This window comes from Streptomyces flavochromogenes, from assembly GCF_000717595.1.
In the GTDB taxonomy this organism is placed as follows: domain Bacteria; phylum Actinomycetota; class Actinomycetes; order Streptomycetales; family Streptomycetaceae; genus Streptomyces; species Streptomyces flavochromogenes.
This window is the reverse complement of sequence record NZ_JNZO01000001.1, coordinates 1-230,686: the sequence shown is the minus strand read 5'-3', so window position 1 is coordinate 230,686 and position 230,686 is coordinate 1. Positions and strand designations below refer to the sequence as shown.

Below are 230,686 nucleotides of genomic sequence, written 5' to 3'. Positions count from 1 at the left end.
CTCAACGAGGTCGGCCCCCGCCTCCGCCGGGTCCGCCGCGACCGCGGGGTGACCCTGGCCGAGCTCTCCGCGGACACCGGAATCTCCGTGAGCACCCTCTCCCGGCTGGAGTCCGGGCAGCGCAGGCCGAGCCTCGAACTGCTCCTCCCGCTCGCCCGCGCCCATCAGGTCGCGCTCGACGAACTGGTCGGCGCCCCGGCGACGGGCGACCCCCGGATCCGGGCCAGGCCCATCGTGCGGTACGGCCGCACGATGTACCCGCTGACCCGGCAGCCCGGCGGCCTCCAGGCGTACAAGATCGTCCAGGAGAAGCCGCAGCAGGAGGAACCGGAGCCGCGTGTCCACGAGGGCTACGAATGGCTGTACGTGCTCTCCGGGAGGCTGCGGCTCGTCCTCGGGGAGCACGACGTCGTCCTCGGCCCCGGCGAGGCGGCCGAGTTCGACACCCGCGTCCCGCACTGGTTCGGTCCGACGCCCGAAGGCCCGGTGGAGTTCCTCAGCCTCTACGGGCCCCAGGGGGAGCGGATGCACGTCCGCGCCCGCCCGAAGAAGTCCGGATGAGTGGTTTACCTCGGATCAAGCGACCGCTTAGTATGCGACCGACCGCTCGGTACGGAGGAGGCTTCCGGATGCAGGCATGGCGTGTGTACGAGAACGGGGAACCGCGCGCGGTGATGCGCCGCGAGGAGGTGGCACCGCCCACGCCCGGCGACGGCCAGGTCCTCCTCAGGGTCCGCGCCGCGAACGTCAACTTTCCCGACGCGCTGCTCTGCCGCGGCCACTACCAGATCCGCCCCCCGCTCCCCTTCACCCCCGGCGTGGAGGTCTGCGCCGAGACCGAGGACGGCCGCAGGGTCATCACCACCGCCGTCCTCCCGCACGGCGGCTTCGCCGACCACGTCCTCGCCGACGCCGCCGGGCTGCTCCCCGCCCCCGAGTCGCTCGACGACGCCGAGGCCGCCGCGCTGCACATCGGCTACCAGACCGGCTGGTTCGGCCTGCACCGCCGCGCCGCCCTCCAGGAGGGCGAGACCCTCCTGGTCCACGCGGCGGCCGGCGGGGTCGGCAGCGCCGCCGTCCAGCTCGGCAAGGCCGCCGGCGCCACCGTCATCGGAGTCGTCGGCGGACCCGAGAAGGCGGCCGTCGCCCGTGCGCTCGGCTGCGACGTGGTGATCGACCGACGCTCCGAGGACGTCATCGCCGCCGTCAAGGCCGCGACCGGCGGCCGCGGCGCCGACGTGATCTACGACCCCGTCGGCGGCGAGGCCTACCAGCAGTCCGCGAAGTGCGTCGCCTTCGAGGGCCGGATCGTGATCGTCGGCTTCGCGAGCGGCACGGTCCCGGCGCCCGCCCTCAACCACGCCCTGGTGAAGAACTACACGATCCTCGGCCTCCACTGGGGCCTCTACGCGGCGAAGGACCCGGCCTCGATCGGCCGCTGCCACGAGACCCTCACGGCCTACGCCGCCAAGGGCCTCATCAAGCCCCTCATCGGCGAACGCGTCCCCTTCGCGGGCGCGGCGGACGCCGTCCAGCGGGTCGCCGACGGCACCACCACCGGCCGCCTGGTCGTCCTCCCGGAAGGAGCCCACGCATGACCGACGCCGAGGAACTCCGGGTACGCACCGGGAAGTTGCTGGACGAGCACCCGCCCGCCACCACCGACCGCACCGACTTCCTGCGTGCCCGCTTCGACGCCGGCCTCGCCTGGGTGCACTACCCCGTCGGCCTCGGCGGACTCGACGCGCCCCGCGCGCTCCAGACCGTCGTCGACGCCGAACTCGCCGCCGCCGGCGCCCCCGACAACGACCCGCGCAAGATCGGCATCGGCCTCGGCATGGCGGCCCCCACCGTCCTCGCCCACGGCACCGACGAGGTCAGGCGGCGCTTCCTCCGCCCGCTGTGGGTCGGCGAGGAGGTCTGGTGCCAGCTGTTCAGCGAGCCCGGGGCCGGATCCGATCTCGCCGCCCTCGCCACCAGGGCCGTCCGCGACGGCGAGGACTGGGTCGTGGACGGGCAGAAGGTGTGGACCTCCAGCGCCCACACGGCCCGCTGGGCCATCCTCATCGCCCGCACCGACCCGGACGCCCCCAAGCACCGGGGCATCACCTACTTCGTCTGCGACATGACCGCCCCCGGCGTGGAGGTCCGGCCGCTGCGCCAGATCACCGGCGAGGCCGAGTTCAACGAGGTCTTCCTCACCGGCGTCCGCATCCCCGACGCCCACCGCCTCGGCGAGGTCGGCGACGGCTGGCGGGTCGCCCAGACCACCCTCATGAACGAGCGGGTCTCCATCGGCGGAGCCCGTATCCCCCGCGAGGGCGGCATGATCGGCAAGGTCGCCACGACCTGGCGCGAGCGCCCCGAGCTGCGCACCCACGAGCTGCACCGGCGCCTCCTCGACCACTGGGTCGACGCCGAGGTCGCCCGGCTCGCCGGGGAGCGGCTCCGCCAGCAGCTCGTCGCGGGCCGCCCCGGCCCCGAGGGCAGCGCCATGAAGCTCGCGTTCGCCCGTCTGAACCAGGCCATCAGCGGCCTTGAGGTCGAACTGCTCGGCGACGAGGGCCTGTTGTACGGGGAGTGGGAGATGCGCCGCCCCGAACTCGTCGATTTCACCGGCCGCGACGCCGGTTACCGCTATCTGCGGTCCAAGGGCAACTCGATCGAGGGCGGCACCAGCGAGGTGCTGCTCAACATCGTCGCCGAGCGGGTCCTTGGCCTGCCGCCCGAGCCCCGTAACGACAAGGACGTCGCCTGGAAGGACCTCGCCCGATGACGGAATCGTCCGAACCGACGGAACAGCCGCTCGACCTCCTCTACTCCGAGACCGAGGACGACCTGCGGGCCGCCGTCCGCGCCCTGCTCGCCGACCGGGCCGGCCACCAGACCCTCCTCGGCCGGATCGAGACGGACAGCCCCTACGTCCCCGGCCTGTGGAAGTCCCTCGCGGGCGACATCGGTGTCGCCGGACTCCTCGTCCCGGAGAAGCTCGGCGGCCAGGGCGCGAGCCACCGCGAGGCCGCCGTCGTCCTGGAGGAGCTGGGCCGGGCGGTGACCCCGCTGCCCTACCTCACGAGCGCGGTGGTGGCCACCGAGACCCTGCTCGCCCTGGAGGGGGAGGGGGACGCGGCGGCCGGACTGCTCGCGGAGCTGGCGGGCGGCCGCACGGTCGCGGCCCTCGCCGTACCGCTGTCGACGGCGCCCGACGCCGAGCCGGCGCCCGGTGAGCGGGTCGCGGCGGTCGCCGACGCCATCGCCGCCGACGTGTTCCTCGTCCTGCGGGCCGACGGTCTGTACGCCGTACCCGCCGGCGAGGCGACCGTCGAGCCGCAGACCCCGCTCGACCTGACGCGTCCCCTGGCCACGGTCACCACCGGCGCAGGGGTCGGCGCCCGGCTCGCGGGTCCCGACGCGGCCGGCGCGGCGGTCCGGCGGGGGCTGCTCGCCGGGGCCGGACTCCTCGCCTCGGAGCAGCTCGGCCTCGCCGAGTGGTGTCTGGAGGAGACCGTCCGTTACACCCGCGAGCGCCACCAGTTCAACAGGCCGGTCGGCTCGTTCCAGGCCCTCAAGCACCGTATGGCCCAGCTCTGGCTGGACCTTGTCGGGGCCCGGGCGGCGGCCCGCGCCGCCGCCGACGCCCTCGCCACCGGCAGCGCGGACGCCCCGCTGACCGTGGCCGTGGCACAGGCGTACTGCTCCAGGGTCGCCGTACGGGCCGCCGAGGAGTGCGTCCAGCTGCACGGCGGGATCGGGATGACCTGGGAGCACCCGGCGCACCTGGCGCTCAAGCGGGCCAAGTCGGACCAGATCGCGCTCGGCTCCACGGGCCGGCACCAGGACGCGATCGCCGCCCTGGTCGGCCTGGCGCCGCCGGCCTAGCCGACGCGGCGCCGCCCCCCGGCCGGACGCGGCGCCGCCCTCCCGGCTGATGTGAGGCCCCTTGTAAGGGGCCGCCGCGTCCGCACCCCTTTACATACTGTTTAATTGCAAGCTGTTCGCAATAACAGTTGATCTCCAAAAGGGGTGTGGCCACGATGACCGCCCGATTCCTCCGCGGCACGGCCGCCGCGACGCTCGCGGGGGCCACCGCCCTCACCGCGGCGGCCTGCACGAACCCCGGCTCCACCGCCGGGGCCTCCGGCGGACCCAGGGATTCCGCGGTCGTCGGCATCGCCTACGAGCCCGAGACCCTCAGCCCCCTCCTCGGTTACGGCAAGGACGGCAACTCCAAGATCTTCGACGGGCTCCTCGCCTTCGACGCCGACATGAAGCTGAAGCCGGCGCTCGCCACCGCACTGCCGCGCATCGCCGACGGAGGGCTCACCTACACGTACACCCTCCGCGACGGGGTCACCTTCAGCGACGGCGCCCCGTTCACGGCCCAGGACGTCGTCTTCACCTACCGGACGATCCTCGACCCGAAGACGAACAACGCCTCGCGCACCGAACTCGACGCCCTCAAGAGCGTCGAGGCGGTCGGCGACGACACCGTCGTCTTCCACCTCAAGTACCCCTACGCGCCCTTCGCCGAGCGCACCGTCCACGCCATCGCCCCCGAGCACGTCGCGGCGAAGCAGGACGTCAACACGGGCGCCTTCACCACCCGGCCGGTAGGCACCGGCCCGTACGTACTCACCGGCTGGTCCAAGGGCGAGAAGCTCAGTTTCACGGCCAACCCGACCTACTGGAACGGCGCGCCCGCGGTGAAGAAGTTCACCATGGCGATCATCAAGGACGACGACGTCCGTGCCACCCGGCTCCGCGCCGGCGACCTCGACGGCGCCGTCCTGCCGCCGAACCTCGCCGCCGGATTCAAGGGCGACAAGACCAAGAAGACCTGGCAGGCGAAGACCTACGACTACCGCACGGTCACCCTGCCCACCCACGACAAGGTCGCCGGCGACACCGGCATCCGCCGCGCCCTCGACATCGCCGTCGACCGGCAGACCATGGTCGACAAGATCCTCGTAGGAGCCGGGAAGCCCGCCTACGGGCCCGTCCCCACCGACAGCCCCTGGTTCGCGAAGGGCACCGAGCGCCGCCACGACCTCGCCGGCGCGCAGAAGATCCTCGACGAGGCCGGCTGGAAGCCCGGCCCCGACGGCATCCGCGTCAAGAACGGCGTCCGCGCCGCCTTCCCGCTCTGGTACCTCTCCGGCGACAAGCTCCGGCAGGACCACGCCCTCGCGTACGTCTCCGACGCCAAGAAGGCCGGCATCGACATCACCGCCCAGGCCGGCACCTGGGAGGTCATCGAGCCGCGGATGAAGACCGACGCCGTCCTCGCGGGCGGCGGCGCGCCCGGCGACCCCGACTTCGACCAGTACCTGCTCCTGAAGTCGAGCCTCGCCGGCGACGGCTTCAACAACATGGCCCGGTACGACAACAAGACCGTCGACCGCGCCCTCGACGAGGGCCGCCGCACGAACGACCTCGCCAAGCGCCGCGCCGCGTACGACACCGTCCAGCGCGAACTGGTGAAGAACCCCGGCTACACCTTCCTCACCCACATCGACCACCTCTACGTCGTCGACGACGCCTGGGACGGGCCGAGCACCCAGACCGAGCCGCACGACCACGGCCTGGCCTCCGGTCCCTGGTGGAACGTCGAGAACTGGAAGCCGAAGCCCGCCGGAGCGACGAAGAAGTGAAGCGCCGCCTCCCCTGGGGGCCCATGGCACGGATGACGGGACGACGCGCCCTGGCCGCCGTCCCCGTCCTCCTCGCCGTCACCTTCGCGGTGTTCGCCGTCGCCGAAGCCTCCCCGTTCGACCCCGTCAAGGCCTACGCCGGCACCGCCGGGCTCACCGCCTCGCAGGAGAACCTCGACCAGCTCCGCGCCAACCTCGGCGTCGACCGGCCCCTCCTCACCCGCTGGTGGGAGTGGCTCACCTCCGCCCTCACCGGCGACCTCGGCGACTCCGCCGTCATGCGCAGGCCCGTGGCCGAGGTCATCGGCGAGCGCCTCGGCTGGTCCGTCCTCCTCGCCGTCACCGCGTTCCTCGTGGCCATCGCCCTCGGCACCCTCCTCGGCGTCCTCGCCGGGCGCCGCCGCGGCGGCCTGATCGACCGGGCCGTCAGCTCCGTCGCGTACACCCTCGAAGCCGCCCCGGCCTTCTGGCTCGGCCTCCTCGCCATCTGGTTCTTCGCGCTCGAGCTCGGCGCGCTGCCCGCCGGCGGACTCACCGACACCGCGAGCGACACCGTCACCGCCGACCAGGTCGCCCGCCACCTCGTGCTGCCCGCGCTCGTCCTCGGCGTCTCCCAGCTGCCCTGGTTCTTCCTGTACGTCCGCCAGGGCGTCGGCGACGCCCTGGACGAGGACCCCGTACGCGGCGCGCGCGCCCGCGGCCTGCGCGAACGCACCGTCCTCACCGGCCACGCCCTCCGCTCCGGGATGCTGCCCATGCTCACCCTCATCGGCTCCCGCGTGCCCGAGCTGATCACCGGCGCCCTGCTCGTGGAGACCGTCTTCAGCTGGCCCGGCATCGCCGCCGCCACCGTCCAGGCCGCCACCTCCGTGGACTTCCCGCTGCTCGCCGCGCTCACGGTGCTGGCCACGGCCGCCGTACTCCTCGGGAACCTCCTCTCCGACCTCCTCTACGGACTCGCCGACCCGAGGGTGGGCTTCGATGGCTGACCCGCGCACCCACCGCCTGCGGCTCTGGAGCTCCGCCCTCGTCGTCGGCGTCGTCCTCCTCGCGGTCCTGGTCGTGCCGCCGCTCGTCCAGCTCGACGAACAGGCCGTCGACCTCTCGCGCAAGCTCCTCCCGCCGTCCTGGGAGCACCCCTTCGGCACCGACGACCTCGGCCGCGACCTGCTGCTGCGCTGCGTCTACGGCCTGCGGATCTCGCTGCTCGTCGGCCTCGTCGCCGCGCTCGTCGCCACGGTCGTCGGCACCGCCGTCGGCGCGGCCGCCGGGGCGCTCGGCGGCTGGACCGACCGCACCCTCATGCGGCTCGTCGACACCTTCTCCTCCGTGCCGCACCTGCTGCTCGGCATCTTCGTGGTCGCCCTCTTCCGGCCCGGCGTCTGGCCGGTGATCGCCTCCGTGGCCGTCACCCACTGGCTCTCCACCGCCCGGATCGTGCGCTCCGAGGTCCTCTCCCTGCGCACCAGGCCCTTCGTCGAAGCCGCGATCTCCGGCGGCGCCACACGGTGGCGCGTCGCCGTCCGCCACCTGCTCCCCGCCGTCCTGCCGCAAGCGGGCCTCGCGGCCGTCCTGATGGTCCCGCACGCCATGTGGCACGAGTCCGCGCTGTCCTTCCTCGGCCTCGGCCTCCCCAGCCACCAGGCGAGCCTGGGCAACCTCGTCCAGAACGCCCGCTCCTCGCTCCTCGCCGGATACGGCTGGCCCACCCTCTTCCCCGGCCTGCTGCTCATCGTCCCGACCCTCGCCCTCGCCGGCCTCGCCGGCGTCTGGCGCGACCGCCTCAACCCGCGCCGCCGATCGGAGCTCATGCTGTGACCGCCGAGAACGTGCTCCGCGCCCTCGACGCCGTCTCCGCCGGGCGGGCGGAGGACGCGGTCCTCAGCGTCCGTGACCTGAGCGTCCGGTTCCGGCTGCGTGGCGGGCGGACCGTCGAGGCCGTCAGCGACGCCGACTTCGACCTCGGCGCGGGGGAGTGCCTCGCCCTCGTCGGCGAGAGCGGGTGCGGCAAGTCCGTGCTGGCCTCCGCCCTCCTCGGGCTGCTCCCCGGCAACGCCGAGACGTCCGGTACGGCCCTGCTCGCGGACCCCGACGGGGCCGCCCAGACCGACCTGATCGCGGCCGACGAGAAGACCCTTGCCCGCACCGTGCGGGGCCGCCGCGTCGGGCTCGTACCGCAGAGCCCGGCCGCCCACCTCACCCCCGTCCGCACCGTACGGTCCCAGCTGGAGGAGACCGTCCGCGCGCTCACCGGCACCTCCCGCCGCGCCCGCCGCAAGGCCGCCGAGGACGCCGCCGAGCGGGCCGCCTTCCCGGCCGGGCACCTCGACCGGTACCCGCACGAGCTGTCCGGAGGACTCGCCCAGCGCGCCGCCACCGCCCTCGCCCTCATCGGTGACGCGCGGCTGCTGCTCGCCGACGAGCCGACCACCGGCCTCGACCGGGACCTCGTCGACCGCACCGTGGACGAACTGCGCCGCCACGCCGACGACGGCCGCGCCCTGCTCCTCATCACCCACGATCTGGCCGCCGCCGCGCGCATCGCCGACCGCGTCGCCGTCATGTACGCGGGCCGCATCGTCGAAATCGCCCCCGCCCACCGGTTCTTCGGCCCCGCCGGCCCCCGCCATCCCTACGCCCGGGGTCTGCTCGACGCGCTGCCCGACCGGGCGTTCACCCCGATCCCCGGCATGCCGCCGGAGCTCTCCGCCCTGCCGGAGGGCTGCGCGTTCGCCCCGCGCTGCCCGCTGGCCACCGAACTCTGCTCCAACCGGCCGGAGTTCACGGCCAACCTGGCCTGTCACCACCCGGAGCACCCCCGTGCTTGAACTCGACACCGTCACCGCCGGATACGACCGCCGCGCCCCCGTCTTCCGGGGCGCCTCGCTCACCGTCGCCCCCGGGGAGTCCGTCGGACTCCTCGGCCCGAGCGGCTGCGGCAAGTCCACCCTCGCCCGCGTCGCGGCCCTCCTCCACCGACCGGACGCGGGGCGGTTCGTCCTCGACGGCACCGAGGTCACGGCCTGGCGCCACCGTGCGCCGCGTGAACTCCGCACCGCCGTCGGCGTCGTGTTCCAGCAGCCCCGCACCGCCGCCGACCCCCGGCTCACCCTCGCCGACCTCCTCGTCGAACCGCTCCGGGCCACCGGCCGGCGAGCCGAGGCGGCGGCGCGTCTCGCCGAACTCGCCCCGGCCGTCGGCCTCACCCCCGACCTGCTCGGCCGCCGCGCGCACGAGGTCAGCGACGGCCAGCTCCAACGCGCCTGCCTGGGACGGGCCCTGGCCCTGCGCCCCCGCTGGCTGATCTGCGACGAGATGACCGCGATGCTCGACGCCTCCACCACGGCGGCCCTGGTCGCCGCCGTCGAGACCTACCGGGAGGAGACCGGCGCGGGCCTCCTCGCCGTCGGCCACGACCGGGTCCTGCTGCGGCGCTGGTGCGACCGCACGGTGGAGTGGAAGGACTGCCTGCCCGCCGAGGAGGGCCCGTGACGCGGGCGACCTGAACGGGCTCTGTCCGAGCGGTCGCTCGCCGATCAGGAGCCTGACGCGGTCCGCCGGCCGGGCATCGCCGGTCCTCGGCGGCCGGCACCGGCCGAATCTCACCCGTATGGCCGCCCCGCCATTCGCCCGGACGGACCGCGCATTCCGTCACACTGTCCGCCGAACGCCGCAATTCCGGTGCGGCGACGGAGGGACGTGAACGCGATGGCCGTTTCCATTTCTGTCGTGGTGCTGCTGCTGGTGCTGGCCGTGATCTTCCTGCGCAACGGGGGACTCAAGGTCACCCATGCGCTCGTCTGTGCCCTGCTGGGCTTCTTCCTCGCCGGCACCAGCATGGCGCCGACCATCCACAACGGGGTCGCCGCCACCGCCAATGTGGTCTCCAGCCTCAAACCGTGACCGCTGCCCTATCGTGAACTGCCTGTGAAACACGGGGCAGTTGCATGTACATCTCACGGACTCGGGCCTAGCGTCGGCCGCCGGCGCGACAGTTAGTCAGCAACCCGAGGAGCCGCATTGGCCACGCACCCGCCCCGAAGACGAGCCCGCGCGCTCACGCTGATCGCGCTCGCCGCCGCCGTCATGGCGGGGTCCGCCCCCGTCGCCCAGGCCCAGGAGATCCCGCTCGGCCTCGGCCACCGCCTCGTGGAGCACTACGAGGGCGCCCCCGCCACCGCACGGCCCGTGCCGGGCGAGGGCACCGCCCAGCACCCGTACCTCGCCCCGAACGGGCGCAGCGGCATGCACGCCGACGGCGCGGGCAGCGGCACCCACCCCTATCCGGGGCCGCTCGGCCGTGCCCCGCGCGTGGACAGCGAGAAGATCGCCCCCGTGGGCGGCGAGTGCGCCACCGTCACCTTCGACTCCGAGGGCCGGCTCGTCACCGTGTGCGGCACCTTCAGCGGCTTCCTGCTGAAGCTGCTCGACCCGCGCACGCTCGACACCCTCGCCGAGTACAAGCTGCCGCAGCGCTCGTCCACCGTCGAGGCCATCACCCGCCTCGACTTCGAGAAGATCTTCAAGGACACGTCCGGCGGCGCCTACTTCTACCTCGACGACCAGGACCGCGTCGTCCTCGCCGACCCGCGGCAGCACATCCAGCGCATCTCGCACCGTCAGAAGGCGGACCGGACGTGGGAGTTCGTCGTCGAGAACGACTGGGACCTCACCTCCCTCGTCCCGCACGACTGCGTCAGCTGGACCAACCTCTTCCCCAGCGGCGCCTGCGACCCCGTCACCTCCGTCATGCCGGACTGGGACGGCCGCATCTGGTGGGTCACCCGCCTCGGCCGCGTCGGCACCGTCGACCCGGCGACGGGCGCGCTGCGCGCGATCCGCCTGGACGGCGAGGAGATCCAGAACTCCTTCTCCGTCGCCGAGGACGGCGTGTCCCTCGTCACCGACCACGCCCTGTACAGCTTCGACGCCGACGCGGACGGCGTCCCGCGCGTCCGCTGGCGCGAGCCGTACGACCGGGGGACCGGCACCAAGCCCGGTTCGGTGAACCAGGGTTCGGGCACCACGCCCGACCTCTTCGGTCTCCATGACGAGTACGTCGCCATCACCGACAACGCCGACGACCGGATGAACGTCCTCGTCTACCGCCGGGGCGCCGACGTCCCCGCCGCCGAGCGCCTCGTCTGCAAGGTGCCGGTCTTCGGCCCGGGGGCTTCCACCACCGACAACTCCCTGATCAGCTGGGGCAACAGCCTCGTCGTCGAGAACAACTACGGCTACGAGAACCCGAGTACGCTCCTCCTCGGCCGCAGCGTGGTGGGCGGCGCGACCCGGATCGACGTACGCGCCGACGGCAGCGGCTGCGACACCGTCTGGGAGAGCGACGTCCGCTCGCCCTCGACCGTGCCCAAGCTCTCCACCGTCAACGGACTGCTCTACTTCTACGAGAAGCGCCCCCACGCGTGGGGCATCGACGCCTGGTACCTCACGGCCGTCGACTTCCGCACCGGCGGCCGGGTCTTCAGCCGCTTCACCGGCACCGGCCTCGCGTACGACAACAACTGGGCCCCGATCACCCTCGGCCCCGACGGCACCGCCTACGTCGGTGTCTTCAACGGCATCGTCGCGGTCCGCGACAGCGCCTGACCCGCACAGAGCCGCCCCGGGACCGCGGTCCCGGGGCGGCTCGCGGTCTCCCGTACCGGTCAGACCATCTCGGGCATCTCGCCGACGGTGGTCCGTACGTCGATCACGGCGAACGCGGCACCCTGCGGGTCCAGGATCGCCGCGAAGCGGCCGAACGGACTGTCCATCGGCCCGAACACCTTCCGCCCGTTGAGGCGTTCGGCCGCCTCGACCGCCTTGTCGCAGTTGTCGACGGCGAAGTACACCTGGATGTACGAGGGGATCTCCGGCGGGAAGTCCTCCGCCGTCATCACCATGCGCCCGAGCACCGGGTCGGCGCCGAGGTCGAAGACCCGGTAGTCCATGTCCTCGTCCTGCATCTTCTTCGAGTTGTAGCCGAAGACGGCGGTGTAGAAGGGGTCGGCCTTCGCCGGCTCCCGGGTGAAGACCTCGGCCCAGACGTAGGAGCCGCTCTCACCCTCCAGCTCGAAGCCCTCGTGCTGCCCCGCCTGCCAGATGCCGAACGCGGCGCCCGCCGGGTCCAGCGCGATGCACATCGACCCGAAGTCGCCGACCTGCATCGGCTCCATCAGGATGGTTCCGCCCGCGGCCTTGATCTTCTCCGCCGTGGCGGCGACATCGGGCGAGGCGAAGTACAGACACCAGGACGACTGCTCCTCACCGCCGTCCTGCCCCGGCATCGGCGGGACGACCGCCGCGACCGCCTTCCCGTTCCGGTACGCCTGCGTGTAGTTGCCGAATTCCGTGGAGGACTCGCCGAAGGTCCAGCCGAGCACGTCGCCGTAGAACGTCTTGGCAACCTCGACGTCCTTGAACATCGCGTCGGCCCAGACAGGCGTGCCCTCAGGTCGTACGGCCATGACGGTGACTCCCGTTTTCGATTCGATGAGGTGTTCCTGTGAGCCACGCTAGTCACGCTCGCCCCCGCCCGCTCGGTGACACGACGCGACCGTTCCGATTGCTGCGACCATCGGAGCCATGAGGACGCAGGGGGACCACACGATGCACCACGCGATGATCGAGGTACCGGCGGGCCGGGTCACGCTCTCGGACCGGCGCACGGAACGGAGCTGGGCGGTCGACGTCGGCCCGTTCGCCCTGGGCGCCGTCCCCGTCACCCAGGGACTGTACGAGCAGGTCATGGGCGGGAGGCCGAGCACCGCGCACGGCGACCGGCTGCCGGTCGAAGGGGTGTCCTGGGGAGACGCGGTCCGCTTCTGCGGTGCACTGTCCGTACGCGAGGGGCTCCGCCCCGCCTACCGCGTCCCGGCGGACGACGCGGACGCCGAGGCACCGGAATGGGACCGGACCGCCGACGGCTACCGCCTCCCCACCGAGGCCGAATGGGAACACGCCTGCCGCGCCGGAACCACGGAGCCGCGCTACGGCCCGCTCGACGAGATCGCCTGGCACCGCGGCAACTCCGGCGAACGCCTCCGCGAGGCCGGCGGCCGACGGCCCAACGACTGGGGCCTCCACGACATGCTCGGCAATGTCTGGGAGTGGTGCTGGGACGTGTACGACCCCGAGGTCTACGGCAGCTACCGGGTGCTGCGCGGCGGCGGCTGGTTCGACGAGCACTGGAGCTGCCGCGCCTCGGTCCGCCGCCGCAGCCACCCGACCCTGCGGATCGACGACGTGGGCTTCCGGCTCGCCCGCACCCTTCCCGGCTGAGCGAGCCGGAGCCGGTCAGGCCGGCAGCCGGCCGAGCGTGTAGCGGTGGAAGGGCCCGTCCGGCAGCGGCAGCTCCGGCCGCCACATCCGCAGCACCTGGGCGGACGGCAGGAACAGCGCCTCCGGCAGACGGCCGGGGTCCGTCCACTCCCAGCGCTCGATCGTGTCCGGCTCGGCCACGGCGGGCACGCCCCGGAAGCCACGCACCGCCGTCGCGGCGGTCATCCGGGTCATCCGGGCGGAGGTGATGGAGTCCAGGACCAGCCCGATGACCTCCACGTCCGCGGCGTCCGCGACGAGCGTCGTCTCCTCGGCCAGCTCGCGGACCGCCGCCTCCTCCACGGACTCGCCCGGCTCGACCTTCCCGCCCGGCAGCTCCCACACGCCGGAGCGATGCAAGCCGAGCAGCACCCGGCCCGCCTCGTCGGTCACCACGACCCCCGCGCCGAGCGAGGCCTGTGCGGGCGGCGGCTGGACATTGCGCTGGGCGGCTGCGGCCCCTTCTGCGGTACTCATGACACCCCTTCTACCAGCGGCGTTCCCCGCGCCACAACGGAGTCACGGAGCAGGCGGAGACGTATCCGTCAGGCCTGGGGTACGGGCGGGACCACCGCGACCGGGCAGTGCGCGTGGTGCAGCACGGCATGGGCGACGGAGCCGACCAGCAGTGAGCCGAACCGGTGCCGGTGGTGCCGGCCCACGACCAGCAGACCGGCGTCTCGCGAGCCCTCCACGAGGAGGCCCGCCGCGTCCGCAGGCACCACGGACGGGACCAGCTCGACCTTCGGCCACCGTGCGACGAAGGGCCGCAGCCGTTCCTCCTGCTCCCGCTCCGCCTCCCGTACGAACGTCTCCGCGTCGTCCGCGAGGGTCAGGGGCGGAGGCACCTGGAGCGCCGGGGCGGGGGCCACGACGAGGCTGGACGGCTGAGGCGGCAGCCGGAAGGCCGTCACGGCCTCCAGCGGTACGCCCCGGTGGTGCGCCGCCTCGAACGCGAAGGTCACCACCTCGTCCGGAGTCTCCTCCGGGTGCAGCCCGAGCAGTACCCGGCCCGCCTCCGCACCGCCCTCCAGGGCGGCCGCACGAGCCTCGTGCGGGACGACGACGAGCGGGCAGGGCGCCGTCGCGGCGAGCGTACGGCTGGTGGAGCCGAGCAGCAGACTGGCGAAGCCGCCGTGCCCGCGGGAGCCGGTCACCAGGAGCCGCGCGCCCCGGGCCGCCGCCGGCAGGGCGTCGGTCACGGAGCCGTCGAGCGACTCGTACCGTACGGGCATGTCGTGCCCGCGCTCCTCGACGACCGTCCGTACGGCCGCCATGACCGCGTCGGGCAGCTCGGGGGAGGGACCGAGAGAGGCGATACGGGCGGCGCCGAGCTGGAGGGCGTCGGAGCGCACATGGGCCACGACCAGCGGTGATCCCAGGTGATCGGCGACGCTCAGGGCCCATTCCAGGGCCCGGAGACTGTGCTCGGACCCGTCCACGCCGACGACGACCGGCGGCTCGGACGCGGTGTTCGTGTCACTCATGAGGGAATGACTCCCGCGGCCCGGCGTGCGCCACACCGGTCAGGGCCGGTCACGTCCGAGCCGGTGCGGAAACGGCGCCGGACCGGTCCGACGGCGAAGCCATCGGGACCGGTCCGGCGGTGAGACGATCAGGCGCCCTGCCGGCCTCGCGCGGCACGCTCCGCGTCGCGCTCCTTGATGCGGACGGTCTCCTTGCGGACCTCCGCCTGGGTGGCGCGCTCCTTCTGCAGCCACTCGGGGAGCTCCTGCCGGAGCTCCTCGATCTGCTCGGTGGTGAGCGGGTCGGTGATGCCACCGCGGGCGAGACCGGCGATGGAGATGCCGAGCCGCTGCGCGACCACGGGGCGGGGGTGCGGACCGTTCTTCCGGAGCTCCTGGAGCCAGGCCGGGGGATTGGCCTGGAGCTCGTTCAGCTCGGTGCGCGAGACGACACCCTCCTGGAACTCTGCGGGGGTGGCCTCGAGGTACACACCCAGCTTCTTCGCCGCGGTGGCGGGCTTCATCGTCTGGGTGCTCTGGTGCGACGTCATGGTGTCAAGGGTATCGAGCGTGCGGGCGAGTTCCGACCACGGCAGCTACCGGTAACCTGGCGGAGTGACAGGCTCGGACGCTTCCCCCGCGGATTCCCCCTCTTTCCCCTCCTCCTCCCCTTCCTCCTTCAGGCTCGCCTACGTGCCCGGAGTGACGCCCTCGAAGTGGGTGCGGGTCTGGAACGAGCGCCTGCCCGACGTACCCCTGACGCTGCTCGCCCTGACGCCCGCCGAGGCCTTCGGCGCCCTCCGGGAGGGAACGGCCGACGCCGGTCTGGTCCGGCTCCCCGTCGACCGCGACGACCTGAGCGCCATCCCGCTCTACACGGAGACGACGGTCGTCGTCATCCCCAAGGACCACCTGCTCGCGGCGGCGGAGGAGGTCACGGTCGAGGACCTCGCCGAGGAGCTCGTCCTGCACCCGCTCGACGACACCCTCGGCTGGGAGCAGCCGCCCGGCCTTCCGGCGAACGAGCGCCCCGCGACGACCGCCGACGCGATCGAGCTGGTCGCGGCGGGCGTCGGCGTGCTCGCCGTGCCGCAGTCGCTCGCCCGGCTGCACCACCGCAAGGACCTCACCTACCGGACGCTGACCGATGTCCCGCAGTCGCGGGTGGCTCTGTCGTGGCAGGCCGCGGACGAGGCGCCCGATCTGGTGGAGGAGTTCATCGGCATCGTGCGCGGCCGCACGGTGAACAGCACCCGGGGCCGCCGCGCGGAGGCCCAGAAGGGCCAGAAGCAGCCGAAGGACCAGAAGGAGCGGAAGTCCGGCGCCAAGCCCGGCCGGTCCGGGAAGCCCGGTGCCGGTTCGCGTACGGCGGGCAAGCCCGCGGCCCGCAAGCCCGGCGGCGCCGGGGGTTCGGGCCGGGGCCGCACCGGCGGGAAGCCCCGCAAGCGGTCCTGAGCCCCTCCTGCCCGTGGTCCCGGGCCGCCCCGTCCGTACGGCGGACGGGGCCCGCTCCGACGGGCGGGCGCTCGGCATACTGACCCCTCCTGATCATCGAGATCACACAGGAGGAGCTTTGGCCGCCAGTTTCAGGACCGTCGTCGAGGTGGGACCGGATCATCTCGCGCAGGCCCGGTCCATCGACCGGGTGTTCCAGGAGGCGATCGCGCCGGCGACCGTCAATTTCGACTTCGAGGCGATACGGGAGGCCGCCGCGGCCGTCCCGGACAGCACCGTGGTGAAGATGGTGCGGGGCTGGGGGCTCCAGGAGTACGCCCCCGTCCTGGTCATGGTCCTCTCCCTCAAGGAGGCCGTCCGGCAGGCGCTTCCGCCGGAGTGCGCGGAGGCCGGGTTCTGGGCCACCGTCGAGCGGGAGCTCGTCCAGGCCTTCACCGGCCTCGCCGCGCAGGAGGGGCAGCCCGGTCTCTCCTTCTACGAGGAGTCGGGGGAGCGGACCCGGTTCTACCGGGACCTGTTCTTCGCCCTGCAGGACGAGGAGACCGGGGAGCACATGTATGCCCTGGCCTTCTGCGTCGACGTGACCGTCGAGCTGCCGAAGGCGCGGGCCGTCGCCCTGGAGCTGACGGACATCGTGCCGTTCGCGGTCCGGCTCAACGCGATCGTGGTCCGACAGGCCCTGGACCTCGTGGCCTGACGTCCCACGGCGCGACGGATCGCCGGCCCGCCGTCCCGGGCCGGACCTTCGGACCCCTCAGCCCTTCGGACCTTCAGCCCCTTCGTACCTTCAGACCTTCAGGCGCCGGCGAGCGCCCCGCGCCGCCGCGACGAGCTCCGGCACCGTGGCGAGCTTGACCCGTGGGCGACCCGCGTCCTGCCCCTTCGCCCGCTCGGTCCGGTCGATGGCCGCGAGACCGCGCGCGTCGACGAGATGGCGGGTGCGCCTCCGCGCCAGCCGGCGGAACTCCTGTGCCGTGCCCGTCGGCTTCGGCAGCGCGCCGGCGACCGCGTCCGCGAGCAGCGTCCCGACGGTCTCCTCCGCACAGGCCCGGTTGGCCCCGATGCCGCCGGTGGGCCCGCGCTTGATCCAGCCGACGACGTAGCCGCCGGGCAGTCCGGCCACCCGCCCGGCCTCGTGCGGCACCGTGCCGGTCGCCTCGTCGAAGGGCAGCCCTGCCAGCGGGACCCCCCGGTAGCCGATCGCCCGGACGAGGAGACCCGCCTCGATCTCCGTACCGGACGGCGATCCGTCCTCCGTGACCCGGACCGCGCGGACGGCGTCGGTGCCGACGGCCTCGACCGGCGCGGAGTGGAAGCGCAGCACGATCCGGCGCCGGTCCGGCGCCGGGGGCCGCGACCAGTCCACCGTCTCCCGCGTCACGCCCCGCAGCAGCGCGGCCTTCTCCCCGTCCGCCGCCGCTTCCACGCTCGCGCCGGTGCGCGGGTCCCGGTCGTCGACGACCAGGTCCACGTCCGGGAGGTGCTTCAGGGCGAGCAGTTCGGAGCTCGTGTACGCCGCGTCCGCCGGGCCCCGGCGGCCGAGCAGCACCACCTCGCGCACGCGCGTGCCGCGCAGGGCGGCGAGGGCGTGGTCGGCGATGTCCGTACCGGCGAGGGCGTCGGGGTCCGTGACGAGGACCCGGGCGACGTCGAGCGCCACGTTGCCGTTGCCCACCACGACGACCCGCTCGGCGGTGAGCCGGACGGCGTCCGCGCCGGTCTCGGGGTGGGCGTTGTACCAGGAGACGACGGAGGTCGCCGAGACGCTGCCCGGCAGGTCCTCGCCGGGGATGCCGAGCCGCCGGTCGGAGGGTGCGCCCACCGCGTAGACCACCGCGTCGTGGTGTGCGGCGAGTTCCTCGACGGTGACCTCCTTGCCGATCTCCACACCCAGCCGCATCCGGACCCGGGGGTGGGTGTGGAAGCGGGCGAAGGTCTCTCCGGCCCCCTTGGTCGCCGGGTGGTCGGGCGCCACGCCGTACCGCAGGAGTCCGCCGGCCACCGGCAGCCGGTCGATCAGGGTGACCTCGGCGTTGGTGTGGAGGAGGAGGTCCTCGGCCGCGTACATGCCCGCGGGACCGGTGCCGACGACCGCGATCCGCAGCGGGGCGAAGTCGGAGGGCAGCGAGCGGGGGAACGAGGGCTCGCTCCACGGGTGGAAGTTGGGTGAGGCGAGGACCGGTCCGGGCGTCCGGTCCGCGTAGTACGCGGCGTTGACGGCCTCGTACTCCCGCAGCCGTCCGGTGAGCCGGTCCGCCGGGAAGATCGCGTCGACGGGGCAGGCGTCGGCGCAGGCCCCGCAGTCGATGCAGGCCCTGGGGTCGATGTACAGCATCTCCGTGGTGCCGAAGTCCGGCTCCTCGGGCGTCGGATGGATGCAGTTGACCGGGCAGACGGCGACGCAGGTGGCGTCGTTGCAGCAGGTCTGGGTGATCGCGTAGGTCATGTCGTCGGCTCTGCTCTGCTCGGCTCGGAGGGGTCAGACGAGGTGGGCGCGCTGGTAGAAGAAGAGCGCGGGCCGGGTCAGCATCCCGACGTCGGCCAGGAACTCCATCAGTCCGGAGCAACTGGCGCGCAGCTGTGCCTTGTAGTGCTCGTTGGCCGCCGCCTCGCGGCGGGCCCGCTCGGGGTCGAGTCCGGCCCGCACGTACACCTCGGGGTTCACCAGGCTGGTGATGATGTAGTAGGCGGCGATGGCGACGACGAGGGCCTGGAAGTGCCGGCGGGCCCTGCTCGCGCGGGCGAGGGCGCGGCGCGTCTCGTCCCGGGCGAACTTCATGTGCCGGGACTCCTCGACGACATGGATGTTGCTGATGGTGCGGACGAAGGGGACGACCCGCTCGTCGCGCATCCAGTCGCGCTGCATGACGTCGAGGACCTCCTCGGCGACGAGGATTCCGGCGTACGCGGCCTCGCCGAAGCCGACGGTCTTCATGAAGCGGCCGAGTTCGAGGACGGCCCGCCTGGGCCGGTAGGCGGGCGCGCCGAGCTTCTGGGATCCCCGGGCGAACATGATCGAGTGCCGGCACTCGTCGGCGATCTCGGTGAGGGCCCACTGGAACCTGGGGTCGGTGTGGTCCAGGAGGTAGATGTCGCGGAGCACCATCTGCTGGAGGATCATCTCGAACCAGATGCCGGTGCTGGCGACCGACGCGGTCTCCTGCCGGGTCAGCTCCTTGCGCTGCTCCTCGGTCAGCTCGTTCCAGTAGTCCGTGCCGTAGAGGGAGTTCCACTCGGGGCTCTGGCCGTGGAAGTCCTTGTCGAGGGGTGTGTCCCAGTCGACCTCGACGGCGGGGTCGTACGACAGCTTCGCGGCCGACCGGAGCAGCCGCTCGGCGACGTCCGACTCGGTGACGTCCCGGTCCTCGTGGTCCGGGCGAACGGTGCTGCTGGCCATGGTGCGGCTCCCTGGATCGCGCGATCGGCTGCTCGGGCACTTATTAGACGTAGCGTCTAGCAAGCTTGTTAGACGGAACGTATAGCAAGGCGGCCGGGCAGGCCTACCCCCCGGTACGGACTTTTTCCCGCGGGCATGCGGAACGGGGCCGGAACCCCGTGGGGTTCCGGCCCCGTCAAAGGACCGCGTGACGCCGTGACTTCAGCGTCAGAACGTCAGGTTCCAGGCGTCGATCCTGCCCGTGTCCTGGCTCGCGTTGTCGTTCACGCGGAGCTTCCAGACCCCGTTCGCGACCTCTGCAGAGGCGTTGACCGTGAACGTCTGGACGATGTTGTCCGTGCCGCTGCCGGTCCGGTTGTGGACCGTGTACACGGTGCCGTCCGGAGCCACCAGGTCGACCTTCAGGTCGCCGATGTAGGTGTGCTTGATGTCCACGCCCACCTTGAGCGTGGCCGGGGCGTTGCCCGTCACGCCGCTGACCGTGATCGGGCTCTCGACCGTCGCGTTGTCGGCGATCGTCACGTCGGTGAGGTTCTCGAAGTACGCGCCGGGCGGCGGGGTGGTGCCCCCGACGGCCTTCAGGGCGTCGACCGCGCCCTCACCGAAGAAGCCGTTCTTGGTCGTGGTGCCCTTGCAGCGGGTGTCCGAGGGGCACGCGCGGTCCGTGGCCTGGACGCCCAGCTGGTCCCGGATCTGCGCGGGGGTGAAGGTCGGGTTGGTGCTCGCGATCAGCGCCGCGACACCCGCCACGTGCGGGGAGGCCATCGAGGTGCCGCTCATGTTGCCGTACTTGCCACCCGGCAGCGTCGAGTACACCTGGGTGGAACCGTCGCCGCCCGGGGCGGCGATGTCGACGACGCCGTTGCCGAAGTTCGAGTACGAGGCCTTGGCGCCGCCGCTGGCCTGCGAGGCCACCGTCACGACGCCCGGAAGCTCCGTCGGGATGTCGATGCAGGCGTTGGTGATGGTGCGGGTGACCGGGGTCGAGTCGTTGGGGCTCTCGGAGTCGGTCGTCTTGTTCGCCAGGTCGTAGTTGGAGTTGCCGGCGGCGGCCACCTGGAGCGAACCCTTGCCCTCGGCGTACACCTGCGCCCGGCGGACACCCTCGATGATGGCGGCCTGGTCCAGGTTGTCCGGGCAGTTGAACTGCCACGGGTCCGTGTAGTAGCTGTTGTTGGTGACCTTGAAGCCGTGGTCACCGGCCCACATGAAGCCGCAGATCGTGTTCTCCGCGAAGAACAGGCTGCTGGTCGGCTCCGCGATGCGGACGGAGGAGATCTTCACGCCCGGCGCGACGCCGATGACGCCCTTGCCGTTCTTGGCGGCCGCGATCGTGCCCGCGACATGCGTGCCGTGGGTGCCGACGTCACGCCAGGCACCCGCGCGCGTGTCCGCCTTGCCGTAGGCGCAGGAGGCCGAGTCGGCGGCGTTGAAGTTGGGCGCGATGTCCTGGTGCTGGTCGTCGACGCCGGTGTCGAGGACGCCGACCTTCACCGTCGCCGAACCCGTGGTGACCGCCCAGGCCTGCTCGGCCTTGATCTGCGTCATGTCCCAGCGGTTCGACTCCGTGAGCGTGGTCGTCGACTGCGGCGGGTTGGCCGGGAGCGCCGGGTTGTAGGCGTCGGCGGGGACGTCCGAGGTGCGGGTCGCCCCGACCTGCTGGACACCGCTGACGGTGCGCATCGCCGAGGCGAACGACGCGGACGTCGAGTGCGCCACGATCACGCCGATCGCGTCATAGGCGGCGAAGACCGAACCGCCGTTGCTCGTGACCGCGCCGCTGACCGCCGAGGTGCCGCCGGGGGCCGTGATCACCAGGTACGCGCGGGTGCCCGCGGCCCAGGCGGCCGGAGCCGCTGCCGGTGTCGTCGTGCTCTGCGTCGCCCCCGCCGAACGGGCCGCGACGGGCTCCGTGTCGGTCGGTGCTGCCTGGGCGAATCCCGCGGGAGCGGCGAGCGCCACGGTCGTACCGAGCGCCGCGGCGGCCATGGCCGACGTTCTCAACCGGCTGGATATGAGGGAAAACAATGCGTCCTCCGATGACCCGGTGGCGCGGGTGGCGCCCGCCGGGCCCTGTGATGTGTGGGGTGGACGCAAGATCCCAGAGTCGCGAGGCGGAAGGAAGCGTTCAGTCCGAGAAGCCCGTTCGTGTTACGCACTGTTGACCGATCGGGGCGACTTACGAGACATGTGTCCATGTATAGTGGACAGCTGTCCAGGAAATTCGGGCAGCTGAACGCGGAGGAGACGACGGTGGAGACGACGGCGAACGTGCTGGTGGGCCTGGTGGCCGCCCTGCACGCGTACATCCTGGTTCTGGAGATGTTCCTGTGGGAGAAGAAGCCGGGGCGCGGACTTTCCGGCTTCGACGCGGACATGGCCCGCGCCACCGCGCCGCTCGCCGCGAACCAGGGCCTCTACAACGGCTTCCTCGCTGCCGGACTCGTCTGGGGCCTGATCGCCGACGACCCGACCGGCTTCCGGGTCCAGGTCTTCTTCCTCGGCTGCGTCGTCATCGCCGGTCTGTACGGCGGTCTCACCGCCAACCGCCGCATCCTGGTCGCCCAGGCGCTGCCGGGAGCGCTCGCCCTCGGCGCCGTCCTGCTGAGCCGGTGACCCGGCCGTGACCGCGACACCGGGAGACCCCCGCGCGGCCAGGACCCGGGCCAAGCTGCGCCGGGCCCTCCTCGACGAGTGCGCCGAGCGCCCGCTGGCCGACGTCACCATCGCCACGCTCGTACGCCGGGCCGGCGTCGGCCGCGCCACCTTCTACGTCCACTACAGCGACCTGGAGGCGCTCGCCGTCGACGCCTGCGCCGACGTGGTACGCGACGCGGTGGACGCCCTGCACGCCTGGCGCGGCACCCCCGACCCGGCGTCCCCACCGCCCGCACTGCTCGCCTTCCTCGCCGAACTCGCCCCGCACGCGGGCCTCTACCGCGCCCTGCTGCGGCCGGGCGGCGGCGGGCCGCTCGGCCTCGTGCTCCACGAGGACCTGAGGGCCCGCAGCCTCCACGAGCGCAGCCTGGCCGGGGCCCCCGAGCCGGAACTGATCGCCTCGGCCGTGGCCGCGACCTTCGCCGGTGTGCTCGCCGACTGGCTGCACGGCCTGGTGGTGGGCGATTCCGACCGGATCGCCCACCACGTCTGGCGCCTGCTCGTCACCCTGCATCGCACGCCGCTGGGGTGAACCGGGCTCGTTCACGCGTCCGGCTTTCGGCCCTACTTCAGGTACGGGCCCGCCGTGCCGATCCTGCCGGGGCCGTTCAGGACGTACACCCGCAGGTTGCCCTTGCCCGGCGCGCCGATCGCGAGCGTACCGTTGGAGACGGTCTTCACGTCGCCGGTGACCGCGTCGGTGTACGTGCCGTTCGGGATGCCCGTGTACGTGGCGCCGCCCGAGATCGTGACCAGGGCGAAGCTGTCCGTACTCCCGCTGGTGTAGCGGCGCTTGAACGCCATGCCGCCCGAGACGCCCTCCGTGGAGTACTGGCCCGTCTGGAGCGCGGGGATCGCCCGGCGGATCTGGTTGAGCCGCTGGACGTGCTTGACCAGGGGCTGTGCGAGCGTGGTGGCGACCGCTCCCGAGGCCGAGGAGACCTGGGAGAAGTCGGAGGCCGTGACGGAGCCGGCGACATGGTCGCCGAAGTACGCGCGGCCGGTCGTGGCCAGCGGGCAGGAGGGTCCGCAGTCGATCTTCTGTCCCTTCTGGAACTCGATCTCGGAGCCGTAGTACAGCGTCGGGATGCCGCGGAAGGTCCACATCAGGGACATGTTCTCGGCCCAGGCGTCGGTGCCGCCGGTGTACCGCTCGCTCGACTTGTTGGGGCCGTAGTCGTGGCTGTCGACATAGACGACGTTGTAGGTGGCGTCGTTGTAACTGTCGTCCGAGTCCTTGCCGTTGGAGAAGGCGTTCTGCGCGTCACCGAAGTTCATGTGCATGCGCATGTCGATGACGTTCATGCCCGAGAAGCGGCTGTGGTCGGGGGTGTGGTAGCTGTTCCCGTCGAGGAAGGCGTTGGTGGAGGTGGGCTGGCCGCCCGTGCCCTGCTGCTGCTCGTAGTCGTACATCTCCAGCGCGGCCTTCGTGTCGTCCGCGTCGTACTCCTTGCGCTCCTTCCAGGTGAAGAACTGCGCCGAGTGGTTCACCGAGCCGCGGTTCCACTTGTCGTTCACGAAGGCGGCGACCTCGCCGAAGACGAAGAAGTTCTTCGCGGCCTCGGCGCCGTGGCTCCGCGTCACCCGCTCCTGGATGGCGGGCAGGAAGCGGCGGTTCCAGGTGGTGCGCGGGATGTGCACGGCCGTGTCGACGCGGAAGCCGTCGACCCCCATGTCGATGTACTTGTTGTAGGCGCCGATCAGATGGTTCTGGACGGTCGGGTTCTCGGTGTTGAAGTCGGCCAGGTCCTCGTGCAGCCAGCACGAACGGGAGTCCTCGCCCTCCCAGTTGCCGATCCAGCACTGGTGGAACAACGCCTTCGGGAACATCCCGGACGTCGGGCTCGGCCACTGGCAGTTGTAGACCGTGTAGCCCTCGGCGCTCTTGCCGCCGGTGGGCTTGCCCCAGTTGAGGCAGGTGTTGCCGGCCGGCTCGGCCGTCGACCACAGGTCACCGTTGTAGTACGACTTGCCGGTCTTCGCGTCGATCGTCAGGCCGTCGTACTCGAAACCGGGCTGCTTCTCGTCGTAGTACCAGCTCCACTGGCTGTCCCGGACGCCGTACACGGTGGGTGTGAACAGGCCCTTGGCGCCCCAGCGCGAGGAGTGGTTGTAGACGACGTCCTGGTAGATCTTCATGCCCTTGGCGTGGGCGGCGTCGATCAGGTCCTGGTAGGAGGCGCCGGCCGACTCCAGGCGCGGGTCGACCTTGTAGAAGTCGTAGCCGTGGTACCCGTGGTAGTCGTAGTCGGATCGGTTGAGGACCACCGGGGTGACCCATATCGCCGAGAAGCCGAGGCCCTTGACGTAGTCCAGCTTCTGGACGAGGCCCTTGAAGTCGCCCCGGAACATGGGGTCGTCGTTGGCGGCGTTGCCCGACTTGACGTGCTGGCTGCCGCCGCGGTTGTTGGACGGGTCGCCGTCGTTGAAGCGGGCCGTGAGGACGAAGTAGATCGGGTCCTTGCGCGGGTCGGTGCCGAGCGGCTTCCCGGTGGCAGGGGCGGCCGGCTTGTCTCCGGTGGTGGCCGTCGCGGGCGCCGAGGCGGCGGAGACGTTGCCCGCCGCGTCCACGGCCTTCACCGTGTAGCTGTACGCGGTCCGTCCGGCGAGGCCCGTGTCGGAGAACACGGTCGAGCCGACATCGGTGACGACCGTCCCGCCGCTGCCGCCGACCCGCGTGACCTGGTACTTCGTCACGCCCTTGTTGTCGGTGGCGGGGTCCCAGGTCAGCAGGACCGAGATGCCGTCCGCGGCGGCGGTGACCTTCGTGGGGACGGTCGGGGCCTGGGTGTCGGGCACCTCGGCGGCGCACGGGTCGGCCGCGTTCGCCGTCACCGTGTTGTTCCGTACGGTGCTGACGCCCGTGCCGATCGGGTAGTCGGCGCCGCCGTTGTTGTCCCAGGTGCCGTTGCCGTTGTTGAAGGCGGCCTTGAGCGAGGCGGCCGTGCCGAGGTCGACCTCCCGCTTCCACCAGCCGGCGCAGGCGGACTGCATGCCGACGCCCGGGACCGTGGTCCAGGCGCCACCGGCCGGCTGGTAGTGGAGGTTGACGGTCGACCAGCCCAGCGCCTCGGTCGAGTAGTAGACGGTGGCCTTCGCGCCCGGCGTCGGGGTCGGTTCGGGCTCGGTTCCGGCGCAGGGGTCGGAGTGGGCGATCACCCCGTCCCTGACGGTGATGGCACCGGTGCCGAGGGCGTAGTTCCTGCCGCCGTTGTTGTCCCAGGTGCCGCTGCCGTTGTTGAAGGTCGCCTGGAGGCCGGTGGCCGTACCGAGGGTGACGGTCTTCTTCACCCAGTCCGTACAGGCGGCCTCCATGGCAACGCCGGGGACGGTGGTCCAGGTGCCGCCGTCCGGTGCCCAATGGAGGTTGTACCGCGCCCAGTTCCTGGTCTTCGTCCAGTAGAAGACCGTGGCGGTGTTCCCGGCGGTGGCCGCGACCGGCGCCGTACGCGGGTCGGGCTCCGATGTGGCGCCGCCGGACGGTGCGGTCACCAGGCCGAGGACGCCGGCGGCGACCGCCAGGGCGGCCAACGGCCTTAGGGGTAGCCGTCTGTGAGTGGGGGTCAGTCCGCGGGTGCGTGTCATCCGATTCTCCAGGCAGGGCCGCGCGTCACCGGGCAGAGCTCTGCCCCGGACAGGAGTCGAAGCCCTCTGGAAACGCTGTCGGAAACTTGCAGAAACATCTTGCGTGGCCGGAACGTATCGTCGTGCGACTGCCGCGTAAAGAGGTTCGACAGAAGTGCGGACGTACGGATGTGTGGAAAAGTGGGCGCCTCTGTTGGTCGCGCCCCGGCGAAGGAAGGCATCCGATGAAGCTCCCCACGCCCTTGTACGTGTTCAACGAAGGGCTGGCGTTCCTACTGGAGTTGGCGGCGCTGGCGATGCTCGCGTGGTGGGGCTGGGAGAGCGCGGAGGCCTTGGCCCCGCGCCTCCTGCTCGCCGTCGCCGCGCCCGCGGCGGCGGCCGTCCTGTGGGGGCTCTTCGCCGCCCCGAAGGCGCGGGTCCGTCTACCGGTGGTGGGCGTGCTGGCCGTGAAGGCGCTGGTGTTCGGTGCCGCCGCGGCCGCGCTCTACGCCCTGGGGCGGCACGGCGGGGCGGTGGTGTTCGCTGTCGTGGCCGTGGTCAACACCGCCCTCGCGACCGTGGATCGCCGGGCTCGCGCGGTGGCCTGAACCGGTCGGCGGCGTGCCCTCAGGGGCGCGGCCAGGGGCGCCCCTCCAGCCGCTCGATGTCCCGGTTGAAGCGTTCCAGGAAGGAGGCGAAGCGGGCCACGTCCTCCGGTGACCAGTGCTCCATGACCCGGTCGAGCCCCTCGATGTTCGAGTTCCGGTCCGCCTCCAGGCGCTGCTCGCCCTCCTCTGTGATGCGGAACTTGCGGGCGATCCCGCCGTCCGGGTCGGGGATGCGCTCCACGACCCCGGCGCGCAGCATCGCCGCGGTCTGCCGGTTGAGGGTGGAGGCGTCGAGCCCGAAGGCCTCGCTGAGCTGCCCGATGGACATCGGTCCGTGCATGCGGATGCGGCTCAGCAGGACGTACGCGCTGCGGTCCAGGTGGCCACCGGCGGCCCGGGAGCGGGGCGCGTACAGATGGGCGTGCCGACCGAGCAGCATGGTCTCGAACTCGACCAGGTGAAGGGGTTTGTCCTCGGGCTTGTCCATGGGGCCATTGTCCCTCGCCGTGATCGAATATGCATCATGCATGTCTTGTGTATGACACCATGAATGTGCACTATGCATATAGAGTCACGGTGGACGACCGCCGTGGACGATCGAGGGAGAACACGTGGACGGCACCAAGCCCGACGCCCGACCCGGAGGCGTCGTCGGCGTCCTCGCGCTCGCGGGCATCGTGGCCGCACTCATGCAGACCCTGGTGGTACCGCTCATCGGCGACCTCCCCAAGCTGCTCGACACCAGCGCGTCCAACGCCTCCTGGGTCATCACCGCCACCCTGCTCGCGGGTGCCGTCGCCACCCCGGTGGCGGGCCGGCTCGGCGACACCCTCGGCAAGCGCCGGGTCCTCCTCGTCTCCGTGATCCCGCTGATCGTCGGCTCGGTGGTCTGCGCGCTCGCCTCCTCCGTCGTCCCGATGATCGTCGGACGCGGTCTCCAGGGCCTGGGCATGGGCGTCGTCCCGCTCGGCATCAGCCTGCTGCGCGACATCCTCCCGCCCGAGAAGCTGGGCGGCTCCATCGCCCTGATGAGCGCCTCCATGGGCGTCGGCGGCGCCCTCGGCCTGCCGTTCTCCGCGGCCGTCGCCGAGAACGCCAGCTGGCGCGTCCTCTTCTGGGTCGCCGCCGCGCTCAGCGTCGTGGTCGGCGTCCTGATCTGGCGCGTCGCGCCCGCGGGCCGCCGCGCCGCCGCGCCCGGCCGTTTCGACGTACCGGGAGCGCTCGGCCTCGGCGTCGGGCTCGTCGCCCTGCTGCTCGCCGTCTCCAAGGGCGCGACCTGGGGCTGGGGCAGCGGCACCACCCTCGGCCTCTTCGCCGTCGCCGTGGTCGTCCTGCTCGCCTGGGGCTGGTGGGAACTGCGTACCCGCGACCCCCTCGTCGACCTGCGCGTCACCGCCCGCCCGGTCGTCCTGATGACCAACCTGGCGTCGATCCTGGTCGGCTTTGCCATGTACGCGCAGTCCCTGGTCGTCCCGCAGCTCTTCCAGTTGCCCGAGGCGACCGGTTACGGTCTGGGGCAGTCGATGATGGCCATGGGCCTCTGGATGGCGCCGGCGGGCCTGATGATGATGGTCCTCGCCCCTCTCGGCGCCAAGCTCTCGGCCGCCCGCGGTCCCAAGGTCACGCTCTCCGTCGGCGCCCTCGTCATCGCCGCAGGATACGGATCCTCACTCGCCCTGATGGGCACCACCGGGGGCCTGCTCGTCGTGACCCTCATCTGCAACACCGGTGTGGGACTCGCCTACGGGGCCATGCCGGCGCTCATCATGGGCGCCGTCCCGCAGGAGGAGACCGCGTCCGCCAACAGCTTCAACACCCTGATGCGGTCCATCGGCACCTCCGTCTCCGCCGCCGTGATCGGTGTCGTCCTCGCCCAGATGACCACCACCCTGGGCGGCCACGCGCTGCCGTCCGAGGACGGCTTCCGCGTCGCCATGCTCATCGGCTGCGGCGTCGGCCTGGTGGCCGCGGTCGTCGCCGCGCTCATCCCGGGCAGGCCCGCCGCCGCGCCGGCCGGCGACCCGGCGGGCACGGAACCGGAGGCCGCGCCGCGCACCGCCACCGAGGCCGCCGCCTGAGCCACCCGGCCGAGCACATGGGCGGTGCGGGGCCGGGAGAGCGACCCGGGCCCGCACCGCCCGTCCCGGCGGACCACCGGTCAGACCTTGGCGTCCCCCGCCGCCTCCAGGGCGAACAGCGCGCCCTCCGGGTCCCGGACCACCACGACCCGGCGTCCGTCCGCCTCCTCGGGACCACGCACCCCTCCCCAGTCGCCGCCGGGCACGACGGTCCCGCCGTAGGCCACCACCGCCACCGCGGCCGCCTCCGGATCCGGCACGCGGAACCGCACCAGCCAGCGCGGACGCAGCTGCGGCCGGGGCGAGCCGGACTCGACCGGCCCGCTGTTCAGCCGGGCCACGGCCTCGCCGTCCCGGCGCAGCACCACCTTGTCCTGCTCGTACGACACCTCGAAACCGGCGGGTGCCTCGTCCGCCCAGCGCAGCACCTCCCCGTAGAACACCGCCGCCTCGAACGCGTCCCGGGTGTGCAGTTCCAGCCAGGCCGGCGCCGAGCGCATGCCGATGTGCAGACGGTTCTCCGTCCGCCCCTCCCAGACACCGAACGCCGCACCCTCGCGGTCGGCGGCGAGCGCCGCCCGACCGTGCGGCGGGTAGCCGACCGGCCCCACGCCGACCGTGCCGCCGCGCTCCCGGATCCGCGCCACCGCCTCGTCCACGTCGTCCACCGTGAAGAAGGCCGTCCAGGCCACCCGCACCGACAGCTCGGCCGCCACCGCGGCGATCACGGCCACGGGCTGCTCCTCCAGCCGCCCGACCGCGTACTCCCGGTCCCCGCCGTCGTCCCGCCGGAACGTCCAGCCCAGCACGGCACCGTAGAAGCGCTCCGCCGCGTCGAGATCCCGCGCGGTCAGACTGAGCCAGCACGGCGCTCCCACCACCTCTCCGGTCGTCGGCCCCGACACCGGCACCACCTCCTGTTCCGTCCTGCCTCGCTGCGTGCGTCGTGCGCCCCTTCCCCGGTCCACTGCCCCGCATGCGCGCACTCACCCGAGTGCCGCCGAACACCACACGCCCGGGTGCGCCGACCCCGACAGCGAGGGACGGCGTCCGGTCTCCCGGCCGCGCGCCCGGCACCTCCACACGGCGGCCGTCCCCCCCCAAGACCCCGCCCCGGGCTCAGCGCCCCGCGCGGGCCGCGTAGGCGCGTACGTCCGCGTCGGGGTCGTCCGACGCACCGGCGAGTGCCGTACGGGCCTCGGGGTCGGCCCGGTGGACGAGGAGCGAGAGGACGGCGGCCTTGCGGACGTCCGCGTTCGCGTCGGCGAGCGCCTTCGCGAGCGCGGGGACGGCCGGGCCGGCCGGGGCGGCCCGCAACGCGGTCGCGGCGCCCGAACGGACCTGCCAGGCGGGATCGCCGAGGGCGGCTTCGGCGCGCGTGGCGTAGTCGGCGGGGCATCCGGTTCCCGCCAGGGCGGCGAGCGCGGCCCCCCGGACCAGCGGGTCGGTGTCGTCGAGCAGCGGACCGAGCGGCTCCGGCGACGGATTCCGCACCGCTGCCAGACCCCGGGCCACCGCGACCCGGACCTCACGGGCGGGATCGGCGGCCGCCACCGCCAGCTCCGCGACGGCGTCCACCGAGACCAGGGCCCGGACGGCCTGGACGCGTACCTCGACGGACGTGTCGGCGAGCGCCCCGCCGTACAGGCCGGCGTCCCCGAGTCGCAGGGCCCGGAGGACCTCCAGCGCGGCGGACCGCACGGCCGTGTCGGGCACGGCGAGTGCCTCCCGCAGACCGGCGCCGAGTTCCGGCTCGGCGGGCAGCACCTCGACCAGCTCGCGCAGGGCGGCCGAGGCGGCGGCCCGGACGAGCGGCGCGTCGTCCCGCAGCCGGGCGGCGAGCACGGGGCCGGTACCGGTCGGCGCGGTCTCGCCGAGCGCCGTCACGGCGGCAGCCCGTACGGCGGGATCCCGGTCGTCCAGGTAGGGGCCGAGCGCGTCGAGATCGGGGGAGTCCTCGACGAGGGACAGGAGCCGGAGCAGCCGGGGATGGGGTGGAGCGACCGCCGGAACCTCGACCGGAGCCGGGGCGTCCGTATGCGGACGCGCCGCCGGAGCGGTGTCCCGGGGGCCGGCCGTGGCGACCGGCACGAGATCCACCTCGCCGAGGTGCCGCTCGGGACCACCCGGCGGCGCGAACTCGGGCACCGGCACCAGGTACTGCTCCACCGGACGCGCCGTGAACTCCATCGCCCCCGAGGGGGACTTGCGCAGATCGAGGTGGTGCAGCCACCCGGAATCGTCCCGTTCGGGGTGGTCGAGCCGCTCGTGGTAGAGACCCCAGCGCGACTCGGTGCGGGCGAGCGACGCCCGCGCGGCCATCTCGGCGCAGTCCCGGATGAACGACACCTCGGCGCACCGCATCAGCTCATGGGCCGTACGCGCTCCCATCCCGGCGATCTCCTGCGACATCCGGTCGAACGCCTCGACGGCCAGGGAGAGTTTCGCGCCCGTCTTCGGCGGCGCCACGTAGTCGTTGACGAACCGCCGCAGCTTGTACTCGACCTGGGGCTGCGGCGGACCCTCCGGATGGCGCAGCGGCCGGTAGACCAGCTCATGGGCGGCCGCGAGCTGCTCGCGGTCCAACTCGCCCTCGTACGCCGTGTACCGGGAGGCGTCCTCACCCGCCAGGTCACCGAAGACGAACGCGCCGATCATGTAGTTGTGCGGTACGGAGGCCAGGTCGCCGGCCGCGTACAGGCGCGGCACGGTCGTCCGGGCGTGGGCGTCCACCCGTACCCCCGACGCCGAATGACCGCCGCACAGTCCGATCTCCGAGATGTGCATCTCGATGTCATGCGTCCGGTAGTCGTGCCCGCGGCCCTCGTGGAAGGTCCCGCGGGTGGGCCTCTCGGTGGTGTGCAGGATCGACTCGACCGCGCCGATGGTCTCCTCGGGGAGATGGCTCAGCTTCAGGTACACCGGGGCCCGGTCCGAGGCGAGTTCGGCCGCGAACTCGGCCATCATCTGCCCCGACCAGTAGTCGGACTCCACGAACCGCTCGCCGTGCCGGTTCACCTGGTAGCCGCCGAAGGGATTGGCGACGTAGGCGCAGGCAGGACCGTTGTAGTCCTTGATCAGGGGGTTGATCTGGAAGCACTCGATCCCGGTGAGCGCCGCACCTGCGTGGTACGCCATGGCGTAACCGTCGCCGGCGTTCGTCGGGTTCTCGTACGTGCCGTACAGATAGCCGGAGGCGGGCAGGCCGAGGCGCCCGCAGGGGCCGGTGGCAAGGATGACGGCCCCCGCCCGGACGACGACGAACTCGCCCGTGCGGGTGTGGAACCCGGCCGCGCCGACCGCCCGGCCGTCCTCGGGGTGGGTGAGGACACGGACCGGCATGACCCGGTTCTCGATCCGGATCCGCTCCCGCATCTCGCGTCGCCGCAACTGCCGGTAGAGGACCTTCTTGACGTCCTTGCCCTCGGGCATCGGCAGCACGTACGAACCGGACCGGTGCACCTGCCGGACCGCGTACTCGCCGTGCTCGTCCTTCTCGAACTTCACCCCGTACGACTCCAGGCGCTGGACCATGCCGAAGCCCCGGGTCGCCGTCTGCCGGACCGTCGACTGGTCCACCAGACCGTCGTTGGCTCGGGTGATCTCGGCGACGTAGTCGTCGGGCTCGGCGCGGCCCGGCACGACCGCGTTGTTGACGCCGTCCATACCCATGGCGAGGGCGCCGGAGTGCCGGACGTGGGCCTTCTCCAGGAGCAGGACGTTCGCCCCGCGCTCGGCGGCGGTCAGCGCGGCCATCGTGCCGGCGGTGCCGCCGCCGATGACGAGCACGTCGCAGGACAGCTCGGTCGCGTCGGCCGGATCGGGCACGGTCAGGGGGAGGACGGGGCTGTCCATGGGACGCCTTTCGAAGCTTCGAGGATTCGGGGTGCGCGGGTTCGTGGACGCGCGTCAGAGGGAGTCGAGGACGCGGCGGCGCAGCGCGGCCGTGTCCGGCGCCTGCCGGGCGTCGCGCACACGCGGGTGAGGTACGTCCAGGACGTCGCCGGTGGCGAACAGGGCGACCCGGTCGCCGAGATGGATCGCCTCGTCGACGTCATGCGTGACGAAGACGACGGTCGCGCCCGTGCCGCGCAGGATCTCCACCAGGAGGTCCTGCATCCCGGCGCGGGTATGGGCGTCGAGCGCGCCGAACGGCTCGTCCATCAGGACGGCCCGGGGGCGGGCCGCGAGGGCGCGGGCCAGCTGGACGCGCTGCCGCTGCCCGCCCGACAGCTGGTGCGGGAGCTTGCGCGCGTGCCCGCCGAGACCGACCCGCTCCAGCCACTCCCCGGCCGAGCGGCGCCGCTCGGCGCGGGGCACCCGCCGGATGGCGAGGGGCAGTTCGACATTGGCGCGGACCGAACGCCAGGGCAGCAGCGCGTCGTGCTGGAAGACCAGGGCACGGTCGGCGTCCGGCCGGCGGATCGGCTTCCCGTCCTGGGTGACCCGGCCCTCCAGCGGGGGCAGCAGACCGGCGAGCGTGCGCAGGAGGGTGGTCTTGCCGCAGCCCGACGGGCCGACCACGGTCAGCAGTTCGCCGGGGGCGATCCGCAGGTCCACGGGGCCGGGCACGGCGACCCCGTCGGGGTGGCCGAGACGGACGCCGTGCAGGGCGAGTTCCGCACCGGCGGAGGCCGTGGGCGGTGTCGGTGCGGACGGCTTCGCGGACACGACGGACGGGCTCACGGTGCTCATGGAACCGGCTCCTTCTCGGGGCGGGGGACAGCGGACACGGGCACGGACGCGGAAGCGGACGCGAGGGACGCGGGTGTGCTCGCCGCGCGGGCGGGGCCGACCGCCGTCACCCCGGCGGTCGGTCGCGGCAGCCACGCCGTGACCCGCCGGCCCAGCGTCTCCACCGCGGTGGAGGTGAGCCAGCCCAGGGCGCCGATCGTGGCCATGCCGACGAAGACGCCGGGGTAGTCGACGACCGTGTAGTCCTGCCAGGTGCGATAGCCCACCCCGTACTCCCCGGAGATCATCTCCGCCGAGATCACACAGATCCACGAGACGCCGATGCCCACCGACAGACCGCCGAAGATCCCCGGCAGGGCACCCGGCAGCACCACCGAGAACAGCACCCGAGCCCGGCTCCCGCCGAGGGTGAGCACCGCCTCCTCCCACACCGGGTTCAGTGCGCGGACGGCGTGCCGGGTCGACACGAGGACGGGGAAGAGGGCCGCGGCGCAGGTGATGAAGACGATGCCCTGCTCGTTGGTGGGGAGCAGCAGGATCGCGACCGGCACGAGGGCGATGGCCGGGATCGGCCGCACCACCTCGACCAGCGGGCCCAGGATGTCGGCGGCCCACCGGGAGCGGGCGACGGCCGTCCCGGCCGCCACCCCGAGGACGGCGGCGAGGAGGAAGCCGACCGCGATCCGGCGCAGACTGTGGCCGAGATCCTGCCAGTACGCCTCGGTGCCGATCCGGTCCCCGAGGGCGGAGGCGACCTCGACGACCGTGGGGAACTGTGCGAACCGCAGCCACAGATCGACGTCGTAGGAGGTCAGCAGCTGCCAGATCCCGAGTGCCGCGAGCGGGGAGGCCACCCGGACCAGCCGGCGACCGGCGCTCGTGGCGCCGGTCCGGCGGCTTCCGGCGCTCATGACGCGAGCCTCACGGCGTCCGCGTACGCCACGATGCGCGCGCCGGCGTGCCCCGAGACGTACCGCTCGGCGCCCGAGCGGGTGACGAAGGCGTGCCATGCGGCGCCGTCGCCGACCCATACCGCCCGGTCCGCGAACCACAGCGTCCCCGTCACCGCGTCCGGCACGTAGGCGGCGCGCACGGAGGCACCCCTGACGGCCTTGAGGAGCGCGGCGGGGCTGTCGAAGGTACGGATCGTGCTCTGGCCCTTCAGCCACAGCTCGGACATCGGACCGGAGGCCTTCGCATACGAGAGGTCCGGCACCGCCCGGCGCAGCGGCGCCGGGTCGACGAACGCGTCCACGTCGACGTCCGTCACCAGACCGGCCTCCTTGAGGACCGGCACGTCCTCCTTGAGCGCGGCGATCAGCTCCGGGCGGAGCGCCGGGTCGAAGGTCGCGATGCCCTGGGCGCCGTTGTAGAGGTAGACCACCTCGGCGGGCAGCCCGGTCTCCTTCGCGACCGACTCGGCGGCGGCGACCGGCTGCTTCCGCAGATGATCCGTGGCGCGGTGCTGTGCCCGCAGGAAGGCGTCGAGCACGGCGGGGCGCCGCTGGGCGAACTCCTCGCGGACGGTGACCCCGTGGAAGGTCGGCAGGTTGAGGTCGGCGCCGTCGTACAGCGCCGTCGCCTTGCCCTGGAAGGCGAGCAGACCCGGCCAGGCGACGAACTGGGACAGGGCGTCGACGCTCCCGGACGACAGGGCCGAAGCCCCCACGCTCGGCTGCTGGTTGAGTTTGCGGATGTCCTTCGCGGGGTCGATCCCGGCACGCCGCAGAGCCCGTACGAGCGTGCCGTCGGCGGCCGAACCCACACTGGTGGACACCTTGCGGCCCTTGAGGTCCGCGAGCGAACCGAGCGACGAACCGGGCGCGGTGACCACGGTGTTGAGGCCACCGCGCAGGTTGTAGCCGGTGACCGCCACCAGCCGTGTCGGCTCCTTGAGCTGCTTCCCGCGCGCCGCGTTGATCAGCAGCGGGAAGTCGCCCATCGAGCCGATGTCGATCTTCCCCGCCGCCATCTGCGCCGTGATCGGCGCCCCGGTCGCGTAGTCCTGCCAGACCACCCGATACGTGAGGCCGTCCTCGCGGCCCCGGTCGGCGAGCTCCTCCTCGAAGTAGCCGAGGGAACGCAGCAGCGTGCCGGCGGTGACGGTGTTGATGGTCTTCGACTGGTAGCCGACGGTCACCGTGACCGTCCTCCCGTCGGTCGAGCCGCCCGCGTCGGTCCCGCCGCAGGCGGTCGTGAGGGGCAGGAGAAGCGCGAGGGGCAGGGCGAGCCGGCTGGCTCGCCGGTGGTGGGGCAGCGGAAGTCTTCCTCGGGACACGGGTGTTCGGCCTTTCACCGGAGCAGATAGGGCATGTTGACGGTGACCGCGCCGGTGGGGCAGCGGGCGGCGCAGGGGCCGCAGTACCAGCACTCGTCCACGTGCATGTACGCCTTGCCGTCCTCCTCGCGGATCGCGAGCGAGTCCAGCGGACACATGTCGACGCAGAGCGTGCATCCGTCGATGCACTTCGACTCGTCGATGGTCACGGGCACGTCGGCGCGCTGGGGGACCAGAGGCATGGCTGTCTCCAGGGAAAGGGGTCGGCAGGAAGGGGAGGAGCGGGAGCGGCCGTAACGGCCGGGGGAGGGGAGCCGGTCAGAGGGAGCGGCGCAGGACGCCGCCCATGGTGATGCGGTCGCCGCGGAACCGGATGAACTCCAGGTCCACCGGCCGGCCGTCGGGCAGACACGTCAGCCGCTCCAGCATCAGGACGGCGGCCCCGCGCGGGGCCTGGAGCACGGCGGCGGAGTGCGCGTCGGCGTTGACGGCCTCCAGGGTGATCTCCGCGTGCCCGAGCGGGCCGCCGGTCAGCTGCTCCAGGAGCCGGAACACATCCGTGTTCTCCAGGTCGCAGCCGAGGAGGTCGCCCCCGATGTCCATCGGGAGGTACGACAGGTCGAGGGAGAGCGGCAGCCCGTCGAGCCGGCGCAGCCGCTCGATGCAGAGCACGTCGGAGTGCTCCGGCAGCCCGAGCCGGTGGGCCACCGGCCCCGGCGCGCCGACCGGCCCCATCGTCCGGACCTCGTTGGTGACCTGCCCGTGCTCGCGCAGCGTCTCGGCGAGCCCCTGGAGCCGGTCCAGGCCGTGCGGGTACTTCGCGCACACCACCACCGTGCCGACCCCCGGCTGCCGTTCGACGATCTGCTCGCCGCGCAGCAGGTCGAGGGCCTGCCGGACGGTGTTCCGGCTGGCCCGGTAGTCGGCCGCGAGCACGTCCTCCAGCGGAAGGATCCCGCCGGGGAATCCGCCCGCCAGGATCTGATGGCGCAGCAGGTCGGCGAGCTGCCGAGCCCGGTCCGCACGCAGCCGCAGACGGCGGGCGGCGGCGACGGGGCGGGCGGCGGAAGCGGGTTCGGCGGGCATGGAGAGGAACGTAGCGGCGGGCTGCGCCGGATGGTGTTGCGGCAGTATTGCGCCACCTGACATCCCGTGCGCACCGCTCTGACCTGCGACGATTCCGGACGGGTACGGACATCCGCCACCCCGCCGCCCACCACGTGGACGCACGGCTGCCCACGATGCGGGAAGGGTCAGCAGCCCCGGGCCTCGACCTGGGCGTGCAGGGCGACGGAGAGATGGTGATGGAGCGCGCCCAGCACCGGCTCGCCCGGGGCGAACAAGCCGGTCGCGAGCTTCCAGTACCGGGTGATCACGGGCCCGTCGCTCCGGGCCAGCAGCGGGAGCAGCCCGCGCCGGAAGCCGGGGGAGTCCACCGCCCCCCGCGCGTGGGCGTAGGCGGCCACGAAGCAGTCCAGCGCGCCACCCTCCCGCAGGGCACCCCCGGCCCCCAGTTCCGCCGAGGCCAGTGCGTACGCCTCCGCCAGACCTTCGTACAGCACGGCCGGACGGTACTCCCCGTCCGGCAGCGGCGGCGCCGGCCGCGACTCGGGCAGGGCGGCACGCGGATCGGACACCAGCGCGTGCAGCCGGGCGAAGTCGAGGACCTGCGCGGGGCTCGGCTCCTCCGGCAGGCTCGGCACCACCGAGTCGAGCACGGTGGACACCACCCGCGCCGGCAGCCGTACGGGCAGGATCCGGCGCCAGAACCGGGCCAGCGCCGCCGTGTCGGGCGGCACGGACACCGCGCCGATCAGCCGCAGCCGCTCGGCCCGCGTCTCCGGCGGGCAGTCCTGGATCAGCCGCAACGAGGCCTCGCGCCAGCGCAGCGTGGCCAGTTGGGTCCCCAGCTCCCGCAACTGCCCCGAGACGACCTCCTCCAGGGCCTCGTCCTGCGCGAGGACCCGCTCGACCTCGTGGACGGGCAGGTCGAGGCCGCGCAGGGACCGGATCAGCCGGAGCCGGTCGAGCGCCCCCGCCCCGTACCGGCGATGCCCTCCGGAGCTGCGCTCCGCCGCGGGCAGCAGGCCCCGGTCGGAGTAGTACCGCACGGTCTTCACACTGACACCGGCCCGCCGGGCGAGCTCCCCGATGCTCCACAGTCCTTCGGACACCATGCCCTCAGTGTGGTGGACGGCGCCTCCTCGGAGCCCCTTTCCGCGGCTCCTTGAATCTCCCCCTGGGGGAGTTCCTAGCGTGACGGCGAGGCATCCCCCGAGAAGTCGCGAGGAGACGATCATGACCGCGTACGTGCTGGTGTCGGGCCCCTTCACCGGTGGCTGGGTCTGGGAGGAGACGGCGTCCCGACTCCGGGCGGCGGGTTCGGAGGCGTACCCGGTGACCCTCCCGGGCGTCGGGGACCGACGGACCGGCACCGGAACGGACGTCGATCTGGAGACGCACATCCGGGACCTGGTGCGGCTGATCGACGGCATCCGGACACCTCGGGTCGTGCTCGTCGGGCACGGTTACGGGCTCCACCCCGTTGTCGGCGCGGCCGACCGGCGTCCCGAGCGCGTCGCCCGGATCGTCTCCCTCGACACGGGTCTGCCCGGGGACGGCGAGGCCGCCGTGCGCTCCGTGCCCGACCCCGAGGTACGGGCACGACTGGCGGACGGCGACGGGAGCGACGGGGCAGTGAGCGACGGGTCCGGGACCGGCGGGTCCGGGACCGGCGGGGACGACGGGTGGCTCGCGCCGCCCGAGCCGGGCACCTGGTCCCGCTGGGGCAGCACCGAGGGCGTCCCGGCCGAGGCACTCGCACGGCTCGACCGCCTCGCCACACCGCAGCCGGCCCGCACGCTCACCCGGCCGCTCCGGCTGACCGGCGCGACCGCGGCCCTGCCGGTGACCGGCGTGCTGTGCACCGCCAACGGCTCCAGCACCGACCTGGTGCAGATGCTGGTCGACTCGGGGCCGCCCCAGTTCCCGGCGCTCGCCGACGACAGGTTCCGTTTCATCGATCTCGGCACCGGCCACTGGCCGATGCTCTCCGCACCCGAGGAGCTGGCCGAGGCGCTGGGCCGGGCGGCGGCCGGCGAGGGACACCGTGTGACCACGTCCGACCGGACGCACGCGCAGCCGACGCACCTGCTGCCCTTCCTCCTCGACGTACCCGAGGTGCCGCGCGAGCGGCGGGGACGGGTCGATCTCCACCTGCCGGGCGGACCGGGTTCGCCGACCGAGGGCGCCCCTCGCTTCGCCGACGCCGACGCCGACGCCGACGCCGACGCCGACGCGGATCGGCCCCGGCCGGCCGTCGTCCTCGTCCACGGCGGCCCGGTCGCCCCCGACCAGCGGCCCACCCCCCGGGACACCCCCTTCCTCCTCGGGTACGCCCGCTACGCGGCGAGCCTCGGCGCGATCGGCGTGACCCTGGACCTCCGGCTGCACGGACTCGCCGACTTCCCCCTCGCGGCCGAGGACCTCGCCGAGGCTGTCGCGCTCGTCCGCGCCGACCCGCGCGTCGACGGGGATCGGATCGCGCTCTGGTTCTTCTCCACGGGCGGGCTCCTCGCGGCGGACTGGCTGGCCGCGCCCCCGCCGTGGCTGCGCTGCCTCGCGGCGAGCTACCCCGCCCTGGCACCGCTCCCCGGCTGGGGCGCCGTCGAGTCCCGCTTCCGGCCCGTCGACGTCGTCGGGACGGCGGACGGTCCGCCGATCGTCCTGACGAGGGCCGGACAGGAGCACCCGACCTTCACGGCGACGGTCGAGGAGTTCCTGGCCGCAGCCGGGCGGAACGGGGCGCACATCGAGATCGTCGACGTTCCGCACGGCCACCACGGCTTCGAGCTGGTCGACCCCACCGAGGAGTCCCGCGCGTGCGTGGAGCGGGCGATGCGGTCGGTGCTCGGGCACCTGCGGGAGTGACCTACCGGCGACCGTCCCCGGCGCCGCCCCGCTCAGCGGGCGTGCACGAGACGGCCGGCCACGTACGTGCGCTCCACCCGGGCCTCGGCGATCTCCTCCTGCGGCCCGGTCAGGATGTCGCGGTCCAGGACCACCAGGTCGGCGAGGTTCCCGGCGCGCAGGCTGCCCGCGTCGTCGTGGCCGTTCGCGTGGGCGGAGCCGGCGGTGTACGCGGCGAGGGCCGTGGGCAGATCGAGGCGCTGTTCCGGCAGGAAGACACGGTCGTCGGTGGTGCCGGGCTCCCGCCGGTTGACCGCGACGTGGATCCCCGCGAGCGGGTCGGGGCTGCTCACCGGCCAGTCGCTGCCCGCGACGAGGGTGGCACCGGCCCGCACCAGATCGCCGAACGGGTACTGCCAGGCGCTGCGTTCGGGTCCCAGGAACGGGATGGTGAGTTCGTCCATCTGCGGCTCGTGGGCCGCCCAGAGCGGCTGGACGTTGGCCAGGGCGTCGAGCGAGGCGAACCGGGGGAGGTCGTCCGGGTGGACGACCTGGAGGTGGGCGAGGTGGTGGCGGTTGCCGCGGCGTCCGTTGGCGGCGACCGCGGCCTCCAGCGCGTCCAGGGCCTCGCGGACGGCCCGGTCGCCGAGGGCGTGGAAGTGAACCTGGAAGTCGAGGGCGTCGAGCTCCGTCACGTACCCGCGCAGCGCCCCGGGGTCCACGAAACTGAGGCCGCTGTTGGCGGTGGCGCAGCCGCAGCCGTCGAGATAGGGGGAGGTCATGGCGGCGGTGAAGTTCTCCGCGATGCCGTCCTGCATGATCTTCACCGAGGTCGCACGGAAGCGGCCGTGGCTCAACCTGTCGCGCAGCGCGACCAGTTCGGCGATCTGCTCGGACCCGCGCCGGCGGTCCCACCAGAGCGCGCCGGTCACCCGGGCGGTGAGCGAGCCGTCGCGGGCGGCGGTCGCGTAGGCGTCCGAGGGGTCGGCCCGGCCGCTGAACGCGCCCAGGAGCGCGTCCTGCCAGCCGGTGATGCCGAGGGAGTGCAGCAGTTCCTGGGCGCGCAGGAGCCCCGCGAGGCGGTCCGCCGGCGTGCTCGCCGGCACGAGGCGCGTCACCAGCGCCGTGGCACCCTCCTGGAGCATGCCGCTCGGCGTACCGTCCGGCTCGCGCTCGATGCGCCCGTCGGCGGGGTCCGGGGTGCCGGCGGTGATCCCGGCGAGTTCGAGGGCCTTGGTGTTGGCCCAGGCGCCGTGGTGGTCCCGGTTCGACAGCAGGACCGGCCGGTCCGGGACGACGGAGTCGAGCAGCTGCCGGGTGGGCAGTCCGCCCGTGAAGCTCTCCATCGACCAGCCGCCGCCGGTGATCCACGCGTGCTCCGGGTGCGCGTCGGCGTACGCCCGGACCCGGCCGAGGTACTCCGGGACGCCGACCGTGCCCGTCAGATCGCACTCGGCCAGTTCCGAACCGCCGAACACCGCGTGGACATGGGCGTCCTGGAAACCGGGGAGCAGCAGCCTCCCGGCCAGGTCGACGACCTCGGTCCGGGGGCCGACGAGTTCCCGTACCTCGTCGTGGCCGACGGCGACGATGCGGTCGCCGACGACCGCGAGCGAGCTCGCCCGGGTGCGGGCCGGGTCGACCGTGAAGACGGGTCCGCCGGTGAAGACCAGATCGGCCGAGGTCATGGGGGTGCTCCTGGGGCGTTGCGACGACGGGTGCCGACGCCATGCAATCCGTACCGCCGTATACACGTCAATGGTGTTGACGTAAGGTCCGGGCATGGTCGAACGCGTGGTTCCCGAAGGCGGCCGACAGCGCCGGCGCCCCACCAAGCAGGGCGCCGTCCTCTCGGAACGCCTCATCGTCGAGACCGCCCTGAGGCTGGTCGAGCAGCACGGCGCGGCGGCGCTCTCCGTGCGCAGGCTCGGCGCCGCGCTCGGCGCCGACCCCACCGCCCTCTACCGCTACTTCCGCAACACCGACGCCCTGCTCCTCGCCCTCGCCGACGAGCTCATCGGCCGGGCCCAGGAGGGATGGACGGTCACCGGCGACTGGCGTGCGGACCTCCGCGCGATAGGGCTCCGCCTCCACTCCCGGTACCAGGCCCATCCGCAGGCCGCGCTCCTCGCGGCGCACCGGACCACGGGGCGTACCCATGAGACCCGGGTGGTCGAGAGGATCCTCGGGGTGCTGCGTACGGCCGGCTTCCCGGACGACCTCGCGGTCCGGATCTACCACGCCTTCGTCGACCAGGCCCTCGCCTTCGCCGCCCAGGACGCGGCGGCACTCGCCCTGCCGCCCGCCGCGCGGGAGAAGGAGGGCGAGGTCTGGCACGCGGTGTACGGCAGACTGCCGCCCGGCACCCACCCGCACATCGCGGCCACGTTCCCCCTGCTCGCCGCCGACATGCGCGACAGCGGCTACCCCTTCGCGCTGGAACTCCTCCTCGCCGCGGCGGCGACGCTCCACCCCCGCGCCCAGGCGGTGCCCGTCGGCGAGTAGACCCGCGGGCCCCTGCCGCCCGCCCCGCGGTCCGCTCCGGCGTCGACCCGGCGTTCGACCCGGCGTTTGACCCCGGGAAATAGTAGCCATGTACATAGTAGCCATGTACTGTATTCAGGGTGAGTTCAGCAACCAACGGCGCCTCGGCGGGATTCCTCGTCTGGCGCCTGTCGATGAAGTGGCGCGTGGCCGTCGACCGGGCGGTCGCACCGCTGGGCCTGACCCACGCCCAGTACGTGGTGATGGCGTCGTTGTACGGCATGTCGCGCTCCGGGCTGCGGCCCAGTCAGCGCGCGCTCGCCGACCGGACGGGGATGGAGCCGTTGTACGTCTCCAAGCTCGCCCGGGCCCTGGAGGCCTCCGGACTCCTGGATCGGACCCGCGATCCGAGCGACCCGCGCGCCATGCAGCTGTCGCTCACCGAGCAGGGGCTCGACGTCACACGCCGGGCGATCACGGTCGTCCAGGGCCTCCTGGACCAGTTGCTCGCACCGTTCGGGGGCCGGACCGGGTCGCGTACCCGGGAGTTCACCCGCGAGCTGGCGATCCTGCTCGACGCACCTCTTGATCCGCGCACCGAGAACGACGAGGAGCAGTCATGACCACCACCACCGCACCCCGCGCCAACGGCCGGGTCCTGGCCCTGGCGCACCACGCGGCACGAGTCCTCCTGGAGGGCGTCCTGACCCGTCACGGCATGACGTTCCACCAGAGCGTCACCCTGCGGGCCGTCGTGGCCGCGGGCGAGTCCATCGGCCGCGACGAGCTCGTCGCCGACGTCACCGGTTCACTGAAGATCGACGCGTCGGTCGTGTCCGGCGTGATCGAGGAGCTGACTGCCGCGAAGGCTCTGGAGGCGGACCCGGCGGAGCCCGCCCGGATGCGACTCACGGACACCGGACGGGAGTTGTACGAGGTCACCTCGGCCGAATCCGCCGAGATCTCCGCCCGGCTGTACGCCGGCATCCCGGACGAGGACCTGGTGGTCGTGGGACGGGTGCTGACCCTGATCACGGACCGCGCCAACGCCGAGCTGGCCGCCGGCGCCTGAGGCGCTCAGCACGGCCGCCGACCGTCCGGCCCGGGGCCGCGTCCCGGGCCGCTCTAGAAGGTGTCGGCGAGCCGGTTCGCCTCCGGGGCTTCGACGAGACTCAGGGCGGGGCAACCGAGCAGTCCCGTCAGCGTGCGTCGCTGCAGTTCCGTCAGCGGTGCCACGAACACCGCCGCGTCGGCACGCGCCTCCTCGCACGCCGCGGCCACCTCGCGGACCTTGCCGGAACGCAGCAGGGTCCGCGACGAGAACGGCAGGGACATCTTCGCGACCCCGCCGTCCGAGACGCCGCGCCGCTGGACGAACCGGCCCACGATCCGCGCGCCGCGTGCGGCAAGCTCCGCGGCGGCCGAGTCCATGAGCGCGCCGAAGTCCTTCTCCTTCGCGGAGAAGTAGCCGACGAGCACGACCCGAGCACCGTCGACCGACGGCGGGCTCGACGAGGACGGCCGGGCCGGTGCCGATCCCGTGATGCGGCGGCCCGAACGCCCGTCGCGTCCTCGGGGCCGGTGCCTGTTCTCGTGCTGGCGCATGTGAGGGAGGCTAGGCGAGCGGCCACCGGTGGCGATACGTCTTTCACGTGCCTGACGCGGGCAGGGTGACGTCCGCCATGGCCGGGCGGCGCCCGTTCTGATCAACTCTCCCCATGCGCCGCACTCGCCTCAACCGCCGCACCCGACTCCATGGATCGATCCTCCCCGCCGTCGCCGGGCTCCTCCTGCTCACCGCCTGCGGAACGGAGCGGCGCGGGGCCGAGGCCTCCGGCTCCACCGCACCACCCGCGTGCGGGCCCGGACCGAACCCCTCCGCGAGCGCCGGTCCACCCACGGCAGCGGTCGCACCGGACCAGGACGGCGTCACCGTCATCGGGACCGGCGGCGGAGCCGACTCCGGCAGCTCCGCCCGCCCCTGCGTGGCCTACACCCTCACCAGCCGGGAGACCCAGCCCTTCACCTATGTCGTCACCGTCGGCTTCCGGTCGGAATCGGGCCAGGCGCTCAGCACCGTCGAGGACACCGTCGAGACCGTCGCCCCCGGCCGCACGGTCCGGCGTACCGTCACCGCCTCCGACCTTCCCCCGGACGCCGTCGGCACGGCGAACGCGAAGATCGTGAAGGTGCGGGGCTTCCCGACCGCCGAGGCACCGAACGCGGGCGGGACCTGCCCGCCCACCGGCGTGCGCGTGTACGCCGACGACGGCGACGCCGCCATGGGCCTGCGGGTCGTCGGCCTCCACCTGGAGAACTGCGGCACCCGGCCGTACCGGCTCAACGGCTACCCCCGGATCGAGATCCGCGACGAGGACCACGACCCTGTCGCCGGCGTCTCGATCGTCCAGGGCGGCGAAGCCATCGCGGGAGGCGCCGGCGCGGACGGTCCCCCGCGGCAGATCGAACTGCGGCCGGGCGAGCGGGCCCACGCCGGTCTCGTCTGGCGCAACACCGTCGAGGGGGGAGTCGACGGTCCCGTGAACGCCCCCTACGCGCGCGTGTGGGCGAAGCCCGGCGCCGCACCGGTGACCGTGGTTCCGGAGCTCGACCTCGGCACGACGGGGAAGCTCGGCGTCGGCCCCTGGAAGAAGGACGAGGAGTAGAGCCGGGAACCGGCGGGGGAGGGGAGCCGGTCAAGCCGACCCGCCGAACCCCCTCCGCGCGTCACGGGTGGGAGAACACACCCACCATCCGGGTGTCCGGGTTGCTGCTCATCCCGACGATCGCGCCCCCGTCGGCGCGGTTGACCCGCGCGTGCGTGCCCGCGTACCCCTCGTCGGTGAGGAAGACGCCGAGCGCCGCGATCCAGTCGTCGACCGCGCCGGTCGCCGGGTCGTACACCGGCTCCGGGCGCGGTACGACCCGCTCCTGTGCCACGTAACCGCCCCGCTCGACGGCGACGCGCACCGCCTTGTCCCACTCCGCGTCCGTGCACTCCCAGCCGACGAAGGTGTCGAGGCCGCCGTACCCGGCGCCCGGCTTGAGGATGAGCTGCTCCCGCCGCTCCCGGCAGAGGTCGACGAGCTCGGCGGGAACGGAGGCGTGGAGCGTACGGCTCCATGGCAGGATCCGGTCGACGAGGGCCCGCTCCGCGGCGTCGAACGAGCCGCGCCGGCGCGGGTCGGTGAGCAGCGCGAGGGCGCTCTTGTTCGAGTAGAAGCCGCTCTCCAGCGACGTGAACAGGACGGTCCGGCCGGCCTGGTGGGCGCGGAAGAACGGTTCCGCCACGTCGGGGCCCGCCGGGTCGTCGAGGAGCTGACGCGCAGCGAAGTTCCGCAGGACCAGGTCCAGCGGGGTGCCGTCCAGGGTGAGTTTGCCGTCGGACCGGGTGCGTACGTCGTCGATCTCCCCGATCCGCACATCGATGCCCTGCTCGGCCATCGCCTCGACCGTGGCCCGCATCAGCCTGCCGTACGGGGCGACGCCGCCGCGCCCCTCGATCAGCCCGACCACCGGGTTTCCGCCCCCGGACAGCGCCGGCTTGGCGCGGTCGCGCAGAACGGCGGCCGTCCGCGCGGCGATGTCCACGTGATCGAGCCGGTGCACGCGCGCGAAGTCCGCGAATTCGGGCACCCGCAGCAGCCCTTGGTTGAACACGCCCATGTCCACACCGCCGACCTCGCTGCCGAGGTTGAACTCCAGCAGCTTGTACCCGGTGCCGTCGTGATAGGCGTCGGCCCGCCCGAACTTGGCCGGGACACCGGAGCCGCCCCGGCGGAGCAGCGCGGCGAGCGGGGGGTCGATGCCGACCTCCGCCGCGTACCGGTCGACGTCCCCGTCGAAGAGCCGGAGCGGCAGTGACACGAGCAGCTCGAAGAGCCCCTCCAGGTCCCGCGCGAAGGCGGCCGTCTCCGGGGCCCGTACGAACCAGGGCCGGGGCAGCAGATGCGCGCGCCACGCCTCCTCGAAGGCCGGCGGCAGCCCGGCCCGCGCCACGGCCTCGGCGAGCCCGCGGTTCCCGCCCAGGCACTCGTCCACGTATATCCGGCTCAGATCGGTCATCTGCGTCGCTCGCTTCCCTGAAGGAATCGGGTACGTGATCGGAAAGGCGAGCAGACTACCGCGCCCCAACCGCCTCGCCCGCGTTAGCGGAACGTGAGTGAGACGTGAGTGGCGGGAGAGAGAGTGGTGGCGGATCGGGGCGGGCCGTGGGGGCCCACCCCGATCCGCTCCCCGCTCCGCGTCGAACGAGGCCCCCGCGCGCTCAGCTCGTGACCGTCACCATCGTGGCCGCCGTGATCGCGAGCATCGCGGCCTGCATGTCCCGGATCGCCCGGCGCACGCCCTCCGCGGCCCACTGGCCGGCCGTGAGCTCCTCCAGCCGGGCCGCGACCTCCTTGCGGGGTATGTCGGGGAACGCGAGGCGGTGGAGCCTGGCGCCGTGAATCAGGGCGAGGAGGCCCGTGGTGCGGGCGCTGTGGGCCGGACCGGTGGCGAGGACCGTGCGCAGCCTGGCCCTCAGCTCGCGTTCGACGGAGCCGTCCGCCTCCGGGTAGCGGGAGACGGGGAAGAGGCCCATCACCCGCTGCCGCTCCTCCCGCACCAGGCCGCGCTCGCGGAGGCTCTCGACCGTGGCCTTCACGGCCTTGGTGTGGTCCTTCGTCAGCCACTCGGTGACCTTCGGGGCCCTGCCCTTCTTCGCGCACCACGCGTCGACCTGCCGCAGCCGCTCGTCGAGCAGCGGCACTTCGGTGGGCGTCGCGTCCGTCACCCGGAGGCGCCCGTCGTCGACCGACACACGTCCCGCCAGGACGAGATCGAGCAGGATGCCGCCCGCGACCGCCCATGCGGCGGTCTGCCGCTCCTTCGCGACCCCGGACACATCGTCCAGGGACAGCAGCATGATCTCCTCCGCGAGCGTGACCGCCACCCCGTACCCCCTACCTTCCGCATGCGATCTTCCGCACGCGCGCGTGTGCGGCGCCACGAGGCGGTCGACCGTCCTCCCGGCACCCTTCGCCCCTGAGGACGAGCGGAGCGCCGGTCCGGTTCCCGTCGGCGGGCCGCCGCCCGCTGTGACCTGCGTCGTTTCGTGGGCACGGCGGAATTCGGGGCGCGCTTTGGTCTGGACCGCAGCGGGTCGGCGCGTCAAGCTCTCGCTATGGACTTGGAGCTGAGGCACCTCAAGACGATCCGGGCCGTCGCCGACGCGGGGAGCCTCACACGCGCGGCGACCGCGCTCGGACTCGCCCAGCCGGCGCTGAGTGCTCAGCTCAAGCGGATCGAACGGGCCCTGGGCGGAGCTCTGTTCGAGCGCGGACGGGAGGGCGTACGGGCCACGGCGCTCGGTGACCTGGTGCTCGAACGGGCACGGGTGGTGCTGCCCGCCGTCTGCGAGCTGCAGGAGGAGGCGGTGCGGTTCGCCCGGAGCGGGGCGGAGGGCTACCGGCTCGGCGGCACCCACGGGCCGCTGCTCGGCGGCCTGGTCGACCGGATCGCGCGCGACGACCCCGGCGCCCCTGTCAGCACGTACATCTCGTGGTCGGAGCGCGAGATCGCCGGCGGGGTCGCCGACGGTCGTCTGGACTTCGCCCTCGTCGGGGTCTGCGGCGAGAGCGGTCCGCCCGAGGCGGGACGACTGGCCTGGGCGGAGGTCGCCCGCGACCCGGTGTACGTGATGCTTGCCGCGGACCACCCGCTGGCGTCCCGCGTCGAGATCGATCTGGCCGAACTGGCGGCGGAGGCCTGGACCGACGTGCCGGGCGACGGCTGCTTCGGTGACTGTTTCGCGGCCGCCTGCGTACGGGCCGGATTCACCCCGGCCTGTGTGTACGAGACGGACACCGCCTCCTGTGTCCATCTGGTGCAGGTCGGCCGGGCCGTCGGACTGTGCCGGGCCACCTTCCCCGTGACCCCGGGCCTCGTCACCCGTCCCCTCGCGGGCGCCCCGCTCATGTGGCGGCACCTGCTCGGCTGGCATCCCGAGGGGCGCGCGGCCTCCCTGGCCGCCACCGTCCTCGGCCACACCCGGGCCGCCCACGCCGAGGCGCTGGTGACCAGCGCGGGGCGGGTGCACACGAGGGCGGCGCCCCCGGCATAACGCCATGGCAGGGGCCAACCGGCAGCTGCCGTCTCCTCGTTGTGATCCCTACGGTTCCAGCAGATCCCCCACCGAGATCCCGGGGCCGGGATCCGAGATCCCCGAACCGTGATCCGAGAACCGAGGAGACTCCCCATGCTCCGACGACACGCCCGCGCGGCGTGTACCTCCCTCGTCGCCGCCGGAATGGCGCTGGCCGGACTCCAGGCCGGTTCCGCCGCCGCCGCCCCGGACGGCCGGGACCCGCACCGCGCCCCGACCGTCAGGACCGCCGCCCAGGCGCTCGGCGCCGACTCCGCCCGGCCCGAGCTGCTCGACGCCATGCGACGCGACCTCGGACTGACCCACTCCCAGGCCCGCACCCGCCTCGCCAACGAGGCCGAGGCAGGCGCCACCGCCGCCCGGCTCCGCCAGGGCCTCGGCGGTGCCTTCGCCGGAGCGTGGGTGGACGGCGCCGAGGCCGGCACCCTGACCGTGGCCACCACCCGCGCCGCCGACACCCCCGCGATCCGGGCCACGGGTGCGCGGGCCCGGCTCGTGACGCACAGTCTGACCGCCCTGGAACGCGCCAAGCAGCGTCTCGACCGGACGGCCGGCACCGACGCGCCCGTCCGATACGTCGACGTCCGCGCCAACGTCCTGGTCGTCGAGGAGACCAGGGCGGGCGCCGGGGCGCGGCTCGTGCGGGCCACCGGCGTGCCGCGTGAGCTGGTGCGCGTCGTCCGCACCGGCCAGGCACCCCGCCCCCTGTACGACATCCGGGGCGGCGACGCGTACTACATGGGCGGCGGCGGCCGCTGCTCGGTCGGCTTCGCGGTGACGCGGGGCACCACCCAGGGCTTCGCCACCGCCGGTCACTGCGGCCGGGCGGGCACCACCACCAGCGGCTTCAACCAGGTGGCGCAGGGCAGTTTCCAGGGCTCGGTCTTCCCCGGCAACGACATGGCCTGGGTCGCCGCCAACACCAACTGGACCTCCACCCCTTACGTCAAGGGCTCGGGCGGCGCGAACGTCCAGGTGACCGGCTCGGTGCTGCAGCCCGTCGGCTCCTCCGTGTGCCGCTCCGGCTCGACCACCGGCTGGCACTGCGGCACCGTGCAGCAGCACAACACGAGCGTCACCTACCCCGAGGGCACCATCTCCGGGGTGACCCGTACGACCGTCTGCGCCGAGCCCGGCGACTCCGGAGGCTCGTACATCTCCGGCAGCCAGGCCCAGGGCGTCACGTCCGGCGGTTCCGGGAACTGCTCCAGCGGCGGCACCACCTTCTTCCAGCCACTGAACCCGCTGCTCCAGAACTACGGGCTCACGCTGAAGACCACCGGTACCGACCCCGGGCCCGGCCCGGGCGAGCCGGAGCCGGGCGGCACCTGGGCGGCCGGAAAGGTCTACGCGGCCGGGGACGTGGTCACGTACGGCGGTGCGAGCTACCGCTGCCTCCAGGGCCACCAGGCCCAGGCGGGCTGGCAGCCGCCGAACGTCCCGGCGCTGTGGCAGCGCCTCTGACCCTGGCCGAATAGTGACCGGGGGTGCCGCGTACCCGAGGGGGGTGGCGCGGCACCCCCTCGCGTTCCCCGTAGGATCGCCGCGATCTTGATCGACCATCGTGGTCATCCACAGGGTGCCGTCATCGGAGCGGCACGTGCGCCTCGCGGGGGAGTCGGCACATGAGCAGGTTTCGGGCAGTCGTGGCTTCGGCGGTTCTCGCCTCGTCCGTGGCGGTGACGCTGACGGGCTGCGGCTCCACCGAGCCGACGGACGCCGTGGGATCGACGGAGCGGCCCCCGGCCGGGAAGGTGTCGGCGGGACACTCCTCCGGCGGCCCGGCCACCGGCGGCGGAGAGGCCGGGACCTCCCCGGCCGCCGGGAAGCTCGCCGCCGATCCCGGCATCCGCTACACGGCCATCGCCGTCCCGGAACTGGAAGGCCTCGTCTGCGACGAGGGCGACGGCGGCTTCCACTACGGCAGCGACCTCGACATGAGCGTCACCGGGGACGACGGCCTCAAGGAGATCGAGGGCGACAGCCAGGACATCGCCGGCGAGGTGTCCTGCTTCGGCAGCCCGCGCAACGTCCTCCGCAAGGGCACCATGTCGGCGTCGGCGCCCATGTTCACCGCCAGGACCCACCTGTACGAGAACGTGCCCGACCCCACCGCCGCGCTGAACAGGATCTTCGACGCGTCCGTGGACCTCGCCACGGGCTACGGCCGCAACTTCACCGGCAAGCCCCGGACCGTCACGAGCAGCACCCTCGTCGTGAAGTGCCGGCAGAACGTCACCGACACCTTCCCGATGACCACCTGCTTCTGGGCGAACTACGGCGCGGCGGGCGTCGTGGACTTCTTCCCGGCGGACTCGGAGTACATCCCCGTCGAATCCGCCGTCCCGTGGACCCGGGCCTTCGTGGCCGGCGCGCTGCGGAAGTAGCCGGCCCGGGTCACGCCGGCCCGCCCGTCAGGCCTCGGCCAGGCCCCCGCGCGCGATGACCTCCGCGTACCAGCGGGCGCTGTCCTTCAGCGTCCGCCGCTGCGTCGCGAAGTCCACGTGCACGATGCCGAACCGCTTGCTGTAGCCGTACGCCCACTCGAAGTTGTCCAGGAGCGACCACAGGAAGTACCCCCGGACATCGGCCCCGTCCGCGAGCGCGCGGTGCACGGACGCCAGATGCGCGTGGAGGTACGCCACCCGCTCCGGGTCCTTCACGTTGCCCGAGGGGTCGGCGTAGTCGTCGTACGCCGCACCGTTCTCGGTGATCACCAGCGGTACGTCCGGCAGCTCGTCCCGCAGCCGGATCAGCAGCTCGTGCAGACCGTCCGCGTCCACCGGCCAGTCCATCGCCGTGCGCGGCCCCGGGGCCGGCTCGAACCGGACGTGCCGCTCCGCGCCCGCCCACGGCGAGGGCGACTCCGAGCTGCCCGCCCCGACGACCGAGGGGGAGTAGTAGTTGATGCCGAGCGAGTCGATCGGCGCGGCCGCCGTCGCGAGATCGCCGTCCCGCACGAAGGACCAGTCCGTGACCGACGTCGTGTCGCGGACCAGGTCCTCCGCGAGCCTGCCGTGGAAGACGGGGTCGAGGAAGATGCGGTTGCCGACCGCGTCGATCCGGCGCGCCGCGTCCAGATCCTCCGGCGCCTGCGAGCAGGGCCTCACCGCGTGGAGGTTGAGGGTGAGCGACACCTCGGACGTGCCGGGCAGCGCCCCGCGCAGGGTGCGCGCCGCGAGCCCGTGCGCCAGGTTCAGGTGGTGGGCGGCCCGGAGCGAGGCGAGGGCGCTGGTGCGGCCCGGGGCGTGCACGCCGTTGCCGTAGCCGAGGAAGGCGGCGCACCAGGGCTCGTTGAGCGTGGTCCAGGTCGCCACCCGGTCGCCGAGGGCGTCCGCCATGATGGCCGCGTATTCGGCGAACCGGTACGCGGTGTCCCGCTGCGGCCAGCCGCCGGCGTCCTCCAGCTCCTGCGGGAGGTCCCAGTGGTAGAGCGTCGCCACCGGGCGGATCCCGGCGTCGAGGAGACGGTCGGCGAGCCGCCGGTAGAAGTCCAGCCCCTTGCGCACGGCGGGGCCGCGCCCGGTGGGCTGCACCCGGGGCCAGGCGATCGAGAAGCGGTAGTCGGTCACGCCGAGCCGCCGCATCAACTCGACGTCCTCGTCGACCCGGTGGTAGTGGTCGGCGGCGATGTCACCGGTGTCACCGTTGCGCACCTTGCCGGGCGTACGGCTGAAGGTGTCCCAGATGGAGGGAGTGCGGCCGTCCTCTCCCGCCGCCCCCTCGATCTGGTAGGCGGCCGTGGCGGTGCCCCAGCGGAAGCCCTCGGGGAAGCGGAGGACGGTCGTCGTGTCGGTACGGGCGTCGAGCGCGGTCATGGGATGGGAACTCCCTGGAGTGAGAGGTCTGGGGGATGGGAGGAGCGGTGCCGTCGGGGCCGGGCGGGGCGGCGGGGTCAGCCCTTGACCGCGCCCTGCATGATGCCGCCGACGATCTGCCGGCCCAGCAGGCCGAAGACCAGGAGTACCGGCAGGGTGCCGAGCAGAGTGCCCGCCATGATCACGGACTGGTCGTGGACGTATCCGCCGCCGAGCTGGCGCAGGGCGACCTGGACCGTGGGCTCGGAGGACGTGAGGGCGACGACGGGCCAGAAGAAGTCGTTCCAGGCGGCCATGAAGGTCAGCAGGCCCAGGACGGCCATGCCGGGCCGGGCGATCGGCACCACGATCGACCAGAAGATGCGGGCGGTGGACGCGCCGTCGACCCGCGCCGCCTCGATCAGCTCGTCCGGCAGCGTCTGCACCAGGTACTGGCGCATGAAGAACACCCCGAACGCGGACACCAGGCCCGGCAGGATCACCGCCTGGAGCTGGTTCACCCAGCCCAGCTCGGCGATCAGCATGAACAGCGGGATCACGCCCAGCTGCGGCGGGATCATCATCGTGCCGATCGTGATCGCCAGAAGCGCGCCCCGGCCCCGGAAACGGAGCTTGGCGAAGGCGAAGCCGGCGAGCGTGCAGCACAGCACGGTGCCGAGGGTGATCGAGCCGGACACGATGAGGGAGTTGAGCAGTGCCTTGCCGATGTCCGCCTCTTCGAGGACCGCCTCGAAGTTGCGGATCAGGTTCGGGCCCGGCAGCAGCGTCGGCGGCACCTTCGCCAGGTCGGCGTTGGAGCGGCTCGCCGCGACGATCGTCCAGTAGAAGGGGAACGCGGAGAACAGGACGGCGACGATGAGGATCCCGTACGCGAGCGGGCCCGCGTGCAGGGTGCGGCCGGCCCGGGAGGGGCCTCGTGTCACGGTGGAGCCGGGCGTGCGACCGGCCCGGGAGGGGCTTCGCGTCACGGTGGAACCGGGTGCGGTCATCGGCCGGCCTCCTTGCGGGAACGGCGGCGCGCGATCAGGGCGTTGACCCCGACGAGCACCACGATGAGCAGGAACATCACCCAGGCGATGGCGGCGGCCCGGCCCAGATGGAAGAAGCCCCAGCCCTGCTCGTACATGTACAGGCCGAGCGTCTGGTACTGGTGCGAGATGCCGCCCGAGACGGACCCTTCGAGCAGCAGCGGCTCGCCGAACAGCTGGGTCGCGCCGATCGTCGAGACGATGACGGTGAACAGGATCGTGGGCCGCAGACCCGGCAGCGTGACGTGGAAGAACTGGCGCCACCGCGAGGCCCCGTCCATCGCGGCGGCCTCGTACAGCTCATGGGGGATCGACTGCATGCCGGCCAGGTAGATCAGCGCGTTGTAGCCGGTCCAGCGCCAGATGACGACCGTCGACACGGCGATCTGCGAGGCGAGCGTGCCGTTCTGCCAGTCGACGGGGTCGATGCCGACCAGGCCGAGCGCGTAGTTGATCAGACCGAAGTCCCGCCCGAAGAGCTGGGCGAAGACGAGGGTGGCGGCGGCCACCGACGTCGCGTACGGCAGGAGGACCGCGGTCCGCAGGAAGGTGCGGCCGCGCATCTTGTAGTTCAGCAGATGCGCGAGTCCGAGTGCCATGACGAGCTGCGGCACGGTGGAGAGCACACCGATGGTGAACGTGTTGCGCAGTGAGAGCCAGAAGTACTCGTCTCCGAAGAGCGCGGTGTAGTTGCCGAGGCCGCGCCACTCCATGTCGCCGGGCGTCTGGAGCTCCACCCGGTAGAGCGAGACGAAGGCCGTGTAGAGCAGTGGGAAGAGCCCGAAGGCGACGAACAGGGTGAAGAACGGGGCGAGGTAGGCGTACGGCGAGAACGACTGCCAGGCCCGCCGGGCGGACCCCCGCCGCGCGGGCGGCGGGACCGGCTTCGGCGGGGCCGGCGTCTCGGATGCGGTGAGGGTCACGGCGCGGCCCTTCGGAGGAGTGGAGGAGACGTGGGGAGGAGGGGTGTCGGCGGGGGTCAGCCGATGGTGTTCTCGACGCCCTTCTTCGCGTTCGACCAGGCCTTGTCCGGCGAGGTCCCCTTCCGCTCGACCTCGCTCAGCGCGTTCGTGATCTGCGTCGTGATGTTCTGGTCGTGCACGCCGAGCACCTGGACCGGGGCCGCCTTCGCCGCGTCGCCGAAGATCTGCCCGATGGGGGCGTCGGAGAAGAACGGGTCCTTCGCGCCGGAGACCTTCTCGATCGCGCCCGTGGCGGAGGGGAAGTTGCCCTGCTTCTGGAAGAGCTTCGTCTGCTGCTCGGGAGCGGTGAGCCACTTGACGAGCTCGTATGCCTCCTTCTTGTGCTTCGCGGCCTTCGGCACCGCCAGGTACGAGCCGCCCCAGTTGCCGGCGCCGCCGGGGAGCGTGGCGACGTCCCACTTGCCCTTGCCTGCCTCACCGGCCTGGCCCTTGATGTAGCCGAGCATCCAGGCGGGGCAGGGGATGGTGGCGAAGGAACCGGCGGCGAAGGCCTGGTTCCACTGCGGGGACCACTGGTCGAGCTTGGCGGTCAGCCCGTCCTGGGCCGCCTGGACGGCGTGGTCCCAGGCGTTGCGCAGCGCGGGGTTGCTCTCCCAGATCAGCTTCCCGGAGGCGTCGTAGTACCGCTCCTTCTCCTGCCCGATGATGATCGAGTAGAGGCTGCCGGTGCTGTCGATCCAGGCGCTCTTGCCGGTGGCCTTCGCCTTGTACTGCTTCCCGAGGGCCAGGTAGCCGTCCCAGGTGGACCACTTCTTGGCGAGCTCCGCGCGGTCGGTGGGGAGCCCGGCCTGCTTGAAGAGGTCGGTGCGGTAGCACATCGCCTCGGGCCCGACGTCGGTGCCGAGGCCGAGGACCTCGCCGCCCTTGCCGCCGGCGGCGGCCCACTTCGCCGGGGCGAACTGGTCCTTGAGGGAGTCCGCGCCGTACTTCCTGAGGTCCTCGAACCGGTCGGCCTGCTGCTGGGTGACGGAGGCGATCCGGCCCACCTCGATGCCCTGCACGTCGGCGAGGCCGGCCCCGCCGGCGAGCCGGGTCTGGAGGGACTTCCAGTAGTCGGCCTCGTCCTCGGTGTCCGTCTGCTTGATGGTGACACCGGGGTGGAGCTTCTCGTACTCGGCGTAGAGCCCGGCCTCCTTGTACCCGAAGGAGCCGAACAGGTCGACGGTGAGGGTGACCTCGCCTCCCGCGCCGTCGGTGGACGTGTCGTCCGACGCACCTCCGCAGGCGGCGAGCAGGGCGCCGGTGAGTGCGACCGCCCCCAGGCGGACGACGGCTCTCCTGGCGGCGGTGGTCGTGACGGCGGCTCGGGCGATGGGCATGGGAAGCCTCCCTTGGCTCCGGAACGAGCGAGAGCGACTGAGAGCGCTCTCAAGCGTGCGGGGGGAGCGTGCCTGGGGCGGAGCCCATCCGTCAAGGCTCGAAGGCGTAACGGACGGGAAGAGCCGTCAAGTCCGGCCTGTGTTCAACCTCTTGACACACGTGTTTCGGCGGTTTTACGTTTCCGGCGTCTTGAGAGCGCTCTCTCGCAGCGTTCGCCCAAGCGTCCACCGCGAGATCGCCCCCACTCCCCGCGCATCCCCTCTCCCCGCGCATCCCCTCCGTGCCCCACTCGTCGCGAACGACATGAGGTGCCGTACATGCCAGCCCCCCGCACAAGGCCGGCCGCCGCGCTGGTCCTGGTCTCCGCCCTCGCCGCCCTGGGACTCGGCCCCGCCGCCGCCCCCGCGGCAGCGGCCACCGTGCCCACGGGCGCCGGAAGCTACTCCGACACCCGCCCCGCCGGAACATCCGGCCCCACCACCAACACCGGCGCCCCGGTCACCCCCAAGGTCACCGCCGCCGCCCAGGGCAAGCCGGTCCCCACCAACGACTGGTGGTCCTCCCTCGCCTTCCAGCGCTACGGGGACAACCCGTACTCCACTCCCATGTACGGCCACCCCCTCACCTACCAGGCCGTCGCCGGCGGCCTCGAACTCGGCTACCCGACCACCCCCGCCGTCGTCGGCGACGGGCGCCAGTACGAGTTCGCCCACAAGGCCGACCTCACCCTCGGCCTCACCGGGCTCAACTCGCCCGACACCAAGGCCGACGCCTGGTCCGACTGGACCGTCACCCCCTACTGGTCCGACGGCGCCCGCACGCTGCGCACCACCATCGGCCACGGCATGCCCTTCGTGTACGCCAAGGGCACCGGCGGCGACGCCAGGGTCACCACCGCCGGCACGCCCGCCGTCTTCGCCGACCAGGGCAACGTCCTCGGCATCACCGTCGCGGGCCACCACTACGCCCTCTTCGCTCCCAGCGGCACCGACTGGACCGTCTCCGGCTCCAGCATCACCGCCGGGCTCGGCGGCAAGGACTACTTCTCCGTCGCCGTCCTGCCCTCCACCGACGCGCTCGCCACCTACCGCAAGTACGCCTACAGCTTCGTCACCGGATCCACCGTGAACTGGAGCTACGACACCGGCACCGTCCGCGCCACCTACGCCCTCACCACCGAGGCGAAGGAGGGCACCGAGCGCGGCGCCCTCCAGGCGCTCTACCGTCACCAGTGGCTGAACACCACCGACCCGCTCACCCCGTACACCTACGTGTCCCCCCGCGGCACCATGAAGGTCCGGGAGTCGGCCTCGTTCACCACCAGTCAGAAGGCGGCCGCCACCCTGCCCGGACTTCCGGGCGGCAGCGGCGTCGACACCGCCCGCCTGCGCGGCTATCTGAACGAGGTCGCGAACTCCGCCGACCCCTTCTCCGGGGCCGTCGAAACCTACTGGACCGGCAAGGCCCTCGGCAAGCTCGCCCAACTGGTGCCGCTCGCCGACCAGATCGGCGAGACCGCGCTCCGTGACAAGCTCCTCGGCCAGATCAAGGGCCGGCTCCAGGACTGGTTCACGGCCGGCGGCGCCAGCGAGTTCTCGTACGACACGGCCTGGAAGACCCTCACCGGCTACCCGGCCTCGTACGGCAGCGACACCGAACTCAACGACCACCACTTCCACTACGGCTACTACGTGTACGCCGCCGCGATCGTCGCCCAGTACGACGCGGGATGGGCCGCGGACTCCGCCTGGGGCGCGATGGTGAAGACCCTGGTCCGCGACACCGCCAACCCCAGCCGCACCGACACCGCCTTCCCGTTCCTCCGCGGCTTCGACGTCTACGCCGGACACAGCTGGGCCAGCGGACACCAGGGCTTCGCCGCCGGCAACAACCAGGAGTCCTCCTCCGAGTCGACCAACCTCAGTGCCGCACTCGTCCTCTGGGGGTCGGCCACCGGCAACACCCAGCTCCGCGACCTCGGAACGTACTTGCTCACCACCGAGGGCGAGGCCATCGCCCAGTACTGGTTCGACGCCGACCAGCAGGTCTTCCCCGGCGCCTTCCAGCACGACACCGTCGGCATGGTCTGGGGCAGCGGAGCCGCCTACGCCACCTGGTGGACCGCCAACCCCGAGGAGATCCACGGCATCAACGTCCTCCCGGTGACCGGTGGTTCACTCCACCTCGGCGGACACAAGGACGCCGTCCGCCGCAACATCGCCGAGATGGAACGGGAGAACCCCGGCCCCGCCGTCGAATGGCGCGACATCCTCTGGGAGTTCCAGTCCTTCGCCGACCCGGCAGCGGCCAAGGCCAAGTGGGACGCGGGCAACGCCGGCTACACCCCGGAGGCGGGCGAGTCCAAGGCCCACACCTACCACTGGCTCACCGCACTCGACACGCTCGGAGCCCCCGACGCGACGGTCACCGGATCCATCCCCACCTCCGCCGTCTTCAGCAAGGGAGGCACCCGGACGTACGTCGCCCACAACCACGGCACCAGCGCCCGCACCGTCACCTTCTCCGACGGCAAGTCCCTTTCCGTGCCCGCGCGTTCCACCGCCAGCGGCACGGGTACGGGCGGCACCGATCCCGACCCGGACCCGGGGCCGTCCACCGGCAACACCTTCCAGCTCCGCACGGGCGGCGCGCTCACCACGGCCACCGGCGCCACGGCGGGCAGCGACACCGTCCTCTCCGCCCAGGGCGGCAACCACGACGGCACCCCCAACCGGCCGGTCGTCTACGAGGCCAGGGGAGTCAACGGCACCCTGAAGGCGGGCGGTTCCACCGCCTTCCGCCTCCAGATCGACGCCGGCACGGCCGTCGGCCTCGGCCAGCAGGCCCGGATCAGCTACGACCTCACCGGTGACGGCACCTTCGAACGGACGGAGACGTACCACTACTTCGCCACCGACCCGGTGACCGGCTGGGAGGAGTACGCCCAGTCCCGCGGTCTCAAGTCCGCCACCGGAACACTCGGCAACCTGACCGGCGGCACGGTGCGCCTGGAGGTCTGGAGCGCGATCGGCAACGGCGACTCGCGCGTCCAGACGGGCACGGACCGGTCGGTGGTGGTCATCCCGTACGACTGACCGTCCGAGCTCCCGGAGAGCGGAGCGGCGGGCCGGGTTCCTCCTCACCCGGCCCGCCGTCCCGTATGCTCCCGCCGTCCCCGTCCGCCGGTTCAGGCCGAGTCGCGGAGCACGAGCGACGTCGGAGTGATGACGGACGCGGGGGGCACGGGCCCCGTTCCGTCGAGCAGTCGCATCAGGAGCTTCACCATCAGCCGGCCCATGTCCTCGATGTCCTGGTGCACGGTGGTCAAGGACGGGGACGTCCTGCGCACCACCGAGGCCATGTCGTCGAAGCCCACGACCGCCACGTCCTCCGGCACCCGCACACCGCGCTCGCGCAGCGTCAGCAACGCGCCCGAGGCCATCAGGTCGTTGGCCACGAACACGGCGTCGACATCGGGCCGCCGGTCGAGCAGCTCCGCCATCGCGCGGGCGCCGCTCTCCTCGGTGAAGTCGCCCCGGGACAGCAGTGTGGGATCGGCGTCGACCAGAACGTCGCGGTATCCGTGGAGGCGGTCGAGTGCGGACGTCTGGTCGTCCGGCCCTGAGATGTGGGCGATGTTCCGGCGGCCGAGATCCACCAGATGCCGCACCGCCTCACGGGCGCCCCCGCGGTTGTCGCAGTCGACGAACGGCACGGCCGGACTCGTACCGGGAGCCGGCCGCCCGCCGTACACCACCGGGATGCGGGTCCGGTCGATGACGGCCGGCAGCGCGTCGTCGTTGTGCAGCGAGAAGGCCAGCGCGCCGTCGACGTGCCCGCCCCCGAGATAGCGGGCGATCCGGTCGTGGTCCCCCGGACCCTCCACCCACAGCAGCACCAGCTGGGCGTCGTGCGCGGTCAGCTCCCGGCTGATGCCCCGTACCTGCTGCTCGAAGAACGGGTCCGAGAAGATCCGGAACTCGGGCTCCGCGATGATCACCGCCACCGCGCCGTTGCGCCGGGTGACCAGCGTGCGGGCCGCGTGATTGGGCACGTAACCGAGCTCGTCGACCGCCCTGCGTACCTTCTCGACCAGCGGCGGCCGCACTCCCGCGCCCCCGTTGACGACCCGCGAGGCCGTGGCGCGGGACACGCCGACGCGAGCGGCGACGGCTTCCAGCGTGGGGCGGGGCCCCGTGGTCTGCTCGGGCAAGGCGTGCGCTCCTCGGCTGCGTGGGTGCGTCTGGGGTGTCCGCGTGCGGTGTGCGTTCCCGTGGATCAGGATATCTGTAGCCCCCACCCTCTGAGAGCGCTCCCAGAACGAACGCCTCCCACCCGCTCCTCCGGGAGCCGGTACGACGGTGGGACCGTCCCCGCGGGAGCCGGTGCGACCTGGGGCCCGCCCCGGCACGAGCCGGTGCGGTGGTGCGTCTCTCGGGACGGGGACGTGCGGCGCGCGCCCCCGTCCCACGGTGAACACCCCGCCGTTTCGGGCCTGTCAGTGGTGCGTGCGACGATCCAGCCATGATCGCCTCGCTCGAAGCCCTGGTGCCCGCCAAGGGCCGCACGCACGTCTCGACCACGTACGCCGACTGGGTCGCCGCCCATGACCCGGACGCCGCGGCGGCGGCCCGCGACCTCAACGAGGCCATGGGGGCCGAACTCGGCCGGTCCTGGACGAAGCCCGGCGCGTTCGTCGACGCCATGGCGTGGAGGGCGCGGCAGTTGCCCACCGCGCACCTGCCGTGGTTCTGGGACACCGTCGGGCATCGGCTGATCGGTTACGGGAGCCGCCCCGGCGGCCGGGCGTACGTGGCCGCTCGGGCCGCCGAGGCCGAGCACGGGCTGGCCGTGGATCCGGCCTACCGCCGGGCCAACGGCCTGTTGTTCGCCGGGGGCGGGGCCATGCCCGCCAAGGAGTTCGGGGCCCACCAGAAGTTCCTCGCCGAATCGCTCGAACCGGTCGAGGCGTACGCCGCGCTCGGAGCGTTCCTGACCGCCTGGGCCGGTTCGAAGGCCGATCTCCCGGCCGACCTCGTGCGCCGGGTCCGGGCCTCCGCCAAGGCCGCCGGGCACAAGGACGACGAGGTCGCGCGCGTGGTCGGCACGATCCTGTCGGTCACCCGGAAGAAGTCCGTGCCGGACGCCCTTCTCGCCGGCGCGGAGCCGGTCCTGACGGCACACCCGCCGACGGACGAGACCGCCGCCGGACTCGTCGAGGTCTTCCCCGAGAGCGTCACCGACGGCGGGGCCTGGCTGCGGGTCCTGATCGGGTGCGGCGCCACGGAGGCGATGGAAGCCGGACGGCTCGTGCCGGAGGGCGGACTGCACCAGTGGGTCGGCCACTTCGTCCACATGTACCAGTACACGCGCGCGTCCGGCGGCGGAGTCACGCGCCAGCAGCTGCCGCCCGAGTTCCTCGACCTCGTGGGCAGGCTCGGGCCGCGTCTGCGGGCCGCGAGCGACGCCGTGACCCTGCACACCACCCGCCACCACTACCAGGGCTTCGACGCCGACGTCCTGGACGCCTGCCTGGCCGCCGGCGTCACCGTCGTCGACCCCGGCCCGGCGACCCGGATGCGCTTCTGGGGGGAGCGGTCCCGGCGGGACCTCGGCGCCCTCGCCGCCGACCCGGTGTTCGGCCCGCGCCTCGAAGGCACCGTGCACGCCCGCCTGAAGCCCACCTGGTACGGAGCACCCGCCCGCAAGCCCGGATCGGCCGTGACTCTGCTCCCCGGCAACGAGGGCATCGCCCACGAGGTGGCCGTGCGGGTCGGCAAGCTCGTCGACGCCGTCGGGGGCGGCGGCATGGCGGGCGCCGAGGAGTCCGTCGCCGAGCTGGAGACCCTCCTCGACCGGCCGACGGTGACGGCACTCGGCGGGATCGGCGACGCCCTCGCGGGCGCGTCCGCCGGCGGCGCGCTGCGGCGCTCGCTCGCGGCCGGCCTGCCGGAGGAACTCGCCTGGCCCGCGCTCGAAGCCGTGTACGAGGAGTTCGCGGCCGACGCCACGGACCCGGCCGACGCCGTCGGTGCGGCCGGAAAGCCGAAGACGGAAGGTGCGGCCGATCCGCTCGCCGCGGCCGACCCGCTCAGCGCGGTCGACGCGATCGGTGCCGCCGGACTCCCCGGCGTGGCCGGGGTGACCAGCACCTGGCCCGTGCTCACCGTCTTCGGGCGCGACCGCGCCGTCGCCGTCGCCCCGGACGGAGTGCGCGGCTCCTGCCGGTTCACGGTGCCGGAGAACGCGACGATGTTCGCCGTCCACTACGTCGGCGGTTCGTTCCTCGTCAGCTGGAGCGTCGAGCCGCGCCCGTACTCCTGCGACACCGCCGTCTGGGCAGACCGCCCCGAGGAGCCGTTCACCCCGGAGGAGCGGGGCGGCCTCGTCCCCTTCGGCGGCAGCCTGGACGGGGCGTACGGCTTCCAGTTCGAGACCGCCGACGGAGGCGGGCGGCACGGCGGTCTCCGGGTGACCCGGCCCGGCGGCACCGAGGGCATCGACCGGGAGGAGCTGCAGCTCGGCGACGGCGCCCGGATCTGGACCAACGCCGTCTACGGGCGACGGCCGTGGGAGGTCGTCGACCCGGTCACCGGCGAACGGCAGGGCGCGACACCGCTGCCCGACTTCCCGGGCCGCCCCGCGAGCACCGATCCGGCCCTGGAGCCGTCCGAGGCGGACAAGACCCTGGCCCGTGAGGCGCTGCAGCTCGCGCCGCTGCCCGCCGGCATGACCGACTCCTCGCTGGGCAGCCGGGACGGACTCGTCGGCACCCGGGTGCTGTTCCGCACCCGCTACCGCGACAACGCGCCGGACCACTACCTCCTGGAGAGCATCGACGGGCGCAAGGCCCGCTTCGACATCGACCGGCCCGGACAGGAGCCCTGGGGCCTCTGGGCGGCGCCGGAGGGCGCCGTGGAGGACGTCGTCCTCGCCGAGGCGCAGACCCGTACGGGCGTGCGCGCGTACGCCGCCGACGGCGTCCTGCTGTGGGAGCTGGACGGCCACCACTCGCCCGCCCACCCGCGCGTGACGCCGGCCCGGCGCGCCACCGTCTCCCACGGTGTGGCCCTGCCGCCCGCTTTCTGGTACCTGCTGCGGACCAGGGACACAGGCGGTTCCAAGGCGCTGCGGACCGTGGAACAGACGACGGCCGACACCCTCCTGGCCGCCGCCCTCGACGGCGCGGAGGCACTGCGCGATGCCGTGGCACGGGAGTTGCCCGAGGTCACCGCCCCGGCTCTGGTCGAGGCCGTCGTCGCGGTGGCCGAGCGTGCCGCCCGCGTGGAGGAGCGACGGCGCGCCCTGCACCGGCGCGTCACCCTGCTCGCCGAGGCGCCGCCCGTCCTGCCGAGCCGCGCGGTGCCGGACACCGAGCTGATGCCAGCGCTGTGCGGCCTCGTCGTGGACGGGAAGGGCGACACCTGGCGGCGGAGCCGGGACGTCGCCCAGCCCGCGACCCTGAGCGCGCTCGCCGCCGACGGCGCCTGCCTGGCCGGGACGATCGTGGAGGAGGTCCGGCGGCTCTCGCCGCCCTCCCTGCCGCACGACTGGTCGCAGCTGCTCGGCGCGATCGACGCCGTCGCCTGGCGTGCGGCGGTCGCACCGACCCCCGACCCGGAGCGGGCCGCCCTGCGCGCGCTCCTGGAGACCTGGGCCGACCAGCCGTTCGCCCGCGAGGGCGGCCGGTGGTGGGTCGGCCGTACGCCCGGGTCAGGGCCCCTGGACGGACTCAGGGAGGGCGGGACCGCCGTGGCGTCCGCCGCGCGGTGGGACGCAGGGCAGGCCTGCTGGTTCGTCGCCCCCGCCGCCGAGGCGACGGACGACGACCCCGTGCCGGCGGCGGTCGCCGACGCCCGGCTCGTCAGGGTGGACCGGGACGACGCGGCCCGGCTGCGGGCCCTCCTCGCGGCGATCGACGCCCACGGACCCCTCCCCGTACCGGAGTCGGCCGCGGCGCGGTTCGCCGAACTGACGGGCGTACGACGGCCCGTGGCCCGGCTCGTGGTGGCCGGACTCGTCGGCCGCGCCGACCGGGACGAGGACCGCGCCCTCGCCCGCAAGGCGCCGTACAAGGCAAGTCCGATGACGGCCGAGGCCTACGAGGAGCTCCGCGCGCGCCTCGGCGGCGCCGGCCGGAGGGCCGTCCTCGCGGCCGCGCTGCCCGACGACCCGGCCGAGCTGTGGCGGCCCGGCGGAGTCGGAGCGGCCGTGGAGCGCATGGCGGAGGTGTGGCGGGAGCGGATCGGCGGGCTGGCCGCCGTGCACGACGAGGCGGCCGACACCCTGGAGGCCGACCTCGGCCTCTCCGAGGTGTGGGCACGACGCCTCGCGGGCGGCTACGAGGCCGCCGGGGACACGACCGTACCCGCGGTCGACTGGGACCTCGCGGCACCCCGGTACGGCCTGGGCGTGGAGGTGAGGGCCCTGCCGCCGGCGGGACCCGAGCTGCCCTACGGCACCCCGGTCGGCCTCGCGATCGAGCGGATCGCGAGTGCACTGGTCTGGGCGTGGACCGACCGGCCCGTCGGCGACCCCGCGACGGCCGGCGCGACGGCCCTCCACGAGCGGCTGCGGGCCGAACTGTCCCGTCCGGAGCTCCTCGTCGAGCTGCCCGGCGGGCGCGTCCAGGACACCTCGGCGCGGATCGCCGAGCGGTTCGGGCCCGCGACGCTGCCCGTGTCCCTCGACCGACGGAAGGAGGAGGGCGAGATGCCGGCCATGACGGCGTACGACTCCGGCCCCCTGGTGGTGTGCGCACCCGGCGGCAACGCCTTCCTGCGGCCCGCCGAGGCCGCCGATCCCGAGGTGTGGCGCCGGGTCCGCGAGACCACCGACCTCGCGGAGGAACTGGACCGGGTGGCACCGCTGCTCGCCGGCGGCGGGCTCGACCGGATGATGCTGCGGGCCGGTTCCGGAGCCGTACCGGACGGCGCGTACGAGGCGGACCCCCGGCAGTCCTGCCCGGAGCTGGTCGCGCGCGCGGCCGACGAGCTCGGCGCCGGGACCGACGCCGCCGCCCTGTACCTGCAGCTCGCGACGCTGGCCGCGCCCACCGACCGGAACGTCCGCAGGTGGAACGGCTGGACGACCAAGCGGCACGCGGAGGTCCGGGCGGAACTCCTCGCCACCGGAGCGGTGCTGGAGGCCAAGCGGGCACGGGCGGGCCGGACCCTGTTCCTGCCCGGCGAGTGGACCGAGCTGAAGTCCCCGCACCTTCCCCTGGAGAAGGTGAAGCTGGCGAGCCACCGGGTCCGCCCGATGTGGGGCAACCAACTCCGCTCCCCGTTCGTACGGCTGCTGCCGACGGCCCCGCTGCACGAGATGTTCGCGGAGGCGTGGGAGCGGGAGCGACGGATGTGAGGCGGGTGGTGGGGGTCCCGGCCCGGTCGTCGTCGAGTCCCGACGAGGTGCGCGGCACCTCGATCCCGGCGAGGCCGATGCCGGTGACCCCCGCCGCCGGCGCCCTGGGCTCCGTCTTCTGCCGCTCCCCAACTCTCTTGCACCGTAAGGCGGTCGGCCGTTACGGTGCCGAGCCGTCAGCCATCATGGAGAACGCACGCGCCGTTACCGAGCGCCCACCGAGAGGGTCCCCCGCGATGAGTCTGCGGTTCACGCTTCAGCCCAACCCCGCTCCCACGAGTGCCGAGCGGCGCGCGGAGATCCTCACCGACCCCAAGTTCGGCCAGTACTTCACCGATCACATGGCCCGCGCGGTGTGGACGGCGGACCGCGGGTGGAACGACGCGGTGGTGGTTCCGTTCGCCCCGATCCCCATGCACCCGGGAGCCGCGGTCCTGCACTACGCGCAGGAGATCTTCGAGGGGATGAAGGCCTACCGGCACGCGGACGGATCGGTCTGGACGTTCCGCCCGGAGGCCAACGGCGAGCGGTTCGCCCGCTCCGCGCGGCGCCTGGCCCTTCCCGAGCTCCCGTTGCCCGCCTTCCTCGAATCCGTCACGGCACTCGTCCGCGCCGACGAGGTGTGGGTGCCGACCGGTGAGGAACAGAGCCTCTATCTGCGCCCGTTCATGTTCGCCTCGGAGGCCTTCTTCGGTGTGCGGCCCGCCGCCGAGGTCACGTACATGGTGATCGCCTCGCCCGTCGGCCCGTACTTCTCCGGCGGCGTCAAGCCCGTCTCGATCTGGCTCTCCAGGGAGTACACCCGCGCCGGGCGCGGCGGCACCGGGGCCGCCAAGTGCGGCGGCAACTACGCGGCGAGCCTCGCGCCGATGCTGGAGGCCGGCGAGCACGGCTGCGACCAGGTCTGCTTCCTGGACGGCACCGAGGGCCGGTACGTCGAGGAACTCGGCGGCATGAACCTGTTCTTCGTCACGGACGACGGCCGCCTCGTCACGCCGGAGCTCGGCACCATCCTGGAAGGCGTGACGCGCGCGTCCATCCTCGCCCTCGCCAAGGAGATGGGCCTCGACGTCGAGGAACGGGCCGTCGAGATCACCGAATGGCAGGAGGGCGCGCGGACCGGCGCGATCCGCGAGGTCTTCGCCTGCGGCACCGGTGCGGCGGTCACCCCGGTCGGGCGACTCGTCTGGACCGACGGCGAGGTCGTCGCCCCGGACACGGGCGCCGAGGACTCGGTGACGATGCGCCTGCGCCGCCGTCTGGTGGACCTCCAGTTCGGCCGGGCCGAAGACCCCCACGGGTGGATGCGGCGCCTCGTCTGACCGCGGCGGCCGCGGCGGCCGGCTGCCGTAACGCTCCACGTACGGGTGCCGGCGGCCGTCGGGGCCGTACCGCGGCCCGACGGTGCTCGACCGCCCGCAGTCGTCCGGGAACGCGGAACCGCCCCGTACGCCGGGGCGTACGGGGCGGTCGCTGCGCGGTCCGCGCCGGGTCGTGTGGCCGGTCAGCCCGGGACCGGCGCCCCGACCGGGGCCGGAGCGTCGGCGGTGGACGTCCGGACGGCGAGGACCTTCTGGGCGAGGGCGCCGAAGACCACGCCGAACACCGCCCACAGCACGGCCTGGACGGCCAGCGAGGCCAGCCTGAACTCCCAGAGCAGCGCGGCGGGGAAGCCCGCCTTGACCGCGTCGTCGTTCGCGGGGAGCAGCGCGAAGGCGACACCGGTCACGACGACGAACCCGGCCGCCGCGACCAGGGTCGCGTTCCAGTTGCCCAGTCGCGGTGCGAGGCGCCGCCCCGCGATCACCGCGGCCAGCGCGAGCAGCACACTGAGCAGGATCATCAGGAAGAACAGCGTGGTGCGCTTCCCGATCGTGTCCGGATTGCCGACGGCCGGTGGCGTGGCCGGATACTTCAGGAACGGCACCAGATAGACGGTGGTGAAGGCCGCCGCCGCGGTGAGCGCCGCCGTCGCCCGCGGGCTGAACCGGCCGATGCGGCCGAGCGCGAAGGAGAAGGCGAGCGCGGCGATACCGCCGAGCGCCACCCCGTACACGAGGACACCGGTGGCCAGGCCGAAGGTCGACTGGACGGGGCGGCTGACCGCCTCCTCCTCTTCCTCCGCGGCTTCCGCGGCGGCCGTGCCGCCGTGGCCGGCGTGGGCCCCGGGAGCGGCGTGCGCCTCCTGGGCGGCCTGGGCCTCCTCGACGGCGATCGCGCCGTTCACGGGGGGCTCACCCACCACGTAGGCGACGGCGAAGGCGAGGAGACCGGCGATCAGGCCCGCGAGCATGCCACGGACCAGCAGGGATCTGACAGTTGAGGCGTGCATGTGCGTATCGCCTCTCAGTGGCAGGGGAAGCCGAGCAGATGACGACCGTCGTGCACCCACTCGTGCACGTCGGAGCCCGCGATCAGGGACGTGGCACCCTGCTCGGCGCCCACGAAGTACAACGCGATCAGCGCGAGAAGGCCGACGAAGAACGCCCAGGGCAGAACGGCCCGGACGGGCAGCGGGGCCGGAACGGCCACGGAAGGGGCGGGTACGGTTGCGGAGACGACAGCCTCGGCCATGATGGAACCTCCTGCGGGAACTCGCGTCCCGGACGGTGGTGCAGGACGACGGTCCACGGGTCTGACTCACCGTGTCACCGCCTCCGGATCGGAAGGGCGGGGCCCGGCTCACAGTGGCGCGACCGTGCCGGATTCTCACCGGACTTCCGTCTCGCCGTCGTCACGCTGTTCAAATGTCGCCCGACCGTACCGCGCACCGGGTACGCCGCCAAGGGCGTGAGGCCTGAATCACGTTCGCGCGCCCCCGGGGTGATGACCCCGGCTCTGCGCGGTCGGCCCGGCGGCCCGGCGCTACCCTGGGCGCCGCCCCAGGACCCGACCGAGAAGGAAGCCGATGACCGTCCGGCTGACGCTGATCTCCCCCGCCACGAGCGGATCACCGCGCGACGTCGGGTTCGACGACGACAGTCCCCTCGACCCCGAGGGAATCGCCCGGGCCGAGTCCGCCGCCTCCGCCGTCGACCCGTCCTCGCGCGCGTACACCTCGCCCTCGTCACGCTGCCGCCGGACGGCGGAGGCCCTCGGGCTCTCGGCGGAGCCGGTGACCGCACTCGCAGGCTGCGCCATGGGGCGGTGGCGGGGACGGACCCTCGCGGCCGTCGCCGCCGCGGAGGAAGCTGCGCTCGGCGTCTGGCTGTCCGACCCGACGGCGGCCCCCCACGGCGGGGAGTCCTCGCGCGAGTTGCGGATACGGGTCGGGGCCTGGCTCGACGGACTGCGGGCAGGCTCGGGGCGCGTCACGGTCGTGGCAGAACCGGACGTGATCCGCGCGGCCCTCGTCCACGCCCTCGGGGCACCGGACGAGGCGGCCCGGCGGCTCGACGTACGCGCCCTGACGGCCGTGCACCTGAGCGGGCGCGCCGAGCGCTGGAACCTGCGCGTAGGCGACCCGCTCGGGCCCGCCTAGCGGGTGTCTTGTCGATCAGACCGGGCTCGCGGCCTGATCGACAGGACACCCCCTGGGGCATGTCGGCCCCGGGCCCCGGCGGAGCCCCTCCCGGTCAGGCGGCGGGACGCCTCCACTCGCGCAGCAGCAGATAGCCCAGGTACGCGCCGCCGACGGCCATCGTGTACAGGCCGACGGGCAGGTCGTCGAAGAGCGGCAACTGCTGCGCGGTCAGGTCGGCCAGGACCAGCAGCAGCGCTCCGAGCAGGGTGGACATGACCAGGTGCGGGCCGCCGCTGCGGGTGACCCGCTTGGCGATCTGCGGCGCGGTCAGGGAGATGAAGGCGATCGGCCCCGCCACGCTGACGGCTCCGGCGGAGAGGACGATCGACAGCGCGACCGCCCAGGTCGCGGTCCGGCCCGGGCGGGCCCCCAGGCCGGTGGAGAGGTCGTCTCCCATCTCGCCGATGCTCAGGGGCCGGGCGAGGAGCGCCGCGAACGGCAGGGAGACGAGCAGCACCGTCCAGATGGTCGCCGCGTCCTCCCAGGAGCGGGCGGAGAGGCTGCCGTTGATGTAGGCGGTCAGGGCGCTGGCCTTGTCGCGCTCGACGGCGTACACCACGTACTGGGTCAGCGCGGTCGCCATCGCGGCCACGCCGATGCCGGCCACCACGAGCCGTCCCGGGCTGCGGAACCCGGTGCCGGTGGCGAGGAACACGACCGTCATCGCGAGGATCGCGCCGAGCAGCGCGCCGACGGCCACCGGCATGACGTCGGGCAGGAACAGGGCGGCGGCGGCCGCTCCCGCTCCTGCTCCGGCGCCGAGCCCGATGACGTCGGGACTGCCCAGCGGATTGCGGGTGACGGACTGGAACAGGGCTCCGGACAGGCCGAAGGCCGCGCCGGTGGCGATGGCCACCACGAGCCGCGGGCCGCGCAGCCGGTTCAGGACGAAGGCGTTCTTGCCGGTGGCCTCGCCCGCGAGGGCCGACGGCAGATCGGGCAGGTCGATGCCGAGCCTGCCCATCGACAGCGTGGCCACGGCGCCGGCACAGAGCAGCAGCAGGGAGACGACGGCGGCGATGACGGTGGTACGGCGCACGGGTACGGCGACCCAGGGGCCGATCCGCAGCACACCGCGGCCCGCGGGCCGCACCGCGCGCGGCTTCGTCACCTGCGGGCTGTCCGGAGAGTCGGTCCGGTCGGCGGTCTTCATCCCGCTCCCCTCATACGGCGAACGGCGAAGAGCAGGGCGGGCGCACCGACGAAGGCGGTGACGACCCCGACCATGAGTTCCTGCGGGCGCAGCAGGATCCGGCCGATGACATCGGCGAACAGCAGCAGCGTCGGCCCCGCGAGGGAGGTGAAGAGGATCTGGGCCCGGAAGTCCGCGCCCACGAGCGCCCGGACGACGTGCGGGACGGCGAGGCCGACGAAGGCGATGGGCCCGACGGCCGCCGTCGCGGCCGCGGCGAGCAGCGTCGCCGCGAGCAGGCCGGCGCCCTTGACGCGGGCGGGGCTGATGCCGAGGGAGGCGGCCTTGTCGTCGCCCATGGCCATGGCGTTGAGCCCCGGCGCGAGCAGCAGGGCGAGGAGGCAGCCGACCGCGGCGAACGGCAGGACCGCCCAGAAGGCGTCGAATCCGCGCCCGCCGAGCGCGCCCACCACCCAGTAGCGGTAGGTGTCGAAGACCTGCGGCCTGGACAGGGCGACGGCCTGGATGAAGGCGGCGAGGACGGCGGAGAGCACCGCGCCCGCGAGCACCAGCCGGACCGGCCCACCGCCGCCGCCGGCGGTGCCGACGACATGGACGACGACACCGGTCAGGAGGGCGCCGATGAGGGCCCACCAGATCGTCTCCCGCTGCCCGGAGGCTCCGAGGAAGGCGGTCGCGGCGACGATGCTGGCGGACGCGCCCGCGTTGATGCCGAGAAGTCCCGGTTCGGCGAGCGGATTGCGCGTGATGCCCTGCATGAGGGTGCCGGCGACCGCGAGGCAGAGGCCCGCGAGCACCCCCAGGACGGTGCGGGGGTAGCGGCTCTCGACGACGGTACGGGTGTACTCGTCGCCGCCGCCGGTGACGACCCTCAGGACGTCACCGGCGGACGTCGGCTTGCTGCCGAACATCACGCTGGCGAGCAGTGCCAGGGCCAGCAGGACCAGGCACAGGACGGCGGCCATGACATGCCGGCCAAGGCCCCGCCGTGCGACGGCGGGGCCTTGATCGGTCTGGGAAAGAGTGGTCACGCTGAGGACCTGTGATTACTTCCCGGCCTTGGCGACGGCCTTGTCGATCATCGGGAGGTAGCGCTCGATGCTGTACGGCACCGTCAGCGGGTTGATCATCGAGGAGGCGGTGACGAAGGGCGTGTCGTGGCTGTAGACGAGCGCGTCCTTCTTCACGGCGGGGATGGCCGCGTACAGCGGCTGGGCCTCGACGGTCTTGCGGGACTTCTCGTCCATGTAGAACGTGAAGGCGATGTCGCTCTTCGCCAGCTTGTTGGCGTTCTCCAGGCCGATCAGGGAGGAGTCGGTGCCCTCGGTCTCCGGGAAGGTGTTCACGATCGGGTCGACCTTGAGGCCCAGCTTGGAGACCATGGCCACGCGCTGCTCCTCGGGCTTGAAGATGCCGAGGGTGCCGGGGCCGGTGTTGTAGATGTACGAGAACGTGACGTTCTTGTAGTGGGGGCGGGAGGCGGCCGCGTCGGCGAGCTGCTTCTCGATCTTCGACTCGAGGTCCTTGGCCTTCTCCGGCTGACCGAGCGCCTTGGCGATGATCTCGATCTGCTGGTCCCAGTTCGTGCTCCACGCCTTCTCGGGGTAGGCGACGGTGGGCGCGATGTCCTTCAGGATGTCGTACTGCTTCTGCGTCAGACCGGACCACGGGGCGAGGATGACGTCGGGCTCGAGCTCCGTGATGGCCTCGATGTCGAGCTCCTCGCCGCCCTTGAACTGCTTGGGCAGCGTGGCGCCGGACTTCTTCACCGCGTCGTGGATCCAGGGGAGGTAGCCGCTCTTGTCGCTGCCCCAGGGGTACTCCTCGATACCGACCGGGACGTTGCCGAGGGCGATGGCGGTCTCCGCCGAGCCCTGACCGAGGGTCACCACGCGCTTCGGCTTGTCCTTGATGACGGCCGAACCGAGGGCGCTCTTGATGGTCACGGGGAAGGCGCCCGCCGGAGCCTTGCTCGCCGACCCTGCCGCGTCGTCCTTCTTGTCGTCCGAGCCGCACCCGGTCACCATCAGGCCGAGCGAGACCGCGGCGGCGCCCGCCACGAGAACGCGGCGGCGGAGGGGGGTGAACACAGAAGGCATGGTGGATCCTTGTCTCCGGGCAGGGGGATGTACGAGGCCCCGGCGGACGGCCCCTCAGACGGATGTCTGCGGGGCAGCGGCCAACTCGGTGCTTGTTAGGTGAGCCTAACCTATTCCTGCCTCGGCTTGGGCGCCAGGGGGTTCGCTCTCGATGTGATCAACACGGCACCCGGCCGGAGTCCCTACGGCGCGACGGCCTTCCGCAGGGTCCGCAGACACAGGGAGAGGGCCGTGTGCTTGGGGGTGCCCTGGTCGCGCGCCTGCATCCAGGCGGCGTACAGCAGCGCCCACATGACGTCCTGGAGCCAGCCGGCGTCGACCTCGGGGTCGAGGGTCCCGTCCTTCTGTCCGCGCCGGACGAGGGTGAGCAGGGCCAGGTCCGCCACGGACTCCTCCTCGATGCCGGACCAGGCGATGAACTGCGGAACGTCGTACAACAGCAGCAACCGGTCGCCGAGTTCGAAGTACTCCAGGCAGAGCCGCTCCATCGCGTCGGGCGCCGGCCCGTCGTCGAGCCGCGCCCGGTCGGCCGCCGCGGCGACCCGGTCCCGCACGTCCGCCCCGATCGCGGCGAGCAGGTCGGAGCGCTCGGGGAAGTAGCGGTGGACGGTTGTCCGCCCCACCCCGGCCGCCTCGGCGACGTCGGCGAGCGAGGCGCCGTGGTCGGCGGTGAGCACGGAGACGGCGGCGTCGAGGATCGCACGCCGGGTGCGGGCGCGGGTGGCGCTCTCGCGGGTGGCCGCGCCGGGCGCGGGAGTGTCGTCGGACCCCATGCGCACACGGTAACCCGTCATACCGTTTGGGAAACTCTTTGACCTTTCTGGAACAGAGGTGTTCCATTGTGGGTATGTCGGATTCCATCGCGCCCCGCCTGAGCCTCCTCTGGTCCTTCGCCCGCCCGCACCGGCGCACCCTGGTCAAGGGACTCGCCCTCGCCCTGGTCGCCTCCGCCCTGGGCCTCGCCACGCCCATGGTCACCAAGCACGTGCTCGACGCACTGGGCAGCGCGTCCTCCCTCACCGAACCCGTGGCCACCCTCGTCGTGCTCCTCTTCGTCGGCGCCGCCGTGTCCTACTGGCAATGGACCCTGCTCGGGGCGCTGGGGGAGCGAGTGGTCCTCGACGCCCGCGAGTCGGTGGTGCGGCGCTTCCTGCGCGCCACCGTGCCCGGCGTCACCCGGAGCCCCACCGGCGAACTCGTCACCCGCGTCACCTCCGACACCGTCCTGCTCCGCGAGGCCGCCGCCTCCTCCTTCGTCGGTCTGATCAACGGGGCGGTCATGCTGGTGGGCAGCCTCGTGCTCATGGGCTTCCTCGACCTGGTGCTGCTCGCCACCACGGTGGCCGCCGTCGCCCTCGTCGGCGTGGTCTTCGGACTGCTCATGCCCGGCATCGCCCGGTCGCAGCAGCAGGCCCAGGAGCACGTGGGACGGCTCGGCGGCGTCCTGGAAGGCACGCTGCGGGCGATCCGTACCGTCAAGGTCAACCGCGCCGAGGAGCGCATGACCGAGCGGATCCTCGCCGACGCGCGCGCCTCGGCCGAGTACGGGGTCCGGGCCGTCCGCCGCGAGGCGCTGGCCTGGACGACCGCCTGGTCGGGCGTCAACCTGGCCATCATCGCGATCCTCGCCGTCGGCGCCTGGCGCGTCGGCGAGGGCCGGCTCGAGGTGTCCGGCCTGATCGCCTTCCTCCTCTACACCTTCGCCCTGATGGACCCGATCACCGAACTCAGCCAGAACGTGACCGCGCTCCAGTCCGGCATCGCCGCCGCCGAACGCATCAGGCAGGCCGACGCCCTGCCGTCCGAGGAGCCCTCGCCGTCCGCGGGCGCACCCGCCCGGGAACCCCGGGAGCTCCGGAAACCCCACGAACTCGGCGGACTTCAGGACCTCCGGGACGACGTGCCCGTCCTGGAGCTGCGGAACGTCACCGCGGCCTACGGTCCGGACGCCGAGCCGGCCGTACGGGACGTCGACCTCGTCATCCCCCGGCGCGGCCACACCGCCGTCGTCGGTCCCTCGGGAGCGGGCAAGACCACCCTGCTCTCCCTGGTCCTGCGCTTTCTGGAGCCGACCGGCGGCGAACTCCTCCTCGACGGGCGGCCGTACCGCGACCACACCCATACCGACATCCGGGCCCGCCTCGCCTACGTCGAGCAGGACACCCCCGTCGTCCCCGGCACGATCCGAGACAACCTGCTGCTCGCCCGGCCCGACGCCACCACGGAGGAACTGCGGCGCGTCCTGCACGACGTACGGCTCACGGAGAAGGTCGACGCCCTGGAGGAGGGACTGGACACGCCCCTCGCCACCGCGAACGTGTCGGGCGGGGAGCGGCAGCGCATCGCCCTGGCCCGGGCTCTGCTCGCCACTCCCGACGTGCTGCTCCTGGACGAGGCCACCGCCCAGCTCGACGGTCTGACCGAGGCGGCCGTGCAGGAGTGCGTCCGCTCCCGCGCGGACACCGGCGCCGTGGTGACGATCGCGCACCGCCTGTCGACGGTGGTCGACGCGGACACCATCGTCGTCATGGAGGCGGGCCGGGTCCGGGCGCGGGGCCGGCACGAGGAACTGCTCGTGTCGGACACCCTCTACCGTGACCTGGTCGAGTCCCTGCGCATCGCCGCCGTCACCGGCGCCCCCGTGACCTGAGCGTCCCCGTCCGGCGGAGCGGCCGGCTGCCGCACCTCGTGGGCGACGGCGGCGACGTGCCCCTCGGAGAGGAGCACATCGGTGAGGCGGAGGCCGGAGACAGGGGCGGGGGCGAGGCCGGTCCCCACGTAGGGGTCGACGGCGCCCCGCACCAGGGCCACGCCCGTCGCCTTGAGCGCGGCCTCCTTACGTGCCCAGCAGCGGGCGAAGGCGCCGGCGCGGGCGTTGACGGGAAGGGCCGCGAGCTCCGCCCGCTCACGCGGATGGAGCGCGGACCCCACGTCCCGCACCACGCCGTCGGCCGGCACGGTCTCCACGTCCACCCCCACCGGCACGGAGGCCACCGCCACCGGGACCCGGTCGCCCGCGTGGGAGGGCGAGAAGTGCACGCCGCCGTGGTCCGGGAGGCGGGGCCTGCCGTGCGGGCCGCCGCACCCGGCACAGGGCAGCCGCGCGAAGACCAGCCGGTCGGGCCGTACGCCCACGCGCTCGGCCAGGACCAGGCGCGGCATCACATGGACGACCGGATACCGGTCGGCGTCCGTCGGGTGCCGGAAGGCGCGGGCCCGGGCCGCTCCGCGGAGTCGAGCAGCGGGGCGAGCGCGCGGGCGGCCTTCGCGTGCGGGTGTACGGAGAGGGCCGCCACCCAGGGGTCGCCCGGCAGTTCCTCGTAGCGCACGGGACGGCTCAGAAGACCCGGTCGGTGGTGGTGACGACCGCGCACCGGCCCGCCGCCCGTTCGAGGGCCATGCGGTGCTCGCGCTCGGAGAAGTCGGCCACGGCGTCCGCGACGACGAAGGCCTGGACGTCCTGCACCCACGCGTCGCAGGCGGTCATCAGGACGACGATGTGCGCGTACACGCCGGTGACGACCAGTTGGTCGCGGCCCTGCTCGCGCAGCCGCTCCAGGAGGTCGGTGCGGACGAAGGCGCTGTACTGCCACTTCGTCAGGAGCGTGTCGCCGGGCTCGGGGGCGACGGCGTCGCGATCGCCACGGCGTGCGGGTCGGCCGGCACTCCCGGGCCCCGGAAGTCCTGCTGGAGACCGAGCCGTTCGGGGGACTGGCCGCCGGGCTGGGCCGTGTGGACGACGGGCACACCGAGCCGGGCGGCCTCCTTGCGGAGCCGGCCGAGGTTGGCGGGCAGGGCGGTGATCGAACGGTGCGGGCGAAACGCTGAAGTGAGGGATGCCGCGAAAAGGGCGGCGCATTAGGTAAGCCTTACCTAACTCTCTATGGTGTGGTGGAGTCGAGCGGCGACGGTTCCCGATGGAGCCGTCGCCACCAACTCCATGAGAGTGAGAAGCCGTTGACCACAGCCACGCCCCGCCCGGGCTTCCGGTCGGAGCCCGTCGCCGTCGTCCGCCCCGCCGGGCGGTCCGACGCCGCCGCCGTGCACCGGCTGTCCGTGCCCTTCGTGCGCGAGGGGGCGCTGCGTGACCGTCCCGCGAGCCGATACGCCCGCGACGCGGCGGATTTCCTCGTCGCCGAGACCGCGCGCGGACACCTGGCGGGCTGCGTCGCACTGCGCCGACGGCCCGACGCGCGCGGACGGGCGGCCGCCGTGCTCTACAACTTCTGTGTGGCGGCCGGGAGTCAGGGGTGCGGCATCGGCTCCGCGCTGCTGCGGGCCGTGCTCGCCGAGGCCGCGGCCCAGGGTGTGTCCAGGGTGTTCACCGCGACGGCCGGCAGCGGGCTGCTCTTCCTGCGTCACGGGTTCGTCATGGGCGGCGAGGAGGAGGCGCCCCCGGAGTGGCGGGCCCGCCTCGACCCGGCGCGGGGCTCCCGGGTCCTGCTGCGGGCCCTGACCTGACCGTGGATTGAGGCCGGTACGGACGCGGTCCGTACCGGCGTGGCCCCGGTGCCGAAGTCGGTGTCGGGCGTCTGGTGGTGGGAGTGCTAGGCGGCGCGGGCCGGGAGGCTCGCGGGGCGCATGTCGGTCCAGTGGGCGTCGACGTACCGCGTGCAGCCCTCGCGGGAGTCCTCGCCGTGCGCCACGGACCAGCCGTTCGGGACCTCGGCGAACGCCGGCCACAGCGAGTGCTGGTTCTCGGCGTTGACGAGTGTGATCGGGGCGTGCCCTGACGGACGATCGGCCGCGCCTGATCCCCGGAGCGCCTGTGCCCCTCGCCCGGAAAGGGCGAGGGGCACAGGTCGTCGTGGTGGAGCGGGCGGGTGGTCAGGACTCGTGGCGCGGAGCCGGCGGACCGGCTCCGCGCCCGCGTGCCATACCGGCCAGGGGCCGTTCGAGGTGGCCGTGCACGCGGCGGAGCAGGGAGCCGAGCTGCTCGCGTTCCGCCGCGTCGAGCGGAGCCAGGAGCTCGTCGTCCGCGGAGGCGATCTCCGCGCTGAGGCCGGCGAGATACGTCCGGCCCTCCGGGGTGAGCTGGACGACGACACGCCGCCGGTCCGTCCGGTCGCGGACGCAGTCCACCTGCCCGGTGCGGGCGAGGTCGTTGACGATCTTCACCAGGTCGCTGGCGTTCATGTCGAGCCGCGACGCGAGGGCCGTCTTCATCTGCGGGCCGAGGTCGGCGAGCAGGGTCATCACGGTGAGATGCCACAGCCGCAGCCCGCGGGCCTCCAGCCGCTCCGAGAGCCTGCGGCGCGCGACCTTGCCGAGTGCGTACATGAGGTACGCGTTGAGGTTCAGGACACTGGGGGGAGTCTTGCTCATGGAGGGCGGGGAGACGGCGGCGAGGGTGTCGCCGCGGTCCGCTCCGGTGGCGGTGGCCTCCGTGACGGCCCGCAGCAGCGCCTGTTCGCCGCCGCCGCGCTCCGCGGCCGCGTCGAGGGTCAGGTCGGCGCCGGCGAGGGAGCCGAAGACCTTCGCCCAGTCGGTCGGCATGGTCGATATGCCGATGACGGCGAACGTCGCCCCCGAGGCGTCGCGCGCCAGACCGTTGAAGATCGGCTGTTCCATCGCTGTGCCTCACTGTCCGCGCGGTCGGGGGTCAACCGCCGTGCTTCACCGATAGGTTGGGTCAACCTACCCAGATCTGACACGGGTGCCGCCATGCTCCTCGGGCGGGACCGACGACCCCCGTCGACGTGCTCGGAACCCATGCGCGTCAGGGACGCGCGACGAGGTAGCCGCCCATGGACGTGAAGTACGCGGTCGCGGGCAACTCGCGGCCGTCCTCCGTCCGGACCCGGGTGATGGCCAGGCCGTGGTTGAGGCCCGTGCGCGCGTCGGCCCCGGCGACGATGACGACGCCCTCGCCCTCGCGGTAGAAGATGCGGCCGGGCGTGCCGCCGTACCGTCCCTCGGAGACGACCGCGGAGAGGATCTCGAGCCGCTTGCCCCGGTGGAAGGTGAAGGCGCTCGGGTAGGGCGCGGACTGGGCTCGGACGAGTCGCTCCAGGACATCGGCCGGCCAGTTCCAGTCGATCCGGATGTCCTCCTCGGCCCGCTTGTGGAAGAAGCTGGCCCGGGAGCGGTCCTGCTTCGTGAACTCGGCCTGTCCGGAGGCGATCTGGTCGAGCGCGCCGATCGTGACCGGGGCGATGAGGTCGACCGTCTTGTGGAAGAGGTCGGTCGTCGTGTCCGTCGGCCCGACGGGGACGGCGTGCTGCTGGACGATGTCGCCGGCGTCGAGCACCTCGTCCATCATGTGGGCGGTGACGCCGACTTCGGACTCGCCGTTGATGAGGGCCCAGATGAGCGGCGAGAAGCCGGCGTACTTGGGCAGCAGCGAGTCGTGGATGTTCAGCGTGCCGTGGCGGGGCAGGTTGTAGATGTGCGGCGGGATCCACGTACGCCAGTTGTTGGCGACGATGATGTCCGGGTCCGCCTCCTTGAGGCGGGCGAACAGCTCCTCGTCGTCGGGCCTGTTGCGGATCACGACCGGGACGCCGTGCTCCTCCGCCAGGTCGGCGACCGAGTCGCTCCAGATCTTCTCGTAGGCGTGCTCGCTCTTGGGATGCGTCACGACGAGCACGACGTCGTGTTCGGAGTCCAGGAGCGCTTGGAGGGTGCGGTGGCCCCAGGTCTGATAGCCGAACATGACGACCCGCATATGGGGTTCCTCCTCAGAAGAGCGATTGACCGTCAGCAAGTAAAGCAAGGCTTACCTAACGACGCAACTGGCTTGATTTGCGCGGTTGTTCGGGGCTGACCTCCATCCCATGTCCGTTTCATCCCGTCGACAGTCACGCTTAATCAGGTTAGCTTTACCTAAGTTATGCGGGGCTGCCGGTGACGCCGGTGTGCTCGATGCCCCGTTCCCCCGCTTCTTTCCCGCACGATGGGAGTGACATGTCGCAGGGCTCTCCTGGTGACGCACCTCTGGTCCACGACCTCATCGGTATCGGCTTCGGGCCGTCCAATGTGGCCATGGCGATAGCGCTCAGCGAGCACAACGCACGCGTCGGAAGAGAGGAAGCGGTCACCGCCCACTTCTTCGAGCGTCAGCCGCAGTTCGGCTGGCACCGCGGCATGCTGATCGACGACGCGACCATGCAGGTGTCCTTCCTCAAGGACCTGGTGACGCTGCGCAACCCGACCAGCGAATACAGCTTCCTCTGCTACCTGCAGAGCAAGGGCCGGCTGATCGACTTCGTCAACCACAAGAACCTCTTCCCGCTGCGCGTCGAGTTCCACGACTACTTCGAGTGGGCCGCGTCCAAGGTCGACGACATGGTCTCCTACGGCCACGAGATCGTCTCCGTGGAACCGGTCGAGCGTGACGGCGTCGTCGAGTACCTCGACGTGACCGCCCGCGCCGGTGACGAGCTGGTCGTCCACCGCGCCCGAAACCTCGTACTCGGTACGGGACTTCGGCCGAAGATGCCGGAGGGCGTCGAGCGCAGCGACCGCGTCTGGCACAACTCCGACCTGCTCCGCAAGGTCGAGGGCCTGGAGGGCACGAATCCCGAGCGGATCGTCGTCGTCGGAGCCGGACAGAGCGCCGCCGAGAACGTGGCCTATCTGCACCGCCGCTTCCCCGAGGCCGAGATCTGCGCCGTCTTCTCGCGGTACGGCTACAGCCCCGCCGACGACAGCGCCTTCGCCAACCGGATCTTCGACCCCGAGGCGGTCGACGAGTACTTCACCGCTCCCGACGACATCAAGCGCAAGCTGATGGGCTATCACGGGAACACCAACTACTCCGTGGTGGACATCGATCTCATCGACGACCTGTACCGGCAGGCGTACCAGGAGAAGGTCCTCGGCACCGAGCGACTGCGCTTCATCAACATCTCGCGGCTCACCGGCGTCGAGGACGGCCCGGACAAGGTTCGCGCCTTCGTCACCTCCCTCGTCACCGGCGAGGAGACCGTGCTGGAGGCCGACGTCGTCGTCTACGCCACGGGGTACACCCCCGCCGAGCCCCTCGGGCTCCTCGGCCCGGTCGGCGACCGCTGCCACCGCGACGACCAGGGCCGGGTCCGCGTCGAGCGGGACTACCGGCTGGCCACCGACCCCGAGCTGCGCTGCGGGATCTACCTCCAGGGCGGCACCGAGCACACCCACGGCATCACCTCGTCGCTGCTCTCCAACACCGCGATCAGGGTCGGCGAGATCCTCGGCTCGGTCCTCGACCGGGCTCCCGTTCCGGCCGGCCCCACCGCCTCCGCCTCCGTCCCCGCCCCTCCTTCCGCCGACGAGGTCAGGTCCGTGGTCGACGGCGTGGGCACGGCGCGCTAGCGCCACCCGCCTCCACCCCCCCACGCGCCGATCGCCACTCCCGTCACGCGGTTTCCCGTGCCCCGGCAGGCGTGGCAGCACTGTGAATCCCCGAAAGGAACGTCCGTGTCCGCTGGTGCACGTCCCGCTCTGGCGCGGTTCGCCAGATCCGCTCCCCGCGTAGCCGTTCTCGCCGTGGCGGCCCTCGCCCTCTCCGCCTGCGGCGGCGGGACCGAGAAGTCCGACTCGCCGTCCCCCTCCACCACGTCGGCCGCCGCCGACGGGGGAGCCAAGCCCGCGGCGTTCCCCGTCACGGTCGAGCACAAGTACGGCTCCACGACCATCGACAAGGAGCCGAAGACGATCGTCACCCTCGGCCTCTCCGACCAGGACGCGGTGCTCGCGCTCGGCGTCACGCCGGCCGGCTCGGTCGACTGGTTCAAGGAGAAGCCGTACGGCAAGTGGCCCTGGACCAAGGACAAGTGGGGTGCGAACACCCCGCAGATCGTCGGTGAGCGCGACGAGTACAACATCGAGAAGATCGCGGCCCTGAAGCCCGACCTCGTGATCGCCCAGTACTCGGGGATGAAGAAGGAGCAGTACGACACGCTCTCCAAGTTCACCAAGGTCGTCGCCCAACCCAAGGACCACCCGGACTACGGGGCCCCCTGGCAGCTGATGACCCAGCAGATCGGCAAGTCGCTGGGCAAGGACGCCGAAGCCGCCAAGCTCATCTCGGACATCGACGCCCGCTTCAAGGCGGCCCGCGAGAAGCACCCCGAGTGGGCCACCAAGACGCTCGCCGTCGCCGACAGCTTCGAGGCCGGTAAGTACTCGGCGTTCACGAAGATCGACCCCAAGTCGATCTTCTTCCAGGAGCTCGGCTTCAAGCTCAAGCCGGAGATCGACACGCTGTCCAAGCCGGGCTTCAACGTCGCCGAGCTCAGCGCGGAGAAGCTCAACGTCCTGGACGTCGACCGGCTCGTCTGGGTCACCTCCAGCACCGAGGCCAACGACCGGATCAAGGCCGAGCCGCTCTACAAGAAGCTGAAGGTCAACCAGGAGAAGCGCGACCTGTTCGTGCCGTACCAGGACCCGGACATCGGCGCCGCGTTCTCCTTCAACACCGTTCTGTCGATCCCGTACGCCATCGACCAGATCGAGCCGCTGCTCGCGGCTGTCAAATGACGCGCACCAGCTGAACCACTCCGGCTGACGTGCCACCAGCCGGCAGCCGACCCGACCGACGGCGTGGCGGAACTCTCGCCACGCCGTCGGCGCTTGTGCCGTCACCGTCTGCCACGCACCTCCAGGGAAAGGCCACTTCGTACGATGTTTGACGTCGAGTCGTCGGACCGGAACACCCCCTCCGGCCTCCCCGTCACCGGCGGGCAATCCGGCATCTGGCTGGCCCAGCAGATCGAACCGGACAGCTCCGCCTACAACATCGTCTTCGCGCTGCACCTCCGCGGTGCCACCGACCTCGACCGCCTGGCCGCCGCCGTCCGCCAGGCCGTCGAAGAGGCCGAGTGCCTGCACGTACGGGTCACCCCCGGAGACGACGGGCCGCGCCAGACGCCCCGTACCCTCACCCTTCCCGTCGACGTCGCCGTCGTCGACCTGCGCGACGCCGCCGACCCCGACGAGGCCGCCGCAGCGTGGATGGCCGCCGACCGCGACCGGCCGGTGAACCTCGCGCTCGACCCGCTCTTCGCCCATGCCCTGCTGCGGCTCGCCGACGACCGCGTCCTGTGGTGCCAGCGCTACCACCACATCGTCGTGGACGGGATGGGCGTCGCGCTCGTCACCCGGCGGGCCGGCGAACTGTACAGCTCGGGAGACGAGGCGTCCGAGCCCCGCGACTGGTCGCTCTCCCGGCTCGTCGCCGCCGACCGCGCGTACCGCGCCTCCGACCGGCACGCCGCCGACCGCGCCTGGTGGCTGGAGCGGATGGCGGGCCGGACCGAGCCCGTCCGGCTCGTCGACCGGGCCGCCACCCCCATGACCCGGCGGCTGCGCCGGACCACCGAGCTGTCCCCCGAGACCGTCGAGCGGCTGAACGCCGCCGCCCGGACCGCGGGCGTACGGCCCTCCCGGATCCTGCTCGCGGCCGTCGCCGCCCATCTGCACCGCGCCGCCGGAGAACAGGACCTCGTCCTCGGCCTGCCGGTCGCCGCCCGCGAGGACGAGGTCTCCGCGACCGTCCCCGGCATGGTGTCCAACATCGTCCCGCTGCGCCTCGCCGTCCACCCCGGCACGACCGGCGCCGCCCTCGTCGCCCAGGTGCGCGAGACCGTCGCCGACGCCGTCACCCACGGGCGCTACCGCGCCGAGGACCTCGCAAGGGAACTCGGCCTCGTCGACGGCGTACCGGAGCTCGTCGGCCCGACCGTCAACATCCTGCCCCGCTCGGAGGACCTCCGCTTCGCCGGCCATCGGGCGGAACTCCGCCCGGAATGGCTCGGCCCGGTGAGCGACCTGGCGTTCAGCTTCGCCGAGGGCACGGACGGCCGCGGATACACGGTCCACCTCGACGTGGACGCCGACGCCTGCGACGCCCCCACCCTCGCCGACCACGAGCGCCGCTTCCTCGCCCTCCTCGACGACTTCGCCGCCGACCTGGACCGCCCCCTCGGCCGCATCGAACTCACCACCCATGCCGAACGCGCCCGCCTCCTCGACGAGTTCGGCGCCGCACCCCGCGAGGTCCCCGAACTCTCCTGGCCCGCCGCGTTCGAACGACAGGTCCGCCGGAGCCCCGACGCCGTCGCGCTCGTCTGCGAGGACCGGGAGCTGACGTACGCCGCACTCGACGACGACGCCGACCGGCTCGCCCGGCTCCTCCGCTCCCGGGGCGTCGGTGCCGAGGACGTGGTGGGCGTGGCCCTGCCCCGCTCACCGGAGCTCGTGGTGGCCCTGCTCGCCGTGATGAAGGCGGGCGCCGCCTATCTGCCGCTGGACGCGGACCACCCGCAGGACCGCATCGCCTACATGCTGTCCGACGCCGGGGCCCGCACCGTCGTCACCGTGCGCGACCTCGCCGGCGACCTCCCGGAGACGGCGGGTGTCACGCGCCTGCTGCTCGACGACCCGGCCGTCGAGGCCGCCCTCGCCGCCGCGGCCGACCCCGCGCCCGGACCGGCGGTCGCCCTCGACCAGGCCGCGTACGTCATCTACACCTCCGGCTCCACGGGCCGCCCCAAGGGCGTCGTCGTCTCGCACGACGGCGTCGGCAGCCTCATCGCCACCGCCACCGACCGGATCGGCATCACCGCCGAGAGCCGGGTCGTCCAGTTCGCCTCCGTCGGATTCGACGTGACGGTCTGGGACCTGATCATGTCGCTGTGCGTCGGCGGACGGATCGTCGTGGTCCCCGCCGAGCGCCGCGTCGCGGGCCCCGCGCTCACCGAGTACATCGCCCGCCACCGCGCCACCCACATGATCCTGCCGCCCTCGCTCGTCTCCGCGCTCCCGCAGGAGTGCGAACTCCCGCAGGGAGCCGTCCTCGTCGTCGGCACCGAGGCCGTCCCCAGCGAGCTGATCGCCCGCTGGGGCGGCAGGCTCCGGGTCGTCGTCGCGTACGGACTCACCGAGGCCACCGTCAACTCCACGCTCTGGCTCGCCGACCCCGACCGCCCGGGACCCGCGCCCATCGGCCGACCGGACCCCAACACGCGCGCGTACGTCCTCGACACGGCGCTCCGGCCCGTCCCCGTCGGCGCGGAGGGAGAGCTGTACGTGTCCGGGCGCGGCCTCGCACGCGGCTACCTCGGCCGCCACGCGCTGACCTCGGAACGGTTCGTCGCCGATCCCTACGGGCCTCCCGGCACCCGCATGTACCGCACGGGCGACCGGGTCCGCTGGGGCGCGGACGGCAACCTGGAGTTCCTCGGCCGTGCCGACGGCCAGATCAAGATCCGCGGCCACCGTGTGGAGCCGGGCGAGATCGAGAGCGCGTTCATGGCCTGCGAGGGCATCGCCCAGGCCGCCGTCATGGCCCGCGAGGACCACCGGGGAGTGAAACGGCTGGTCGCGTACCTGGTTCCGGACGGAGCGGCGGACGAGGGCGGCGAGGCGGCCGTGACCGCCGCACGTGCCCGCGTGACCGACGCCCTGCCCGACTACATGGTGCCGACCGCCGCCGTCGTCCTCGACGGCCCGCTGCCGCTGACCCCCAACGGCAAGCTCGACGCCAAGGCCCTGCCCGAGCCCCGGTGGACCTCCCTGACCGGCACCGACACTCCGACCACCCCCGCCGAGGCCGCGCTGGCCGCGCTGTTCGCCGACGTCCTCGGCCTGCCGACGGTCGGCGTCCACGACAGCTTCTTCGAACTCGGCGGCGACAGCATCGTCGCCATCCAGCTCGTCAACCGTGCCCGTGAGGCCGGTCTCGCCCTCACCCCGCGCGACGTGTTCCGGAGCCGGACCGTCGCGGCCCTGGCCAGGACCGTCGGGGAGGCCCCCGCCGCCCCGGCCCGCCCCCAGGTCGTCCTCGACGCGGACGCCCTGCCCGTCTCCCCGCTCCAGGAAGGTTTCTTCTTCCACGCGGAGTTCGACCGGCAGACCGCCGACCTGTACTTCGTCCAAGAACTCCTCGACCTGAACGGCGCCGTCGAACCCGGCCGCCTCCGCGCCGCCCTCCAGCTCCTCCTGGACCGGCACCCCCTGCTGCGCGCCTCCTTCCGCCAGCTTCCCGGCGGCGAGGTCGTCCAGCGGCTCGCCGACCACGTGACCCTCCCGTGGCGCGAGGCCGACACCGCCGACACCGGTCTCGACGACATCCTCCGCGCCGACCGCGCCGAACCCTTCGACCTCGGCCGACCGCCCCTCCTGCGCGCCACGCTCGTCACGGACGGACCTCGCCGGCGGCTGCTCCTCACCCTGCACCACATCGTCGCCGACGGCTGGTCGGTCGGCATCCTGCTGCGGGAGCTGACCGAGGCCTACCGGGGCGCCGAACTCCCCGCCCCCGCGGCCCCGGAGCCGTACCTCTCCTGGCTGGCCGGCCGTGACCGGGACGCCGCGGGCGAGGCCTGGCGCCTGGCCCTCTCCGGGCTCACGGAACCGACCCGGCTCCCCGCGCTCGCCACCCCCGACGACACCCGAGCGCCCGCCCGCCCCGAGCAGGTCGACACCCGACTGCCGCGCGACCTCACCGACGGGCTGACCGCGTACGCCAGGACCCGGGGCCTCACCCTGAGCAGCGTCCTGCACGGTGTCTGGGGCCTGTTCCTCGGCGGCCTGACCGGCGGACGGGACGTCGTCTTCGGCACCACCGTCTCCGGGCGGACCACCGAGGTCACGGGACTGGACTCCGCCGTCGGCCTGTTCATCAACACCGTCCCCGCCCGGGTGACCCTCCGCCCCGAGGAGACACTGACCGAGCTGCTCCGCCGCGTCCAGGACGAGCACACGGCCCTCCTCGACCACCAGCACCTGGGGCTCGCCGACATCCAGCGGATCGCGGGCGTCGGCGAACTCTTCGACACCCTCGTGGTGTTCGAGAACCACCCCACCGGTGAGCAGCAGTCCGGGCGGGACGCCGACGCGCCGCTCATCACCGGCGCCGAGGTCCTCGACGCCGTCCACTACCCGCTGGCGCTCGTCGTCGAGCCCGCCGACGCCGGTCTGCTGCTCCGCCTCAAGCACGACGCGAACCGTCTCGACCAGGTGGCGGTGGCCGTCCTCGCCAACCGGTTCACCGCCCTGCTCCGGACCGTGGTGGCCGAGCCCGACCGGCTCGTCGCCCAGACCGACCTGCTGTCCGGCCGCGAGCGCGCGCACCTCGCCGAGCTCAACGCCACCGAGCGGCCCGTCCCCGCGGCGACCCTCGCCTCGCTCTTCGCCGACCAGGCCGCCCGTACCCCGGACGCCCCCGCCGTCGTCTTCGAGGACACCACCCTCAGCTACGCCGAACTCGACCGGCGGGCCGAGGCCCTGGCCCGGCGCCTCCGGGCGCGCGGCGCGGGCCCCGAGCAGTACGTGGCCGTCGCCGTCCCGCGCTCTGCCGAACTGATGGTCGCCCTGCTCGGCGTCCACAAGGCCGGCGCCGCCTACCTGCCGGTCGACCTCGACTACCCCGCCGACCGGGTGGCGTTCATGCTCGCCGACTCGGGCGCGCGGCTCGTCGTGACGACCGCCGAGGCCGCCGGACGCCTCCCCGCCGAGGCCACGCCCGAACGGATCGTCGTCGGTGAGGGGGAGCCGGCCGGAACTCCCGCCGACGCCCCCCTACGGGCCGCCGGCCCCGACCACCCCGCCTACCTCATCTACACCTCCGGCTCCACCGGCCGCCCCAAGGGCGTCGCCGTCACCCACCGCGCCGTCGTCAACCGGCTCGCCTGGATGCAGGGCGCCTACGGGCTCACCGCCGACGACCGGGTCCTCCAGAAGACCCCGTCCAGCTTCGACGTGTCGGTGTGGGAGTTCTTCTGGGCGCTGACCGAGGGCGCGACCGTCGTCCTCGCCCGCCCGGACGGACACCGCGACCCCGCGTACCTGGCCCGTCTCATCGCCGAACGGGCCGTCACCACCACGCACTTCGTACCGTCGATGCTGGCCGCGTTCGTCCAGGTCATGGAATCGGCCGCGGACGCCCCGGACTGGGCGGCGAGCCTGCGCCGGGTCTTCTGCAGCGGCGAGGCGCTCACCGGAGCCGACGCCCGCCGCTGGTGGGAGCTGACCTCCCGCGCCGGGCGCACCCCCGTACCCCTGCACAACCTGTACGGCCCCACCGAGGCGGCCGTCGACGTCACCTTCTTCCCCTACGACGGCAGCGCCGAGCCGGCCGTTCCGATCGGCCGGCCCGTCTGGAACACCCGGCTCCACGTCCTCGACCCGTTCCTGCGCCCGGTGCCCGACGGCGTGCCCGGCGAGCTCCACCTCGCCGGCGTCCAGCTGGCCCGCGGCTACCACGACCGCCCCGGCCTCACCGCCGAACGGTTCGTCGCCGACCCGTTCGGAGCGCCGGGGGAGCGGATGTACCGCACCGGGGACCTCGTGCGCCGCCGCGCCGACGGCGCCGTCGAGTACCTCGGCCGCACCGACCGTCAGGTCAAGATCCGCGGCAACCGCGTCGAGCCGGGCGAGATCGAGACCGCCCTGGCGGGGCTGACCGGTGTGGCCCGCGCGGCGGTGATCGTCCGCGAAGGCGCCCTCGTCGGCTACGCCGTCCCCGCCCCCGGCGCCACTCCCGCCTCCGATGCCCTGCACGCGGCCCTCACCGAGGCGCTGCCCGCGCCGATGGTGCCGAGCGCCGTCGTCGTCCTCGACGAACTGCCGCTCACACCCAGTGGCAAGCTCGACCAGAACGCCCTGCCCGCACCCGAGATCGCCCCCCGAGCCGCCGGCCGCGCGCCGCGCGACGACCGCGAGCGCGCCCTGTGCGCGATCTTCGACGCGGTCCTCGGCGTCCCGGGAACCGGCGTCGACGACGACTTCTTCGTCCTCGGCGGCGACAGCCTCAGCTCCATCGCCGTCGCCACGCGGGCGCGTGAGCGGGGTCTGACGCTCAGCCCCCGCGACGTGTTCGAGCACCGCACGCCCGCCGCCCTCGCCGCGGCCGCCGCCACCCACGGGGACGCCGCGGCGCCCCCGACCACCGACTCCACCGAGGTACCCGTGCACTCCGACGGCGTGACCGTCTCCGCCTCCGACGCCGGGCAGGCAGCCGCCGCCCTCCAGGCCGTCCTCGCCCTCCAACAGCAGTCCGGCGCCGCCGTCGACCCCGCACTGCGGGCCCTCCTCGACCAGCTGACCGCCGCAGCGCCGCCCACGGCGCCCCCGGCCCCGGAACCCCCGGCTCCCGCGCCGCTCGGCGGACCCGAACTCACCCCGGAGGAGACCGCCCGCGTCCACGCCGCCGCCGGGCTGCCCGTCGCGGACATCTGGCCGCTCTCCCCGCTCCAGGAGGGCATGTACTTCCATGCCACCTACGACGCGGGCGACGCGCTCGACGTCTACCAGTCCCAGGAGACCCTGGATCTCGACAGCCGGATCGACGCCGACCGGCTGCGCGCCGCCTGCCGTACCCTCCTCGACCGCAACACCGGCCTCCGCGCCGGATTCACCAGCGACGGCCTGCCCCGCCCCGTCCAGTTCATCGTGGACGGCGCCGAGATCCCGCTCGTCGAGGCCGACCTCTCCGGCCTGCCCGCCGACGAGCAGCGGACCCGGACCGAGGAACTCCTCGCCGCCGACCGCAGGCAGCGCTTCGACCTCTCCGCCGCGCCCCTCTGCCGACTTCTCCTCATCCGCCTCGGCGACGGCCGGGACAAGCTCGTCGTCACCCACCACCTCATCCTCTGGGACGGCTGGTCCGCCTGGCTGTTCCTCGAAGAGCTGTTCACCCTGTACGAGCGGGCCGGTGACCCCACGGGCCTCCCGCAGCCCGGCTCGTACCGCGACCACCTCGCCTGGCTGGATGCCCAGGACACCTCGGCCGCCCTCGACGCCTGGCGCGGGGCCCTCGCCGGCTTCGCCGAGCCGACCCTGCTCGCCCCGTCCGGGCGGGATTCCGGCCCGGTCATCCCGGTGGACTTCGACGCCCTCCTCACCCAGGAGGCCGGCGACCGGCTCCGCACCGTCGCCCGCCGGCACGGACTCACCCTGAACACCGTCCTCAACGCGGCCTGGGCCCTGGTGCTCTCGGCCATGACGGGCCGCGCCGACGTCGCCTTCGGCACGGCCGTCGCCGGACGCCCGGCGGATGTCCCCCACGTGGCCGGCATCATCGGCATGTTCCTGAACACGATCCCCGCCCGGGTCGCCTTCAGCCCCGAGGAGCCCCTGCTCACCCTGCTGCGCCGCATGCAGTCCGAGCGAGCCGCCGTCATGCCGTACGAGTACGTGGGCCTGGGCACCCTCCAGCAGGAATCCGGCCACCGCCGCCTCTTCGACACGCTCTTCGTCCTCCGCTCGGCCGACGGCGAGGACCGCGCCGCCGCCCTCCGCGAACGCCACGGCATCACCGACGTGTCGAACGTGGACGGCACCCACTTCCCGCTCACGCTGATCGTCACCCCGGGCGCCCGCCTGAAGATCACCCTGGCCGCCCGCCCCGACCTCTTCGCCGCCGACGCCGCCGGCACGATCCTCGCCCGGTTCACCGCGGTCCTCGACCGCCTCGGCGAGGCCCTCGCCGGACCCACCGCCGCATCCGCGCGCACCGTCGGCGTGGACCTGCTCCTCCCGGAGGAGAGCGCCGCCCTGCGCACCGCCCGGGAGTCGGGCCGCGAGCCGGTGCCGGACGAGACCGTCGCCGACATGCTCACCGCCCAGGTCGCCCGGACCCCGGACGCGGTCGCGCTGGTCTTCGGCGAGCGCGCCCTCACGTACGCCGAACTCGACGCGCAGGTCAACCGGCTCGCCCGGCTGCTGCTCGCCCGGGGCGCCGGGCCCGAGAAGGTCGTGGCGCTCGCGCTGCCCCGGTCCATCGAGATGGTCGCCGCGCTGTTCGCGGTCCTGCGGACCGGCGCCGCGTACCTGCCGCTCGACCTCGACCACCCCGCCGACCGGCTGCGGCTGATGGCCGAGGACACCGGGCCGCTCTGCCTGGTGTCCACCGCCGCCGTGGCGCCGACGCTGCGGGGGGAGGACGGCCCCGTCGCCCTCGAAGTCCTCCTCGACGACGAGGCCGTGCTCGCCGAACTCGCCGCGCTCCCCGGGGACGGGATCACCGACGCCGAGCGCCCCGCCTTCGCCCACGGGGTGCCCGACCGCCTGGAGTTCCCGGCGTACGTCATCTACACCTCCGGCTCCACCGGCCGCCCCAAGGGCGTCGTCACCCCCTACCGGGGCCTGACGAACATGCAGCTGAACCACCAGAAGGAGATCTTCGACCCGGCCATCGCCTCCGCCGGAGGCCGGCGCCTGCGCATCGCGCACACCGTGTCCTTCGCCTTCGACATGTCGTGGGAGGAACTGCTCTGGCTCGTCGAGGGACACGAGGTGCACGTCTGCGACGAGGACCTCCGCCGCGACGCCGAAGCACTGGTCGCCTACTGCGACGAGCACCGCGTCGACGTCGTCAACGTGACGCCCACCTATGCCCAGCTCCTCATCGAGGAGGGACTCCTCGACCAGGACGAGGTCGCGGGCAGGCACCGGCCGGCGCTCGTCCTGCTCGGCGGCGAGGCCGTCTCCGACACCGTGTGGACGCAGCTGCGCCGCACCGAGGGCACGTACGGGTACAACCTCTACGGCCCCACCGAGTACACGATCAACACCCTCGGCGGCTCCACCACCGAGAGCGCCACCCCGACCGTCGGCAGGCCCATCCGCAACACCCGCGCCCATGTCCTCGACACGATGCTGCGGCCCGTCCCGCCGGGCTGCCCCGGCGAGCTCTACATCGCCGGCACCGGCCTCGCCCGCGGCTACCACGACCGGGCCGTGCTGAACGCCGAGCGGTTCGTGGCCGACCCCTTCGGGCAGCCCGGAGAGCGCATGTACCGCACGGGCGACCTCGTCCGCCAGCGCCCCGACGGACTGCTCGACTTCCTCGGCCGCACCGACGACCAGGTCAAGATCCGCGGCTACCGCGTCGAACTCGGCGAGATCTCGACGGCGCTGTCCACCCACCCCGAGGTCGCCCACGCGGCCGTCGTCGTCCACGAGACCGCCGGCACCAAGCGCCTCGTCGGCTACTTCGCGCGGGAGGACGCCACGGCCGTACGGGAGGACGGCGCCGTCGGATCCGCGGACGCCACCCCCGGCGGCGAGGACGACGACGCCCTCGTCAAGCGCCTCCGCGAGCACCTCAAGTCCCGCCTCCCCGACTACATGGTCCCGGCGGCCCTGGTCCCCGTCGCCACCCTGCCGCTGACCGTCAACGGCAAGCTCGACGTCAAAGCCCTGCCCGCCCCGGACCTCACCGGCACGGGCCGGAGCCGCGCCCCGCGCACCCCGCAGGAGGAGACCCTGTGCGGGCTCTTCGCGGAAGTCCTCGGCCTGACCGAGGGCAGCGTCGGCATCGACAGCGACTTCTTCGACCTCGGCGGACACTCGCTCCTCGCCACCCGGCTCGTCAGCCGGGCCCGTACCGCCCTCGACGCCGAGCTGGCGATCCGCGACCTGTTCGAGGCGCCGACCGTCGCCGAACTCGTCGAGCGGGCGGCCGCCTCGCGCGGCGCCGCCCGCCCGGCCCTCGTCGCGGCCGAGCGGCCCGACGAACTGCCGCTCTCGCACGCCCAGCAGCGCCTGTGGGTCATCCAGCAGATCGAGTGCACCTCCGCCGCCTACAACTTCCCCCTGGTCATGCGGCTGCGCGGCACCTTCGACCGCGCCGCGTGGAGTGCCGCCCTCGCCGACGTGACCGACCGTCACGAGGCCCTGCGGACGCTCTTCGCCGAGCGCGAGAGCGACGGTCAGGCGTATCAGCGGATCCTGCCCGCCGGTACGGCCGCCCCGGTCGTCGAGCATCTGCGCGGCACCGAGGACGAGGTGCCCGGCATCGTGGACGCCGCCGTGCGGCGGCCGTTCGACCTCGCCTCCGAACTGCCGATCCGCGCCACGGTCGTGGAGGTGGCGCCCGACGAGCACGTCGTCGTCCTGCTGCTCCACCACATCACCACCGACGAGTGGTCCGACCGCCCCTTCCTCCGGGACCTGACCACCGCCTACACCGCCCGCCTCGCGGCCGCCGCGCCCGACTGGGGGCCGCTGCCCGTCCAGTACGCCGACTACGCCCTCTGGCAGCAGAAGCTCCTTGGCGACCCCACCGACCCCGGCAGCCTCGCCGCCCGGCAGCTGGAGCACTGGCGCACGGCCCTGGCAGGCGCCCCCGAGGAACTGGAACTCCCCACCGACCGGCCGCGGCCCGCCCGCCCGGCCTTCACCGGCGCCGAACTCGACATCACCTTCGACCGCACCGTCCACGAGGGCCTGCGGCGGCTCGCCCGCGACACCGGCGCCAGCATGTTCATGGTCGCGCACGCGGCCGTCGCCGCCCTGCTCCACAGGCTCGGCGCCGGCACCGACATCCCGCTCGGCGCGCCCATCGCGGGCCGCGGCGACGAGGCACTCGACGAGCTCGTCGGCTTCTTCGTCAACACCCTGGTGCTCCGCACCGACCTCGGCGGCGACCCGTCCTTCACCGAACTCCTCGGCCGGGTCCGGGAGACGGACCTCGCCGCGTTCTCCCACGCGGACGTGCCCTTCGAGTCGGTCGTGGAGAAGCTCAACCCGACCCGCTCCCTCTCCCGGAACCCGCTGTTCCAGGTGATGGTCGGCTACCACGCCCGTACGGACGAGACCCTGCGGCTGCCGGGACTCGACGTCGGCTATCTGCCGCACCGGATCGGCACCGCCAAGTTCGACCTCGTGTTCAGCTTCACCGAGCACACCTCGGCCGACGGCGCCGCCGACTCCCTCGGCTGCCGCCTGGAGTTCGCCACCGAACTCTTCGACCAGGAGACCGCCGAGCGCATCGGCGACCGCCTCGCCAGGCTGACCGCGCTCCTGGTGGCGGCCCCCGACCGGCCGCTGTCCGAGGCCGGGATCGTCACCGACGAGGAGCACCACCTCGTCCTCGAAGGCTTCAACGGTCCGCCCCGCGAGGTCGAGGAGGAGACCCTGCCGGCGCTCTTCGCCCGCTGGGTGGCCGAGCGCCCCGACGCCGTCGCCGTCGTCGAGCGCTCCCGTTCGGTGACGTACGCGCAGCTCGACGCCCGCGCCAACCGGCTCGCCCGGCTGCTCGCCGCCCGCGGTGTCGGCGCCGAGAGCGTCGTCGGCGTGGCCGTCCCGCGCTCGGTCGACATGATCGCCACGGTCGTGGCCGCCCTGAAGCTCGGTGCCGCGTTCCTGCCGCTGGACCTCGTCCATCCCGGCGACCGCCTCAGCTACATGATCGAGAACTCCGGCGCCGCCGTCGTGGTCGGCACCGAGCCCGTCGCCGGGAAGATCCCCGGCGTCGACGGCGTCCCGGTGCTGCTGCTCGACGCCCCGGACGTCGCCGCCGAGCTCGACGCCCTGCCCGTGACGCCGCCGGCCGGCGGACCGGCGGGCCTCGACCAGGCCGCGTACGTGATCTACACCTCCGGCTCCACCGGCCGGCCCAAGGGCGTCGTCGTCCCGCACGAGGGGATCGCCAGCCTGGTCGCCACGGCGGTCGACCGGATGGGCCTGGAACACGACAGCCGGGTCCTCCAGTTCGCCTCCATCGGCTTCGACGTCTTCGCGTTCGAACTGGCCATGGCCCTCTGCCACGGCGGACGGCTCGTCCTCATCACCGACGAGGCCCGGGTCGCCGGACCCGCCCTCACCGACTTCCTCGAAGACCAGCGGATCACCCATATGATCCTGCCGCCCTCGCTGGTCTCGGCCCTGCCGCCCGGCTGCCGCCTGCCCGAAGGGTCGACCGTCCTGGTCGGCACCGAGACCGTGCCCCCGGACCTCTTCGAACGCTTCGGCGCCACCGCGAACCTGATCTGCGCGTACGGGCTCACCGAGGCGACCGTCAACTCCACCCTGTGGCCCGCCCGCGAGCACGGCGGCCACGCCACCGGCCGCGTGCCCATCGGCCGCCCGGACCCCAACACCCGCTGCTACGTCCTCGACGAGCACCTCCGGCCCGTCCCGCCGGGTGTGATCGGCGAGCTGTACGTGGCCGGGCGCGGCCTCGCCCGGGGCTACCTCGGGCAGGCCCGGCTCAGCTCGGAACGGTTCGTCGCCGACCCGTACGGCGCCCCCGGCAGCCGCATGTACCGCACCGGCGACCGGGCCCGCTGGCGCGCCGACGGCAACCTGGACTTCCTCGGCCGGGTCGACACCCAGGTCAAGATCCGCGGCTTCCGCATCGAACTGGGCGAGATCGAGGCCGCCCTCGCCGGGCACCCGGCGGTCGCCCAGGCCGCCGTCCTGCCCGACCGCGACGGCGACATCGTCCGCCTCGTCGGCTACGCCGTACCCGAACCGGGCGCCGCCCCCGCGCCCGACCCCCAGGAACTCCGCGCCCATGTCGCCGCGGTCCTGCCCGAGTACATGGTCCCCGCGCTCGTCGTCCCGCTCGACGGCCCGCTGCCGCTCACCCCGAACGGCAAGCTGGACCACAAGGCGCTGCCCGTGCCGGACTGGTCGGCCATGACCGGCGACGCCGCTCCCGCGACCGAGACGCAGGCACGGATCGCGGAGCTGTTCTGCGAGATCCTCAAGCTGGACGCCGTCGGCGTGCACGACAGCTTCTTCGCCCTCGGCGGCCACTCCATGGCCTCCATGCGTCTCCTGGGCCGCATCCGCGCCGAGTTCGGCGTCGAACTGAGCATCCGTGACGTCTTCGACGCACTCACCGTCGCCGGCATCGCGGGCAAGCTGGAGGGCGCGAGCGCGGCACGTCCTGCCCTGCGCCCGGCCGAGCCCGGGGCCGCCGACGGCACCGAGCCGCCGGTGGCGCCCGTACAGCGGTGGCAGTGGCAGGCGTACCGGCGCGACCCCGGCTTCGACCACGCACTCGTCCTGCGCTCGCCCGGCGGCCTGGACGCCGACGCGCTCGCCGCGGCGCTCGCCGACGTGACCGCCCGCCACGAACCGCTCCGCACCGCCTTCACCGACCGCGACGGAACCCTCGTCCGCCGGGCCGTCGAGGCACCGGACCTGACCGTGGAGCAGTGCGCGGACCTCGACGTACGGCTCACCGAACTGGCGGCCGCCACACCGGACCTGGAGCGGGAGGCCCCGCTGCGGGCCCGGCTCCTCACCGGCGCCGACGGCGCCCAGGCGGTGCTGCTCACCCTGCACTACCTGGCCGTCGACGAGTGGTCGGTGGTCCCCCTGTTCCGCGACCTCACCACCGCGTACGGGGCGCGGACGGCCGGGCGGGCGCCCGACTGGCAGCCGCTCCCCGTGAGCTACGGCGACTACGCCCGCTGGGCCGGCGACGTCCTCGGAGACCCGACCGACCCCGACAGCCGGGGCGGCCGCCAACTGGCGTACTGGCGGCGGACGCTCGCCGACGCGCCACGCGAGCTGGCCCTGCCGACGGAGGCCCGGACCTCCGTGCCCGCACAGCGGGGGAGCCGGGCCGCCGGAGTCGTGGAGTTCACGCTCGACGAGCGGCTGCACGCGGACGTGGACCGGCTCGCGCAGGCCACCGGCACCAGCATGTTCATGGTGCTGCACGCGGCCCTCGCCGCCCTGCTCACCAGCCACGGAGCGGGCACCGACCTGCCCATCGGCACGATGGTCGCCGGGCGCGGCGACGACCAGCTCGCCGACCTCGTCGGCTGCTTCTTCAACACGGTCGTGCTGCGCACCGACACGGCGGGCGATCCCTCCTTCGCGGAGCTCCTGACCCGCGTACGGGAGACCACGCTGAGCGCCCTCGACCGCCAGGACGTCCCCTTCGACGAGGTCGTCCGCACCGTCGGCCTGCGGCCGGAGGGCCCCCAGGTGATGGTGATCCACCACGAGCAGGCCGACCTGGAGCGCCTCGAAGGGGGCGTCGGCGACCTGGTCGCCGTGCCGACCGGATCCACCCGCGCGGAGCTGACCCTCAGCTTCTACGAGCCCCGCGGCGAAGGCCCCGTGCACTGCGGCCTGATCCACGCGAAGGAGCGGCTCGGCGCGGAGAAGGCGCGGCGGCTCGCCGAGGAACTCCAGACCCTGCTGCGCACCGTGACGGACGACTCCGAACAGCCCCTGTCCCAGCTGTTCGGTGTGACACACAAGAGGAGTGAGAACGCATGAGCACCAACCCGTTCGAGGACCCGCAGGGCCGCTTCCTGGTTCTGGTCAACGACGAGAACCAGCACTCGCTGTGGCCCTCCTTCGCCGAGGTTCCCGCCGGGTGGCGGACCGTCTTCGGCGAGGACACCCGCGAGGGGTGCCTGGCCTACGTGGAGACCCACTGGACCGATCTGCGCCCGGCGAGCCTCATCGCCCTCCAGGACTGACCCGGCACCACCGGGCCCTGACAGCGACCGCCGCCCGCGGGGGGAACTCCCCTCGCGGGCGGCGGTGTCACGTGGTGGCGGGTGCGGCGTGGTGCGACGACCGCCGAGCCGTCGTGCCGCACCGCAGTCGCCGTGCCCACCGAACGGCGGTTACCTGTCGAGGAGCGGGCAGCACGAAGGGGGCGGTACGACTCTCGTCGTACCGCCCCCTTCGGCGTGCCGCTCGCGGTCTCAGGCGACCGGTGAGGCCTCGGTGTCAGGGTCCTGAGCCGGCCGCGGCACCTGCTCTCCGGGCTCCCGGCGGCTGGCCGACCACGCGGCCCACAGGACGGCGTACCGGCCGCCCGCCGCCACCAGCTCCTCGTGCGTGCCGGTCTCCACGACCCGGCCCTGGTCGAGGACGACCACCCGGTCGGCGGCCGCGGCCTGCGGCAGCCGGTGCGCGACGAGCAGCCCCGTGCGGCCCTCCAGGGCCCTCGCCGCGGCCTCCTCCAGGACGCGCGCTCCGGCGCTGCCCGCGTCGGCGGTGGCCTCGTCGAGGATCGCGATCGGCGGGTCCGCCAGGACCAGCCGGGCCAGGGCCAGGTGCTGCGCCTGCGTCACCGTCAGCCGGTGGCCCCCCTCCCCGACGACCGTGGCGAGGCCCTCGGGCAGCGCCTCGGCCCACTCCAGCGCGTCGACGCGGTCGAGCGCCGCGCGAAGCTGCTCGTCGTCGGCCTCGGGCCGGGCGAGGCGCAGGTCGTCGGCGAGAGTTCCGGCGAAGACGTGCACCTCCTGGCTGATGAGCGCCACCGAGCGGCGGACCCCGGCCGGGCCCAGCTCCCCGGTGTCGATGCCGCCGAGGGCGATCGAGCCCCCGGTGGGGCTGTGGACGCCGGCGATGAGCTTGGCCAGGGTGGTCTTGCCGGCGCCGCTCGCGCCCACCAGGGCCACCCGCTCCCCGCTCCGCACCCGCAGGTCGACCTCGTGCAGGACCGGCGCGCCGGATCCGTACGCGTGGCTGAGCCCGGACACCTCGACCGAGCCGTCGGCGAGGGCGTGCGCCTCGCTCTCGGCCTGCTCCGCCGGAAGGTTCGACACGCCGACGAGGCGGGCGAAGCTCGCCCCCGCCGACTGCGCGTCGTCCAGGAGGTACAGGGTCGCGTTGATCGGGTTGAAGAGGCTGTGGAAGTACAGCGCGGCGGCCGTGGCCGTACCGATGCTGACGGAGTCGTCGTCGACCAGCACGAAGCCGGTCGCGAGCATCGCGGCGAGACCGATGAACTCGGCCAGGTTGAGCCGGGAGAAGAACCCGGTGACGATGTGGATGCCCCGCAGGCCCAGGTCGCGGGCGGCCGCGGACCGCTGCTCCAGCAGGTCGGTGTGGGTGTCGTCGAGGCGGAACGCCCGTACGGTCCGGACGCCGCCGACGCTGTCGAGCAGCTGGTGCTGCAGGGCGCCGGTGGCGACGCGGTGCTCGCCGTACACGGGCGCGGCCCGGCGCATGTACCAGCGTACCGAGATCACCTGGACCGGGGACGCGAGGAGCGCCGCGATCAGGAAGCGCCAGTCGAGGACGGCGAGTCCGACGAAGGTGAGCAGGATCGTCAGGGCGGAGCGGCTGAACTCCGGCAGGGCCTGACGCACCGACTTGCCGATCATCGACACGTCGCTGGTGACCCGGGACACCAGGTCGCCCGAGCCGGCCGCCTCGACCCGGTCGAGCGGCAGCCGCAGCGCCCGCTCGATGAACTGCTCCCGCAGGGCGGCCAGGACGGTCTCGCCCAGCCGGGCCACGAGGGTGCTGCCGACGGCCGCGGCCGCGCCCCGCGCGACGGCGACGACCACGAGCAGGACCAGGGGGAGGGTGAGTGCGGCCGCGCCCTTCCTGTCGACCACGAGGTCCACGATGTGTCCGAGCAGGGGAGCGGTGAGCAGTCCGACGGCGGTGCCGGCGACGAGGACGGCGAGCGCCGCCACGGCGAGGAGCCGATGGCCGTGCAGCATGGCGCGGAGCGCAGCGACGGACTCGGCGCCGGTGGCGGTCGGCAGGAGCACGCGGTCCGTGCTGGTTCCGCTCATGGTCTGTTCCGTCTCCCTCGTCCGTCCTTCGTCCTGCCGCGGCGGGCTGTCGGTCCGTGTCTCGTCGGCGAGCGTCATGCGAGCACCGCCGCGCGGTACGTCGCGTCGGCCGCGAGGAGTTCGCTGTGGCGACCGGTCGCCCGCACCGCGCCGTCCTCCAGGACGATCACGCGGTCGGTCACGGCGAGGAGGGCGGGGCTGGTGGTGACCAGGATCGTGGTGCGGTCGCGGCGGACCTCGCGCAGCCGGGCGGCGATGTGGGACTCGGTGACGGTGTCCACCGCCGTCGTCGGGTCGTGCAGCACGAGGACGGTCCGGTCGGCGGCGAGCGCGCGGGCGAGGGCGACGCGCTGGCGCTGACCGCCGGAGAGCGAGCGGCCGCGTTCGGCGAGGAGGGTGTCCCCGCCGTCCGGGAGGAGCCGGGCGACGTCGTCGGCGGCCGAGGCCTTCAGGGCCCGCTCGACGGCGGAGGTGTCGCCGGCGGCCCCGGCCCGGACGTTGTCGAGCAGCGTGCTCTCGAACAGGTCGGCGTCGTGGTGGGCGACCAGGACGACCCGGCGCAGCGCGTCGGGGTCGAGCGAGGTCAGCGGCGCGCCGTCGAGCTCGACGGCGCCCTCGGAGGGGTCCGCCTCACGGGCCAGGCAGACGAGGAGGTCGTTGGCGGCGGCGGCGTCACGGGCGACGATCCCGGTCAGGCTGCCGGCCGGGAGTTCGAGGTCGACGCCGCGGAGCGCGCCCAGCGTCACCCCGCGCAGGGCGACATGTCCGGCGGCTCCGTCGGCGGGTACGTCGTGTCCGGTCCCGACGGCCTCGGGCGAGGCGAGTACCTCGGCGATCCGTTTGGCCGAGGCGCGGCCCTGGGCGAGTTCGGCGTTCACGTAGCCGAGGAGCTGGAACGGACCGAGGAGGAACTGCGCGAGACCGACGGCGGCGACCAGGTCGCCGACGCTGATGCTGCCGTCCATGGCGAGGTACGCGCCGACCACGCCGATGACGGCGATGAAGACGCCGGTCAGGGCGAGGACGGCGCCCTCGTGTCCGGCCCGGCTGCGCGCGGCGCGCAGGGCGGCGGACAACGAGTCCTGGCTCGTGGTGCGGTAGCGGGCCACGGCCGCCGACTCGGCGCCCATGCCCTTGAGGACGCGGAGTCCGGAGACGAGGTCGGCGGCGACGCCCGAGGCGTGGGCGGCCCGCTCCTGCTCGGCCTCGCTGCGCTGTTCGAGCGGCCGGCTGATGCGGTGCCCGAGCCACAGCAGTGGCGGGATGCCGAGGAGGACGAGCAGACCGAGGGGGACGGAGATCCTGAGGAGCGCGACGGCACTGATCACGAGGGCGGCGACCACCGACACCCCGTACGCGATGACGGTGGCCACCGAGCCCACGCGGCGGGCGTCGTTGGTGGCGATGCTGGTCAGCGCGCCGGGGAGGCGGTTCGCGTCGGCGCCGCCCCGGGGGTCGAGCACCCGGGCGGCCAGGTCGAGCCGGAGCCGGTGCGCGGCGAGTTCGCCGCTGCCCTCGGTGATCCGGGCGCTGATGCGGTAGCAGGTCGACAGGACCAGGAAGAGCACGGCGAGGACGATGAGCAGGCGGAGCAGCGCCGAAGCGGAGCCGGTGGCGACTGCCGTGTCGATGGTGGCGCCGATGACCACCGGCACCAGGGCCTCGCAGCCCTGGTGGGTCATACCGAGCAGAGACGCCGTGATCACTCGCCGGCGTTGTCCTCTGATCGCCTGGCGGAGGACAAGTCCCCCCGTCGGTCCGCCCGTTGGCATGAGACTCCTTCACGGAGGTAGATGGTTGGTTAGGTAAGCCTACTCTGAGTTCGGCCGGGGTCGGGGTGGGTCGTGGGGAGGTCCGGAGGGCCCCGGGAGAGGTGTCCGGCGGGCCTGTTCGGCGCGTTGACCTCAAGACGCGGTTCGGTTAGCCTCACCTAAGTCGTGATCCTTCGGTCTCGCGCCGCCGGGTTCCCGCCGTACATCTGTACCGCCGCCAGGGGGAGTTGTCGTTGTCCGTCGAATCCCGGGTGGTGCGGGGACAGCGGCCCCAGGAGCGAACCGCGGAGAAGACCACGGCTCCCGACGCGCCCGGGTCGGGCCGCACCGGGGCCGCGTTACGGGGACTGGGACTGGTCGTCGGGCTCGCCGCCCTCGTCCTCGTCGGACTCCTCAGCGTCTGGGTGGGCACCCGGGGCATCCCTTTCACCGCCACCTGGGACGCCCTGTGGAACCCCGACGGGTCCGAGACGTCGGTCATCATCCACGACTACCGCATCCCCCGGACCCTCCTCGGCATCCTCGTCGGCCTCGCCCTCGGTCTGGCCGGCGCCCTGATGCAGGCCCTGACACGCAATCCGCTCGCCGACCCCGGCATGCTCGGCGTCAACCTCGGCGCCTCCGCCGGCGTCGTCGTGGCCATCGCCTTCTTCGGCGTCGCGGCCCCGCTCGGCTACGTGTGGTTCGCCCTCGCCGGCGCCGCCGCCGCCTCCGTCGGCGTCCATCTGCTCGGCTCCTCCGGCCGGAAACTCGCCTCGCCCGAGCGGCTCGTCGTCGCCGGCGCCGCCGTGACCGCCGTCCTGTACGCCTTCAACTGGGCCGTCCTGCTGCTCAACCCGCGGGCCTTCGACCAGTTCCGCTTCTGGACCGTCGGCTCCCTCGCGGGCCGCTACCACGACATCGTCGTGATGGCCCTGCCCTTCATCGGCACCGGCCTCGTCGTGGCCCTCGTCCTCGCCCCCTCGCTCAACGCCCTGGCCATGGGCGACCAGATGGGCCGGGCCCTCGGCGTCAACGTCGGCCGGACCCGTGCCCTGGGCGCCGTCGCCGTGATGCTCCTGTGCGGGGCCGCCACCGCCGCCGCCGGACCGATCGGCTTCGTGGGTCTCGCCGTACCGCACATCGCCCGGTTCGTCGTCGGGCCCGACCAGCGGTGGGTGTTCGCGTACTCGATGCTGATCGCCCCCGTCCTGCTCCTGGGCTCGGACGTGCTCGGCCGGGTGCTCGGAGCCCCCGGCGAGCTCCAGGTCGGCATCGTCACCGCGTTCATCGGCGCCCCCCTGTTCATCGCCCTGTGCCGCCGCCGAAAGCTGGTCATGCTGTGACTGCCGTACGGGAGGCGAAGGCCTCCGCGCCCGACCCGACGCCCCGCGGGAGGCCCGGCGGGGCGACCGTGCCGGACCTGCCCCGTGTCATCACCGGCCGGGTCGTCCGTACCCGCTCCGGGACCGTCTCCCTGCGCGTCCAGGGCCGCACCGTCGCCGCCACCGCGGCCCTCCTCGTCGCCCTCCTCGTCGTCGCCGGCATCACCCTGACCACCGGCGACTTCGACCTCTCCGTCGGCGAGGTCGTCCAGGCGCTGACCGGAAACGGCACCGGGATCGCCGACTTCGTCGTCAACACCCTCCGCATGCCACGCCTCGTGACCGCGCTGTGCGTCGGCGCGGCCCTCGCCGTCAGCGGCGCCATCCTGCAGAGCATCACGGGCAACCCCCTGGGCAGCCCCGACATCATCGGCTTCACCAACGGCTCCGCCGTCGGCGCGCTCGTCGTCATCGTCATGCTGCACGGCAGCATGACCGAGATCGCGCTCGGCGCCCTCGTCGGCGGCCTCGGCACGGCCCTCGCCGTCCATCTCCTCATGATCGGCCGGGGCATCCAGGGCTTCCGCCTCGTCGTCGTCGGCATCGGCGTCAGTGCGCTGCTCCTCGCCGTCAACTCGTACCTGATCACCCGTGCCACCTTCCAGGAAGCCCTCGAAGCGCAGTCCTGGCTGATCGGCAGCCTGGGCAACCGGCTCTGGATCCACGCCCAGGCCATCGGCATCGCGGTCGCCGTACTCCTGCCCCTCGCCTTCTTCCTCTCCCGCCGCCTCTCCATGGTCGAGATGGGCGACACCACCGCCATGGCCCTCGGCGTCGACGTCTCACGCACCCGCACCGTCCTGCTCGTGATCAGCGTCGCCCTGGCCGCGTTCGCCACCGCCGTGACCGGACCCATCTGGTTCGTCGCCCTGGCCGCGCCCCAGGTGGCCCGCAAGATCACCGGCTCGTCCGGGCCCGCCCTGCTGCCGTCCGCCCTCATGGGCGCCGTCATGCTCGCCCTGAGCGACCTCGCCGTGCAGCGGATCTTCGCCCCCGCGCTCCTCCCGGTGGGCACGGCGACCGGCTGCGTCGGCGGGCTCTACCTCATCTGGCTACTGGTCACCGAGTCGCGAAAGAGCCGCGCATGACAGCAACGAACCGTCCGGCCTCCCGCCTGCGCGCCGAGAACCTGACCCTCTCCTACGACCAGCGGACGGTGGCGAGCGACCTCGACGTCGAGATCCCCGACCGCTCCTTCACGGTCGTCGTCGGACCCAACGCCTGCGGCAAGTCCACCCTGCTCACCGCCCTCGCCCGGATGCTCAAGCCGCGCGCCGGACAGGTCTACCTGGACGGCGCCGCCATCGCCTCGTACCGCTCCCGCGAGGTCGCCCGCCGGCTCGGACTGCTCCCGCAGTCCTCCACCGCGCCCGGCGGCATCACGGTGGGCGACCTCGTGGCCCGGGGCCGCTACCCCCACCAGGGCCTCCTGAAGCAGTGGTCCGCCGACGACGAGGCGGCCGTGGTCGAGGCGATGCGACAGACCGGCGTGCTCGAACTCGCCGACCGACCCGTCGACGACCTGTCCGGCGGCCAGCGCCAGCGCGTCTGGCTCTCGATGGTCCTGGCCCAGCAGACCGAGATCCTGCTCCTCGACGAGCCGACCACCTTCCTCGACATCGCCCACCAGGTCGAGGTCCTCGACCTGTGCGCCGAACTCCACGCCCGCCGCGGCCACACGATCGTGGCCGTCCTGCACGACCTCAACCAGGCCTGCCGGTACGCCACCCACCTCATCGTGATGCGCCCGGGCGGCATCGTCGCGGCCGAGGGCGACCCGTCGACCGTCATGACCGCCGAGCTGGTCGAGGACGTCTTCGGCCTGCCCTGCCGGATCATCCCCGACCCCGAGACCGGCACCCCGCTCATGGTGCCCGCCGCACCCAAGGGGTACGCCCCGGCCCGGGTGACGGGCACGACCGACGCCGACGCCGACGCGGACACGGACGTCGACGGGACGGCGAGCGGGAACGGGCCGGCCGCGTCCGACACCGCGATGGCCAAGACCTCCTGACGACAGCGACAGCGACCGGGAACGGGAACGGACTGCCCATGCTCTGTACGAGGCTGACGAACGCGCGCATTCTCACCATGGACCCGGACCACCCCGTCGCCCACGACCTCGGCATCTGGCGGGGGCGGATCGTGGGCCTCGACGAGGCCGTGACCTCACTCCCCGCCCGTGAGGTCGTCGACCTCCAGGGCGCCACCGTGCTGCCCGGATTCATCGACAGCCACGTCCACCTGGCATGGGCCGGACTGAAGGCCGACACCCCGAGCATCGCCCCCTGCGAGCGGATCGAGGACGTCCTCGCCGTCATCGGGGAGGCCGCCTCCCGGAAGGCCGAGCCCGGCGCCTGGGTCGACATCGCCGGCTACGACCAGCGGGCCCTGGGACGCCATCTCACCGCCGCCGAGATCGACCGGGTCAGCCAGGGCCGCAAGATCTTCCTCATGCACGACTCCGGGCACGCCTGCGTCGTCAACAGCGCCGTCCTCGACCTCCTTCCGGCCGACGTGCCGCACCAGGACGGCTTCCTCGCCGAGAGCGCCATGACCGCCGTGCGACGACTCCGGCTGCCGTACTCCCAGGAGGAACTCGCCGACGCCATCGAGCGGGCCGGCCGCACCTGCCTCGCCGAGGGAATCACCGCCTGCGCCGAGGCCGGCATCGGAGGCGGCCTCCTCGGACACAGCCCCGTCGAACTCGGCGCGTACCAACTCCTCAGGGACCAGGGCCGACTGCCCCTCCGTGTCCAGCTCATGGCCGCCGGCGACACCCTCCGCCCGCGCGCCGCCCACCGGAACGACGGCATCCCGCGCGCCCTCGACCTCGGCCTGCGCACCGGCTTCGGCGACGACTGGCTCTCCCTCGGAGCCCTCAAGATCTACACCGACGGCGGCATGATGGCGCGTACGGCGGCCCTCACCGAGCCGTACGAGGGCATGTCCCACACCGGGCAGTTCCAGGACGAGCCCGAGCGGATCGCGGACCTCATCGTCGACGGCCACCTCGCCGGCTGGCAGCTCGCCGTCCACGCCATCGGCGACCGCGCCGCCGACCTCGCCCTGGACGCCCTGGACCGCGCGCAGAGGCTCCGGCCCCGCCCGGCCGCCCGGCACCGCGTGGAACACGCCGGCCTGATCCGCCCGGACCAGCTGCCGCGCCTCGCCCGGCTCGGCGTCAGCGCCGTGGTCCAGCCCAACTTCCTCCGCTACTTCGGCGACGACTACGCGGACGTCATGGGGGAGCGGCGGGCGCCCTGGATGTACCGGGGCCGCGGCTTCCTCGATCACGGTGTCACCCTCGTCGGCAGCTCCGACCGGCCGGTCACGGACGGCTCGCCGCTCCGCGCCGTCCAGTTCATGGTCGAACGCGCCTCCACCTCCGGCCGGCCGATCGGACCGGACGAGGCCGTCACCGTCGACGAGGCCCTGCACGCCTACACGGTGGCCGGCGCGTACGCCTGCCACTGGGACGACAGCGCGGGCAGCCTCACACCCGGCAAACGCGCCGACCTGGTGGTCCTCGGGGACGACCCCCGGGCCGTCGAGACCTCGCGGATCGGGGACATCGAGGTCGTGGCGACGTACGTCGACGGGCGGACCGAGCCGGCGAAGGAGTGACCCCCGAACGGGCCGGCCGGTGAGGCGGACTCGTCGGCCGGCCGGCGGGGATGGGACGCCGCTCCCGCGCTAGCGCGGGGCCAGGATCCCCGGCAACGACTCCACCAGCTCCTCGACCTGACGCGCCGACACGGTCAGCGCAGGGGCCAGGCGTACGGTCACGGGACCGGCGGCGTTGACGAGGAACCCGGCCTCCTGCGCCGCCTCCTGGACCCGGACGGCGGCCGGCTCGGTCAGGACGACGCCCAGCAGGAGCCCCGCGCCCCGGACCTCGGCCACCAGGGGGTGCTCCAGCGCCTCGACTCCCGTCCGCAGCAGCTCACCCATCCGTACGGTGTGCTCCAGGAGGCCCTCCGCCGCGATGGTCTCCAGGACGGCCGAACCCGCCGCGCAGGCCACCGGATTGCCGCCGAAGGTCGACCCGTGCTGGCCGGGGCCCAAGAGCTCCCCTGCGTCCCCGAACGCCACCGTGGCGCCGATCGGAAGACCGCCGCCCAGCCCCTTGGCCAGCGTCACCACATCCGGGTCCACCCCCGGTCCGGCCTGGTGCGCGAACCAGTGTCCGGTCCTGCCGATCCCGGTCTGCACCTCGTCGAGGACGAGCAGACTGCCCGCGGCGCGGGTGATCGCCCGGGCGGCCCGCAGATACCCGCCGGGCGCGGGGATCACGCCCGCCTCGCCCTGCACGGGTTCGACGAAGACCGCCGCCGTGTCCTCCGAGACCGCCGCGCGCAGGGCGTCGACGTCGCCGAACGGCACGTGCGTCACGTCCCCGGGCAGGGGCAGGAACGGCTCGCGCTTCGCCCGCTGGCCCGTGACCGCCAGGGCGCCCATGGTGCGGCCGTGGAAGCCGCCCTCCATCGCGACGACCCGCGGGCGCCCAGTCCGCCGGGCGGCCTTGAAGGCCGCCTCGACGGCCTCCGCGCCGGAGTTGGAGAAGAAGACCCGGCCGCCCGGCCTGCCGAACAGCCCGAGAAGCCGTTCCGCGAGCGCCACCGGGGGCTCGGCGACGAACAGGTTCGAGACATGCCCGAGCCGTGCGACCTGGTCTGTCACGGCCGCCACCACGGCGGGGTGGGCGTGCCCGAGGGTGTTGACCGCGATCCCGCCGGTGAAGTCCGTGTACGCACGGCCGGCCTCGTCCCAGACGGTGCAGCCCTCGCCACGGACCAGGGCCAGTGGGGGAGTGCCGTAGGTGTTCATCATCACGGCACGCCAGCGGTTCCTGAGGGGAACGGTGACGGTCATGCGGGGGCCTCCTCCTCGTGCGGCGCGACGGCCGGGGCGGCGCCCCGCGTGATGCCCGGCGCCTCGTCGGGCAGGACCGTGGTGCCGGGGTTCTCCTCCGTGAGGACACCCCGGAGGACGGCGTGCGGTGTACGTCCGTCGAGGACGTGCACCCGCCCGACACCCGACCGCACCGCCCGCAGACAGCCCTCCATCTTCGGCAGCATCCCGCCGGCGAGCCCGGGGAGCAGTGTCTCCAGCGCTTCGGCCGTCAGCCGGGGGATCACCTCGGTGCTCCGCGGCCAGTCCGCGTACAGGCCGGGGACGTCGGTGAGCATCACGAGCCGGTCGGCGCCGAGTGCGACGGCCAGGGCCGAGGCCGCGAGGTCGGCGTTCACGTTGTAGATCTGCCCGTCCGCACCGCGCGCGACGGGGGAGACGACCGGGATACGGCCGCCGGCGAGGAGGTTCCGTACGGTGTCCGGGGCGACGTCCACGATGTCGCCGACGAGACCGATGTCGACGGGCCGCCCGTCCACCCAGGCCGGGCGGCGTACGGCGGTCAGGGTGTGGGCGTCCTCGCCCGACATGCCGACGGCGAAGGGCCCGTGGGCGTTGATGGCGCCGACCAGGTCCCGCTGGACCTGCCCGGTCAGCACCATGCGGACGACGTCCATGGCCTCCGGCGTGGTCACCCGCATGCCCGCCTCGAACCGGACCTCCAGGGCGAGGCGGTCGAGCATCGAGCTGATCTGGGGGCCGCCGCCGTGCACCACGACCGGGTGCAGGCCCGCCTGCCACAGCTCGACGACGTCCTGGGCGAAGGACCGCCGGAGCGCCGGGTCCTCCAGTGTGCTGCCACCGCACTTGACGACGACGGTCCGGCCCTGGAGGTCCTCGGACCAGGGGACGTCCGTGGCCGGGAGGCCGACGGCGCCCACACTCCCCGCGGCGGCGCACACGCGCCGCACGGCGTCCATGTCGCGCACGGCAGGCTGCTCGCCGAGCGTCCTCATCCTCGTACTCCCTCGGCTCATGAGCTGTAGGCGCTGTTCTCGTGCACGTACGCGGCCGTCAGGTCGTTGGTCCAGATCTCCGCGGACGCCTCTCCGGAGCGCAGGTCGACCGTGATCGTGATCCGGCGGCCGGACAGGTCGGCCTTCTCCCTGGGTTCCCCGGCCGCGCCGTCCCGGCAGACCCACACGCCGTTGACGGCCACGTCCAGGCGGTCGGGGTCGAACTCCGCGTCGGTGGTGCCGATCGCAGAGAGCACCCGGCCCCAGTTCGGGTCTTCGCCGTGCAGGGCGCATTTGAGGAGGTTGCTCCGGGCGATCGACCGGCCCACGGTCACGGCGTCGTCCTCGGACGCGGCGCCGACGACCGCCACCTCGATCTCCTTCGACGCGCCCTCGGAGTCCGCGACGAGCTGGCGGGCGAGGTCGAGACACACGGCGTGCACCGCCTCGGCGAGGTCCCCGTCCTCCGGGGTCACGCCGGAGGCGCCCGAGGCGAGCAGCAGCACGGTGTCGTTGGTGGACATGCAGCCGTCGGAGTCGACCCGGTCGAAGGTGGTCCGTACGGCCGCCCGCAGTGCGGAGTCGAGCGACGGACCGGCCGCCACGGCGTCGGTGGTGAGGACCACGAGCATGGTCGCGAGACCGGGTGCGAGCATGCCCGCGCCCTTCGCCATGCCGCCGACCGTCCAGCCGGAGCGGGTGACGACCGCGGTCTTGTGCACCGAGTCCGTCGTCTTGATCGCGACGGCCGCGTCCTCGCCGCCGTCGGAGGCGAGCCGTTCCGCCGCGAGGGCGATCCCGGCCGTTGTCCGGTCCATGGGCAGGGGGACACCGATGAGCCCGGTGGAGCAGACGGCCACGTCGTCCGGGGTGACGCCGACGGCGAGGGCCGTGTGCTCGGCCATGGTCCGGGCGGCGTCGGCGCCGGCCGTGCCGGTGCACGCGTTGGCGCCGCCGGAGTTCAGGACGACCGCGGAGACCCGGCCGTCGGCGAGGGCGCGCCGTGACCAGCGGACCGGTGCCGCCTGGATCCGGTTGGAGGTGAAGACTCCCGCGGCGGCCGGTGCGGGGCCCTGGTTCACCACCAGGGCGAGATCGGGATCGCCGGACGCCTTGATGCCGGCGGCCACTCCGCTGGCGAGGAATCCTCGGGCGGCGGTCACGGTCACGGAGCCACTCCATTCATGGGCAGGCCGAGCCCTTCGGGCAGGCCGAGGGCGACGTTCATGCTCTGCACCGCGCCACCGGCGGTGCCCTTCGTCAGGTTGTCGATCGCGCTCACGCAGATGAGGCGGCGGGCGGCCGGATCGAGCGCCACCTGCACCTGCACCGTGTTGGATCCGAGCACCGAGGCCGTGGACGGCCACTGGCCCTGCGGTAGCAGCCGGACGAACGGTTCGGTCGCGTACGCGGCCGCGAAGACCTCACGGACCTCGGCGAGCCCTCCGTCGGCGGCCACGCCGGGGCGCAGCCGGGCGGAGCAGGTGGCGAGGATGCCGCGGGGCATCGGGGCGAGGGTGGGGGTGAAGGACACGGTCACCGGCTCGCCCGCCACGAGGGACAGATTCTGGGTGAGTTCGGGGGTGTGCCGGTGACCGCCGCCGACGCCGTACGGGGTCATGGACCCCATCACCTCGGAGCCGAGCAGATGCGGCTTGGCCGCGCGGCCGGCTCCCGAGGTCCCGCCGGCCGCCACGACGACGACCTCGGGTTCCACGAGGCGGGCGGCGTGGGCCGGGTAGAGCGCGAGGGTGACGGCGGTCGGGTAGCACCCCGGGACGGCGATCCGCGTGGTCCCCTTCAGGTCGTCCCGGGCGCCGGGCATCTCGGGGAGCCCGTACGGCCAGGTGCCCGCGTGCTCGGAGCCGTAGAAGCGTGTCCACTCGTCCGGGTCGCGCAGGCGGAAGTCCGCCCCGCAGTCGACGACCAGGGTGTCACTCCCCAACTCCGCGGCGAGCGCGCCCGACTGCCCGTGCGGCAGAGCGAGGAACACGACGTCGTGTCCGCCGAGTGCCTCCGCCGACGTCTCCGTCAGCACCCGGTCGGAGAGCGAGGTCAGCTGGGGTTGCACCTGGCCGAGAGTGAGGCCGGCGCTGCTGTGCGCGGCGAGGACGCCGACGTCGAGACCGGGATGTGAGGCGATCAGGCGGAGGATCTCCCCACCGGCATAGCCACTGGCTCCGGCCACCGCGACCCGCAAGGTCATGTTCTTCCGTCTCTCCTGATGAATGGGGACGTGGCGCACACCGGGGGTGGGCACCCCAAGTCGACGCACAGGAACTTAACTTAGCCTAACCTAAGTTGTCCCGGTGGCGGAATCGCCGATGTGTGACGCCGGATCAGGTGAGAGGTTTCCAACGGCTCTGCGACAGAGCTCAGTTGGTGGCGATGTGGGGCGAGAGTGGGAGTGGGGGCGGGGAAGGGGGGAGGGGCTTCGAGGAGTCCCGTGGGCGGCGACCCCTCAGGCCCGCGACCCCCACGCCGTCGTCAGGCCGTCCAGCCAGGCCGGCGGGAGTTCGGCCGCGTCCCATTCCTCGTGCAGCGCCGACGGTGTCTCGGCCAGGCGTTCGAGCACGGCCACGCTGGTGGGGGAGTGGACGAGGGAGTAGCGGCCGTGGATCGCGATCGGGCTGCCCGGGCCGTACTCCGCGTACAACCGCTCCAGGTGCGCGCGGTGAGCGGACGCGAACCGCGTCAGCCGCCCCGGGTACCCGGCCCGTTGCCGTGGGTTCATCGTGCGCAGCACCGCTCCGAGCACCTGCTCGGTGACCTCCGGGTCGAGGTCGGAGGCATCGGCGAACGAGAGATAGAGCGGCGTGACGGCCACCTTGGCCCGTTCCATCTCCGCCCGCCTGACGGGGGAACGCTCGTCTGCGGAGTCGGCCGACGGACCGGCGGTGACGGCGCGGATCAGCGCCCGCTCGGCGACGGTGCCGAGTTCGTCGGCGACGGCCAGGGCGCCGTCGGACCAGCCCGACGCGTAGGCCTCACCCTTCTCCTGCGGAGCACTCCGCCGGGCTTCGGCGATCTCCGTGTGGGCGCCGGCGAGCGCGCCCGCCTCGACGAGCCCGATGAGTTCCTCCGCGTCGCCGGTGTAGACCCCCGCCCGCGCGAGGAGCTGGAGGAGGGTGGTCTTCGCGTTGAGCACACTGGCCACGTCCAGCTGCTGCTGCCGTCCCTCGTCGGCGGTGTTCATGGGAGGGTCCTCCTCGTCGTACGGGCGGCGCGGTGCGGGTGCGCGGAACGCTCTGTTCGAGCCTACGCAACGCCCGTTCCTCCGGGGCCCGCATCCCCCTCCTCCCGCGCGCGTCGCCGACGACCCCGCGGGTCACGGACCGTCACGACCCGCCTCACCGACCCCGTGCGACGGGGTCAGTCCCGGTACACGCGCAATTGCGCCACCTCGTACGACATCTCCGACACCCCGGGGTCCGGCGCGGGGTGGTAGCGGCCCGCACAGACCGACAGGTTCACGATGAGGTGCGCCCGCCAGGAACGCCCCACCCCGCGGCGGTCGTCGAAGACCCGTGCGCCGTTCACCCACCACACCACGCTGCGGGCGCCGAACTCGACTCGTAGGTCGACCCAGGCCCCCGGCCGGATCGCCGCGTTCCGGTAGTACAGGTGGCGTCCCCTGATCCGGTTCGACAGTTCGAGGAGGTCCGGATTGTCGGGGTGGTACTCGAAGACGTCGATCTCCTGCCCGCCGTCGAGCCAGGTCCAGATGGCCGGCCACGCGCCCGTCTCCACCGGCAGACGCACCCGCGCCTCCAGGACGTCGTCGGCCCGCACCAGGAAGGCCTCCGTGCTGCCCTCCGTCGTGAGCAGTCCCGCGTCCCACTTGCCATCGGGGCGACGGGTCGCCCGGAAGACCCCGGTCCTGCTGTACGCGGGGTCCTCCACGAGGTGGTCGAGCTTGTTGTCGCCCGGATTGGTCGGCCCGCCGCCGGGATAGGCCCAGGAGTGGCCGGCGATCCACTGCTCGGCGGAGGAGAAGTCCGCGTCGAGCACGACCCTTCCCGGTGATCGCGCGGGTCCGCGGGGGCCCGTCCCCGGGCGGCTGTCGGAGCCGCGGCGTCTGAACAGCCGGTCGAAGAGGTCGGACAGCACGGCACACTCCCCTCGCACGGGCACGGTCGGCCCACGAACGATCTGCCCAGCCCGGCTCCGTTCATGCGGGGAATAAGGCCTATTGGCGACAAGTCGTCAGAAGACCCGCTGTGTCATGTGACGCCGGACCCGGCCCGCCGGCCCGGTCGCCCCGGCCGGGCGTCGACGCGAGGGAATGGGCGAGTCCTCCGCCTCGCCGAGAGCCGAGCCCCTCCGCGCGCCGTACTGCGGCGGCCCCCGCCGTCCGCGGACTGACGGGCGGGTGGGGAACCAGGGCCGAGCCGATCGAGGTGCTCGATCCGGCCCGTGCCGGCGCGGTCGACGTCCACACCGAGACGTACGGCCTGGACGGCGCTCCGAAGGTCTGCGAGCGGCTGCGCGCGGGGTGCGTCGACGGGCGAGCGGTCATCCCCCACGGCTGAGGCGAGCGACCGGCGGGTCGAGCCGAGGCGACCGGCCGAACCGCAACCGAAAGGCGTGCGGGACCGCACGGGCGCCCCCCGGGGATCGTTTCGGATACGCTGTATCCGAAATAGTCGATCGAGGTGTGCGTACCCCTTCGCGCACCCGGGGCGGCGAGGAGCATCGGGCATGCCGGAATCGCACGACACGAGCAGGGCGGCGGCGGGAGCGCTCGACGCCGACGTCACCGTCATCGGCGCGGGGCCCGTGGGCCTCGCGCTCACACTCGACCTGGCCCGCCGAGGGATCCCGGTACGCGTGGTCGAGCGCGAAGAGAAGCGCTTCCAGGGCTCACGGGCCAAGGGCATCCAGCCCCGCACCCTGGAGGTCCTCGACGACCTCGGCCTGGCCGACGCCGCCCGCGCGGCAGGCGGCGCCTACCCGCCGTTGGGCCTCCATGTCGGCCCCTTCACCAAGGCCTGGCAGATGCACGCCACCGCCCCGGACAGTGCCGGCACCCCCTACCCCGACGTCCTCCTGCTCCCTCAGTACGCCACCACCGCGCTCCTCCAAGACGCCGTCGAACGCCTCGGAGTGCGCGTCGACTTCGGCGCCCGCGCCGTGGAGATCACCCAGGACGAGGAGACGTGCACGGTGCGCCTGGAGGACGGCCGCGTCCTCGGAAGCAGGTACGTGGTCGGGGCCGACGGCGGTTCCAGCATCGTCCGCAAGGCCGCCGGCATCGCCTTCGAGGGCACCACGGACGAGACCGACCGGATGATCCTCGTCGACGCGACCGTCGACGGACTCTCGCGCGGCCACTGGCACATCTGGCCCCGACTGCGCGGACGCGGCATCGCGGCATGTCCCCTGCCGGGCGACGCAGGCCGCTTCCAGATCATGATCAAGATCCGTCCCGACGACCCCGTCGACCTCACCGGGACGGCCCTCGCCGCCCTCCTGCGCCGCCGCGCGGGGACCTCCCTCACCCTGCGCGACATCACCTGGTCCTCGGTCTTCCGTCCCAACATCCGGCTCGCCGAGCGCTACCGCGACGGCCGGCTCCTGCTCTGCGGCGACGCCGCCCACGTCCACACACCCGCCGGCGCGCAGGGTCTCAACACCGGTGTCCAGGACGCACACAACCTCGGCTGGAAGCTCCAGCAGGTCCTCGCGGGCGCCGACGACGCGCTCCTGGACAGTTACGAGCGGGAGCGTCGCCCCGTCGCCGCGCAGGTCCTCGGCCGCTCCACCGAGCTGTACGAGGGCCTGCGCCGCACCCGTCCGTCCGGGCTCACCCGGGGCCCGGACGAACATCAGCTCGGCATCTCGTACTTCGGCGGCCCTCTTGCCCCGTCCGACACACCCCGCACGGCGAACCTGCGCTGCGGCGACCGGGCCCCGGACGCGGTTCTGCCGAGGGCGACGGAGAGGACCCGGGTGACGGGGGCGACGGGGGCGATGGGCGAGACGGCGACGACCGGGTCCGCAAGCCGACTCTTCGACCTCTTCCGAGGCCCGCACTTCACCGCCCTCGCGTTCGGCGCCGGCGCCGCCACCGCGCTGGCCCGCCTCCCCTGGCCGCCCGGCGGCGTCCCGCTGCGCCGCCACACCGTGCTGCCGCACACCACACCGCGTACGCCGGACGAAGCGGCCCTGCTCACGGCGTACGGCATCACCGAGGACACGGTCGTGCTCGTCCGCCCGGACGGCTACATCGGCGACATCCGTCACAAGGGCGAAGAGACCGGATACGGCAACGGCAACCGGCCGGCACAGGCATTTCATCCGTGTTCCCGGCGATCGGCCGGCTGACGGCCGGCTGACGTCGGTCCTCCGGCAGGGTCGGCGGGGCGGGCACCCGGTGGCCCCGCCCGGCCCGTACACGCACGACCGGTACCGTGTCCCCGCATCACCGATGGCCGCCGGGAGCCGTGACGCGCAGGGCGGCGACGACCCGGCACAGGAAAGAGGGCCCAGCGCATGGCCGCCACCCCGCCACCCCCCGGCAGTCCGGCCTGGTGGGCCGTGCGCCCGAACCCCGAGGCGCTCGCCGCCGCTGCCGCCGAACCGCGACGCGGCCGCCCGTCGCTCGACACCGGCCACATCGTGGGCACGGCGCTGCGGCTGGTCGACGAGCACGGCACGCAGGCCTTCTCCCTGCGCATGCTCGCCGACGGCCTGAACTCCGGTACGGCCACGCTCTACCGTCACTTCGACGGCAAGGACGAGATCCTGGCGTACGTCGTGGACCGCGTCCTCGGCGAGGTGGACCTGGACGCGCTGAGCAGGTCCACCGACTGGCGCGAAGCCCTCACGGTGACGGCCCACGGGTTCCACGACACCTTGCGCCGCCACCCGAACACCCTGCCGCTGCTCATGGCGTACGTCCCCGTCGGGCCCCACGGACTCGCCCAGCGCGAACGCGTCCTGGCGGCGCTCCTGCAGCACGGCCTGCCGGCCGACCTGGCAGCCCGTGCCTTCACGGCCGTCACGCACTACGTCATCGGCTTCACCGCCCAGCAGTACGGTCCCGCCGCCGCCCCCGACCACAGCGCCGAACTCGCGGCCTTCTACGGCGGACTCGACCCGGCGTCCTACCCCGCCCTTCTCGAGGCCGCCCGGTCCCTCACGTCCGTGGCGGTCGACGAGGAGTTCGAGTTCGGCCTCACCCTCCTCGTCCGAGGCCTCGCGCACCTGGCTCCGTGAGGCCTCCCGCGAGGCTCACGAGACCATGATCGCCCAGGCGCCGGCCAGCGAGGCCAGGTACAGAAGGACGCCGATCGGCAGGTAGACCCACGGAGTACGGCCCCGTCGCCAGGCCGCCAGTCCGAGCCCGGCCGACACCGCCGCCGCGGCACCGAGCCCGATCCAGGGCAGCGCCCACGTCGAGAGCATGCCGAACGTCGTACAGACGGGTGCCGGGCTGACCGACCCGCAGCTGTCGGTCGCGAAGACGGAGATGTAGAGGGCGAACATGTCGATCATCAGTCCGCCGCCGACCAGTACCGCGAGCGTCACCAGATACCCGGTGGGCCGTGTGCGCCGGGCCGTTCCCGGGTCGCCCTGCAGGGGGAGGCTCATGTCTCCTCGTTCCGCCGCGCGTCGTCGTGTGCCGTGACAACACGGTAGGAGCGGCGGCGAGCGCAGGGAATGAGCACGCGTACTCATCTCGACCGGGGGTGGCGCGACGGTCACCTGCCCGACTCGTTGGTCACACCATGAATGACGTCACCCGCCGTACGAGGCGCCTACTCCGCGTCCCGGTCACCGGCATCGCCGCCCTCGCCCTCCTCCTCGGGATCACGGGTGCGCAGCACACCCACGCGAGCACCATGGGCCAGGACTGTCCGGCGGCGGAGATCTTCGCGACCGACAACACCGCGGTCGTCACGGACCCGGACGACCCCAGGCTCCGGACGCGCCTGACCCGCTTCGACCACGAGGTGCGCGCGATCATCCGCGCCCACGGTGCCCGCCGGGCGGCCTCGACACTCCTGGACGGCGTCTTCTGGTCCGAGGCCGGGCAGCGGGCCGCGTACGAGCGGTCCCGCGAGTTCGACGTGAACAGGATCGGCCGGGACGGGCTCCACCACCTCGCGGGCGTCATCGCCGAGGAGTACGACCAGGAGGCCGTGCTCACCTTCCGGTGCCTGCCCAGGACGTCGCCGGAGACCGACGCGGTCGAGATCGAGGTGCCCGGAGTCGGCGCGAGCCGGCTGAGCGAGGCGCTCGTCGCGGACCCCGGGGCCCGCGAGAAGCTCGGCGGCGGCTCGGTCACCCTCGACGGGCGGCTCGTCCTGGTCGCCGAGGTCGCCGATCTGGACCTCGCGCGCACGTTCGCGGTCTCGCTCGGCGCCGACTGGAACGAGGCTCGACTGCACTACGGGGACCGGGAGTTCGTGAGCTGATCGGGCGCCACGCGCCGGCGGCGCCCGGCCGGTCCGGGTCCGGGGCTGTGCTCACCCCGAACCCGGACCGGTACCGCTACCGGTACCGACGACGACGAGGTCGGCGCACCGGGCCGTCACCCCTCCCCGCTGCCTACCCGGCGTAGGTCTCGAACTCGGCGACGCGGGGGGTGCCGGTCGAGCCGACGATCTCGAAGGTGATCTTCTTGAGCGCGGTGCGGGGGACGGCGATGGCCCCGGCCCCGCTGCCGGAGGCGAGGACGGCTCCGGTGTCACCGTTGAGGACGCGCCAGGACCCGATGGAACCGGCCGAACCGGCCGCCTCGCGGATGGTGATCGCGGACACGGTGGTGGCGGAGCCCCACTTGACGGACACCGAGCCGGTGGAGCCGGCGGGCGACCAGTAGGTGCCGAGGTCGCCGTCACGGACGTTGCCGTAGCTCGTACCGTCGGCCTTGCTGGAACCGTCGGCGCCGGCCCCGATGCTGAGGTTGGTCCCACTGGGCGCGGTCGGTCCGGGAGTGGGGGTGGTGGGCGCCGGGGTGGGCGACGTGGAGGTCGCCGTCGGAGTGGGCGAGGGGCTCGGACTCTGCGGCGAGCAGCTGCCGTTCGACACGAGAAGTCCCTTGCCGGCACCGGCCGTTCGGCCGACGACGTCCGGTACGCAGGCGGCGGAGTCGAGGGTGTGGGCGTACGGGATCGTGACGGTGGTGTTGGACTGAGGGTTCGGGCCCGCCGGGTTGTTCTCGGTGCTGCGCGCGGACCACGTCACGTTGTCGAAGATGTTGCCGCCGACCTGCCAGTACCCGGCCGCGTCGGTGTAGAAGGTGCCCAGGACGTCCTTGGAGTCCTCGAAGTAGTTGTTGTCGACCCTGGCATGGGCGCCGGCGCGGGAGTTGATGCCTGACTCGTTGATCCGCAGGTAGTGGTTGTTGTACATGTGGGCGGTGCCGCCGCGCAGCAGGGGGGCGCGGGAGTCGATGTTCTCGTACAGGTTGTGGTGGTACGTGATGAAGCTGTTCGACAGCTCGGTCTCGCTGGAGCCGACGAGGCCGCCGCGGCCGGAGTTGCGCAGGATGCTGTAGGACAGCGTGACGTACTGGGTGTTGTCCTTCATGTCGAAGAGCCCGTCGTAGCCCTCCGCCTCGCCGCCCGACGCCTCCAGGGTGGTGTGGTCGACCCAGACGTTGCGGACGTCGCTCTCCATGCCGATGGCGTCGCCGCCGTTGGAGAGGGGCGAGCCTGACTTCTTGACGTTCCGGACGGTCACGTTCTGGATGATGATGTTGCTGGACTCGCGTATGTGGATGCCGAGTTGATCGAAGACGGCGCCGGATCCGACCCCGACGAGGGTGACGTTGCTGATCTGCTTGAGCTCGATCACGCCGGCGGCGGTGTTGCAACTGCTGCCCGACACCTTGGTGGTGTTGGCGTGGTTGATCGTCCCCTCGACCTCGATGGTGATCGGGGTGCTGCTGCTGGCCCGTGCGCACAGGGCCGCGTGGATCGCGGTCCCCGTGGTGGCCCGTACGGTCTGTCCACCGGCACCGCCGGTGGTCCCGCCGTTCTGGCTCGCGTAACCGGTGGCGCCACCGGTCGCCGCCGATGCCTGAGGTATCGCCAACACCACACCGGTCGCGGCCGCGAGGGCCAGGGTGGCCAGTGCCGCGTGGAGCCGAAGTGCGACTGGTCGTCTCATGTTCGCCGTCCTTCTCGTCTTCGAACGCTGGGGATGGTTCCTGAATGCCGTGCCGTGCCGTGCCGTGCGGTGCCGTGCCGTGCCCTGCCGTGCTCGCGGAACATCGTTCGGTCCGAGGACACCCCCCACGGGCAGGCCTCGGAGAGGCGCTCAGGATAGAAAGAAAGCGCTTTCCCGCCGGGAGAATAGGGTGAGCCCAGGGCAGTGGCAAGGCTCCGCGCACGACCTCCCCGCCCGCCACGACGCGCCGGCGCGGCCCGTCGTGGTCCGACGGAAGGGTCGGTACCGGGACGTTCTATCCGCTTGTCAGTGCGGGATTGATCAAGTAGCGTCCTTCGACGTGAACACCGGACCGGCGATTCGACGCCATACACAGACGGGCCATCCGGTGGACGACTGATCGCTCCGTGGGTGCGTCGAAAGCACCCCCACGGTTCGGCACGCGGACCCCCAGTGCTCCGGCACTGCGATGAGTCCTTTTCGTGTCGAATCAACAGCGAGGTCATCCACATGGCAGTCACGTTCAACCACACCATCATCGCCGCCAAGGACCGCCACGAGTCGGCGCGGTTCTTCCGGGAGTTGCTGGAACTCCCCGAAGCGCCGTCCTGGGGTCCCTTCGTCAACGTTCAGCTGGCCGACGGCGTGCTCATCCAGTTCGCCGAACCCCCGGTGGACATCCAGATGCAGCACTACGCCTTCCTCGTCGACGACGAGCTCTTCGAGCGGGCGTACCGGCGACTCCGCGACCAGGGCGTCGAGCACTGGGCCGACCCCCAGATGAAGCGTCCCGGCGAGACGAACGACGAGCACGGCGGCCGCGGGGTCTACTTCAAGGACCCGGGCGGCCACGCGTTCGAACTGATCACCCGGCCGTACCTGTAGGAGGGGTCGGCCGCTCGGTCAAGCCGAGTGCGGCCGGCCGGGCACCTGTGTGGTGCCCGGCCGGCCCTCGGGGGGTGTCTCGCCGATCAGGCCAGGAACTCGCCGTCCCGGGCCACCACGACACCGCCGTGCACCACCATGTCGCGGCGAGGCATGTCCACGACGACCTGCGGCAGGCACTCGCCGCGGACCAGAACGAAGTCGGCCGGGGCGCCGGCCGCGAAGTCCGCGTGCGTCAGGCCCATCACGTCCGCGCCCCCGTGCGCCGCGACGTCGTAACAGTCCCTCAACTCGTCGTCCAGACGTACATCCGTCACCCAGCCGAGGATGTGCGCCCGGTGCATCATGTCGGCGTTCCCGAACGGGCTCCACGAGTCACGCACACCGTCCGACCCGAGCCCGACCCGCACCCCGTGCTCCCGCAGGCGCGCGATCGGCAGGACCAGCGAATCGGACGGCGCGACCGTGGTCAGGGCGATGTCCTGGTCGCCCAAGTCGGCAGCGATGGAACCGAGTTCACGGTCCGTCAGGCCCGGAAGGCAGAACACGTGACTTACCGTCACCTTCCCTGCGAGGGAAAGCGCCCGCGTGCGGTCCACGATGCCGCGCATCGCCTTCATGCCCTTCTCCCCGCGATCGTGCAGGTGGATGTCCACGCCCACGCCATGGCGGTCCGCCATGGCGAACACGACATCCAGCTGCTCGTCGAGGGCGTTGTCGAAGCCGATCGGGTCGATGCCGCCGATCATGTCGATGAGACCCTCGCGCGCCGCCTTCTCCAGGAGCGCGGCCGTCCCCGGCGTCCGGATCACCCCGTGCTGCGGGAAGGCCACGATCTGGACGTCGAGGGCGTGACGCAACCGCTCACGCGCCTCCGCCACGCCCTCCACCCCCGCCAGGCCGTAGGCCGGCGCCACGTCCGCGTGGGCGCGCATGCCGCGCGTGCCCCGGGACACGGCGTGCGACATCAGCCCGTACGCCCGCTCGACCACCGGGCGCCGCTGGCTGCGGAACAGTTCCACGTCCTGAGCCACGTAGTCGGCGATCGCGCTCGCCGGCCGCCGCGACACCCACGAGCCGCCCCAGGTCGTCTTGTCGGGGTGGATGTGCGCGTCCACCAGCGACGGCAGCGCGATCCGGCCGCCTCCCTCGACGACCTTCGCGCCGTGCGGCGCCGGACGGTCCGAAACGCGGCCGTCGACGACCACGAGGTCCCTGGCCTTCGCCGCACCGAACGGGCGGACATCGCGGAAGACGACCGTCCTCGCCTTGCGCCCCGAGGCGGCGCGGGAATCCGGCGTTTCGACGGAGACCGGGGCCGCTGCCGTCGCGGGCCCGGCCGTGGCCGCAGCGGTGGCCGTGGCGCCGGCCAGCGCCGCGGCTCCCGCCAGCATCGTGCGACGGGACAGCGCGCCGGGGGAGGCGGGAGAGGACGAGTTCGAGGACGAGGGCGACTGCATGGGGACTCCTTGTCGGGGGCGGGGCGGCGAGGTTGTCGTGGTGAGGGCAGGCGGCACGGATCGCGCCGCGTGTCCGATGAGCGGCGATGCCGGTTGAGCGGGAGGCGGGGGATCCGCAGGGTCGGGGCGTCTCAGGCCGCCACGACTCCCGCCCGTACCACCCCTGCCGGGCGCTTCAGCACGGACAGGTCCGCCAGCGGGTCGCCCGACAGCAGGAGGGCGTCGCCCGCGTAGCCGTGGGACAGGCGGCCGACCGTGCGGGTGAGGCCCAGGAGACGGGCCGCGCCCGTGGTCGCCGTGCGGATCGCGTCCAGGGGTGACAGGCCCGCGGAGCGCATCAGTTCGACCTCACCGCCGATCGGGTCCACCACCCCGCCCGACGAGTCGGTGCCCGCGGCCAGCGGGACCCCGATTTCGTGCGCGGCGAGGACCGCGCGCTTCAGGATCGGGAGGTACGTGCGTCCGCGCTCGGCGAGGATCGGGTCCGAGGACTCCGCCAGTCCGGCGATCGCGGTGAGGGTGGGCGTGAAGTACGTTCCGCGGCGCCGCATTTCGCGCAGTGTGCGCTCACCGACGAACGCACCGTGCTCCAGGGAGCGGATGCCCGCCATGACGGCGTCGTGGCAGCCCTGCTCGCTGTAGCTGTGGCAGAGGACGCCCTTGCCGCGCCGACGGGCCGCCGACACGATCTCGGCGAGCTGCTCGCGCGAGTAGACCTGGGCCAGCGGGTCCTGCTCCGGGAGCCCGGCGCGCTCGTTGACCCGGGTCTTGATCACATCCGCGCCGCGGGCGAGGTTCACCTCCACCACACGCCGCAGTGCCTCCGCCGAGCGCACTCCGTCCTTGAGGCGGGCGAGCGGGGTCAGATCGGGGTCGGCGAGCACGGTGTCGCCCAGGGTCGGGGTGACGAACACACCGGCGGCCTGCAGTCGCGGGGCGAGCGAGGGGCTGTGCCGGGCGAGTTCGCGGACGGCGATGTCCTGGTAGAAGGAGGTCGATCCGCTGCGTGCGCTCGTCGCGCCCTTGCGGACGGCGTCGCGTGCCTCGGCGGCGGTGCTGAGGTGGATGTGCGCGTCGACCAGGCCCGGCAGGATCCAGCGGCCGTGTGCGTCGAGCACCTCGACGCCCTGCGGCACGGTGACGCCGCCCCGGCGGCCGGCGGCCCGGACGGTGCCGTCCTCGATGACGACGAGGGCGTCCTCGGTGACCTCGCCGGTGGCCGGGTCCAGAAGAGTGCCGCCCTGGATCACGAGGTGTCCCACGCGCGCGGTGGTGGCGGGGGCGCGGCGACCGGAAGCGGCTCCGCCGCCGGTGCCGGCGGCGGTCGCCTGTCCCGCCGCGGCCACGGTCCCGGCGAGGGCGGCCGCTCCGGCGAGGACGCCGCGGCGGGTCAGCTTGCTGGAGGGCGGCGGGGTGGCTTCGACGCACATGGGTGCTCCTTGGGGAGTGGGCCGAGGGCTTCCCCGTTTTGTATACCAAGCAGGAGTCGACGGACAAGGGTGGTGATCCAGGGAATCGGAAACACCCATTCCGGGGCGTTTTTGGCCGGGTTCATCCCTATCTCGACGCATGGAGGGTGCGCGATCGGGCGACTTGGTATACGAATGGTGTACGGCGCTCGGCCGCCCTCGCCCCCGCCCCCGCCCTCGCCCTCGCCCTCGCCCTCGCCCTCGCCCTCAGGCCTCGCCGAAGAGGGACCGCAGTGCCACCGCCCTGCTGTCCCGCACGTGCAGCAGCGTGCTCGCCGCGGCCGCCTCCGCGTCCCCCGCGGCGATGTGCCGGTACATCTCGGCGTGCTGGGCCCGCATGTGCGCGGGCTCCTCGCGCAGACCGAACACGAGCCGCAGCTGCCAGCTCAACTGCTCCATCGTGCGGGCCAGCAGCGGGTTGCCCGACATGGCCACCATGCTCTCGTGGAACGCCGTGTGGGCGGCCACCTCGCGTGTCGCCTCGTCCGCGGCGGCCGCCGACTCGGCCTGGTGCAGGGCCGCTTCGAGGGTGGCGAGCCCCTCGGTGTCGCCGGCCGCGCCCGCCCGCGCGGCCAGCCGTGCCGCCTGGATCGTGAGCGGCTCCCACACCTCGTACAGATGCTCCACGTCGGCGCGCTCCAGGCGTCGGACGCGTACGCCGCTGTGCGGGAGCAGCTCCAGGAGGCCCTCGGATACCAGGGCGCGCAGCGCCTCGCGCACCGGCACGCGCGACATGCCGAGCTCCTCCGCGACCTCGCGCTCGACGAGGCGGGAGCCCTGGGCGTACCGCCGGTCCACGATGCGCTGAAGGACCGCTTCACGCGCACGCGTGCTCAGCGGGATCGACGAGGGGGCCGCAGTGGCGGAGGGGGCCGAGCCCGTTCCCGGTTCGGGGCTCGCGCTCGCGGTCCCGTCGTCCGTGGCCGCCGACCCGGTCCGTCGTCCGTCCGCCACTCGCCCCGACCTCTTCCCTGCTCCGCGCTGCTGTCCGTCCCCCGTTCGGGGTGCCCGGGGCGAGGATACGTCGGCCCGCGGACGGCCACCGGTCAAGCCGCCGGGGTCTGTTGGTCCGCGCGGTTCGGCCCCGACTGTGGTACTGCCTTACAGAGACTTCGTCAGTTTTGTGATGGAATACCGCTTTGCGCGTGAAAGGTGCCATCTGTGTCGCAGGAAGATCAGGGGCCGGACGGTCGCCGAACAGGCGCCGAACGGGGCGGGCGGGAAGGGCTGCCGGTGACGGCGGACCTCCCGGGCCGCCCCGACCACCACCATCGCGCCCGTACCGACCGGATCGTGTTCGGTGTCACCGCCGTCCTCACGGTGGCGTTCGTCGTCTGGGGCGCCACGGCCACGGACAGCCTGGAGAGCGTGTCGAGCGACCTCCTCGACGGGCTCATCCGCAACGGCGGCTGGGCGTTCATGCTGGCCGCGTCCGGCTTCGTCGTCTTCGCGCTCTGGCTGGCCATCAGCCGCTACGGCCGGATCACGCTCGGCCAGGAGAGCGAGGGCCCGGAGTTCCGGACGGTGTCATGGATCGCCATGATGTTCAGTGCCGGCATGGGGATCGGCCTGATGTTCTACGGGGTGAGCGAGCCCCTCGCCCACTACGGCACTCCGCCGCCCGGTACCCATCCCGCGGACTCGGCCGAACGCATGCAGACCTCCATGGCCACCACGCTCTTCCACTGGACGCTGCATCCGTGGGCGATCTACGCGGTCGTCGGCCTCGCCATCGCGTACTCCACGTTCCGGCGGCGGCGGCGCCAGACCATCAGCGCCGTGTTCGTCCCGCTGATGGGCGAGAAGGCGGCGTACGGCTGGCCCGGGCGGGTCATCGACATCCTGGCCATCTTCGCCACGCTGTTCGGCTCCGCGGCCTCGCTCGGTCTGGGCGCGCTCCAGATCGGCAGCGGCTTCGAGGAGCTGGGCTGGATGGAGAAGACCGGCACAGGGCTGCTCGTCGCCATCATCGCCGTACTGACCGTGGCGTTCGTCTTCTCGGCCGTGTCCGGTGTGGAGAAGGGCATCCAGTGGCTCTCCAACATCAACATGGTGCTCGCCGGGGTCCTCGCCCTGTTCGTGTTCATCGCGGGCCCCACCATCATCGTGCTCGACCTGCTGCCCACGTCGATCGCCGCCTACATCGACGACCTGCCGCAGCTCGCCGGCCGCACGGAGGCGACCAGCGGCGCGGAGATCCATGACTGGCTGGGCAGCTGGACCGTCTTCTACTGGGCCTGGTGGATCTCCTGGACGCCGTTCGTCGGCATGTTCATCGCCCGGATCAGCCGGGGCCGCACGATCCGCCAGTTCGTCGGCGGGGTCATCCTGGTGCCCAGCACCGTCAGCCTGGTGTGGTTCGCCATCTTCGGCGGTACGGCGATGAAGCTCAGCGAACAGGGCGATCTGGCGGGCGAGACGACCCCTGAGGGGCAACTCTTCGGTGTGCTGCAGGAGTTCCCGATCACCGGCACGATGAGCCTGCTCGTGATGGTCCTCGTCGGTATCTTCTTCGTGTCGGGCGCGGACGCCGCCTCGATCGTCATGGGCACGCTCTCCCAGCGCGGCGCCTTCGACCCCACCCGCCCCGTGGTGGTGTTCTGGGGCGTCGTGACCGGCGCGGTCGCCGCGATCATGCTCCTCATCGGTGACGGCCAGGGCGACGCCCTCGCGGGCCTCCAGAACCTCACGATCCTGGTGGCGGCACCGTTCGTCCTGGTGATGATCGGCATGTGCGTGGCCCTGATGCGGGACCTCCGCAAGGACCCGCTGATCGTCCGGGGCGAGGTGGGTGTGGAGGTCGTCGAACTCGCCGTGATCGCCGGCCACGAGCAGTACGACGGCGACTTCGAGCTGAGGATCGGCCCCGGCACCCAGGACACCGACGGGCCCTGAACCCCACGCCGACCGGCCACGGCCGGCCGGTCACGCCCTGCCCGCCGCCTTCTGGGTGCGGCGGGACAGGGAGTCCACGACCACCGCGGCCAGCAGGACCGAGCCCGTGATCATGAACTGGACGGCGTTGCTCACGCCCATGATGTTCATGCCCGACTGGATGGAGCCGATCACCAGCGCACCGAGCAGCGCCGACCAGACGGTGCCGCGGCCGCCGAAGAGGCTCGTGCCGCCGATGACGGCCGCGGCGATCACGTTCATCAGGAGGTTGCCGCCGCCGGAGGTCTGGCTCGCGGACTGGATCTGGCCGGCGAGGAAGATGCCGCCGACCGCCGCCATGGTCCCGGCGATCGAGAAGACCGACATCCGGATGAACGGCACGCTGATGCCGGCCCTGCGCGCGCCCTCGATGTTGCCGCCGACCGCGAAGATCCGGCGGCCGTACGTGGTGCGCCGGAGCACGAAGTCCAGCAGCACCAGCACGATCAGGAAGATCAGCAGGGCCAGCGGCAGCCCCTGGTACTGGTTGAGGATGTACGCCGTGGCGAAGGCGAGGGCCGCGATCACGACGGTCCGCAGGACGATCTCGGCGATCGGACGGAACGGCACCCGGGCCTTCCGGCGACGCCCGGCGTCCAGGAGCGAGGCCGTCAGGAACAGCCCGACTCCGACGGCCGCCGTCACATAGGCGGCCGCCGGGCTGTGGTAGATCGTCGAGTACAGCTTGGACACGATGCTCTCGCTCGGGATGTTCACCGTGCCGCTGGTGCCGAGCACCTGGAGCATGAGTCCGTTCCAGGCGAGGTTGCCCGCCAGGGTCACCACGAACGCCGGTACGCCGACTTTCGCGAAGAAGAACCCCTGGATGAGCCCGACGGCGGCGCCGCCGGCGATGGCGACGAGCAGCGCGAGCCACTCGTTCATGCCGTTCAGGACGTTGAGGACGGCGAAGATCGCGGCGCACAGACCGCTGACGGAGCCGACGGAGAGGTCGATCTCGCCGAGCAGCAGGACGAAGACGATCCCGACCGCGATCATGCCCGTGCCGACGATCTGCTGGCTGAGGTCGGACAGGTTCTGGGCCGACAGGAACGTGCTGTTCAGGCTGCCGAAGACCGTCCAGATGATGATCACGGCGAGCACGACGGGCAGCGAACCCAGTTCGCCGCTGCGCAGCTTGCGCCGGAACTCGTCGACGTACCCCTTCACGCCCTCCTCGCGGACGAGGAGACGGGTGTCGACGGCGGGTACGGCACCGGGTGCCGGCTCCTGGCCGGTGTCGTCGGCGCCGGAGGGGCCGCGGCCTCGGTCGCGTCTCATCGGTCCTCCTCCTGCTCCCGCTTACGGGCCTGGCGACGGGTGACGGCACTGTCGGTGGCTCCCGTGATCGCGGAGATGATCTCCTCGGTAGTCGTCGAGCGCTTGTCGAAGAAGCCGTTGTTCCGGCCGAGGCGCATCACCGCGATCCGGTCGGCGACCGCCATCACGTCCACCATGTTGTGGCTGATCAGGATGGTGCCGAGGCCCTGCTCGCGGAGCCGCTCGACCAGGTCGAGGACCTCCGCGGTCTGCTCCACCCCGAGCGCGGCGGTCGGCTCGTCGAGGATGACGACCTTCGGCGAGCCGATGAGCGAGCGGGCTATCGCCACGGTCTGGCGCTGGCCGCCGGAGAGCGAGGCCACGGGGATGCGGACGCTCGGGATGCGGATGGAGAGGGTCTCCAGGAGCTCGCGCGCCCGCTGGTCCATGCGGACCTCGTCGAGCACGCCGAAGCGGCGCAACTCCCGCCCCAGGAACAGGTTGGCGACCACGTCGAGGTTGTCGCACAGCGCCAGATCCTGGTAGACGGTGGCGATGCCGAGGTTCTGGGCGTCGTGCGGCCGGCTGATCGTGACCGGCTTGCCCTCCCAGGTGATGACGCCCTCGTCGGGCGGGTTCACCCCGGCGATCGACTTGACGGCGGTGGACTTGCCGGCGCCGTTGTCGCCGACCAGCGCGACCACCTCGCCGGGGTGGACGTCCAGATCGAAGTCCTTGAGCGCCTGGACCGCGCCGAACCGTTTGGAGATGCCCCGGAGTGTGAGCACGGGTGACTCCGGCAAAGGAACCGCCTCCTCCGCTCGCCCGCTCGCACGGGTCCGAGCCCCGCCGGGACGGCAGTCGCCCGGGCGGGACGTCCCGGGCCGAAGCGCCCGGGACGGAAACGTCGCGCCGCTACTGGAGGCCGGCCTCCTTGCAGGCCGCGGCATACGTCGGGGTGCAGATCTCCTGGACCGTGTAGAGGCCGTCCTTCACGACGGTGTCCTTGATGTTGGTCTTGTCGACCACGACCGGCGTGAGCAGGTTGGCCGGGACCTTCTGGCCGCTGCCGCTGGTGACGGTGGTGGGTACCAGATCGGACGGCAGCGGCTTGCCCTCGGCGAAGTCGACCGCCATCTGGGCCGCGATGTCCGCCTCCGGCTTGTACGGCTTCATGATGGTGATCGTCTGGGTGCCGAGCAGGATCCGCTGGATCGCGTCGAGCTGGGCGTCCTGGCCGGTCAGCGGCACGTTGATGCCCGCCGCCTTCAGGGCGGTGGCGATACCGGCGGCCAGTCCGTCGTTGGCCGAGTACACGCCGACGATGTTGTCCTTGCCCAGGGCGCTGATCGCGCCGGACATCTGCTGGTTGGCGTTGTTCGGGTCCCAGTTCGGCGTGTCGTACTCCTTGCCGATCTTCACCTTGCCGTCCAGGACCGAGTGCGCGCCGGCCTTGAACTCCGCCGCGTTCGGGTCCGTCGGCGACCCGTTGTGCATCACGATCTGCCCGCTGTCGGCCTTGTCGCCGAGCGCGTCGAGGAGCGCCTGGCCCTGCAGCTCACCCACCTTGCGGTTGTCGTACGAGACGTACGAGTCGACCGGACCCTGCGCGAGGCGGTCGTAAGCGACGACCTTCACGCCGGCGTCATGGGCCTTCTGCACGGAGGACTGGATCGACTTGGCGTCCACGGCGTCCAGGATGAGGACCTTGTCGCCCTTGGCGAGCGCCGTGTTCACCTGCTGTTGCTGGGTCGTCGCACTCTCGGCGGCGTTGTAGTAGTCGATCTGGGCGTCGGGCGCCAGTTCCTTGATCTTGGCCTCGATGTACGGCCGGTCGAACTTCTCGTACCGCGTGGTCTTGCTCTCCGGCAGCAGCAGGCCGATCTTCACGTCCTGCCGAGCCGACGCCGCTCCCGGCTGGGCGGCCCCGCTGGTCGCCACAGCGCCCAGGCAGAGTGCGGTGGCTCCGGCGAGGGCTATCGCGCCCCGCAATGTACGGGTCATGGGAGGCTCCTTCCGTACTCCGCCTTCCCGACGCCTCGTGAGTGCGGGATGGAGGATGCACATGTGGCCTATATATCGACATTAGCGGCAAGCTGGGGACCGGCAAGCGGGTGAACCGGCGCGGCAAGGCCGCCGTACCACCCCGGCCCCGGGACCGCAGGTCGGGCCGGTGCGCACCGCACCCGGACGCAGCCGCGCAGGTCGGGGCCCTGGCGCGCGGCCGCGTCGCCCCCGGTCCCGTGCGCGGTCACCGGACCCGTTCCGCGGGCCGGTGTGCAGGACCCGGTCCGTGCACCGCCCGCCCCGGTGCGGCACCCTGGCGGCATGCCGAATCCGCGTACGCTCAGCTCCCGGGATCCGGTGGCCGTCGCCGTCACCGAGGCCGTCGTCACCGGCGACCTCGACGCCCTGCGCGGGCTGCTCGCCGGGCATCCCGGCCTGGCCGGCGCCCGGGTCGTCGAGGACCGGGAGGGCTGCGGCCCCGGCGGCCGCAGCCTCCTGCACCTCGCCACCGACTGGCCCGGTCATCGGCCGCGAGGCCCGGAGACCGTCGCCGTCCTGGTCCAGGCCGGGGCCGACCCGGACGCCCGCTTCGCCGGAGCACATCGGGAGACGCCCCTGCACTGGGCGGCGAGCAACGACGACGTCCCGATGATCGACGCGCTCGTCGCCGCCGGAGCCGACATCGAGGCCGACGGAGGGGTCATCGCCGGCGGTACGCCGCTGGCCGACGCCCGCGCCTTCGGGCAGTGGCGGGCGGCTCGCCGACTGCTCGAACTCGGCGCCCGCCCCACCTTCCAGGACGCCGCGACCCTCGGCCTCCTCGACCGTGTCGAGGCCCGTCTCGCCTCCGGCCCCGCCCCCTCGACGGAGGAGATCACCCAGGCGTTCTGGGGCGCCTGCCAGGGCGGCCGGCTCGCCGTCGCAGCACGGCTCCTGGAATCCGGCGCGGACATCGACCGGATCGGCTGGGACGACCTCACCCCGCTCGACATCGCCCGCGCCGAGAAGGCGGACGAGGTCGTCGGCTGGCTGACGGAACGGGGGGGCGCGGACGGCCGCGGAGCGCCGGGCGGCCGACGGCGGGTGAGCGCGGTCACCGCCCCGGTCGAGGGCCTCAGTACACGTCGCGCACGTACCGCTTGTCGGCGGCCAGCTGCTTGACGTACACCCCCGCCGCCTCCTCGTCGAGCCCGCCGTGCGTCACGGCGATGTCGCGCAGGGCGCGGTCCACGTCCTTCGCCATCCGGGCCGCGTCGCCGCAGACGTAGAAGTGCGCGCCGGACTGGAGCCATGACCACAGCTGCGGCCCGTGCTCGCGCATCCGGTCCTGGACGTAGACCTTGGCGCGCTGGTCGCGGGAGAAGGCGGTGTCGAGTCGGTCGAGAGTGCCGTCGGCGAGAAGCGCGGTGAGCTCCTCCTCGTAGTAGAAGTCCGTGCCGCGGTGCTGCTCGCCGAAGAAGAGCCAGTTCGGGGCCCGGTGGCCGAGCGCCCGGCGCTCGTCGAGGAAGCCGAGGAACGGCGCCACACCCGTGCCCGGCCCCACCATCACCATCGGGGTCGACGGGTCGGCGGGAGGCCGGAAGTGCGGGGCGCGCTGGACGAACACGGGGACGGGGGCGCCGGGTTCGGCATCGGCGAGGAACGGCGAGCAGACGCCCTTGCGGGGCAGGCCGCGACGGTTCTCGTAGCGGACCACGGAGACCGTCAGGGACACCTGATGGGGGTCGGTGAGGGGACTTGAGGAGATCGAGTACAGGCGCGGCCTGAGGCGGCCCAGGATCTCGGCCCACTCCTGCGCGGCGGCGCGCACGGGGTGCTCGCCCAGGACGTCCACGGCCTGTCGGCCCCATGCCCACTGGGCGAGTCCGTCCTTGTTGTCGGGCCGGAGGAGTCGCTTGAGGTCGCGGTCGCCGGTCCGCTCGCTGACGAAGCCGAGGAGCGCGGGCGTGGCCCGGGTGATGTCGAGGTGACGGCGGAGGGCCTCGCCGAAGGGCACCCTGCCCTGGCCGGGCAGGTCCACGGAGGCGTCCGCGTCGAGACCGGTGACGGCCAGCCATTCGGCCACGAGCTCCGGGCAGTTGACGGGGTGCACGCCGAGCGCGTCGCCGCTCTCATAGCCGAGCGGCGCCCCGTTCTCACTGGTGTCGAAGGTGAACCGCCGGACCTCCTTGCCCGCGCCCGGCAGGCTGAGCAGCCGGTTGCCGACGAGCCGGGCGGGGGTGGTGGCCGGGCCGGAGCGACGGGCCGGGGAGGGGGCGGGAGCGGATGCGGGGACGGCGGCGGGGGCGTGAGCGGGTGCCGCGGACAAGGCCTTCGGCCCGTCGGACAGTCCGGCCAGGACCTGGTCGAGCCAGGCGAGGGCGGAGGTCTCGTAGTCCGGTTCGCAGTCGGTACGGGGTGCCAGGCGGACGCCCCCGAGCTCGTCCAGGCGATGGTCCAGGCGCCGCCCGTGCCCGCAGAAGTCGCCGTACGAGGAGTCCCCGAGGGCGAGCACGGCATAGCGGCGACCGTCGAGGCGCGGGGTGTCGGGCGCGGCCAGCGCGTCCCAGAAGCCGGAACCGTTGTCCGGCGCGTCCCCCTCCCCGAAGGTGCTGGTGATCAGCAGCAGGTCGGCGGCGGGCGGCAGCGTCGTGAGGTCGGTCTGGTCCATGCCCGCGAGCGCGGCCCGGTGGCCCGCGGACAGGAGGCGCTCTGCGGTGGCGGCCGCGAAGTCCTCGGCGTTCCCGGTCTGCGAGGCCCACAGCACGACGACCTCGCGGCCGGCCGCGCTCGCGTCGTCGGCGGGGACGGTCTGCGGCGCGCGGGAGTACAGGCCGGCCAGCACCCCGTTCACCCACTGCGCGTGATCCTCCCGGAAGGGGGCGCCGGGCGGCAGGACGGGCACTCCGGGCACGCCCGACTCCAGACCGGCCAGGAAGCCGACGAGATACTGCCGCTCCTCGGCGGAGAGGACGGGCGGTGGGGTGGGTGCGAGGCCGAAGGCGGCCGCGGGACCGGGCTGCGGGCCGCCGCTCGGGATGACCACGTTCGGGACCACAGGGGCCACGGGGACCACCGGGGCCTGCGCGGCCGGCACCGCGACCGCCGCGATCGTCGGCGCCGGGACCGCCGCCTTCGTCAGTGCCACCGCGCACAGCTTCAGCTCGGGCTGGAAGGAGAGCGGATCGACGGCGTCGTTGGTGACGGCGTTGACACACAGGTCGTCGCCGAAGAGGTCGTTCCAGTGGAACGGCGCGAAGGAACTCCCCGGCGCCACCCGGTCGGTGACCACGGCGGGCAGCACGGCCCTGCCGCGCCGCGAGGCGATCTCCACGGGGTCGCCCTCCGCGATGCCGAGCCGCGCGGCGTCCTCGGGGTGCAGTTCGACGAACGGCGCCGGGTCGAGCTTGTTGAGCTTGGGAACCTTCCCGGTCTTGGTGAGGGTGTGCCACTGGTGCTGCAGACGCCCGGTGTTGAGCACGAACGGAAAGGCGTCGTCGGGCATTTCGGCGGGGTCGATGTGCGGCCGGGCGTGGAAGACGGCCCGGCCGCTCGCCGTCGGGAAGACGGGGCCCGCCCCTCGCCCTTCGCCGTTCCCCGCCACGTACCGGATCGGGTTCCGTGCCGGGCCTCCGCTCGCGGCCGGCCACTGGACGGGGGTGTCGCGCAGCCGCTCGTACGACACTCCGCTCAGGTCGTAGCCGGTCCTGGGGTTCCCGGCGCGCCGGATCTCCTCGAAGACCTCCTCGGCGCTGTCGTAGGAGAACGCCTTCTCGTATCCCATCGCGCACGCGACACGGGCGATGATCCGCCAGTCGGCGAGCGCCTCCCCGGGCGGGTCGACGGCCGGCCGGGTGAGGGTGAGGCTGCGCTCGCTGTTGATCAGTACGCCCTCGGTCTCGGTCCACAGGGCGGCCGGCAGGACGACGTCCGCGTACGCGTTGGTCTCGGTGTCCGCGAACGCGTCCTGGGCGATGACCAGTTCGGCGGCCCGCAGGCCCTCGACGACGGTGGCGCGATTGCCGACGGAGGCGACCGGGTTGGTGCAGATGATCCAGCAGGCCTTGATCTCGCCGTCCGCCATGCGCCGGAAGAGGTCGACGGTGCCCTGCCCGGAGCCGTCCTCGCGGATCGTGCCGGGCGGGAGGTCCCAGAGTTCCTCGGTGAAGGCCCGGTCCTCGGCGACCAGGACCGAGCGCTGGCCCGGGAGGCCGGGGCCCATGTAACCCATCTCGCGGCCACCCATCGCGTTGGGCTGGCCGGTCAGGGAGAAGGGGCCCGAGCCGGGGCGGCAGATCGCTCCGGTGGCCAGGTGCAGGTTGACCAGGGCGTTGGTGTTCCAGGTGCCGTGGGTGGACTGGTTGAGGCCCATCGTCCAGCAGCTGGTCCATTCGCCCGCGGTGCCGATCCACTCGGCGGCGGTACGGATGTCGGCCTCGGGTATCCCGGTGATACGGGCGACCGCGGCGGGCGGATAGTCGGCGAGGAACGGAGGCATCGCCTCCCAGCCCTCGGTGTGCGCGGCGACGAAACCGGGGTCGGTGTGGCCGTTCTCGTGCAGCAGGTGCAGGAGCCCGTTGAGCAGCGCGAGGTCGGTGCCCGGCGTGATCCGCAGGAAGAGGTCGGCCTTGTCGGCGGTGGCGGTGCGGCGGGGATCGACGACGATCAGCTTCGCCCCGGCCTTGACCCGCTCCATCATGCGGAGGAACAGGATGGGGTGGCAGTCGGCCATGTTGGAGCCGATGACGAGGAAGACATCGGCCCGGTCGAGGTCGTCGTACGAGCCGGGCGGGCCGTCGGCTCCGAGGGACAGCTTGTAGCCGGTGCCGGCGCTCGCCATGCAGAGCCGCGAGTTGGACTCGATCTGGTTCGTGCCGATGAAGCCCTTGGCGAGCTTGTTCGCGAGGTACTGGGCCTCCAGGCTCATCTGGCCGGAGACGTAGAGCGCGAAGGCGTCGGGCCCGTGCTCGTCGACGATCGCGCGCAGCTTGCGCGCGGTCTCGGTGAGGGCCCGGTCGGTGTCGGCAGGAACGGGATCGCCCCCGCGCTCCTCCCGTACGAGCGCGGTGGTCAGGCGTCCGGGGGCGGCGAGCAGGTCGGCGGTGGTGGCGCCCTTGGTGCACAGGCGCCCCCGGTTGGCGGGGTGGTCCTTGTCGCCCGTCGCCTTGAGGACGGTGCGGCGCCCGTGCGGCCCGGTGCCGATGTCGAGGAGCATGCCGCATCCCACACCGCAGTACGAGCAGACGGTCCGCACCCGGTCGGGCGTACCGGCCGTACCGGCCCGGGGGGTCGGCGTGTCCTGTCGGGTCACCGGGGCGCCTCTCTGTGGAACCGTTCGAGCCCCGACCGTACGAAATGCCCGTTACACCTGTGTCAACCCGGCGGATCTTGGTCCGTAACACCGGTCACACAGCGGTCCCGGGCGCGGTGTGAGAACCAGGGGTAAGCCCGCGTGGTGCCGGTGCCGAGCCGGACCCACGCGCGAGACCCGACGTCACGAAGCGGCGGAGCCGCCGGCGGCGTCGGTGGCGCGCAGCAGCCGAAGGAAGGCCTTCAGGCCGGTGATGATCTCCTCGTTGTCGGTGAGGCGGTTCACCGTCGACTCGAACTCCCGCGCCAGCGCCGCGATCCTCCGGTCGGTCTCGTCGGCCCGCTGATGCGAGGAGAGCGCGACGGCGTCCACCGTACGGCGCAGCTCGGCGAGGGCCCGGTACTGCTCCTCCGCCTTGCCGTCGAGCACCGAGGCACCGTTCTCCAGGGCGGCGACCCGCCCGGTCAGCGCCACCACGTCGTCACGCGGGAACGCGACGTCCCTGAGCAGGACGCCGAGCCTCCGTCGCAGTTGGCCGAAGTACGCCCCGGCCGGTCTGAAGAACGTGCTGAGGAGGAAGAACCCGGCGAACCAGTAGCCCGCCTCGCGGCCGGTCGCCGCGGCCACGGCGAGCGCCGCGCCGGCCGTCACCACGTGCCCGGCGACGGCGGCCCGCAGCATCACGCGCGCGATGCGCCGTGCCTCGGTGTCCCGCTCGGCGGAGACGGCGATGCCCTTCTCCCGGCTGAGCGCGATCTCGGCGAGGACCGCGTGCGCGCGGAAGTACAGGTTCCACGGAGCGGTGAGGAGCAGCAGGAGCCAGAGCAGCCCGAGGACACCCCCTCCCACGGCGAGCACCGTCGCGGGGGGCGCCCCCACCGCGTACGCCAGAATCAGCGCGCCGACCGCGAGCCCTGCGGCCACGAACACACCCACGACCTTGTTCACGCCGCCCCCTCCGCGCCCGTTCACACCCTGGCGCCATGGTCCCGCCGGTCCCCGCTCCGGGCCATGAGTACCGCTACTCAGATCGGTGCGGCGGGCCGTTCCTCGACAGTGGCGGCGGGTCCGCGCCCATGGGACGATTCGTATGAAGCACCAAGCCCACGTGGGGGATGAAGAGGGCACCATGCCTGCCATCAAGGAATCCATCGACATCTCCCGCACGCCCGCGGATGTCTTCTCCTACGTGACCGACCCGACGCATCTGCCCCAGTGGCAGGAGAGCGCGGTCTCGGTCCGCAAGCTGGGGAGCGAGCCCATCGCGGTCGGCTCGAAGGTCGCCGTCACGCGGCGGCTGGGGCGGCGGGAGGTCACCTCCACCATGCAGGTCGTCGAGCTCGACCCGCCGCGCCACTGGCACGTGCACGGCATCGACGGGTCCGTGCGCGGCGACATCCAGGGCACGATCGAGCCACTGGACAACGGCGAGCGCTCCCGTGTGACGCTCTCCCTCGACTTCGAGGGGCACGGCATCGGCAAGGCACTCGTCCCGCTCGTCGTCCGTCCGCATGTGCGCAAGGAGATGCCCAAGGACGAGCGGACCCTCAAGGGCATCCTGGAGAGCGGCGCGGTCTCCTGAACCGCCGGAGCCGTCGCCGTGCCGGAGGGCCCGCGGCCGTGAGGCTCCGCCGATGGGCGGCGGAGCCTCGGTCCGGACCGCGAGGCCCGGGGATCAGTCGATCGCGAGCGGGTCCCCCGGGGCCAGCGCGGCCGCGATCCGCTCGGCGACCACCTCGGCCTGGTTGCCGTCGGGCGTGGTCGCCGTCTTCGTCGCCGAGACCGCGATGGCGAGACGCTTGGACGGAAGGTACGCCTGGATGGCGGCGTACCCCGAGAACGACGGGTTCTGCAGGATCCAGCCGTTGACCACGATGACGCCGAGACCGAAGTGCGCCGCCTCGGTCTGCTTCAGACAGATCGTCGCGGGACAGGTCGCCGTCCCGCCGCCGAGTCCGACCGTGCCCGGGTCGAGCAGGGTGCGGTACGAGCGGGGCGAGAGGAGTTCGCCGCTGCCGATGGCATGCGCCGAGCGCGCCAGGTCACAGATGTCGGTGGTGATCACCGCGCCGGGCGCGGTGGTCCACGACGGGTTCCAGAACGTGGACTCCTCGTAGAGGCCGCGGTCCGAGGTGAAGGCGTGCAGGACGGGGCGCGGGATGTCGGGCGTGAAGTTGTTCTGCGTGTTCCGCAGCTCCAGCGGCCCCGTGACCTTCTCCCTCACCAGGCGGTCGATCCGTACTCCGGTGATCTTCTCCAGTGCCTCGACCAGGTAGACGTAGTTGGCGTGGGAGTAGCTCCAGCTCGTGCCCGGCTCGTACCAGAAGGAGTGGCGGAGGGGATACGCGACCAGCTGCTCGGGGGTCCACGCCCGGAAGGGGTGGGCCACCAGCTCCTTCAGGAACTCCGGGTCGGTGACGTAGTCGTGGAGGCCCGTGGTGTTGGACGCCAGCATGCGCAGGGTGATCCGGTTCGCCTTGGGCAGGTCGGGCAGCCAGCGCTCCACGGTGTCGTCGAGCCGGACCCGCCGCTCCTCGACCAGCTTGAGGAGGGTCGTCGAGATATGGGCGAAGGCCACGGAGCCGGCGCGGAAGTGCATGCCGGGCTCGGCCGGGACGCCGGTCATGGACTCGCCGAGCGCGTCCGTGAGGACCTCGCGCCCGTCGACCGTGACCCGCACCTGCACGGCGTTCAGCCGGAGGTCGTTCTTGGCCTTGCGGGTGATGTCCAGGACCTTGCGGGCCTTCCCGTCGAGGTGGCCCTCGGTCCGCACGCAGTCGGATCGGCCGCGGCCGCCGGGGCCCTCGGCGAGCGCGGGCGCGACGGCCGTCGTCTGGACGGTGAGGGCGAGGAGGGCGGCGCAGAGCAGGGCTCTGCGGGACCGCGCACGCGTGCGCGTGCGCGGCGAGAGGGGGGTGTGCGTCATGCCCCGCACTATGTCCGGGCGGGTGGGCGACCCGGGGCGAACACTCCGCAGACGGCGCGAGACCCGCCCGTGTGGGGCAGACGACAGCGCCGTCCGGCCGCGTCTCGGAACGGTCGGCGCCGGCGGCTCACGCACGGCTTCGCCTCAGGGGACGGGCGCGCCGCGCGGTGGCGGCGGGTCCTCCGCCCGTACGGCCCGGACGACCACCACGATCACGCAGAACGCGATGAGCGTCTCGGCCCAGAAGAACGCGAGGTAGTCGAGGAGACTGCCGATCGGCGGCGCCCCCGGGGCGGTGTTCCGGAAGGCGGCCAGGGCGAACAGCGTGGCCGCCATCCAGCCGAGCGCCGGCCAGGTCAGCCCCATGCGCCGCCGCACGAGGTGCAACTCCATGTCCGTCTCGTACGCGTCGAACGGATGGTCCGTGATCGGGCCGCCGGTCAGCGTGACGGGCACGTCGACGGTCGCGATCCGGCTGTGGGCGGGGAACGTGAGGTCCCCGCGTACGGACGAGGAGGTCTGGAGCGTCAGGTTCTCGGCGGGAGAGATGCCCCCCGCCTCCGCGAGCGCGCCGCGGGGAGTGACGAGGACCCGCAGGACCAGCTCCCGGCCGGCGGCGTCGACGCGCTGCACGGAGGCGTCGATGTCGATCCGGTCCGGAGCCCGGCCTCCGGCGGCGTGGGCGTGTCCAGGTCCTGGCGCTCGCCGAACTGGAGCCACAGCCCGCAGAGAGCGGCCGTCGCGACGCCCAGGAGTACGAGTCCCATGCTCAGCGGTCCGCCGGGGGACCGTGGTTGACGTCGCTTGACGGACACGAACGTGCTCCAGGGGAAGAGAGAACCGAAGACGTGGCGAAGGGGGCGGGCGGGTCAGGCGGCGGGCTTGCCCGGCTGGTCGTGGGTCGCGCAGTGGATGCCGCCGCCACCGGACGCGATGGTGTCGATCTGCACCTGCACGACCTCCCGCTCGGGGAACTGCTCCTGGAGGATGCCCCTGGCGCGGTCGTCGGCCGTCCGGTCACCGAACCTGGGCATGAAGACCGAGCCGTTGGCGACGTAGAAGTTGGCGTAGGTGGACACGAAGTCGTCGCCCTCGCCGGTGATCCGGTCGAGGTCGGGCTGTGGCAGGTCGATGATCTCGAAGCGCCGGCCCCGCGCGTCGGTCGCCTTCTCCAGGACCGAACGGGCCTGGTCGGCCGAGCGGGACCAGGAGTCCGGCGGAGAGCCGGGGGACGCGTGGTCCAGGAGGACCACGCCGGGGGCGGTGAACCGGACGAGGCTGTCCACGTGGGCGTCGGTGATGTCCTCGCCGCGGACGCCCGCCAGCCAGACCACCTTCTCGACGCCGAGGGTCTCGATGAGCTCGTCCTCGATCCGGTCCCGGGTCTTTCCGCGGTTGCGGTTGTCGTTGACGATCGAGCTCTCGGTCACGAGCAGGGTGCCCTCGCCGTCGGTCTCGAAGGAACCTCCCTCGGCGACGAGGGGTGCCACCTCGCGGGGGATGCCGTACCGGCGGAGCAGCAGACGGCCCACCTGGGAGTCGTTGGTGTGCTCCTGCTTGTCGCCCCAGCCGTTGAAGTTGAAGTCACCCCGACGAGCTCGCCGCCGTCCTCGACGAAGACGGGCACGGTGTCACGGGCCCACAGGTCGTCGACCGGCATCGCGATCACCTCGACCTGCGAGCCGCAGGCGCGCTGGGCCGCGGCGACCTGGGCCGGCCGGGCCATCATGACGACGGCCTCGTACTCGGCGACGGCTCGGGCGATACGGGCGATGTCCTCGCGTACGGAGGGCAGGTCCTCCCCCCAGACGGAGTCGAGCGCGGGCCACGACATGAACGTACGGGTGTGGCTGTCCCATTCGGCGCCGAAGCGGCGCTCGCCCCCCTCGGACGCGGGGCCGGCCGAGCCGGGGGCCGGGCGGGTGGAGGCGTCGGTGCCGCCGGACGGCGTGGAGTCACCGGGGCCGCAGGCCGCGGCGCCGAAGGCGAGGGCACCGCCGATGCCGGCGAAGGCGCGCAGGGCCGTGCGGCGGGCGGGGGAGGCGTGGGACACGCTGTGCTCCGATCATGGGCAGGCGAACTATCCAGCGGCGGCGGGCGGATCGAGACGAGACGCGCGCGGCGCGGCGGATTCGCGGGCCGGGCCTCACACGGGTGACCGGCGTGCGGAGACGGTCGGGGTACCCGGATGCGCGTGGGGGTGGGCCGTGGCGTCACTCTGACACTGACTGGATTTTCAGTCAAGCGAGTGGAGGGCTTGGTGGGCCTGGCTCCCCCCTGTCGGATTTCGCTTCCGGGGCTGCCGATCGGGCCACTCCGAGTCCTGCGGGGCCATGGATTCCGAAAGAATGATCAAGAGTGCGATCGGGCAGCCGCGACGGTGCCCCCTGACCCGCTGACCTGCTGACCTCCTCCGGACGTCCGGAGGAAGGGAGCGGATAGGGTTCGGGGCATGTCGTCTCGCAGTACTCAGATCCTGGAAGCGGCCGCCCGGGTGATCGCCCGGCGCGGGGTGCGCGGCCTGCGTGTGGAGGAACTCGCCGCGGAGGCCGGGGTCTCCACCGGCCTGATCTACTACCACTTCAAGGACCGGACCGGGATCCTGCGGCACACGCTGGAGTTCATCAACGACCGCGCCGAGCGGTACACCACGCAGCGCGACCCCGACGAGGAGCCCCTCGGTGCCCGCGAGGAGCTCGACGAGGTCCTCCTCCTGGAACTCCAGGACACGCCGGAGGTGCGGGAGAACAGCTCGGCCTGGGGCGAGCTGCGGGCGAGTGCCGTCTTCGACCCGGTCCTGCGCGAGGACCTCGCGCGGGCGACCCTGGTCTGGGTGCAGGAAGTGGCCGCGCTCCTGGGGCAGGTGCAGCCGATGGCGCCGGCGGCCGCGCTCGCCGCCGCCGCGGAACGCCTCACCGCCCTCCTGGAAGGCCTGAGCATGCGCTGGCTGAGCGGCGGCATCGCGATCGACCACGCGCGCACGCTCCTGCGCGAAGCCGTCGACGTGGAGCTGGCCTCGCTGAACCGGGTCTAGTCCCGACGATCCGGACCGCTGCCGGCCACCGGTGGCCGAGCGACCCGACAGCCGCCGACCATCGGGTCGCGCGGCGGCGTGCCCGGGTGAACCCCGTACGCCCGTTGAGGGGAACACCGAGTCGCGAGGGTGGACATATCGGGACACGATGACACTTCATGGCCCCTTCTCCCAGGAGGCGGGAATGGCTGAGCTCATCGTCATCGGATACGACGACCCCCAGGTGGCCGAGCAGGCGTACGGCACGGTGCAGGAGCTGCAGCGCGACTACGTCGTGCATCTCAACGGTCTCGCCGTCGTCTCCGTCGACGCGGACGGCAGCACCCACGTCGACACCGACAGCCGTGTCATCGGTGTCTCCGCCGCCTCCGGCGCCGTCTGGGGAGCCATCTTCGGTCTTCTCTTCCTGCTCCCCGGCGTGGGACTCCTGACCGGAGCCGCCCTCGGCGGCCTCGTCGGGAAGATCAGCAAGTCCGGCGTCGACGACGGGTTCCGCCGGCAGGTGGCGGACCTCCTCAAGCCCGGTTCGGCCGCCGTCGTGATCATGGCCTCGAAGGTCACCGACGACAAGTTCACCGTGGCCATGCGGCCCCACGGCGGCACCGTCCTCAAGACCTCGCTCAGCGACGAGGACGAGAAGGAACTGGCCGAGCAGCTCGCCGGCCCCCAGTAGCCGGCCCGCCCCACGGCAGAACCGCCGGAATTCGTCAGGAAGGCTCCCTCATGGTCCCCGCGCTCGGCAGCGACGTACTCGCGAAGCTGCGACAGCCCCGCCCGTACCCCGCGGTGTCCCTCGTGATGCCCACCCACCGCCGCGAGCCGGACAGCACCCAGGACCCCGTACGCCTCCGCAACCTCGTGGCCGCGGCGGAGAAGGCGATCCAGGACGACCCGGCGGTGACCCGCGAACGGCGCGCCGACGTCATGGACCAGCTGAGCCGTGCGGTCGCCGAGACCGACCTCGCGCACGCCGAGGACGGACTGGTCATCTTCGTGGCCCCGGGGGAGCACTACGTGTGGACGGTGGCCCGGTCGGTCCCCGAGCGCGTCGTCATCGCCGACACCTTCCTCACCCGGAACCTCGTCGCCGCCCAGGCCGCCGAGCAGCCCTCCTGGGCGCTCGCGGTCTCGGCCGACCGTGTCTCGCTGTGGAGCGGCAGCCCCGAGCGGGTCACGGAGCACACGGGGGACGGCTTCCCGCTCACCCGCAGCCTCGAAGACCCGGACGCGGAGCGCAAGGAGCGCATCGGCGACCTGCCCAGCACCTTCCAGGACGAGGCCACCCGCCAGTTCCTCCGCGAGGCGCACACGGCCCTGCGCGCCGTCCTCGCCTCCGCTCCGCGCCCGCTGTACGTGCTGGGTGAACCCGCCGCCCTCGCGCTCCTGGAGGACACCGGGCCCCTCCAGCCGGGCGCGACACCCGTCCACCACGGAGGGCTCGCGAAGGGACCGGCCACCGCCGTCCAGGAGGCCGTCGAACCCGCCCGCGTCGCTCGCGAGAACGCCGCCGCGACCACCGTCCTGGCCGAACTCGACGCCGCCCGGGGGCGCCGCGAGTTCGCCGGCGGAATCGACGAGGTGTGGCAGGCCGTGAAGGAGGGCCGGATCCGGCTGCTCGCCGTCGAGGACCACTACCGGACCGTCGTACGCGACGAGGGCGGCCATCTGGAACCCGCCGAGCCCTCCGAGCCCGAGTCACGGGACGACATGGTCGACGAGATCGTCGAGCGGGCCCTCGACACCGGTGCCGAGGTCCAGTTCGTCCGCGACGACACCCTGCTCGACATGGGCCGCATCGCCGGCGTCCTGCGCTACTGACGACGACCGCGCCCAGACCGCACACCGACCTGACGACGAACGCTCACGAGAAGAGGACTCATCCTGTGAACCCCACATCGGCGCGCGCGAGGCGGGCGGTCCGCGCACGGGCGGTGAGCGCGGCCGCGGCCGTCGTCGTCACGGCCCTCGGCGCGGTCGGCCTCGTGTCCTGCGACACCGGGAACGACGACACCGGCGGCCCCGCCGTCAGCGAACGCCCCACGGCCCCCGACACAGCGGGCTTCTCGGGCGAACTCCCCTCCTCCGTAGCCTCGTCGGGGGCGGCCGCGGTCGAATCCGCCCGCGCCTCCGCCTCCTCCGCGGCGGCCTCGGCCTCCGCGCGGGAGGCCGAGCGCAAGGCGTCCATCGGCGCGGAGGTCGAGCGCACGCGCCGGCAGGCCGAGGACGAGCTGGAGGACGTGAAGGCCCCGGGCAACGCGCTGAGCGATGTCGCGATGACCGGCAAGCCCCGCGCGGACAGCGGCGGTGTGCTGACGGTCGTCCTGAACATCACCAACAACACGGACGAGGAAGCCTCGTACGCCGTGCAGGTCGACTTCCTCAACCCCTCGGGCGAGGTCGTCGAGACGCAGTTCGTCGGCGTCGAGGACCTCGAACCGGGCGAACGCCAGCAGCCGTTGGTCATCAGCCGGCAGCCCCCCGAGCCGGTGCTCACCCCGAGGCTCACCAAGGCACAGCGGTACTGACGCCAGGACTGACACAGGAGGAGAGCCGTATGTCCGAACTCATCGTCCTCGGCTATGACGATCGCGCCGTGGCGAACAGGGTCTTCGCCGAGGTGCAGAAGCTCGGGGACAGCCATGCGATCGAGCTGACCGGACTCGCCGTCGTCTCCGTGGACGCGGAGGGCAAGACCCATGTGGACACCCCGGCGAGGCGGAAGGGGGAGGCCGCCCTCTCGGCCACCGCCGGCGCCCTCTGGGGCATGGTCTTCGGGATGATCATCCTCACGCCGGGGATCGGTGTGGTGGGCGCCGCCGTCGGCGGACTCATCGGTAAGCTGAACCAGATGGGCGTCGACAACAAGTTCCGCGACAAGGTCCAGTCACTGCTGTCACCCGGTTCGTCCGCCGTCGTGGTCATGGCGTCGCAGGTCAGCGAGGACAGGTTCGCCGCGGCCGTGGAGCAGTTCGGCGGAACCGTGCTCAAGACCTCGTTGTCGGAGGAGAGCGAGCGGGAGCTCGCCGAGCAGCTGGCGGGCCCCGACTCGACCGGCTGACCCGCCCCGCCACGCGAACGGACCGGCCACTCCACGGGGTGGCCGGTCCGTTCGCGCGTGTCAGAACTCGACCGCGTCCCGGATCAGCGGGCACGTCATGCAGTGGCCGCCGCCGCGCCCACGGCCGAGTTCGGCGCCCACGATGGTGATGACCTCGACGCCCGCCTTGCGCAGCAGCGTGTTGGTCTGGGTGTTGCGGTCGTACGTGAAGACGACGCCGGGTTCGAGGGCGACGGCGTTGTTGCCGCTGTCCCACTGCTGCCGCTCGGAGGCGTACACGTCGCCGCCGGTCTCGATGACCCGGAGCCGCGGCAGACCGAGGCCCTTGGCGACCACGTCCACGAACGGGGTGCCGCCCTCGTCGGTGATGTCCACGCCGGGGGCCTTGTCGCCGGGCCGCAGGGTGAACGTGTGGACCGAGTCCATGATCTTCGGGTAGAGCGTGACGATGTCCCGGTCGGCGAAGGTGAAGACGGTGTCCAGGTGCATCGCGGCACGCAGCTTCGGCATGCCCGCGACGATGACCTGGTCGGCCGCGCCGTTCTCGAACAGAGAGGCGGCGACCTGGGTGATGGCCTGCCGGGAGGTGCGTTCGCTCATGCCCATCAGGACCACGCCGTTGCCGACGGGCATGATGTCGCCGCCCTCGAAGGTGGCCTGGCCCCAGTCCTGCTCGGGGTCGCCCCACCAGACGGCGGCGTCCCTGTAGTCGGGGTGGAAGGCGTAGATCGCCTTCATGAGCAGCGTCTCGCCGTGCCGCGCCGGCCAGTACAGCGGGTTGAGCGTCACGCCGCCGTACAGCCAGCAGGTGGTGTCGCGGGTGTAGAGCGTGTTCGGCAGCGGCGGCATCAGGTACTCGCGTACCCCGGTGGCCTCGCGTGCCAGGGAGACGTACCCCGAACGGAACGCGTCGGGCAGGTCGGTCGTCGACAGGCCGCCGATCAGGTACTCGGCCAGATCGCGGGCCGCGACGGAGTCGAGGAAGGCGCGGGTGTCGTCGATCAGGCCCAGGCCCACCTCATTGGCGATGATCTTCCGGTCGAGGAGCCAGGCCCGCGCCTCGGGGATCGCCATCGTCTCGGTGAGCAGGTCGTGCAGCTCCACGACCTCGACGCCCCGCTGGGTCAGCTTGTTGACGAAATCGGCGTGGTCGCGCTGGGCGTTCTCCACCCACATCACGTCGTCGAACAGCAGGTCGTCCGAGTTGGTCGGGGTCAGCCGGCGGTGGGCGAGCCCCGGGGAGCAGACAAGGACCTTGCGGAGTCGTCCGACCTCGGAGTACACGCCGAGCGCGGGCTTGGCGGAAGCGTCGTTGCTGGTCATGCGGGGCCTTTCGGATACGGGTGACGAGGGGACGGTGCGGAGGACGACGAGGGCCGGCTCAGAGGCTGATCCAGCCGGTCGCCAGGGCCACGACGCCCATGACGGCGCCGGCGATCGAGACGACGAGGATCACCAGCTCGCGCGGGGAGAAGAGCCGTCTGCCCTGCTCGCGCCGGGCCTTGACGAACAGGAAGGTCGCGGGGGCGTAGATGATGAAGGAGACCAGAACGAACTTGAGCCCGGCCGCGAACAGCAGGAACGCCGTGTACACCGTGGCGAGGACGGCCACGACCAACTCGCCCCGGGTGCCCCGGCCCGCCACCTTCTCCCGCTCGGGTCTCACCGCGATCTTCACCGCGAACGCGGCGGCGAGCAGGAACGGGATCAGGCTGAGCGCGCTGGTCAGGTCGAGGGCGAAGTTGAAGGCGTCGTCGGAGAACGCCGTGACGACGAGGACGACCTGGCTGAGGGCCGTGGACATCAGCAGGGCCGGCACGGGGACGTCGTCGCCGCTGGAGCGTCCCAGGAAGCGCGGCATGTCCTTGTCCTTGGCCGCCACGAAGAGCACCTCGGCGGCCATGAGGGTCCAGGCGAGATAGGCGCCGAGGACGGAGATGATGAGGCCGACGCTGACGAAGACCTGGCCCCAGGTGCCGACGGCCGCTTCCAGGACGCCGGCCATGGAGGGCTGCCGCAGCTCGGCGATCTCGGCCATCGGCAGGATGCCGTACGACACGATGGTCACCGAGGCGAAGACGGCGAAGACGCTGAGGAAGCCCAGGATCGTCGCCCGGCCCACGTCCTCGCGGCGCTTGGCGTGGCGGGAGTAGACGCTGGCGCCCTCGACCCCGAGGAAGACGAACACGGTGGCGAGCATGGTGCCGCGGACCTGGCTGAACAGCGAGCCGGCGTAGTCGGCGCCACCCCAGTTGTCCGCGAAGACGGACGTGTCGAGGTAGAAGAGGGCCAGGATGACGAAGACGATGATGGGCACGACCTTGGCCACCGTCACGATCCGGTTGATCGCGGCGGCCTCCTTCACCCCGCGCCGGATGAGCAGGAAGAACGCCCACAGCCCCACCGAGGACAGGATGATCGCGAGGGCCGTGTCGCCGTCGCCGAGGGCCGGCCAGATCGCGCCGATCGTCGACATGATGAGGACCCAGTACGTCACATTGCCGACGCAGGCGCTCGCCCAGTAGCCGAACGCCGAGAAGAAGCCCGGGTACTCGCCGAAACCGGCCTTCGCGTACGCGTACACACCGGCGTCCAGGTCCGGGCGGCGCACCGCGAGCGCCTGGAAGACGAAGGCGAGCATCAGCATGCCGAAGCCGGCGATCGCCCAGGCGATCAGCGCGCCCGCGACACCCGTCTCCTGCGCGAACCGGCGGGGGAGCGAGAAGACGCCGGCGCCGACCATGGAGCCGACGACCATCGCGGTGAGCGTGATGAGCGTCAGTTTGGCCGTAGGCGGGGACCCGGCTGTGGTGGCGTCTGTTCCGGTATCAGCGTTCGACATGTCCTACCTCGAGGGCGACTCGGTGGGGTCCCCGGGCGGCTCGGTCCTCGCGATCTTCTCGATCTTGAAGCCGGTGACGCCGTAGAGGACGCTGAGCGTGGGACTGGCGTAGTTGAAGATCGCGTAGGGGGCGTACGACAGGGTGGGGACGCCGAGGACGGCGCCCATGAACGCCCCGCAGGAGTTCCACGGCACCAGGGCCGAGGTGACGGTGCCGCTGTCCGCGGCGAGCCGGGAGAGGTTGGTCGGGGCGAGCCCCCGCTTCTCGAACTCCAGCCGGAACACGCGGGAGGGGAGGACGAGCGCGATGTACTGGTCGCCCGCGACGACGTTGAGCCCGAAGGCGCAGGTGAAGACGGTGAGGAGCAGCTGGCCCGTGCTCTTCGCCGAGCGGATCATCGGCTCGACGAGCCGGGCGATGAGCCCGAACTCCTCCAGGAGCGCACCGAAGGTGACGGCGCCGATGATCAGCCAGCGGGTGAGCAGCATGCTGTCCATGCCGCCCCGGGAGAGCAGCTGGTCGATCAGCGGGATGCCGGAGTCGGAGAAGCCGTTGGCCATAGCCCGCCGGATGCCCTTCAGCGACTCCACGACGATGTTCCCGGTCCCGGCGACGAACGCCCCGCATCACGTCCGGCTGGAGGAAGGCCCCCAGGACACCCGGGAACAGGGCGGAGGAGATCAGGGCGAGGGAGGCGGGCACCTTCCGGATCGACAGGAACGCGAGCAGGACCAGGGGCAGCAGGTTGAGCGGGGTGATGCGGTAGATCGCGCCGAGGCTCTTGAGCTCGATGTCCTCGCCGACGGGGTCGACCACGTCCGGGCCCTCGACCAGGCCGATCACCAGGATCACGACGAAGGCGATCGCGAACGCCGGCAGTGACGTCCAGGCCTGACGCCTGATGTGCTCGTAGACGTCCACCTTCACCATCTGGGCGGTGAGCACGGTGGTCTCGGAGAGCGGCGAGAGCTTGTCGCCGAGATAGGCGCCGGAGATGACCGCGCCGCCGGTGATCGCAGTGGAGACGCCCAGCACGTCCGCGACGCCGACCAGGCCGACGCCGATGGTGCCGGCCGTCGTCCAGGAACTGCCGATGCTCATGGCGATACCGCCGCAGATCAGCGCCGTCGCCGCGTAGTACCAGCTGGGGGAGAGGACCTGGATGCCGTAGTACACGAGGGTCGGGATCGTCCCGGAGAGGTTCCAGACACCGATCAGCGCGCCTACCGTCAGAAGGATGAACACGGCGCTGGTGAGGGACGACATCGCTCCCTGACCGGCCCGCTGGACGTCCGACCACCGGTGTCCGTTCTTGAGCGCGACCAGCGCGGCGGTCATGGCGCAGAGGACCAGGGCGACCTGCATCGGGCCGTCGAGGGCGTCGAGACCGAACAGGGCGAGGGATCCGGCGAGGAGCACCGCGAGGACGCCCATCGGGAGGAGGGCGCCCGCGAGCGACGGTTCCCGAGGGGTTCGTTCGTCTTCGGCGGGTTCGCCGGCCTGCATGCCCACCCCTTGAAGCGACGAGAGATGACTGAAAGCCGAATCTAGCCGGAGTGGACCGTTTTGTCCTAATAAGGAAGTATCTGCGCCCCTGGTTGGGTGGGTGGGCGCGGGTGCCGTCGGAAACGGGCCGAACGTCGACGCGGTTCTCGAACCTGAAAGGGGCTCATGGAGGGCTCGACCCATGGGCTCTCGGCCACGTGGCCCGAATGTCGCAGATCACCGGGTTAAACCTCGAACAGAGCAAGATCGCCGCTTCGAGGTAATGCCCTCGAATCGATGGGGTGTACCGGGGTCACCGGCCGTTACTGTTCCCCGGGATCTGGACGGATTCCCAGAGCTTCATCATCCTTTCTCCCCTTTCCCCGCTTTTCCCTGCCTTCATTGCCTTCTCGTTTCCTCCTCTTTCACTGACCGGGGCACCCGTGCGCCGGTCACCACCCCCTGCGAAGGAGAGCCCGCCCCATGACCGTAGACACGAGCCCGGACGTACAGCTGGACCAGTCGGCGGACCAGCGGAAGCAGTCCAGCCTCAGCACCGCGGCTGCCCGGAACCTCGCCACCACCACCAAGTCCGCCCCGCAGATGCAGGAGATCAGCTCCCGCTGGCTGCTGCGGATGCTCCCCTGGGTGGAGACCAAGGGCGGTGCCTACCGGGTGAACCGACGGCTGAGCTACACCGTCGGCGACGGGCGCATCGAGTTCGTCCAGGACGGTGCCCACGTCCGGGTGATCCCCCGTGAGCTCGGCGAACTCGCGCTGCTGCGCGGTTACGAGGACGAGGAGGTGCTGAACGCGCTGGCCGGCCGGTGCGTCCAGCGCGACTTCAGCGCCGGCGAGGTGCTCGTGGAGCGCGGCACCCCCGCCGAGGACATCCATCTCGTCGCCCACGGCCGGATCAACCAGATCTCCCTCGGCAAGTACGGCGACGACGTGGCCGTCGCGGTGCTCGCCGACGGCGACCGGTTCGGTGAGAACGCCCTTCTGGACGCCGACGCCCGATGGGACTACACCGCCACCGCCGAGACCGCCGGCACGCTGCTCACCCTCTCCCGCGCCGAGTTCGCCGCGGTCCTCGCCTCGGCACCGTCCCTCCAGGCCCACATCGAGACGTTCAGCTCGCTCCCGCTGCAGCGCCAGAACAAGCACGGCGAGGCCGAGATCGCGATGTCGGCCGGCCACACCGGCGAGGTCGCCCTGCCGGGCGCCTTCGTCGACTACGAGCTCAAGCCGCGCGAGTACGAACTCTCCGTCGCCCAGACCGTCCTGCGGGTCCACACCAGGGTCGCCGACCTCTACAACGGGCCGATGAACCAGACGGAGGAGCAGCTCAGGCTCACCATCGAGGCGCTGCGCGAGCGCCAGGAGCACGAGCTGATCAACAACCGGGAGTTCGGCCTGCTCCACAACGCCGACTTCAAGCAGCGGATCCAGACCCACTCCGGCCCGCCCACCCCGGACGACCTCGACGAGCTCCTCTGCCGCCGCCGCGGCACCAAGCTCTTCCTCGCCCACCCCCGGACGATCGCCGCGATCGGCCGCGAGTGGAACGCCCGCGGCCTCAACCCGGGCACCGTCGACCTCGACGGCCAGCAGGTCCTGAGCTGGCGGGGCGTCCCGCTGCTGCCCTGCAACAAGATCCCGATCACCAAGGAGAACACCAGCTCGATCCTCGCCATGCGCCTCGGCGAGGACAACCAGGGCGTCATCGGCCTCCGCCAGACCGGACTTCCGGAGGAGTACGAGCCCGGCCTCTCGGTGCGCTTCATGGGCATCAGCGAACAGGCGATCATGTCGTACCTCGTCACCACGTACTACTCCGCCGCCATCCTCGTGCCGAACGCGCTGGGCGTGCTGGAGAACGTGGAGATCGCCCGCAGGCACTAGAGGAGCTGTCCCGCGGCCGCCACGACGGCCGCGACGGTCCGGAGCGTCCCGGGCCGGCCGACCGTGCCCGGGACCCCGGACAGCCCACCACCCTCACCAAGGAGTCACGGATGCCCGAACCCGGGCCTTCCCCTCTGCAGTCGAGCCTGCCCACCGCCGCCGCCCACTTCGGGCTCCATGTCCTCGGACGGGCGGCCGTTCCCACCGAGACGGCCGGGGCGGCCGCTCTCACGGCCGCGGCCGCCGCCGCGACCGGAGCCGGTACTGCGCCCGTGGTCGCCACGGCATCAGTGGTCGCTCCCACCTCCGTGGTCGCTTCCACCCCTGTGATCGCCACGGCACCCGTGGTCGCTCCCGCCGTCGGGGCCGCTTCCGCGTCGCCGGACGGCGCCGTCGTGACCGCGCCGCCGGTTCCCGGGCCGGGATTCGTCCTGCCCGGCCCCAGTGGCCTCGGTACGGCAGCGCTGTCCCTGGCCCGGCGCGAGGCCGCCCCCGAACTGCCGGAGCCCCCGGCGCCGGTGGAGGGCCGGCCGATCCCGGGCCTCTACTTCCACCCCGTGCCCGAACCCGATCCCGTACGGGTGGACGAGGTCAGCCGCAGGATCAAGGCCTGGGCGCTCGACGAGGTGCAGCTCTACCCCGAGGACTGGGAAGGCGAGTTCGACGGTTTCTCCGTCGGGCGCTACATGGTCGCCTGCCACCCCGACGCCCCGACCGTCGAGCACCTGATGCTCGCCACGCGTCTGATGGTCGCCGAGAACGCTGTCGACGACTGCTACTGCGAGGACCACGGCGGCTCGCCCATCGGCCTCGGCGGACGGCTCCTCCTCGCGCACACCGCCCTGGACCCGCTCCACACGACGACGGAGTACCAGCCGCTCTGGGCGGAGTCGCTCTACGCGGACGCCCCGCGGCGCGCCTACCGCTCCGCCATGGAGTACTTCGTCAACCAGTCGACCCCCTCGCAGGCCGACCGGTTCCGGCACGACATGGCCCGGCTGCACATGGGCTACCTCGCCGAGGCCGCCTGGGCCGAGACGGACCACATGCCGGAGGTGTGGGAGTACCTGGCGATGCGGCAGTTCAACAACTTCCGCCCCTGCCCCACCATCACCGACACCGTCGGCGGCTACGAACTCCCCGCGGACCTGCACGCCCAGCCGGCCATGCAGCGCGTCCTCGCGCTCGCCGGGAACGCGACCACCATCGTGAACGACCTCTACTCCTACATGAAGGAACTCGACAGCCCCGGCACCCACCTGAACCTGCCGGTGGTCATCGCCGAACGCGAAGGCGTCTCCGACCGCGAGGGCTATCTGAAGGCCGTCGAGGTCCACAACGACCTCATGCGGGACTTCGAGGCCGAGGCCGCAGCCCTCGCCGCCGCCTGCCCCGTCCCGACCGTCCAGCGCTTCCTGCGGGGCGTGGCGGTGTGGGTCGACGGCAACCACTACTGGCACCAGACCAACACCTATCGCTACAGCCTGCCCGATTTCTGGTAAGAAATGGATTATCTGTGACCAGCACCGAGTTCACCACTGTCAACGGCACCTCCGCGTTCGTCCCGTCCCCGGCGACGCCGTACCAGGGTGACATCGCCCGTTACTGGAACGACGAGGCCAGGCCCGTCAACCTGCGTCTGGGCGACGTCGACGGGCTCTACCACCACCACTACGGCATCGGCGCCGTCGACCACGCCGCCCTCGGGGACAGCGAGGACAGCGCGTACGAGAAGAAGCTGATCAGCGAACTGCACCGGCTGGAGTCCGCGCAGACCGAGGTCCTCCTGGACAACCTCGGAGTCATCGGGCGGGACGACACGCTCGTGGACGCCGGCTGCGGCCGCGGCGGTTCGAGTGTCATGGCCCACCAGCGCTTCGGCTGCAAGGTCGAGGGCGTCACCCTTTCCTCCACGCAGGCCGACTTCGGCAACAAGCGCGCGAAGGAGCTGGGCATCGACGACCACGTCCATGCCCAGGTCTGCAACATGCTGGACACCCCGTTCGAGAAGGGCAGCATCGCCGCCTCGTGGAACAACGAGTCGAGCATGTACGTCGACCTCGACGACCTCTTCGCCGAGCACTCCCGCTTCCTCAAGGTGGGCGGGCGTTACGTGACCATCACCGGCTGCTGGAACCCGCGGTACGGCCAGCCCTCGAAGTGGGTCTCCCAGATCAACGCGCACTTCGAGTGCAACATCCACTCCCGCCGTGAGTACCTGCGCGCGATGGCCGACAACCGCCTCGTCCCGCAGGCCGTCATCGACCTGACGCCCGACACCCTGCCGTACTGGGAGCTGCGCGCCACGTCGTCCCTCGTCACCGGCATCGAGGAGGCGTTCATCAACTCCTACAAGGACGGCTCGTTCCAGTACGTCCTGATCGCGGCCGACCGGGTCTGATCCGCCTGATCCCGTGTGGGCCGAAGGGCCCGGTCCGTCGCGCTGCGGACCGGGCCCTTCCGGGCGTTCCCGCTCAGCCCCGCGCCGCGGCGACCTCGTCGAGCAGCCGCGCGCGGTCGATGGCGTCGCTCCCGGTGGCCGGCACGGTGCACGCGTAGGCGCCCGCCACCGCACCGTAGAGCGCGCACCGGTCGAGGTCCTCGCCGGTCAGTCGGCCGAAGAGGAAGCCGGCGGCGAAGGCGTCGCCCGCGCCGTTGGAGTCGACCACCGGATCGCGGGGTGTGACGGCGGGCACGTGGACGAGCCCGTCGGCGGTCAGCAGGGAGGCGCCCTCGGCCCCCGCGGTGGCGATCACGACCTCTGCCCGGCCCCGCTCCAGGATGCGGCGCATGGTCCGCTCCTTGTCCGTGAGGGCCGTGGCCGAGACGAAGACGATGTCCGCGCCGTAGGCGAAGGGCTCGTGATACGGGTTCTCGCCGTCCCAGTCGTGCAGATCCGTGGAGAGGGTGAGGCCCGCCTCGCGCAGCAGCGGAAGGGCGAAGGCGCAGGGGTGCGTGATCGAGACATGGGCGTGCCTGCTCGCCGAGGCCAGGGGCCGGAGCAGCTCCGCGGGCAGCCGGTCGGACTCCCGCGAGCGGCTGTCGTCGTAGAGCGAGAGCCGGCGGCCGTCGGGTCCGACGAGGTTGACGGCCCGCTTCGTCCCGCCGGGCAGGGGCACTTCGGTGAACCCGATGCCCCGGTCGCGGTGGAACGCCCGGACGAGGTCGCCCGAGGGGTCGTCGCCGATCATGTCGATGTGGTGCGTCCGCAGGCCCAGTGAGCTCAGGCCGAGGGCGACGAAGTCGCCGGTCTGCCCGGCGCGGGTCTCGATGCCCGGCCGGATCATGTAACTGTCGGCGTACGGGAGGGGGAGCTCGGGCACGTACACGATCGTGTCGACGCCCGAACCGCCCAGGACGAGGACGTCGTACCGACTGCTCATCAGAATTCCTCTCGTGCGCGCGGGGCGGCTCAACTGCCCCTGATCGCTGGTGAGTCAAGCAGTCCGCGGCACCCGTCGGCAAGATCTTGCAGGGCTTTGCGGAAAGGGATTGCGGAGATTCGGTCCCGTCGCCCTCCGGGTTCGAATGTCCGGTCGTGGTCTGGACCTGACAAGTGGACTGTCGCTACGGTGGCTTCCGCGCTCGCACTGAGAGCGCTCTCAGTGCCTGCTCCCCCCACTAGGAGGCTCCTGTGAAACGTACGTCCGCCCTGCGTGCCGCCGCCGCGGCCCTGCTGCTCACCGTCGGACTCGGCGCCGCCCAGGCGATGCCCGCGAGCGCCGTCCCCACCGCGCCCGCCACCTCGCCGGGACTTCTCGACGCCATGCGCCAGGACCTCGGGCTCACCGCACAGCAGGCCGAGGAACGGCTGGCGGCCGAACGCGCGGCGGCCCGCGTCGAGTCCGAGGCCAAGAAGGCCGCCGGTGGTTCGTACGGCGGCTCCTGGTTCGACGCCGGCACCGGACGGCTCGTCGTGGCCCTCACCGACCGCGACGAGGAGGCCGAGGTCAAGGCGCTCGGCGCCGACACCCGGCTCGTCCGGCACAGCGCCGGCGCGCTCGACCGGGCCAAGGCGCGGCTCGACGCCCGGCCCGCTCCGAGCGGTGTCGCCGGCTGGCACGTCGACCCCCGCTCCAACAGCGTCGTCGTCACCGTCGTCCGCGCCGAACGGAACGCCCCCGCCGTACGGGCCTTCGTCGAGCGGGCCCGTGACGCCGGACCCGTCACCGTCGCCGAAACCGCGAATGTGCCTCGTACGTACGCCGCCGGAACCGTCGGCGGCGACCCCTACTACACCGGCAACGTCCGCTGTTCCATCGGCTTCTCCGTGCACGGCGGCTTCGTCACCGCCGGGCACTGCGGCGGGGCCGGAGCGGCGGTGCGGGGCTGGGACGGATCCGCGATGGGCACCTTCCAGGGCTCCTCGTTCCCCGGGAACGACTACGCGTACGTGAGCATTCACAGCGGCTGGTGGACGGTGCCCGTGGTGCTCGGCTGGGGTGCGATACCGGACCGGCTCGTCAAGGGCTCCGCCGAGGCGCCGGTCGGCGCGTCGATCTGCCGCTCCGGTTCCACGACCAAGTGGCACTGTGGCAGCGTCCTGGCCAAGAACGAGACCGTGAACTACAGCCAGGGCGCGGTGTACCAGATGACGAAGACCAGTGTGTGCGCGGAGGGCGGTGACTCCGGCGGCGCGTTCATCAGCGGCGACCAGGCGCAGGGTGTCACGTCCGGCGGCTGGGGCAACTGCTCGACCGGCGGAGAGACCTGGTTCCAGCCCGTGAACGAGATCCTCAGTCGGTACGGCCTCACGCTGCACACGGCGTGACGGGCTGACGGGGGACCATCGACGCAGACAACAGCCTTACCCGCGAGGGTGGTTGACGAATGGTCTGGACCAACTTACGGTCTGCTGGAGCGCGCGCCACACCTAGGACCATCCCCCACGTCCCCAGGAGCACGCATGCCAGCGCCCCGGATCGCTCGTCTCCTCGGAGCAGGTCTCGCCACCCTGCTCGCAGCCGCCACCCTCGCGGCCCCCGTCGCCGTCGCCGCCCCCTCCGCCCCGGCGGCCGACACCTGCGCCCTCAAGCAGAAGCCCGCCGGCAAGGTGCTCCAGGGCTACTGGGAGAACTGGGACGGCGCGGCCAACGGCGTCCACCCGCCCTTCGGTTGGGCACCCATCGACGACCCGCGCTTCGCCGCACACGGTTACAACGTCATCAACGCCGCCTTCCCCGTGATCCGTTCGGACGGAACGGTGCTGTGGGAGGACGGCATGGACAGCACCGTCCGGGTCTCCACCCCGGCGCAGATGTGCAACGCCAAGGCGGCGGGGGCGACGCTCCTCATGTCCATCGGCGGAGCCGCCGCGGGCATCGACCTCAACTCCCGTGCCGTCGCCGACCGGTTCATCGCGACCATCGTGCCCATCCTGAAGACGTACAACTTCGACGGGATCGACATCGACATCGAGACCGGCCTGGTCGGCAGCGGCAGCATCGGCACCCTTTCCGCGTCGCAGGCCAACCTGGTGCACATCATCGACGGCGTCCTCGCCCGCATGCCCGCCGGGTTCGGACTGACGATGGCGCCGGAGACCGCGTACGTCACCGGTGGCAGCGTCGCCTACGGCTCGATCTGGGGCGCCTACCTGCCGATCGTCAAGAAGTACGCCGACAACGGGCGCCTGTGGTGGCTCAACATGCAGTACTACAACGGCAGCATGTACGGGTGCTCCGGCGACTCCTACTCGGCGGGCACCGTCGCCGGGTTCGTCGCGCAGACCGACTGTCTGAACCGAGGCCTCGTGATCCAGGGCACCACCATCCGGGTGCCGTACGACAAGCAGGTACCCGGCCTCCCCGCGCAGCCGGGCGCGGGCGGTGGTCACATGGCGCCGTCGCTCGTCGCGCAGGCGTGGAACCACTACGGCGGGGCGCTCAAGGGCCTCATGACGTGGTCGGCGAACTGGGACGGGTCCAAAGGCTGGACGTTCGGCGACAACGTGAAGGCCCTCCAGCGCCGCTAGGGAGTGTCCTGCCGATCAGGCCGGGCTCGCGGTGTGATCGACGAGACACCCCCAGGCCCTGTCCGGCAGTTCCTGTCGGGACCGGCCCGACCGGCGCGTGCCGTGCGCCGGACCGGTGATCCACAACCTCGGATCACTGGTCCGGAGCACGGCAGTTGTGCTTTGCTGGCCGTATGACCCTGCTCGTGACGCGCCGACACGTGGACTACGTGCGCGTCACGACCACGTCCTGTTCCGGCTGACCCCGAGGCCCTCGTCCCGGCAGCCGGCCGTCGCCCGCGCGACCACCGTGCCCCCGTCACACCACCGAGCGTCCCCTCCGACGTGCCCTTCGGGCCCGTCGGCGCGGGCCGGCGCGAGCGGCCTCCCGGTGCAAGCCCCGCATCCGATGCGCAGACGACATCAGGAGGACCCATGACCACCCACGACGTCCCCGGTTCCGTTCCCGTTCCCGTTCCCGTTCCCGTTCCCGAGACCGAGGCCGCGACCTGGGCCGACTCCGACTTCGACGCGGACTCCGACTCCGGAGTGAAGGCCTTCACCGCCGAGTGGGAGGAGTGGCACCGGGACAAGGACGCCCGGCTCGCCTCCGAGCACGGCTTCCTCGCCATCACCGGCCTGCACTGGCTCACCGACGAGCCGCAGCGCGTTCCCGACGCTCCCGGGCTCTGGTCGACCGGACCCGAAGGCGTCACCGTCGCACTCGACGAGGGGACCGAACTCGTCGTCGACGGCGCGGTCGTCCGCGGACGGCACGACTTCGGCGTCATCCCGGAGCGCGGCGGCGTCGACGCCGTCTGGGGAGACACCGTGATCGAGGTCGCCAAGCGCGGCGGCCACCACATCGTCCGGCCCAGGCGCCCCGGACACCCGCTGCGGGTCGCGTTCGCCGGGACACCCGCGTACGCGCCCGATCCGCGCTGGGTCGTCACCGGCCGCTACGTCCCCTTCGCCGAGCCGCGGCCGACCACCGTCGGCGCCTCCGTCGAGGGGCTCCGGCACGTCTACGACGCACCCGGCCGGATCACCTTCCGCCTCGACGGCCGGGAACTGAGCCTGACCGCCTTCAACGGATACACTCCCGGTGGCTTCACGGTGCTCTTCACCGACGCGACCTCGGGCGTCACCACGTACGCGGCCAATCGCAACCTGCGGATCGACGCGCCGGGCCCCGACGGAGAGGTCGTGCTCGACTTCAATCGCGCCACCAACCTCCCCTGCGCGTACACCGACTTCGCGACCTGCCCGCTGCCGCCGGCCGAGAACCGGCTGCCCGTCGCGGTCGAGGCCGGGGAGAAGATCCCGCACGAGCGCCGCCCGGTCGCCCCGTAGGAACTCGGCCCGGGAATCCAGGCCCTGCCGGTCCGGCGTCGTCACCCCGGCCGGGTCCCGCCCGCTGCCGACCGGGTACCGGCGCCCGGGGGAGCTCGTGGGCCGCCTCCTGCGCCGGACGGGGACTGACTGACGTCCGGACGGGGGGCGGCACCGGAAGGCGACGGTCCGGGAAGTGACGGCTCGCCAGGTGGGCGACGTGCGGGGCGCGGGATGCCGGAGACGCGGACCGACGCCGCGCCGACCGGCCGTTCTTCCCGACCGTGTGTGATCAGCGTCACGCGCGCCCTCCGTGATGTTTCCCGGCCGGCTTCCGCTTGATCATCCGGCGAATCACGCCGCTTCGAAGGGAAGGGTGATCACGTATGGACCGCGAAAACCTGACGCTGTCCGCGGCCGACATGCGGCGTCACGCAGCCGAGTTCGTGGGGCGTGCCACCGCGAGGGCACGGCTTCCGCTCGACTACACCGCGGCGAGTCTGCGCGTCGTCGACCGGCTCATCGACGGACTGCGGCAGGGCGGCGCCGGACGGGAGGACATGGCCGGGCCCCTGATCGGCATAGGCGCCTACGTCGGCGAGGTGCTGGTGCGCGAGGCGGGCGCGGTCTGGGTCGACATCCCTGCGGACCACCTGCTCCGGTCCGTCTTCGCCCACCCAGTGGGGTCGCGGATGCCGGACGGCCGGGTGTGGAATCCCCTCGGACGGACCGTGAACCGCTTCGAGATCGGACCGCAGGAATCCCTTCAGACCTACTTCCTCACCCTGCACGGGCGGCGGCCGCCACGCACCCGCAGACGGCCGGTCCGGTCGCCGGACGGCCTGGCGGCGGGCCTGTGCTGACGGTCTGACAGGATGACTGCCTTCCGGTACACGGTGGCAACCGGAGGTTCGTGAACGTACCGGTTGTGAAGAGGATCGTGTGGACGAGGGGACGGGGCGTACGCCCACCACGGCGCGCGATTCCGAACTCGGCTCGGCCGTCGCACGGGCGCAGGAGGGCGACGAGGAGGCCTTCGCGTACGCGTACCGGACCGTCTATCCGGGGCTCCTCGGCTACCTGAGGGGCATGGTCGGCGAGGACGCCGAGGACGTGGCCTCCGAGGCCTGGCTGGAGATCGCCCGCGACCTCGGCCGGTTCCGCGGCGACGGCGTGGGCTTCCGCGGCTGGACCGCGACCATAGCCCGGCACCGGGCACTCGACCATCTGCGGAGAGTACGGTCCCGTCCCCGGCCGGCCCTGCTCGAACAAGACGTGCTCGAACTGCCCGCCGCCGCCGACACGGCGGGGGACGCCCTGGAGGCCCTCTCCACGGAGCAGGCCCTCGCGCTGGTCATGGGCCTGCCGCACGAGCAGGCCGAAGCCGTGCTGCTCCGGGTCGTCGTCGGCCTCGACGGGCCGACGGCCGCCCGGGTTCTGGGCAAACGCCCCGGTGCGGTACGGTCCGCCGCACACCGCGGATTGAATCGACTGGCGCGGGAACTCAGGGGAACCGGGAGGTGATGGGATGCCCGAGGAGCATCGGTACGAGGGTCTGGAGCGGTCTCTGCGGTCCGCGCTGCGCGACGACCGGGAGGCGGCGGACACGGCCGCCGCGAGCGGGGTCGTGACGGGCGGCGTCGCTGCGGGCGGGTCGGCCGGGCAAGCGGTCGGGGAGGCGGAAGCGAGCGCCCGAGCCGCCTTCCGGGCCGCGCGGGACGCCGGCCTGCACGTCCCCGGGCGTGCGCGCCGGACACGCCGCCGCGACGACTGGACTCCCGGCGCCGCGCGGCGGCTTCGCCGGCGCTCCCTGAGAACGGCCCTCGCCGCGGCCCTCGCCAGCGTGACGCTGGGCGGAGTGGCCATCGCCGCCGTGGACCTGCCCAGTCCGTTCGCGGACGAACCGACGCCCGTCCCGACGACCCCCGTGCCCACGCTCGGCGGGACCACCGTGCCGGCGGCCGGTGCGACGACCCTGCCGGGCGTGACGTCCGCACCCCTGTCCCTGAGCCCGGCCACGCGCCCGGCCTCGCACCCGGACCAGAGAACGGCCGGGGAGCGCGGAGAGGGGAAGGGGTCGGACAACGGCCTGAGGAAGGGACTCGGGAACGGACTGAGGAAGGGGCAGGGGAACGGGTACGGCCCCGTGAACGGACACGGGAACGATCGGGAGAAGGGCCCGAAGCCTCCGTGGGACGACGCGCGGACCGACGCACCGAAGAAGGGGCCGAGGAACGACCCCGGCCGGGACAGGCCCTGACGCTCCGGCGCCCCCTTGACATGGCTCCCCCCTCGTAAGGCAGATGCGCCGCGGAATCATTGGCGATGGCCGACCCGCTCCGCCGTGCGGGGGAGGCGCCGGTCCACCCGCACGCGCCGTCGCGCGCGGACCTCGTCGACCGGGTGACGTCCATGCGATTGCCGCAGTTCGCGCCCCCGGGTCGGCGGTCGACGGGGATACGGTCCGCTGCATGGAAGGTGACCCGGGCGTGGAGCACGATCGCGATGTGAGAGGCGATCGTGGCATGGAGGGCGACCCTGGGGCGCGGGGCGAGCGCCAGGGCTGGCTGCGGTGTCTGCTCGCCGGAGCCGTGTTCGTCGTGTGCATGGCCGGCACGACACTGCCGACCCCGCTCTATCCCCTCTACCAGGAGAAGTTCGGGTTCTCCGAGCTGACGGTGACCGTCGTCTACGCCGTGTACGCCTTCGGGGTCATCGGCGTACTCCTCCTGGCGGGCAACGCGTCGGACACCGTCGGCAGACGCCCGACCCTTCTCTGCGGCCTGGGATTCGCGGCGGCGAGCGCCGTCTGTTTCCTGCTCGCCGACGCCCTGGGCTGGCTGTACGCGGGCCGGCTCCTCTCCGGTCTCTCGGCCGGTCTCTTCACCGGCGCCGCCACCGCGTACGTCATGGAGCTCGCCCCGCGCGGCGGTGGGTCACGGGCGACGCTCGTGGCCACGGCCGCCAACATGGGAGGGCTCGGGTGCGGGCCGCTGCTCGCCGGACTCCTCGCGGAGTACGCCCCCGACCCCCTGGTCCTGCCGTTCGCCGTGCACCTCGGTCTGGTGGCGGTCTCGGTCGGCGTCCTGCTGTGGCTCCCCGAGACCGTACGGGAACGGCGCGGACCGGCCTCCGTACGGCCGCAGCGTCCCGCGCTGCCGCCGCAGGTACGGGCCGTGTTCGTGCCGGCGGCGATCGCCTCGTTCGTGGGGTTCGCCCTCTTCGGGGTGTTCACCTCGGTGAGCCCCGCGTTCCTCGCCCGGTACCTGCACGTCGACAACCACGCCGTGAGCGGCCTGATCGTGGCCCTCGCCTTCTTCGCCTCCACCGCCGGGCAACTGGCCGTCGACCGCGTCGGGGTGGCGCGCTCGCTGCCGCTGGGCTGCGCGGTGCTCTTCGGCGGCCTTCTCCTCCTCGGTGCGGCGCTGTACACGGACCTTCTGGCGCTGGTCGTCCTGTCCGCCGTGGTCGGCGGTGTGGGCCAGGGCCTCGCGTTCCGTGCGGCCCTGGCATCCGTCGCCGCCGCGGCGCCGCCGGACCGGCGCGCGGCGGTGATCTCGACGCTGTTCGTGGTCGCGTACACCGGCATCTCGATCCCCGTGATCGGCGTGGGACTGCTGGCCGATCCGCTGGGCCTGGAGGGGGCCGGGCTGGTCTTCATCGCCTGCATGCTGGTGCTCGTCGCCTCCGCCGCCGCGTATCTGATCCGGCGGCCGGTGCCGGCGAAGGGACCGTGACCGGCGCTGTCAGACGGCGACGAAGACGTCCCCCGCCGTGTCGCGGAGGACGAATCCGTTGTCGAGCCGGACGCGCACCCGCACCGGGATCTCCGCCTCCTGGTACGCGATCCACGCCGGTTCCAGGGCGGCGACCTGCTCCTCCAGCTGCGCCCTGCTCCCCGGCGGCATCTGGTGGCCGAAGTCGTCGAGGAGCGACTTGAGCCGCGCGTACTCGCGGACCTCCTTGCTCTCCCGGCGGTCGTCGTCCACCTCTTCGACGGTGCCCTCGGTACCCGCCGCCAGGGCCAGGAGGCCCACGACGGCGGCCGGCTCCGTCGTGGATTCCCCGGCCCGGGCCACCTGGCCCGTCAGGGTGAGTTCCACCGCCAGCTGTACGCGCCGGCCCACTTTCAGCGTCATCGGTCCTTCGTCTCTCCGCTCGGCCGGGCCACGCCCGCGTTCGTCCGCGGAACGGCCCGGGGACGCCATTGTCCCGGGCCGTTCCGGTGCGGACGGACAGGGGCTCGCCGCCGACCGCGACTGCGCGGGATCAGCAGGCGGGAGGTGTCGTGCCGCCCACCGCGATGCGCAGGTCCGCGCCCTCGGCGCCCACCGAGCACACCGTGACGGCCGTGCCGGCGTCCTCGTCCACCAGCGTCCTGCCCGCCGCCAGCGGGGCGTCGTCGGTGGTCGAGGTGCCCGGGGTGGCGTCCACGAGCCGGTTCCTCACCGTGCCGCCCAGGGTCACGATACGGACGATCACGCCGTTGACCAGGGGATCGGTCGCGGTGTAGTCGTCGTAGGGCGGTGTGGCCCGCCGGTATTCGAGCGACAGGAAGCCGCCGTCGGGGCGGGCCACTCGGAACTCCTGCGTGCCGCTCACTCCCAGCACGCCCAGCTGGTAGCTCCCGGTGGCGGTCACGCGCGGCACCTGCGATTCCGGCACCCAGCCGGCGAACTGCCGGTAGTCGGCCGGGTAGAGGTGCATGCCACCGCCGCCCATGGTGTCGGTCGGGTCGTCACCGCCGGAGACCGTGCACGCCCCGCTCACGGTCGTGACGCTGCCCGCGGCCGGGCAGGCCTTGAGCGTGTCGGAGTGCTGGAAGCCCGAGGAGTGGCCGAACTCATGGGTCCACATCCACGTCTTGTGCCCCACGCCGTTGGAGAGGATCCAGTTGCCGGGCAGGGCGGCGAGCCCCTCCCAGGCACACGCGGAGTGGCGGGAGATGTCGACGAAGAGGTAGTCGTACGTGTCCGGCTCGACGCCCCGTGCCCGCGCTGCGGCCCGCGCGGCGCTCAGGATCGCCGCCGACTCGCAGCCCGCCGGCCGCGCTCCCAGGTCCACGCCGGTCAGCATGTCGCCCGTGAGGGAGAGCGATCCGCCGGACACCTCCTGGAGATACGTCCGGAGGGACGGAGCACCGGCCCCGAGGGTCGCCTGCTCGACGGGCGCGGGATCGACCGGCGTCGCGTCGTTCCAGTGGGTGGCCATCACCAGCGCACGCTTCTGACCGGTCACCGGGCGGGTCGGCCAGCCCGTCGCGAAGAGTGTACTCGCCCGCTGCGGGGGTGCAGGAGCCGGCCTGGACGGTGTCGTTCCCGCTGAAGGTGCGGAGGCAGTCGCCGAGGGCGGCGTCCGTGCGGTACTTGTTCGTGAGGAGCACGTATCCGGTGTACTCGCCCGCTGCGGGGGTGCAGGAGCCGGCCTGGACGGTGTCGTTCCCGCTGAAGGTGCGGAGGCAGTCGCCGAGGGCGGCGTCCGTGCGGTACCTGTTCTTGACCAGGACGTATCCGTTGCCCTGGTCGACGGCCTCCCACTGACGCATGGAGGTGTACTCGCCCGCTGCGGGGGTGCAGGAGCCGACCTGGACCGTGTCGTTGCCGGCGAAGGTGCGAAGACAGTCGCCCAGTCCGGCGTCCGCACGGTACTTGCTCTTGAGCGGTTGTGCCTGCTGCGCCTGTACCGACGGTCGTGCCGCTTGGGTCGCTTGCGCATGTCGAGTCGGCGCCGCGGTCGCCGGCGTGTACGAGAACACGGAGACCAGCGCCAGAAGGGCGGCCGGCGCGGCCCAGGCTCTCACCGAGGACAGGGGGGCGAACCGTCGTTTCATCTCTCCTCCAGAGGCGTGCTGTCGAAGTCGTGCCACACACGTGCTGTCGGATGCGCGGCGCCCTCAGGCCGTCAGGACCTCGCCGTCCGGGAACGTGATCCGGATCCGGTCGTCGTCCCCCCGCTCGCAGTGGATCGCCGCGCGCAGGGCCTCGGGGTGCACGGCGTCCCGGGTCAGGACCACCAGCGTCACCTGCACGCGCGCGCGTACGGGGTGCCCGGGGGCGAATGGACCGGAGGCCAGGAGGTACGGAGTCGCCGAGTGCGGTCCGAACGCGTTGGCCGCGACCTCCCGGGCGATCTCGCCCTCCTCGTCCCAGCCGTGGAGTCCCACCACCGCGCTCGTGAGCCCCGCCTCCGTGCGCGCGAGCGCCCAGCCCGGGCCCCTGCGGACCTGCGGCGGGGCGACGTCCGCGACCGCGTAGCCGCCCTCGCGCACCCGTACCCCCTCGGGGGGACGCACCCGGTGCACGCGGATCTCCCAGGGGCCGTGCAGGAGACTCGTCGACTCAACGGGGAACTCCTCCTCGTACCCGGGGAGTCGTGCCGTGTGGCGGGACGAGGCCCGGCGACCCGCGCAGGACACCGGAACGATGCGGCTCCGCCGGGACGGCGTGCCGTCCGTCGCGAGCAGCGCCAGATGGCCGTCCACCGTGCGCGCCCACGCGGAGGCGGCCGACTCCGGTGCCGTGGCCGTCGAGTAGGCGAACTTCGTGTAGTGCGGGTCGTCCTCGCCGGGACCGTCGGGCGGATTGTGGTCGCTGCCGTGGTTGACGAGCCGGACGACGCCGTCGTGCGGGGTGCCGTGGAGCAGCCAGCCGGGGGCGGGCAGCGCCGTGTACCGCGTGCCCTCCTCCACCGGAAGGGGCTGCTCGCGCTCCGTCCACACGGGATGGTCCGCGGGCAGCAGGAGACCGAGGAAGGCCTTGCTCGCCCAGTACGGGGACGCCGGTCCCGAGTACGGCTGGGTCGTCGGCAGATGGGTGCCGTACCACCCCAGCGGCAGCAGCCCCCGCTCGTCCGGCACACCGCGCTCCACGAAGTGCCGCGCCGTCCCCGACGCGAGGCGCCGGGTGAGACCGGGGGCCAGCGGAGTGCAGTCGGCGAGGGCGCCGAGCCAGACCGGGCTCGTCGCGGCGAACCGGTACGTCAGGGAACGCCCCTGGTGGACGGGCGCCCCGTCGGCGCCGAAGAACTCCGGGTACGTGGAGAGGAACAGGGCCAGCCGCTCCCGGTAGACCGCGCCCCGGCCGCCGTCCCCGTCCGGCCCGGCCATCCGGGCCCACAGCAGCGGGTACAGGTGCATGGCCCAGCCGATGTAGTAGTCGAAGTTGCGGCCGTCCCCGTCGCTGTACCAGCCGTCGCCGATGTACCAGTCCTCGATCCTCTCCAGGCCGCCTTCGATGTCCTGCCGGCTGTGCGGCGCGCCGACGGAGGCGAGGAACTGCTCCGACACCACCTGGAAGAGACGCCAGTTGTTGTCCCAGGTGCGGGCCCCCACGAAGCCCGAGAGCCACTCGACCACCCGTTCCTGGACCGCGGTGTCGAGCGTGTCCCAGATCCACGGGCGCGTCTCGTGCAGACCGATGGCGACGGAGGCCGCCTCCACCATCTGCTGCGAGCAGTCGGTGAGCACCGGCCAGGCTTCGGGCCCGTCACGCAGGGTGCCCGTTGTCAGACCCTGCGTATACCTTTCGATGAGGTGCGGGTCGACCTTTCCGTCCGCGCCGGCGATCCGGAAGGAGGCGAGCAGGAATGAGCGTGCGTACCCTTCGAGGCCGTCCGAGACGACGCCCGACCAGCTGGTGCGCCCCGGCAGGCGGTACTGCGCGAACCCGGGGGTGGCGTACGGGACGAGGGCCTCCAGCTGCCGGTCGGCGAGTGCCTCCCAGTGGGCCCGCGTCCAGCCGGTACGGGGGGACAGGACGCGGTCGGTCGGCGGCAGGCGCAGATGGGGGGCGGGCGGGGAGCCGGGCGGGGGCGCGGGCCGGGACGGGGACACGAGGGCTCCTTGCGGGGGTCGGACGGTCACTGGACCAGGTCGGCCGTGTGGCTGTGGCCCCGCGATCCGCCGACCCGGACCGTGAGCACGGTGCGGCCGCCCGGTGCGACGGTCACCGTGTCGTCGGCGCGGACCACGCGGCGGACGCGGAAGGGGAGTTCGACGGTGAGCTCCGTTCCCGTGCGCCCGGGGTCGGCGACCGCCACCGACACATGACGCCCGGTGCGGCGCACCAGCACGGTGCCGGGGCCCGACGAGTACAGGCCGCCCGCGTGTCCGGCCTGCCAGAAGTGCGCGGCGAGCAGACCGTGCCGACGGGCCTCGACGGCCTGCGCGGTGGCGTTGTTGGCGACCACGACGACAGGGCGGGAGAGCGACTGCACACCGGTCGCGACGGCGCTCGCGCCGGGGAGCAGGACGTAGGAGTAGGACCCGGACGAGGGGGAGGGGCCGTGGTCGAACCAGAGGGTGAGGTAGCGACGGGTGACGGGAGTGCTGCCGCCGCCGGTGTCCGCGCCGGTGTTGAGCGCACGCCAGGTGCCGGTGCGTTCCTCGCGGAGCGCGTTCAGCGAACCCGTCGGGGCGGCTTCACCACGGGGCGGTCCGGGGAACACGAAGCCGCCGAAGCCCTCCAGATGCGCCCAGCGGGCGCCCGAGAGGTCGGCCCGCCAGCCCTGTTCGTCGGGCTGCCTGCGCCCGTCGACGGTGAAGCGCTGCCGTCCGTCGGCGTGCAGGTTCCGGTTCTCGACGACGGTCTCGACGGTCCGGCCGTCGCTCGCCGTGATGTCCGCGCCCAGCGCCACGACGGCGTTGTCGAGGAAGAACCACGCCTTCCGGGCCCGCAGTGTGCTGCCCTGGGCCGCCAGTTCCATGGCCGACGCGCCGAACCGGCCGTCGAGCGCGGCACCGCCCGCCACGGCGTTCGTGGGCCGGTAGGTGCTCGTGCCGGGGCTCGTCCCGAGATCCGCGCGGACGCGGGTGTCCACGGTCGTACCGGGGAGGCGGTACGGGTCGACGGTCGGCCAGAAACCGTCACCGAAGGCCGAAGGGTCGTCGCCGTCGTACAGATAGGTCATGCCGTCACCGGTGTACCAGCCGTGCAGGTTCTCGCCGTTGCCCGCCTCGTACGCGGCGATGCGCCGCGACGACAGGGACAGCGCGCAGGCCCAGCCCGGCCTCCGGTGCACGACCCGGTCCATGTCGGCGAGGACCACGTGCCCCGTCGGCCGCTCGGCCGGTCGCACCGAAGGATCGTCGAGGACGGCCTTGGCGCGCGCGAGCGCCGGAATGCCCACGAGTCCCTTGTAGGGCGTCGCCTCGTTGCGGAGGATCCAGCCCTTCGCGAGAGAGCGCCATCGCTCGGCGTGGCCGGCCGGCGCCCCCGCGGCGAGCTGGAGGACGCGGCCGACGGTGGCCGCCCCGTCGTGGTGGTCCCGGGACCGCTCGCGCGACACCGCCCGGCCACGGACGGCGTCCATCATCACCCCGTCGAAGACCACCGGGGCGAACGACCGCTCCACCGCCTCGTACAGCACGGTCACCGCGGGATCCGACACCGCCCACTCCGAACCGGCGAGGAGCGCGATGAGCTGGCCCGCACCGCCGAGGAGGACACTGCCGTACGTCCCCGTGTAGGCGACGCTGCCGTGCTGGACGAACGACCCGTCCTCGTAGAACCCGTCCCCGGACGTGACGTACCGGAAGAGACTGTTGCGCCCGCCGTCCCGTACGTCGGAGAGACCGTCGCGGGCGAGGGCCGGCGCGGCGGGGTCCCGGGCGAGGAGGCCCCGCAGCGCCACGATGACGGCCTTGTCGGCGCGGTTGGCGCCGGTCTCGGCCAGGGAGGGGCTGTTCGTACGGCGATCGGGGCTCGGGCAGAACCGTGCCACGGCGGCGACGTACGCGGCGAGGTCGGCCGGCGGCAGGTGGGCGCGCAGCAGCACACAGGTGTCCATCAGCGCGCGGGGCGCACCGATCTCCCAGAACCACCAGTTGCCGGTCTCGGCACGCCCCGGGTGGTAGCCGACCGTACCCAGGAACCGCAACCCCTCCAGGAGGGTGTCGAGCACGTCCCCGCGGCCGGTAAGCGTGGTGCCGGGGGTCGCCCAGGCGGTCGCGATCGTGCGCAGCCGCGGATAGCTCTGGCCGAACATGCCGGGGTCGGAGGCCGGGGAGAGGTCGGCCCAGAGCGCCTTCCGGCCCTGCGTGGTGTCGAGCCGCTCCCACCAGGTGGTGGCCTCGGCCTCCAGGGCGGCGAGCGCGGCGGCGAAGTCCGGGTCCGCCGGGTCGAAGGCGCCGCCGGTGAGCTCCTGTTCGGCCCGGGCGAGGAGGGAGTCGTACGGATCGGCGGCGTCCCCGGCCGAGGCGGGTCCGGGTCCGGCGCCCTCGGCGGGCGGCGTCGCCGCCGCGGCGGTGCCGGGAAGGAAGGAGAGAACCGGCGTGGCACCGGCGAGTGCGAGCATCTGTCGTCTGGGGAGAGCCATGACCGGTGCGCCTCCTGCTGATCGGCCGATGAGTGCGGGGGAGGGGAGGGGAGGGGAGCGTCAGTCGGTGAGGGCCGACGGATCGACGGCCGGCTGCGGCAGGCCGAGCGCCGCGAGTTCCGTGAGGCCCTGCGCGTCGATGGGGAAGGCCCACCGGTTCACGAAGAAGTCGGTGAGGTCGCGGCCTGCCGTCCGGCTGGCGTAGAGGGCGAGGTGGCGGTACCGCTTCGCGGTCTCCGTGTAGTCCGACGCGGGGTTCTCCTCGCGGACCAGCCGGTGCATCCGGGGCCAGAAGTCGGCGCCGAACGCGAGTTCCAGCTGGCGCAGCGGGACCAGCTTCTCGTACGCCCCGAAGGACTTCTCGTAGACGAGGCCGGCTCCGCCGAGCTTGGGGAGGGCCGACTGGAAGGGGGCGAGACCGGTCTTGGCGTCCGGGAGGAGGAGGTTGGACGTCTGCCCGAGCGCGCGCTGGACCGCGAGGGAGTAGATGTTCACGGTGACCTCGGTGAGGCCGGTCGGCTTGTAGGCCATCTGCTGGTGGGTGTGGCCGAGTTCGTGGTACAGGCCCCATCCGCGGGTGCGCAGGCCCTGGACGGTGGTGGCCCGGTCCAGGTAGGCGCGCGGGAAGCCGTTGTAGCCGTGGGTGGCGAAGGCGCCGACCCCGGCGGGGACCACCGACACCTCGGTGAAGTGGAAGCGGCCGGACTTCGGGCGGTGCAGCGGCGAGGAACCGTCGAGGCCGCTGATGTCCTGTTCGGCCTGGACGATCTCTTCGAGGAGCGACAGCAGGGCCGCGTGGTCCTCGCCCCGGTGGAGGAGGGCGCCGTCGCGGGTCAGCGTGACGAGGGTGCGCGGACCGTGGAGTTCGACCACCGGCACGTCGGTGAGGGTGTCGAGCCGGTGCTGGAACGCCGTCTCCGTTGTGCGACCGAGGGTGAATACGGGGATCGGTCGGGAGCCCTCCCCGAACCGCACGCCGGCCCGTTCGCCGTCTCCCTCCAGAGTGAAGTACATCGGTCCGCCGTGCGGATCGGTCACGGTGTTGCTGCCGGGCTTGAGCGGGTACGGGCGGGGCTCCTTGACCGTGCCGTAGTAGTCCCACCGGCCGATCCACAGCGTCGGCACCAGACCGTCGAAGGGGAGGACCGTGCACCGCAGCGGGGTGTTCGCGGGGGCGTACCGGCCGGTGGGCTGGAACTCGCTCGCCCGGAGGGCGGACGCGAGGCGCAGTCGCTCGGCCTCGGCGGAGGGGCGTGCCGTGAGCGCGACCGTCGGGCCGCTGTGCGCGTCGGCCCGGGCCGTCCCCGAACCGACGGCGAGCGCGGCACCGGCCGCGGTCATCGTGGCGAGGACCGCACGACGGGACGGGGCGGACACGCGTGAGGAGGAGGGGGAGGAGGGGAGCGGGGACAGCGGGGGGATCTGCATCGGTGTCATCTCCTGGGGGCGAGGAGGTGCAGAAGGCGGGGTGCGCATCCCGGAGGCAGCCCTGAGCTCGGCTCGGAACGAGGCGCGAGCTGCACGGTGCGAGGCTCGGGGAGCTGCGCGTCAGCATGTAAGCGTTTGCTGTCGGTCCGCAAGGGGTCAGGGCGTGTTTCTGTCCGTTACTGCGTCAACAGGCCCTCGTGCACGCGAAATCGTTCAGGATCGGCGGCGTTTCGCTGCGCGCGGCGGTGCGACCGAGTCGCGCACGACGATATGGGTCCCGAGGCGCAGGGTGCCGGTCGTCGGCGCCCGCCAGTCGTCCTCGTCGCCCCCGTCGACGGCGACGCGCACGGCCTGCCGCCCCAGTTCCTCCAGCGGCACGTGCACGGTCGTGAGACGCGGTCGCAGTTCCTGCGCCACGGGCACGTCGTCGTACCCGACGAGCGAGACGTCCTGCGGCACTCCGATCCCGGCCTCTTCGAGCGCCTGGGCGGCGCCTGCGGCGACGATGTCGTTCGCGGCGAAGACTGCCGTGAACCGCAGCCCCTCCCGCAGGAGTTCGTTCATCCGGCGGTAGCCGAAGGCCCGGCTGAACGCGCCCGGCTGCACCAGGTCCGGGTCGTGGGCGACCCCGCGGAGCTCCAGGGCGCGACGGTGCCCGGCGATGCGGTCCCGGGTGGTGGACAGGCCGGGAGGGCCGCCGAGGTAGAGGATCCTCTCGTGCCCCTGGGTGAGCAGATGGTCGGTGATCGCGAAGGCGCCGCCCTCGTTGTCGTACTCCACGCCGACCGTGGGCACGTCCTCACCGAGGGAGGGCCGGCCGCACAGGACCAGCTTGGAGCCTCCGGCGTCCAGGTCGTGGGCGCGGCGGGCGAGTTCCGCCCGGTAGGTGCGATCGGCGACGCTGCCGCCGACGAGGATCACGGCGTCGGCGCGCCGCTCGTGCATGAGCTCGATGAAGGCGAGTTCGCGCTGCGGGTCGCCCTGGGTCGTGCAGACCAGGCAGAGCCGGTCGCCCGCCGCCGCCTCGCGTTCCACGCCGCGCGCGATGTAGGCGTAGAAGGGGTCCACGACATCGCTGATGATGATGCCCACCGTGCGGCCCGAGACGCCGGCGAGGGCGCGCGCGTGCGCGTTGACCACATAGCCGAGGCCCCGCATGGCGGCCTCCACGCGCTCGCGTGTGGCGGCCGCGACGGGGTAGTTGCGGTTCATCACCCGGGACACGGTCGCCGTGGACACCCCCGCGAGGCGGGCCACGTCCACGACCGTCGCGCGGCGCTGTCCGGCCGCCGTCGATTCCTGCCGGGACATCCGGTCCTCCCCCTGGAGTGTCTGGTCGTCACTGCGCGGGCCGCTCTCCGGCCCCCGCCGGGAGGCGCGGGCCCGTGGCTCCCGGGTCCCGCTCCGCCCGGAGCCTCCGGGCGGACGGCTCCGCCCCGCGTCCGGCCCCCAGCCTAGGCCCTGTCCGGCGGCACGGAGAGAGGCCCGGCCGGCGGCGCTGTCCGGACGCCCGGAGTCCTGGTCGGCGGCGCTGTCCGGACGCCCGAAGTCCCGGCCGGCGGCGCTGTCCGGACGCCTCAGGGCCCGGCCGGCGGCGCGGTCGGGGCGCCTGGAGAGGCGGTCGGAGGCGTCGTCGTGCTGTCCGGTCACGCGATCCGCTCCAGGTCCGACAGAAGCACGGCGTGCTGGAGGGGTACACCGCGCGCGTAGCGGTCGAGCTCGTCGACGGCGAGCGCCCCGAGCCGCCCCGCCTCGTTGCCCTGGGCGCCTGCCAGATGCGGGGTGATGAACACGTTGGGCAGCTCCCAGAGCGGATGGTGGTGGGGCAGCGGCTCCGGGTCGGTCACGTCGAGTACGGCGTCGATCCGGCCGCTGACCAGGTGCGGGACGAGCGCCTCGGTGTCCACGAGCGGTCCGCGCGCGGTGTTCACGAGCAGGGCTCCGGGCCTCAGGAGCGCCAGGCGTCGCGCGTCGAGGAGGTGATGGGTGGCGGGGGTGGCCGGCGCGTGCAGGGTCACCACGTCGCTGGTGGCGACGAGGGTGTCCAGGTCGGTGCCGGTCGCCCCCAGCTCCCGTGCCTCGGCGGCGCTCACGTACGGGTCGTACAGGAGCACCTCGGCGTCGAGGGTGCGCAGCAGCTGGACGACGCGGCGTCCGATCCGGGAGGCGCCGACCACGCCGACGGTGATGCCGTGGGTGCCGAGCCAGTGCAGCCGCTCCAGGTCGGCCGTGGTCCGGTGCGACCTGCGGGTGCGGAAGAGCTCGGCGAGCGGGAAGGCCCGCTTGGTACCGAGGATGATCGCCGCGAGGGTGAACTCGGCGACCGGGACGGCGTTGGCGGCCGCCGCCGAGGAGACGGCGATGCCGCGTGCGTAGGCGGTGCTGCTCAGAAAGGTCTTCACGGTGCCCGCCGAGTGGATCACCGCGCCGAGCCGTGGGGCGCGGTCCAGCACGCCCGCGTCGACGGGCGGGCAGCCCCAACCGGTCAGGAGCACCTCGCAGTCGGCGAGCGCGGTCGCCGCCCCGGGGCTGTCGAACTCCTGCACGGGGACGGGAAGTCGCAGGTCGGCGGCCTCTTCGAGGCGCGCTCTGACGGCGGGTGGGAAGACGTCGTCGAGCAGGGCGGGGTCCATGGCGAGGAGTGTCCGCGGGCGGCGGGGGAGTGTGGGCGCCCGGCCGTTCACGCCGGTCCGCGCCGACGGTTCGTCAGAGGTTCGCACCATGCCTCCGGATAGTAAGCGTGTACTACGAATGACTGCGCACGCTAGGGACAGATGTCGTCGACCGTCAAGCAATCGCCCCTTGCCGGGCGGGATTTGGTCTTCGAGCAGCCGGAATGGGCAGGAACCAGGGCTGGTTGACCCGGTTCCGCACTCGCTGAATCGCGAACGGTTCCCCTTTCGCTCTTGACGTCTGGGTTAACCGCTTACTACGTTGCCGCCGCAGAACGTCACATCGACTTCCCTGCGTCACCAGCCGAACAGGACTCCTCCATGGCTGACACAGCACCCCCGCTGCCCCTGAAGGGCCGGCGGCAGGACGCCGGGGCGACGGCAACGCCCGTCGCCCTCCGCGCAAAAGCGACCCTCTGGCAGCGGATCAAGCGCGACAAGGTGATGCTGCTGCTCTGCCTGCCGGGTCTGCTCTACTTCCTCGTCTTCCACTACGTGCCGCTGCTCGGCTACATCACCGCGTTCCAGGACTACCAGCCGTACCTCGGGTACGCGGACAGCGCCTGGGTGGGACTGGGCAACTTCGCGACGGCCTTCGCCGAACCGGCCTTCTGGTCCGCGCTCCGCAACACCCTGACCATCGCCCTCGTCGAACTGGTCTTCTTCTTCCCGCTGCCGATCGCCCTCGCCCTGCTGCTCAACAGCGTCGTCAGCGACAAGCTCCGCCGCTTCGTGCAGAGCGTGGTCTATCTGCCGCACTTCATCGGCTGGGTCATCATCGTCTCGATCTTCCAGCAGGTCCTCGGCGGCGCCGGCGTCCTGCCCGAACTGCTCGACTCGGCCGGCCTGCCCCGCTACGACATGATGAGCGACCCGGACGCCTTCCCGTGGCTGCTCACCCTCCAGCTGGTCTGGAAGGACGCGGGCTGGGGCACGATCATCATCCTCGCCGCGCTGCTCACCATCGACCGCCAGCAGTACGAGGCGGCCGCCATCGACGGCGCCGGCCGGCTCCGGCGCCTGTGGCACGTCACCCTGCCGGGCATCGCCCCCGTCGTCATCCTGCTGCTCATCCTCAACCTCGGCCAGATCCTCTCGGTCGGCTTCGAGCAGATCCTGCTGCAGCGGGACGCCGTCGGCCCGGAAGCGGGCGAAGTCCTCGACACCTACGTCTACTTCCACGGAATCAAGGACGGCGACTGGGGAGTCTCGGCGGCCGTCGGCCTCGTCAAGGCGGTGGTCGGCACCGTGCTCGTCCTCGGCGCCAACAAGCTCGCCCATCACTTCGGCCATGAAGGGATCTACCGTGGCGCCGATCGCTGAGACCTCCCGCGTCACCGAGACCCCCCGCCCCACCGAGGCCCCTCACGTCACCGGGGGCGCCCCGCGAGCCACCACCAGGAAGACCCGTGCCGCCGCCTCCGGCCGGCCCCCCTGGATGGAGCGCCCCACCCGGATGGGCCTGGCCGCCAAGGGCCTCGCGCTCACCCTCGTGGTCGCCGCCGTCGCGTACCCCCTCCTGGGCGTGATCGGCACCAGCTTCGCCTCCCAGAGCGACATCATCAGGTCCGCGGGCCTCGTGCTCCGGCCCGACCACCCCACCCTGGACGCGTACCGCACGATCTTCACCGGCGGTGTCGTCACCCGCGCCCTGCTCGTCAGCATCGGCGTCACGCTCGTCGGCACCGGCTGCGCCCTGCTGCTCACCATCGGCATGGCGTACGGACTCTCCCGGCGCGACGTCGTCGGCTCACGGGTCATCCTGATGACCGCGCTCTTCACGATGCTCTTCAACCCGGGCGTCATCCCGAACTTCCTGCTCGTCAACGAACTCGGCCTCTACGACACCTTCGCCGCCCTCGTCATGCCGACCATGGTCAGCGCCTTCAACCTGGTCGTCCTGCGCTCCTTCTTCATGAACCTCCCCGAGGAGCTGTACGACGCGGCGAGGGTGGACGGCGCCGGCGATCTGAGGATCCTCCTCCAGGTCGTGCTGCCGCTGTCGAAGGCCGTCATCGCCGTCGTCAGCCTCTTCTACGCGGTGACGTACTGGAACGCCTTCTTCAACGCCATGCTCTACCTCGGCGACAGCGAGAAGTGGCCCCTGCCGATGGTGCTCCGCACCTTCGTGCTCCAGGGCCAGAGCCTCGACAGCGCCGTCGCCGGCGAGGCCGTCGCCCCCCAGCAGTCGGTCCAGATGGCCGTGCTCGTCGTGGCCGTCCTCCCCATCCTCTGCGTCTACCCCTTCCTCCAGCGCTACTTCACCAAGGGCGTGCTCACCGGCGCCATCAAGGGCTGACCCACCGCGACGCCCCTCGGCGCGGCCTTCCCACCTCGCCCGCCGCCCCTCGCTCCCCCGCCCTTCCTCCCAGGAGTCCCCATGTCCAGGTCCTCCAGGTCCACCCCCTCCACCCCACTCGACCGCAGAACACTCCTCCGCCTCGGGGCCGGCGTCGGCCTGGGCGTCGCCGCCGCACCCCTGATCACCGCATGCGGCGGCAGTGGCGCCGCGGCCGAGAAGGCATCGGTCAAGAGCGGCTCCCTCCTGCCGAACACCGTCCTGCGCGACCTCGGCATCACGCCCGACCACCCCGGCACGGCCCAGGGCGTCCCCCAGGGATTCACCCGCTACCCGGCGAAGCCCGTCCGCTCCGTCCCCGGCACTCCGCTCAAGGGGGCCGAGACCATCACCGTCTCCCTGGAGACGTTCAAGCCGCCGGCTCCCGGGCGCGAGCGGAACGCGGCCTGGCAGGAGATAGAGAAGCGGCTCGGCACCCAGGTCGACATCCAGGCCGTCGCCGCCGACGACTGGCCCACCAAGTTCTCCACCATGGTCGCGAGCGACACCCTCACCGACCTCTTCATGTACCCGGAGACGGGCGGCGTCGACCACAAGGCCGCGTTTCTCGCCGCCAAGTGCGCCGACCTCACCCCGTACCTCTCCGGCGACCGGATCAAGGACTACCCGAACCTGGCGGCCATCCCGAAGGGTGCCTGGCAGGGCTCCATCTACGGCGGCAAGCTGTACGGCATCCCGATCGCGCGCGCCGGCACCGGCGGTGCCGGGTACTACCGCCACGACCTGTTCGCCGCGGCCGGGGTCACCAGCCTCGACCAGATCACCGACATGGACCGCTTCTTCGAGCTGTGCAAGGAGCTGACCCGCCCCAAGGAGAAGCAGTACGCCCTCTCCGCCGGCGTCACCACCCTGATCGCCATGTCGTACGGAGCCCCCTACTACTGGCGCATGGACGCCACGACCGGGAAGTTCACCCTCGACCTGGAGACGGAGGAGTACCGGGCGGCGATCGAGATGGCGGCCAGGCTGTACAAGGCCGGCTGCTACTACCCGGGCACCGTGCAGATGTCGGGCGCCCAGAAGGCCCAGTACACCGACCTGTTCAAGAACGGCCGCGCCGCCTACGTCTTCGACGGCTGGCCCGCCTACCTCACGCCCAGCACCGGATACCTCGACGCGATGGCCGCCATCGACCCCACGTACGACGTCCGCCCGATGACGCCCATCGGCAAGGACGCCGTCACCTGGAACAACAACGCACGGCTCAGCGAGTCCTTCGTCAGGAAGGCCGAGGCGAACCGCGTCAAGGAGATCCTCCAGCTCGCCAACTGGGTCGCCGCACCCTTCGGCACCGAGGAGTACACCCTCCTCGCCTACGGGGTCGAGGGCACCGACCACCGACGCGACGGCAAGGGCGCCCCCATCCTCACCGAGCAGGGCAGCCAGGACGTCGCCGTCCCCTGGCAGCTGATGGCCTCCGCCACGCCCGCCCTCTACTCCGCGACCCATGCGCGGGGCGTCGAGCATCTGCACGGCGCCTACGCACGGGTCATCCCCAGGATGACCCCCGACCCCACGGCCAGCTACTCCTCACCGACCTGGGACTCCAAGTCCTCCGGCACCCTCAACACCCTCAAGGGCGACTGGATCAAGGACATCGTCACCGGCCGCAAGCCCATGAGCAGCTACGACGGCCTCGTCAAGGAATACCTCGCCAAGGGCGGCGGGCAGGCACGCCGCGAGTTCGAGGAAGCAGCCCAGAAGGGAGCGAAGCAGTGATCCGCACCGGCATCCTGCGCGCAGCCGTGGCCACCGTGGCCGCGACCGCCGCGCTCGCGACCGCCGTCCCCGCCCAGGCCCTCTCCCCGCACGCCCGCCCCTTCGACCCGAAGCCCGGCGCGCCCGGGGCCGGGGACCCGCTGTTCCCGACACTCGGCAACGGCGGCTACGACGTACGGCACTACGACCTCTCCTTCGACTTCACCCCGGTCACGTACGACTTCACGGGCACCATGAAGATCAGCGCGAGGGCCACCCAGGACCTGTCCTCGTTCAACCTCGACATCGACTCGCTCGCCATCGACGCCGTCACGGTCGACGGCAAGGACGCGGCCTGGTCCGTCGCGCCCGGCAGCAGCGGCCAGGAGCTCACCGTCACCCCCGACGGAGGCCTGCGCGACCACCGCCCCTTCGACGTCACCGTCACGTACCACGGGAACGGCAGGACCAAGCCGGCCGGCGCCCCCGGCTGGCGCCACATCAGCGACGGCGGCTTCGTCTCCGCCGCCCAGGCCTCCCGCGCCGACACGTTCGCCCCCGTCAACGACACCACTATGGACAAGGCCACCTGGACCTTCCACCTCACCGCCCCCGACGGCTACACGGCCGGTGCCAACGGCACCGCCACCGGCACCCGCCCGGCCGCCCCCGGAAGGACCACCCGGGACTTCCGGCTCGACGCCCCCATGGCCCCCGAACTCCTCGGCATCTCCGTCGCCCGGCAGACCGTCCTCACCGGCCGGGGCCCGCACGGCATCACGCTGCGCCACCTGGTCCCCGAGGACCAGGCCGACACCTACCGGCCGATCGTCGAACGCACCGCCGGGCAGATCGCCTGGCTGGAGAACACCCTCGGCGTCCGCTACCCCTTCGACACCTACGGGATGCAGATCGTCCGCGACGGCTACGGCGACGCCCTCGAGAACCAGACCCTGTCCCTCTTCGGCCCGAACTGGTTCAAGAACGCCGCCACCTCCACGACGTACACCAACGTCATGATCCACGAACTGACCCACCAGTGGTTCGGGGACTCGGTCACCCCCACCACCTGGCAGAGCGCCTGGCTCAACGAGGGCCCCGCCGTCTACTACGCGGCCCTCTGGGCCGACCGGCAGGGAACCGCCTCCCTGCAGGACAAGATGAAGGCCGCGTACAGCAGGCTCGACGCGGTCCGGAAGACCGACGGCCCGCCCGGACTCCCCACCGCGCTCGGCGGGTTCAACATCTACGACGGTGCCGCCGTCGTCCTGTACGCCCTCCACCAGCGGGTCGGCCAGAAGGAGTTCGACGCGGTCATCGCGTCCTGGCTGAGGAAGCACCGCGGCGGCAACGCCGACTCGCAGGACTTCGTCGACAACGCCGTCCGCGTCACCCACGACGCGTCCCTGCGCCCCTTCCTGGAGGACTGGCTCTTCAGCACGGAGAACCCGCCCATGCCCGGACACCCGGACTGGGTGTGAGCCCGATGCGACGCATCCGCGCCCTGACCGCGCTCACCGCCCTCGCCGCCGGACTCCTCACGACCGCGCCCGCGCCCGCCGCGGCGCAGCCCGCGCCCAAGGTCCTGCACGCCGCCCCTGACGGCTCGGGAACGGCGTGCAGCACCGGCCGCCCCTGCTCCCTCACCGGCGCGCGTGACGCGGCGCGCGACGTCACCGGTCGTGACGTGCGCGTCGAACTCGCCGACGGAACCTACGCGTTGACCGAGCCGCTGGCCCTGGGGGAAAAGGACTCCGGCCGCGACGGCCACACCGTCACCTGGACCGCCGCAGCCGGCGCCGGCCCCGTCCTCTCGGGCGGCCGCACCCTGACCGGCTGGGCCGCCCACGCCGACGGCACCTGGACCGCGCGCGTCCCCGACGGCGTCACTCCGCGCCAGCTCTTCGTCGACGGCGTCCGGGCCGTCCGGGCGCGTGGCGGCCCCTGCCCGGCCGCCGTCTGCGACGCGACGAGGACGGGCATGACGGGCGCCGTCGCCACCGGCATCGCGGGCTGGGCCCGTCCCGCGGACGCCGAGGCGGTCATCCGCGTCCGCTGGCGCACGTACCACTGCCGCATCACCGGGGTCGACGGCGACCTGCTCACGTTCACCCAGCCGTGCTGGTCGAACTCCGCCTCCGGTACGGACCGCACAGGGCCCGCCTGGGACACGACGACCGTCGACTCCACCCGCTACACGAAGGTCGCCTACTTCGAGAACGCGGCCGAACTCCTCGACGAGCCAGGTGAGTTCGTCTGGAACTCGGAGCTGCGCACCATCACCTACCTCCCGCGCCACGGCGAGGACATGCGACGCGCGCGGGCCGTCACCCCTGCCACCGAGCGGCTCCTCGTCCTCGACGGCGCCCACGACGTGCGCGTCGAGCGCCTCGCCCTGCGGTACGCGGCCTGGGACCAGCCGAACACCGACGAGGGGTACGCCGGGACCCAGGCCGGGCTCACCCTCACCGGAGCCACCGGACCCGTCGACCACGCGGGCCGTCACTACACCAAGCCGGTGGCGGCCCTGACCGTGCGAGGCGGCCGTGGCGTCGTCGTCGACCGCGTCGACTTCAGCCGCCTCGGCGGCGCGGGCCTCGTCCTCGAGGACGGCACCAAGGACACCACCGTCACCCGCTCCCGCTTCACCGACCTGTCCTCCGGCGCCGCGTACATCGGCGACACGGAACCCCTGCCGGACCCCGAGCGGGCGGGGGAGCGGAACACCTTCTCGTACAACACGATCCGGCGCACAGGCGTCGAGTACACCGACTCCGTCGGCATCTGGGCGGGGTACGAAGCCGGTCTCACCGTCGACCACAACACCCTGGCGGACCTTCCGTACTCCGGCATCTCGGTCGGCTGGGGCTGGAACCAGCCTGAGGCCCGCACCTCCGTGCTGCGCGACAACCGGATCACCGCCAACCGCCTCACCGACGTGATGCGGGTGGCGGACGACCAGCACGACGGCGGCGCCGTCTACACCCAGGGAGCCCAGCCCGGCACGATCGTCTCCGGCAACTACATCAACCGCAGCGCCTACGGCAACACCGAGCGCGACGGCAACGGCGTCTACCTCGACGAACAGTCCAGCCACATCCGGGTGGAGGGGAATGTGATCACCCGCGTCGGCTACAAGTGGGTCTCCAACTGGGCCGACTACGGCATCGACAACCACGCCACCGGCAACTGGACCGACACCGCGGCCCCCGCGCTCACCGGCACCGGTTCGACGTCGACCGGCAACCACACCTCGCTCGACCGGCTTCCCGCCGAGGCGCTCGCGGTGGCCCGCGCGGCCGGCGCGAACGGCCGGGGCCACGTCGAACAGCTCCGGCCCGACCTCGCGCGCACGGCCACGGTGACCCAGTCCTCGACCGACGGCGCGGCCACCGCCGGGTACGCCGTCGACGGCGACACCACCACGGACACCCGCACCCTCCCCGAGCCGGGCGCCTGGTGGCAGGCCGACCTCGGCGCCGTACGCCCTGTCGGCCAGGTCGAACTGTGGAACAACACCTCCATGACGACCGTCGACGTCGACGTCCAGCTCGCCGCCTCGCCCGATTTCAGCGACGCGACGACGATCCCCCTCGCCGGGAAGGCGCTGCGGCCCACCCTGGTGAACACCGACACGGAAGCCCGTTATGTGAGGATCGTGCACCGTGGCACGGGCCGCGTGGCGCTCGCCCACGTCCTCATCCATCCGTGACGCCTCACCCGTGTCCCCCGGGAAGGAACGACCGACCATGACCGACCTCCGCCTCGGTGTCCTCGGCTACGGACTGCGCGGCTCACTCGCCCGTACGGCCCACCGGCCCGGCGCCGGCTCACGGGTCACCGCCCTCGCGGACCACGACGCCCGGGCCCGGGCGGAGGCGGCCACGGCCTTCCCGGGCGCCCGGCTCCACAGCGACCACCGAGAGATCGTCGAGGACCCCGGCATCGACGCCGTCCTCGTCCTCACTCCCGACCACACCCACGCCGACCTGGCCCGTGAGGTCCTGAAGGCGGGCAAGCCCGTCTTCGTCGAGAAGCCACTCGCCACCGACATCGAGAGCTGCGACGCGATCCTGCACACCGCGTACCAGACCGGCACCCGCCTCTACATCGGGCACAACATGCGCCACATGCCGGTGGTCCGGCTGATGCGGGACATCGTCGAACGCGGCGAGATCGGCGCCGTGAAGACGATCTGGGTCCGCCACTTCGTCGGCTACGGCGGCGACTGGTACTTCAAGGACTGGCACGCCGAACAGCGCTACACGAACGGGCTGTTGCTCCAGAAGGCGGCCCATGACATCGACGTCCTGCACTGGCTCGCCGGCGGGTACGCCGAGCAGGTGCAGGCCCTGGGCGACCTGATGGTCTACGGCTCCAACCCGCACCGCCGCGCCCCCGGCGAACCCAAGCCCGACGACTGGTACACCAAGGACGGCCACTGGCCGCCGCACACCCAGCGCGGGCTCAATCCGGTGATCGACGTCGAGGACGTCTCCCTGGTCAACATGCGTCTGGACAACGGCGTCCTCGCCGCCTACCAGCAATGCCACTTCACCCCCGACTACTGGCGCAACTACACCGTCATCGGCGACGCCGGCCGACTGGAGAACTTCGGCGACGGCCCCGGCGGAACGGTCCGGGTGTGGAACTCCCGCCGCTCGGGCTACCGCGCGGAACCGGACGCCGAGTACCCCGTACCCGCGGCGGAGGACAACGCGGGACACGGCGGCGCGGACCCCCTGCTCGTCGACGAGTTCGTCCGCTTCGCCCGCGAGGGCGGCCGCACGGACACGTCGCCGGTGGCGGCGCGCATGTCCGTGGCGGCGGGCGTGCGTGCGACGGAATCGCTGCGCACCGGCGGTACGCCCCGAGCGGTGCCGCCTCTCGATCCGGAGCTCGTCGCGTACTTCGCCCGCGGCCAGATCCGATGAGGCCGGCCCGGCTCAGCCGTCCTTCGTCAGAGGGCCCGCAGGCGGACGTGGCGGCGGCGCGTGCCTCCGTGTCGTCTGCGGTGTCGAGTCCCGCGTACGCGCGGATGGGCTCGGTCGCCGGGCGACCGGTGAACCCCGCCACCGCGGTTATCGCCGACCTCTCCGCTGTCTACTTCGCCCTCCGGGGACACAAGGTCGGCTGCTCGGTCAAAAAGGGCTTCGTGCCGGCAAGCGGATGGTGGGAACGCATCTGACACGCGGCGGACGGGAAAAGGGGCGCACCATTCGGCGCCCCGTTCGCCCGGCGCGAGGCGATCGTTCCGTACGCCCGTTCAGCCGGATCGCCCCGACCTCTCCGGTGCGCACCGGAGGGCTGGATTTTTCTCGAACACGATTCGAGATCGTATCAGGTGTCCTGCCCCGCGGTGCTCGGTACGGGACGGCCGAAGGCCAGGTCGAAGAGCCGTCGCCAGTCCACGCGCGGGGTGGGGTCGACGACGCCGGGACGGTCGCGGGGAACCAGGACCCGCAGGGCGCCCGGCCGCAGCGTGCAGACGACCGGCGTGGTCATGCGCAGGGCCTCACCGTCGACCGCGACGGGGATCTCGTCCGTACGGGAGCCGCCCGTGCCCGAGGCGGCTGTACCCGAGACGTCCGCTCCGGAGCCGCTCGTACCCGAGTCGTCCGTACCCGAGTCGCTCGTACCGGCGTCGTCCGTCACGGAAGAGATCACGGAAGAGGTCACCTCGACCCGGCGGGCGGTCGTGACGGTCAGCCCGGTGGACTGCGAACCGCGAACCGCGAGGTCCGCGGCCTCCGCAGCGCTCTCCACCCGGATCCCCAGCACGCCCAGCTCGCCGTCGTCGAGGCTGGGCCGGCGGCCGCCGCCGCTCAGGACATCGGGCGAGGTGTACGCGTTGTTGCTGACCAGGAGCGCCTGCTGGGACGTGAGTGTCGTGTCGTCGATCCGCGCGTCGAGCCTGCGCACCCCTTCGCCGACCAGGAGGTCCGGCATGAGGGTCAGGGCCGTGCCCGCCTTGTCGTCGCGGTATTCGGGGCGCTGCACGACATCGGCGTAGACGCCGAAGGAGACCGTGTTGACGAAGGGCCGCCCGCCGACGTCGCCGAGGTCGATCCGCAGCTCCTCGCCGTCCGTGAGAGCGTCGAGGCACCGGGTTGGGTCGGAACGGTCGAGGCCGAGGTCCATGGCGAAGTGGTTGCGGGTGCCGGCCGAGATGACGAGGAACGGCAGATCGTGTGCGGCGGCGACCGCCGCGACCAGGGCCTGGGTGCCGTCGCCGCCGGCGACGCCGAGCAGGTCCGCGCCTTCGGCCACCGCCTCGCGGGCCAGTGCGGCCACGTCGGCCGGCGCGTCGGGATCGAGCACGGTCACCCGGGCGCCCAGCGCCTCGGCCCGGTCGACCAGCCCGAAGCGGCCGACCTTCCCGCCCCCCGACTTCGGATTCATGATGAGGAACGCCCGCCGGGGCCGGGGAGCCTGGAACGAGCGGGTCTTCCGCCGGGGGCGGGCCCTGCGCAGCGCGGCCCGCGCGCAGGCCAGCGCGAGGGCCCAGCACAGCACGAGCACCAGGGCCGTGAGCCACAGCCCGTCGTGGGCGAAGAGCACCAGGACGCCGACCGGCGCGGCGACGGCGACAAGCGCCCCGATCAGGCGCACCGCGCCGCGGTGCGCCAGGAACCACCACATGCCCGCGGCGCAGACGACCAGCCCCAGCAGGCCGGCCAGCACGACCACGAGGCCGCCGTCGCCGATGGTGAGTACCAGCACGACCAGGGAGCCGACCGCCGCGAGCACGGCGATCCGGGCCAGGAGCCGCGCCGCGGTACCCGCACCGGATCCCCTCGTCCGCGTCCCGCCCCTGCCGTCCTGGCTCATCCCGTGTCCCACCTCTCGGCCCGGTCCGTGCCTCCAGCGTTCACGCTCCGGGACGGACGGGCATCCCTGCCGGGCCGTGCGGGTGAGACGTGCCGCCGGTCAGGACTCCTCGGGGCGCGGGACGCGCCGCCGTTCGGCGACGAGGTATCCGATGCCCGGCAGGGTCAGCAGGGCGCTGACCCACAGGGGCAGCAGGAACAGCGTCTCCTCGCCGAAGAGCCTCTCCGTCACGAACAGCACCGGCAGCCCGACGACCAGCGCCACGATCCACCCCTTGCCGAAGCCGATGGTGCCCCGGCGCAGCTCGAGGACCACGGTGACGACCCCGATGCTCAGCCAGAAGGCCAGCCGCCCGGCGTCGATGTCCACGACCGTCGTCCGGTGGAGGAGGTGCGAGACCAGCAGCAGCCCGCCCACGACGAACGGAACCATCGCCGCCATCCTCAGCGCGCGCCGGTGCAGCGGCATCCGCGCCCTGGCCCAGGACGCGGCGAACGCCCTGACGTCCGGGCCCACGACGTCCTGCGGAGTGCGGCCGGCGGCCGCGGCGTCCTCCAGATGGGCCGTGAGCTCGGCGAGCATCTCGCGTACGGACGCGTCGTCGATGCCCCGATACTCCCAGTTGCTGCGGCAGACCGCGCGTACGTGCTCGATGGTCATGGTGTCGTTCCCCCGTGGATCGTTCGAGTGAGAATCCGGTCGGCCTGGGCGGTGAACCCCTGCCACACGGCCCGGCCGCGCTCCAGCTCGGCCCGGCCGGCCTCGGACAGCCGGTAGTACTTGCGCGGTGCCCCGCCACTGGACGACGGGGCGCGGAACGGCTCGACGAGCCCGGCGCGCTCCATCCTGGCCAGCAGCGGGTAGATGCTGCCCTCGCCGACGAGTTCGAGTCCGCTCTCCGTGAGCGCCTCGATGAACTCGTAGCCGTACCTCGGACGTTCGGCGATCAGTGCGAGCAGGCACAGGTCGAGCACGCCGCGCAGAAGCTGACTGCGCCGCTGGTCACCGGCTGTCGGCAGCTCCTTTGTCATGCGGTGCATGATAGTCGGCCACTATCTTGCGCCACAAGATAGTGACGGGACGCGCCGCCCTGATCGGCCAGGAGGGGGAGGCAGGTGCATGATGTGCACCAACAGCGGACGAGTTTCTGTCTGGAGGCCGAAAGAGTGAACGATGGCAACGGGAGGCGGCGCGTCGTCCGCCGTGCCTCGGCCGGAAAGGGCGCCTCGGTCCTCCGCTCGGCCGGTGCCCGCAGACGGCTCGGCCGGAGCGACGGCGACGTCCCCCTCGACCGCGTCACCACGCGCGAACGGCTCGCCTGGCTGAATTCCGCGGGATCCAGGATCGGCACCACCCTCGACCTGGAGCGCACCGCTCAGGAACTGGCCGAGTTCACCGTGCCCACCCTGGCCGACGGGGCCGCCGTCGACATCCTGGAGAGCGTCCTGCGGGGCGAGGAGGGCTCACGCTGGACGGGGACGGGCATCCCGCTCCTGCGGGCCACGGCGATCTCCGCCGTCGAGTCGCTCTCGTCCCTGGAACCCACCCCGGTGGGCGAAACCTTCGTCCGGACCGAGGAGGCCCACGAGACGCTCCTCCACCGATACTGCCTGCGCCAAGGCAGGCCGGTGCTCGTGAGCCGCATGCGGGACACCGACTTCGACAGGGTCGCGCCGACGGCGAGCGCTGCGGCGAAGATGCGCGCCGCGGGAGTCCACAGCTATCTGGCGGTGCCGCTCATCGCCCGCGGTCTGCTGCTCGGCAGCGCCGACTTCGTCCGCGGTCCCGGAACGCCCCCGTTCTCCGACACGGACCTCGCGCTGGCCGAGCAGCTGGCCTCCCAGGCCGCCGTCTACATCGACAACGCCCGGCTGTACGGACGCGAGCGCGAGCACGTCGTCTCCCTGCAGCGCAGCCTGCTGCCCCGAGCGACCCCGGTGACGCCGGGGCTGCGCGTCCACGCCGAGTACACTCCCTCGACGGCCCACCACGGTGTGGGAGGCGACTGGTACGACGTGATGGCCCTGCCCGGCGGACGGACGGCCCTGATGGTGGGCGACGTCATGGGCCACGGACTGCCCGCCGCCGCCACCATGGGCCGCCTGCGGGCGGTCGCCCGCACCCTGATGACCCTCGACATGGCGCCGGAGCGGGTCCTCGCCCGGCTCGACCTCGCCACCCGTGACCTGGAGGACGAGCAGGTCGCCACCTTCCTCTGCGCGGTCCACGACCCGGCCGACTCCACCTACACCCTGGCCAGCGCCGGTCACCTGCCCCCGCTGCTCGTCGACGGCGACGGCTCCGCCGCGTTCGTGGACGTACCGATCGGCGCGCCGCTGGGCGCGGGAGTGATCCCGTACGACCCGATCCGTCTGGAGGTCCCGGCGGGCGGCCATCTGGTCATGTACACGGACGGCCTCGTCAAGTCCCGGCACGCGGATCTCGACGACCAGCTGGAGCGGCTGCGGTCGGCGGCCCGCGGCCTCACGCCCGAGGCGCTCGAACGCGGCGGACTCACCGACTGCGCCCCCACCGACGCCAGCCGCTTCGACGAGGCCGTGCTCCTCGTCGCGACGACCGTGCCGGGCACTCCGGAAGAGCTGTGCGAGTGGCAGCTGCCGCAGGAGGGACGGGCCGCGTCCGTGGCCCGGAGCCTGGTCACCGACCAGCTCGCCGCGTGGGATCTGGAGGAGCTCGCCGACGTCTTCGAGCTCGTCGTCTCGGAGCTCGTGGGCAACGCCCTGCGCTATGGGAACGGCCCCGGCCGGCTCCGGCTGCTGCGTGGCGAGCGCCTCGTCGTGGAGGTCTCGGACACGGGCCCCGACCTGCCCCAGATCCAGCACGCGGACCTCAGCGACGAGGGCGGCCGGGGCCTCCAGCTCATCAACATGCTGTGCCGCCGATGGGGTTCGTGCCGCACCGTCTCCGGAAAGGTGGTGTGGGCGGAGCAGAACCTGCCCACGTGAGACGAGCGGCCGCGAGCCGACGCGCACGCACGACAGGGGCCCCTCTCCCGTCACGGGAGAGGGGCCCCTTCCCCGGTCTACAGCTCCTTCACCCGGATGTTGCGGTAGGAGATCACGTCCGTCGTGCCGTGGACCTGGAGCCCGATGTAGCCGGAGGCGTAGCGCCGGCCGTCCGTGCCCGGGTCGTCGCCACGCGGCGGCTGGAAGACCTGGCCACCGGTGTTGTCGAACTCGTTGATCAGTCTGCCGTTGCGGAAGACCGAGTAGTGCTGGCCCTCCACCCGGATCTCGTAGTCGTTCCAGGTGCCCTTCGGCGTCACCCCGGCACCGGCGAGGCCGACACGGTCGAAGCCGTAGAGCGAGCCCGTCTTGTACATGTCGCCGTCGGGCCGGTCCAGGACCTGGATCTCATGGCCGTACTTGATGGCGACCCACTCGGGACGGCTCTCCTCGGGGTTGTCGTGGACGTACGGGAAGCGCACGAAGACCCCGCCGTTGGCGTTGCCGGCGCCGGGGGCGTCGTCGCGCCACTGGAGCTTGAGCGAGAAGTCGCCGTACTGCCGCTGCGGGAACCACAGCATGCCCATGCCGGGCACCGTGGTGCTGCTGGTCATGGCCCCGTCCGCGCTCAGCCCGAACTTCCCGCCTCCGACGTGCTGCCACTTCGAGAAGCTCGCCGCGGTGCCGTCGAACAGGTCGCGGTACCCCTCGGTCTGGCCCGGCCTGCCGATGCCCGACTGCTTGGCCGCGCGGTAGATCTTCCTGTGCTCGCGCGTGTCGATGACGCCGTCGGCGAGCAGCCGGTCGATCACCGTGTCGACGTGCTTGAGGAACAGCGCGTGCGAGGACCAGTCCTTCTCGTCCTCGATGAGTTCGTTGACCGTGCAGCGGCTGTTCGTCATCCGGTTGGGAACACCGGTGTCGACGGTCCCGACGATCACCGTCAGCCGCTCGTCGAACTCGGGACAGCCGGGCGCGGGCACCCCGCCGCCCTCGGCGACGGTGAAGGCCGTGCTCCGGGCCGCGGAGGTGTTGCCGGCCTTGTCCGTCGCCCGGTACAGCACCGTGTGGCGGCCGACGCGGTCGACGATCACCGGGGTGGTGTACGCGAGGTACGGGCCGCCGTCGAGCGAGTACTCGATCCGCTCGACGCCCGAGTCCGCGTCGAACGCGGACAGCGTGACCGTGGCGCTGGTGATGTACGCGCCGTCGGAGTCGCGCGTCCCCGCGACCGAGGCGGCGGCCTCGGGGGCGGTGGTGTCGGGATCGGGCTGGTTGACGACCGTGAAGGCGACCGACTTCACCGCCGCGGTGTTCCCCGCCTTGTCGCTCGCCCGGTAGCGGACGGTGTGCTCGCCCGCCTGGTGCACCATCACGGGAGCGGTGTACGGCTGCCAGGCGCCGTCACCGATCGCGTACTCGATGGTGTTGACGCCCGACCCGGTGTCGGACGCGGTCACCGTCACCGTGGCCATGTCGAGATAGCGGCCCTGGTCGTCCCGCTCGCCCGACACGGTCGCCGAGGTCTCCGGCGCCGTCGTGTCGTCGGTGGGCCGGGCGACGACCGAGAACGCGGCGGTCTTCTCGGCGGCGGTGTTGCCCGCCTTGTCGCTCGCCCGGTAGCGGATCGCGTGCGCGCCGACCTGGTCGACGACGACCGGGACCGTGTACGGCTGCCACGGGCCGTCGGCGCCGACCGCGTACTCGACCTTGTCGACGCCCGAACCGGCGTCCGTCGCGCCGAGCGTGACTGTCGCCTGGCCGACGTAGGCGCCGTCGGCGTTGCGGTCGCCCTCGACCTTCGCGGTCGTCTCCGGCGCGGCGGTGTCCTCGCCGCCGCCCTCGGTGACCGTGAGGATGCCCTGCATCTGGCCGTGCCCGGGGATCGTGCACTTGAAGAGGTACCGGCCCGGGGTCAGCGTCACCTCGGCCGTGTGCCGGCCGCCGTTCGCGTCGCTCGGGTTGGCCAGGATGTTGAGCGGGACGTCGTTGTTGTACTCCGGGTCGGAGACGTCGAACGTCAGGGTGTGCGGCATGCCGGTCGTGTTGCCGGTGGCCGCGCTGTTCTCGAAGACGATCGTCGTCGGGCCGGCCACCGCCGTGGTCGGGAACTCCAGATAGCGGTCGATAGGATCGCCCGCCTTCCAGGTCAGCACCTGCGCGGCGGCGGTCCGGCGTCCGTCGTCGCCGCGTCGCGCGTCGTCCGCCCTGCCGTAGGCGGCCGCCGAGGTCAGACCGACGACCATCGCCACGGCGGCCAGCAGGGCCGCCCACAGGCGCGCGCCTCTGTGTCTCGCGATCACTGCGCCGTCCTCCTTGCCAGCTGGTCCGCGGCCGGGGTGGGCCCGCCGCCCTTGTACGTCACGCGCCACAGCGCGGAGTCGGGGTGCGAGGTGAAGAAGCCGCGCCCGTAGTCGAGGACGTACAGCGAACCGTCCGGGGCGAACTTCCAGTCCATCAGGTTGCGGATGCCGCCCTGCCCGACCGGGACGATCTTCTTCAGGGACTCGGCGTGCACGGGCAGTCCGCCCTTGCCGACGGTCTTCGGATCGGTGAGCACGGCGTGCCGTGGCTGGTCCCCGTCGTAGAAGTCACCGACGAACCACTTGCCGTCCCAGTACGACGGCCACTTGACCGCCGAGTCGCTCGCCGCGTCGTAGCGGTAGAGCGGGCCGTTCATGGTCGCCTGCCCGCCGCCCTTGAGCCATGGCAGCAGCAGCTTCTGCTCCTCCTGCCTGTAGCTCGGGACGCCGTCGGCGTTCCTGGGGTAGTCCACGCCGCCGCCCTGGGGCGAGTACCAGATCGTGTTCCCCGTCACCGGCGGCAGGTTCACCAGGCCGTCGTTGTTCGGAGACTCGTTCTTCGGCGCGTCGCAGTCGTACCAGCCGAGCGGCTTGGCCGGGTCGAGCGGATCGCGGTCCCGGTAGGGCTGCCTGTTGCCCATGCAGTACGGCCAGCCGTGGTTGCCCGCCGTGGTGATCGCGGCGAACGTGTCGTACTTGGCCGGGCCCCATGTCGTCGACGGCGCGCCCGCGTCGGGCCCGACCCAGCCCGCGTAGAGGATGTCGGTCGTCCTGTCGACGGAGATGCGCGCGGGGTTGCGGACGCCCATCACGTAGATCTCGCCGCGGGTCTTGCCGCCGCCCTCGTCGCTCTCCTGGCCGGTGAAGAGATTGCCCGCCGGGAGGGTGTACGTGCCGTCGGGCTCGGGATGGATCCGCAGGATCTTCCCGTTGAGGTTGTTGGTGTTGCCGGCAGTCCGGCGCGCGTCCGCGAAGGAGACGCCCCTGAAGTTCGGGGCGGGGTTGTTGCCCGAGTAACCTCCGCTGGATCCCGACGAGTTGGTGTCTCCGGTGGCGATGTACAGATTGCCCTTGGAGTCCCAGGCCATTCCGCCGCCCGCGTGGCAGCAGCTGTGGATCTGCACCGGCCAGCTCAGCAGCACCTTCTCGCTCGCCAGGTCGAGCCGGTTCGTCGAGAGATCCAGGGTGAAGCGGGAGACCCGCCGCTCGCCCATGTGCTCCACGCGGTCGATCCGGGAGTGCGGTGTGTAGTGGAGGTAGACCCAGCCGTTGGTCATGAAGCCGGGGTCGAGCTCGATGCCGAGCAGCCCCTCCTCGTTCTTGATCAGCTCGTCACCGCCGCCCTTGTTGCCGAAGACGGCGAGCGCGCCGGCCTTGGTGACCTGCCCGGTCCTCGGGTCGTAGACGTGGATCTCGCCGCTGCCCTTGCCGATGTCCGGGTTGTTCCAGTCGGTGACCACCGGCACGCTGGAGTCGGCGCCGCCGCGCCCGATGTAGAGGATGCGGCCGTCGGGGGCGGCGACGAGACCGTGCGGCTCGCCTATGTGGTCGTTCTGGCCGGGCTGGTTGGGCCTGGTGACGCGCTCGGCGGTGTAGTTGGCGTCGATGGTCGCCTTGCAGTCCGCCCGGGAGATCCGCGCGGTCCAGGCGATCGCGCCGCGCAGATGGTCGCGGAAGTCCGTCTCGGCGTAGCTGTCGACGGTGCCGCCCATGGCGGTGTAGAAGGACCGGCCGCCGTCGTAGTCGCGGCACCAGGACACCGGGTGGTCCCAGCCGTTGGGTGTGGCGGCGGGCTGGTACGAGGACTCGCGGACCCGCGCCACGGTGTGCACGGTGCCGGACGGGTTGCGGTCCCAGTTGAACCACTTGTCGGGCCGCTTCCACTCCAGCGGAAGGGACTTCGTGGCCGGGTGCTGCCGGTCGCCGACCTCCACCACCGCGCGCTGTGTGCCGCTCGGGGCGCCGGTGGGCCGGGCTCCGATCAGGCCGGTGAACCAGCCGGAGTAGGGCTCGGTGCGGGCGGCCTCGTGGACGCCGACGAAACCGCCGCCCGCCTCCATGTAGGCCTCGAGGCCCGCTTCCTGCGCGGGGTCGAGCACATCGCCGCCCCCGGTCAGGAAGACCACCGCGTTGTACGTGCCGAGCCGCTTGGCGTCGGTGAAGACGGCCGGGTCGGCGGTGGCCTCCGTACGGTAGCGGCCGGCGGCCGGGCCGGTGAGGCCGATGCTCTCGACGGCCGCGATGCCCGCGTCGACCGTCGGCGACTCGGCCGTCGCGGACCCGTGGAAGACGAGGACCCGTACCTTCGCGCCGCCCGGTGGCGACGGCAGGGATAACGTTGTCGCCGCCCTGGCCGACGGCGGGTCCGGATCCGGCTTGGCGGCGGCGGGGTTGCCGCCGAGCAGGGAGGCGGTCAGGACGCCTGCCCCAAATGCCGCCACGGCGAAGCCTGTTCTCGATCTCGACCGGTGATGTGGTGTGCGCTTCATGGGTCACCCATCCCTCTGAGGTCACAACGACAGCCGTTGAAGCTAGACCTCTTTGCGTGGTTCGCCAAGGGCTATGGCCGCAACCGGACGAACTTTGTCCTGGGTGTGGATAAACCATTACCGTCCCGCTACGGTGTGGGCCGTCCCCAGGAGCCCCCGTTGGCCCCACAGCCCGTCAATCTCCTCTGAAGACCGGAGAGTTCGACATGGACAGACGCAGCTTCAACCGTCGCCTGCTCGCGGGCGGGGCGGTCGCCGCGACCGGCGTGACATCGTTGTCCCTCGCCTCCGCCTCCAGTGCCGCACCCGACGCGGCCGCCGCAGCCGCCCCGCTGAGGACTGCCCCGGCCGGCGGCGCGATACGCCATCTCAACCTGTACGCCGAGAAGTTGGCCGACGGACGCATGGGCTACGGCCTGGAGAAGGGCAAGGCCACCGTGCCCGGCCCGCTCATCGAGCTCAACGAGGGCGACACCCTCCACATCGCGTTCGAGAACCTGATGGACGTCCCGGTGAGCCTCCACCCGCACGGCGTGGACTACGACATCGACAACGACGGTACGAGGATGAGCGGGAGCCATGTCGAGGCGGGTGCCACCCGCACGTACACCTGGCGCACCCACGCCCCCGGCCGCCGCCCCGACGGCACCTGGCGGCCCGGCAGTGCCGGTTACTGGCACTACCACGACCACGTGGTGGGCACGGACCACGGAACCGGCGGCATCCGCAAGGGCCTCTACGGCGGGCTGGTGGTGCGCCGCAAGGGCGACATCCTGCCGGACAAGCAGTTCACCATCGTCTTCAACGACATGACGATCAACAACCGGCCGGCCGCCGATCCGCCGGACTTCCTCGCCACCGTGGGCGACCGGGTGGAGATCGTCATGATCACGCACGGCGAGTACTACCACACGTTCCATATGCACGGTCATCGATGGGCCGACAACCGCACGGGCCTCCTCGCGGGTCCCGAGGACGTGAGCCGGGTCGTCGACAACAAGATCACCGGACCCGCGGACTCGTTCGGATTCCAGATCATCGCGGGGGAGCACGTCGGAGCCGGCGCCTGGATGTACCACTGCCACGTCCAGAGCCACTCCGACATGGGCATGGCCGGCCTGTTCCTGGTGGCCAAGCCGGACGGCACCGTACCGGGCCACGGAGACCACGGAACGCACGGTGCGGCGACGGCGAAGGAGGAACCGGCACCCCAGCCCCCGGGCGACACCCACCACCACTGAGTACCGCGGCGCGGGCCCGGCCCGGCGCCCTCGCGGCCGGGCACGACGGGCGGATCGCCCGCGTGACCCACATCACTTTCACCGTCCGGGCCTTTTCGTTATCCGCGCCCCGCTCCAGGCTCTCCCATGCGCAATCATCTCCAACGAACGGGACGGTCGGCGTGCGGCAGAGCACAGGAATCGAGCGGGACACGGAGCTGGTCCTCGCGGCGCGGAACGGTGACCCGTGGGCGCGGGACCAGCTGATCACCGCCCACCTGCCCCTGATCCACACCACCGTGGCACTCGCCATGAACGGCCGCCACGGTGCCGAACACGTCGAGCACGTCGTGCGCGAGACGATGCTCCGCGCCCTGGACGGGCTCCCCACCCTGACCGACGCCGGGGTCTTCCGGCCGTGGCTGGTCGCCATCGCCGTGGACGGGATCCGGCGGCACCGGCACCAGCAGCCGGCCGGGTACGACTACCGGGCGGCCGAGCAGCAGCCCGCGCACGGGCAGGCGTACGAGATCACCGAGGCGGCCCGCTGGCTGGACCCGGACGACGGCGAACAGCTGGCCCTGTGGTGGCTGGAGTGCGCGGGCGAGCTGACCAGGTACGAGACGGCGGCCGCCCTGCGGTGGCCGGCCGAGGAGGCACCGGCCCGGATCGAGGCCGTACGGGCCCGGCTCGACGCCGCACGCGTCGTCGTCGGCGCCCTGGCCGGGAACCCCGCCTGCCCCTTCCTGGGCCGAGAGGCGGCCGACTGGGACGGCCGGCCCTCCGCCCCGTGGCGCGACCACCTGGCCCACCACACGATCGGCTGCGGGCACTGTGCCCCCCGCTGGCAGGCGCTGGTGCCGGCGGAGCTCCTCCTCGCGGCCACCTCGCCCGTCCTGACGGCCCGGACGGACGAAGCCCTGCGGGCACCGGCGACGCCGGCCTCCGCGTTCGCCTCCGCATCCGGTGGGTTCGGCACCGCCCCGGCCCCGCACGCGGCCGCCGACGGGGACCCGTACCGTACGTCCGAGGACACCGCCCCGTCCGGCACGGCCCACCTCGGCGGGTACGGACACGACCACGCGGCGGACCTGACGGAGCCGTACGTCCTGGCCGGCACCGCGGGCCACACCCGCCCCCACATAGCCCGGTCCGCACCCCTCTCCTCCCCCTCCTCGGCGCCCGGCCGGCACGGTACGCGCGCGGCCCTTCGGCGTCGTCGCCAGACGCAGGAGCGGAGCCGGCGCCGCGCCGTCATCGCGGCCGGCGTCGTGGTCATGGCGGTCACGGGCGGGGCGTTCTCGCTGTCCGGCGGCCGCGGCGGGGACGACGAGATCCTCGGGGCGAACCGCGTGACGGCCCCGGAGCTCGACCTGCCGCTCGACCAGGACCCGTCCACCCACTCCGGGTCCCCGTCCGCGGCGACGACCCCCAGCACCTCGCCGTCCGCCTCCAAGACCGCCACCGGACGTCCCTCCGCCTCGGCGTCGCCCAGCGCGCGGCCCACCACCGCGTCGCCCCGCCCGGTCCGCACGGCCAAGCCCGCCCCGGTGAAGACGACCCCGCCGCGCACCGCGGCACCGACCCCGGACGCGCCGCCGACCAGGCCGGGCTCGGGCTCGGGTGACGAGGCCGGGAACGGCACGGGCACGGGCCCGCAGAACGACCACGGGAACGGCTCGGAGGCCGACCAGGTCATCGCCCTGGTCAACGCGGAGCGGGCCAAGGCGGGCTGCGGCCCGCTGAGCGCGAACGCGACCCTGACCAGGGCGGCGCAGGGCCACTCCGACGACATGGCGGCCCGCGACTTCTTCGACCACACCAACCCCGACGGCGCCGGTCCGGGGGAGCGGGTGACGGCCGCCGGATACCCGTGGTCGACCTACGGCGAGAACATCGCCATGGGCCAGAGCTCCCCGGAGCAGGTCATGGAGTCGTGGATGAACAGCCCGGGCCACCGCGCGAACATCCTCAACTGCGACTTCAAGGAGATAGGCGTCGGCATCCACTCCCAGGGCGGGCCGTACTGGACCCAGGTCTTCGGCGCCCGCTGACAGAAGGGGGTGCGGCCCGCGTCGACGCGAGCCGCACCCCCTGCCGTTCCTGCCCGTCAGGGCGTGACGGGGACGTTCGTCAGGCCGCTGCCGGCGTGCGTCACCGTGTTGGAGGCGTGCACGACGTTCGGGTCGGCGGTGCACTTCGACGGCGAGGTGATCTTGATGGCGTACGCACCCACGCCACCGAGGTCGGACCGGTTGCCGCGCCACACGTTGCCGCAGCCGTTCGGGAACGACGGCGTCGTCGACGGGTTGTGGGTCTCATAGCCGTTCGCGAACGTGCCGGGTGAGGAGAACGTCCCGGTGTTGTTCTCGATCAGATAGCCGACGCCCTTGGCGTCCACCCACGAGTCGGCCGAGTTGGAGCCGCTGATCCCCGACCCGTCGAAGGTGTTCCCCCGGATCACGCCGTCGGACGTGCCCTCCTTGATGTCGACGTGCTCGGCGGCGACCGACGGGCCGATCCTGTTGTCCAGCACCTGGACGCGGTCCGACCGGTCCACGCCGCCCTGGTTGCCGTGGCAGGCCCAGTTGGAGCCGGCCGAGCCGATGTAGACCGCCTCGCCGTACCCGGCCTGGACCAGACCCGTGTGGGTGATCGTCGAGTTCTTGATGACGCCGTCGGCCGAGGAGCGCCGGAAGTGCACCGCCTCCTCGTCGACGTGGTGCACGGAGAGACCGTCGAGCGTCACATGGGGGGAGTCGTCGAGGACGACGCCCTTCTTCGACTCCTTCACCGTGAAGCCGGTCAGCTGCCAGTACGGCGCGCCGTACAGCCAGAGTCCGTAGCCGGAGTCCCAGCCGGCGGTCGGAACGGGGCAGGACGGGGCCGTACCCGACGGGCCGTCGTTGACGAGGACGGCGCTCGACGGACCGGTGAGCGTGATCGGCGCGGCGGCCGTCCCCGCCTGCTGCGTCACGAACGAGCCCCGGTACTCACCGGCGGCCAGCCTGATCGTCTGCCCGGGCCGCGCGTTCGCCAGCGCGCTCTGCAACTGCCCTGCGGTGGACACGTCGACGACCGGACCGCCACCGCCGTCCGGCCCGGTGGTCACCTCGACGGAGCCGCTCGCGGCGGACATGTTCCCCGCCGCGTCCCGCGCCCTGACCGTGTAGCCGTACGAGGTCGAGGCCGCGAGCCCGGTGTCCGTGTACGAGGCCGACGCGGTGCTCCCGACCCTCGTACCGCCCCGGAAGACGTCGTAACCGGTGACGCCGACGTCGTCCGTTGCGGCGTCCCAGGCCAGCGAGACACTGCTCGCGCTCGTGCCCGTGGCGCGGAGCCCGGCCGGGACGCTCGGCGCCGTGGTGTCCGCGCCGCCCCCGGGGGCGGGGGAGCCGTACACCTCGAACTCCCACAGGGAGTAGCCGTACGCCGTGCCGCGCGCGGTCCCGAGCATCCGGACGTACCGCCCGGCGCCGGTCACCGCGAGGTCGTCCACGCCGCCGTCGCCGGTGCCGGTGGAGTGGACGTCGGTCCAGTTCGTGCCGTCGTTCGAGGTCTGGATCCGGTACGCCTTCCCGTACGCGGCCTCCCAGGTGAGCCTCACCCGGGAGAGGGCGTGCGAGGCGCCGAGGTCGACGCGGATCCACTGCGGGTCCACGCCCTCCGCGCTGGCCCACCGGGTCCCGGTGTCGCCGTCCACCGCGAGGGAGGCCTCGAAGCCGGCCGCCTCGGCGGAGGATGCCGTCGCCGGCCGGCCCCGCGAGAGCAGGGCGGGAGTGGGCGTGCCCCCGCCGCTCCGCGTGGTGGCGGAGACCGCGCCGCTCGCGCCGGAGCCGTTCCCGGCGGCGTCACGGGCCTTGACGGTGTAGCCGTACGTGGTGGAGGCCGTGAGGCCGGTGTCGGTGTACGTGGTCGAGGCCGTCGTCCCCACGAGCGAGCCGCCCCGGTACACGTCGTAGCCGGTCACACCCACGTTGTCGGTGGACGCCTGCCAGGCGAGGGAGACGCTGTCCGCCGTCGTGCCGGTGGCGCGCGGCGCGCCCGGGACGCTCGGTGCCTCGCTGTCGCCGCCGGGGCCCGAGCCCGTCGACTTGAGGAAGAGTGAGCCGGACGTGTCCGTCCTCGTGGCGTTCACACCGGCGTGCGGGGCCCTGCTGTAGTCCAGGTTCTCCCTGCCCGCCCAGTCCGGGACGGGAGTGCCGTTCTCCGCCAGGTGCCGGTACGCCGAGGCGTCGGCGGCCGCGCTGCCCAGTTGGTACAGACGCCGGCGGTCGGCGTAGTAAGGCTGATAGGGGCCGCCGGCCGTGGTCTGCTTGCTGAGGTCGTTGCCGTAGAAGACGTTCTGCGGGCCGGTGGCACCGGACCACTTCACGGCCTTGGGGCCCGCGCCCCACCAGATCGGCCACCAGGTCGAGTCGTCGGGGCCGCCGCCGCCCTCCTCGCCGCAGTTCGCGCGGCAGTTCTTCGAGGAGTTCTCGAAGGGGACCGCCGCCTTGTTGTTCTCGAAGAGGTTGCGCCGCTCCCAGCCGCCGTGCAGGTTCAGGTCGCTGTCGAAGTCGTTGCCGACGACGACGTTGTCCGATGCGGACCACTGGAAGGTGAAGTGACGCAGGTTCCGGCTGGTGTTGTACGCGTACAGCGAGTCCCAGACGCGGGAGCCGCGGAAGTAGCCGTTGCCGCCCTTGCCCTTGTTCCAGGAGCCGTCGAAGGAGGACTCCTGCACCTGGATGTTCTTGGCGCTCTCGGTGACGACGGCGTGGGAGCCGGTCATCCGGGTGCCGACGCGCCGGATCCAGACGTTGGCCGCCCATTTCAGGACGATGCCGTGCTGGGCGTACTCCGGGGCGATGTTGCCGAAGTCGGTCCGGGCGTCGTCCGGGTCGACGTCGTACGTGCCGCCGCCGAGCCTGGGCATCCCGTCGAGCTCCTGGGTGATGCTCAGGTCCTCGATCCCGACGCCCTGGACGACCTTGAGCGGTGTGACACGGCTCGGGTAGACGGTTCCGCCGATCGCGGCCGAGCCGTCGGAGGTCGAGTCGAGCGGCAGCTCGTACTCGAGCGGCTTGTCGAGGGTGAGGTTCCTGCCCGCGCTGTCCACCGCGGCGATCTGGAAGATCTGCTGCCGCATATGCTGGTTCACGTACGTGGACGAGTCGGTGATCGTCTGCTGCTGGTAGAACTTCGCCGTGTTGGCCGCGCCGACCCAGAGATGGGCGCCGACCGTGAAGCGCGACATGTCCGCGTCGGCGGCGAGTCTGATCTGCGTGGTGCCGATCGCCGAACCCTCGCGCAGCGGGATTCCGCTCGCCCAGTGCTGGTTGACGCTGCCCTCGAAGATGTCCTTGCGGTCGGCCGGGGCGGAGGCGTGGTCGCTCGTGTACTTCGGCGAGACCTCTCGGGTCTGCACCCGGAGCAGGCCGCGGCCGGGCCAGGTCCAGCCGCCCTTCCCCGCCCCGTGGGTCATGCCGTCCTCGTCCCAGTCGCCGCCGTCCGGGGTGAGGGTGTCGTAGCGGGTGTTCGCGTCCGGCCGGAACGCGAGCGTGGTCTGCCCCATGCCCGCGCCGCGGAGCACCATGTAGTCCGCGTCCAGGGAGAGTTGGCGCGTCACGACGATCCGGCCGGCCGGCAGGGTGATCGAGGACAGCCTGGTGTAGCCGGCCGACGGGGTGCAGTCGGTCCTGATGGCGTCGACGGCCTGCTGGAGGCCGGTCGTGGCGTCGCCGCCGTCGGCGCGCACGCCGTACCGGGAGGCGAGTTCCTCCGCCGTGATGTGACAGGCGGCGTCGGGGTGGGCCTCGGCGGGGCCGGGGAGCGCGGCGCCGCCCCGGTATCCCGCCCTGCTCCAGTCCGGCAGGCCCGCGACGGGTGCCCGTCGGTTCGCGCTGCTCAGGTCGGGTACGGCGAGGGCCGCCGTGCCGGTGGCGGCCGTGGTGGCGGCCCGGTCGCCGGGGACCGCGACAGCGGTGCCGCCGCCCAGGCCGGTGACGCCCGTCAGCGCGGTGGCGACGGCCATGGCGAGCACCATGGCGCGGTGCCGTCGAGGGGTGCGGTCTCTGCGTGCGGGGCGTGCCTGATGTGCGTGTGACATCCGACGTCCTCCGGGGGAGTGCTGCGCGAAGGCAGCGGTGGGGGCTCACATCGATGATCGGCCAATGGTTAGGAAGTGTTCCTAACCATTGCGCGGAGACTAGAGACGGCCGGGGGGTGACGCAATACCTTGCGCGGTATCCGCAGACATGACTGCAATTCAGATATGTGGTCAGCGTGGGTGTTTGAGGCCCGTCCGGACGGTAGCGGGCCGTTCTCGTGACGTCCGGCAGGCCGCTACGGGCCGATCGGAAAGCGCCCGTACCGTAGGGGGCGGCCGCGCGCCGCCCCGAGGAATCGACGACCAGGAGCCCCGCACCGTGATCGCCCGCGAACCCCGTCCCCTCCGCAGCGTGCGCCGGCGACGCCACCGTCTGCCGGCCCTCACCCTGGCCGGCCTCCTCGCCGTCGCGGTGGCCGGATGCACCTCGCCCGGAGACGGGGGCGACGGCGACTCGGTCCCCTCCTCCCCGCCGCCCTCCTCCCCCCGCGCGGCCGTCCCGCCCGAGCCCCACGTCGGATTCGACTACCAGATCGGCGGAGCCTACGCACCGCCCCCCGGGGTGGGCGCCGTCTCGCGCGACCGCACGGCGAAGCCGGCGAAAGGGCTGTACAACATCTGCTACGTCAACGCCTTCCAGGCCCAGCCGGACGCCACCGACTGGTGGGAGGAGAACCACCCCGACCTCCTCCTGCGGAGCGCGACGGGAGAACCGGTCGTCGACCAGGACTGGGACGAGGTCCTCTTCGACGTCTCCACACCGGCCAAGCGCGAGCGGCTCGCCGCGATCGTCGGTGAGTGGATCGACGGCTGCGCCGACGCCGGCTACCAGGCAGTCGAGGCGGACAACCTCGATTCGTACGAACGGTCCCGGGGCCTCCTCACGCCCGAACACGACCTCGCCTTCGCCCGGCTGCTCGTCGCCCGGGCCCACGCCGCCGGACTCGCGATGGGGCAGAAGAACGCCCCCGATCTCGCGCAGCGGGGCCGGAAGCTCGGTTTCGATTTCGCGGTCGCCGAGGAGTGCGGTCAGTACGACGAATGCGGCCCCTACGCGACCGCCTTCGACAACCGGGTGCTCGTCATCGAGTACGAGAGGAAGGGCCTGGCCCGAGCCTGTGCGCGCTGGGGCGGGACGCTCTCCGTCGTCCTGCGCGACACCGACGTCCGCCCCGCGGGAGAAGCCGGGTACGTCCGCGAGACCTGCTGACGGGGGCGGCCGGCGACGTGGACCGGACCGCGCCACCGACCCACCCCCGAGCGGTCAGGGACGAGGCGCGACCGGCACGTAGTACGGGCGGTTGTGGGCGGCCACCGGGGGAGACTGGTACGTCCAGGCGCCGGTGGCCGGTTCCCCGTCGCCGACGAGGGCGAGGGCGTCACGGCCGAGGTCGCTCTCCGGGGCGTGCACCGTCAGCCGTGCGCGTCCCGCGTGCGCCGGCGCGGCCAGGTCGTACCAGCGGTACGGCTGAGAGACGTTCATCGGGCCGGCGAGCAGACGCCCTTCGAGGTCGGTGCCGTAGCCGGTGATCGGCGCGGAGTTGGCGACGGCGGGGGCGAGGCCGTCGAGTTCCGCCGTGAGGTCGACCAGGGGACCCAGGTCCTCGTCCAGGGTGCCGTCCACGCCGATCGTGGCCGCCTTGCACCGCACGTTCCAGGTCTCGCCCGCAGGCCCGTTGAGCGACGGCAGATCCACCTCGAACCGGCCCGGGTACTTGGGTTCGGCATAGAGCTCGCGCCCCGCCCTGATCGCGAACGGGTTGTCGCAGACGACGTGGACGCGCGCGATGCCGAGCAGCTTGGTCTGGTCCCAGCCCTGCGCGTACTGGGCGTAGCTCAGCCGCGGCAGTCGCCCCTCCGCGCCGGTCGGGAACGCGACGACGTTGAACTCGATCTCCTGCGTGACACCGCCGCCGAAGGCGTACTGCGCGAAGTACAGCTGGTAGTCGAGGGAGACCAGGGCGCGCCCGTCCTCGAACTCGGCAGCGGTCAGATCCGGGTGGTGCTTCGCGAGCAGTTCCCGGACCGGCCCGGGGGCGACCAGCCAGTCGAGGCCGATCTGGTGCAACGCCCCGTAGTGGAAGGGGAGCCGGAAGGGCTCGGACACGGGCGGCAGGGGCAGCGGTGCGGTCATTCCGGGACTCCTCGGGTCGGTGAGGTCTCGCTGGCGGTGGGGGAGGTCGGGGGCGGGGCGAGGGGCACCGGACGGTCGCGGGACGCCAGGTCCGCCTCGACGCGCTCCGCGCTGCGCAGGGCGAGCGCGGCCATGGTCAGCGTCGGGTTGGAGGTGGCCACCGAGGGCATGCTGCCGCAGCCGACCGCGTACAGGCCGGGGTGGTCCCAGCAGCGCTGCCAGGAGTCGACCACCGACGTGTCCGGGGAGTCGCCCATGATGTGGGTGCCGGCGGCGTGGCCCGCCCCGCGATAGCCGTACGTACGGCCGCCGTACTCGAAGCGGCCGGGCCAGGCCGCCGCCGGCGTGTAGTCGGTGTGGTCCTCGGCGCCGAGGAGTCCGAAGATCTGGTCGGACACCGCCCTGGCCGCCGCCATCCCCTCCTTCACGTGCGTGTCGAGGTCGTAGGTGACCAGGGGGCGGGGCAGCCCCAGCGGATCGCGCTCGGTCGGGTGGAGCGTGACCCGGTTCGCGGGGTCGGCGCTCTGCTCCATCTCGAACTGGAGGGTGAACTGGCGGCGGATGCGGTCACCGACCGCCTTCCGCAAGTCGGCCCCGATCAGGCTGCGTTCGGCGAGGAAGTGCCGCACGTCGGTGTCGACGGGGCCCTTCGCCCAGACCCAGCCCCAGGTCCCGAACTCGACGCGGAACGGCGCCCGGACCCGGCGCGCCGGGCCCGCCCTGAAGCCCTCGAAACCGGAGACCGAACCGGGACCCCGATACGGCCCGGCGTCCTCGGGCAGCAGGCCCCAGGTCAGCAGAACGGGGTGGTCCATCAGATGGCGACCGACCTGGCCGCTGCGGCCGGCGAGCCCGGAGAGCAGCAGCAGTCGGGCGTTCTCCACCGCGTGCGCGGCGAGCACCACGACATCGGCGTGCGCGACGGAAGCCCTCCCGTCGTACGAGCGGTACTCCACGCCCGTGGCCCGCCCGCTCGCGTCGACGAGGACGCGGCTGACCACGGACCGGTCCTTGAGGATGACGCCGGTGCTCCAGCGGCCCTGGGTCTTGAGCGGGGTGTACTTCGCGTACGAAGGGCAGTGGGGGATGCAGCTCGCGTTGCCCACGCAGCGGCTCTCCGGCTCCGGCCGCCCGTGGCGGCCGCGCGGAACGTACCCGCGGCCGGCGTCGTACCGGGGGTCCGGGACACCGTTGCGCGCGTGCGGGGTGCCGACCACCCGCAGTTCGACCTCGCGCCGGGCCACCGGATCCGTCACGCGCCGCCCGTCGAGGCGGGCCGCGAGGACGCCGTCCAGGCGCGCGGCCGGCAGCGGCCGCATGGGAAACACATAGCCGTCGGGGAGGGGCAGCCCGACGTGCTCGCGCTGCTCGTCGGCGTCGCCGGCCACCCCCAGCTCCTCCTCGGCCGCCCGATAGGAGGGCTCGAGCTCCTCGTAGCCGAGCGGCCACCGCCGCCCGTACCCGAAGGCCTCGGTGTCGAAGTCCTCCGGGAGCATGCGGGGGGCGAGTCCGGTCCAGACATTGCCGGTGCCGCCGTTGGCACGGACGTATCCGCTGGCGTACGGCAGCGGCCCGTCCTGGTGGAGATGTCCGGCCGTCCGGTACCCGGGGGTCCCGTCCGCGCCGACGATGTCCGTCACCTCGGGCGAGGGCGCTTCCGGGCGGGCCCCGAGGGCCGAACCGGGAACCAGGCCCGAGGCCGCGAGGTACGTGGTCAGCGGATCGTCGACGGCTCCGTCTCCGGGATCCGCGGCGCCCGCCTCCAGGACCAGGACCCGCCGGCCGTACCGCCCGAGCCGGTGGGCGACGAGCGAGCCCGCGACACCGGAGCCCACCACGATCACGTCGTAGCGCGTCACGGCCCGCTCCCCTCGGCCGCCTCATCCCGGCCGCGGCTCTGCGGACGGTCGGGGGCCGCGGCCCAACTGCCGTACCCACCGGGGCCGGTGGCGGGTGGCTTGAGTCCGGCCGCCTTCCACACCAGGCCCTCGGCATAGGCGCGCGGGGACACCAGGAACGGCGGCGGTCCCGGCCAGCTGCCCGTGTACCAGAGGTAGGCGACCGCCTCCGCCGCCTTCCGCAGCTCACGGTCCCCGGCGTCGTCCGGTTCCCCCGGCAGCTCGCGCAGCAGCCGCGCGTACCGCTGCGCGCCGAGCTGCTCCGAGGCGACCGCGCGGTACGCCTCGGTCATCCCTGTGGCCTCCAGGTCCGCTCCGTCGAAACCGGTCAGCCGTGCGGACAGGGAGGTGAAGCGCTGTGACTCGTCTGAAGTGTGCACGCGGGCATGGGTGCCCCACCCCTTCCCGGGCCATGCGCCACGCCCCGGGAAGGGCTTGATCACGACCCCTGGGCGTACGGGTCACTCCTCGTCGTCACCGCTGCCGGCGCCGGGCTCGTAGTCGTCCAGTTCGGCGCGCAGCGAGGCCGGGCCGCTCGTGGGGCCCTCCCGGAGAAGGGTGAGGAAGCTGCTGAGGGGGTGGTGCTGGGGTCGGGCGTCGTAGTCGATGCCCTCGGGGTCCCGGTACTCGTCCAGCCGGGCGAACGGCACGATGACGTAGGGACGCCGGGACCAGGGGTGGCTGTCCGCGGGGTCGGGGTCCAGCCGCCAGCGGGTGCCGCGGGTGCGGTTGTGGACCTCGCCGACGTACCAGCAGGCGACCTGGACCAACGGGGTGTGCTCGCGGGCGAACAGGTCGTCGACGGAGGTGACGTGCTCACGGATGAGGGCCTCCACGCGGTCGAGGGAGCGTTCGCCGAAGTCCCAGCCGCCGCCGTGCCGGCGGCTCCAGTCGGCGAAGCCCTCCCGCTGCTCGTCGAGCCACGCGCTCAGACGGGGGTTGTCGGCGTGCGCCGTGTCGATGCGCTCGGCGACGGCGTGCTCGTCCTCCTCCCTTTCGTCCCCGCCGGCTCCCTCGTTCTCGTACTCCCAGATTTCGTCGCTCACAACAGCTAAGCCTAGTCCTCCATGTGACGGCAAGAATCCGGAATCTGCACGGAGTTAACACATGCCGCGCCGCCGAATCCGCATTGCGGCGGCAAAGCGAGCCCCTAGTATCGGACCGCTTGTGCGGCGCCCACGTGAGCATCGGGGGCCCTGGCGCCACACAACCCCGAACCGACCCGTGGGGCTCCCGGGGGAAGCACTGTGAAGCCAGCACGAATAGCGCGCCGCTGGCGTGCGCTCAGGAACAGCCTGCTAGCACTCGCCTGTGCCACCGTCATCACGATCACCGGCCAGCCCGTCGGCGGCGTCGCCGAGGCCGCGCCGGCGCCGCCGAAGCTGAAGCCGGGCAAGCGCTGCGACGAGATGTACGGGGTGAAGAACGTGCCCACGGGCGGCCTGCCCCAGGGCGACGCCTCTCGTGCGGTGGACCGTTGGGACACGTACGACTACACGAATCCCGGTCTCCAGTTCGACGGCCTCAACCCCACCCGGGCCGAGCTCGACGCGGCGGGCACCGACTACAAGAAGTACGACCACAGCGACCCGAGGCGCATCTACGCCCGGTTCAACGCCCAGCGGCGGTGGACGTCCTTCCGTGACTACCTCTCGAAGGTCTACATCCCGAACCAGGGCTACGACGCCCGAGGGAAGGCCTTCATGGCCAAGGTCGTGCGCGAGATGGGCCTGACGGGCCCGGACTGGATCTGCGAGAAGGAGTTCAACTTCGTCGACCCCGACACCGGTGAGCGTCATGTGCGCCGGCTCGACGCCTACAACAAGCGCAGCCGGGAGATCGTGGAGGTCAAGTCCAACGGCAGCCCCGACGGCCGCGAGAAGCCCGCGGACCGGGCCTGGGCCAAGCACCAGGGCTGGCGCTCGTACAAGTACACCTACGTCTTCGCCGAGAACCAGACCCGCGACGCCAAGAACTTCATGAAGGAGCTCAAGGACACCGCGGGCAAGGACGCGCTCGGCCGCGACCGGGTCCGTACCTACGACTACCAGTCCCACCACAAGGGCGTGCCGCCCAAGGGCACCGAGAACGGCCCGTACCGCGCGAACAGTACGACCATGTCGCCGGGCAACGGCGCCTCCACCGGGTCCCGCGGCTCCGGCAACCAGGTGATCAACCAGTCCCCGCCGAACCCGCGGACCCTCAAGGAGCAGCTCGACCGGCTCGGCAGGACCGGCGAGCGCGCGCTGATGAACCGCGGTCTCGGGGGCATCGACTTCACCACCCTCGACCTGCGCTACATCGGCAAGGGCAAGGGCGGCAAGGGCCTGGACTACGCGTTCTCCGCCAAGTCGGTCGAGGACGAGTACGCGGCCGGGTGGGGCGGCCAGGAGAAGGGCGACCTGATCTCCGACGCGTTCTTCACCTGGCTCGCCCTCGACCCGTCCACGTTCTGGGTGAACCTCAACCCGGACGAGCCGAACCGCATCATCGACGCGGGCTTCGGCAGGACCGACGCGGGCCGGGTCCTCCTGGAGGCCGACCTGGAGCTGAAGCACGACATCTTCAAGGCCATGGACCCGGAGACGGAGGCGGGCCGCGCCTTCATGAACGCCCTGCCCCAGCGCAACGGCTTCCCCTGCTGGGCGGGCTTCCGCTACTGGATCGAGCCGGAGACCGCGGTCGTGCGCGAGCAGGACGGCGGCATCCACATCCTCGACACCCCGCTCAAGCTGTCCACGGTGCCGCAGGAGACGACCACGCAGCCGCCCGGCGGGAAGGGCTGCGACCTCACCGAGGCGGAGACGCAGCAGTCCGACCGGGTACTCGACCGCTACATCACCCCCCTCGTCGCGGAGAAGGTCAACAACGGCGACTACTACGCCGATCTGCGCCGCGTCTACACGGCCCGGGTGGCCGCCGAGTGGGTGCGCCAGAACGCCGCGGACATGCCCGCCGAGTACCGCGGGATCATCAACAGCAACGACGTGAGCCGCTGGCCGCTGCGCGACCCGCACCGGAACTGGACCGGCAAGCAGGTCTGGGACCGCTACTACAAGGCCTTCACCGAGGGCACGTTCAAGTACAAGTGGTCCAACGGTGAGGAGGTCTACGTCTACACCGTGGGCGGGGTCGACTTCTCCAGGCAGCCCAAGAGCAACATGAACCCGGTCCGCTTCCGCACCGAGCAGCGCTACAAGCCCCGCACGGTCGGCTACGCGGTCGACACGATCGCCGACGACCCGAACAAGGAGGGCTACCTCATGTTCGGCGGCAACAGCGCCGGACAGTCCGAGAACGGCACGCCCGGTCCCACCCCGACCGGTACGGCGAGCCCGACCGCGACCCCGTCCCCGACCGCTACGGGCAAGCCGACGCCGACTCCGTCGGACCCGGGACCGACGGCCAGTCAGTCGCCGGCGGCCACCACCCCGCCCGGTCCGAAGGACCCTGACGGCGGTCTCGCCGACACCGGCAGCAGCACTCCCGTCGGCCTGATCGTCGGCATCGCGGCCGTCGCGATCGGCGCGGGCGGCGCCCTCGTCTGGTGGCGCCGCCGCCGGACGCACACCGGAGGCTGACCGCTACCGCACCGGTACGGAGGACGGGCCCTTCCCCATGGGGAAGGGCCCGTCCGCGTCATGCGTCGGGCAAAACCTGAGAATTGTTCACTTTCCATTGACAGGGTGGACCCGGGGACCCGAAAGTGCCGTGAACAACCCGCACCCGCCGATCGAAGCGAGTCCTCATGACAGCGCCCGCACCCGATTTCCCGGCCGGCTTCCTCTGGGGAGTCTCCGCCTCCGCCTTCCAGATCGAAGGCTCGCTCACGGCCGACGGCCGAGGCCCCTCCAGCTGGGACGCCTTCACCGGAGAAGAAGGGCGCGTCAAGGACGGCTCGCGCGCGGACGTGGCCACCGACCACTACCGGCGCTACCGCGAGGACGTCGCGCTGATGGCCGAACTCGGCGTCGGCGCCTACCGGTTCTCGGTCTCCTGGTCCCGCGTCCTGCCCGACGGCCACGGCCGCGTCAACGACAAGGGGCTGGACTTCTACGACCGGCTCGTCGACGAACTGTGCGCCGCGGGGATCGCCCCGGTGCCCACGCTCTTCCACTGGGACACACCGCTCGCCCTGGAGAAGAACGGCGGCTGGCTCGACCGCGACACCGCCGAGCGGTTCGCCGCCTACGCCTCGGTGGTCGCGGAGCGGCTCGCCGACCGCGTACCCAGGTGGATCACCATCAACGAACCCGCCGAGGTCACCCTCCTCGGCTACGGCCTCGGCGAGCACGCCCCCGGCAGGCAGCTGGTCTTCGACGCCCTGCCCGCGGCCCACCACCAGCTCCTCGCCCACGGCCTCGGCGTGCAGGCCCTGCGCGCCGCGGGCGCCCGCGAGATCGGCATCGCCGCCTCCCACAGCCCCATCTGGACCGCCGGCGACAGCGACGACGACCGGGCGGCCGCCGAGCTCTACGACACCCTCACGAACCGCCTCTTCGCCGACCCCGTCCTGACCGGCACCTACCCGGCGGGCCTGGCCTCGCTCCTCCCGGGCCCGGTCGCGGAGGACCTCAGGACGATCTCGACACCCCTCGACTGGTACGGGATCAACTACTACAACCCGATGCTCGTCGGCGCCCCGCAGCCGACCGCCGCCGCCGCCGCGGACGCCGGCTCCTCCTTCGGCGGCATCGAGATTCCACCGGACCTCCCCTTCTCCATCCGGCAGATCGAAGGACGCGAACTCACCGACTTCGGCTGGCCGGTGGTCCCCGACGGACTGCGCGAGCTCCTCGCCACCATGCGCGAGCGCTACGGCGACCGGCTGCCTCCCCTGTACATCACCGAGAACGGCTGCTCGTACGCTGACGGGCCGGACCCCGAGACGGGGCGCATCGACGACGCCCGCCGGGTCGCGTACCACGACGGCCATGTGCGCGCGCTGCACGAGGCGATGGCCGAGGGCGCCGACGTCCGCGGTTACTTCGTCTGGTCGATCCTCGACAACTTCGAATGGGCGGAGGGGTACCGGCAGCGCTTCGGGCTCGTCCACGTCGACTACGAGACGCTGGCACGGACGCCCAAGGAGTCGTTCGCCTGGTACCGCGACCTGATCAAGAGTGGCAGATGACCGCCGAGGGGACGGCGGCGGAGGGAACCGCCGCCGCACCGGCCCCCGGGACCGGTCCTCCGGCCGGCGGGCGGTGGGTGGGTGCGCTCTCCCTCGCCAACCTCGGGGTCTGGGTCGGCTGGTTCGGCCCGCTCCAACTGCTCCTGGCCCGCCAGGCCGAGCACCTGACCCCCGACCACAAGGCGTCCACCCTCGCCCTCGTGACAGGCGTCGGAGCGGCGGTGTCGATGGTCGCCAACCCCGTCTTCGGCGCGCTCTCCGACCGGACGACGGCGTCCGTGGGACGGCGGATCCCCTGGGTGGTCGGCGGGGTGGCGGGAGGCGCGGCCGGACTGCTCGTCCTCGCCGCCGCGCAGAGCGTCGCGACCGTGATCGCCGGCTGGTGCCTGGTCCAGCTCGCCCTCAACGCGGCCTTCGCCGCGCTCACCGCGGCCGTCCCCGACCAGGTGCCGCCGCGGCAGCGTGGTCTCGTGGGCGGCTGGCTCGGCGTCTCCCAGGTCGTCGGCATCCTGGTGGGTACGGCCCTTGCCACGGTCGCGGGCGGGGTGGTCGGCGGATATCTGGCCTGCGCGGTCTTCACCGTGCTCGCGGCCGTTCCCTACGTCGTGATGCGGCGCGACGCTCCGCTCGCCCCGGCAGCCAGGCCGGCCTTCCGGTGGCGGACGTTCCTCGGCGGCTTCTGGATCGACCCGCGCCGCCATCCGGACTTCGGATGGGCCTGGCTCACCCGGTTCCTGATGAACCTGTCGTACTCCATCAGCACGATGTACCTGCTCTACTACCTGACCGACGCCGTGCGCTACGACGGCGACGCGGACAACGGCGTACTGATCCTCACGGCGCTGAACGCGCTCACCCTGCTCTCCACGGTGGTGATCAGCGGGATCCGGTCGGACCGCAGCGGCCGGCGCAAGTCCTACGTGATCCGGTCCGGCCTCGTCATCGCCGCGGCCACGCTGCTGCTCGCCGTCTGGCAGACCTGGACGGGCGCCGTCGTCGCCTCGCTCGTGCTCGGCCTCGGGTTCGGCGTGTACACGGCCGTGGACTTCGCCCTGCTCACCGACGTGCTGCCGACGGCGGAGGACCGGGGCAAGGACCTGGGCGTCATCAACATCGCCAACGCGCTGCCGCAGGTCCTCGCGCCCGTGATCGCGGCTCCGGTCGTCACCCACTTCGGCGGCTACACGGCCCTGTACGCCCTCGCGGGCGCCCTGGCCCTCGCGGGTTCGGTCCTGGTACGCCGCATCCGGTCGGTCTCCTGAGGCGACGGCACGCCGTCGGCGCTGGATCCTGCCGCCGGTGCCGTCGCCCCGTATCGCACCTCGCGGTCGGAGCACGAGCAGCGCGTCGAGCGGTGCCGCGTACGTCCGTTCCGGCTCCCGCCGGCGCCGCCCCCGCGCGCCGGCGTCCGCACGTCCCGGGCCCTCCCCGGCCTCTGTGCCGTTCACCGGCTCACGGGGGCGGAAGGACGGAAGGACCATGCCGGACGGCCCGGTCGTGGACCTCGGACTCCCGGACTCAGACCTCGGGAAGGGACGGATCGGGTGTCCAGGGGGTCGGCGCGGTGACGGCCCAGCGTTCGTGGTCCCGCCAGCCTCCGTCGATGTAGAGGTAGTCGGGGGAGAGCCCCTCGTAGCGGAAGCCCAGCCGCTGGACCACGGCCAGGGAGGCCTTGTTCCCGGGCTGGATGTTGGCCTCGAGACGGTGGAGCCGCAGCTCCGTGAACGCGTACTCCAGGACGGCCGTGAGCCCCTCGGTCATGTAGCCGCGCCCCGCGGACGGGGCGAACGCCGCATAGCCGAGGGACGCGCCCTGGTAGCGGCCCCGGATGACCGAGTTGATGTTGACCATGCCGGCGGCCGCGCCGGTCTCCCGGACGCGGATCAGCAGGCCCCGGTTGGTGCCGTCGTCGAAACGACGCATCCAGGTCCGGAACTCCTCCGCGGTGGTGGGCAGTTGCATCCAGGGCCCGTGCAGCTCGGAGCTGGCGCGGACCAGCGAGCAGAACTCTTCCTGGTCGGAGAGGGTGAGCGGGTGCAGTTCGACCCGTGACGGATTGGTGAGCATGGGCCAACGGTATCCGCCGCACCCGGGCGGTCAGTGGATCCTGTGCTCCGTCCAGAACGGGCCGAGGTCCTTCGGGGTCGCCGCCTGGGCCGCGCGCTTGAAGTCCGCGGTGGTGGCGACGCCCAGCCAGTGGTCCCGTACGTAGCCGCGCAGCATGCTCGCCGTCTCCGGGCCGCCGAGGACGCGCTCCAGGTCGTGCAGGGCGCAGGAACCGCGCCGGTAGACGACCCGGACGTACTCCGAGCGGCGACCGTCCGCGTAATAGGCCATGGACCGGGTGAGGGCGGCCGTGTCGCTGGGCCACATGCCCTGGTCGTCCCAGCAGGTGGTGGTGTCGAGGCGGTAGTAGAGCTCGTTCGCGTACTGGGCGAAGGACTCGTCGAGCCAGGGCGAGGCGAACTGGTCGTTGCCGACGATGCCGTAGAACCACTGGTGGGCGATCTCGTGGACGACGGCCGACCCCTCCGGTTCGGTCCACAGCAGGACCAGGCCGGGGAACTCCATGCTGCCGAAGTCGTCGAGGCTGTCACTCATGACGAGGTCCAGTTCGCCGTAGGGGTAGTGTCCGAAGCGCCTGCCGAACTCGTCGACCGAGCCGACGGCGTCCCGCAGATCGGTGGCGACGCCCTCGGGGGACGTGGTGGCGGTCCAGTACGCGTTCAGCCGGACCCCACCGGGCGTGGTCACCGTCTTCGACGCGAAGGGACCCGCCGCCCACGCGAAGTCCCGTACCCCGTGCGCGACGCTGGTGCTGATTGTGCGGCCGGGCGCGCCCGCGCGCCGGGTGGTGGTGCCCGTCGCGGGGACGACGAGCGCGCTCGGGTGGTCGAGGGTGACCCGGAAGTCACCGGCGAGCGTGTGGAAGCTCTCGCCGAAACCGACGTCCGGGTCGAGGTGCAGGCCCTGCGCGTCGCGCACGGACAGCAGCGGCAGCGCGTTGCCGAGATAGCGGTACGCGCCGTCCTTGCCGAAGCGGTGGACGCGGTCCGGGACGGTGATGGAGACGTCGAAGGAGACGCTCCCACGCGCGCCGTACGGCAGGGGCGTCGGCAGGTCGATCCGCAGCGCGGTACAGCCCACGGCGAGCGGCCGCGGTGTGCCGCCGGCGACCCCGCTCACCCGGACCGGGGACGGACCGGCCGGGGTCCCGCAGCCGTCGGTGCCGTTGCCCCACAGCCGCACGTCGACCGAACGCAGCGGTGTGCGGGCGGCGTTGCGGAAGGACACCGTCTGGCGGCCGGTCCAGCGCGAGCCGTCGTCGTCGGCGCGCAGTGTCACGTCGTACGAGGGGCGGTCCGGTGTCGCCGCCGGCGCGGCGGCCGTGGAGTCCGGGGGCTCCGCCGGGGTCTGTGCCACGGCCGGCCGAGGGGCGAGCAACAGGACGGCTGCGAGGGCGAGCGCCGGCGCCCGCCACAACCTGAGCGAGGTCATGACAAGCACGCTAGAGCGTGGGCCTGCCCGGACGGGCGTGTTCCGGGGTGCTGCCGGGAAGGCGGCGCACCGCCGTGTCCGGACCCGCGCGACCGTGGGCCGCCGTCGGATCCGTGACCACGCGGTCGCCCGCGCGTACCTGCCGTCGCCGCCGCCCCCGTTTGACGCAACCTTTAACGTCACCTGCTGTGCGGACGCGCCGCGCCGAGGTGACCTTCCGCTGTCGCGCTTCCCGTCGCGGTCGATGTTTCGCAATGGAATGGCCAAGTCCCTTTGATGGCTGGGTAAACGCCGCACGTGACCGGCGTCGATTCGCGACCGCAACGGCTTGACACGACTTGTGGTCTATGGCTGGCTGGGGACCGGTCGTGCTCGGGAATCGTTCGGAAGAGCGGTCTTCGAGCGTGACGTTCAGCCCGGCGTCTCGTGTGCCGGGTCAACGGGGAGTGCCACCATGTGGCACACACAGGGGATATCGGGGGATATCTATGTTCACGCGCAGCCGGTCCGGTTCGGCGCCATTCGCACGCCGCCGGACGTAGCGGCTCTCACCGGGCTCTCGCGGCTCGCCGAGGCGGCCCGCGCCGCCACAGTCTCCACAGGCTGCAAGCACTGAGTGCGCAGCGCTCCTGCCCTGCTTCCGCCACGCCCCGCCCACGTCGTCGTGCGGCGGGGCGGCAGGTGGCGTGCGCCTTCTCGGAACCGAATGACGGAGTGACTCGTGAACAGTTTTGCCGGGCGCTTACCCGTGTCCACCGCGCAGCACGAAGTGTGGACAGCCCACCAGATGGACGCCGGCGGCGCCCTCCACAACTGCGGGGGATACGTCGAGATCCGGGGGCGGCTGGACGAGGGCAACCTGGCCGAAGCGGTCAGGCGGGCCGTCGGCGAAGCCGATGCCTTACGCGTTCGGTTCGTTGCTGATGAGAAGGGCCACCCGTGGCAGTGGCCGACCGATGTCGACGCACCGCTCCATCTCCGGGACTTCAGCGGGGAGAACGATCCGGCAGGCGCCGCGGAGGAGTGGGCGCGGTCGGACCTGGCCACTCCGGTCGACCTCGCGAAGGACGCGTTGTTCACCCACACGCTGCTTCGACTGGCCCCGGACCATTTCCTCTTCCATCTCCGTTACCACCACATCGTGCTGGACGGATACGGCCAGGTCCTCCACTGGCGCAGGCTCGCGCAGATCTACACCGCGCTTGAGCAGGGCACGCCGGTCCGCGAGAGGACCGCGGGCACACTCCGCGATCTCCTCGACGAGGAAGCCGAGTACCGGGCGTCGGCGGCCCAGGACAGCGACCGCGCCTACTGGCTGGGCGGTGCGGCCGAGTGGCCCGAGCGCATCAGCCTGAGTGACCGGGGGACCGGGGCGTCCCGGCCGGCCGAGCGGTTCCAGCCCTCCGTGCGGGTCGAGCGGATCGACGAGACGGCCGCCACGCACGGGACACCGTGGGCGGTCGTCGTACTGGCGGCTACGGCCGCGTACCTGCACCGGATCACCCGACAGGACGAGATCGTCGTCGGACTCCCGGTGCGGGCCCGGACCACGCGCACCGCGCTGACCACGCCCGGCATGCTGGCCAACGTCCTTCCGCTGCGGATGTCCGTACGCTCCGACATGCCGTTCCGTGAGCTCGTCCAGCACGTCGCGGCACAGGCCGGTGAGGTGCTCGCACACCAGCGGTTCCGTGGCGAGGCGCTGCAGCGCGAGCTCCGGCGCACCGGTGCGGCCGAGGAGCCCCCGGGTGTCGTCGTGAACGTGGTGTCGTTCGACGGACGGTTGCGCTTCGCCGAACTTCAGGGCACCGTCCGTCAGTTGTCCTCGGGGCCCGTGCGCGACCTCTCGATCGAGTTCTTCGGAGGCTCCGACGGCGCGGACCTCCGCATGGCGTTCGACCCCCACCCGGAACTGCACGACGCCGCGACCCTGACCGCGCACCGCGACCGGTTCGCCGCCTTCCTGGCGACCCTCGTACGGGCGGACGCGGAGGTGCCCGTGGGGGAGATCGAGGTGCTGACGCCCTCCGAGCGCGCCCTGGTCGAGAAGGAAGCCGACGCCCACGCACGGGACTTCGATCTCACCCGGCCCCTCCACGAACTGATCGAGGAGCAGGCCGACCGGACGCCGGACGCCGTCGCAGCGGAGACCGGGGACGGCTCGCTGACCTACCGCGAGCTCGTGTGCCGGGCCCGGAGCCTCGCCGCCCGTCTCCGCTCCGACGGGGTGGCGGCGGGCCAGGTGGTGGGCGTGTACGACGAGCGTTCGCTGGACCTGGTGGTCGAGCTGCTCGCGGTACTGATGTCCGGGGCGGCCTATCTGCCGCTGGACCCCGAACTCCCGGTTTCCCGGGTGGCGTTCCAGGTCGAGGACTCCGGAGCGCGGACCGTCCTGACGCGATCGGACCTCGCCGAGAGGCTCGCCGGCGCCGGGACCGGCGCGGGGGCTCCGGCCGGTGTCGCGGTCATCGCGGTCGACACGCTGCCGGCCACGCTCTCCGAGCCCGGTCCGCTCCCGCGCACCGCCGCACCCGAGGACACCGCGTACGTCATCTACACCTCGGGGTCGACCGGCCGGCCCAAGGGCGTCGCCGTACCGCACCGCGGTGTGGTCAACCGGCTCCTGTGGATGCAGGAGGAGTACGGCCTCGGCGCGGACGACCGCGTCCTGCAGAAGACGCCCTTCACCTTCGACGTCTCGGTCTGGGAGTTCTTCTGGCCCCTGCTCGCCGGCGCCGTGCTCCATCTGGCCGCCCCCGGAGCCCAGCGCGACCCGCGGGCGCTCGCCGACGTCATCCGCAGGCACCGGGTCACCACGGTGCACTTCGTCCCCTCGATGCTCGACCTCTTCCTCGCGGAGCCCACGAGCCGGGACATGCCGGCCCTGCGCCGTGTCGTCTGCAGCGGAGAGGCCCTGCGCTCCGAGACCGTGGGCCGGTTCTTCGAGCGGTACGGCGCCGGACCCGAACTGCACAACCTGTACGGGCCGACCGAGGCGTCCATCGACGTCACCCACTGGCGGTGCGCCCCGGAGGACGCCCACGGGCCGGTGCCCATCGGGCGGCCGGTCGCCAACACCAGCCTGTACGTCCTGGACCGGGAGGGGCGCCCGCTGCCCCACGGCATCGCCGGCGAGCTGTACATCGGCGGCGTCCAGGTCGCCTCGGGATACCTCAACCGCCCGGAGCTCACCGCCGCGAGCTTCGTCGACAACCCCTTCGGCCCCGGCAGGCTGTACCGCACCGGAGACCTCGCCGTGCTCCGCGAGGACGGGGTCGTCCTCTACCGCGGGCGCCTCGACCATCAGGTGAAGGTCCACGGATTCCGCATCGAGCCCGGAGAGATCGAGTCCGCGCTGCTCGGCCACCCGGCCGTCGGGCAGGCGGTGGTCACGGCGCCCCTCGGCGACGACGGCCGGCGCCGGCTCATCGCCCACGTCGTGCCCGACGGCGCCGCGCCCGAACCGGCCGAGCTCCTGGAGTGGCTGCGGGAGCGCCTGCCCGCCTACATGGCCCCTGCGCACTTCGTCACCCTCGACGCCCTGCCCCTGCTGTCCAACGGCAAATTGGACCGCAAGGCGCTGCCGATGCCGGACACGCGGCCGGTCCGCACCGTGACGCCGCCGCGGACCGCCGAGGAGAGCCTGCTCCACCAGGCGTGGCGCACGGTCCTGGGCATCGACGAGATCGGCGTGGACGACTCGTTCTTCGTGCTCGGCGGCGACTCCATGCACGCCATCCGGGTCCGGGCGGAGGTCGAGCGGGAAGGCCGTACGTTCGAGGTCGCCGATCTGCTCCAGGGCCCTTCCATACGCGAACTCGCGCGCATCGTCAGGCCGTTGGAGGACCGGGAGCCCTCCGCCGACCGCGTACCGTTCGGGCTGCTCTCCGCGGCGGACCGGCTGCTGCTGCCGGACGGGCTCGACGACGCCTACCCGCTCAGTGCCATGCAGGCCGGCATGCTCTACCACGCGGCCTACGCCGAGGACTCCTCGGTGTACCGGGTGGTGACCAGCGCACGCGTGGCGACCCGCCTCGACCAGGACGCCCTGCGGGCCGCGATCGACGACACCGCCGCCCGGCACCCGTCCCTGCGCTGCTCCTTCGACCTGGCCCGCTTCTCCGAACCCCTGCAACTGGTCCACGGCCACGTCGAGATCCCGCTGGAGACCGGCCTGGACCTCGGAGGCCTGGACGACGAGGCCCGGTTGCGGGCCGTGACGGACTGGGTCGAGGCGGCCAAGTTCACCCGCTTCGACCCGGAGATCGCGCCCCTGCTGAAGTTCGTGGCGCATCCCTGCGGCTCCGAGGCGTTCGAGCTGTCGGTGATCGAGCACCACGTCGTCCTCGACGGGTGGAGCGACATGCGCATGCTCGAAGAGGTGGTCGACCACTACCGGGCGCGCCTCGCCGGCGAGGAACTCCGCCTGCCACCGGTCCGCTCGGCCTACCGGGACTTCGTGGCCGCGGAGCGCCGCGCCCTGGCGGACGAGCGGGCACGCGACTACTGGACGGGGCTGCTGCGCGGCGCCGAGCCCACCCGGCTGGTCTCCCGCACCGCCGGACAGGAGCACCCCGACGGCGCGCGGCCGGCCGCGAACCACCGCTACGACGTACCGGTCGACGACGACGTGGCCGCGACGCTGCGGGCCCTCGCCGGACGCGAGGGACTGCCCCTCAAGTCGCTCCTCGCCACCGCGCACCTCGCCGTGCTGCGGCTGGTCGGCGGCGGCGACGAGGTGCTCACCGGCGTCGTGGCCAACGCCCGGCTGGAGGAGGAGGGCGGCGACGAGACGATCGGCGTCTTCCTCAACACACTCCCGCTGCGCCTCGACGTGTCCTCCGCCACCCTCCTGGACACCGCGCGACGGGTCTTCGACCACGAGCGCCGGTCCGCGGCCCACCGCCGCTACCCCTTCGCGCAGATGCAGCACGACGTGGGCGAGGGCCTCCAGCTCGACAGCTACGTCAACTTCATGGACTTCCACCGCGACCGGCACCGGTCGGCGGACGGTCTCATGGCCGTCACCGTGGGCGTCGCGGAGACGAACTACCCCCTGGCCGTGAACTTCCTGATCGACCCCGAGCTGGGCCGGCTGCAGCTCTGGCTCGACTGCGACCTCGCCGTCCTGCCCGAGGAGTTCTGCGCACGCCTCACCGGCTACTACGAGCGTGCCCTGGCGGCCGTGGCACGGCAGCCGTCGGAACGGCTCACCGCCGTCGACCTCATGGATCCGGCCGAGCACGCCCAGCTGGCCGCGTGGAACGACACCGCCGTCCCGTACGACCCCGACGACACCGTGCACGGACAGTTCGAGCGCCAGGTGTCGGCGCACCCGGACGCGATCGCCGTCGCCCATCGCTTCGACGAGCTGAGCTACGCCGAGCTGGACTCCCGTGCGAACCGCCTCGCACACCATCTGCGCGGCCGGGGTGTCGGACGGGGAGACCTCGTCGGCGTGAGCCTGCGCCGCGGCGCCGACCTCGTCGTCGCCCTCCTCGCGGTGCTCAAGAGCGGCGCCGCGTACGTGCCGATGGACCCGTCGTTCCCCGGCGGACGGCTCGCGGACATCGCCGCCGATTCCGGCATCGGCTGTCTGGTCAAGGGACCGGGCACACCCGACGGGATCACCGCACCGCGCGTGGTGGACATCGCCGTGGACGCGAAGATCATCGAGCGGGCGCCGGCCACACCGCCGGCCGTCGAGGTCTCCGGCGACGACACGGCGTACGTGATCTACACATCCGGCTCGACCGGCAAGCCCAAGGGCACCGCCCTCCGGCATCGCAACGCCGTCAACTTCTTCGCCGGCATGGACGAACGTGTCGGCTGCGACCGTCGGGACGTCGTCCTCGCCGTCACCAGCGTCTCCTTCGACATCTCCGTCCTCGAACTGCTCTGGCCGCTCACCCACGGCGCCAAGGTGGTCGTCGCGGGAGAGCGCGTCATCACCCGTCTCGTACCGCAGTCGGAGACGAGGGAGCGGCCCCTCGGATTCAGCCTCTTCTTCTTCGCCGCGTCCGCGGGAGCGTCCCACCGCGAGGGCTACCAGCTGGTCCTCGACGCCGCCAGGTACGCCGACACCCACGGGTTCGAGGCGGTGTGGACGCCCGAACGGCACTTCCACGAGTTCGGCGGCCTCTACCCCAACCCCTCGGTGATGTCCGCCGCGCTGGCCACCATCACCGACCGCATCGCCCTGCGCTGCGGCAGCGTCGTCTCTCCGCTGCACGACGCGGTACGCATCGCGGAGGAGTGGGCGCTCGTCGACAACCTCTCGGACGGCAGGGTCGGCCTCGCGTTCGCCGCGGGCTGGAACTCCAACGACTTCGTCCTGCGGCCCGAGAACTTCTCGGTGCGCAAGGAGCTGATGTCCGAACAGCTGGCGGAGTTCCGCAGGCTGTGGCGCGGCGAACCGGTGCGGCGGATCGGAGGCAGCGGCGAACCCGTCGACGTACGGATCTTCCCCGCCCCCGTCCAGGCGGAGCCGCCGGTCTGGCTCACCTCGGTCGGCACCGTGGGGACCTTCGAGAAGGCCGGAGCGTCCGGCGCGAACCTGCTCACCCATCTGTTCGGCCAGAGCCCCGACGACCTGGCGGAGAAGATCAAGGCGTACCGGCAGGCCCGTGTGGCCGCCGGGCACACCGGGCCCGGCCAGGTCACCGTCATGGTGCACACCTTCATGTCGGACGACACCGAGCGGGCCAGGGAGCAGGCGCGCGAGCCCTTCCGCGACTACCTCCGCAGCTCCACCGAGCTGTGGCGCACGCTCTTCGCCTCCACCGGCAAGGACCTCCCGGAGATGGGCGCCGAGGAGCAGATCGACGCGGTGATCGACATGGCGATCAACCGGTACTTCGAGACCTCCGGCCTGTTCGGGTCCCCGGACACCTGCGTCGAACTCGTCCGCGCGCTGGCCGCCGCCGGTGTCGACGAGATCGCGTGCCTGGTCGACTTCGGTGTCGAGGCCGAGGCCGTCATGGAGAGCCTCACCTGGGTCGACCGCCTCCGTGACAGCCATGACACCGAGGTCGCCGAGGGCGCCCACTCCTTCGCCGAACTCTGCGAACGCCACGGGGTCACCCTCGTCCAGGGCACCCCCTCGCTCCTCACCGCGGTGGCCGCGGAACCCGGCGCACTGGAGGCGCTGCGAGGCCTGCGTGCCCTGCTGATCGGCGGGGAGGCCTTCCCGCCGGGCCTCGCGCGGCGACTGCTCGAAGCCCTGCCCGAGGTACGGATCCACAACATGTACGGCCCCACCGAGACGACTATCTGGTCGACGGTGCACGAACTGGACGCGCTCCGGGACGCGACGGCCGACAGCATCTCCATCGGCCGGCCGATCGCCAACACCGAGGTACGCGTGGTCGACGACCGCGGCCGGCCCCTCCCCGTCGGCGTCTCCGGCGAACTGTGGATCGGCGGGGACGGCGTCGCGACGGGATACATCGGACGGCCGGAGCTGACCGCCGAGCGGTTCGTCACCGGTGTGGAGGGCACCGGCCGGTTCTACCGGACCGGTGACCGGGTGCGCCGTCGCGCCGACGGCAGCCTGGAGTTCCTGGGCCGGGTCGACCGGCAGGTCAAGATCCTCGGTCACCGGGTCGAGCCCGACGAGGTGGAGAGCGTCCTCTCACGCCATCCGAGGCTCGACGCGGTCGCCGTCACCGCCGTCGACGGAGCCAACGGCACGGAACTCGTGGCCTACGTGTCTCCCGCGGACTCCCTGTCCGACGCCTCGGTGCAGGACGCGCACGTCCGCAGCTGGGGCGAGGTCTGGGAGAGCGCCTACACAGCGTCCGGCGAATCCCCCGAGGAGGGAGGCGAGTTCGCGGGCTGGCTCAGCAGCTACACCGGCGACCCCATCCCCGTCCCCGAGATGCGGGAATGGCTGGGGCACACCGTCGACCGGATCCGCGCGCTGCGCCCCACCGCGCTCGCCGACATCGGCGTCGGCGTCGGGCTCGTCCTTCGGAACCTGGCCGACCAGGTCGGCGAGTACCACGGCGTGGACCTCTCGCCCGCCGCGCTCACCGCCGCGGCCGCCTCCCTCGGACGACCGCTCCCCGCGCACGTACACCTGGAGCAGTCCGGTCCCGAGTACCTGGCGCGCCTCGCGCCGGGAAGCCTGGACACGGTGGTGATCAACTCGGTGGCGCAGTACTTCCCCGGAACCGACTACCTGCGCACCGTGCTCACCGACGCGGTACGCGCCGTACGGCCCGGAGGCGCGGTCTTCGTCGGCGACGTCCGCTCGGTCGAGATGCTGCCCGAGTTCCACACCGCCGTGGCGCTGCACCGGGCCGGACCGCTCCAGACGGTCGAGGAGATCCGGTCCGCGGTCTCCCGCCGGCTCCAGGAGGAACGGGAACTCTGCCTGTCCCCGGCCTTCTTCCACCGGCTCGCCGCGGACCTCGACGGTGTCGGCGAGGTCCGGGTCGAGCTGAAGCGCGGCCACGCGGACAACGAGCTCTCCCTCTTCCGCTACGACGTGACCCTGCTGATCGGCGACCGGCCGGCGGCCGCCGCGACCGACCGCCGTGTCTCCTGGGACGCGCTCGACAACGGTCTCGACGGCCTACGGCGGCGACTGGCCGACAGCACCGATGACCTGGTGGTGACGGGCATCCCCAACCGGAGGCTGCTGCGGACCGCGGCCGCGGTCCGCGCCCTGGAGGAGGCCGACGGAACGGCCACCGGCTGGGACCTGGAGCGGCTCCTGTGGGACCTGGACGACGAGGCCGGAGCCCGTCCGGAGGAGCTGTTCGACCTGGCCGCCGAGCAAGGACGCCAGGTCGGGGTCCTGGTGCCACCGGGCGGCCGGCTGGACACGTTCGACGCGGTGTTCGGCGCACCGACCCCCGCCCACGACGACGCTGAGGACACGGAATGAGCGCGACCCGACCACTCGCCAACGACCCGCTGACGTCGGCCTGGGCGGCGGGACTGCGCTCCTCCCTGCGTGCCTACGCGAGGACGCACCTCCCCGACGCCATGGTCCCGGCGCACTTCGTGGTGCTGCCGGAGCTGCCGAAGCTGCCCAACGGCAAGGTGGACCGGGGGAGCCTGCCCCCGCTGACGGCCGAGGAGACCCCCGAGACCGCCTTCGTCGCCCCCCGTACACCGGTCGAGACCCAGCTCGCCCGGATCTGGCAGGACCTCCTCGGTCTGCCGAAGGTCGGGGTGGAGACCAGCTTCTTCGACCTGGGCGGCGACTCCCTGACGGTCCTGCAGATGACCGCCCAGGTACGGGAGATCTACGACGTACGCCTCGACCTCCGCAGGATGTTCGAGGACCCCACCGTCGCCCAGCTGGCGCGGATGGTCAGCTCCCAGGCCGACCCCACGGTGACCGGGGCAGGCAACCCCCGGGGCGTCACGAGCGAGGCCATGGCGGCCGACGCCGTGCTGCCCGCCGACATCGTCCCCGAGGAAGGGGCCGCACCGGCGTCGACGGGCCCGTACCGCACGGTCCTGCTCACCGGCGGCACCGGATACACCGGGGCCTTCCTGCTCCGCGAACTGCTCGACCGCTCGGCCGTCACGGTGCACGTCCTCGTCCGCGCCGACGGGCCGGACCAGGCGGGCGAGCGGGTGCTCGGGAACCTGGCCGAGTACGGGCTGCTGCGGGACGGGGACGAGGAGCGCATCGTCGGAGTCCCGGGCGACACCGGGCGTCCCTACCTCGGGCTGGACAAGGCGACCTACCACGAGCTGGCCGCCGAGGTGGAACTGATCATCCACAACGCGGCGATCTCCAGCTGGATCGTCCCCTACGCCAAGATCAAGCCGGTCAACGTCTTCGGCGCCCTCGAAGTGCTGCGACTCGCCTGCCGCACGCGGATCAAGGCCGTGCACTTCGTCTCCACGATCGGCGTGTACCCGGGCCACGAGGGGGAGCGCAGCTGGGCGGAGACCCGGCTCACCGAGGCCGACCACGTCGTCGGCGGCTACCGCCAGTCGAAGTGGGTCGCGGACAGCCTGATGCTCCAGGCCCGCGACCGCGGGGTGCCGGCCCAGGTGTACCGCCTCGGCGCCATCACGGGATCGCAGACGACCGGGGCCTGCTCGTCCGACACCTTCATCAACCACCTGATCAAGGGCTGCGTCCAGCTGGGCGCCTATCTGGACTACGACCTGCTCCTCGACCTCGTGCCGGTGGACTTCTGCGCGGCCACGGTGGTGCACACCGCGCTCTCCGGAGGCCGCGCGGAAGCAGTCCTCAACGTCCCCAGTGCCGGGTCCGTCAGCATGAACGCGATCTTCGATCTGATCGTCGCCTACGGCTATCCGCTGCGCCGCCTCGACTACCGGAGCTGGTACCGCGAACTCGCCGCCGCGGTGGAACGTGGCGAGGAGAACGAACTCGCCCTGTACCTGCCGCTGTTCGGCGCCGACCAGCCGGCCGAGGAGGTCGGCTACCGCGGCAGCAGGCCGGAGTTCCGCACCGACAACCTGCGCGCCGCGCTCGACGGCTCGGACATCGCGTGCAAGCCGGTCGACCGCGAACTGTTCGACCTCTACCTCGACTACTTCGTCTCGTCGGGCTTCCTGCCCGCCCCTCCCGGTGGCGCCGCCCGCCCCCAGACCCCGTGGAGTCCGTGATGACCGCTCCTGCCGTGCCCGCCTTCCCGATGCCCCGCCGGCATCCGCTCGACCCTCCGCCCCAGTACGGCGAACTCAGCGCCGAGCAGCCGGTCTTCCAGGTGCGTACCCCGCGCGGCGAGGACGTCTGGGTGGTGACCCGCCACGCGGACGCCCGCGCCGTGCTCACCGACACCCGGTTCAGCTCCGACCCGAAGACACCCGGCTACCCCTCCTACATCTCGGGCGACACCCCGCTGCCGCCCGGCTTCTTCCTCAACCAGGACGCACCGGACCACACCCGGCTGCGCCGTCTGGTCACCCGCGAGTTCCTGATCACCCAGATGGAGGCGAAGCGGCCGAGGATGCAGGCCATCCTCGACAAGCTGCTCGACGACCTGGTGCGGCAGGGGAACTCCGCCGACCTCGTCACGCAACTGGCCCTCCCGATGGCCGCCACCGTGATGTGCGAGCTCCTCGACGTCCCGTACGAGGACCACCGGATCTTCGTGACCCTCACGGACACCATCCTCGACCGCAGCAGCACCCCCGAGCAGGCCGAGGGCGCCGCCCGCGAGCTCATGGCGTACTTCGACGAGGTGGTCACCGCACGGGAGCAGAAGCCGACCGACGACATGCTCGGCCGTCTCGTGGCCCAGGAGGAGGCGGGGCGGATCAGCCACGACGAGTTCGTCGGACTGGCCGCCCTCCTCATGCTCTCGGGCTACGACACCATGGCCCAGATGATCGGCCTGGGCACGGCCACCCTCCTGGAGCACCCCGACCAGCTGGACGACCTCAAGGCCGACCCGTCGCTGTACCCGCAGGCCATCGAGGAACTGCTCCGCTACCTCTCCATCAACCACGCGGGCCTGCCTCGCGCCGCCACCGAGGACCTCACCGTCGGCGGACAGGAGGTCCGCGCGGGTGAGGGCGTCCTGGTGATGATCAACGCGGCCAATCGCGACGCGGCGGTCTTCGACGAACCCGACACCTTCGACATCCACCGCAAGGACCCGCAGGCGCACGTCGCGTTCGGCCACGGCTTCCACAAGTGCATCGGCCTGACGCTCGCCCGCGTCGAGCTGAGCACCGTGTTCGCCGGCCTCTTCGGCCGCCTGCCCACGCTCACGCTCGGCCGACCGCTCGAGGACCTGCCGTTCCGGCACGACATGGTGCTGTACGGGGTCCGCGGACTGCCCGTCACCTGGTGACGCCTCCCGGTGCACCCGGTCCATGCCACTCACCTCACGAAGGACGCAAAGGACGCATGATGGCGGTTGAAACGGTCTTCCTCCTGCCCGGTCAAGGGGGCTACACCCCGGGGCTGTTCGCCGGCGACGACTCGCCCGAGGTCGCGGAGGTCCTCGGCACGGTCGACCGGATAGCGGCCGAGTTCGGACGCGGCGGAGTCTCCCACCTGCTCAGGCAGCCCGACGCGCCCTCCGCGGCGGACCTGGTGCGCGCGGACTCCTTCGCGCTGCAACTCGCCGTGTTCGCCGCGGCCGTCGGCAGCTTCCGCATCGCGGAACGGCAGGAGACGCCGGACGTCGTGGTCGGCCACAGCATGGGCGAGATCGCCGCGCTGACGGTCACCGGAGCCTTCACCCCGGCCGACGGGGCACGCCTGGTCTGCCATCGCTCGGAGGCCCTCCTGGCGCACTGCCCGTCGGACGGCGGCATGGTGGCCCTGGAACTGCCCGCCGCCCGTGCGGCCCACCTGGTGGGCGCCGTCGCCGATCGGGGACTGGCCGTCGCCGTCTCCAACGCGCCCCGCCAGACGGTGGTGTCGGGGCCCGACGAGGCGGTCAAGGTCGTCGCGCGGCTCGCCGAAGCACTGGGCGTCCAGGCCACCCGGCTGAACGCTCCCTTCCCCTTCCACAGCCCGATGCTCGCGGTCGCCGCGCACGCCTTCGGCGAGGCCATCACCGGCATCAGGCAGCACCCCCTGCGCGCCGCGGTGTACTCGCCGGTGGCCGGCGGCTACGTCCAGGACGACACCGACCTCAAGGCCCTGCTCGTCCGGCAGCTCACCACCTCGGTGGGGTTCATGGCCGCCGTGCGGGAGCTGCACGCCGACGGCGCGCGGCGTTTCGTCGAATGCGGCCGGGCGGGCCTCTCCGGACTCGTCCGGCGCACCGTCCCGGAGGTGGACACCACCGGCACGGCCCGGGCCGCGCGAAGCGCCGGCGGCGCCGCCCCGGTGGGCACGCCCACCGAGTCCGCGCCGCCCGCGTCCGCTCCGGTGGCCGATTCGCTGAAGAGGGCGGAGATGCTGGGGAAGGTGTCGGCGCGTTTCGGTCTGGGGGAGTCGGCCGTGGACGGCCGTTTCGTCGCCCAGCCCACCCTGGCCGACCTGGCCGACCTGCGATTCGCTGAAGAGGGCGGAGATGCTGGGGAAGGTGTCGGCGCGTTTCGGTCTGGGGGAGTCGGCCGTGGACGGCCGTTTCGTCGCCCAGCCCACCCTCGCCGACCTGGCCGACCTCATCACCGCCGTACGGCCGTCCGCGCGCTGATCTACGAATCGGGAGCCAGCATGTCCCACGATCTCTCCGGCCGCACCGTCCTGGTCGTCGGCGCCGGCCGGCCGCTCGGCACGTCCGTGACGCGGCGACTCACCCGGCTCGGCGCGCACGTCGTGACCTGCGACGGGTACGACGAGCCCCGGATACGGGCCGCGCTCGGCCCGGCCGACGGCCGCTCCGGCCGTATCGACGCGCTCGTGAACGTCGTGACCGGGGAGGCAGGACCGCAGCATGCCCGGACGGCGACGGCCGCGGCCGTCGGCCTCGTCGCCCCGCACGGGCTCGGCGCGATCGTGCACGCGGTCACGGCGCCGCCCGCGCCGGAGACGGTGACCGACCTCGTGCGCGATCCCGGCGCCGGGAGGCGGGACGGGATCCGCGTCAACGCCGTGGTCGTGCGGGAGGACGCGGAGACGCAGGCGGCGGAGGGCGTCGCGCAACTCGTCGGGTTCCTGCTGTCCGACGACGCCTCGTCCGTCGAGGGCAGGACGCTGGTCGTCAGCGGGCCACCGGTCGGGGCCGCGCCCGCCGACGACGCGGTCGTCGTCGTGGGCATGGGACTCGCCCTGCCCGGAGCGAGCTCGCCCGAGCAGTTCTGGGAGCTGCTGAAGAGCGGCGAGCCGGTGTTCGGCGAACCCGGGGACCGGCTGGACATGGACTCCGTCTGGTCGGCGGACACCACCGCCGAGGACAAGACCTACGCGCGCGTGTCCGGTTTCATGACCGGATTCGAACCGCACCCGCGTCTGCGGGACGAACTGGAGTCAGGAGCCTTCGACAGCGAGGAGTACACGGCGCTGTGGCTCCGGCACTCGCTCCTCGGCGCCACCGAGAAGGTCACCGTCCGGCCCGGCGACCGGCAGCTGTTCGCGGTCGGCCTCACCCCCGACGGCAGTCACCACCTGGAGCACAGCCTGGTCTCGGCCGGGGTGCGGGGGATCCTCGCCGACGCGGGGCAGGAGGTGCCCGACGGCCTCGACACGCTCTACCCGCTGGCCTCCGCGTCTCCGGAGGACGTGCTGCCGTACCGGATCGCCCGCATGGCCGCGCCCGATCTCCCCGAATCCGCCGAGATCGTCGTGGTGGACACCGCGTGCTCCTCCTCCCTCTACACCGTCGACCTGGGGGTCCGGGCGCTGCGCGCGGGCGAGACCGACGTGGCCCTGTGCGGCGGGGCCTTCGCGCTGAGCGCCCAGAACCTGGTGCTGTTCTCCAAACTCCGCGGACTGTCCCGTTCCGGCCGGGTGCGCTCCCTGGACCGGGACGCCGACGGCGTGCTGTTCAGCGACGGCGCCGCGATGCTCGTCCTGAAGACGTACGCCAGGGCGATCGCCGACGGCGACCCCGTCCTCGGCTTCGTCGCCGGGTTCGGCGGATCGTCCGACGGGCGGGGCAAGGCGATCTACGCCCCCAACCCCGCCGGTCAGAAGATCGCCCTCGACCGGGCCTGGCGGTCCGCCGGCGTCACGTCCGATGACGTGGACTGGATCGTCGCGCACGCCACCGGAACGCCGACCGGCGACCGTACCGAGATGAGCGCGCTCACCCAGAGCGCGGGGCCGGCCAAGACGTGGACCATGACCTCCAACAAGTCGCTGGTCGGGCATGCCGGCTGGGCGGCGGGAGCGGTATCGGCGATCCACGCACTCCTTGCCATGCGGCACGAAGTCATCCCGGCGCAGCGGCAGTTCGACGAGCTGCCCGAGGGCGTGTCGACGGCCGTGCACGTGCCGGTCGACGACGTGCCGTGGGTCGCCGCCGCCGGGCGCCCGCGCACCGTCGGCGTGTCGGCCATGGGCTTCGGCGGGACGAACGGCCATCTCGTCCTCACGGACCGGCCCCCGGCCGCCCCGGTCGCCGCAGCGCCGCCGACATCCGCCGAGGACGACCCGATCGTCGTGGTCGCCGAGGGCGCGCATCTCCCCGGTGACCCGGACGAGCGGCGCATCGCGAGCTGGGTCTCGGGAGGAGCCGCCGACTGGCCGGCGTCCTTCGGCGAGGCCTATCCGCTGCCCTCCCCCGTGGAACTCCGCCTGGCGCCCTCGGCGATCGCGGCCATGGACCGCAGCCAGCTGATGGCCGTGCGCTGCGCCGACCTCCTCGCCGGGGACTGGGCGAAGAACGAAGCGCTCGCCGCGCGTACGGGCGTACTCGTCGGCCACACCGGGCCGACCCGGGCCGCACTCGGCGCGGACCTGCGCTGCTACCGCGACGACCTGCTCGACAGGCTGGCCGGGCCCGGCCTCCCGCCCCGGACGCTGGACGACGCGATCCGCGCCCTGTCCCGTCCCGTCAACGAGGACGCCTATCCGGGACTGATGCCCAACGTCATCGCCGCCCGGGTGGTGCAACGACTGGACCTGCACGGTCCGAACATGACGCTCGACGCGGGCCGCGACTCCACCAACTCGGCCGTGGCCACCGCCATCCGCTATCTGCGCGACGGAGAGATGGACCTGGCCGTGGTCATCGGGGTCAACGCCACGACGGACCATGTACCCACCCACGGAAGCAAGGAGAACGCGGAGGCCGCCGTCGGTTTCGTCCTGACCCGGCTGAGCGTCGCCCGGGAGCACGGCATGGCCGTCCTCGGGCGGGTGGAGCTCGTGACGGGGAGCACCCCCGGATCCGTCGAGGCCCAGGACGCCGAGCGGGTACGGGAACGCAACTACCGTGGCGCCGAGGGGGCCGTGGCGATCCTGCACGCCCTGCACGGTTCGCCGAAGCGGACGGTCGTCCGGCCGCGGGAGGACGACCACACGCCCGTGATCGTGGTGACACCGCAGGGGTGGGCCGAGACTCCCGAGAGGGAGGCCGACGCGCCCGGCAGGGACACCGGCGTTCCCGCGAGGGACACCCCGGCCCCCGCCCGTGCGGCCGATGCCACCGCGCCGGACCGGGCCGAGGCGGCCGACTCCCTGAGCGGCCATCTCGCGCGGCACGCGCTCGCGCTGCGTCCCGTGCCCGCCCGCGACGTCCGCCCCGGCATCGCGGCGATTCCCGCCGGAAGTCTCGTACTGACCGACGAGCCGGGCGCGCTGCGGAACGCCGGCATACCGGCGGACTGCCTCGTCGTCGCTCCCCGGACCGCACCGGGCGACGCCACCCTGCCGTTTCCCGTGACCCGCCTCGACCGGCCGGAGGAACTGGAGAGCCTGCTCGCCACGGACGGCCGGTCGTTCGGCCAGATCCGCGTCGTGGTCGCAGGCGCGCGTGACGCCGCCTCCGGCTGGGACGTGCCGCAGCGGGTCCTCGACCTCCACGACCTGGCCTTCATGGCGGCCAAGCACCACGCCGCCCCACTCGACGACGGCGGCTGCCTCGCGGTCCTCGCACTCGACGCCGTCGACGGAACGACGCCCCTCCCGGCCGTGGGACTCTTCGGCGGGCTCGTCCGCAGCCTGTCCCAGGAGCTCTCCGGCTGCCTGGTGTTCGCGCTGGTCGTCGACGGCGCGGACGCGCGGGCCGCCCTGGCGCGGCTGGCCGAGGAGACGGCCGCGCACCGCTTCATCCCGGTCGCGTACGACTCCGGTGGCGTGCGGCACGAGCTGATGCTGCTGCCCGTCGACGCGCCGCCCGCCGCCACGGGGCTCGGGCTGCCGGAGGACCCGGTGATCGTGGCCACCGGCGGCGCCCGTGGACTCACCGCCCACCTGGTCCACGAGATGGTGGCCGACCGTACGCCGCGCAGCGTCTGGCTGCTCGGCACGGGACCCGCGCCCGACCCGTCCGCGTCGGCCCTGGCCCGTCTGCCGCGCGCCGACGCCCTGCGGGAGCTGATGGCGCTCCACCCGTCCGAGACCCCCGCGGCCCTCAGCCGCCGCTACGACCGTGCCCTTCAGGAGCGCGAACGCGCGGCCACGATCCGGGAGCTGGAACGCTCCTGCGGCGCCGCTCGGGTCCACTACCGGCAGTGCGACGTCCTGGACCGGGACGCCGTGCGCACGGTGATCGACGAGATCCTGGCCGTGGAGGGCCGGGTGGACGTGCTCGTGCACGGCGCCGGACTGGCCCGCTCCGCGGGCATCAGCCGCAAGAAGCTCGCCGACTTCCGGACCGTGCGGGATGTGAAGGTCCGCGGCTACGCGCATCTGCGCGCGGCTCTCGGGGACCGGCGACCCGCCCTGTGGTGCAGCGTCGGCTCCGTGTCCGCGTTCGCCGGACTGCGCGGTGAGCCCGACTACGGCGCCGCCAACGAGTTCCTGCTGCTCGCCGCCGCGCACGCGCGGGCGACCGAGGGCGCGGACGAGGTGGCTCCGGCCTCCGGGCTGTGGGTCGAATCGGGCATGGCGTCCGCGGACACCCCGGGCGGCGCCTTCCTGGCCCGGCAGGGAGAGATCGGCCAGATGACCGACGCCCAGGGCCGGGAGTTCTTCCGCGCCGAACTCCGCGGCCGCGGCAGCCACGGACTGGCGACCACCTGGATCGGCGACGCCGACTGGGCGACCCTGCAGCGCCGGGCACCCGGCTTCCGCGAGGCCTGCGAGAAGGCGGCCAGGACCGTGCCGGAGCGGCGCCGCACCCCGGCACCGACCGTGCGGCGGGCGTTCCTGACCGGCCCCCGCCGGTACGACGGCACGTCGGCGCTGTGGACGTTCGAGGTCGGCCTCGACGCGCACCCGTACCTCCTGGAGCACCGGGTCGACGGCCGGCCGACCGTGCCCGGGACCTTCATCCTGGAGATGGCGGCCGAGGCGGCGGCCGAGCTGGCCCCGGGCATGTTCCCGACGAGGATCACCGAGGTCGTCCTGTCCCAGTTCATCCGGGCCGCCGAGCACCGCTGGCCGCGGACGCTGTGCGTGTCGGCCGTCCGCGACGGCGACCGGGTGCGCGTACGGATCACCTCTCCCGCGGCCGGCCCCGTGCCGGAGCGCGAGCACTCCCGCATGATGGTGCACCTGGGCCGGGCGCTCCCCGACGGTCCGTGGTGCCCACCCGCCCCGGCCGGCGGCCGCGACGCCCCCAACACCTATGAACTCTCCGGCACACCGGTCGAGTTGAGCGGAGTGTTCGGTGCGCTGCGCCGACCGCGCCTGACGGCCGACGGCGGTTCCGCGGAACTGCGCCTCACCCTTCCGCCGGGCGACGGCGTCCTCTCCCGCTTCCTCCTGCCGAGCGTCGCCCTCGACTGCCTGCTGCGTACGTCCGTACTCGACGGCAGGCGGCCCGAAGACGTACCGGTGATCGTCCCCACGGGGCTCGACTCGGTGGACCTGTACACCCCGGCCAACGACCACGAGCTGGCCGCCGACTGGCCGGACGGGCTCGACCTGCGCCACTGGTACGACCCCGCTTCCGGCGAGGAGCACCTGGCCGTGGTCGGACCGGACGGCCGCGCACTCGTCCGGGTGACCGGCGTACGGGGAGCGGAGAAGGGGGCGTACGACCCGGGCAGCCGGACGTGGCGCCCCGGGCCCGCGCCGAGCCACACGCGAGAGCCCCTGTGAACGCGAAGAGTTCGCGCGCACAAGAGACCGACAACAGCGGCACCGAGGTGCCGCGGAGCAATGAGGAGAACGTGATGTCAGCCGAAGCAGCCGTCGACAGTCAGGCGGAGAACGGGCCGGCGGCCGGTCGCGCCCGATCATGGACCTTGGCGCTGGCATCCGTCGCGATGTTCATGCTGATGCTCGACGTGACCGTCGTCAACGTCGCCCTGCAGGACCTGCGGACCTCCCTCGGGGCGGACTTCTCCGACCTGCAGTGGGTGATCGACTCCTACACCCTGACCCTCGCCGCCTTCCTCCTCACCGGCGGCTCGCTCGCCGACCGGCTGGGCCGCAAGCGGGTCTTCAACGCGGGCCTGGTCCTCTTCACCCTCTCCTCGCTCGCCGCCGGTCTGGCGCAGGACGTCCTCGCGCTCAACATCGCCCGCGGCGTCCAGGGCATCGGTGCCGCGGTCCTGTTCTCCGTCGGTCCGGCCCTGATCGGGTACGAGTTCCGGGGCGCCGACCGGGGCAAGGCCTTCGGGGTCTTCGGCGGTGTCGCGGGTCTCGCCCTGGCCTTCGGGCCGCTGGTCGGCGGATTCCTCACCGACGCGCTCAGCTGGCGCTGGATCTTCCTGATCAACGTGCCCATCGGTGTCGCGGCCCTGGCCGTCGGCGCCCTGCGCCTGCGGGAGTCGCGGGAACCGGCCGCGCACGGCGTCGACTGGCCGGGGATCCTGACCTTCGGTCTCGGTCTCACCCTGCTCGTGCTCGGATTCCTGCGCGCGGAGTCCTCCGGCTGGACCAGCGCTCCCATCGTCGGGGCGTTCGCGGGCGGCCTCGCCCTGCTCGTCGCCTTCGTGCTCATCGAGCGGGCGCGCGGCGAACGCGCCATGTTCGACCTCTCCCTGATGCGCACGCCCACCTTCACCGGAGTCTGCCTGGCCACCCTGCTGTCCAACGCGACCAGCCTCGCCGCCGTCTTCCTGCAGATCTCCTACGTGCAGAACGTCCTGGGGTACTCGCCCTGGCAGACCGGGCTGCGCTTCATGCCGATGATGATCACTCTCTTCATCGTCGCCGCGGTCACCGGCGGCCTGCTGGCCAAGGTGGCACCCGGCGTGCTGATCGGTCTGTCCATCGGCCTCATCGCGGTCGGCATGGGCCTCATGGTGCTCGTCGGCCCCGGCGACGGATGGACGGCGATGCTGCCCAGCATGATCGTCACGGGCATCGGCATGGGCCTCTTCAACCCGCCGCGCGCCGCGGTCACCATCGGCGTGGTCAGGCCCGAGAAGGCCGGCATGGCCTCGGGCATGGGGGAGACCTTCCAGCAGGTCGGCGTCGCCGTCGGGGTCGCCGCCTTCGGCGCGCTCTTCCACCAGAAGGTGGTCGACGCCTTCGTCGACTCGGCCGCGGGCACGGCACTCGCCGGACAGGCCGAGGCCGTCGGACAGCACGTCGCCACCGGCGGCACCTTCGGTCTCGCGGACGCCGTGGCCCCGTCCGTGCTGGACCAGGTGACGACCACGGCCCGCTCCGTCTTCGTCGACTCCCTGGCCGACGTCATGGTCGTCTGCGCCGTGATCGCCGCCGTGGGCGCGGCCATCGCCTTCGTCCTCATCCGCCGCCGCGATCTGCACGAGAGCGCGCAGAGCGAGTCCCCGGCGCCGACGCCGAAGCCGGCGACCGCCTGACCGGGGCGTTTCCGGCACATGCCCATTTCAAGGAGCGAGAAAGTGGGGCGAATCCCTGTGCAGCGGACCGTGAGGGTGGTCGGAATAGGGGGTTCGCCCCGGCCGGACTCGACGGCCGAGCGGGCACTCCGCGTCGTCCTGGCCGAAGCGGAACGCCAAGGGGCGGAGGTGACGTGCATCGGCGGCGCCGAGCTGGTGATGCCGCTCTACGACCCACGGGAGGGGATCCGCTCGGCGCGGGCGCTCCGCCTGGTGTCCGAGATAGCCGCCGCGGACGGCCTCGTCCTCGCGAGCCCGGCCTACCACGGGAGCATCTCGGGACTCGTGAAGAACGCCCTCGACCACGTCGAGGAGCTGCGCGACGACGCCCGCCCGTACTTCAGCGGGCGGGCCGTCGCGGGCCTCTCCGTCGCCCAGGGCTGGCAGGGCGGGGTGTCCACACTGGCAGCGCTCCGCGACGTGACCCATGCCCTGCGCGGCTGGCCCACGCCCCTCGGTGTCGTGGTGAACACCGCGACGGCCGGCTTCGGGCCGGACGGCGCGTGCACCGATCCGCATGTCCAGCGCCAGCTGGAGACCATGGCGACGCAGGTGGTGGACTTCGCCCGCATGAACGTCCTCGCGTCGGCGGCGCGGGACGCCGCCGACGCGGAGTCGCCCTCGACGGCGCGTGATGCCGGCGCCGAGGCCATGTCGTCGGTGGGGAAGTGAGGACACCCGTGGCGCCCCACCCGGCCAGCCGGTCGAGCCGGCGCCCGCTGGCACACGGAGCCGTGACCTGCCCCCGGCCCGTGCCGGGGGCCGCGCTGCGGCTGTTCCTCTTCCACCACGCCGGCGGATCGCATCTTCTCTACCGGGGCTGGGAGCACGAGTTCCCGGCCGACTGGGAGGTGTGCGTGCTGGACGCTCCCGGCCGGGGGCGTCTCGCCGACACCCCCTTCATCGACGACTGCGAGGAGTTGGTGGCCTTCTTCGGCACGGAGCTCCGGCCGTGGACGGACCGCCCCTTCGCCTTCTTCGGACACAGCATGGGATCCCTCGTCGCGTACGAACTGACCAGGCGTCTGGAGGCCGAGGGGTACCCCCTTCCCGTCTGGCTCGGCGTGTCCTCCTGCGGCGCGCCGCAGCCCGACCGCGACCGGGGGACACCCAGGGCGCGCCACCTGTTCACCGACGGCGAGCTGCGGGACTGGCTCCGTTCGGTGGGGGGCACACCCGAGGCGGTGCTGAACGACGAGGCGGCATGGCGCGTCTTCGGCCCCCGATTCCGCAACGACTTCGCCCTCGTCGACACCTGGCGGCCGGCGGCGCGTACGGAACCGCTGCGCACCCCCGTCTCCGCGTTCGGCGGTGACGGCGACCCCGTGGTCGGGCGGGAGCGGCTTTCCGCCTGGGCGGGCCGGACGGAACGCTTCCTGGGGCTGAACATGTTCGACGGCGGGCACTTCTATCTCGCGGATCACCGACGGGCGGTCGCCCGGCGCATCACTGCGGCGGTGGCTGCCGCGCGTCGTGCTGCCGGACACGCGGGGACAACCCCCGATCCATGCGCGATGCTTGGGACGTCTTGAAAGCAGGAAAGGAACCAGATGAAATTCGTCGCCTTATCCGGGAGCCTGAGGGCCGAGTCGATCAACACCGCGGTGGTGCGCACGGCGGCCGAACTGTGCCTGCCACCGGTGTCGATGACGGTCTACGAGGGTCTCGGGGAGCTGCCGTTCTTCAACCACGACGTGGAGACCGAGGGCCCGCCGCCGGAGGTCATGGCCTTCCGCGCGCTCCTCGAATCCGCCGACGCGGTGCTCATCTCCAGCCCCGAGTACGCGCACGGCACATCGGGTGTGCTGAAGAACGGCCTCGAATGGGTGGTCGGCGGCGGAGAGCTGGTGGACAAGCCCGTCGCGGTGGTCACCGCGTCGCCTTCGATGACCGGGGGCGACCGGGCCCAGGCCTGGGTCAAGGAGACCCTGGAGGTGATGGGCGCGCACATCCTCCCGGAATCGCTCCCCATCCCGCTCGCGACGGCCAAGGTCGCGGCCGGCAGGGTCAACGACGAGGAGACCCTGGGCGCCCTGAGGGACGTGCTCGCGGCGATGGCCCGGGCGGCGAAGGAGCGAGGAACCGAGGAGTGACCGGCGCCGGCGGGCGCCGGCGGGACGTCGCCGCGCCCGGCCGGGTGACTCCTCGCCCGGCGGGATGACGCCGGTCCCGGTCGGACGCCGCCGCGTCCGGCCGGGCTCGCAGTCCTTCCCGGAGCCCTCAGCGCTTGCCGATGTCCCTGAGCGGCAGCCCGCCGCCTGCGAGGACCACCTTGGAGAAGGCGCCGGCCAGTTCGGTGAGCCGTCGGGTGCCCTCCGCCCCCAGCCACTCGTAGGGCGCGACGTCGAGGCGGTCGGTGTCGGCCTCGACGGCGCGGCGCAACTCGGCACCCTCGACAGTCAGTTCACCGTCGCCACCGAGAACCCCGCGCTCCACCAGCCGTTCCCGGGCCGCCGCCCACTCCTCCGGCGACCAGCCCCGCGCGGACTGCAGATACCCGGGCCGCCAGTTCGTTCCGGTGGCGGTGTGGGACACCAGGGCCTCCAGACCGTCGAGACCGGCCTGGGAGAGCGCGACGACATGACCGTCCCCGCGGTGCTCACGCAGCAGGGTCGTGGCGTGCCACAGCGCGAGATGCGGCGCCTCGGGCGCCGGCAGGTCGGCATTGGCCGAGTACAGCGGCCGACCGGGCCGGCGGCACCCCTCGGCCGCCCGGAGCGCCAGCTCGGCTGCCTCCGCCATCTCGGGAGAGCGCAGCGCCTCGCGCCCCAGCAGCCGGGTGAGATACGCGTCCGTGATCCGCAGCCTGGCCTCCAGGACGGCGGCGGGGGAGGCGACCTCCCAGGCACGGGGAAGGTGCCGTGCGACGAGGTCCGGGTGGAAGTTGTAGAAGACCGCCGTGACCACACCGGAGCCGACCGCCCCGAGCGGCGCGGCCCGCCCGGCGAGGTACGCCATGGGACCGCCCTCCAGACCGAGCTCCGCGTAGGCGTCGTCGTGCTCGGACACGAAGTAGTACGCCGCATGGACGGGATGGTGGGCGTTGTGGCAACGCCGGGCCTCGCGCGGGGATATGGCGGTCATGAAAGCCACGCTACGGGGCGGACGCCCCCCGCGTGAGCTTGTCGGCCGCGCGGACCCGATGGAGGTGGATGAGCACGTCGTAGGCCCGGCCGAGGGCGAGGGCGGGC

165 protein-coding genes and 3 pseudogenes (1 of these 168 cut by a window edge) are annotated in these 230,686 nt (G+C 72.5%); 84 read left to right on the top strand and 84 right to left on the bottom strand.

Annotated features, from left to right (window positions below; all coding sequences use genetic code 11):
• The 11 genes from IF00_RS0100855 to IF00_RS0100805 form a co-directional block, all read left to right on the top strand.
• A protein-coding gene (locus IF00_RS0100855; protein ID WP_030313048.1) for a helix-turn-helix domain-containing protein crosses the window boundary here: on the top strand, positions 1 to 561 show its 3' portion. The gene continues 30 nt to the left of window position 1, outside the view; only the last 561 of its 591 coding nucleotides appear in the window; the start codon falls outside the window, past its left edge; it ends in the stop codon at positions 559 to 561.
• Positions 562 to 629: 68 nt separating this feature from the next.
• Positions 630 to 1,598, top strand: a complete 969-nt coding sequence (locus IF00_RS0100850) for an NADPH:quinone oxidoreductase family protein (RefSeq protein WP_030313047.1) — start codon at positions 630 to 632, stop codon at positions 1,596 to 1,598.
• Positions 1,595 to 2,776, top strand: coding sequence for an acyl-CoA dehydrogenase family protein (locus IF00_RS0100845; protein WP_030313046.1), 1,182 nt, complete (start codon positions 1,595 to 1,597; stop codon positions 2,774 to 2,776). Before IF00_RS0100850 ends, IF00_RS0100845 begins: the two co-directional genes overlap by 4 nt.
• Positions 2,773 to 3,879, top strand: coding sequence for an acyl-CoA dehydrogenase family protein (locus tag IF00_RS0100840; RefSeq protein ID WP_030313045.1), 1,107 nt, complete (start codon positions 2,773 to 2,775; stop codon positions 3,877 to 3,879). Before IF00_RS0100845 ends, IF00_RS0100840 begins: the two co-directional genes overlap by 4 nt.
• A gap of 155 nt (positions 3,880 to 4,034) precedes the next feature.
• Positions 4,035 to 5,651, top strand: coding sequence for an ABC transporter substrate-binding protein (locus tag IF00_RS0100835; RefSeq protein WP_030313044.1), 1,617 nt, complete (start codon positions 4,035 to 4,037; stop codon positions 5,649 to 5,651).
• Positions 5,648 to 6,640 (top strand): ABC transporter permease, encoded by a 993-nt coding sequence (locus tag IF00_RS0100830; RefSeq protein WP_030313043.1) that lies wholly within the window; start codon positions 5,648 to 5,650, stop codon positions 6,638 to 6,640. The genes IF00_RS0100835 and IF00_RS0100830 overlap by 4 nt, the downstream gene beginning before the upstream one ends.
• Positions 6,633 to 7,469, top strand: coding sequence for an ABC transporter permease (locus IF00_RS0100825; RefSeq protein ID WP_030313042.1), 837 nt, complete (start codon positions 6,633 to 6,635; stop codon positions 7,467 to 7,469). Before IF00_RS0100830 ends, IF00_RS0100825 begins: the two co-directional genes overlap by 8 nt.
• Positions 7,466 to 8,479 (top strand): ABC transporter ATP-binding protein, encoded by a 1,014-nt coding sequence (locus tag IF00_RS0100820; protein ID WP_209439717.1) that lies wholly within the window; start codon positions 7,466 to 7,468, stop codon positions 8,477 to 8,479. Before IF00_RS0100825 ends, IF00_RS0100820 begins: the two co-directional genes overlap by 4 nt.
• Positions 8,472 to 9,143, top strand: a complete 672-nt coding sequence (locus IF00_RS0100815; RefSeq protein ID WP_030313040.1) for an ABC transporter ATP-binding protein — start codon at positions 8,472 to 8,474, stop codon at positions 9,141 to 9,143. Before IF00_RS0100820 ends, IF00_RS0100815 begins: the two co-directional genes overlap by 8 nt.
• Before the next feature lie 216 nt (positions 9,144 to 9,359).
• A complete protein-coding gene (locus IF00_RS0100810; RefSeq protein ID WP_015038168.1) occupies positions 9,360 to 9,554 on the top strand; it encodes a hypothetical protein in 195 nt (64 codons plus the stop codon).
• A gap of 183 nt (positions 9,555 to 9,737) precedes the next feature.
• Complete coding sequence (locus tag IF00_RS0100805; RefSeq protein ID WP_051819664.1) at positions 9,738 to 11,258, top strand: hypothetical protein; 1,521 nt, start codon at positions 9,738 to 9,740, stop codon at positions 11,256 to 11,258.
• 59 nt (positions 11,259 to 11,317) lie between these two features.
• On the opposite strand, the gene IF00_RS0100800 is transcribed toward IF00_RS0100805, so the two are convergent.
• On the bottom strand, positions 11,318 to 12,118 hold the full coding sequence (locus IF00_RS0100800; protein WP_030313038.1) for a VOC family protein: 801 nt from the start codon (positions 12,116 to 12,118) through the stop codon (positions 11,318 to 11,320).
• Positions 12,119 to 12,236: 118 nt separating this feature from the next.
• Between IF00_RS0100800 and IF00_RS0100795 the strand changes: the two genes are divergently transcribed.
• Positions 12,237 to 12,932, top strand: a complete 696-nt coding sequence (locus tag IF00_RS0100795) for a formylglycine-generating enzyme family protein (RefSeq protein ID WP_063740615.1) — start codon at positions 12,237 to 12,239, stop codon at positions 12,930 to 12,932.
• A 15-nt stretch (positions 12,933 to 12,947) separates the two neighbouring features.
• On the opposite strand, the gene IF00_RS0100790 is transcribed toward IF00_RS0100795, so the two are convergent.
• The 3 genes from IF00_RS0100790 to IF00_RS0100780 form a co-directional block, all read right to left on the bottom strand.
• Entirely contained in the window at positions 12,948 to 13,448 is a 501-nt protein-coding gene (locus IF00_RS0100790; RefSeq protein WP_030313036.1) for a nucleotide triphosphate diphosphatase NUDT15, read from the bottom strand.
• A gap of 68 nt (positions 13,449 to 13,516) precedes the next feature.
• Positions 13,517 to 14,458 (bottom strand): universal stress protein, encoded by a 942-nt coding sequence (locus tag IF00_RS0100785; RefSeq protein WP_030313035.1) that lies wholly within the window; start codon positions 14,456 to 14,458, stop codon positions 13,517 to 13,519.
• A gap of 128 nt (positions 14,459 to 14,586) precedes the next feature.
• A complete protein-coding gene (locus IF00_RS0100780; protein ID WP_030313034.1) occupies positions 14,587 to 14,988 on the bottom strand; it encodes a DUF5997 family protein in 402 nt (133 codons plus the stop codon).
• 64 nt (positions 14,989 to 15,052) lie between these two features.
• On the opposite strand from IF00_RS0100780, the gene IF00_RS0100775 reads away from it, so the two are divergent.
• The gene (locus IF00_RS0100775; RefSeq protein ID WP_078944481.1) at positions 15,053 to 15,892 is read left to right on the top strand and encodes a LysR family substrate-binding domain-containing protein; all 840 of its coding nucleotides are present in this window, start codon (positions 15,053 to 15,055) and stop codon (positions 15,890 to 15,892) included.
• A gap of 118 nt (positions 15,893 to 16,010) precedes the next feature.
• Positions 16,011 to 16,589, top strand: coding sequence for a type-2Aa cytolytic delta-endotoxin (locus IF00_RS0100770; protein WP_030313032.1), 579 nt, complete (start codon positions 16,011 to 16,013; stop codon positions 16,587 to 16,589).
• Between the two features lie 90 nt (positions 16,590 to 16,679).
• Here the strand turns inward: IF00_RS0100770 and IF00_RS0100765 are convergent, their stop codons facing one another.
• The 3 genes from IF00_RS0100765 to IF00_RS0100755 form a co-directional block, all read right to left on the bottom strand.
• Positions 16,680 to 18,338, bottom strand: a complete 1,659-nt coding sequence (locus tag IF00_RS0100765; protein ID WP_030313031.1) for an FAD-dependent oxidoreductase — start codon at positions 18,336 to 18,338, stop codon at positions 16,680 to 16,682.
• Positions 18,339 to 18,371: 33 nt separating this feature from the next.
• Positions 18,372 to 19,289: an AurF N-oxygenase family protein gene (locus IF00_RS0100760; RefSeq protein ID WP_030313030.1), complete on the bottom strand. Its 918-nt coding sequence runs from the start codon at positions 19,287 to 19,289 to the stop codon at positions 18,372 to 18,374.
• A 207-nt stretch (positions 19,290 to 19,496) separates the two neighbouring features.
• Positions 19,497 to 21,278: a S8 family peptidase gene (locus IF00_RS0100755; RefSeq protein ID WP_030313029.1), complete on the bottom strand. Its 1,782-nt coding sequence runs from the start codon at positions 21,276 to 21,278 to the stop codon at positions 19,497 to 19,499.
• Between the two features lie 264 nt (positions 21,279 to 21,542).
• On the opposite strand from IF00_RS0100755, the gene IF00_RS0100750 reads away from it, so the two are divergent.
• Positions 21,543 to 21,905, top strand: coding sequence for a DUF1304 domain-containing protein (locus IF00_RS0100750; protein WP_030313028.1), 363 nt, complete (start codon positions 21,543 to 21,545; stop codon positions 21,903 to 21,905).
• Between the two features lie 7 nt (positions 21,906 to 21,912).
• On the top strand, positions 21,913 to 22,479 hold the full coding sequence (locus IF00_RS0100745; protein ID WP_030313027.1) for a TetR/AcrR family transcriptional regulator: 567 nt from the start codon (positions 21,913 to 21,915) through the stop codon (positions 22,477 to 22,479).
• 32 nt (positions 22,480 to 22,511) lie between these two features.
• Here IF00_RS0100745 and IF00_RS0100740 read toward each other — a convergent pair whose 3' ends face one another.
• Complete coding sequence (locus tag IF00_RS0100740; protein ID WP_037637305.1) at positions 22,512 to 25,532, bottom strand: carbohydrate binding domain-containing protein; 3,021 nt, start codon at positions 25,530 to 25,532, stop codon at positions 22,512 to 22,514.
• 224 nt (positions 25,533 to 25,756) lie between these two features.
• Between IF00_RS0100740 and IF00_RS0100735 the strand changes: the two genes are divergently transcribed.
• Entirely contained in the window at positions 25,757 to 26,119 is a 363-nt protein-coding gene (locus tag IF00_RS0100735; protein ID WP_030313025.1) for a DUF2568 domain-containing protein, read from the top strand.
• Positions 26,120 to 26,138: 19 nt separating this feature from the next.
• Here IF00_RS0100735 and IF00_RS0100730 read toward each other — a convergent pair whose 3' ends face one another.
• Positions 26,139 to 26,606: a MarR family winged helix-turn-helix transcriptional regulator gene (locus tag IF00_RS0100730; RefSeq protein ID WP_030313024.1), complete on the bottom strand. Its 468-nt coding sequence runs from the start codon at positions 26,604 to 26,606 to the stop codon at positions 26,139 to 26,141.
• Between the two features lie 124 nt (positions 26,607 to 26,730).
• Here IF00_RS0100730 and IF00_RS0100725 point away from each other — a divergent pair, with 124 nt between their 5' ends.
• The gene (locus tag IF00_RS0100725; protein ID WP_030313023.1) at positions 26,731 to 28,197 is read left to right on the top strand and encodes an MFS transporter; all 1,467 of its coding nucleotides are present in this window, start codon (positions 26,731 to 26,733) and stop codon (positions 28,195 to 28,197) included.
• Positions 28,198 to 28,277: 80 nt separating this feature from the next.
• Here IF00_RS0100725 and IF00_RS0100720 read toward each other — a convergent pair whose 3' ends face one another.
• The 8 genes from IF00_RS0100720 to IF00_RS0100685 form a co-directional block, all read right to left on the bottom strand.
• Positions 28,278 to 29,102, bottom strand: coding sequence for a VOC family protein (locus IF00_RS0100720; protein WP_342451023.1), 825 nt, complete (start codon positions 29,100 to 29,102; stop codon positions 28,278 to 28,280).
• Between the two features lie 214 nt (positions 29,103 to 29,316).
• Positions 29,317 to 32,052, bottom strand: coding sequence for a fumarate reductase/succinate dehydrogenase flavoprotein subunit (locus tag IF00_RS0100715; protein WP_030313021.1), 2,736 nt, complete (start codon positions 32,050 to 32,052; stop codon positions 29,317 to 29,319).
• Positions 32,053 to 32,106: 54 nt separating this feature from the next.
• A complete protein-coding gene (locus IF00_RS0100710; protein ID WP_030313020.1) occupies positions 32,107 to 32,892 on the bottom strand; it encodes an ABC transporter ATP-binding protein in 786 nt (261 codons plus the stop codon).
• Entirely contained in the window at positions 32,889 to 33,803 is a 915-nt protein-coding gene (locus IF00_RS0100705; protein WP_030313019.1) for an ABC transporter permease, read from the bottom strand. Before IF00_RS0100705 ends, IF00_RS0100710 begins: the two co-directional genes overlap by 4 nt.
• Positions 33,800 to 35,116: an ABC transporter substrate-binding protein gene (locus IF00_RS0100700; protein WP_425338248.1), complete on the bottom strand. Its 1,317-nt coding sequence runs from the start codon at positions 35,114 to 35,116 to the stop codon at positions 33,800 to 33,802. The genes IF00_RS0100705 and IF00_RS0100700 overlap by 4 nt, the downstream gene beginning before the upstream one ends.
• A gap of 68 nt (positions 35,117 to 35,184) precedes the next feature.
• Entirely contained in the window at positions 35,185 to 35,412 is a 228-nt protein-coding gene (locus IF00_RS0100695) for a 4Fe-4S dicluster domain-containing protein (protein ID WP_030313017.1), read from the bottom strand.
• A 76-nt stretch (positions 35,413 to 35,488) separates the two neighbouring features.
• Entirely contained in the window at positions 35,489 to 36,256 is a 768-nt protein-coding gene (locus IF00_RS0100690) for a GntR family transcriptional regulator (protein ID WP_030313016.1), read from the bottom strand.
• Between the two features lie 167 nt (positions 36,257 to 36,423).
• The gene (locus tag IF00_RS0100685; protein ID WP_030313015.1) at positions 36,424 to 37,347 is read right to left on the bottom strand and encodes a MerR family transcriptional regulator; all 924 of its coding nucleotides are present in this window, start codon (positions 37,345 to 37,347) and stop codon (positions 36,424 to 36,426) included.
• Between the two features lie 121 nt (positions 37,348 to 37,468).
• On the opposite strand from IF00_RS0100685, the gene IF00_RS0100680 reads away from it, so the two are divergent.
• Positions 37,469 to 39,100, top strand: a complete 1,632-nt coding sequence (locus tag IF00_RS0100680; protein WP_030313014.1) for an alpha/beta hydrolase — start codon at positions 37,469 to 37,471, stop codon at positions 39,098 to 39,100.
• 32 nt (positions 39,101 to 39,132) lie between these two features.
• On the opposite strand, the gene IF00_RS0100675 is transcribed toward IF00_RS0100680, so the two are convergent.
• Positions 39,133 to 40,767 carry an amidohydrolase gene (locus IF00_RS0100675; RefSeq protein ID WP_030313013.1) on the bottom strand — a complete coding sequence of 545 codons (1,635 nt, stop codon included), beginning with the start codon at positions 40,765 to 40,767 and terminating at the stop codon, positions 39,133 to 39,135.
• A 94-nt stretch (positions 40,768 to 40,861) separates the two neighbouring features.
• Here IF00_RS0100675 and IF00_RS0100670 point away from each other — a divergent pair, with 94 nt between their 5' ends.
• The 3 genes from IF00_RS0100670 to IF00_RS0100660 all read left to right on the top strand — a co-directional run bounded on the left by IF00_RS0100670 (position 40,862) and on the right by IF00_RS0100660 (position 42,635).
• Entirely contained in the window at positions 40,862 to 41,584 is a 723-nt protein-coding gene (locus IF00_RS0100670) for a TetR/AcrR family transcriptional regulator (RefSeq protein ID WP_030313012.1), read from the top strand.
• A 119-nt stretch (positions 41,585 to 41,703) separates the two neighbouring features.
• Positions 41,704 to 42,186, top strand: coding sequence for a MarR family winged helix-turn-helix transcriptional regulator (locus IF00_RS0100665; protein WP_030313011.1), 483 nt, complete (start codon positions 41,704 to 41,706; stop codon positions 42,184 to 42,186).
• On the top strand, positions 42,183 to 42,635 hold the full coding sequence (locus IF00_RS0100660) for a winged helix DNA-binding protein (protein ID WP_030313010.1): 453 nt from the start codon (positions 42,183 to 42,185) through the stop codon (positions 42,633 to 42,635). The genes IF00_RS0100665 and IF00_RS0100660 overlap by 4 nt, the downstream gene beginning before the upstream one ends.
• Positions 42,636 to 42,688: 53 nt before the next feature.
• Here IF00_RS0100660 and IF00_RS46660 read toward each other — a convergent pair whose 3' ends face one another.
• Positions 42,689 to 43,168, bottom strand: a complete 480-nt coding sequence (locus tag IF00_RS46660) for an HflX GTPase family protein (RefSeq protein ID WP_245234386.1) — start codon at positions 43,166 to 43,168, stop codon at positions 42,689 to 42,691.
• A 113-nt stretch (positions 43,169 to 43,281) separates the two neighbouring features.
• Here IF00_RS46660 and IF00_RS0100650 point away from each other — a divergent pair, with 113 nt between their 5' ends.
• On the top strand, positions 43,282 to 44,229 hold the full coding sequence (locus IF00_RS0100650; protein WP_030313008.1) for a DUF4232 domain-containing protein: 948 nt from the start codon (positions 43,282 to 43,284) through the stop codon (positions 44,227 to 44,229).
• Between the two features lie 61 nt (positions 44,230 to 44,290).
• On the opposite strand, the gene IF00_RS0100645 is transcribed toward IF00_RS0100650, so the two are convergent.
• On the bottom strand, positions 44,291 to 45,628 hold the full coding sequence (locus tag IF00_RS0100645; RefSeq protein WP_030313007.1) for a hypothetical protein: 1,338 nt from the start codon (positions 45,626 to 45,628) through the stop codon (positions 44,291 to 44,293).
• A 202-nt stretch (positions 45,629 to 45,830) separates the two neighbouring features.
• Positions 45,831 to 46,496, bottom strand: a complete 666-nt coding sequence (locus IF00_RS0100640; RefSeq protein WP_030313006.1) for a GOLPH3/VPS74 family protein — start codon at positions 46,494 to 46,496, stop codon at positions 45,831 to 45,833.
• A gap of 231 nt (positions 46,497 to 46,727) precedes the next feature.
• On the opposite strand from IF00_RS0100640, the gene IF00_RS0100635 reads away from it, so the two are divergent.
• The 3 genes from IF00_RS0100635 to IF00_RS0100625 all read left to right on the top strand — a co-directional run bounded on the left by IF00_RS0100635 (position 46,728) and on the right by IF00_RS0100625 (position 50,095).
• Positions 46,728 to 47,666, top strand: a complete 939-nt coding sequence (locus IF00_RS0100635; RefSeq protein WP_030313005.1) for a LysR family transcriptional regulator — start codon at positions 46,728 to 46,730, stop codon at positions 47,664 to 47,666.
• A 135-nt stretch (positions 47,667 to 47,801) separates the two neighbouring features.
• On the top strand, positions 47,802 to 49,172 hold the full coding sequence (locus tag IF00_RS0100630) for a carbohydrate-binding protein (protein WP_030313004.1): 1,371 nt from the start codon (positions 47,802 to 47,804) through the stop codon (positions 49,170 to 49,172).
• Between the two features lie 161 nt (positions 49,173 to 49,333).
• Positions 49,334 to 50,095 carry a hypothetical protein gene (locus IF00_RS0100625; protein WP_158710414.1) on the top strand — a complete coding sequence of 254 codons (762 nt, stop codon included), beginning with the start codon at positions 49,334 to 49,336 and terminating at the stop codon, positions 50,093 to 50,095.
• A gap of 27 nt (positions 50,096 to 50,122) precedes the next feature.
• On the opposite strand, the gene IF00_RS0100620 is transcribed toward IF00_RS0100625, so the two are convergent.
• The 4 genes from IF00_RS0100620 to IF00_RS0100605 all read right to left on the bottom strand — a co-directional run bounded on the left by IF00_RS0100620 (position 50,123) and on the right by IF00_RS0100605 (position 54,856).
• Complete coding sequence (locus IF00_RS0100620; protein WP_030313002.1) at positions 50,123 to 51,526, bottom strand: GH1 family beta-glucosidase; 1,404 nt, start codon at positions 51,524 to 51,526, stop codon at positions 50,123 to 50,125.
• Positions 51,527 to 51,603: 77 nt separating this feature from the next.
• Complete coding sequence (locus tag IF00_RS0100615) at positions 51,604 to 52,515, bottom strand: carbohydrate ABC transporter permease (protein WP_030313001.1); 912 nt, start codon at positions 52,513 to 52,515, stop codon at positions 51,604 to 51,606.
• Entirely contained in the window at positions 52,512 to 53,477 is a 966-nt protein-coding gene (locus IF00_RS0100610) for a carbohydrate ABC transporter permease (RefSeq protein WP_030313000.1), read from the bottom strand. The genes IF00_RS0100615 and IF00_RS0100610 overlap by 4 nt, the downstream gene beginning before the upstream one ends.
• Before the next feature lie 56 nt (positions 53,478 to 53,533).
• Positions 53,534 to 54,856, bottom strand: coding sequence for an ABC transporter substrate-binding protein (locus tag IF00_RS0100605; RefSeq protein ID WP_030312999.1), 1,323 nt, complete (start codon positions 54,854 to 54,856; stop codon positions 53,534 to 53,536).
• Between the two features lie 318 nt (positions 54,857 to 55,174).
• Here IF00_RS0100605 and IF00_RS0100600 point away from each other — a divergent pair, with 318 nt between their 5' ends.
• On the top strand, positions 55,175 to 57,952 hold the full coding sequence (locus IF00_RS0100600; protein WP_030312998.1) for a glycosyl hydrolase: 2,778 nt from the start codon (positions 55,175 to 55,177) through the stop codon (positions 57,950 to 57,952).
• A 92-nt stretch (positions 57,953 to 58,044) separates the two neighbouring features.
• Here IF00_RS0100600 and IF00_RS0100595 read toward each other — a convergent pair whose 3' ends face one another.
• Complete coding sequence (locus IF00_RS0100595; RefSeq protein ID WP_030312997.1) at positions 58,045 to 59,070, bottom strand: LacI family DNA-binding transcriptional regulator; 1,026 nt, start codon at positions 59,068 to 59,070, stop codon at positions 58,045 to 58,047.
• Between the two features lie 311 nt (positions 59,071 to 59,381).
• Here IF00_RS0100595 and IF00_RS0100590 point away from each other — a divergent pair, with 311 nt between their 5' ends.
• Together IF00_RS0100590 and IF00_RS0100585 are read left to right on the top strand one after the other, a co-directional pair.
• Positions 59,382 to 64,220: a hypothetical protein gene (locus IF00_RS0100590; protein ID WP_030312996.1), complete on the top strand. Its 4,839-nt coding sequence runs from the start codon at positions 59,382 to 59,384 to the stop codon at positions 64,218 to 64,220.
• A gap of 236 nt (positions 64,221 to 64,456) precedes the next feature.
• Positions 64,457 to 65,542 carry a branched-chain amino acid aminotransferase gene (locus tag IF00_RS0100585; protein WP_030312995.1) on the top strand — a complete coding sequence of 362 codons (1,086 nt, stop codon included), beginning with the start codon at positions 64,457 to 64,459 and terminating at the stop codon, positions 65,540 to 65,542.
• A gap of 182 nt (positions 65,543 to 65,724) precedes the next feature.
• On the opposite strand, the gene IF00_RS0100580 is transcribed toward IF00_RS0100585, so the two are convergent.
• Positions 65,725 to 66,552: a CbtA family protein gene (locus tag IF00_RS0100580; RefSeq protein ID WP_030312994.1), complete on the bottom strand. Its 828-nt coding sequence runs from the start codon at positions 66,550 to 66,552 to the stop codon at positions 65,725 to 65,727.
• 14 nt (positions 66,553 to 66,566) lie between these two features.
• On the bottom strand, positions 66,567 to 66,794 hold the full coding sequence (locus IF00_RS0100575; protein ID WP_030312993.1) for a CbtB domain-containing protein: 228 nt from the start codon (positions 66,792 to 66,794) through the stop codon (positions 66,567 to 66,569).
• Positions 66,795 to 67,128: 334 nt separating this feature from the next.
• On the opposite strand from IF00_RS0100575, the gene IF00_RS0100570 reads away from it, so the two are divergent.
• On the top strand, positions 67,129 to 67,701 hold the full coding sequence (locus IF00_RS0100570; RefSeq protein WP_030312992.1) for a histidine phosphatase family protein: 573 nt from the start codon (positions 67,129 to 67,131) through the stop codon (positions 67,699 to 67,701).
• Between the two features lie 94 nt (positions 67,702 to 67,795).
• On the opposite strand, the gene IF00_RS0100565 is transcribed toward IF00_RS0100570, so the two are convergent.
• The 4 genes from IF00_RS0100565 to IF00_RS0100550 form a co-directional block, all read right to left on the bottom strand.
• Complete coding sequence (locus IF00_RS0100565) at positions 67,796 to 68,896, bottom strand: FecCD family ABC transporter permease (RefSeq protein WP_030312991.1); 1,101 nt, start codon at positions 68,894 to 68,896, stop codon at positions 67,796 to 67,798.
• Positions 68,893 to 69,861, bottom strand: coding sequence for a FecCD family ABC transporter permease (locus IF00_RS0100560; RefSeq protein ID WP_245234396.1), 969 nt, complete (start codon positions 69,859 to 69,861; stop codon positions 68,893 to 68,895). Before IF00_RS0100560 ends, IF00_RS0100565 begins: the two co-directional genes overlap by 4 nt.
• Positions 69,862 to 69,942: 81 nt before the next feature.
• Positions 69,943 to 70,995 carry an iron-siderophore ABC transporter substrate-binding protein gene (locus IF00_RS0100555; RefSeq protein WP_030312989.1) on the bottom strand — a complete coding sequence of 351 codons (1,053 nt, stop codon included), beginning with the start codon at positions 70,993 to 70,995 and terminating at the stop codon, positions 69,943 to 69,945.
• A 182-nt stretch (positions 70,996 to 71,177) separates the two neighbouring features.
• Positions 71,178 to 71,768 carry a TetR/AcrR family transcriptional regulator gene (locus IF00_RS0100550; RefSeq protein ID WP_030312988.1) on the bottom strand — a complete coding sequence of 197 codons (591 nt, stop codon included), beginning with the start codon at positions 71,766 to 71,768 and terminating at the stop codon, positions 71,178 to 71,180.
• Positions 71,769 to 71,842: 74 nt separating this feature from the next.
• Here IF00_RS0100550 and IF00_RS0100545 point away from each other — a divergent pair, with 74 nt between their 5' ends.
• On the top strand, positions 71,843 to 73,645 hold the full coding sequence (locus IF00_RS0100545; protein ID WP_030312987.1) for an ABC transporter ATP-binding protein: 1,803 nt from the start codon (positions 71,843 to 71,845) through the stop codon (positions 73,643 to 73,645).
• Here IF00_RS0100545 and IF00_RS0100540 read toward each other — a convergent pair.
• The 3 genes and pseudogenes from IF00_RS0100540 to IF00_RS40800 form a co-directional block, all read right to left on the bottom strand.
• A complete protein-coding gene (locus IF00_RS0100540) occupies positions 73,585 to 74,157 on the bottom strand; it encodes a 4'-phosphopantetheinyl transferase family protein (RefSeq protein WP_051819591.1) in 573 nt (190 codons plus the stop codon). The genes IF00_RS0100545 and IF00_RS0100540 overlap by 61 nt on opposite strands.
• Positions 74,157 to 74,324 carry a hypothetical protein gene (locus IF00_RS45505; RefSeq protein WP_158710413.1) on the bottom strand — a complete coding sequence of 56 codons (168 nt, stop codon included), beginning with the start codon at positions 74,322 to 74,324 and terminating at the stop codon, positions 74,157 to 74,159. Before IF00_RS45505 ends, IF00_RS0100540 begins: the two co-directional genes overlap by 1 nt.
• A gap of 8 nt (positions 74,325 to 74,332) precedes the next feature.
• A pseudogene (locus tag IF00_RS40800) lies at positions 74,333 to 74,769 on the bottom strand (isochorismatase family protein); the annotation flags it as partial.
• Between the two features lie 183 nt (positions 74,770 to 74,952).
• On the opposite strand from IF00_RS40800, the gene IF00_RS0100525 reads away from it, so the two are divergent.
• A complete protein-coding gene (locus IF00_RS0100525; protein ID WP_030312985.1) occupies positions 74,953 to 75,456 on the top strand; it encodes a GNAT family N-acetyltransferase in 504 nt (167 codons plus the stop codon).
• An 86-nt stretch (positions 75,457 to 75,542) separates the two neighbouring features.
• Here IF00_RS0100525 and IF00_RS0100520 read toward each other — a convergent pair whose 3' ends face one another.
• From IF00_RS0100520 to IF00_RS0100510, 3 genes are all read right to left on the bottom strand, one after another.
• Positions 75,543 to 75,713: an MbtH family protein gene (locus IF00_RS0100520; protein WP_051819659.1), complete on the bottom strand. Its 171-nt coding sequence runs from the start codon at positions 75,711 to 75,713 to the stop codon at positions 75,543 to 75,545.
• Between the two features lie 109 nt (positions 75,714 to 75,822).
• A complete protein-coding gene (locus IF00_RS42480; RefSeq protein WP_051819589.1) occupies positions 75,823 to 76,566 on the bottom strand; it encodes a MarR family winged helix-turn-helix transcriptional regulator in 744 nt (247 codons plus the stop codon).
• A gap of 148 nt (positions 76,567 to 76,714) precedes the next feature.
• Entirely contained in the window at positions 76,715 to 77,662 is a 948-nt protein-coding gene (locus tag IF00_RS0100510; RefSeq protein ID WP_030312982.1) for a methionyl-tRNA formyltransferase, read from the bottom strand.
• A gap of 239 nt (positions 77,663 to 77,901) precedes the next feature.
• Between IF00_RS0100510 and IF00_RS0100505 the strand changes: the two genes are divergently transcribed.
• The 4 genes from IF00_RS0100505 to IF00_RS0100490 all read left to right on the top strand — a co-directional run bounded on the left by IF00_RS0100505 (position 77,902) and on the right by IF00_RS0100490 (position 95,159).
• Complete coding sequence (locus tag IF00_RS0100505; protein ID WP_030312981.1) at positions 77,902 to 79,293, top strand: lysine N(6)-hydroxylase/L-ornithine N(5)-oxygenase family protein; 1,392 nt, start codon at positions 77,902 to 77,904, stop codon at positions 79,291 to 79,293.
• A gap of 105 nt (positions 79,294 to 79,398) precedes the next feature.
• Positions 79,399 to 80,460 (top strand): iron-siderophore ABC transporter substrate-binding protein, encoded by a 1,062-nt coding sequence (locus tag IF00_RS0100500; RefSeq protein ID WP_051819587.1) that lies wholly within the window; start codon positions 79,399 to 79,401, stop codon positions 80,458 to 80,460.
• 144 nt (positions 80,461 to 80,604) lie between these two features.
• Positions 80,605 to 94,953, top strand: coding sequence for a non-ribosomal peptide synthetase (locus IF00_RS0100495; RefSeq protein WP_030312979.1), 14,349 nt, complete (start codon positions 80,605 to 80,607; stop codon positions 94,951 to 94,953).
• Complete coding sequence (locus IF00_RS0100490; protein ID WP_030312978.1) at positions 94,950 to 95,159, top strand: MbtH family protein; 210 nt, start codon at positions 94,950 to 94,952, stop codon at positions 95,157 to 95,159. Before IF00_RS0100495 ends, IF00_RS0100490 begins: the two co-directional genes overlap by 4 nt.
• A 231-nt stretch (positions 95,160 to 95,390) precedes the next feature.
• Here IF00_RS0100490 and IF00_RS0100485 read toward each other — a convergent pair whose 3' ends face one another.
• Together IF00_RS0100485 and IF00_RS0100480 are read right to left on the bottom strand one after the other, a co-directional pair.
• Positions 95,391 to 97,220: an ABC transporter ATP-binding protein gene (locus IF00_RS0100485; RefSeq protein ID WP_051819653.1), complete on the bottom strand. Its 1,830-nt coding sequence runs from the start codon at positions 97,218 to 97,220 to the stop codon at positions 95,391 to 95,393.
• A gap of 74 nt (positions 97,221 to 97,294) precedes the next feature.
• Positions 97,295 to 98,992 carry an ABC transporter ATP-binding protein gene (locus IF00_RS0100480; RefSeq protein WP_030312976.1) on the bottom strand — a complete coding sequence of 566 codons (1,698 nt, stop codon included), beginning with the start codon at positions 98,990 to 98,992 and terminating at the stop codon, positions 97,295 to 97,297.
• Positions 98,993 to 99,219: 227 nt separating this feature from the next.
• Here IF00_RS0100480 and IF00_RS0100475 point away from each other — a divergent pair, with 227 nt between their 5' ends.
• Genes IF00_RS0100475 through IF00_RS0100460 form a run of 4 tightly spaced genes read left to right on the top strand, consistent with a single transcriptional unit; the run spans position 99,220 to position 103,983 of the window.
• Positions 99,220 to 100,317 (top strand): FecCD family ABC transporter permease, encoded by a 1,098-nt coding sequence (locus IF00_RS0100475; protein WP_209439716.1) that lies wholly within the window; start codon positions 99,220 to 99,222, stop codon positions 100,315 to 100,317.
• A complete protein-coding gene (locus tag IF00_RS0100470; RefSeq protein ID WP_078944479.1) occupies positions 100,314 to 101,444 on the top strand; it encodes a FecCD family ABC transporter permease in 1,131 nt (376 codons plus the stop codon). The genes IF00_RS0100475 and IF00_RS0100470 overlap by 4 nt, the downstream gene beginning before the upstream one ends.
• Complete coding sequence (locus tag IF00_RS0100465; RefSeq protein WP_078944478.1) at positions 101,441 to 102,370, top strand: ABC transporter ATP-binding protein; 930 nt, start codon at positions 101,441 to 101,443, stop codon at positions 102,368 to 102,370. The genes IF00_RS0100470 and IF00_RS0100465 overlap by 4 nt, the downstream gene beginning before the upstream one ends.
• Positions 102,371 to 102,408: 38 nt before the next feature.
• Positions 102,409 to 103,983 (top strand): amidohydrolase, encoded by a 1,575-nt coding sequence (locus IF00_RS0100460; RefSeq protein ID WP_030312972.1) that lies wholly within the window; start codon positions 102,409 to 102,411, stop codon positions 103,981 to 103,983.
• Positions 103,984 to 104,052: 69 nt separating this feature from the next.
• Here IF00_RS0100460 and IF00_RS0100455 read toward each other — a convergent pair whose 3' ends face one another.
• The 6 genes from IF00_RS0100455 to IF00_RS0100430 form a co-directional block, all read right to left on the bottom strand.
• The gene (locus IF00_RS0100455) at positions 104,053 to 105,231 is read right to left on the bottom strand and encodes an acetylornithine transaminase (RefSeq protein WP_030312971.1); all 1,179 of its coding nucleotides are present in this window, start codon (positions 105,229 to 105,231) and stop codon (positions 104,053 to 104,055) included.
• A complete protein-coding gene (gene argB / locus IF00_RS0100450; RefSeq protein WP_030312970.1) occupies positions 105,228 to 106,226 on the bottom strand; it encodes an acetylglutamate kinase in 999 nt (332 codons plus the stop codon). The genes IF00_RS0100455 and argB overlap by 4 nt, the downstream gene beginning before the upstream one ends.
• A 17-nt stretch (positions 106,227 to 106,243) precedes the next feature.
• Positions 106,244 to 107,395 carry a bifunctional glutamate N-acetyltransferase/amino-acid acetyltransferase ArgJ gene (gene argJ / locus IF00_RS0100445; RefSeq protein WP_030312969.1) on the bottom strand — a complete coding sequence of 384 codons (1,152 nt, stop codon included), beginning with the start codon at positions 107,393 to 107,395 and terminating at the stop codon, positions 106,244 to 106,246.
• The gene (gene argC / locus IF00_RS0100440; RefSeq protein WP_030312968.1) at positions 107,392 to 108,432 is read right to left on the bottom strand and encodes an N-acetyl-gamma-glutamyl-phosphate reductase; all 1,041 of its coding nucleotides are present in this window, start codon (positions 108,430 to 108,432) and stop codon (positions 107,392 to 107,394) included. Before argC ends, argJ begins: the two co-directional genes overlap by 4 nt.
• 255 nt (positions 108,433 to 108,687) lie before the next feature.
• A complete protein-coding gene (locus IF00_RS0100435) occupies positions 108,688 to 109,422 on the bottom strand; it encodes a hypothetical protein (RefSeq protein WP_030312967.1) in 735 nt (244 codons plus the stop codon).
• A 176-nt stretch (positions 109,423 to 109,598) separates the two neighbouring features.
• Positions 109,599 to 110,237 (bottom strand): LamG domain-containing protein, encoded by a 639-nt coding sequence (locus tag IF00_RS0100430; protein ID WP_030312966.1) that lies wholly within the window; start codon positions 110,235 to 110,237, stop codon positions 109,599 to 109,601.
• A 389-nt stretch (positions 110,238 to 110,626) separates the two neighbouring features.
• On the opposite strand from IF00_RS0100430, the gene IF00_RS46655 reads away from it, so the two are divergent.
• The 3 genes from IF00_RS46655 to IF00_RS0100415 all read left to right on the top strand — a co-directional run bounded on the left by IF00_RS46655 (position 110,627) and on the right by IF00_RS0100415 (position 113,447).
• Positions 110,627 to 110,758 (top strand): hypothetical protein, encoded by a 132-nt coding sequence (locus IF00_RS46655; RefSeq protein ID WP_388311592.1) that lies wholly within the window; start codon positions 110,627 to 110,629, stop codon positions 110,756 to 110,758.
• 169 nt (positions 110,759 to 110,927) lie between these two features.
• Positions 110,928 to 112,553 (top strand): FAD-dependent monooxygenase, encoded by a 1,626-nt coding sequence (locus tag IF00_RS0100420; protein ID WP_078944475.1) that lies wholly within the window; start codon positions 110,928 to 110,930, stop codon positions 112,551 to 112,553.
• Positions 112,554 to 112,721: 168 nt separating this feature from the next.
• On the top strand, positions 112,722 to 113,447 hold the full coding sequence (locus tag IF00_RS0100415) for a TetR/AcrR family transcriptional regulator (RefSeq protein ID WP_078944474.1): 726 nt from the start codon (positions 112,722 to 112,724) through the stop codon (positions 113,445 to 113,447).
• A gap of 15 nt (positions 113,448 to 113,462) precedes the next feature.
• Here the strand turns inward: IF00_RS0100415 and IF00_RS42475 are convergent, their stop codons facing one another.
• Entirely contained in the window at positions 113,463 to 113,822 is a 360-nt protein-coding gene (locus IF00_RS42475) for a hypothetical protein (RefSeq protein WP_051819582.1), read from the bottom strand.
• Positions 113,823 to 113,959: 137 nt separating this feature from the next.
• Here IF00_RS42475 and IF00_RS0100405 point away from each other — a divergent pair, with 137 nt between their 5' ends.
• Complete coding sequence (locus IF00_RS0100405; RefSeq protein WP_030312962.1) at positions 113,960 to 114,649, top strand: hypothetical protein; 690 nt, start codon at positions 113,960 to 113,962, stop codon at positions 114,647 to 114,649.
• Positions 114,650 to 114,782: 133 nt separating this feature from the next.
• Here IF00_RS0100405 and IF00_RS0100400 read toward each other — a convergent pair whose 3' ends face one another.
• Complete coding sequence (locus tag IF00_RS0100400; RefSeq protein ID WP_030312961.1) at positions 114,783 to 116,348, bottom strand: pectate lyase family protein; 1,566 nt, start codon at positions 116,346 to 116,348, stop codon at positions 114,783 to 114,785.
• Positions 116,349 to 116,858: 510 nt separating this feature from the next.
• Here IF00_RS0100400 and IF00_RS0100395 point away from each other — a divergent pair.
• Positions 116,859 to 117,233, top strand: a complete 375-nt coding sequence (locus IF00_RS0100395) for a VOC family protein (RefSeq protein ID WP_030312960.1) — start codon at positions 116,859 to 116,861, stop codon at positions 117,231 to 117,233.
• A gap of 86 nt (positions 117,234 to 117,319) precedes the next feature.
• Here the strand turns inward: IF00_RS0100395 and IF00_RS0100390 are convergent, their stop codons facing one another.
• From IF00_RS0100390 to IF00_RS0100380, 3 genes are all read right to left on the bottom strand, one after another.
• On the bottom strand, positions 117,320 to 118,693 hold the full coding sequence (locus IF00_RS0100390) for an amidohydrolase (protein WP_030312959.1): 1,374 nt from the start codon (positions 118,691 to 118,693) through the stop codon (positions 117,320 to 117,322).
• A gap of 131 nt (positions 118,694 to 118,824) precedes the next feature.
• Positions 118,825 to 120,123, bottom strand: coding sequence for an amidohydrolase family protein (locus tag IF00_RS0100385; RefSeq protein WP_030312958.1), 1,299 nt, complete (start codon positions 120,121 to 120,123; stop codon positions 118,825 to 118,827).
• 246 nt (positions 120,124 to 120,369) lie between these two features.
• Positions 120,370 to 121,116 carry a GntR family transcriptional regulator gene (locus tag IF00_RS0100380; protein ID WP_030312957.1) on the bottom strand — a complete coding sequence of 249 codons (747 nt, stop codon included), beginning with the start codon at positions 121,114 to 121,116 and terminating at the stop codon, positions 120,370 to 120,372.
• A gap of 207 nt (positions 121,117 to 121,323) precedes the next feature.
• Between IF00_RS0100380 and IF00_RS0100375 the strand changes: the two genes are divergently transcribed.
• Entirely contained in the window at positions 121,324 to 123,057 is a 1,734-nt protein-coding gene (locus IF00_RS0100375; RefSeq protein WP_030312956.1) for a BCCT family transporter, read from the top strand.
• A gap of 30 nt (positions 123,058 to 123,087) precedes the next feature.
• On the opposite strand, the gene IF00_RS0100370 is transcribed toward IF00_RS0100375, so the two are convergent.
• The 3 genes from IF00_RS0100370 to IF00_RS0100360 form a co-directional block, all read right to left on the bottom strand.
• A complete protein-coding gene (locus tag IF00_RS0100370; RefSeq protein ID WP_030312955.1) occupies positions 123,088 to 124,377 on the bottom strand; it encodes a sugar ABC transporter permease in 1,290 nt (429 codons plus the stop codon).
• Complete coding sequence (locus IF00_RS0100365) at positions 124,374 to 125,159, bottom strand: ATP-binding cassette domain-containing protein (RefSeq protein ID WP_030312954.1); 786 nt, start codon at positions 125,157 to 125,159, stop codon at positions 124,374 to 124,376. Before IF00_RS0100365 ends, IF00_RS0100370 begins: the two co-directional genes overlap by 4 nt.
• Before the next feature lie 112 nt (positions 125,160 to 125,271).
• On the bottom strand, positions 125,272 to 126,360 hold the full coding sequence (locus tag IF00_RS0100360) for a substrate-binding domain-containing protein (RefSeq protein ID WP_030312953.1): 1,089 nt from the start codon (positions 126,358 to 126,360) through the stop codon (positions 125,272 to 125,274).
• A 324-nt stretch (positions 126,361 to 126,684) separates the two neighbouring features.
• On the opposite strand from IF00_RS0100360, the gene IF00_RS0100355 reads away from it, so the two are divergent.
• Positions 126,685 to 127,524, top strand: a complete 840-nt coding sequence (locus IF00_RS0100355; RefSeq protein ID WP_078944473.1) for an ankyrin repeat domain-containing protein — start codon at positions 126,685 to 126,687, stop codon at positions 127,522 to 127,524.
• Here IF00_RS0100355 and IF00_RS0100350 read toward each other — a convergent pair.
• Positions 127,478 to 131,557, bottom strand: a complete 4,080-nt coding sequence (locus tag IF00_RS0100350; protein WP_030312951.1) for a bifunctional nitrate reductase/sulfite reductase flavoprotein subunit alpha — start codon at positions 131,555 to 131,557, stop codon at positions 127,478 to 127,480. The two genes, IF00_RS0100355 and IF00_RS0100350, sit on opposite strands and share 47 nt — an antisense overlap.
• 279 nt (positions 131,558 to 131,836) lie before the next feature.
• Positions 131,837 to 132,601, bottom strand: coding sequence for a hypothetical protein (locus tag IF00_RS0100345; RefSeq protein ID WP_030312950.1), 765 nt, complete (start codon positions 132,599 to 132,601; stop codon positions 131,837 to 131,839).
• A gap of 181 nt (positions 132,602 to 132,782) precedes the next feature.
• Here IF00_RS0100345 and IF00_RS0100340 point away from each other — a divergent pair, with 181 nt between their 5' ends.
• A complete protein-coding gene (locus IF00_RS0100340; protein ID WP_030312949.1) occupies positions 132,783 to 133,235 on the top strand; it encodes an SRPBCC family protein in 453 nt (150 codons plus the stop codon).
• A 93-nt stretch (positions 133,236 to 133,328) separates the two neighbouring features.
• Here the strand turns inward: IF00_RS0100340 and IF00_RS0100335 are convergent, their stop codons facing one another.
• The 3 genes and pseudogenes from IF00_RS0100335 to IF00_RS40785 all read right to left on the bottom strand — a co-directional run bounded on the left by IF00_RS0100335 (position 133,329) and on the right by IF00_RS40785 (position 136,632).
• Positions 133,329 to 134,579 carry a serine hydrolase domain-containing protein gene (locus tag IF00_RS0100335; RefSeq protein ID WP_037637300.1) on the bottom strand — a complete coding sequence of 417 codons (1,251 nt, stop codon included), beginning with the start codon at positions 134,577 to 134,579 and terminating at the stop codon, positions 133,329 to 133,331.
• A gap of 144 nt (positions 134,580 to 134,723) precedes the next feature.
• Complete coding sequence (locus tag IF00_RS40790) at positions 134,724 to 135,299, bottom strand: DUF4436 family protein (protein ID WP_342451022.1); 576 nt, start codon at positions 135,297 to 135,299, stop codon at positions 134,724 to 134,726.
• A gap of 149 nt (positions 135,300 to 135,448) precedes the next feature.
• Positions 135,449 to 136,632: pseudogene (locus IF00_RS40785) on the bottom strand (agmatine deiminase family protein).
• 399 nt (positions 136,633 to 137,031) lie between these two features.
• Here IF00_RS40785 and IF00_RS0100320 point away from each other — a divergent pair.
• The 5 genes from IF00_RS0100320 (at position 137,032) to IF00_RS0100300 (ending at position 140,671) form a co-directional block, all read left to right on the top strand.
• A complete protein-coding gene (locus IF00_RS0100320) occupies positions 137,032 to 137,613 on the top strand; it encodes a TetR/AcrR family transcriptional regulator (protein ID WP_030312947.1) in 582 nt (193 codons plus the stop codon).
• Positions 137,614 to 137,797: 184 nt separating this feature from the next.
• The gene (locus IF00_RS0100315; RefSeq protein ID WP_030312946.1) at positions 137,798 to 138,286 is read left to right on the top strand and encodes a DUF1269 domain-containing protein; all 489 of its coding nucleotides are present in this window, start codon (positions 137,798 to 137,800) and stop codon (positions 138,284 to 138,286) included.
• A gap of 50 nt (positions 138,287 to 138,336) precedes the next feature.
• Positions 138,337 to 139,431 (top strand): baeRF3 domain-containing protein, encoded by a 1,095-nt coding sequence (locus IF00_RS0100310; protein WP_030312945.1) that lies wholly within the window; start codon positions 138,337 to 138,339, stop codon positions 139,429 to 139,431.
• Between the two features lie 65 nt (positions 139,432 to 139,496).
• On the top strand, positions 139,497 to 140,138 hold the full coding sequence (locus IF00_RS0100305) for an FxLYD domain-containing protein (protein ID WP_030312944.1): 642 nt from the start codon (positions 139,497 to 139,499) through the stop codon (positions 140,136 to 140,138).
• Positions 140,139 to 140,167: 29 nt separating this feature from the next.
• Positions 140,168 to 140,671 (top strand): DUF1269 domain-containing protein, encoded by a 504-nt coding sequence (locus IF00_RS0100300; RefSeq protein WP_030312943.1) that lies wholly within the window; start codon positions 140,168 to 140,170, stop codon positions 140,669 to 140,671.
• A 60-nt stretch (positions 140,672 to 140,731) separates the two neighbouring features.
• Here the strand turns inward: IF00_RS0100300 and IF00_RS0100295 are convergent, their stop codons facing one another.
• The 4 genes and pseudogenes from IF00_RS0100295 to IF00_RS47950 all read right to left on the bottom strand — a co-directional run.
• A complete protein-coding gene (locus IF00_RS0100295; RefSeq protein WP_030312942.1) occupies positions 140,732 to 141,994 on the bottom strand; it encodes an arginine deiminase in 1,263 nt (420 codons plus the stop codon).
• Between the two features lie 58 nt (positions 141,995 to 142,052).
• The gene (locus IF00_RS0100290) at positions 142,053 to 143,513 is read right to left on the bottom strand and encodes a basic amino acid/polyamine antiporter (RefSeq protein ID WP_030312941.1); all 1,461 of its coding nucleotides are present in this window, start codon (positions 143,511 to 143,513) and stop codon (positions 142,053 to 142,055) included.
• Positions 143,514 to 143,516: 3 nt separating this feature from the next.
• A complete protein-coding gene (locus IF00_RS47560) occupies positions 143,517 to 144,104 on the bottom strand; it encodes a Na+/H+ antiporter NhaC family protein (protein WP_209439715.1) in 588 nt (195 codons plus the stop codon).
• A 133-nt stretch (positions 144,105 to 144,237) separates the two neighbouring features.
• Positions 144,238 to 144,948, bottom strand: a pseudogene (locus tag IF00_RS47950) (Na+/H+ antiporter NhaC family protein); the annotation flags it as partial.
• A gap of 534 nt (positions 144,949 to 145,482) precedes the next feature.
• Here IF00_RS47950 and IF00_RS0100280 point away from each other — a divergent pair.
• The 3 genes from IF00_RS0100280 to IF00_RS0100270 all read left to right on the top strand — a co-directional run bounded on the left by IF00_RS0100280 (position 145,483) and on the right by IF00_RS0100270 (position 149,305).
• Positions 145,483 to 146,904 carry a family 2B encapsulin nanocompartment shell protein gene (locus IF00_RS0100280; RefSeq protein ID WP_030312940.1) on the top strand — a complete coding sequence of 474 codons (1,422 nt, stop codon included), beginning with the start codon at positions 145,483 to 145,485 and terminating at the stop codon, positions 146,902 to 146,904.
• Between the two features lie 110 nt (positions 146,905 to 147,014).
• Entirely contained in the window at positions 147,015 to 148,406 is a 1,392-nt protein-coding gene (locus tag IF00_RS0100275) for a family 2 encapsulin nanocompartment cargo protein terpene cyclase (protein ID WP_030312939.1), read from the top strand.
• Positions 148,407 to 148,420: 14 nt separating this feature from the next.
• Positions 148,421 to 149,305 carry a geranyl diphosphate 2-C-methyltransferase gene (locus tag IF00_RS0100270; protein WP_030312938.1) on the top strand — a complete coding sequence of 295 codons (885 nt, stop codon included), beginning with the start codon at positions 148,421 to 148,423 and terminating at the stop codon, positions 149,303 to 149,305.
• Positions 149,306 to 149,378: 73 nt separating this feature from the next.
• Here the strand turns inward: IF00_RS0100270 and IF00_RS0100265 are convergent, their stop codons facing one another.
• The gene (locus IF00_RS0100265; protein WP_030312937.1) at positions 149,379 to 150,287 is read right to left on the bottom strand and encodes an adenosine kinase; all 909 of its coding nucleotides are present in this window, start codon (positions 150,285 to 150,287) and stop codon (positions 149,379 to 149,381) included.
• Between the two features lie 251 nt (positions 150,288 to 150,538).
• Here IF00_RS0100265 and IF00_RS0100260 point away from each other — a divergent pair, with 251 nt between their 5' ends.
• From IF00_RS0100260 to IF00_RS0100225, 7 genes are all read left to right on the top strand, one after another.
• A complete protein-coding gene (locus tag IF00_RS0100260; protein ID WP_030312936.1) occupies positions 150,539 to 151,675 on the top strand; it encodes a S1 family peptidase in 1,137 nt (378 codons plus the stop codon).
• 135 nt (positions 151,676 to 151,810) lie between these two features.
• Complete coding sequence (locus IF00_RS0100255; RefSeq protein ID WP_030312935.1) at positions 151,811 to 152,878, top strand: chitinase; 1,068 nt, start codon at positions 151,811 to 151,813, stop codon at positions 152,876 to 152,878.
• A gap of 414 nt (positions 152,879 to 153,292) precedes the next feature.
• Positions 153,293 to 154,210: a DUF1684 domain-containing protein gene (locus IF00_RS0100250; protein ID WP_078944470.1), complete on the top strand. Its 918-nt coding sequence runs from the start codon at positions 153,293 to 153,295 to the stop codon at positions 154,208 to 154,210.
• A 365-nt stretch (positions 154,211 to 154,575) separates the two neighbouring features.
• Positions 154,576 to 155,052 (top strand): hypothetical protein, encoded by a 477-nt coding sequence (locus IF00_RS0100245; protein WP_030312933.1) that lies wholly within the window; start codon positions 154,576 to 154,578, stop codon positions 155,050 to 155,052.
• A gap of 79 nt (positions 155,053 to 155,131) precedes the next feature.
• Entirely contained in the window at positions 155,132 to 155,713 is a 582-nt protein-coding gene (locus tag IF00_RS0100240; RefSeq protein WP_030312932.1) for an RNA polymerase sigma factor, read from the top strand.
• Positions 155,714 to 155,717: 4 nt separating this feature from the next.
• The gene (locus IF00_RS46345; RefSeq protein ID WP_051819580.1) at positions 155,718 to 156,449 is read left to right on the top strand and encodes a hypothetical protein; all 732 of its coding nucleotides are present in this window, start codon (positions 155,718 to 155,720) and stop codon (positions 156,447 to 156,449) included.
• 265 nt (positions 156,450 to 156,714) lie between these two features.
• Positions 156,715 to 157,926, top strand: coding sequence for an MFS transporter (locus IF00_RS0100225; RefSeq protein WP_030312929.1), 1,212 nt, complete (start codon positions 156,715 to 156,717; stop codon positions 157,924 to 157,926).
• 9 nt (positions 157,927 to 157,935) lie between these two features.
• On the opposite strand, the gene IF00_RS0100220 is transcribed toward IF00_RS0100225, so the two are convergent.
• From IF00_RS0100220 to IF00_RS0100190, 7 genes are all read right to left on the bottom strand, one after another.
• The gene (locus tag IF00_RS0100220) at positions 157,936 to 158,328 is read right to left on the bottom strand and encodes a hypothetical protein (RefSeq protein ID WP_030312928.1); all 393 of its coding nucleotides are present in this window, start codon (positions 158,326 to 158,328) and stop codon (positions 157,936 to 157,938) included.
• Between the two features lie 130 nt (positions 158,329 to 158,458).
• Positions 158,459 to 159,427 (bottom strand): hypothetical protein, encoded by a 969-nt coding sequence (locus IF00_RS0100215; RefSeq protein WP_051819579.1) that lies wholly within the window; start codon positions 159,425 to 159,427, stop codon positions 158,459 to 158,461.
• Between the two features lie 655 nt (positions 159,428 to 160,082).
• Positions 160,083 to 162,020, bottom strand: a complete 1,938-nt coding sequence (locus IF00_RS0100210; protein WP_051819575.1) for a DUF2264 domain-containing protein — start codon at positions 162,018 to 162,020, stop codon at positions 160,083 to 160,085.
• A 26-nt stretch (positions 162,021 to 162,046) separates the two neighbouring features.
• Positions 162,047 to 164,503 carry a polysaccharide lyase 8 family protein gene (locus IF00_RS0100205; RefSeq protein ID WP_030312925.1) on the bottom strand — a complete coding sequence of 819 codons (2,457 nt, stop codon included), beginning with the start codon at positions 164,501 to 164,503 and terminating at the stop codon, positions 162,047 to 162,049.
• A 60-nt stretch (positions 164,504 to 164,563) separates the two neighbouring features.
• Entirely contained in the window at positions 164,564 to 165,931 is a 1,368-nt protein-coding gene (locus IF00_RS0100200; protein WP_030312924.1) for a M60 family metallopeptidase, read from the bottom strand.
• Between the two features lie 213 nt (positions 165,932 to 166,144).
• The gene (locus IF00_RS0100195) at positions 166,145 to 167,242 is read right to left on the bottom strand and encodes a LacI family DNA-binding transcriptional regulator (protein ID WP_030312923.1); all 1,098 of its coding nucleotides are present in this window, start codon (positions 167,240 to 167,242) and stop codon (positions 166,145 to 166,147) included.
• Between the two features lie 335 nt (positions 167,243 to 167,577).
• Positions 167,578 to 168,564: a hydroxyacid dehydrogenase gene (locus tag IF00_RS0100190; RefSeq protein ID WP_030312922.1), complete on the bottom strand. Its 987-nt coding sequence runs from the start codon at positions 168,562 to 168,564 to the stop codon at positions 167,578 to 167,580.
• A gap of 360 nt (positions 168,565 to 168,924) precedes the next feature.
• Between IF00_RS0100190 and IF00_RS0100185 the strand changes: the two genes are divergently transcribed.
• From IF00_RS0100185 to IF00_RS0100160, 6 genes are all read left to right on the top strand, one after another.
• Positions 168,925 to 169,926, top strand: a complete 1,002-nt coding sequence (locus IF00_RS0100185; RefSeq protein ID WP_030312921.1) for an ABC transporter permease — start codon at positions 168,925 to 168,927, stop codon at positions 169,924 to 169,926.
• A 115-nt stretch (positions 169,927 to 170,041) separates the two neighbouring features.
• A complete protein-coding gene (locus IF00_RS0100180; RefSeq protein ID WP_030312920.1) occupies positions 170,042 to 170,902 on the top strand; it encodes a carbohydrate ABC transporter permease in 861 nt (286 codons plus the stop codon).
• 81 nt (positions 170,903 to 170,983) lie between these two features.
• Entirely contained in the window at positions 170,984 to 172,681 is a 1,698-nt protein-coding gene (locus tag IF00_RS0100175) for an extracellular solute-binding protein (RefSeq protein ID WP_030312919.1), read from the top strand.
• Complete coding sequence (locus IF00_RS0100170) at positions 172,678 to 174,141, top strand: M1 family metallopeptidase (RefSeq protein WP_245234385.1); 1,464 nt, start codon at positions 172,678 to 172,680, stop codon at positions 174,139 to 174,141. The genes IF00_RS0100175 and IF00_RS0100170 overlap by 4 nt, the downstream gene beginning before the upstream one ends.
• Before the next feature lie 5 nt (positions 174,142 to 174,146).
• The gene (locus IF00_RS0100165) at positions 174,147 to 176,372 is read left to right on the top strand and encodes a right-handed parallel beta-helix repeat-containing protein (RefSeq protein ID WP_030312917.1); all 2,226 of its coding nucleotides are present in this window, start codon (positions 174,147 to 174,149) and stop codon (positions 176,370 to 176,372) included.
• A 37-nt stretch (positions 176,373 to 176,409) separates the two neighbouring features.
• Positions 176,410 to 177,594, top strand: coding sequence for a Gfo/Idh/MocA family protein (locus IF00_RS0100160; RefSeq protein ID WP_030312915.1), 1,185 nt, complete (start codon positions 176,410 to 176,412; stop codon positions 177,592 to 177,594).
• A gap of 406 nt (positions 177,595 to 178,000) precedes the next feature.
• Here IF00_RS0100160 and IF00_RS40775 read toward each other — a convergent pair whose 3' ends face one another.
• The 3 genes from IF00_RS40775 to IF00_RS0100140 all read right to left on the bottom strand — a co-directional run bounded on the left by IF00_RS40775 (position 178,001) and on the right by IF00_RS0100140 (position 180,522).
• Positions 178,001 to 179,491 (bottom strand): diacylglycerol/lipid kinase family protein, encoded by a 1,491-nt coding sequence (locus tag IF00_RS40775; RefSeq protein WP_037637298.1) that lies wholly within the window; start codon positions 179,489 to 179,491, stop codon positions 178,001 to 178,003.
• A 99-nt stretch (positions 179,492 to 179,590) separates the two neighbouring features.
• A complete protein-coding gene (locus tag IF00_RS0100145; RefSeq protein WP_030312913.1) occupies positions 179,591 to 180,151 on the bottom strand; it encodes a hypothetical protein in 561 nt (186 codons plus the stop codon).
• Positions 180,148 to 180,522 carry a PadR family transcriptional regulator gene (locus tag IF00_RS0100140; RefSeq protein ID WP_051819573.1) on the bottom strand — a complete coding sequence of 125 codons (375 nt, stop codon included), beginning with the start codon at positions 180,520 to 180,522 and terminating at the stop codon, positions 180,148 to 180,150. The genes IF00_RS0100145 and IF00_RS0100140 overlap by 4 nt, the downstream gene beginning before the upstream one ends.
• Before the next feature lie 135 nt (positions 180,523 to 180,657).
• Here IF00_RS0100140 and IF00_RS0100135 point away from each other — a divergent pair, with 135 nt between their 5' ends.
• Entirely contained in the window at positions 180,658 to 182,457 is a 1,800-nt protein-coding gene (locus IF00_RS0100135) for an ATP-binding SpoIIE family protein phosphatase (RefSeq protein ID WP_030312910.1), read from the top strand.
• 77 nt (positions 182,458 to 182,534) lie between these two features.
• Here the strand turns inward: IF00_RS0100135 and IF00_RS0100130 are convergent, their stop codons facing one another.
• Complete coding sequence (locus tag IF00_RS0100130) at positions 182,535 to 184,703, bottom strand: OmpL47-type beta-barrel domain-containing protein (RefSeq protein WP_078944496.1); 2,169 nt, start codon at positions 184,701 to 184,703, stop codon at positions 182,535 to 182,537.
• 53 nt (positions 184,704 to 184,756) lie between these two features.
• Positions 184,757 to 187,249, bottom strand: coding sequence for a ThuA domain-containing protein (locus tag IF00_RS0100125; protein WP_030312908.1), 2,493 nt, complete (start codon positions 187,247 to 187,249; stop codon positions 184,757 to 184,759).
• Positions 187,250 to 187,455: 206 nt separating this feature from the next.
• Between IF00_RS0100125 and IF00_RS0100120 the strand changes: the two genes are divergently transcribed.
• Both IF00_RS0100120 and IF00_RS0100115 read left to right on the top strand, forming a co-directional pair.
• Positions 187,456 to 188,490 (top strand): multicopper oxidase domain-containing protein, encoded by a 1,035-nt coding sequence (locus IF00_RS0100120; protein WP_030312907.1) that lies wholly within the window; start codon positions 187,456 to 187,458, stop codon positions 188,488 to 188,490.
• 161 nt (positions 188,491 to 188,651) lie between these two features.
• Positions 188,652 to 190,523 (top strand): CAP domain-containing protein, encoded by a 1,872-nt coding sequence (locus tag IF00_RS0100115; protein WP_051819569.1) that lies wholly within the window; start codon positions 188,652 to 188,654, stop codon positions 190,521 to 190,523.
• Positions 190,524 to 190,579: 56 nt separating this feature from the next.
• Here the strand turns inward: IF00_RS0100115 and IF00_RS40770 are convergent, their stop codons facing one another.
• Positions 190,580 to 194,560 carry a discoidin domain-containing protein gene (locus IF00_RS40770; protein WP_209439714.1) on the bottom strand — a complete coding sequence of 1,327 codons (3,981 nt, stop codon included), beginning with the start codon at positions 194,558 to 194,560 and terminating at the stop codon, positions 190,580 to 190,582.
• Between the two features lie 322 nt (positions 194,561 to 194,882).
• Between IF00_RS40770 and IF00_RS0100100 the strand changes: the two genes are divergently transcribed.
• Positions 194,883 to 195,770, top strand: coding sequence for an endo alpha-1,4 polygalactosaminidase (locus IF00_RS0100100; protein ID WP_425338247.1), 888 nt, complete (start codon positions 194,883 to 194,885; stop codon positions 195,768 to 195,770).
• 54 nt (positions 195,771 to 195,824) lie between these two features.
• Here IF00_RS0100100 and IF00_RS0100095 read toward each other — a convergent pair whose 3' ends face one another.
• From IF00_RS0100095 to IF00_RS0100080, 4 genes are all read right to left on the bottom strand, one after another.
• The gene (locus IF00_RS0100095; protein WP_030312904.1) at positions 195,825 to 196,694 is read right to left on the bottom strand and encodes a hypothetical protein; all 870 of its coding nucleotides are present in this window, start codon (positions 196,692 to 196,694) and stop codon (positions 195,825 to 195,827) included.
• A complete protein-coding gene (locus IF00_RS0100090) occupies positions 196,691 to 198,553 on the bottom strand; it encodes a GMC family oxidoreductase (RefSeq protein ID WP_037637296.1) in 1,863 nt (620 codons plus the stop codon). Before IF00_RS0100090 ends, IF00_RS0100095 begins: the two co-directional genes overlap by 4 nt.
• Entirely contained in the window at positions 198,550 to 198,972 is a 423-nt protein-coding gene (locus IF00_RS0100085) for a hypothetical protein (protein WP_051819568.1), read from the bottom strand. The genes IF00_RS0100090 and IF00_RS0100085 overlap by 4 nt, the downstream gene beginning before the upstream one ends.
• An 81-nt stretch (positions 198,973 to 199,053) precedes the next feature.
• Entirely contained in the window at positions 199,054 to 199,638 is a 585-nt protein-coding gene (locus IF00_RS0100080) for a hypothetical protein (protein WP_245234383.1), read from the bottom strand.
• 201 nt (positions 199,639 to 199,839) lie between these two features.
• On the opposite strand from IF00_RS0100080, the gene IF00_RS0100075 reads away from it, so the two are divergent.
• From IF00_RS0100075 to IF00_RS0100065, 3 genes are all read left to right on the top strand, one after another.
• Complete coding sequence (locus IF00_RS0100075; RefSeq protein WP_037637295.1) at positions 199,840 to 202,173, top strand: LPXTG cell wall anchor domain-containing protein; 2,334 nt, start codon at positions 199,840 to 199,842, stop codon at positions 202,171 to 202,173.
• A 167-nt stretch (positions 202,174 to 202,340) separates the two neighbouring features.
• Entirely contained in the window at positions 202,341 to 203,726 is a 1,386-nt protein-coding gene (locus IF00_RS0100070) for a GH1 family beta-glucosidase (RefSeq protein WP_030312899.1), read from the top strand.
• On the top strand, positions 203,723 to 204,988 hold the full coding sequence (locus IF00_RS0100065) for an MFS transporter (RefSeq protein ID WP_051819567.1): 1,266 nt from the start codon (positions 203,723 to 203,725) through the stop codon (positions 204,986 to 204,988). The genes IF00_RS0100070 and IF00_RS0100065 overlap by 4 nt, the downstream gene beginning before the upstream one ends.
• 256 nt (positions 204,989 to 205,244) lie before the next feature.
• Here the strand turns inward: IF00_RS0100065 and IF00_RS0100060 are convergent, their stop codons facing one another.
• Positions 205,245 to 205,793: a GNAT family N-acetyltransferase gene (locus tag IF00_RS0100060; protein ID WP_030312897.1), complete on the bottom strand. Its 549-nt coding sequence runs from the start codon at positions 205,791 to 205,793 to the stop codon at positions 205,245 to 205,247.
• A gap of 30 nt (positions 205,794 to 205,823) precedes the next feature.
• Positions 205,824 to 207,224 (bottom strand): M1 family metallopeptidase, encoded by a 1,401-nt coding sequence (locus IF00_RS0100055; RefSeq protein WP_030312896.1) that lies wholly within the window; start codon positions 207,222 to 207,224, stop codon positions 205,824 to 205,826.
• A gap of 748 nt (positions 207,225 to 207,972) precedes the next feature.
• Here IF00_RS0100055 and IF00_RS0100050 point away from each other — a divergent pair.
• The 8 genes from IF00_RS0100050 to IF00_RS0100015 all read left to right on the top strand — a co-directional run bounded on the left by IF00_RS0100050 (position 207,973) and on the right by IF00_RS0100015 (position 229,588).
• Complete coding sequence (locus IF00_RS0100050) at positions 207,973 to 216,117, top strand: non-ribosomal peptide synthetase (protein WP_158710412.1); 8,145 nt, start codon at positions 207,973 to 207,975, stop codon at positions 216,115 to 216,117.
• Positions 216,114 to 217,829, top strand: a complete 1,716-nt coding sequence (locus IF00_RS0100045) for a thioester reductase domain-containing protein (protein ID WP_051819563.1) — start codon at positions 216,114 to 216,116, stop codon at positions 217,827 to 217,829. Before IF00_RS0100050 ends, IF00_RS0100045 begins: the two co-directional genes overlap by 4 nt.
• Entirely contained in the window at positions 217,829 to 219,022 is a 1,194-nt protein-coding gene (locus IF00_RS0100040; RefSeq protein WP_030312893.1) for a cytochrome P450, read from the top strand. Before IF00_RS0100045 ends, IF00_RS0100040 begins: the two co-directional genes overlap by 1 nt.
• Positions 219,023 to 219,078: 56 nt before the next feature.
• The gene (locus tag IF00_RS0100035; protein ID WP_051819561.1) at positions 219,079 to 225,780 is read left to right on the top strand and encodes a type I polyketide synthase; all 6,702 of its coding nucleotides are present in this window, start codon (positions 219,079 to 219,081) and stop codon (positions 225,778 to 225,780) included.
• 74 nt (positions 225,781 to 225,854) lie between these two features.
• Positions 225,855 to 227,456, top strand: coding sequence for an MFS transporter (locus IF00_RS0100030; RefSeq protein WP_158710411.1), 1,602 nt, complete (start codon positions 225,855 to 225,857; stop codon positions 227,454 to 227,456).
• Positions 227,457 to 227,498: 42 nt separating this feature from the next.
• Positions 227,499 to 228,167, top strand: a complete 669-nt coding sequence (locus IF00_RS0100025) for an NADPH-dependent FMN reductase (RefSeq protein WP_245234382.1) — start codon at positions 227,499 to 227,501, stop codon at positions 228,165 to 228,167.
• 62 nt (positions 228,168 to 228,229) lie between these two features.
• Positions 228,230 to 229,027 carry a thioesterase II family protein gene (locus IF00_RS0100020; protein WP_078944464.1) on the top strand — a complete coding sequence of 266 codons (798 nt, stop codon included), beginning with the start codon at positions 228,230 to 228,232 and terminating at the stop codon, positions 229,025 to 229,027.
• 18 nt (positions 229,028 to 229,045) lie between these two features.
• Complete coding sequence (locus IF00_RS0100015) at positions 229,046 to 229,588, top strand: NADPH-dependent FMN reductase (protein ID WP_030312888.1); 543 nt, start codon at positions 229,046 to 229,048, stop codon at positions 229,586 to 229,588.
• 127 nt (positions 229,589 to 229,715) lie between these two features.
• Here the strand turns inward: IF00_RS0100015 and IF00_RS0100010 are convergent, their stop codons facing one another.
• Positions 229,716 to 230,579: an SCO6745 family protein gene (locus IF00_RS0100010; protein ID WP_030312886.1), complete on the bottom strand. Its 864-nt coding sequence runs from the start codon at positions 230,577 to 230,579 to the stop codon at positions 229,716 to 229,718.
• Positions 230,580 to 230,686: the final 107 nt, after the last annotated feature.

Coding starts and splice junctions, on each gene's coding strand:
- IF00_RS0100835 (WP_030313044.1), top strand. CDS start 4,035: ATGACCGCCCGATTCCTCCGCGGCACGGCCGCCGCGACGCTCGCGGGG.
- IF00_RS0100630 (WP_030313004.1), top strand. CDS start 47,802: ATGCTCCGACGACACGCCCGCGCGGCGTGTACCTCCCTCGTCGCCGCC.
- IF00_RS0100320 (WP_030312947.1), top strand. CDS start 137,032: ATGTCGTCTCGCAGTACTCAGATCCTGGAAGCGGCCGCCCGGGTGATC.
- IF00_RS0100590 (WP_030312996.1), top strand. CDS start 59,382: ATGATCGCCTCGCTCGAAGCCCTGGTGCCCGCCAAGGGCCGCACGCAC.
- IF00_RS0100510 (WP_030312982.1), bottom strand. CDS start 77,662: ATGCGGGTCGTCATGTTCGGCTATCAGACCTGGGGCCACCGCACCCTC.
- IF00_RS0100255 (WP_030312935.1), top strand. CDS start 151,811: ATGCCAGCGCCCCGGATCGCTCGTCTCCTCGGAGCAGGTCTCGCCACC.
- IF00_RS0100370 (WP_030312955.1), bottom strand. CDS start 124,377: ATGAGACGCGACCGAGGCCGCGGCCCCTCCGGCGCCGACGACACCGGC.
- IF00_RS0100350 (WP_030312951.1), bottom strand. CDS start 131,557: ATGCTCCTCGACATCGGCACCGGGCCGCACGGGCGCCGCACCGTCCTC.
- IF00_RS0100290 (WP_030312941.1), bottom strand. CDS start 143,513: ATGTCGAACGCTGATACCGGAACAGACGCCACCACAGCCGGGTCCCCG.
- IF00_RS0100650 (WP_030313008.1), top strand. CDS start 43,282: ATGCGCCGCACTCGCCTCAACCGCCGCACCCGACTCCATGGATCGATC.
- IF00_RS0100555 (WP_030312989.1), bottom strand. CDS start 70,995: ATGCCTTCTGTGTTCACCCCCCTCCGCCGCCGCGTTCTCGTGGCGGGC.
- IF00_RS0100465 (WP_078944478.1), top strand. CDS start 101,441: ATGACAGCAACGAACCGTCCGGCCTCCCGCCTGCGCGCCGAGAACCTG.
- IF00_RS0100140 (WP_051819573.1), bottom strand. CDS start 180,522: ATGACAAAGGAGCTGCCGACAGCCGGTGACCAGCGGCGCAGTCAGCTT.
- IF00_RS0100035 (WP_051819561.1), top strand. CDS start 219,079: ATGATGGCGGTTGAAACGGTCTTCCTCCTGCCCGGTCAAGGGGGCTAC.
- IF00_RS0100780 (WP_030313034.1), bottom strand. CDS start 14,988: ATGACGTCGCACCAGAGCACCCAGACGATGAAGCCCGCCACCGCGGCG.
- IF00_RS40770 (WP_209439714.1), bottom strand. CDS start 194,560: ATGTCACACGCACATCAGGCACGCCCCGCACGCAGAGACCGCACCCCT.
- IF00_RS0100605 (WP_030312999.1), bottom strand. CDS start 54,856: ATGCCCATCGCCCGAGCCGCCGTCACGACCACCGCCGCCAGGAGAGCC.
- IF00_RS0100130 (WP_078944496.1), bottom strand. CDS start 184,703: ATGGTCGTCGGTCTGACCTCGGCGGCCGCCTACGGCAGGGCGGACGAC.
- IF00_RS0100685 (WP_030313015.1), bottom strand. CDS start 37,347: ATGGTGTCCGAAGGACTGTGGAGCATCGGGGAGCTCGCCCGGCGGGCC.
- argB (WP_030312970.1), bottom strand. CDS start 106,226: ATGAGGACGCTCGGCGAGCAGCCTGCCGTGCGCGACATGGACGCCGTG.
- IF00_RS0100785 (WP_030313035.1), bottom strand. CDS start 14,458: ATGAGTGACACGAACACCGCGTCCGAGCCGCCGGTCGTCGTCGGCGTG.
- IF00_RS0100485 (WP_051819653.1), bottom strand. CDS start 97,220: ATGAGCGGAACCAGCACGGACCGCGTGCTCCTGCCGACCGCCACCGGC.
- IF00_RS0100165 (WP_030312917.1), top strand. CDS start 174,147: ATGCGACGCATCCGCGCCCTGACCGCGCTCACCGCCCTCGCCGCCGGA.
- IF00_RS0100660 (WP_030313010.1), top strand. CDS start 42,183: ATGACCACCACCACCGCACCCCGCGCCAACGGCCGGGTCCTGGCCCTG.
- IF00_RS0100275 (WP_030312939.1), top strand. CDS start 147,015: ATGCCCGAACCCGGGCCTTCCCCTCTGCAGTCGAGCCTGCCCACCGCC.
- IF00_RS0100355 (WP_078944473.1), top strand. CDS start 126,685: ATGCCGAATCCGCGTACGCTCAGCTCCCGGGATCCGGTGGCCGTCGCC.
- IF00_RS0100120 (WP_030312907.1), top strand. CDS start 187,456: ATGGACAGACGCAGCTTCAACCGTCGCCTGCTCGCGGGCGGGGCGGTC.
- IF00_RS0100800 (WP_030313038.1), bottom strand. CDS start 12,118: ATGGCCGTACGACCTGAGGGCACGCCTGTCTGGGCCGACGCGATGTTC.
- IF00_RS0100340 (WP_030312949.1), top strand. CDS start 132,783: ATGCCTGCCATCAAGGAATCCATCGACATCTCCCGCACGCCCGCGGAT.
- IF00_RS0100695 (WP_030313017.1), bottom strand. CDS start 35,412: ATGCCTCTGGTCCCCCAGCGCGCCGACGTGCCCGTGACCATCGACGAG.
- IF00_RS0100205 (WP_030312925.1), bottom strand. CDS start 164,503: ATGGCTCTCCCCAGACGACAGATGCTCGCACTCGCCGGTGCCACGCCG.
- IF00_RS0100250 (WP_078944470.1), top strand. CDS start 153,293: ATGACCACCCACGACGTCCCCGGTTCCGTTCCCGTTCCCGTTCCCGTT.
- IF00_RS0100850 (WP_030313047.1), top strand. CDS start 630: ATGCAGGCATGGCGTGTGTACGAGAACGGGGAACCGCGCGCGGTGATG.
- IF00_RS0100825 (WP_030313042.1), top strand. CDS start 6,633: ATGGCTGACCCGCGCACCCACCGCCTGCGGCTCTGGAGCTCCGCCCTC.
- IF00_RS0100575 (WP_030312993.1), bottom strand. CDS start 66,794: ATGGCCGAGGCTGTCGTCTCCGCAACCGTACCCGCCCCTTCCGTGGCC.
- IF00_RS0100795 (WP_063740615.1), top strand. CDS start 12,237: ATGAGGACGCAGGGGGACCACACGATGCACCACGCGATGATCGAGGTA.
- IF00_RS0100070 (WP_030312899.1), top strand. CDS start 202,341: ATGACAGCGCCCGCACCCGATTTCCCGGCCGGCTTCCTCTGGGGAGTC.
- IF00_RS0100480 (WP_030312976.1), bottom strand. CDS start 98,992: ATGCCAACGGGCGGACCGACGGGGGGACTTGTCCTCCGCCAGGCGATC.
- IF00_RS0100570 (WP_030312992.1), top strand. CDS start 67,129: ATGACCGTCCGGCTGACGCTGATCTCCCCCGCCACGAGCGGATCACCG.
- IF00_RS0100845 (WP_030313046.1), top strand. CDS start 1,595: ATGACCGACGCCGAGGAACTCCGGGTACGCACCGGGAAGTTGCTGGAC.
- IF00_RS0100180 (WP_030312920.1), top strand. CDS start 170,042: ATGGAGCGCCCCACCCGGATGGGCCTGGCCGCCAAGGGCCTCGCGCTC.
- IF00_RS40775 (WP_037637298.1), bottom strand. CDS start 179,491: ATGAGCCAGGACGGCAGGGGCGGGACGCGGACGAGGGGATCCGGTGCG.
- IF00_RS0100420 (WP_078944475.1), top strand. CDS start 110,928: ATGCCGGAATCGCACGACACGAGCAGGGCGGCGGCGGGAGCGCTCGAC.
- IF00_RS0100055 (WP_030312896.1), bottom strand. CDS start 207,224: ATGACCTCGCTCAGGTTGTGGCGGGCGCCGGCGCTCGCCCTCGCAGCC.
- IF00_RS0100560 (WP_245234396.1), bottom strand. CDS start 69,861: ATGGCCGCCGTCCTGTGCCTGGTCCTGCTGGCCCTGGCACTGCTCGCC.
- IF00_RS0100765 (WP_030313031.1), bottom strand. CDS start 18,338: ATGACCTACGCGATCACCCAGACCTGCTGCAACGACGCCACCTGCGTC.
- IF00_RS0100315 (WP_030312946.1), top strand. CDS start 137,798: ATGGCTGAGCTCATCGTCATCGGATACGACGACCCCCAGGTGGCCGAG.
- IF00_RS0100060 (WP_030312897.1), bottom strand. CDS start 205,793: ATGCTCACCAATCCGTCACGGGTCGAACTGCACCCGCTCACCCTCTCC.
- IF00_RS0100545 (WP_030312987.1), top strand. CDS start 71,843: ATGTCGGATTCCATCGCGCCCCGCCTGAGCCTCCTCTGGTCCTTCGCC.
- IF00_RS0100505 (WP_030312981.1), top strand. CDS start 77,902: ATGTCGCAGGGCTCTCCTGGTGACGCACCTCTGGTCCACGACCTCATC.
- IF00_RS0100125 (WP_030312908.1), bottom strand. CDS start 187,249: ATGAAGCGCACACCACATCACCGGTCGAGATCGAGAACAGGCTTCGCC.
- IF00_RS0100030 (WP_158710411.1), top strand. CDS start 225,855: ATGTCAGCCGAAGCAGCCGTCGACAGTCAGGCGGAGAACGGGCCGGCG.
- IF00_RS0100300 (WP_030312943.1), top strand. CDS start 140,168: ATGTCCGAACTCATCGTCCTCGGCTATGACGATCGCGCCGTGGCGAAC.
- IF00_RS0100670 (WP_030313012.1), top strand. CDS start 40,862: ATGGTCGAACGCGTGGTTCCCGAAGGCGGCCGACAGCGCCGGCGCCCC.
- IF00_RS42480 (WP_051819589.1), bottom strand. CDS start 76,566: ATGGAACAGCCGATCTTCAACGGTCTGGCGCGCGACGCCTCGGGGGCG.
- IF00_RS0100310 (WP_030312945.1), top strand. CDS start 138,337: ATGGTCCCCGCGCTCGGCAGCGACGTACTCGCGAAGCTGCGACAGCCC.
- IF00_RS0100565 (WP_030312991.1), bottom strand. CDS start 68,896: ATGAAGACCGCCGACCGGACCGACTCTCCGGACAGCCCGCAGGTGACG.
- IF00_RS0100840 (WP_030313045.1), top strand. CDS start 2,773: ATGACGGAATCGTCCGAACCGACGGAACAGCCGCTCGACCTCCTCTAC.
- IF00_RS0100810 (WP_015038168.1), top strand. CDS start 9,360: ATGGCCGTTTCCATTTCTGTCGTGGTGCTGCTGCTGGTGCTGGCCGTG.
- IF00_RS0100460 (WP_030312972.1), top strand. CDS start 102,409: ATGCTCTGTACGAGGCTGACGAACGCGCGCATTCTCACCATGGACCCG.
- IF00_RS0100415 (WP_078944474.1), top strand. CDS start 112,722: ATGGCCGCCACCCCGCCACCCCCCGGCAGTCCGGCCTGGTGGGCCGTG.
- IF00_RS0100405 (WP_030312962.1), top strand. CDS start 113,960: ATGAATGACGTCACCCGCCGTACGAGGCGCCTACTCCGCGTCCCGGTC.
- IF00_RS0100740 (WP_037637305.1), bottom strand. CDS start 25,532: ATGACACGCACCCGCGGACTGACCCCCACTCACAGACGGCTACCCCTA.
- IF00_RS0100540 (WP_051819591.1), bottom strand. CDS start 74,157: ATGCCGCGCCTGGTCCTGGCCGAGCGCGTGGGCGTACGGCCCGACCGG.
- IF00_RS0100730 (WP_030313024.1), bottom strand. CDS start 26,606: ATGGACAAGCCCGAGGACAAACCCCTTCACCTGGTCGAGTTCGAGACC.
- IF00_RS0100045 (WP_051819563.1), top strand. CDS start 216,114: ATGAGCGCGACCCGACCACTCGCCAACGACCCGCTGACGTCGGCCTGG.
- IF00_RS0100710 (WP_030313020.1), bottom strand. CDS start 32,892: ATGAGCACCGTGAGCCCGTCCGTCGTGTCCGCGAAGCCGTCCGCACCG.
- IF00_RS0100550 (WP_030312988.1), bottom strand. CDS start 71,768: ATGGGGTCCGACGACACTCCCGCGCCCGGCGCGGCCACCCGCGAGAGC.
- IF00_RS0100675 (WP_030313013.1), bottom strand. CDS start 40,767: ATGACCTCGGCCGATCTGGTCTTCACCGGCGGACCCGTCTTCACGGTC.
- IF00_RS0100185 (WP_030312921.1), top strand. CDS start 168,925: ATGGCTGACACAGCACCCCCGCTGCCCCTGAAGGGCCGGCGGCAGGAC.
- IF00_RS0100200 (WP_030312924.1), bottom strand. CDS start 165,931: ATGCAGATCCCCCCGCTGTCCCCGCTCCCCTCCTCCCCCTCCTCCTCA.
- IF00_RS42475 (WP_051819582.1), bottom strand. CDS start 113,822: ATGAGCCTCCCCCTGCAGGGCGACCCGGGAACGGCCCGGCGCACACGG.
- IF00_RS0100495 (WP_030312979.1), top strand. CDS start 80,605: ATGTTTGACGTCGAGTCGTCGGACCGGAACACCCCCTCCGGCCTCCCC.
- IF00_RS0100065 (WP_051819567.1), top strand. CDS start 203,723: ATGACCGCCGAGGGGACGGCGGCGGAGGGAACCGCCGCCGCACCGGCC.
- IF00_RS0100805 (WP_051819664.1), top strand. CDS start 9,738: ATGGCGGGGTCCGCCCCCGTCGCCCAGGCCCAGGAGATCCCGCTCGGC.
- IF00_RS0100145 (WP_030312913.1), bottom strand. CDS start 180,151: ATGACCATCGAGCACGTACGCGCGGTCTGCCGCAGCAACTGGGAGTAT.
- IF00_RS0100580 (WP_030312994.1), bottom strand. CDS start 66,552: ATGCACGCCTCAACTGTCAGATCCCTGCTGGTCCGTGGCATGCTCGCG.
- IF00_RS0100680 (WP_030313014.1), top strand. CDS start 37,469: ATGACCGCGTACGTGCTGGTGTCGGGCCCCTTCACCGGTGGCTGGGTC.
- IF00_RS0100760 (WP_030313030.1), bottom strand. CDS start 19,289: ATGGCCAGCAGCACCGTTCGCCCGGACCACGAGGACCGGGACGTCACC.
- IF00_RS0100190 (WP_030312922.1), bottom strand. CDS start 168,564: ATGGACCCCGCCCTGCTCGACGACGTCTTCCCACCCGCCGTCAGAGCG.
- IF00_RS0100625 (WP_158710414.1), top strand. CDS start 49,334: ATGAGCAGGTTTCGGGCAGTCGTGGCTTCGGCGGTTCTCGCCTCGTCC.
- IF00_RS0100755 (WP_030313029.1), bottom strand. CDS start 21,278: ATGGCCGCCGCGGCGCTCGGTACGACCGTGGCGCTCGCCGCTCCCGCG.
- IF00_RS0100390 (WP_030312959.1), bottom strand. CDS start 118,693: ATGCAGTCGCCCTCGTCCTCGAACTCGTCCTCTCCCGCCTCCCCCGGC.
- IF00_RS0100245 (WP_030312933.1), top strand. CDS start 154,576: ATGGACCGCGAAAACCTGACGCTGTCCGCGGCCGACATGCGGCGTCAC.
- IF00_RS0100455 (WP_030312971.1), bottom strand. CDS start 105,231: ATGACCGTCACCGTTCCCCTCAGGAACCGCTGGCGTGCCGTGATGATG.
- IF00_RS0100395 (WP_030312960.1), top strand. CDS start 116,859: ATGGCAGTCACGTTCAACCACACCATCATCGCCGCCAAGGACCGCCAC.
- IF00_RS0100040 (WP_030312893.1), top strand. CDS start 217,829: ATGACCGCTCCTGCCGTGCCCGCCTTCCCGATGCCCCGCCGGCATCCG.
- IF00_RS0100435 (WP_030312967.1), bottom strand. CDS start 109,422: ATGAACACCGCCGACGAGGGACGGCAGCAGCAGCTGGACGTGGCCAGT.
- IF00_RS0100600 (WP_030312998.1), top strand. CDS start 55,175: ATGCCAGCCCCCCGCACAAGGCCGGCCGCCGCGCTGGTCCTGGTCTCC.
- IF00_RS0100175 (WP_030312919.1), top strand. CDS start 170,984: ATGTCCAGGTCCTCCAGGTCCACCCCCTCCACCCCACTCGACCGCAGA.
- IF00_RS0100010 (WP_030312886.1), bottom strand. CDS start 230,579: ATGACCGCCATATCCCCGCGCGAGGCCCGGCGTTGCCACAACGCCCAC.
- IF00_RS0100585 (WP_030312995.1), top strand. CDS start 64,457: ATGAGTCTGCGGTTCACGCTTCAGCCCAACCCCGCTCCCACGAGTGCC.
- IF00_RS0100220 (WP_030312928.1), bottom strand. CDS start 158,328: ATGACGCTGAAAGTGGGCCGGCGCGTACAGCTGGCGGTGGAACTCACC.
- IF00_RS46660 (WP_245234386.1), bottom strand. CDS start 43,168: ATGCGCCAGCACGAGAACAGGCACCGGCCCCGAGGACGCGACGGGCGT.
- IF00_RS46345 (WP_051819580.1), top strand. CDS start 155,718: ATGCCCGAGGAGCATCGGTACGAGGGTCTGGAGCGGTCTCTGCGGTCC.
- IF00_RS0100645 (WP_030313007.1), bottom strand. CDS start 45,628: ATGACCGATCTGAGCCGGATATACGTGGACGAGTGCCTGGGCGGGAAC.
- IF00_RS0100335 (WP_037637300.1), bottom strand. CDS start 134,579: ATGACGCACACCCCCCTCTCGCCGCGCACGCGCACGCGTGCGCGGTCC.
- IF00_RS0100620 (WP_030313002.1), bottom strand. CDS start 51,526: ATGACCGCGCTCGACGCCCGTACCGACACGACGACCGTCCTCCGCTTC.
- IF00_RS0100295 (WP_030312942.1), bottom strand. CDS start 141,994: ATGACCAGCAACGACGCTTCCGCCAAGCCCGCGCTCGGCGTGTACTCC.
- argC (WP_030312968.1), bottom strand. CDS start 108,432: ATGACCTTGCGGGTCGCGGTGGCCGGAGCCAGTGGCTATGCCGGTGGG.
- IF00_RS0100265 (WP_030312937.1), bottom strand. CDS start 150,287: ATGAGCAGTCGGTACGACGTCCTCGTCCTGGGCGGTTCGGGCGTCGAC.
- IF00_RS0100195 (WP_030312923.1), bottom strand. CDS start 167,242: ATGTCCCGGCAGGAATCGACGGCGGCCGGACAGCGCCGCGCGACGGTC.
- IF00_RS0100635 (WP_030313005.1), top strand. CDS start 46,728: ATGGACTTGGAGCTGAGGCACCTCAAGACGATCCGGGCCGTCGCCGAC.
- IF00_RS0100690 (WP_030313016.1), bottom strand. CDS start 36,256: ATGCCCGCCGAACCCGCTTCCGCCGCCCGCCCCGTCGCCGCCGCCCGC.
- IF00_RS0100615 (WP_030313001.1), bottom strand. CDS start 52,515: ATGACCGCACCCGGTTCCACCGTGACGCGAAGCCCCTCCCGGGCCGGT.
- IF00_RS0100280 (WP_030312940.1), top strand. CDS start 145,483: ATGACCGTAGACACGAGCCCGGACGTACAGCTGGACCAGTCGGCGGAC.
- IF00_RS0100095 (WP_030312904.1), bottom strand. CDS start 196,694: ATGACCGCACCGCTGCCCCTGCCGCCCGTGTCCGAGCCCTTCCGGCTC.
- IF00_RS0100715 (WP_030313021.1), bottom strand. CDS start 32,052: ATGGACAGCCCCGTCCTCCCCCTGACCGTGCCCGATCCGGCCGACGCG.
- IF00_RS0100790 (WP_030313036.1), bottom strand. CDS start 13,448: ATGAGTACCGCAGAAGGGGCCGCAGCCGCCCAGCGCAATGTCCAGCCG.
- IF00_RS0100705 (WP_030313019.1), bottom strand. CDS start 33,803: ATGAGCGCCGGAAGCCGCCGGACCGGCGCCACGAGCGCCGGTCGCCGG.
- IF00_RS0100400 (WP_030312961.1), bottom strand. CDS start 116,348: ATGAGACGACCAGTCGCACTTCGGCTCCACGCGGCACTGGCCACCCTG.
- IF00_RS0100160 (WP_030312915.1), top strand. CDS start 176,410: ATGACCGACCTCCGCCTCGGTGTCCTCGGCTACGGACTGCGCGGCTCA.
- IF00_RS0100385 (WP_030312958.1), bottom strand. CDS start 120,123: ATGTGCGTCGAAGCCACCCCGCCGCCCTCCAGCAAGCTGACCCGCCGC.
- IF00_RS0100735 (WP_030313025.1), top strand. CDS start 25,757: ATGAAGCTCCCCACGCCCTTGTACGTGTTCAACGAAGGGCTGGCGTTC.
- IF00_RS0100490 (WP_030312978.1), top strand. CDS start 94,950: ATGAGCACCAACCCGTTCGAGGACCCGCAGGGCCGCTTCCTGGTTCTG.
- IF00_RS0100015 (WP_030312888.1), top strand. CDS start 229,046: ATGAAATTCGTCGCCTTATCCGGGAGCCTGAGGGCCGAGTCGATCAAC.
- IF00_RS0100360 (WP_030312953.1), bottom strand. CDS start 126,360: ATGACCCGTACATTGCGGGGCGCGATAGCCCTCGCCGGAGCCACCGCA.
- IF00_RS0100225 (WP_030312929.1), top strand. CDS start 156,715: ATGGAGGGCGACCCTGGGGCGCGGGGCGAGCGCCAGGGCTGGCTGCGG.